At 41.4% G+C, this 210,953-nt stretch carries 194 protein-coding genes and 1 pseudogene; 122 read left to right on the forward strand and 73 right to left on the reverse strand.

What is annotated here, in order from left to right; translation table 11 throughout:
- Nucleotides 1-345, forward strand: a 345-nt coding sequence (locus E0D70_RS09630) for an IS66 family transposase (RefSeq protein ID WP_133012075.1), incomplete at its 5' end; no start/stop codon positions are given.
- A 481-nt stretch (nucleotides 346-826) separates the two neighbouring features.
- Here the strand turns inward: E0D70_RS09630 and E0D70_RS09635 are convergent.
- The 3 genes and pseudogenes from E0D70_RS09635 to E0D70_RS09645 all read right to left on the reverse strand — a co-directional run bounded on the left by E0D70_RS09635 (nucleotide 827) and on the right by E0D70_RS09645 (nucleotide 3,581).
- Nucleotides 827-1,777, reverse strand: a pseudogene (locus E0D70_RS09635) (IS110 family RNA-guided transposase).
- A gap of 276 nt (nucleotides 1,778-2,053) precedes the next feature.
- The gene (locus tag E0D70_RS09640) at nucleotides 2,054-2,692 is read right to left on the reverse strand and encodes a 2-dehydro-3-deoxy-6-phosphogalactonate aldolase (RefSeq protein WP_133012076.1); all 639 of its coding nucleotides are present in this window, start codon (nucleotides 2,690-2,692) and stop codon (nucleotides 2,054-2,056) included.
- The gene (locus E0D70_RS09645) at nucleotides 2,682-3,581 is read right to left on the reverse strand and encodes a 2-dehydro-3-deoxygalactonokinase (RefSeq protein WP_133012077.1); all 900 of its coding nucleotides are present in this window, start codon (nucleotides 3,579-3,581) and stop codon (nucleotides 2,682-2,684) included. The genes E0D70_RS09640 and E0D70_RS09645 overlap by 11 nt, the downstream gene beginning before the upstream one ends.
- Nucleotides 3,582-4,254: 673 nt before the next feature.
- Between E0D70_RS09645 and galE the strand changes: the two genes are divergently transcribed.
- The 7 genes from galE (at nucleotide 4,255) to E0D70_RS09680 (ending at nucleotide 10,939) form a co-directional block, all read left to right on the forward strand.
- Nucleotides 4,255-5,271, forward strand: coding sequence for a UDP-glucose 4-epimerase GalE (gene galE / locus E0D70_RS09650; RefSeq protein ID WP_133012078.1), 1,017 nt, complete (start codon nucleotides 4,255-4,257; stop codon nucleotides 5,269-5,271).
- 110 nt (nucleotides 5,272-5,381) lie between these two features.
- Nucleotides 5,382-6,446 carry a UDP-glucose--hexose-1-phosphate uridylyltransferase gene (locus E0D70_RS09655; protein WP_133012079.1) on the forward strand — a complete coding sequence of 355 codons (1,065 nt, stop codon included), beginning with the start codon at nucleotides 5,382-5,384 and terminating at the stop codon, nucleotides 6,444-6,446.
- Between the two features lie 83 nt (nucleotides 6,447-6,529).
- A complete protein-coding gene (galK, locus tag E0D70_RS09660; RefSeq protein WP_133012080.1) occupies nucleotides 6,530-7,702 on the forward strand; it encodes a galactokinase in 1,173 nt (390 codons plus the stop codon).
- Nucleotides 7,702-8,775: a galactose-1-epimerase gene (gene galM, locus E0D70_RS09665; RefSeq protein WP_207923242.1), complete on the forward strand. Its 1,074-nt coding sequence runs from the start codon at nucleotides 7,702-7,704 to the stop codon at nucleotides 8,773-8,775. Before galK ends, galM begins: the two co-directional genes overlap by 1 nt.
- 109 nt (nucleotides 8,776-8,884) lie before the next feature.
- Complete coding sequence (locus tag E0D70_RS09670; RefSeq protein ID WP_133012081.1) at nucleotides 8,885-10,204, forward strand: anaerobic sulfatase maturase; 1,320 nt, start codon at nucleotides 8,885-8,887, stop codon at nucleotides 10,202-10,204.
- A 40-nt stretch (nucleotides 10,205-10,244) separates the two neighbouring features.
- Entirely contained in the window at nucleotides 10,245-10,592 is a 348-nt protein-coding gene (locus E0D70_RS09675; protein WP_133012082.1) for a YidH family protein, read from the forward strand.
- 2 nt (nucleotides 10,593-10,594) lie between these two features.
- Nucleotides 10,595-10,939, forward strand: coding sequence for a DUF202 domain-containing protein (locus E0D70_RS09680; protein ID WP_133012083.1), 345 nt, complete (start codon nucleotides 10,595-10,597; stop codon nucleotides 10,937-10,939).
- Here the strand turns inward: E0D70_RS09680 and E0D70_RS09685 are convergent.
- The 14 genes from E0D70_RS09685 to E0D70_RS09750 all read right to left on the reverse strand — a co-directional run bounded on the left by E0D70_RS09685 (nucleotide 10,934) and on the right by E0D70_RS09750 (nucleotide 32,856).
- Nucleotides 10,934-11,827, reverse strand: coding sequence for a LysR family transcriptional regulator (locus tag E0D70_RS09685; protein WP_133012084.1), 894 nt, complete (start codon nucleotides 11,825-11,827; stop codon nucleotides 10,934-10,936). The genes E0D70_RS09680 and E0D70_RS09685 overlap by 6 nt on opposite strands.
- Nucleotides 11,828-11,989: 162 nt before the next feature.
- Nucleotides 11,990-13,708, reverse strand: a complete 1,719-nt coding sequence (locus tag E0D70_RS09690) for a solute:sodium symporter family transporter (RefSeq protein ID WP_133012085.1) — start codon at nucleotides 13,706-13,708, stop codon at nucleotides 11,990-11,992.
- 18 nt (nucleotides 13,709-13,726) lie between these two features.
- The gene (locus E0D70_RS09695; RefSeq protein ID WP_133012086.1) at nucleotides 13,727-15,172 is read right to left on the reverse strand and encodes a sulfatase-like hydrolase/transferase; all 1,446 of its coding nucleotides are present in this window, start codon (nucleotides 15,170-15,172) and stop codon (nucleotides 13,727-13,729) included.
- A gap of 443 nt (nucleotides 15,173-15,615) precedes the next feature.
- Nucleotides 15,616-16,887: a glycosyl hydrolase family 28-related protein gene (locus tag E0D70_RS09700; RefSeq protein ID WP_133012087.1), complete on the reverse strand. Its 1,272-nt coding sequence runs from the start codon at nucleotides 16,885-16,887 to the stop codon at nucleotides 15,616-15,618.
- Between the two features lie 45 nt (nucleotides 16,888-16,932).
- Nucleotides 16,933-18,216, reverse strand: coding sequence for a glycoside hydrolase family protein (locus tag E0D70_RS09705; protein WP_133012088.1), 1,284 nt, complete (start codon nucleotides 18,214-18,216; stop codon nucleotides 16,933-16,935).
- A gap of 115 nt (nucleotides 18,217-18,331) precedes the next feature.
- Complete coding sequence (locus tag E0D70_RS09710) at nucleotides 18,332-20,080, reverse strand: solute:sodium symporter family transporter (RefSeq protein WP_133012089.1); 1,749 nt, start codon at nucleotides 20,078-20,080, stop codon at nucleotides 18,332-18,334.
- 182 nt (nucleotides 20,081-20,262) lie between these two features.
- Nucleotides 20,263-21,546, reverse strand: a complete 1,284-nt coding sequence (locus tag E0D70_RS09715; protein WP_133012090.1) for a glycoside hydrolase family protein — start codon at nucleotides 21,544-21,546, stop codon at nucleotides 20,263-20,265.
- 105 nt (nucleotides 21,547-21,651) lie between these two features.
- Nucleotides 21,652-22,947, reverse strand: a complete 1,296-nt coding sequence (locus E0D70_RS09720) for a glycoside hydrolase family protein (RefSeq protein ID WP_133012091.1) — start codon at nucleotides 22,945-22,947, stop codon at nucleotides 21,652-21,654.
- Nucleotides 22,948-22,989: 42 nt separating this feature from the next.
- Nucleotides 22,990-24,078, reverse strand: a complete 1,089-nt coding sequence (locus E0D70_RS09725) for a carbohydrate porin (protein WP_133012092.1) — start codon at nucleotides 24,076-24,078, stop codon at nucleotides 22,990-22,992.
- A 516-nt stretch (nucleotides 24,079-24,594) separates the two neighbouring features.
- Entirely contained in the window at nucleotides 24,595-26,343 is a 1,749-nt protein-coding gene (locus E0D70_RS09730; RefSeq protein WP_133012093.1) for a solute:sodium symporter family transporter, read from the reverse strand.
- A gap of 78 nt (nucleotides 26,344-26,421) precedes the next feature.
- A complete protein-coding gene (locus tag E0D70_RS09735) occupies nucleotides 26,422-27,885 on the reverse strand; it encodes a sulfatase-like hydrolase/transferase (RefSeq protein WP_133012094.1) in 1,464 nt (487 codons plus the stop codon).
- Nucleotides 27,886-28,287: 402 nt separating this feature from the next.
- Nucleotides 28,288-30,066, reverse strand: coding sequence for an alpha-1,3-galactosidase-related protein (locus tag E0D70_RS09740; protein WP_133012095.1), 1,779 nt, complete (start codon nucleotides 30,064-30,066; stop codon nucleotides 28,288-28,290).
- A gap of 207 nt (nucleotides 30,067-30,273) precedes the next feature.
- Nucleotides 30,274-31,737 (reverse strand): sulfatase-like hydrolase/transferase, encoded by a 1,464-nt coding sequence (locus tag E0D70_RS09745; RefSeq protein ID WP_133012096.1) that lies wholly within the window; start codon nucleotides 31,735-31,737, stop codon nucleotides 30,274-30,276.
- Between the two features lie 267 nt (nucleotides 31,738-32,004).
- Complete coding sequence (locus E0D70_RS09750; RefSeq protein ID WP_133012097.1) at nucleotides 32,005-32,856, reverse strand: helix-turn-helix transcriptional regulator; 852 nt, start codon at nucleotides 32,854-32,856, stop codon at nucleotides 32,005-32,007.
- 152 nt (nucleotides 32,857-33,008) lie between these two features.
- Between E0D70_RS09750 and E0D70_RS09755 the strand changes: the two genes are divergently transcribed.
- Both E0D70_RS09755 and E0D70_RS09760 read left to right on the forward strand, forming a co-directional pair.
- Complete coding sequence (locus tag E0D70_RS09755) at nucleotides 33,009-34,757, forward strand: solute:sodium symporter family transporter (protein WP_133012098.1); 1,749 nt, start codon at nucleotides 33,009-33,011, stop codon at nucleotides 34,755-34,757.
- A gap of 114 nt (nucleotides 34,758-34,871) precedes the next feature.
- The gene (locus E0D70_RS09760) at nucleotides 34,872-36,395 is read left to right on the forward strand and encodes a sulfatase-like hydrolase/transferase (protein ID WP_133012099.1); all 1,524 of its coding nucleotides are present in this window, start codon (nucleotides 34,872-34,874) and stop codon (nucleotides 36,393-36,395) included.
- A 124-nt stretch (nucleotides 36,396-36,519) separates the two neighbouring features.
- Here E0D70_RS09760 and E0D70_RS09765 read toward each other — a convergent pair whose 3' ends face one another.
- From E0D70_RS09765 to E0D70_RS09775, 3 genes are all read right to left on the reverse strand, one after another.
- Nucleotides 36,520-37,527, reverse strand: coding sequence for a substrate-binding domain-containing protein (locus E0D70_RS09765; RefSeq protein ID WP_133012100.1), 1,008 nt, complete (start codon nucleotides 37,525-37,527; stop codon nucleotides 36,520-36,522).
- A 236-nt stretch (nucleotides 37,528-37,763) separates the two neighbouring features.
- Nucleotides 37,764-39,464, reverse strand: coding sequence for a solute:sodium symporter family transporter (locus E0D70_RS09770; RefSeq protein ID WP_133012101.1), 1,701 nt, complete (start codon nucleotides 39,462-39,464; stop codon nucleotides 37,764-37,766).
- 113 nt (nucleotides 39,465-39,577) lie between these two features.
- The gene (locus E0D70_RS09775; RefSeq protein WP_133012102.1) at nucleotides 39,578-41,695 is read right to left on the reverse strand and encodes an alpha-galactosidase; all 2,118 of its coding nucleotides are present in this window, start codon (nucleotides 41,693-41,695) and stop codon (nucleotides 39,578-39,580) included.
- A 252-nt stretch (nucleotides 41,696-41,947) separates the two neighbouring features.
- Here E0D70_RS09775 and E0D70_RS09780 point away from each other — a divergent pair, with 252 nt between their 5' ends.
- The 3 genes from E0D70_RS09780 (at nucleotide 41,948) to E0D70_RS09790 (ending at nucleotide 44,437) form a co-directional block, all read left to right on the forward strand.
- The gene (locus E0D70_RS09780) at nucleotides 41,948-43,015 is read left to right on the forward strand and encodes a LacI family DNA-binding transcriptional regulator (RefSeq protein WP_133012103.1); all 1,068 of its coding nucleotides are present in this window, start codon (nucleotides 41,948-41,950) and stop codon (nucleotides 43,013-43,015) included.
- A gap of 170 nt (nucleotides 43,016-43,185) precedes the next feature.
- Nucleotides 43,186-43,989: a DUF547 domain-containing protein gene (locus E0D70_RS09785; RefSeq protein WP_133012104.1), complete on the forward strand. Its 804-nt coding sequence runs from the start codon at nucleotides 43,186-43,188 to the stop codon at nucleotides 43,987-43,989.
- A 133-nt stretch (nucleotides 43,990-44,122) separates the two neighbouring features.
- The gene (locus tag E0D70_RS09790) at nucleotides 44,123-44,437 is read left to right on the forward strand and encodes an NIPSNAP family protein (protein WP_133012105.1); all 315 of its coding nucleotides are present in this window, start codon (nucleotides 44,123-44,125) and stop codon (nucleotides 44,435-44,437) included.
- 274 nt (nucleotides 44,438-44,711) lie between these two features.
- On the opposite strand, the gene E0D70_RS09795 is transcribed toward E0D70_RS09790, so the two are convergent.
- The 4 genes from E0D70_RS09795 to E0D70_RS09810 are packed head-to-tail and all read right to left on the reverse strand — an operon-like array spanning nucleotide 44,712 to nucleotide 49,341.
- On the reverse strand, nucleotides 44,712-46,208 hold the full coding sequence (locus E0D70_RS09795; RefSeq protein ID WP_133012106.1) for a DHA2 family efflux MFS transporter permease subunit: 1,497 nt from the start codon (nucleotides 46,206-46,208) through the stop codon (nucleotides 44,712-44,714).
- Nucleotides 46,209-46,220: 12 nt separating this feature from the next.
- Complete coding sequence (locus E0D70_RS09800) at nucleotides 46,221-47,405, reverse strand: HlyD/EmrA/EmrK family protein (RefSeq protein ID WP_133012107.1); 1,185 nt, start codon at nucleotides 47,403-47,405, stop codon at nucleotides 46,221-46,223.
- Between the two features lie 14 nt (nucleotides 47,406-47,419).
- Entirely contained in the window at nucleotides 47,420-48,859 is a 1,440-nt protein-coding gene (locus tag E0D70_RS09805; protein WP_133012108.1) for an efflux transporter outer membrane subunit, read from the reverse strand.
- Nucleotides 48,853-49,341 (reverse strand): MarR family winged helix-turn-helix transcriptional regulator, encoded by a 489-nt coding sequence (locus tag E0D70_RS09810; RefSeq protein WP_133012109.1) that lies wholly within the window; start codon nucleotides 49,339-49,341, stop codon nucleotides 48,853-48,855. Before E0D70_RS09810 ends, E0D70_RS09805 begins: the two co-directional genes overlap by 7 nt.
- A gap of 774 nt (nucleotides 49,342-50,115) precedes the next feature.
- On the opposite strand from E0D70_RS09810, the gene E0D70_RS09815 reads away from it, so the two are divergent.
- From E0D70_RS09815 to E0D70_RS09835, 5 genes are read left to right on the forward strand one after another with little or no spacing between them, the layout of a single operon-like run.
- Nucleotides 50,116-50,892 carry an ETEC_3214 domain-containing protein gene (locus E0D70_RS09815; protein ID WP_133012110.1) on the forward strand — a complete coding sequence of 259 codons (777 nt, stop codon included), beginning with the start codon at nucleotides 50,116-50,118 and terminating at the stop codon, nucleotides 50,890-50,892.
- On the forward strand, nucleotides 50,889-51,824 hold the full coding sequence (locus E0D70_RS09820; protein WP_133012111.1) for an LPP20 family lipoprotein: 936 nt from the start codon (nucleotides 50,889-50,891) through the stop codon (nucleotides 51,822-51,824). The genes E0D70_RS09815 and E0D70_RS09820 overlap by 4 nt, the downstream gene beginning before the upstream one ends.
- Before the next feature lie 15 nt (nucleotides 51,825-51,839).
- Nucleotides 51,840-52,886: a hypothetical protein gene (locus E0D70_RS09825; protein WP_133012112.1), complete on the forward strand. Its 1,047-nt coding sequence runs from the start codon at nucleotides 51,840-51,842 to the stop codon at nucleotides 52,884-52,886.
- Between the two features lie 14 nt (nucleotides 52,887-52,900).
- A complete protein-coding gene (locus tag E0D70_RS09830) occupies nucleotides 52,901-53,476 on the forward strand; it encodes an LPP20 family lipoprotein (RefSeq protein WP_133012113.1) in 576 nt (191 codons plus the stop codon).
- A 47-nt stretch (nucleotides 53,477-53,523) separates the two neighbouring features.
- Entirely contained in the window at nucleotides 53,524-54,618 is a 1,095-nt protein-coding gene (locus E0D70_RS09835; RefSeq protein ID WP_133012114.1) for a transglycosylase SLT domain-containing protein, read from the forward strand.
- A gap of 105 nt (nucleotides 54,619-54,723) precedes the next feature.
- Here the strand turns inward: E0D70_RS09835 and E0D70_RS09840 are convergent, their stop codons facing one another.
- From E0D70_RS09840 to E0D70_RS09855, 4 genes are all read right to left on the reverse strand, one after another.
- Nucleotides 54,724-55,656, reverse strand: a complete 933-nt coding sequence (locus E0D70_RS09840) for a LysR family transcriptional regulator (protein WP_133012115.1) — start codon at nucleotides 55,654-55,656, stop codon at nucleotides 54,724-54,726.
- A gap of 285 nt (nucleotides 55,657-55,941) precedes the next feature.
- Nucleotides 55,942-56,889, reverse strand: a complete 948-nt coding sequence (locus tag E0D70_RS09845) for a Bug family tripartite tricarboxylate transporter substrate binding protein (protein WP_133012116.1) — start codon at nucleotides 56,887-56,889, stop codon at nucleotides 55,942-55,944.
- Nucleotides 56,890-56,983: 94 nt separating this feature from the next.
- Nucleotides 56,984-58,495 (reverse strand): tripartite tricarboxylate transporter permease, encoded by a 1,512-nt coding sequence (locus tag E0D70_RS09850; protein ID WP_133012117.1) that lies wholly within the window; start codon nucleotides 58,493-58,495, stop codon nucleotides 56,984-56,986.
- A 13-nt stretch (nucleotides 58,496-58,508) separates the two neighbouring features.
- On the reverse strand, nucleotides 58,509-58,973 hold the full coding sequence (locus E0D70_RS09855) for a tripartite tricarboxylate transporter TctB family protein (protein WP_133012118.1): 465 nt from the start codon (nucleotides 58,971-58,973) through the stop codon (nucleotides 58,509-58,511).
- Between the two features lie 665 nt (nucleotides 58,974-59,638).
- On the opposite strand from E0D70_RS09855, the gene E0D70_RS09860 reads away from it, so the two are divergent.
- From E0D70_RS09860 to E0D70_RS09875, 4 genes are all read left to right on the forward strand, one after another.
- Nucleotides 59,639-60,880, forward strand: a complete 1,242-nt coding sequence (locus E0D70_RS09860) for an NAD(P)/FAD-dependent oxidoreductase (protein ID WP_133012119.1) — start codon at nucleotides 59,639-59,641, stop codon at nucleotides 60,878-60,880.
- A gap of 209 nt (nucleotides 60,881-61,089) precedes the next feature.
- The gene (locus E0D70_RS09865) at nucleotides 61,090-61,842 is read left to right on the forward strand and encodes a sulfite exporter TauE/SafE family protein (protein ID WP_133012120.1); all 753 of its coding nucleotides are present in this window, start codon (nucleotides 61,090-61,092) and stop codon (nucleotides 61,840-61,842) included.
- Nucleotides 61,843-61,847: 5 nt separating this feature from the next.
- Nucleotides 61,848-63,218, forward strand: a complete 1,371-nt coding sequence (safD, locus tag E0D70_RS09870; RefSeq protein WP_133012121.1) for a sulfoacetaldehyde dehydrogenase SafD — start codon at nucleotides 61,848-61,850, stop codon at nucleotides 63,216-63,218.
- A 286-nt stretch (nucleotides 63,219-63,504) separates the two neighbouring features.
- Nucleotides 63,505-64,896 carry an aminotransferase family protein gene (locus E0D70_RS09875; RefSeq protein ID WP_133012122.1) on the forward strand — a complete coding sequence of 464 codons (1,392 nt, stop codon included), beginning with the start codon at nucleotides 63,505-63,507 and terminating at the stop codon, nucleotides 64,894-64,896.
- Nucleotides 64,897-65,301: 405 nt separating this feature from the next.
- Here E0D70_RS09875 and E0D70_RS09880 read toward each other — a convergent pair whose 3' ends face one another.
- From E0D70_RS09880 to E0D70_RS09890, 3 genes are all read right to left on the reverse strand, one after another.
- The gene (locus E0D70_RS09880; protein ID WP_133012123.1) at nucleotides 65,302-65,928 is read right to left on the reverse strand and encodes an OmpA family protein; all 627 of its coding nucleotides are present in this window, start codon (nucleotides 65,926-65,928) and stop codon (nucleotides 65,302-65,304) included.
- Nucleotides 65,929-66,036: 108 nt separating this feature from the next.
- The gene (locus E0D70_RS09885; protein WP_133012124.1) at nucleotides 66,037-66,459 is read right to left on the reverse strand and encodes a VOC family protein; all 423 of its coding nucleotides are present in this window, start codon (nucleotides 66,457-66,459) and stop codon (nucleotides 66,037-66,039) included.
- Nucleotides 66,460-66,547: 88 nt separating this feature from the next.
- Nucleotides 66,548-66,871 carry a hypothetical protein gene (locus E0D70_RS09890; RefSeq protein ID WP_133012125.1) on the reverse strand — a complete coding sequence of 108 codons (324 nt, stop codon included), beginning with the start codon at nucleotides 66,869-66,871 and terminating at the stop codon, nucleotides 66,548-66,550.
- 76 nt (nucleotides 66,872-66,947) lie between these two features.
- On the opposite strand from E0D70_RS09890, the gene E0D70_RS09895 reads away from it, so the two are divergent.
- Nucleotides 66,948-67,970, forward strand: a complete 1,023-nt coding sequence (locus E0D70_RS09895) for a nucleoid-associated protein (protein WP_133012126.1) — start codon at nucleotides 66,948-66,950, stop codon at nucleotides 67,968-67,970.
- 49 nt (nucleotides 67,971-68,019) lie between these two features.
- Here E0D70_RS09895 and E0D70_RS09900 read toward each other — a convergent pair whose 3' ends face one another.
- Complete coding sequence (locus tag E0D70_RS09900) at nucleotides 68,020-68,664, reverse strand: HAD family hydrolase (RefSeq protein ID WP_133012127.1); 645 nt, start codon at nucleotides 68,662-68,664, stop codon at nucleotides 68,020-68,022.
- Nucleotides 68,665-68,764: 100 nt separating this feature from the next.
- Nucleotides 68,765-68,992, reverse strand: a complete 228-nt coding sequence (locus tag E0D70_RS09905; RefSeq protein ID WP_133012128.1) for a hypothetical protein — start codon at nucleotides 68,990-68,992, stop codon at nucleotides 68,765-68,767.
- 171 nt (nucleotides 68,993-69,163) lie between these two features.
- Here E0D70_RS09905 and E0D70_RS09910 point away from each other — a divergent pair, with 171 nt between their 5' ends.
- Nucleotides 69,164-69,634: a DUF2947 family protein gene (locus E0D70_RS09910; RefSeq protein ID WP_133012129.1), complete on the forward strand. Its 471-nt coding sequence runs from the start codon at nucleotides 69,164-69,166 to the stop codon at nucleotides 69,632-69,634.
- Here E0D70_RS09910 and E0D70_RS09915 read toward each other — a convergent pair.
- Nucleotides 69,631-70,347, reverse strand: coding sequence for a tRNA-uridine aminocarboxypropyltransferase (locus E0D70_RS09915; RefSeq protein ID WP_133012130.1), 717 nt, complete (start codon nucleotides 70,345-70,347; stop codon nucleotides 69,631-69,633). The genes E0D70_RS09910 and E0D70_RS09915 overlap by 4 nt on opposite strands.
- 272 nt (nucleotides 70,348-70,619) lie before the next feature.
- On the opposite strand from E0D70_RS09915, the gene E0D70_RS09920 reads away from it, so the two are divergent.
- Together E0D70_RS09920 and E0D70_RS09925 are read left to right on the forward strand one after the other, a co-directional pair.
- Nucleotides 70,620-71,381 (forward strand): DUF1499 domain-containing protein, encoded by a 762-nt coding sequence (locus tag E0D70_RS09920; protein ID WP_133012131.1) that lies wholly within the window; start codon nucleotides 70,620-70,622, stop codon nucleotides 71,379-71,381.
- A gap of 77 nt (nucleotides 71,382-71,458) precedes the next feature.
- A complete protein-coding gene (locus E0D70_RS09925) occupies nucleotides 71,459-72,043 on the forward strand; it encodes a TetR/AcrR family transcriptional regulator (protein ID WP_133012132.1) in 585 nt (194 codons plus the stop codon).
- Nucleotides 72,044-72,055: 12 nt separating this feature from the next.
- Here the strand turns inward: E0D70_RS09925 and radD are convergent, their stop codons facing one another.
- Nucleotides 72,056-73,813 carry a DNA repair helicase RadD gene (gene radD, locus E0D70_RS09930; protein ID WP_133012133.1) on the reverse strand — a complete coding sequence of 586 codons (1,758 nt, stop codon included), beginning with the start codon at nucleotides 73,811-73,813 and terminating at the stop codon, nucleotides 72,056-72,058.
- A 104-nt stretch (nucleotides 73,814-73,917) separates the two neighbouring features.
- Between radD and E0D70_RS09935 the strand changes: the two genes are divergently transcribed.
- The 10 genes from E0D70_RS09935 to E0D70_RS09980 all read left to right on the forward strand — a co-directional run bounded on the left by E0D70_RS09935 (nucleotide 73,918) and on the right by E0D70_RS09980 (nucleotide 83,909).
- Nucleotides 73,918-74,619 carry a 2OG-Fe(II) oxygenase gene (locus E0D70_RS09935; protein WP_133012134.1) on the forward strand — a complete coding sequence of 234 codons (702 nt, stop codon included), beginning with the start codon at nucleotides 73,918-73,920 and terminating at the stop codon, nucleotides 74,617-74,619.
- A 134-nt stretch (nucleotides 74,620-74,753) separates the two neighbouring features.
- Complete coding sequence (gene trhO, locus E0D70_RS09940) at nucleotides 74,754-75,752, forward strand: oxygen-dependent tRNA uridine(34) hydroxylase TrhO (protein ID WP_133012135.1); 999 nt, start codon at nucleotides 74,754-74,756, stop codon at nucleotides 75,750-75,752.
- 173 nt (nucleotides 75,753-75,925) lie between these two features.
- Nucleotides 75,926-78,304, forward strand: a complete 2,379-nt coding sequence (gene dnaX, locus E0D70_RS09945) for a DNA polymerase III subunit gamma/tau (RefSeq protein ID WP_133012136.1) — start codon at nucleotides 75,926-75,928, stop codon at nucleotides 78,302-78,304.
- A 14-nt stretch (nucleotides 78,305-78,318) separates the two neighbouring features.
- Nucleotides 78,319-78,645, forward strand: a complete 327-nt coding sequence (locus E0D70_RS09950) for a YbaB/EbfC family nucleoid-associated protein (protein ID WP_133012137.1) — start codon at nucleotides 78,319-78,321, stop codon at nucleotides 78,643-78,645.
- A gap of 9 nt (nucleotides 78,646-78,654) precedes the next feature.
- On the forward strand, nucleotides 78,655-79,248 hold the full coding sequence (recR, locus tag E0D70_RS09955; RefSeq protein ID WP_133012138.1) for a recombination mediator RecR: 594 nt from the start codon (nucleotides 78,655-78,657) through the stop codon (nucleotides 79,246-79,248).
- 1 nt (nucleotide 79,249) lies between these two features.
- Complete coding sequence (gene rnd / locus E0D70_RS09960; RefSeq protein ID WP_133012139.1) at nucleotides 79,250-80,404, forward strand: ribonuclease D; 1,155 nt, start codon at nucleotides 79,250-79,252, stop codon at nucleotides 80,402-80,404.
- Between the two features lie 15 nt (nucleotides 80,405-80,419).
- Nucleotides 80,420-80,713, forward strand: coding sequence for a YcgL domain-containing protein (locus tag E0D70_RS09965; RefSeq protein ID WP_133012140.1), 294 nt, complete (start codon nucleotides 80,420-80,422; stop codon nucleotides 80,711-80,713).
- Nucleotides 80,714-80,715: 2 nt separating this feature from the next.
- The gene (locus tag E0D70_RS09970; RefSeq protein WP_133012141.1) at nucleotides 80,716-81,195 is read left to right on the forward strand and encodes a YcgN family cysteine cluster protein; all 480 of its coding nucleotides are present in this window, start codon (nucleotides 80,716-80,718) and stop codon (nucleotides 81,193-81,195) included.
- A 55-nt stretch (nucleotides 81,196-81,250) separates the two neighbouring features.
- Nucleotides 81,251-83,131, forward strand: a complete 1,881-nt coding sequence (locus E0D70_RS09975; RefSeq protein ID WP_133012142.1) for a VWA domain-containing protein — start codon at nucleotides 81,251-81,253, stop codon at nucleotides 83,129-83,131.
- Nucleotides 83,124-83,909, forward strand: coding sequence for a class II glutamine amidotransferase (locus E0D70_RS09980; RefSeq protein WP_133012257.1), 786 nt, complete (start codon nucleotides 83,124-83,126; stop codon nucleotides 83,907-83,909). The genes E0D70_RS09975 and E0D70_RS09980 overlap by 8 nt, the downstream gene beginning before the upstream one ends.
- A 148-nt stretch (nucleotides 83,910-84,057) precedes the next feature.
- On the opposite strand, the gene cysK is transcribed toward E0D70_RS09980, so the two are convergent.
- Nucleotides 84,058-85,023: a cysteine synthase A gene (cysK, locus tag E0D70_RS09985; protein WP_133012143.1), complete on the reverse strand. Its 966-nt coding sequence runs from the start codon at nucleotides 85,021-85,023 to the stop codon at nucleotides 84,058-84,060.
- A gap of 195 nt (nucleotides 85,024-85,218) precedes the next feature.
- Between cysK and hrpA the strand changes: the two genes are divergently transcribed.
- Both hrpA and E0D70_RS09995 read left to right on the forward strand, forming a co-directional pair.
- Nucleotides 85,219-89,094, forward strand: coding sequence for an ATP-dependent RNA helicase HrpA (gene hrpA / locus E0D70_RS09990; RefSeq protein ID WP_133012144.1), 3,876 nt, complete (start codon nucleotides 85,219-85,221; stop codon nucleotides 89,092-89,094).
- A 27-nt stretch (nucleotides 89,095-89,121) separates the two neighbouring features.
- The gene (locus E0D70_RS09995; protein ID WP_240537059.1) at nucleotides 89,122-90,336 is read left to right on the forward strand and encodes an MlaA family lipoprotein; all 1,215 of its coding nucleotides are present in this window, start codon (nucleotides 89,122-89,124) and stop codon (nucleotides 90,334-90,336) included.
- A gap of 544 nt (nucleotides 90,337-90,880) precedes the next feature.
- Here the strand turns inward: E0D70_RS09995 and E0D70_RS10005 are convergent.
- The 3 genes from E0D70_RS10005 to dusA all read right to left on the reverse strand — a co-directional run bounded on the left by E0D70_RS10005 (nucleotide 90,881) and on the right by dusA (nucleotide 93,491).
- Nucleotides 90,881-91,393 carry a sugar O-acetyltransferase gene (locus E0D70_RS10005; RefSeq protein WP_133012259.1) on the reverse strand — a complete coding sequence of 171 codons (513 nt, stop codon included), beginning with the start codon at nucleotides 91,391-91,393 and terminating at the stop codon, nucleotides 90,881-90,883.
- Between the two features lie 104 nt (nucleotides 91,394-91,497).
- A complete protein-coding gene (tal, locus tag E0D70_RS10010) occupies nucleotides 91,498-92,448 on the reverse strand; it encodes a transaldolase (protein ID WP_133012145.1) in 951 nt (316 codons plus the stop codon).
- A gap of 5 nt (nucleotides 92,449-92,453) precedes the next feature.
- Nucleotides 92,454-93,491, reverse strand: a complete 1,038-nt coding sequence (gene dusA, locus E0D70_RS10015) for a tRNA dihydrouridine(20/20a) synthase DusA (RefSeq protein ID WP_133012146.1) — start codon at nucleotides 93,489-93,491, stop codon at nucleotides 92,454-92,456.
- Nucleotides 93,492-94,020: 529 nt separating this feature from the next.
- Here dusA and E0D70_RS10020 point away from each other — a divergent pair.
- A complete protein-coding gene (locus E0D70_RS10020) occupies nucleotides 94,021-95,241 on the forward strand; it encodes a hypothetical protein (protein ID WP_133012147.1) in 1,221 nt (406 codons plus the stop codon).
- Between the two features lie 491 nt (nucleotides 95,242-95,732).
- Entirely contained in the window at nucleotides 95,733-95,870 is a 138-nt protein-coding gene (locus E0D70_RS17790) for an antA/AntB antirepressor family protein (protein ID WP_133012148.1), read from the forward strand.
- A gap of 276 nt (nucleotides 95,871-96,146) precedes the next feature.
- On the opposite strand, the gene E0D70_RS10035 is transcribed toward E0D70_RS17790, so the two are convergent.
- The 4 genes from E0D70_RS10035 to E0D70_RS10050 form a co-directional block, all read right to left on the reverse strand.
- On the reverse strand, nucleotides 96,147-96,410 hold the full coding sequence (locus E0D70_RS10035) for a hypothetical protein (RefSeq protein ID WP_133012149.1): 264 nt from the start codon (nucleotides 96,408-96,410) through the stop codon (nucleotides 96,147-96,149).
- A 213-nt stretch (nucleotides 96,411-96,623) separates the two neighbouring features.
- Nucleotides 96,624-97,394, reverse strand: coding sequence for a tRNA (cytosine(32)/uridine(32)-2'-O)-methyltransferase TrmJ (trmJ, locus tag E0D70_RS10040; RefSeq protein ID WP_133012150.1), 771 nt, complete (start codon nucleotides 97,392-97,394; stop codon nucleotides 96,624-96,626).
- A 6-nt stretch (nucleotides 97,395-97,400) separates the two neighbouring features.
- Complete coding sequence (locus E0D70_RS10045; RefSeq protein ID WP_133012151.1) at nucleotides 97,401-98,744, reverse strand: J domain-containing protein; 1,344 nt, start codon at nucleotides 98,742-98,744, stop codon at nucleotides 97,401-97,403.
- 86 nt (nucleotides 98,745-98,830) lie between these two features.
- Nucleotides 98,831-101,269 (reverse strand): EAL domain-containing protein, encoded by a 2,439-nt coding sequence (locus E0D70_RS10050; protein WP_133012152.1) that lies wholly within the window; start codon nucleotides 101,267-101,269, stop codon nucleotides 98,831-98,833.
- A 163-nt stretch (nucleotides 101,270-101,432) separates the two neighbouring features.
- Between E0D70_RS10050 and moaC the strand changes: the two genes are divergently transcribed.
- Genes moaC through E0D70_RS10065 form a run of 3 tightly spaced genes read left to right on the forward strand, consistent with a single transcriptional unit; the run spans nucleotide 101,433 to nucleotide 102,610 of the window.
- Nucleotides 101,433-101,915 carry a cyclic pyranopterin monophosphate synthase MoaC gene (gene moaC / locus E0D70_RS10055; RefSeq protein ID WP_133012153.1) on the forward strand — a complete coding sequence of 161 codons (483 nt, stop codon included), beginning with the start codon at nucleotides 101,433-101,435 and terminating at the stop codon, nucleotides 101,913-101,915.
- Nucleotides 101,908-102,162, forward strand: coding sequence for a MoaD/ThiS family protein (locus E0D70_RS10060; RefSeq protein WP_133012154.1), 255 nt, complete (start codon nucleotides 101,908-101,910; stop codon nucleotides 102,160-102,162). Before moaC ends, E0D70_RS10060 begins: the two co-directional genes overlap by 8 nt.
- Nucleotide 102,163: 1 nt before the next feature.
- The gene (locus tag E0D70_RS10065) at nucleotides 102,164-102,610 is read left to right on the forward strand and encodes a molybdenum cofactor biosynthesis protein MoaE (RefSeq protein ID WP_133012155.1); all 447 of its coding nucleotides are present in this window, start codon (nucleotides 102,164-102,166) and stop codon (nucleotides 102,608-102,610) included.
- Between the two features lie 28 nt (nucleotides 102,611-102,638).
- On the opposite strand, the gene E0D70_RS10070 is transcribed toward E0D70_RS10065, so the two are convergent.
- On the reverse strand, nucleotides 102,639-103,886 hold the full coding sequence (locus E0D70_RS10070) for a tyrosine-type recombinase/integrase (protein WP_133012156.1): 1,248 nt from the start codon (nucleotides 103,884-103,886) through the stop codon (nucleotides 102,639-102,641).
- 817 nt (nucleotides 103,887-104,703) lie between these two features.
- Between E0D70_RS10070 and E0D70_RS10075 the strand changes: the two genes are divergently transcribed.
- The 11 genes from E0D70_RS10075 (at nucleotide 104,704) to E0D70_RS10125 (ending at nucleotide 111,034) form a co-directional block, all read left to right on the forward strand.
- Nucleotides 104,704-104,985 (forward strand): hypothetical protein, encoded by a 282-nt coding sequence (locus E0D70_RS10075; RefSeq protein WP_133012157.1) that lies wholly within the window; start codon nucleotides 104,704-104,706, stop codon nucleotides 104,983-104,985.
- 578 nt (nucleotides 104,986-105,563) lie between these two features.
- A complete protein-coding gene (locus tag E0D70_RS10080; protein ID WP_133012158.1) occupies nucleotides 105,564-105,845 on the forward strand; it encodes a hypothetical protein in 282 nt (93 codons plus the stop codon).
- A 66-nt stretch (nucleotides 105,846-105,911) separates the two neighbouring features.
- Nucleotides 105,912-106,193 carry a FlxA-like family protein gene (locus tag E0D70_RS10085; protein ID WP_133012159.1) on the forward strand — a complete coding sequence of 94 codons (282 nt, stop codon included), beginning with the start codon at nucleotides 105,912-105,914 and terminating at the stop codon, nucleotides 106,191-106,193.
- A 582-nt stretch (nucleotides 106,194-106,775) separates the two neighbouring features.
- On the forward strand, nucleotides 106,776-107,057 hold the full coding sequence (locus E0D70_RS10090) for a hypothetical protein (RefSeq protein WP_133012160.1): 282 nt from the start codon (nucleotides 106,776-106,778) through the stop codon (nucleotides 107,055-107,057).
- Between the two features lie 66 nt (nucleotides 107,058-107,123).
- Entirely contained in the window at nucleotides 107,124-107,405 is a 282-nt protein-coding gene (locus tag E0D70_RS10095; RefSeq protein WP_133012161.1) for a FlxA-like family protein, read from the forward strand.
- A gap of 576 nt (nucleotides 107,406-107,981) precedes the next feature.
- Nucleotides 107,982-108,263 (forward strand): hypothetical protein, encoded by a 282-nt coding sequence (locus tag E0D70_RS10100; protein ID WP_133012160.1) that lies wholly within the window; start codon nucleotides 107,982-107,984, stop codon nucleotides 108,261-108,263.
- Between the two features lie 66 nt (nucleotides 108,264-108,329).
- Nucleotides 108,330-108,611: a FlxA-like family protein gene (locus E0D70_RS10105; RefSeq protein ID WP_133012162.1), complete on the forward strand. Its 282-nt coding sequence runs from the start codon at nucleotides 108,330-108,332 to the stop codon at nucleotides 108,609-108,611.
- A 587-nt stretch (nucleotides 108,612-109,198) separates the two neighbouring features.
- Nucleotides 109,199-109,480: a hypothetical protein gene (locus tag E0D70_RS10110; protein ID WP_133012160.1), complete on the forward strand. Its 282-nt coding sequence runs from the start codon at nucleotides 109,199-109,201 to the stop codon at nucleotides 109,478-109,480.
- A gap of 66 nt (nucleotides 109,481-109,546) precedes the next feature.
- Complete coding sequence (locus E0D70_RS10115; protein WP_133012163.1) at nucleotides 109,547-109,828, forward strand: FlxA-like family protein; 282 nt, start codon at nucleotides 109,547-109,549, stop codon at nucleotides 109,826-109,828.
- A 560-nt stretch (nucleotides 109,829-110,388) separates the two neighbouring features.
- Nucleotides 110,389-110,670, forward strand: coding sequence for a hypothetical protein (locus tag E0D70_RS10120; protein ID WP_133012164.1), 282 nt, complete (start codon nucleotides 110,389-110,391; stop codon nucleotides 110,668-110,670).
- Between the two features lie 85 nt (nucleotides 110,671-110,755).
- Nucleotides 110,756-111,034 carry a hypothetical protein gene (locus tag E0D70_RS10125; protein WP_133012165.1) on the forward strand — a complete coding sequence of 93 codons (279 nt, stop codon included), beginning with the start codon at nucleotides 110,756-110,758 and terminating at the stop codon, nucleotides 111,032-111,034.
- 7 nt (nucleotides 111,035-111,041) lie between these two features.
- Here E0D70_RS10125 and E0D70_RS10130 read toward each other — a convergent pair whose 3' ends face one another.
- Nucleotides 111,042-112,454 (reverse strand): M48 family metallopeptidase, encoded by a 1,413-nt coding sequence (locus E0D70_RS10130; RefSeq protein ID WP_133012166.1) that lies wholly within the window; start codon nucleotides 112,452-112,454, stop codon nucleotides 111,042-111,044.
- Nucleotides 112,455-112,457: 3 nt separating this feature from the next.
- Here E0D70_RS10130 and E0D70_RS10135 point away from each other — a divergent pair, with 3 nt between their 5' ends.
- Both E0D70_RS10135 and E0D70_RS10140 read left to right on the forward strand, forming a co-directional pair.
- Nucleotides 112,458-112,733 (forward strand): sulfurtransferase TusA family protein, encoded by a 276-nt coding sequence (locus tag E0D70_RS10135; RefSeq protein ID WP_240537061.1) that lies wholly within the window; start codon nucleotides 112,458-112,460, stop codon nucleotides 112,731-112,733.
- 11 nt (nucleotides 112,734-112,744) lie between these two features.
- Entirely contained in the window at nucleotides 112,745-113,809 is a 1,065-nt protein-coding gene (locus E0D70_RS10140) for an AI-2E family transporter (protein ID WP_133012167.1), read from the forward strand.
- 92 nt (nucleotides 113,810-113,901) lie between these two features.
- On the opposite strand, the gene E0D70_RS10145 is transcribed toward E0D70_RS10140, so the two are convergent.
- Nucleotides 113,902-115,527 (reverse strand): alpha-glucosidase, encoded by a 1,626-nt coding sequence (locus tag E0D70_RS10145; protein ID WP_133012168.1) that lies wholly within the window; start codon nucleotides 115,525-115,527, stop codon nucleotides 113,902-113,904.
- A gap of 186 nt (nucleotides 115,528-115,713) precedes the next feature.
- Between E0D70_RS10145 and E0D70_RS10150 the strand changes: the two genes are divergently transcribed.
- Entirely contained in the window at nucleotides 115,714-116,868 is a 1,155-nt protein-coding gene (locus E0D70_RS10150; RefSeq protein WP_133012169.1) for an MFS transporter, read from the forward strand.
- Here E0D70_RS10150 and E0D70_RS10155 read toward each other — a convergent pair.
- Nucleotides 116,837-117,739 carry a LysR family transcriptional regulator gene (locus tag E0D70_RS10155; protein WP_133012170.1) on the reverse strand — a complete coding sequence of 301 codons (903 nt, stop codon included), beginning with the start codon at nucleotides 117,737-117,739 and terminating at the stop codon, nucleotides 116,837-116,839. The genes E0D70_RS10150 and E0D70_RS10155 overlap by 32 nt on opposite strands.
- Nucleotides 117,740-117,832: 93 nt before the next feature.
- Here E0D70_RS10155 and leuC point away from each other — a divergent pair, with 93 nt between their 5' ends.
- From leuC to hpf, 5 genes are all read left to right on the forward strand, one after another.
- The gene (leuC, locus tag E0D70_RS10160; RefSeq protein ID WP_133012171.1) at nucleotides 117,833-119,260 is read left to right on the forward strand and encodes a 3-isopropylmalate dehydratase large subunit; all 1,428 of its coding nucleotides are present in this window, start codon (nucleotides 117,833-117,835) and stop codon (nucleotides 119,258-119,260) included.
- A gap of 31 nt (nucleotides 119,261-119,291) precedes the next feature.
- On the forward strand, nucleotides 119,292-119,942 hold the full coding sequence (gene leuD, locus E0D70_RS10165; RefSeq protein WP_133012172.1) for a 3-isopropylmalate dehydratase small subunit: 651 nt from the start codon (nucleotides 119,292-119,294) through the stop codon (nucleotides 119,940-119,942).
- Between the two features lie 112 nt (nucleotides 119,943-120,054).
- Nucleotides 120,055-121,146, forward strand: coding sequence for a 3-isopropylmalate dehydrogenase (gene leuB / locus E0D70_RS10170; protein ID WP_133012173.1), 1,092 nt, complete (start codon nucleotides 120,055-120,057; stop codon nucleotides 121,144-121,146).
- Between the two features lie 74 nt (nucleotides 121,147-121,220).
- Nucleotides 121,221-122,339 carry an aspartate-semialdehyde dehydrogenase gene (asd, locus tag E0D70_RS10175; RefSeq protein ID WP_133012174.1) on the forward strand — a complete coding sequence of 373 codons (1,119 nt, stop codon included), beginning with the start codon at nucleotides 121,221-121,223 and terminating at the stop codon, nucleotides 122,337-122,339.
- Between the two features lie 341 nt (nucleotides 122,340-122,680).
- On the forward strand, nucleotides 122,681-123,073 hold the full coding sequence (gene hpf / locus E0D70_RS10180) for a ribosome hibernation-promoting factor, HPF/YfiA family (protein ID WP_133012175.1): 393 nt from the start codon (nucleotides 122,681-122,683) through the stop codon (nucleotides 123,071-123,073).
- 238 nt (nucleotides 123,074-123,311) lie between these two features.
- Here hpf and E0D70_RS10185 read toward each other — a convergent pair whose 3' ends face one another.
- Nucleotides 123,312-126,110 carry a bifunctional aconitate hydratase 2/2-methylisocitrate dehydratase gene (locus E0D70_RS10185; protein WP_133012176.1) on the reverse strand — a complete coding sequence of 933 codons (2,799 nt, stop codon included), beginning with the start codon at nucleotides 126,108-126,110 and terminating at the stop codon, nucleotides 123,312-123,314.
- Nucleotides 126,111-126,425: 315 nt separating this feature from the next.
- Nucleotides 126,426-128,168 (reverse strand): formylglycine-generating enzyme family protein, encoded by a 1,743-nt coding sequence (locus E0D70_RS10190; protein WP_133012177.1) that lies wholly within the window; start codon nucleotides 128,166-128,168, stop codon nucleotides 126,426-126,428.
- Between the two features lie 88 nt (nucleotides 128,169-128,256).
- Between E0D70_RS10190 and E0D70_RS10195 the strand changes: the two genes are divergently transcribed.
- Both E0D70_RS10195 and E0D70_RS10200 read left to right on the forward strand, forming a co-directional pair.
- A complete protein-coding gene (locus tag E0D70_RS10195; protein ID WP_133012178.1) occupies nucleotides 128,257-128,871 on the forward strand; it encodes a MiaE family protein in 615 nt (204 codons plus the stop codon).
- A gap of 104 nt (nucleotides 128,872-128,975) precedes the next feature.
- On the forward strand, nucleotides 128,976-129,287 hold the full coding sequence (locus E0D70_RS10200; protein ID WP_133012179.1) for a hypothetical protein: 312 nt from the start codon (nucleotides 128,976-128,978) through the stop codon (nucleotides 129,285-129,287).
- A gap of 79 nt (nucleotides 129,288-129,366) precedes the next feature.
- Here the strand turns inward: E0D70_RS10200 and E0D70_RS10205 are convergent, their stop codons facing one another.
- The 4 genes from E0D70_RS10205 to queC form a co-directional block, all read right to left on the reverse strand.
- Nucleotides 129,367-130,149, reverse strand: coding sequence for a UDP-2,3-diacylglucosamine diphosphatase (locus E0D70_RS10205; protein WP_133012180.1), 783 nt, complete (start codon nucleotides 130,147-130,149; stop codon nucleotides 129,367-129,369).
- On the reverse strand, nucleotides 130,149-130,652 hold the full coding sequence (locus E0D70_RS10210; protein ID WP_133012181.1) for a peptidylprolyl isomerase: 504 nt from the start codon (nucleotides 130,650-130,652) through the stop codon (nucleotides 130,149-130,151). The genes E0D70_RS10205 and E0D70_RS10210 overlap by 1 nt, the downstream gene beginning before the upstream one ends.
- 48 nt (nucleotides 130,653-130,700) lie before the next feature.
- Nucleotides 130,701-131,351 carry a 7-carboxy-7-deazaguanine synthase gene (gene queE, locus E0D70_RS10215; RefSeq protein ID WP_133012182.1) on the reverse strand — a complete coding sequence of 217 codons (651 nt, stop codon included), beginning with the start codon at nucleotides 131,349-131,351 and terminating at the stop codon, nucleotides 130,701-130,703.
- Between the two features lie 140 nt (nucleotides 131,352-131,491).
- Complete coding sequence (queC, locus tag E0D70_RS10220; RefSeq protein WP_133012183.1) at nucleotides 131,492-132,151, reverse strand: 7-cyano-7-deazaguanine synthase QueC; 660 nt, start codon at nucleotides 132,149-132,151, stop codon at nucleotides 131,492-131,494.
- A 186-nt stretch (nucleotides 132,152-132,337) separates the two neighbouring features.
- Here queC and E0D70_RS10225 point away from each other — a divergent pair, with 186 nt between their 5' ends.
- The 4 genes from E0D70_RS10225 to cysS all read left to right on the forward strand — a co-directional run bounded on the left by E0D70_RS10225 (nucleotide 132,338) and on the right by cysS (nucleotide 136,566).
- Entirely contained in the window at nucleotides 132,338-133,075 is a 738-nt protein-coding gene (locus E0D70_RS10225; RefSeq protein ID WP_133012184.1) for an AzlC family ABC transporter permease, read from the forward strand.
- The gene (locus E0D70_RS10230; protein WP_133012185.1) at nucleotides 133,072-133,398 is read left to right on the forward strand and encodes an AzlD domain-containing protein; all 327 of its coding nucleotides are present in this window, start codon (nucleotides 133,072-133,074) and stop codon (nucleotides 133,396-133,398) included. The genes E0D70_RS10225 and E0D70_RS10230 overlap by 4 nt, the downstream gene beginning before the upstream one ends.
- 106 nt (nucleotides 133,399-133,504) lie before the next feature.
- On the forward strand, nucleotides 133,505-135,178 hold the full coding sequence (locus E0D70_RS10235) for a glutamine--tRNA ligase/YqeY domain fusion protein (protein ID WP_133012186.1): 1,674 nt from the start codon (nucleotides 133,505-133,507) through the stop codon (nucleotides 135,176-135,178).
- A gap of 5 nt (nucleotides 135,179-135,183) precedes the next feature.
- Nucleotides 135,184-136,566: a cysteine--tRNA ligase gene (gene cysS, locus E0D70_RS10240; protein WP_133012187.1), complete on the forward strand. Its 1,383-nt coding sequence runs from the start codon at nucleotides 135,184-135,186 to the stop codon at nucleotides 136,564-136,566.
- 51 nt (nucleotides 136,567-136,617) lie between these two features.
- Here cysS and E0D70_RS10245 read toward each other — a convergent pair whose 3' ends face one another.
- Complete coding sequence (locus tag E0D70_RS10245) at nucleotides 136,618-137,055, reverse strand: universal stress protein (protein WP_133012188.1); 438 nt, start codon at nucleotides 137,053-137,055, stop codon at nucleotides 136,618-136,620.
- 60 nt (nucleotides 137,056-137,115) lie between these two features.
- On the opposite strand from E0D70_RS10245, the gene E0D70_RS10250 reads away from it, so the two are divergent.
- On the forward strand, nucleotides 137,116-137,598 hold the full coding sequence (locus E0D70_RS10250; RefSeq protein WP_133012189.1) for a hypothetical protein: 483 nt from the start codon (nucleotides 137,116-137,118) through the stop codon (nucleotides 137,596-137,598).
- Here the strand turns inward: E0D70_RS10250 and E0D70_RS10255 are convergent.
- Entirely contained in the window at nucleotides 137,595-138,377 is a 783-nt protein-coding gene (locus tag E0D70_RS10255; protein WP_133012190.1) for a DNA topoisomerase I, read from the reverse strand. The two genes, E0D70_RS10250 and E0D70_RS10255, sit on opposite strands and share 4 nt — an antisense overlap.
- 187 nt (nucleotides 138,378-138,564) lie before the next feature.
- On the opposite strand from E0D70_RS10255, the gene topA reads away from it, so the two are divergent.
- Genes topA through E0D70_RS10270 form a run of 3 tightly spaced genes read left to right on the forward strand, consistent with a single transcriptional unit; the run spans nucleotide 138,565 to nucleotide 141,931 of the window.
- The gene (topA, locus tag E0D70_RS10260) at nucleotides 138,565-141,195 is read left to right on the forward strand and encodes a type I DNA topoisomerase (RefSeq protein WP_133012191.1); all 2,631 of its coding nucleotides are present in this window, start codon (nucleotides 138,565-138,567) and stop codon (nucleotides 141,193-141,195) included.
- On the forward strand, nucleotides 141,192-141,662 hold the full coding sequence (locus E0D70_RS10265; protein WP_133012192.1) for a DUF6586 family protein: 471 nt from the start codon (nucleotides 141,192-141,194) through the stop codon (nucleotides 141,660-141,662). The genes topA and E0D70_RS10265 overlap by 4 nt, the downstream gene beginning before the upstream one ends.
- A 2-nt stretch (nucleotides 141,663-141,664) precedes the next feature.
- Nucleotides 141,665-141,931, forward strand: coding sequence for a hypothetical protein (locus E0D70_RS10270; RefSeq protein ID WP_133012193.1), 267 nt, complete (start codon nucleotides 141,665-141,667; stop codon nucleotides 141,929-141,931).
- Nucleotides 141,932-141,983: 52 nt separating this feature from the next.
- Here E0D70_RS10270 and lexA read toward each other — a convergent pair whose 3' ends face one another.
- Nucleotides 141,984-142,604, reverse strand: a complete 621-nt coding sequence (lexA, locus tag E0D70_RS10275) for a transcriptional repressor LexA (protein ID WP_133012194.1) — start codon at nucleotides 142,602-142,604, stop codon at nucleotides 141,984-141,986.
- 70 nt (nucleotides 142,605-142,674) lie between these two features.
- On the opposite strand from lexA, the gene dinG reads away from it, so the two are divergent.
- The 9 genes from dinG (at nucleotide 142,675) to E0D70_RS10320 (ending at nucleotide 152,189) form a co-directional block, all read left to right on the forward strand.
- Complete coding sequence (gene dinG / locus E0D70_RS10280; RefSeq protein WP_133012195.1) at nucleotides 142,675-144,795, forward strand: ATP-dependent DNA helicase DinG; 2,121 nt, start codon at nucleotides 142,675-142,677, stop codon at nucleotides 144,793-144,795.
- Nucleotides 144,796-144,897: 102 nt separating this feature from the next.
- Nucleotides 144,898-146,268, forward strand: coding sequence for a DEAD/DEAH box helicase (locus E0D70_RS10285; protein WP_133012196.1), 1,371 nt, complete (start codon nucleotides 144,898-144,900; stop codon nucleotides 146,266-146,268).
- A 24-nt stretch (nucleotides 146,269-146,292) separates the two neighbouring features.
- Nucleotides 146,293-147,714 (forward strand): protein adenylyltransferase SelO, encoded by a 1,422-nt coding sequence (locus tag E0D70_RS10290; RefSeq protein ID WP_133012197.1) that lies wholly within the window; start codon nucleotides 146,293-146,295, stop codon nucleotides 147,712-147,714.
- 37 nt (nucleotides 147,715-147,751) lie between these two features.
- On the forward strand, nucleotides 147,752-148,783 hold the full coding sequence (locus E0D70_RS10295; protein WP_133012262.1) for an NAD(P)H-dependent glycerol-3-phosphate dehydrogenase: 1,032 nt from the start codon (nucleotides 147,752-147,754) through the stop codon (nucleotides 148,781-148,783).
- The gene (locus E0D70_RS10300; protein ID WP_133012198.1) at nucleotides 148,776-149,054 is read left to right on the forward strand and encodes a DUF4389 domain-containing protein; all 279 of its coding nucleotides are present in this window, start codon (nucleotides 148,776-148,778) and stop codon (nucleotides 149,052-149,054) included. The genes E0D70_RS10295 and E0D70_RS10300 overlap by 8 nt, the downstream gene beginning before the upstream one ends.
- Nucleotides 149,047-149,523 (forward strand): phosphohistidine phosphatase SixA, encoded by a 477-nt coding sequence (gene sixA / locus E0D70_RS10305; RefSeq protein WP_133012199.1) that lies wholly within the window; start codon nucleotides 149,047-149,049, stop codon nucleotides 149,521-149,523. Before E0D70_RS10300 ends, sixA begins: the two co-directional genes overlap by 8 nt.
- A 36-nt stretch (nucleotides 149,524-149,559) precedes the next feature.
- Nucleotides 149,560-150,420, forward strand: coding sequence for an alpha/beta fold hydrolase (locus tag E0D70_RS10310; protein WP_133012200.1), 861 nt, complete (start codon nucleotides 149,560-149,562; stop codon nucleotides 150,418-150,420).
- 33 nt (nucleotides 150,421-150,453) lie between these two features.
- Entirely contained in the window at nucleotides 150,454-151,251 is a 798-nt protein-coding gene (locus E0D70_RS10315; protein WP_133012201.1) for a DUF4892 domain-containing protein, read from the forward strand.
- Between the two features lie 11 nt (nucleotides 151,252-151,262).
- Nucleotides 151,263-152,189 carry a patatin-like phospholipase family protein gene (locus tag E0D70_RS10320; protein ID WP_133012202.1) on the forward strand — a complete coding sequence of 309 codons (927 nt, stop codon included), beginning with the start codon at nucleotides 151,263-151,265 and terminating at the stop codon, nucleotides 152,187-152,189.
- Nucleotides 152,190-152,211: 22 nt separating this feature from the next.
- On the opposite strand, the gene E0D70_RS10325 is transcribed toward E0D70_RS10320, so the two are convergent.
- The gene (locus E0D70_RS10325; RefSeq protein ID WP_133012203.1) at nucleotides 152,212-152,808 is read right to left on the reverse strand and encodes a Maf family protein; all 597 of its coding nucleotides are present in this window, start codon (nucleotides 152,806-152,808) and stop codon (nucleotides 152,212-152,214) included.
- A 116-nt stretch (nucleotides 152,809-152,924) separates the two neighbouring features.
- On the opposite strand from E0D70_RS10325, the gene E0D70_RS10330 reads away from it, so the two are divergent.
- The 7 genes from E0D70_RS10330 (at nucleotide 152,925) to fabF (ending at nucleotide 158,046) form a co-directional block, all read left to right on the forward strand.
- Nucleotides 152,925-153,470 carry a YceD family protein gene (locus E0D70_RS10330; RefSeq protein ID WP_240537062.1) on the forward strand — a complete coding sequence of 182 codons (546 nt, stop codon included), beginning with the start codon at nucleotides 152,925-152,927 and terminating at the stop codon, nucleotides 153,468-153,470.
- Nucleotides 153,471-153,489: 19 nt separating this feature from the next.
- Nucleotides 153,490-153,669 carry a 50S ribosomal protein L32 gene (gene rpmF / locus E0D70_RS10335; protein WP_133012204.1) on the forward strand — a complete coding sequence of 60 codons (180 nt, stop codon included), beginning with the start codon at nucleotides 153,490-153,492 and terminating at the stop codon, nucleotides 153,667-153,669.
- A gap of 11 nt (nucleotides 153,670-153,680) precedes the next feature.
- A complete protein-coding gene (locus E0D70_RS10340; RefSeq protein ID WP_133012205.1) occupies nucleotides 153,681-154,634 on the forward strand; it encodes a fatty acid synthesis protein in 954 nt (317 codons plus the stop codon).
- Nucleotides 154,631-155,554 carry an ACP S-malonyltransferase gene (fabD, locus tag E0D70_RS10345; protein ID WP_133012206.1) on the forward strand — a complete coding sequence of 308 codons (924 nt, stop codon included), beginning with the start codon at nucleotides 154,631-154,633 and terminating at the stop codon, nucleotides 155,552-155,554. Before E0D70_RS10340 ends, fabD begins: the two co-directional genes overlap by 4 nt.
- 42 nt (nucleotides 155,555-155,596) lie before the next feature.
- Nucleotides 155,597-156,331, forward strand: a complete 735-nt coding sequence (fabG, locus tag E0D70_RS10350) for a 3-oxoacyl-ACP reductase FabG (RefSeq protein WP_133012264.1) — start codon at nucleotides 155,597-155,599, stop codon at nucleotides 156,329-156,331.
- A 136-nt stretch (nucleotides 156,332-156,467) separates the two neighbouring features.
- Entirely contained in the window at nucleotides 156,468-156,701 is a 234-nt protein-coding gene (gene acpP, locus E0D70_RS10355; protein ID WP_133012207.1) for an acyl carrier protein, read from the forward strand.
- A 103-nt stretch (nucleotides 156,702-156,804) separates the two neighbouring features.
- Nucleotides 156,805-158,046 (forward strand): beta-ketoacyl-ACP synthase II, encoded by a 1,242-nt coding sequence (gene fabF, locus E0D70_RS10360; protein WP_133012208.1) that lies wholly within the window; start codon nucleotides 156,805-156,807, stop codon nucleotides 158,044-158,046.
- A 42-nt stretch (nucleotides 158,047-158,088) separates the two neighbouring features.
- Here fabF and E0D70_RS10365 read toward each other — a convergent pair whose 3' ends face one another.
- Nucleotides 158,089-158,496 (reverse strand): PA2817 family protein, encoded by a 408-nt coding sequence (locus E0D70_RS10365; protein ID WP_133012209.1) that lies wholly within the window; start codon nucleotides 158,494-158,496, stop codon nucleotides 158,089-158,091.
- Between the two features lie 59 nt (nucleotides 158,497-158,555).
- Here E0D70_RS10365 and E0D70_RS10370 point away from each other — a divergent pair, with 59 nt between their 5' ends.
- From E0D70_RS10370 to queF, 3 genes are read left to right on the forward strand one after another with little or no spacing between them, the layout of a single operon-like run.
- Complete coding sequence (locus tag E0D70_RS10370; protein ID WP_133012210.1) at nucleotides 158,556-159,470, forward strand: ABC transporter ATP-binding protein; 915 nt, start codon at nucleotides 158,556-158,558, stop codon at nucleotides 159,468-159,470.
- Between the two features lie 5 nt (nucleotides 159,471-159,475).
- Nucleotides 159,476-160,249 (forward strand): ABC transporter permease, encoded by a 774-nt coding sequence (locus E0D70_RS10375; protein ID WP_133012211.1) that lies wholly within the window; start codon nucleotides 159,476-159,478, stop codon nucleotides 160,247-160,249.
- A gap of 10 nt (nucleotides 160,250-160,259) precedes the next feature.
- Entirely contained in the window at nucleotides 160,260-161,075 is an 816-nt protein-coding gene (gene queF / locus E0D70_RS10380) for an NADPH-dependent 7-cyano-7-deazaguanine reductase QueF (protein WP_133012212.1), read from the forward strand.
- 115 nt (nucleotides 161,076-161,190) lie between these two features.
- Here queF and E0D70_RS10385 read toward each other — a convergent pair whose 3' ends face one another.
- Entirely contained in the window at nucleotides 161,191-162,084 is an 894-nt protein-coding gene (locus tag E0D70_RS10385; RefSeq protein ID WP_133012213.1) for a LysR family transcriptional regulator, read from the reverse strand.
- A 105-nt stretch (nucleotides 162,085-162,189) separates the two neighbouring features.
- Here E0D70_RS10385 and E0D70_RS10390 point away from each other — a divergent pair, with 105 nt between their 5' ends.
- Complete coding sequence (locus tag E0D70_RS10390; protein ID WP_133012214.1) at nucleotides 162,190-163,170, forward strand: aldo/keto reductase; 981 nt, start codon at nucleotides 162,190-162,192, stop codon at nucleotides 163,168-163,170.
- A 101-nt stretch (nucleotides 163,171-163,271) separates the two neighbouring features.
- On the opposite strand, the gene bcp is transcribed toward E0D70_RS10390, so the two are convergent.
- The gene (bcp, locus tag E0D70_RS10395; protein WP_133012215.1) at nucleotides 163,272-163,721 is read right to left on the reverse strand and encodes a thioredoxin-dependent thiol peroxidase; all 450 of its coding nucleotides are present in this window, start codon (nucleotides 163,719-163,721) and stop codon (nucleotides 163,272-163,274) included.
- Between the two features lie 193 nt (nucleotides 163,722-163,914).
- On the opposite strand from bcp, the gene dapA reads away from it, so the two are divergent.
- The 7 genes from dapA to E0D70_RS10430 all read left to right on the forward strand — a co-directional run bounded on the left by dapA (nucleotide 163,915) and on the right by E0D70_RS10430 (nucleotide 170,320).
- Nucleotides 163,915-164,796, forward strand: a complete 882-nt coding sequence (gene dapA, locus E0D70_RS10400) for a 4-hydroxy-tetrahydrodipicolinate synthase (RefSeq protein WP_133012216.1) — start codon at nucleotides 163,915-163,917, stop codon at nucleotides 164,794-164,796.
- Entirely contained in the window at nucleotides 164,793-165,818 is a 1,026-nt protein-coding gene (locus E0D70_RS10405) for a hypothetical protein (RefSeq protein ID WP_133012217.1), read from the forward strand. The genes dapA and E0D70_RS10405 overlap by 4 nt, the downstream gene beginning before the upstream one ends.
- 37 nt (nucleotides 165,819-165,855) lie before the next feature.
- Nucleotides 165,856-166,572, forward strand: coding sequence for a phosphoribosylaminoimidazolesuccinocarboxamide synthase (gene purC / locus E0D70_RS10410; RefSeq protein WP_133012218.1), 717 nt, complete (start codon nucleotides 165,856-165,858; stop codon nucleotides 166,570-166,572).
- 68 nt (nucleotides 166,573-166,640) lie between these two features.
- Entirely contained in the window at nucleotides 166,641-167,885 is a 1,245-nt protein-coding gene (locus tag E0D70_RS10415) for a lipoprotein-releasing ABC transporter permease subunit (RefSeq protein ID WP_133012219.1), read from the forward strand.
- Nucleotides 167,878-168,567, forward strand: coding sequence for an ABC transporter ATP-binding protein (locus E0D70_RS10420; protein WP_133012220.1), 690 nt, complete (start codon nucleotides 167,878-167,880; stop codon nucleotides 168,565-168,567). Before E0D70_RS10415 ends, E0D70_RS10420 begins: the two co-directional genes overlap by 8 nt.
- 136 nt (nucleotides 168,568-168,703) lie before the next feature.
- Complete coding sequence (locus E0D70_RS10425; RefSeq protein WP_240537063.1) at nucleotides 168,704-169,552, forward strand: DNA ligase; 849 nt, start codon at nucleotides 168,704-168,706, stop codon at nucleotides 169,550-169,552.
- A gap of 75 nt (nucleotides 169,553-169,627) precedes the next feature.
- Complete coding sequence (locus E0D70_RS10430) at nucleotides 169,628-170,320, forward strand: alpha/beta fold hydrolase (RefSeq protein ID WP_240537065.1); 693 nt, start codon at nucleotides 169,628-169,630, stop codon at nucleotides 170,318-170,320.
- A gap of 52 nt (nucleotides 170,321-170,372) precedes the next feature.
- Here E0D70_RS10430 and E0D70_RS10435 read toward each other — a convergent pair whose 3' ends face one another.
- Nucleotides 170,373-170,681, reverse strand: coding sequence for an ArsR/SmtB family transcription factor (locus E0D70_RS10435; protein WP_133012222.1), 309 nt, complete (start codon nucleotides 170,679-170,681; stop codon nucleotides 170,373-170,375).
- A 178-nt stretch (nucleotides 170,682-170,859) separates the two neighbouring features.
- Nucleotides 170,860-171,675 (reverse strand): exodeoxyribonuclease III, encoded by an 816-nt coding sequence (gene xthA / locus E0D70_RS10440; protein ID WP_133012223.1) that lies wholly within the window; start codon nucleotides 171,673-171,675, stop codon nucleotides 170,860-170,862.
- 176 nt (nucleotides 171,676-171,851) lie between these two features.
- Between xthA and gorA the strand changes: the two genes are divergently transcribed.
- The 18 genes from gorA to E0D70_RS10530 all read left to right on the forward strand — a co-directional run bounded on the left by gorA (nucleotide 171,852) and on the right by E0D70_RS10530 (nucleotide 192,661).
- Nucleotides 171,852-173,228, forward strand: a complete 1,377-nt coding sequence (gene gorA / locus E0D70_RS10445; protein WP_133012224.1) for a glutathione-disulfide reductase — start codon at nucleotides 171,852-171,854, stop codon at nucleotides 173,226-173,228.
- 232 nt (nucleotides 173,229-173,460) lie between these two features.
- Nucleotides 173,461-174,042: a DedA family protein gene (locus E0D70_RS10450; protein ID WP_207923243.1), complete on the forward strand. Its 582-nt coding sequence runs from the start codon at nucleotides 173,461-173,463 to the stop codon at nucleotides 174,040-174,042.
- Nucleotides 174,039-175,172, forward strand: coding sequence for an ATP-grasp domain-containing protein (locus tag E0D70_RS10455; protein WP_133012225.1), 1,134 nt, complete (start codon nucleotides 174,039-174,041; stop codon nucleotides 175,170-175,172). The genes E0D70_RS10450 and E0D70_RS10455 overlap by 4 nt, the downstream gene beginning before the upstream one ends.
- A 34-nt stretch (nucleotides 175,173-175,206) precedes the next feature.
- Complete coding sequence (locus tag E0D70_RS10460) at nucleotides 175,207-175,755, forward strand: hypothetical protein (RefSeq protein WP_133012226.1); 549 nt, start codon at nucleotides 175,207-175,209, stop codon at nucleotides 175,753-175,755.
- Nucleotides 175,756-175,758: 3 nt separating this feature from the next.
- Complete coding sequence (locus E0D70_RS10465; RefSeq protein ID WP_133012227.1) at nucleotides 175,759-176,517, forward strand: NRDE family protein; 759 nt, start codon at nucleotides 175,759-175,761, stop codon at nucleotides 176,515-176,517.
- A gap of 9 nt (nucleotides 176,518-176,526) precedes the next feature.
- Nucleotides 176,527-176,967 carry a YHS domain-containing (seleno)protein gene (locus tag E0D70_RS10470; protein WP_133012228.1) on the forward strand — a complete coding sequence of 147 codons (441 nt, stop codon included), beginning with the start codon at nucleotides 176,527-176,529 and terminating at the stop codon, nucleotides 176,965-176,967.
- A 14-nt stretch (nucleotides 176,968-176,981) separates the two neighbouring features.
- A complete protein-coding gene (locus E0D70_RS10475; protein WP_207923244.1) occupies nucleotides 176,982-177,443 on the forward strand; it encodes a hypothetical protein in 462 nt (153 codons plus the stop codon).
- Nucleotides 177,437-179,200, forward strand: a complete 1,764-nt coding sequence (locus E0D70_RS10480; RefSeq protein ID WP_133012229.1) for a lysophospholipid acyltransferase family protein — start codon at nucleotides 177,437-177,439, stop codon at nucleotides 179,198-179,200. The genes E0D70_RS10475 and E0D70_RS10480 overlap by 7 nt, the downstream gene beginning before the upstream one ends.
- Nucleotides 179,200-180,084: an alpha/beta fold hydrolase gene (locus E0D70_RS10485; RefSeq protein ID WP_133012230.1), complete on the forward strand. Its 885-nt coding sequence runs from the start codon at nucleotides 179,200-179,202 to the stop codon at nucleotides 180,082-180,084. The genes E0D70_RS10480 and E0D70_RS10485 overlap by 1 nt, the downstream gene beginning before the upstream one ends.
- Before the next feature lie 188 nt (nucleotides 180,085-180,272).
- A complete protein-coding gene (locus E0D70_RS10490) occupies nucleotides 180,273-181,745 on the forward strand; it encodes an aminoacyl-histidine dipeptidase (protein WP_133012231.1) in 1,473 nt (490 codons plus the stop codon).
- A 221-nt stretch (nucleotides 181,746-181,966) separates the two neighbouring features.
- Entirely contained in the window at nucleotides 181,967-182,938 is a 972-nt protein-coding gene (locus E0D70_RS10495; RefSeq protein WP_133012232.1) for a transposase, read from the forward strand.
- Nucleotides 182,939-183,287: 349 nt separating this feature from the next.
- Nucleotides 183,288-184,130 carry a 2Fe-2S iron-sulfur cluster-binding protein gene (locus E0D70_RS10500; RefSeq protein WP_133012233.1) on the forward strand — a complete coding sequence of 281 codons (843 nt, stop codon included), beginning with the start codon at nucleotides 183,288-183,290 and terminating at the stop codon, nucleotides 184,128-184,130.
- Nucleotides 184,131-184,212: 82 nt separating this feature from the next.
- Nucleotides 184,213-185,502, forward strand: a complete 1,290-nt coding sequence (gene sbcD / locus E0D70_RS10505) for an exonuclease subunit SbcD (RefSeq protein ID WP_133012234.1) — start codon at nucleotides 184,213-184,215, stop codon at nucleotides 185,500-185,502.
- The gene (locus tag E0D70_RS10510) at nucleotides 185,499-189,212 is read left to right on the forward strand and encodes an AAA family ATPase (RefSeq protein ID WP_133012235.1); all 3,714 of its coding nucleotides are present in this window, start codon (nucleotides 185,499-185,501) and stop codon (nucleotides 189,210-189,212) included. Before sbcD ends, E0D70_RS10510 begins: the two co-directional genes overlap by 4 nt.
- 311 nt (nucleotides 189,213-189,523) lie before the next feature.
- Nucleotides 189,524-190,249 carry a septum site-determining protein MinC gene (gene minC, locus E0D70_RS10515; protein ID WP_133012236.1) on the forward strand — a complete coding sequence of 242 codons (726 nt, stop codon included), beginning with the start codon at nucleotides 189,524-189,526 and terminating at the stop codon, nucleotides 190,247-190,249.
- 66 nt (nucleotides 190,250-190,315) lie between these two features.
- Nucleotides 190,316-191,125, forward strand: a complete 810-nt coding sequence (gene minD, locus E0D70_RS10520; protein ID WP_133012237.1) for a septum site-determining protein MinD — start codon at nucleotides 190,316-190,318, stop codon at nucleotides 191,123-191,125.
- A 1-nt stretch (nucleotide 191,126) separates the two neighbouring features.
- The gene (gene minE, locus E0D70_RS10525) at nucleotides 191,127-191,381 is read left to right on the forward strand and encodes a cell division topological specificity factor MinE (protein ID WP_133012238.1); all 255 of its coding nucleotides are present in this window, start codon (nucleotides 191,127-191,129) and stop codon (nucleotides 191,379-191,381) included.
- 227 nt (nucleotides 191,382-191,608) lie between these two features.
- A complete protein-coding gene (locus tag E0D70_RS10530; RefSeq protein ID WP_133012239.1) occupies nucleotides 191,609-192,661 on the forward strand; it encodes an aldo/keto reductase in 1,053 nt (350 codons plus the stop codon).
- Nucleotides 192,662-192,819: 158 nt separating this feature from the next.
- On the opposite strand, the gene fusA is transcribed toward E0D70_RS10530, so the two are convergent.
- The 5 genes from fusA to E0D70_RS10555 form a co-directional block, all read right to left on the reverse strand.
- Nucleotides 192,820-194,916 (reverse strand): elongation factor G, encoded by a 2,097-nt coding sequence (fusA, locus tag E0D70_RS10535; RefSeq protein ID WP_133012240.1) that lies wholly within the window; start codon nucleotides 194,914-194,916, stop codon nucleotides 192,820-192,822.
- A 185-nt stretch (nucleotides 194,917-195,101) separates the two neighbouring features.
- Nucleotides 195,102-196,271 (reverse strand): cation:proton antiporter domain-containing protein, encoded by a 1,170-nt coding sequence (locus E0D70_RS10540; RefSeq protein WP_133012241.1) that lies wholly within the window; start codon nucleotides 196,269-196,271, stop codon nucleotides 195,102-195,104.
- 12 nt (nucleotides 196,272-196,283) lie between these two features.
- A complete protein-coding gene (locus E0D70_RS10545) occupies nucleotides 196,284-196,952 on the reverse strand; it encodes a TIGR04211 family SH3 domain-containing protein (protein ID WP_133012242.1) in 669 nt (222 codons plus the stop codon).
- A gap of 123 nt (nucleotides 196,953-197,075) precedes the next feature.
- Complete coding sequence (locus tag E0D70_RS10550; RefSeq protein ID WP_133012243.1) at nucleotides 197,076-197,552, reverse strand: DUF934 domain-containing protein; 477 nt, start codon at nucleotides 197,550-197,552, stop codon at nucleotides 197,076-197,078.
- Complete coding sequence (locus tag E0D70_RS10555) at nucleotides 197,536-199,197, reverse strand: nitrite/sulfite reductase (RefSeq protein WP_133012244.1); 1,662 nt, start codon at nucleotides 199,195-199,197, stop codon at nucleotides 197,536-197,538. Before E0D70_RS10555 ends, E0D70_RS10550 begins: the two co-directional genes overlap by 17 nt.
- Before the next feature lie 236 nt (nucleotides 199,198-199,433).
- On the opposite strand from E0D70_RS10555, the gene nfuA reads away from it, so the two are divergent.
- A complete protein-coding gene (nfuA, locus tag E0D70_RS10560; RefSeq protein WP_133012245.1) occupies nucleotides 199,434-200,015 on the forward strand; it encodes a Fe-S biogenesis protein NfuA in 582 nt (193 codons plus the stop codon).
- Between the two features lie 65 nt (nucleotides 200,016-200,080).
- Here the strand turns inward: nfuA and E0D70_RS10565 are convergent, their stop codons facing one another.
- Nucleotides 200,081-201,157 carry a 3-deoxy-7-phosphoheptulonate synthase gene (locus E0D70_RS10565; protein ID WP_133012246.1) on the reverse strand — a complete coding sequence of 359 codons (1,077 nt, stop codon included), beginning with the start codon at nucleotides 201,155-201,157 and terminating at the stop codon, nucleotides 200,081-200,083.
- Nucleotides 201,158-201,255: 98 nt separating this feature from the next.
- Nucleotides 201,256-202,017: a sulfite exporter TauE/SafE family protein gene (locus tag E0D70_RS10570; protein ID WP_133012247.1), complete on the reverse strand. Its 762-nt coding sequence runs from the start codon at nucleotides 202,015-202,017 to the stop codon at nucleotides 201,256-201,258.
- 107 nt (nucleotides 202,018-202,124) lie between these two features.
- On the opposite strand from E0D70_RS10570, the gene cysB reads away from it, so the two are divergent.
- A complete protein-coding gene (gene cysB, locus E0D70_RS10575) occupies nucleotides 202,125-203,099 on the forward strand; it encodes an HTH-type transcriptional regulator CysB (protein WP_133012248.1) in 975 nt (324 codons plus the stop codon).
- Between the two features lie 116 nt (nucleotides 203,100-203,215).
- Here cysB and wrbA read toward each other — a convergent pair whose 3' ends face one another.
- The 4 genes from wrbA to E0D70_RS10595 form a co-directional block, all read right to left on the reverse strand.
- Nucleotides 203,216-203,815, reverse strand: a complete 600-nt coding sequence (gene wrbA / locus E0D70_RS10580) for an NAD(P)H:quinone oxidoreductase (RefSeq protein ID WP_133012249.1) — start codon at nucleotides 203,813-203,815, stop codon at nucleotides 203,216-203,218.
- Nucleotides 203,812-204,156 carry an arsenate reductase (glutaredoxin) gene (arsC, locus tag E0D70_RS10585; protein WP_133012250.1) on the reverse strand — a complete coding sequence of 115 codons (345 nt, stop codon included), beginning with the start codon at nucleotides 204,154-204,156 and terminating at the stop codon, nucleotides 203,812-203,814. Before arsC ends, wrbA begins: the two co-directional genes overlap by 4 nt.
- A gap of 76 nt (nucleotides 204,157-204,232) precedes the next feature.
- Nucleotides 204,233-205,957, reverse strand: a complete 1,725-nt coding sequence (locus E0D70_RS10590) for a proline--tRNA ligase (protein ID WP_133012251.1) — start codon at nucleotides 205,955-205,957, stop codon at nucleotides 204,233-204,235.
- 46 nt (nucleotides 205,958-206,003) lie between these two features.
- On the reverse strand, nucleotides 206,004-206,873 hold the full coding sequence (locus tag E0D70_RS10595) for an SMP-30/gluconolactonase/LRE family protein (RefSeq protein WP_133012252.1): 870 nt from the start codon (nucleotides 206,871-206,873) through the stop codon (nucleotides 206,004-206,006).
- Nucleotides 206,874-206,959: 86 nt separating this feature from the next.
- Here E0D70_RS10595 and E0D70_RS10600 point away from each other — a divergent pair, with 86 nt between their 5' ends.
- From E0D70_RS10600 to E0D70_RS10610, 3 genes are all read left to right on the forward strand, one after another.
- The gene (locus tag E0D70_RS10600) at nucleotides 206,960-207,403 is read left to right on the forward strand and encodes an HIT domain-containing protein (protein ID WP_133012253.1); all 444 of its coding nucleotides are present in this window, start codon (nucleotides 206,960-206,962) and stop codon (nucleotides 207,401-207,403) included.
- Between the two features lie 63 nt (nucleotides 207,404-207,466).
- On the forward strand, nucleotides 207,467-208,993 hold the full coding sequence (locus E0D70_RS10605; RefSeq protein WP_133012254.1) for a DUF2786 domain-containing protein: 1,527 nt from the start codon (nucleotides 207,467-207,469) through the stop codon (nucleotides 208,991-208,993).
- Between the two features lie 176 nt (nucleotides 208,994-209,169).
- Complete coding sequence (locus E0D70_RS10610; protein ID WP_133012255.1) at nucleotides 209,170-210,687, forward strand: fumarate hydratase; 1,518 nt, start codon at nucleotides 209,170-209,172, stop codon at nucleotides 210,685-210,687.
- Nucleotides 210,688-210,953: the final 266 nt, after the last annotated feature.

Genomic DNA, 210,953 nt, shown 5'->3' on the forward strand with positions numbered 1-210,953 from the left:
CAACAGGTCCTGCCGACCTCTTTGCTTGGAAAAGCGATCCAATACAACCTGAATCAATGGGACAAACTCACCACTTATCTCCAAGACGGTGATATTAATATCGACAATAACCGAGCAGAACGTGCGATCAAGCCCTTCGTGATTGGCCGTAAAAATTGGTTGTTCTCAAACACCGGCAATGGCGCCCGATCCAGCGCGATGCTTTGCAGCATTATCGAGACAGCCAAAGCGAATGGGCTGATCCCATACGACTATCTGGTTATGCTGTTTGAAAAACTGCCGTTATTGGCCGATGAAAGTGACCAGAAAGAAATAGACAGCTTACTGCCATGGAACATCAAATAGAGACAACTGAAAGGACTCTTTACAGCATCCTTGCCGCGCGGAGATCATCCTGAAAAAGACAGAGCCTTCATCCTGAAGGCTTGAACAATCCCTTGTTCTCTGTCTACACATAACCCTAGACCAGCTTCTTGTTTTACGCCAATAACAAATTTAAAAAAGTGAGTTAATTTAAGCCTGTCTAGGTGGTGATGGCCTGACGTGTATGGACTCATCCTCGTTTGCAAGTAATTTTTTTGATCACATGAAGGTACAACTGCCTACGTGTATTCGGTCTTTCAATGACAATATTATGTCTGACCTTGATGGGCTATTCGCATGCTGCCTCCCAATCGCTTACACGAGCTCATTAGGCTCTACGTCAGGCAGGGGTATTGCAGCATCGGTTCAACCTTATGCCATCACTCAAATTACTTCGCAATAGTTTTGAGACTTTCCTCTTGCTACCACTTTAAACCTGTTTTTCTAATCAATTCAGTATTTTTTATGCAGCCACTCGCTTGTTGTCGTAATGACCATCCCCCGCAATAATTGCCCAAGCGATCCTAGCCGTTTTATTAGCTAATGCTACCGTTGCAATATTAACGTGTTTTCGCTTTCTCAATTCGTTAATCCAGTTACTTAGATTATCTTCTTTGTTTTGTGTGTGACGAATCACAGATCGGGCACCATGAACCAATAATTTTCTCATATAGCTATCACCACGTTTAGAAATCCCTAATAATCGGTCTTTACCTCCCGTACTGTGCTGACTTGGAGTTAAGCCTAACGAAGCGGCAAAATCACGACCACGACGGAATTGTTTGCCATCGCCAATTATTCCCGCCAATGCACTGGCAGATAGTGGGCCGATTCCTCTTAGCACTAATAATTTATTGGCAACAGGATCACTGGCTGCATGCTGCTCTATCTCAGTCGTGATGGAGACGACCCTCTAACCAACAAGGTAGTGCTTTTCTTAGTGTGTGAATCCCTATGGGTGCAACGATTCCGTATTCGCCCACCAATCCACGAATCTGGTTGGCTTTTGTTGTTCTTTGCTTGATAAGCTCTTCTCGGATACGATGAAGCGCTTGTATGTCTTGTTGGTCTACGCTTTTAACAGCCACATACCTCATGTGAGGGCGGCTCATCGCTTCCGCGATAGTCGCCGCATCTACTGCATCGTTTTATTACTTTTAACATAAGGTTTGACAAATTGAGGGGCAATCAATTTGACCGTGTATCCGTGCCTCATAAGGACTCTTGACCAATAATGAGCAGACGCGCAAGCTTCCATTGCTATCTCGGCCTCGTTAGGGACTTTTTTCCTAATTTGGTCGACCCATTTAGCACGAGAGTATTTACCAGACCAGCAACATTTACCCTGACGATCAACGCCATGTACGTGAAAAACAGATTTAGCGATATCAACACCAACGCGAATAATAGTCATCAGTTAAACCTCATTAAATACATTGTTTTTAACTCTACTAAGAGTAGTACATTGGAGGTGAGGATGAGTCTATCCCATTGCTTACCTTCAAGCTGACCCAAAGGAATCAATCCAACCATTGAGTCAAGGAAAATTCATTGCGAGCTTTACGATGTTCGTTTTTTGATTCGCTGCCTGCAAAGGTAGGTTGATGTAGCATGGTTAGGATCAAAGTTTAAAGCCAATAGTCTCATGAGAAGGGAATTTTCATATCATCCCTCTCTTCCGCTGCGTTATTTACTTTTTTAAGCTTGTGTATGTGGCAGCGAATGCTTTTGCATTTGTTCGGATTTCATCGTCGGTCAATCCTGGTTTATAGAGAGAAGCGCCTAAACCAAATCCTGTTGCGCCTAGATCTGTATAAGGTTTCATGCTCTCAACCGTTGGGTTTATTCCGCCCACAGGAAAACAATCGACTTCTGGAGGAAGAACAGATTTTAATGCTTTGAATCCATCTAAGCCAAGAACCGATACAGGAAATAGTTTCAGCCCTGTTGCGCCTGCTTCAAGAGCATCAAAGGCTTCTGTCGGTGTGATGACGCCTGGGAAAGTTACGCAGCCAGCGGCAGCAGATAATTTGATTACTTCGGCGTTGTAGTTGGGGGTAACAACCAAATTAGCGCCCGTGGCAATAACGGCTTTTGCTAGTGCAGGCGTAGTGACAGTACCTGCCCCAATTAAGTAATTGTTACCGAAAGTATCGACTAAAAGTTTGATGCTGGTAAGTGCGTCAGGGCTATTTAATGGCACTTCAATCATTGAAAAGCCTTCATCAATTAAGATCTGAGTAACACGGACTACGTCTTTTGTCTCAATTCCTCGGATAATAGCAACAAGAGGAAGGTGTTCGCTTAATTTAAAATCTTTATTTGTCATCGTTTAGCGCCTTTTTAATTTGTAACATACCGTTCAGAAATGCATCATCGCCATTGGCGATAGTGGCTTCAATGCCAAGGAGTTCACACGCTGTTTTATAGCGGCAGCAAAGAGCTTCACCACCGACTAAATAAACGCGATTGCTTGTTAATGCTTTTAGTTCTTCGCCTATTAATAAGCCAGAGAGGTAATCTAAAACGTCACACTCTTTTAAATTACCGAACAATCGATGGGTTCGAGTCGCGAATAATTGGCTGGTTAACGGCTTTTGGCCGCTCTCATTGATGCCCTTTTCAAAGGCTGTAATAGAGGCATGTTGATCAGGAAGACCCATGCCTAAAATAGAGTGCTTTGATAAGATAGAAAACATTTCTCCAGTCATGAATGTGGTGAAACTGGATAGTGCGCTTTCATTGATATACATATGTTTACTATGAGTGCCGGGGAAGACGGCAACGAAGCTCTCTTTATTTTCTAGTGATTGTAAGCCAAATAGCTGAACTTCTTCTCCGCGCATTACATCGTAATGTTTTGGTGTTGATTCATAACTAACACCAGGCACTATTGTTGCTTGAGCTCCCCATGGGAGTGTGAATTGAACACTCTTTTGGGCTAGATGGCTGATTGATACTGGTGCTTCTGCATAAGGAGCGTTAACCCAGCCTTGAGCAGAACCGACCATGCCAGCCATATAAATGGGTAAGCTTTTATACTCACCTAGCCAGTCGTCAAGCACTGTCTGTAATGCTAATGCAAACTCATTATTGTCAATTTGTAGCAAACCAAGCCGACGCTCTGTTTTTTTGACAAGAGTCCCATTTTTATTCATCGCAAATGCACGGAAGTTGGTAGTCCCCCAGTCGATAATTAACCAATCAATATTTTTCATTTAATACACCTTATATTGATTGAAAGAGGGAGTGTTTGTCTTGACCTCGTTGCCTGACTCACTTTTTGAGGAAGCACATCAATAATTTTCATAAAAGTTATTTTCAACTAAAGAGCTGACTGAGCGAATTATTAAGGTTTTAGTAGTTGCCAATACTGCTGCCATCTCACAAATACTAAGAAGTAAATTCAGTCAATTAAAAGATAGTATGTTTATAACATATGATGTTTGTTTCTGACAATTTTTATCTTATTTCTCGCTTAATTATCTGCTGCTCATTGTGCCTGAAAATTATTACATTCTGACAAGCGGATACAGTGTACTCACGATAAGTTAATAGGTTGGGTTTTCAAGAGTCACCGCAGGTTTAGCTTTTAAGATCAGCTTCTTTTCTTTATTCAGAGCCGCCGGTATTACAGAAATGAGAGGGGAGAATGGGGTTATTTTTGGGCAGGCTAACAACCTTATAACTTTCACTAGGATCGCTCAGATCGTAAAAGTATCATATGAAATGTGAAAGGCGCTTTTTGAGTGTTTTTATCTGTAATGGTATCGTTTACAATAAAAGAACATTAAATTTCTTTTTTTATCGATTTTTATCGATAAATCTAGTTTAATACTTCAATTAACGGCGTGTAATCGTTTACATGCTTTATAAAGTTTAGAGGTGATTATGAAGGTATTAGTGACAGGCGGTTTGGGTTATATCGGAAGCCATACATGTGTGCAATTGATTGCTGCGGGCCATCAGCCAATTGTCATTGATAATCTATCTAACAGTAAAGAAGAGGTACTGAATCGTATTGAGGCATTAGCAGGGTCGCGACCTGTTTTTCATCTTGGTGATGTTCGCGACGAAGCGTTTCTTAATTCTGTATTAGTCGAACATGATGTTCAGGCGGTTATTCATTTTGCTGGTTTAAAATCGGTAGGCGAATCGGTTGCTAAACCGCTTGAGTATTATGATAACAACGTAAATGGGTCATTGGTTTTGGCTCGTGCAATGCGTCATGCGGGTGTGAAAAACATCATATTTAGTTCTTCAGCTACTGTGTATGGCGACCCACAAGAAGTGCCTATCACAGAAGATTCACCAACGGGGGCAACAACTAACCCTTACGGCCGTAGTAAGTATATTGTTGAAGAATGCTTTCGTGATTTATTTGCCGCAGAAGATGATTGGAGCATTACCTTGCTACGTTACTTCAATCCAGTAGGTGCCCATTCATCTGGCACCATGGGCGAAGATCCACAAGGAATTCCGAATAATTTAATGCCTTTTATTGCTCAAGTAGCAGTCGGTCGTCGTGAAAAATTGGCCGTGTTTGGTGATGATTACCCAACGCCAGATGGTACTGGGGTTCGTGACTATGTCCATGTGGTAGATTTAGCCGATGGTCATTTGGCCGCTTTAAATGCGCTGACTAACAAACCTGGACTGCATATTTATAACTTGGGTACGGGTAAAGGCAGTAGTGTATTAGATATGGTAAACGCCTTTTCTACGGCTTGTGGTCATGATATCGCTTATGAAGTGCAACCACGCCGTCCTGGTGATATTGCAGAATGTTGGGCAAGCACTGCCAAAGCTGAGAAAGACCTAGGCTGGAAAGCGCATCGAGATGTTGCTGCTATGACCGCAGATACGTGGCGCTGGCAGTCGAAAAATCCTCAAGGCTACCAAGATTAGTCGTCAGAGTAAGCGGTAAAATCCACTGTTTAATGATCGCCTCTAGAATAATGTACATAATGATTCTGGAGGTGTTTAGATTTAGCGTCAGAACTAGAGAGTAGAAAACAATGTCAGAAATAACATTTAATCCTGTTGATCATCCACATCGTCGTTACAACCCATTGACCGGTCAGTGGATTTTGGTTTCTCCACATCGTGCTAAGCGCCCGTGGAGTGGCCAAGACGAGAAAGCGGCCCCAGCCAATGTAAGCTCTTATGAGGCTTCGTGTTTTCTTTGTCCAACAAATACTCGAGTATCAGGCGATGTTAACCCTGACTACAAAGGTACTTATGTTTTTCAGAATGACTTTGCTGCGTTAATGCCTGACTCTCCTGATGCGCCTAAGTCAGACAATCCATTGTTTAAAACTCAAGGTGTTCGTGGGTTAAGTCGAGTCATTTGCTTCTCTCCCGATCATAGTAAAACGCTACCAGAGCTTCCTGTTTCACAAATTCGCAATGTGGTAGACACTTGGAATGATCAGGTAGAAGAGCTAGGTAAAGATTACCTGTGGGTGCAAGTGTTTGAGAACAAAGGTGAGGCGATGGGGTGCTCTCAACCTCATCCTCATGGGCAAGTTTGGGCGAACAGTTTTCTGCCAAATGAAATTGAACGTAAAGATAAAAACCTACGTGATTATTATCAGGAACATGGTTCTAACTTGTTGGTTGATTACGTACAAGCAGAATTAAAAGACGGTTCTCGTACGGTAGTAGAAACTGAACATTGGATTGCCGTTGTTCCTTATTGGGCGGCTTGGCCATTTGAAACTATGTTGTTGCCTAAAGTTCATGTTCGTCGAATGAGTGAACTAACGGATGCACAGCGTGATGATTTGGCGTTAGCAATGAAAAAGCTTACTAGCCGTTACGACAACTTGTTTCAATGTTCTTTTCCTTACTCTATGGGTTGGCATTATGCGCCATTCTTCGAAAATGACGACGCTATAGAAGACAAAGGGACAGAACATTGGCAATTACATGCGTTGTTTTATCCGCCATTGCTTCGCTCCGCTACGGTTAAGAAATTCATGGTCGGTTACGAAATGTTGGCTGAAAGTCAGCGCGACTTAACGGCAGAGCAAGCCGCTGAACGTCTTCGTGTCTTAAGTGATGTGCATTACAAAGCATAAAATACGATTTTCTTGATTAACACTCTATACCTAGCCTTTTCTGTAGGGAGCGCTAGAAGATAAAAATAAATAGGAAAAAAATTATGACTGATTCTTCAAACCAGCCAATCCAAGTAGTATCCGACACATTTAAGTCTATTTTTGGTCAGGCTGCAGATCATATTATTCAAGCACCAGGTCGAGTTAATTTGATTGGTGAGCATACAGATTATAATGATGGCTTCGTTTTACCTTGCGCTATTGATTATCAAGCAGCAGTAGCAGCTACCGTTCGTGACGACTCGATTGTACGCGTTATAGCGGTTGATTATGATAATCAAGTGAATGAGTTTGATATCTCAAAGCCGCTTGAGTTTGATAACGATACTATGTGGGTTAATTACATTCGTGGCGTAATTGATTGCCTTCAGAAACGTGGTTATGAGTTCAATGGCGCGGATATTGTAGTAAGCGGGAACGTTCCACAAGGTGCAGGCTTGAGTTCGTCAGCGGCATTAGAAGTGGTCATTGGGCAAACCTTCAAAACACTGTATAACTTGGATATCTCTCAGCAAGATATTGCATTAAATGGACAGCAGGCAGAGAACCAGTTTGTCGGTTGTAATTGCGGCATTATGGATCAGTTGATTTCAGCAAAAGGGAAGCGTAACCATTCTCTTTTGATTGATTGCAGATCGTTAGAAACAGAAGAAGTTTCTATGCCTGAAAGCATGGCGATTGTGATCATTAACTCGAATAAACAGCGTGGCTTGGTGGGTAGCGAATACAATACCCGTCGTGTTCAGTGTGAAACTGCTGCAGAATTTTTTGGCGTGAAAGCATTGCGAGATGTTGATATCGATATGTTTAACAACCGCAAAGCTGGGTTAGAAGAAGTCGTTGCGAAACGAGCTCGACATGTCATTACAGAGAATGCGCGTACTGTTGAAGCTGCCCATGCCCTAAGAGATGAGAATATGGCGCGTTTAGCAGTATTAATGGAGCAATCGCATACCTCAATGCGAGATGATTTTGAAATCACATGCCCAGAAGTGGATGCTCTTGTGGATATTGTGAAAGGCGTTATTGGCACAAAAGGTGGCGTGCGTATGACTGGTGGTGGTTTTGGCGGGTGTGTTGTCGCGCTTGTTCCGCCCGTTCTAGTTGATGCGGTTAAGAGCGCTGTTGAAGAGCAGTATCAAGCAATAAGTGGCTTAAAAGAAACCATTTATATTTGTAATGCTACTGACGGTGCAGGCTCTGTGGAGTTGGCGTAATGAGTTTATACCCTGCAAGCGTTCAATTGTTACACAGCAATATGAATGATGTTGCTAAAGATGGGAAGCCAGCTAAGCTGGTGACCCTAAAAAACAGTGCAGGAATGACGGCGACGTTTATGGACATAGGTGCAACTTGGTTAAGTTGCACCTTGCCATTAGTAAATGAGCATAGAGAAGTGTTGCTTGGTATTGATACAATGGAAGGTTTTTATCAGCAAACAGGTTATTTAGGTGCGACGGTAGGGCGCTTTGCGAACCGTATTAAGAACGCACAGTTTGTATTGAATGGTAAAAACTTTTCGATCTCAAAAAATCAGGGCGATCACTGTTTACATGGCGGTGTCGAGGGCTTCAATTCTCGTCGTTGGGAAGTGCTTGAGCTTTCTGACCAGCATGTAGTGTATGGGCTGTGTTCTCCGGATGGCGATCAAGGTTTTCCTGGCAAACTGGATGTGACTGTTTGCTACCGTTTATCGCAGGTTAATGGCGTTGAAATTTCTTATCATGCTCACTGTGATCAAGATTGTCCTGTCAATCTGACTAACCATGCTTACTTTAATCTACAAGGTGAGAGTGACTTAATGGATTGTCGAGATCATTTGTTGGTTATCAACGCAGATAAATATTTACCAACGAATGATTCAGGGGTGCCTATTTCAGATGCTGTCTCTGTCGATGGTACAGGTTTTGATTTCCAAACAAAGAAAACCATTCGCCAAGACTTTTTAAAAGACGATCATCAGAAAAGTGTAGGAGGTTATGATCACTCATATCTATTTCCTGAGCATGCTGGTGGTGCGTCACTTGTTAGTATCGTCCAGTCACCTGATGAAAAAGTAAAGATGAAAGTAATGACAACGATGCCTGCAGGGCAGTTGTATACTGGAAATTTTCTAAAGGATTGTCCGAAACGTGGTGGTAAACATTATACTAACTACGCGGGCTTTGCGTTTGAAACGCAATTTCTGCCGGACTCTCCAAATCATCCAGAATGGTCCATGAGCGATAGTATTTTAAAAGCCGGCGATGACTATCGCCATCAGACGACATATCAGTTTGAACTAAGCTGACTTATCGATTAATAAATATAATAAATGTGTTGTAGCCAGTTGTTGCGTCGTGACAATGTCACTGTTGCGATAATTGGCTGAATAAATTGAATGTACCTAAGGTGTTTGTATGACTCAATCTACTGTAGCTGGCTGCCATGTAATGGCAAAACCAAGTAGCTCTATTTGCAATCTAGATTGCACTTATTGCTTTTATCTAGAGAAAGAAAAACTGTACCCAGAGCAGAATAAAAACTGGAGAATGACGGAAGACACTCTAGAGCGGTACATTCAACAACATATTGAAGCTCAAATGGGCTTAGAAGTGCAATTTGCTTGGCAAGGTGGTGAGCCCACTTTAATGGGTGTCGACTTTTACCGAAAAGTGGTTGCCTTGTGCGCGAAATATGCCGGCAATAAACGGATTAGTCATGCATTTCAAACTAATGCTATCTTGTTAAACGATGAGTGGTGTGAGTTATTTAAGGCAAATAATTTCTTGATTGGTGTTTCCATCGATGGGCCTCAAGACTTGCATGATGCTTACCGTGTGACACGGACGAATAAATCTACACATGCCAAGGTAATGAAAGGCATTGAGTACCTTAAAAAACATCGTATAGAGTTCAATACATTAACGGTCATTCATGACCTTAATGCACAACACCCTGAACGAGTGTATGAGTTCTTAAAGCAAATTGGCTCCACATATCTCCAGTTTATTCCTTTAGTAGAAAGGGAAGCGGTGAATACCACTGAAGACACTCAAGCATTGACCTTGGTGCTCCCTGATGAAATTGAAGCAAATGTAACTTCATGGTCAGTGCCTTCTAAGCGTTATGGTGATTTTTTAAACGGTGTTTTTGATGTTTGGGTGAAAGCCGATGTAGGACGTATTTTTGTGAATATGTTCGACTCAACATTAGCCACGTGGTGCGGACATTCTTCAGGTTCTTGTATTACCTCAGAAACCTGTGGTCATGCTTTTGCCTTAGAATCAAATGGCGATTTATATCAGTGCGATCATTTTGTCTACCCTGAACATTTATTAGGTAACATTCATGAGATTAGCATCAAGGAAATGAACAATAGTCCGGCCGCTAAGAAATTTGGTCAAGACAAAGCCAAAACGCTTAATGATGACTGTTTAAAGTGTGAATATAAATTTGCTTGTCATGGTGGATGTCCCAAACACAGATTTTCCGTGTCCCGAAGTGGTTTCTTAAACCATAATTATTTTTGCTCAGGTTATACCAACTTTTTCAAACATACTGAGCCTTATATGAGATTAATGGCAGCTTTGATAGATAATAAGCAGTCTCCAGCTAATATAATGGCGATTATTCAACAACAGCCTAAGCTACTTTATTCTATGTTTAAGGTGTCAAAAAATAGCCAGTGCCCTTGTGGTAGCGGTGAAAAATTTAAGCGCTGTTGTTTTGCTGACTAATTCAGAAATTAGATAATAAGTTATATGAAGGAAATATAATATGTGGCGTAAAACAGGAAAAGCTCCTGACTATCGATTTACACTTGCAAACGAGCGAACTTTCTTAGCGTGGATTCGTACGGCTTTGGCTTTTTTAGCGGCATCAATTGGTATTGATCAGTTAGCCCCAAATATTGCGCCTGAATTATATCGAGAAATTTTAGTCCTTGTATTAAGCTTGTTTTCAGCGGTTCTGTCGTTTTATGCCTATCGTCGCTGGTCTGACAATGAAAAGGCCATGCGACAGGATGCTGAGCTAAAATATACACGCGTTTTGGCTGTTATTAGCTTTGTGATGATTGCCGTGATTATTTTTATCGTATATTTGATGCTTTACTATAGGACATAGTGATGACAGTAAAGCGTGCCTCTGACGGTGGTTTGCAGCCGCAAAGAACATCCTTATCTTGGTCTAGAACCATTTTTGTATTATTAATTAATGTTCTAGTGGTTATTAGGGTAGGGTATAGCAATCAGAATGCTGCGGTTTTATATGCGGGTATAACCTTGGCAGTATTAACGTTTATTTTTTATATTGTCTATGTCTATCGTACTGCAGGATTTGAGTTTGAAGGTGAGTTAACGACTAAAAGTGCAATCTGGGTTAAGCGACTTCTTAGCGCAATTTTATGTATTGCAGCGTTGTTGATTTTTCTATCTAGTTTGACAAATTTAATCCAAAACTATCTCTTATAGTGGACGTAGTTTTTTGTTTAACATAGTTAAAAATTCATTCACTAATATACTCCTAGTGTGTTTAGGTTTAGTCCAAGCGCCTAAATGGAAGTGCCAAATAGGCTCAGACAAATCAATTGATACAAGTGAATTGTCATCTAACTGTTTAAATAACTGATCAGAAATACATAATAAGGCATCGGTGTTTTTTACCATTTCTAATGCCATATCGAGAAATTCAGTTTCTAGAATATACCTTACTCGGTTTCCTCCTTCGCGTTCTAATAGGTTATTAACATGACCTAATATTTCAGATGATGCTTGAAATGCAATCCAAGGAAAACTAGATAAAGAGCTAATGTGGTGAACTTTGTTGATATTTAACGGGTGCTTGCTGCGAGCAATAACGGTTAAGTGGCTGTCAATAATAGGAGTGAATGCTAGACCATTATTTTTTGATAAATCTTGACCGTTTTCTCCACCGAAAGCCAAATCAAGATTATCATCAATTAATGGAGACATCAGTTCACTGATAGGAGCTGATTGAATAGATACGTTAACATTAGGGAAGCGTGTTAAAAAGTCAGGAAGTATTGCGGTAATGGGTTTTTGCCAAGCTGGACCTGCACCAATTTTGAGAGTTTGATGGTTGGTTTGCAGGGTTTGGATATCGCGCTCAATCGCCTGCATTTCAAATTCTATTTTTTGAGCCCTCATGTAAACGATTTCACCTTCAGGAGTTAATCTAATGCCCCTAGGATGTCTTTTTACGAGAGTAACCCCTAATTTGTTTTCTAGAGAACGTATGCTCTTACTAAGGGCTGGCTGACTGATGCCTAATTCAATACTAGCTTGACTAATTGACATATAGTCTGCCGCTTTAGTGAAGTGTATTAGGGTTTTATTCATGACATTGCCTTTTGAAGAATTCAGTAAATAGTAGGATTAAATATCTTTATCATATCTTAGTATGCAATAAAAATAATGTCGAACACGTATGTATTCGACATTATTATATTACTTACTCTGTCTAGATAGAATATATCTTTCTAAACTAACTTCTTTACTTGATTAAAGAGATTGTATTTTCTTATCAAATGAATTTGAAACTTTCTTGACTATAAAGTTCAATGCAAAGATAGCAACTAACCCAGCTATTAAAATCTTAGTAAGATTGCCTGGAATTTCTTCCCAAGGTGCTACTATGCCTATTGGTGATGCTATAGCATAGGTGACAACCATAAGCACGATAGTTACGATACTCCCTAAGCGCAAATATTTCCAGTTCTCAATATTAACAGGGGAGTGTTCCACTTCTTTTACTTTATCTTCAGCTGGGTACATGTGAGTAAGTACAATTGAAACAGCTAAACCAGCAGCAAAGTAAATAGCTGTTTTATGTAGGAAGTTCAAATCCCAACCAGTATAGCCAAATTTAAAGAACAGATAGAGAACCATATAAGTAACCATACCTGGAATCGTCGATTTCGCCGATGCTTTTTTCCAGAACATGCCCACAACGACCATTAACAAAATAGGAACGGTAAATAAGGCGTTAAATTCCTGCATAAACATGTAAAGCCCTTGAGGCGCATTTTTAATATAAGGTGCGCAGATAGCCGCAAAAATGGCTAATCCAGTACCAAATATCTTCCCAGCTTTAATGTCTTGAATGCTAGAAATATTTCCACCTTTAAGTGGTTTGTAAATATTGACAGCAAAGATTGTTGAGCATGAGTTAATGGTCGAATTAAACGTGGAAATTATTGCTCCGAACAATATGGCACCGAAAAAACCAACAAGCGAAGCAGGCAATAATCGATTAACCAATAAAGGATAGGCTTCATCAGCCTTGATTCCTTCACTACCATAAAGGTGGTAAGCAATAATGCCAGGGACGATCAATATTAAAATACTGACAATTTTGATCACGCCAGCAAACAGTACGCCTTTTTGCCCTTCAGCAACACTTTTGGCACCAAAAGCTCGTTGAATAATGACCTGGTTGGTACAGGAGAAGTAGATATTAATCAGTAGCATGCCGGTGAAAATAGCTGCGAACGGTACGTTAACCTTAGGAGAGCTTACCGCATTAAGCATTTGTGGGTCTTTTGTGATTAAGGTTTTTACACCGGCAAAGCTGTCACCATCACCTAGTGCGTGCAAACCTAGGAATAGAATGAGAATACTACCGATAAAGAAACCAATACCATTTACAGTATCTGAGATAACAACGGCTTTAAGACCACCGAAGATGGCATAGATGCTACCAACAACAGCAATGAATATAATTGAGACAATGAGTGCTGAGTTTTCAGAAATATTAAACAGAGAGGCCACATCAAAGATTCGACTTAACCCTAACGCACCAGCATATAAAACTGTTGGTAGTGCAACCGCGGCCATATTGATGAGGATAACCCAAGCAATGAAGTTTCGCGCGACAGGTCCAAACCTTTGTTCGATATAGTCAGGTATTGTAGTAATACCCTTTTTAAGGAAAAAAGGAAGGAAGACACAGGCAAGTAAAACAAAGCCTAGAGCGGATGTCACAGCCCACCCCATATTAGATAGACCAACGCTGTAACCTTGACCGTTTAAGCCAATTAACTGCTCAGCAGACCAGTTAGTTAAAAGAATTGAGAAACCAATCGATATTCCGGTTAGGCTTCGTCCACCTAAGAAATAACCATCGCTGCTGTTTAGATCTTCTTTTTTCGTTGCAATATACGAAATAATAGCAACGAGTAAGGTAAAGCCAATAAAGCTTAATAAAGTCCAAGTATTCATAATAAAACCTCTTTATTTTTATAGTATTGCTGGGCCAAATTTAGCTAATCCAACTAATATGTATGGATTAATAATAGTGTCATTTGTATCCTTTGCGAACTTCCATAGTTCCTTATAAAGTGTCTCAATAATAGGTAAAGAGGATTCTTCATCTATTAAGTTATTCAATTCATTAGGGTCATTCTTTAAATCGTACAATTCATCATTATCAAAGGTGTTAAATACAAGCTTCCATTCTTTATTAAAAACAGACCGCTGGATGCCATAAATTTCATTACCATTCGTTTGTGTGTGTAAGAATGGGTGTAAAGGCTGCTTCTGTTGATTATAAAAATAGGGAAGTAAGCTTTTTCCAACAATTGGTTGAGTCATTTTGCAGTCAACAATGTCGAGAAGTGTTGGTGCGATATCAGCTAAAGAAATGAGATCGGATATGGTTCTTCCTGGATCACTGATCCCATTTGGCCAGTGTGCGATAGTTGGGATGTGGTAAGCCCCTTTATAAGCAGGTAGCCCTTTACACCATAAACCGTGTTCACCATTGTAATCCCCATGATCACTTACCAATAAAATAAGTGTGTCATCGAAATTGTCATGACATTTAAGTTCATCTATTACCAAGCCAATCAAGTGATCTTCATAAGTACAAAAGGCCCAATAGTGTTTAATGGCTTGTTTCTTTTCATCAATGGAAAGTTGGTCGAAAAGTGTTTTAATTTTTTTATTATAAACAGGCTTTTTATCCATAGAATCATAATGAATATCAGAAAGCTCTACTTCAACATTCTCGTACAGATCTAAAAACGCTTGTGGAACAAAGTATGGATCATGAGGGCCAAGTGTCCCTATGTACATCATCCAAGGCGTGTCAGATTCGCGTAACGTCTTAAGTTTTACCAAAGCAGAATCGACAACATCTTCATCATTAAAAGGATTTTCCGTTACGCCATAATGAATGTAGTTAGGGTAACCAGGTCTTAGGATTTCACCTTCATACCTGTCGCGAGACTCGGTAGGAATATTTTTATATATTTCCCAGCTTGGAGACATTGATCTATTCGTTGGATCATTTTTAGATTCTTTATTACAGGTGACATAAAGCTCTTCAAAACCATGATCCTCAGGTCCAGTGTCATAACAAACGTGCCATTTCCCTGCAAAAAATTGTTGATAGCCCTGTTTTTTTAGTTGATGACTAAATAATTCGGTTTCAGGGTTAAGGCGTCTTGATAACGCGTTTTGAACACACACATTGTTCCAAACACCGTGTTGAGTTGGATATTGACCTGTAAAGAAAGAGGCTCGTGAGGGGCAACAGTGAGGGGCAGGGCAATAGCTTTCGGTAAAAGCCAATCCATCTTGCATTAATTTGCGTGTGTTAGGCATTAATATTCTAGCATCATAAACAGAGTCTCCTCGCTGCTGATCTGTCATAAAAACTAAAACATTAGGATTTTTTTGCATGATTAAACCTATTTACTATAATTATTGTTAATAGTTATTAAGAGATTATGCATTGAGGGTTTATATTTGTATATCAAAAAACCAATGTTTATTTTGTTAAGTTTTATTAATTTCTATTGATATAACATAATAGCCTTTTAGGTATTACATAAAGTTATGTGTTAAAGGTTTTTAAGTTTAGAAGTTGATTTTTTGATAAAATAATTTTTATAGTATTTATGTAATTCAACAATAGAATTAATTTATAATATTTATAATATTTATAATATTTATAATATTTATAATATTTATAATATTTATAATGATATTTGATCTGTTGAAAAATGTTTCTATGGTAGAGAGGGGGTATAAATTTATTGGATTTGTGGGGTGTCCTGATGTGTCGGTTTAATGACACATCAGGATCCGCCCTAAAAATAAATTAAAGCACCATCAAATATTTTCTAATGTTCTTTGGTGTACAGTTTATAACGATCATTACTCGTAGTAATCGCTTTAGTATTAAACCCATGTGCTTTTATTCCAGTTACAGAGACATCATAATTTTGTTTCTCTCCAGGTCCAGCAACATAACCAACTGCAGCTATAGAAGGCCCTCTTAACGCTTCCAATTCAGTGTCTGTGCGGTAGATATAGCGTTGTAGGTCTTTTGGTAACAAGGTGAAGTCTTTATGTAGAATCTGAGATCGAAATCCGAAAGTGGCATCAACGTCATGTATTTTTACATTTGTAAATACACCAGGAGTCAACGATTTATTCTTTTGTTTTGTTGAAATGTAGCCAGCTGCAATTCTAACCGCAAAATTACAATCATTAGATTTTATATTTTGTGCGTCAATATTTTTATTTTCTTGCATAGAGTGGGGTGATAATGTTAGTGCAGCACTACCATCGATACAGCTAATATTGTCAGCTTTAATATTACTTACACTTCCAATTTGTAAGTCATTCATAACAGAGTAACCTGTTTCTAATCGTAATGTCGCTCCACCTTCTGATATTATATTTTCAAAAGAAATGTTATCTCCAGCTTGTACTTGAATTGCTCCATAACCATAAGCGCTATTAAATGCACTTATGTTTGAAACTTCTCCATCTGCCGGCTGAGCCCCTTTATACTTTCCTCGTACGATAGGACCCATAGTGATTGCTGAGAATTTAGTCTTACTATCGAAAACGTTCATGTTAGAAATCTTGAAGTTTTTCACGTTCACTAATTGAAAAACCCTGACACCATAAACATTATTAAAAGGTTTTTTAGGGCTTTTCCCTGTTTTTTCTCTAATGGTAGGCAACTGTACGGTAAATCTTTTATCTTTATCTGAACTTGTTATGACAACATTTTCGACAGGCGCTGATTTTAAACCTAAAGAAAAGATTGACTTCAAACCATTTTTAGCAATGTTATTAATATACGGTCTTATTGATGCTTGTGGATCTATGAGTATTTTGATATTTGATTTCAGTTGTATATTAGTAAAATAATAGACACCCTTAGGGATTATTATTTCACCACCGCCGTGTTTAGATAGTTTATCAATGGCTTTTTGTAGTAAAGGGCTGTCATCTTTATTATCGTAATTATCAACGCCGTAATCAGTGACCAGGTTTTTTGTTACTTGTGTTGAAAAGTCTTTAAAATAAGCGGCATTAGCAGCTTGGCTTGATAATGTAATGAATACAGAAAGTAAGCTAATTGAAATATTTTTTTTCATGTTTATACCTTTTATTAAATGAAAATAATAGATTTTATTAAGTGTCTATTTTTCTAGTGTGTATACTTGACCTTTATCTTTAGGTGAAACTATCTCTTTAGATTCTGATTTAAAACCATGCATTTTTATATTTTTCAAAGAAACGTTATAATTTATCGGCTTACCTGGTCCACTAACGTAACCGACAGCGGCAATCGATGGACCCGCTAGAGATACAAGGTTATTGTCTGTTCTGTATATATAACCTTGTAATTTTTTAGATAATAGAGAAAAATCTTTATGTAAAATTTGTGATCTATAACCAAAAAAAACATTAATACCATTTATTTTTACGTTTTTGAATATCCCAGGTTTCAAACCTTTTGTTGTGTCATTTGATGAAACATAGCCAGAAGCTATTCTAACTGCAAAATTACAATTATCTGCTGTGATGTTATGCGCATCAATATTTGAATTCGTTTGGATAGTGTGTGGTGATAGGGTCAATGCAGCACTACCATTAAGGCACCTTATATCATTTGCTTTAATATTACTCACACCGCCTAGTTTCATATTGTTCATAGGAGCGTAACCTGTTTCTAATCTTAAGGCAGAGCCACCTTGAGATTCTATGTTATCGAAAAAAATATTACTTGCCGCTTGGGCTTGAACTGCACCATATCCATAAGCGCTATTAAAAATGGTGATATTTTTAACATCACCATTAGTCGGAAATTTCCCTCTATTTTTTTTATTTTTGTCAGATAAAACCGCATTTAAGCTCATTGCAGAATACTTTGTGTGTCTATCATAAATATTAATGTTTGACGTTAAAAAATTTTCAACATTAAAAAAATGAAAAACTTTTATTCCATATACATTTCTGAATCGATTTTTTGGATTAACACCAGATATCTTTGTTATAGTTGGCAACTGTACAGTAAATCGTTGGTCTTTTTGTAAGCTTGTGACTGCAATATTTTTAACCACATCTTTATTAAATTCACCGACATTAAATATTGCATCTCCACCTTTATCATACATAGCTTGTAAATACGGCCTAATACTAGCATTTTTATCAATTAGTAATTTGATGTTTGATTTTAATTCAACGTTCATAAAATAATAGACGCCAGCTGGAATGATGATTTCCCCCCCTCCGTTTTTTGATAGTTCATCAATCGCTTTTTGAAGCTCTGGTGTGTCATTTTTACTATCATAGTTATTAACAGAATAATCACTAACTAAATTTTTTGTTGTCGAAACTTGAAAGTCTTTATAGTATCCGGTATCAGCATAAGCATGAATTGATACGAATAAAGTCAATGTTGTAAGAATTTTCTTATTCATTATTAAATAATCCTAATCATGGTTTCAATAAAATTAACAGCATTATAATTTTCTAAATCACTCTAATTTATTAAAATTGCATACAATAAATATGTTAAAAATCGTTTAATAAAAATTAAGATCGATTCAATGAGTCTAACTGGATGTTTTTTTCGTTTTTAGTTTTTATTTTATTCATAAAAGTTTTGACAATTATATTTATAATGAAAATAGATATTATAGCGGTGGCTAGAATGATGAATACATTACGAGTTATATCATCAGGATCTGTTACAACACCAATCGATGATGCAAGAGCATAAGCGGCAACCATCATCACAGACACAATGACGCATCCTAGACGTATGTGCTTCCAATGTGTGATGTCTACTGTGTCTAGTTTTGGCAGTAACTTTTTGTTTGATAAATCTGGATTTTTCAATGTCATCAGCCAAGTAATAATAAGACTAATAGAAAACATAATTGCAGCTTGGTGTAGGAAGTTTAATTTCCAGTGAGTAAAATAAGTAAAGTATAACGACAATATAATATAAACACTTGCCCCAGTGATGGTAGATTTAGCTGTTGCTCGTTTGGAAACCATGCCAACTAATACAATAAATAGTACAGGTAGGTGCAGTGCGGCGTTAAATTTATGTACAAATATATACACACCAGAATGATCTAAATATTGAATAAATGGTGCCGCACAAGCTGCAAAAATCGCTATTACAAAACCAAATTTTTTCCCTGCATTGATGCATTTAATATCTTCAACATAATTCCCGAGTAATGGCTTGTAAATATTTAGAGCAAAGATTGTGGAGCATGTATTGATGATAGAATTAAACGTTGAAATTACAGCACCAAACAAAACTGCGCCAAAAATTCCAACCATGTAGTTAGGCATTAAACGATGAATCAATATAGGGTAAGCCTGATCAGGATTGATCCCTTCATTACCGTAAAGATGGAAAGCAATCACTCCTGGTATTAATAATATACCAACACTTAGGATCTTGATTACCGCAGCCATGAGGACACCTTTTTGTCCTTCAGCCAAATTCTTTGCCCCTAATGCGCGCTGTATTATCAGCTGGTTAGCACAAGCAAAATAAACATTCATCAAAATCATACCTGTGAATAAGGTAGAAAAAGGAACAGTAGCTTTAACTGGCGTAACTGCATTAAGCATCTGAGGATGAACTGTTAAGAGTTTGTGTATACCAGAAAGAATGTGACCATCACCTAATGCATTTAAACCTAAAATAAGAACTAAAATACTGCCAAAGAAAAAGCCAATTCCATTGATTGTGTCAGAAATAACAACGGCTTTGAGGCCGCCAAATATAGCATAGGTACTGCCTATTATTACAATGAAGACAATAGTTCCTGTTAATGCAACATTGTATGAAATATCTAGGAGACCAGTTATATTAAAAAGTTTAGTCAGCGCCAGAGCGCCAGTGTATAGAACAGCTGGAAGTAGCATCAATACTAGGCCGACAAGAATGCAAAAAGCCATGAAGTTACGTGCAGTACTGCCGAACCTTTCTTCAACTAGTTCTGGTAGTGTTGTTATTCCGCGACTCAAAAAATAAGGTAGAAAAATAGTGGCCATGATAATCAAGCCAACGCCGCTTGTTACCGCCCATCCCATGCTTGAAAGACCAACAGCAAACCCTTGACCATTAAGTCCAATTAACTGTTCTGCAGACCAATTTGTTAATAATATTGACGTACCAATTTGTATGCCTGTTAAGCCACGTCCGCCTAGAAAATAACCACGAGATGTTGTTAAATCTCCTTCCTTTGTGATTTTCCAAGAAATAAAAGCGACCAGTGCGGTACATGCTATAAATGAAAGTATTGCCCAAGAGTTCATGTATTTACCTATTTTATTTTTATTTTATAATGAAATTAATTCAAAACTGTTTTAGTGAAATTTAATATTTTCTCAGTAAATATTAAATTTTTTTGTATATAAAGTTGCTGATGAATAATTTCTTATAATAATATTGTTTGAAAATCGTACGGATTATAGTTTTTCCTATTCGTTTTCTAAATCTAATGTTCGGTGGTGTAGAGCTTATAACGGTCATTGTTAGTAATGATCGCTTTATTTTTAAATCCGTGTGTCTTTATTCCGGTGATGGATACATCATAATTCACTTTTTCTCCCGGCCCTGCAACATACCCAACTGCAGCAATAGAAGGGCCACTTAAGGCTTCTAATCTAGTGTTTGTTCTGTAGATATAACGTTGCAACTCTTTAGGTAAGAAGGTGAAGTCTTTATCTAAAATTTGCGAATGCATGCCAAATGTAGCATCTACTCCATGTATAGAAACATTTTTAAAGGAGCCTTTTGTTAATCCTTTTGTTGTATATTTTTGTGAAACAAATCCTCCGGCAATTCGAACTGCAAAACCACAACCATTTGATTTTATATTTTGTGCTTCAATATTTTTATCTGTGTGTAAAGCGTGTGGAGACAGTGTTAACGCAGCACTACCATTGATACATCTTATGTTATTCGCTTTAATATCCTGTACTCCACCTATTTGCAGATTATTAGTCTTATAAAAGCCAGTTTCTAATCTTAAAGCAGCCCCACCGTCGGACTCTATATTTTTGAAAAAAATATTATTCGCAGCTTGAACTTGAACTGCTCCGTACCCATAAGCTGCATTGAAAACAGTTATGTTTTTAACGTCACCTGTAGTTGGGTCTTGACCTCGGTTTTTAATGTTCGACGGTGTTGTTATCGCTCCCATCTCTACTGAAGAATATTTAGTTTTACTATCATAGACATTGAAATTTGAGATTGAGAAGTTTTTCACGTTAAAGAAGTTGAATACACGTATACCATAGACGTTATTAAACGATTTTGATGGATTATCGCCTGAAATTGCTCTGATAACAGGGAATTGAACAGTAAATCGTTTACCTTTTTGTAAACAAGTAACTTCTACATTTTGAACCAAATTAGTATTATTTTCACTAACACTGAATATACTATTAGATCCGTGCTTAAACATTTTATTTTTATAAGGTCTTATAGTTGCGTGTTGATCAATTAATATTTTAATATTTGATTTTAGCTGTACATTAAAAAAGTAATAAACGCCTTTTGGTATGATAATCTGACCACCACCTTCTTGAGAAAGTTGATCAATTGCTTTTTGTAGCTGTGGGGTATCATCTTGTATATCGTAATTATTAGCACCATAGTCGGTGACTAAATTTTTTGAAATCGTCGTCGGAAAATCTTTAAAATAGTTAGCACTGGCGTTTTGACTTGATAGTAAGATAAAGACAGTTAATAAAGAAAGTATCATGTTGATTTTCATATCTTATATGCCTTATATAAATATATAGTTTAAAGATAAATGAGTACTGGATGTAGTGTTACTTCAAAATAAATTTTGAAATAACACTACATTAACTGATATTGATTACTCCTCAGTTGTGTACACTTTACCCTTATCTGAAGGGAACGTTATCTCTTTGGTTCCTGGTTTAAATCCATGCATTTTGATGTTTTTCAAAGATGCTTCATAATTTATTTTCTCACCGGGCCCACCAACATAACCGACAGCTGAAATTGAAGGGCCAACTAGAGCTTCCAAATGAGTATCTGTTCTGTATATGTATCTTTGTAGATCTTTGGATAATAAAGAGAAGTCTTTATGCAAGATTTGTGATCTGAATCCAAAAGTGGCATCAATACCGTCTATATTTACATTTTTAAATATGCCAGGTGTGAGGCCAACTGTTTTGTTTTTCTTTGAAATAAAACCAGTAGCTATCCTAACGGCAAAATTACAATCATCTGCTATGATGTTATGGGCATCAATGTTTGCATTTGTCTGGATAGTGTGTGGTGACAGTGTTAATGCCGCGCTACCATTAAGGCATCTTATGTTGTCTGCTTTAATATCACTTACGCCACCTAATCTCATATCATTCATCGGTGCGTAGCCAGTTTCTAATCTTAATGCTGCACCACCTTGGGATTCTATATTCTCAAAATAAATTTTACTCGCAGCTTGTGCTTGCACAGCGCCATATCCATAGGCAGCGTTATAAATAGTTATATTTTTAACATCCCCATAGGTTGGAAATTTCCCTCTGTTCTTAATATTCTTATCAGATAAAACCGCATTTAAACTCATCGCAGAGTATTTTGTATTGCTATCGTAAATATTCATATTTGATGTCAAGAAATTCTTCACATTAAAAAAATGAAAGACTTTTATGCCATATACATTGTTAAACGGTTTGTTAGGGTTGGCGCCTGAGACCTTAGTGATAGCAGGTAGTTGTACAGTAAATCGTTGATCTTTTTGTAAGCTAGTAATTGCAATGTTTTTAACTACATCAGCATTATATTCACCGACATTAAATATCGAATCACCACCATTATCATACATCGCTTGTAAATAAGGTCTGATGCTGGCGTCTTTATCTATTAATAACTTAATATTTGATTTTAATTCAACATTCATAAAATAATAAACGCCAGCCGGAATGATGATTTCACCTCCACCATTCTTTGATAGTTCATTAATTGCAGATTGTAGTTTTTGCGTATCATCTTTGTTGTCATAATTATTTACTGAATAATCAGTAACTAAGTTTTTGACTGTTTTTGTTATGAAATTTTTATAATAACCAGTATCTGCATAAGCATGAAATGGTATCGATAAAGCAAACAAAGAAAGTGATGCTATTTTTATTTTTCTCAACATGTAATTATGTCCTCAAGTTTATCTTTTGTTCGAATTTTTTAATTAAAATGTATATTTTAATGTAACTTTACTTCCGATTATATCACTCTGACTAACTTTATTGACTTTAGAGGAAGAGTAACCAGCTCCTAGAAAAATATTAAAGTTTTCAATTGTTAAAATGTTTGGAAATTCATAATAGGAATATACGTCCCATTCTTCAGTATCATTTGCGTCTATTTCAGTGTTTCTTACGCCATGTATTGCACCGAGATAAAAATTCTTATAACGAGCACCAAGACCTGCTGCATACGATGTTGCTTTATTACTCTTTATTCGGTCATCAATCAAATAAGCTGCTCGAGCAACTATTTGTAAGTCATTTGTCATTTTATAGGTACCTGTAATACCGGTACCAATCCAAGCGCTACCATCATCAACAATTTGATTTTTTGTTATATCATTATAAAAGTTGTCATTAGCAGTCATAAAGGTTTCTGTTCCCACTTCGTCAGAAGACATGATAGGAGCCTCTAAACCAACTGCAATGCTACCTTTTTCAAAATTATGGGTCACGACAGGGCGGGCTATTATTGTTGCCCCTTTATCTAATGACTGGACAGCCAATTGAAATTGAGTTGTTTTGTTAACTACTTTTGTAAAAGTATATTGTCCGTCATCACCAGTTGAAGATAAGCGCCCACGAGCTATATCTGCACGATATACCATCGTTTTTGATATTGGTATATAAACATATGAATCTTGATCTGAACTGCTTGTATCATTTGGTGAAAGGTTAATCGCTTTTTGACGGCCAACCTTAATATTCCAATCTTTTTTCACGCCAAATTGAAGATACATGTCATATGGCTTAGGTTCACCGTATTGTTTCCATGCAGGATTAAGCGAAAAAGCAACGAAGTTATTATTTTCTAGAACTTTTTCTCCATTTATTTTAAGTATTACTCGCCCATCAGAGACTGCATTCCCACTATCAGCTAATGTGTTACGATTTGTCTCACTACCAACGCTATATCTTATGTCTGCACCTACTGTTAACGTACCAGAGTCTGTAGTAAATTTTGCTCCAGCATGCGCTGTTGATGCTATGAAAAGAGCAAGGATGCTTGGTGTGAAAATAGATTTTTTCATAATTGTATGTCCTATTAATAATTGGTTATAAAGATTTATATTATCTTCATAAAATAAAGTTCTAAAATTAAAAGATTATTGAAATCAATTAAATTGACGTTTTAGTCTTCACAATTATTAATGGTCTATAAAAAAATATATTTTCGATGTTGTCTTTGATTTAAAATAAAAGGTTTTCTTGTGGTTTGTTTTGTCCGATACAGTGTGTGAGTGTTTAATTATATTTGTTTTTTTAATGTTTTTCATTTTATTGAAGCTCTTTTTTTTATTTTGATTTTTCTAATGTGTTTTTTGTCGAATTTAAATAAAGCTTAAGGTTTTTTGTTTTTATAATAATTGCTCCATGCTGTCTTGATTTTAATGTAATGAATTTTTGATGATTTTATCCCTGCCAAAACTTTATGAGTTTAGCAAAATATTGTGTAGTAACCTGTTGTAGCTAAAGAGTATTAATCAATGAACCTTACTGTCAAGCTAACTACCAATTATTGAATAGTTAGCTTGAAATGGATGTGATTAAGTATTTATCTGTTTTTCAGTATAATTTTTTACACTTTTTTGTTCTTTTATTTTATCCATAAATACTTTAACAATTATATTTAGAATAAAAATAGCGAGGATTGAAGAGGCTAGAATGATGAGTACATTTCTAGTTATCTTGTCAGGGTCAGTAACAACACCAATAGATGATGCAAGTGCATACGCAGCAACCATCATTACCGAAACGACGACACAACCAAGGCGTATGTGTTTCCAATGGGTAATGTCTACTGTGTCAAGTTTAACTAGTAGCTTTTTGTTTGATAAATCTGGATTTTTTAATGTCATCAGCCAAGTGATTATAAGGCTAAGTGTAAACATAATCGCAGCTTGATGGAGGAAGTTTAATTTCCACTCGGTGAAGTAAGTGAAATATAGTGAGCAGATAACATAAAAAGCGGCTCCAGTAATTGTCGCTTTTGCTGTTGCTCGTTTGGATACCATGCCAATCAAAACTATAAATAACACAGGTAAGTGGAGTGCAACGTTAAACTTCTGAACAAAAATGTATACACCTGAATGATCTAGGTATTGAATAAATGGTGCTGCGCAGGCAGCAAAGACAGCAATGGCAAAACCAAATTTCTTACCAGCAGTAATGCATTGGATGTCTTCAACATAATTACCTTTCAATGGCTTATATACGTTTAGAGCGAAAATAGTTGAGCATGTATTGATTATTGAATTGAATGTCGAAATTACTGCGCCAAACAAAACAGCACCAAAAATACCTACCATGTAATCAGGCATAACATTATGAATTAAAAGAGGGTAAGCCTGATCAGGATGTATACCTTGATCCCCATAAAGATGAAAAGCAATTATTCCAGGTACCAATAAAATGCCGACACTTAGGATTTTTATGACAGCGGCCATAAGAACACCTTTTTGGCCTTCTGCTAAATTTTTTGCTCCTAATGCACGTTGTATTATTAGCTGGTTTGCGCAAGCAAAATAAATATTTATTAGAATCATACCTGTGAATAGGGTAGAAAAGGGAATGGTCGCCTTCTCAGGTGTGACTGCGTTAAACATTTGAGGGTGAACGGTTATTAACTTGTGTACGCCTGATAAAATATGACCATCACCTAGTGCGTTCAAACCTAAAACGAGAACTAAGATACTACCAAAGAAAAACCCAATCCCATTAATGGTGTCAGAGATAACAACGGCCTTTAAGCCACCAAAAATAGCATAGGTGCTGCCTATTATTACAATGAAAACAATCGCTCCGGTTAATGCAACATTATAAGAGACGTCAAAAAGTTCAGTTATATTGAACAGCTTAGTCAAGGCTAGCGCACCAGTGTAGAGAACAGCTGGTAGTAACATTAGAACTAGGCCTAGTAGGATACAAAAAGCCATGAAATTACGCGCGCCACTGCCGAACCTTTCTTCAACTAGTTCTGGTAGTGTTGTTATTCCGCGACTCAAAAAATAAGGTAGAAAAATAGTGGCCATGATAATCAAGCCAACGCCGCTTGTTACCGCCCATCCCATACTTGATAGGCCAACAGCAAACCCTTGACCATTAAGCCCAATTAACTGTTCTGCAGACCAATTGGTTAATAATATCGACGTACCAATTTGTATGCCTGTTAAACCACGGCCTCCTAAGAAGTAGCCTTTAGATGTTGTTAAATCTCCTTCTTTTGTAATTTTCCAAGAAATAAAAGCAACCAGTGCGGTACATGCTATAAATGAAAATATTGCCCAAGAATTCATGTTATTATTTTCCTATCTTATTCTTACTAATAAAATTTTGCTAAAAATAGTTTAATGATATTAGATTGAAATTTATTTTTATTTGTATGCGTATGCGGGGCCATATTCAGCTAGCCCTACCATAATGTATGGATTTAAGCATTTGTCCTTAACGGATTCTGCAAAAGTCCAGAGTTCCGTATATAAGGATTTTTTAACGTCATCATATTTTAAATTTCTTGCAAGGTTAATTAATTCATTGGGATCTGTTTCCAAATTATAAAGTTCATCATGATCAAACGAGTTGTAAACAAGTTTCCATTTGTCATTGAATACGGCTCTTTGGATTCCATATATTTCATTACCATTGGTTTGGGTGAATGAATATTTTCGCCAATTATCTGGAGTTTTATCATCTAGGAACGGCAACAAACTTTTTCCAGTAAGGTTTGATGATTCTTCACCAATAAGGTCTAAGAAAGTGGGGGCAAAATCTGCTAGAGACACTGGTTCATCAACTGTGCGGTTTGGATTTTTAATGCCATTTTTCCAACTGATAACCGCTGGAATATGATAGGCGCCTTTAAATGCCGGTAAGCCTTTACACCAAAGGCCATGTTCACCATTATAATCGCCATGGTCACTGGTAAATAAAATGAGTGTGTCATCAAAATCATTTCGTTTTTTAAGTTCATCCAAGGCTAAGCCAAACAAATAGTCTTCATAAGTACAAAATGCCATGTAATGGCGTATGGCCTCTTTCTTTTCATCTATTGTTAATTGGTTGAATGCTTTTTGAGTTCTCTGATACAAATTTGGTTTATCGAGAAGGTTATCGAAATGAATATCTGTAAGCTCTATGTCTAGATCTTCATACATATCTAGAAATCTTTGGGGTACAAAGTAAGGATCATGTGGGCCAAGTGTTCCAACGTAGTAAGCCCATGGCTCTCCACTATCTGGGATCTCACTCAATTTATCTATTGTCGTATTCACTACCTTAAGATCATTAAATGGATCTTCTTTAATTCCATAATGATTAAAATTAGGGTATCCCGCTCTTTTTATTTGTCCTGTATTTCGAGGAGTACGTTCATTTTCATCTCTTGTTTTTGCAAGTTCTTTATAAACATCCCAACCAGCGCTCATATGAGCTGTTGCTTTACTTGGTTTTGAGTATTTATTTGAGGTAACAAATGCTTCTTTAAATCCATGATCTTCAGGACCTGTTTCACGGCTGACATGCCATTTTCCTGAAAACCACATTTCGTAACCTTGTTTTGCAAAACTTTCAGAAAACAGCTTAGTTCCTGCGGTTAGTCTATCGGACAATGTATTTTGCACCCACACATTGTTCCATACTCCATGTTCAGAAGGATATTTGCCTGTGAAAAAGGTGGCTCGTGATGGGCAACAGTGAGGAGATGGGCAATGAGTGTTGGCAAAATGTAAGCCATCTTTCATCAAGGAGCGAATGTTAGGCATGCTAATAAGAGGGTTGGTCAGTGTATCGCCTCTTTGCTGATCTGTCATAAAGACAAATATGTTAGGTTTCTTCAGCATGTGATTTCCCTATAAAGATTAAATCTATTTTTTTAATTATATTATCTTGAAAAATTAATTATGCAGTAGTGTTTTATATTTGTATACCATGTTTTTAATAATATTCCGTAAAATTTTTATGGATATAAGGTATTAGTTGCGTGGATAGAACTAAAAGTTATGCCTATTGTTTTTTTCAATGATGGTTAGTTTTTATAATAGGTAATGGGATTGTTTTATTCAGAGTTTGAGTCTTTATTGATTTATTTTTCATGGGAAAAAAATATCTATTACAGATTTTTTTTATTTTTTAAGGGTAGGTTTTTAGGAAGAGAGTGTGATGAGGCCTGAATATTATTAAACAGTATAAAATAGAGATGGTAACTGTATGTCTCTATTTTATACTGTTTGGTGATGAGTTGATTAAATTAAATTAAAACCAATATTGCTTTCGTTGATCAAGTTGTTAACTTTTTCTCTTTTAATTAATCGTGGCGTTATAAAGTTAACCGATTGGTTGTTTTTAATAGAGGCGCTGTTAACAGAAATCAGATTTATCGTAGGGGATTCGCTGATAGTCTCTGAAGTGGTTGAGGTCGATGTGATGCTATTATTTTCAATTGTTAAGCTGCCCACGGAGCTTGAGTACGCAAGCAGTCCATTAAGGCTATTAATTTTGTTATCTATAAATGAGATGTGTCCATGATATGGTTTGATACCGTGTTTCTGATTTTCTGTTAACTTCACTAATGCATACAAAGGATATGCGTTTATGTCTGAAAATCCTACTTGATCAAATACATTGTTACGGATAGTGACATCTTGAGTACCGCTTGATTCATACCAAAAGTCATTATCTCCAACTAAAAGAACACTGTGCATTTGATTATTAAAATAGTTATCTGTGATTTCAACCTTCCCTTTGGTTGTTGTTAAAGCGCCACGGGCTCTATTTTTTTCAATGGTGTTGTTTTTGAAGATAACATTAGGCTGCCAGGTTAAATTTTCTAATGTCATCTCGAATGATGGCAACTCTTCTGGTATTTCAGTAAAGCTTATCAAAAAGACCTTGCTATTAATCGCTTTTACTTCTTTGACTGTCGTTTCAAAAAAAGAAGAGATGGTCTCTTTTTTGGTGAAGGCTACCTTGTCTCCAGGATCTGCAAACACTATCCCTTCTTGTTGAAAATGGCTTATGGATGCTAAAAACGTATTATTACCAATATAAGAATCAATATTTACATAAGCGCCATGGACATTAATTCCATCATCAAGCATATGATCTAGTTGACAGTTTTCAACAATAATATCGCCCTTACAGTTCATGAAATGAGTTGCATCTGCTCGTGTAGATACAATGCGATCATGGGAAGGGGTGACGCTATAGTGAGAAACTTTAATATTTTCTGTCCGTTCGACAATGAGAGACATGCCGCCAGCGGTATGGATGGTAATATTTTCTAAAATAATATTTTTGCAATCAATAATATGTATCCCAGGAATATTCCTGTTCAATGACCTTTCGCCATAAGTGATCCAAATTCCACCGACAGGGATAGGCAGTGCATTGTCTCCAAGTTGTGAAAATTCTACCAGATCATTACCAAGGTCAATGGCATGTGGGTAGTTTTTCGTCTCGTAAAGGTGTGCGTTTAAAATAGGGGCTGTGGTTTTCTTATCAAACACAATGTTTTGTCCAACTTGAACCCATTGTTCAAAACGTTTGAATAGAATTTGGTTGTTTTCAATTTTATAAGGGTAAAGTTCTGCGTTTATTTTTGCCGTAAAGCTTTTTTTATCCAAATCAGATGATACAACTTCTAACTCAGAATGAAATGGCATGATGAAATCAACGCTAAAGTTTTTAAGCGTTACATTGCTAGAGTCTTCAATTGCAAATGGGATGACCTCATCATAAAAAATGAATGATGAACCATTTCCGTTGATAGTTAGGCCATTCAGGTTTTTTATATAAAAAGCAATTCGTTTTAGGCCGTCATCATGGTTTGCAATATTTTTATAGCTTTCGAATGCATACTTTCTTGATATCTTATAGATCCCTTTGGGAAAGTCTAAGGTTGCATTATCCATGCCTTCGATTGATGTTAATATTTCGCTTAATTTTAAAGTTATGTCTGTATTGGGTAATATTCCATGAGAGGATACATCTATATTTTTTTGTTTTATATCATTTAGATTCATTAAGTAATCCTGCTTTATGTTATCAATTTAGAATAAACGAGTGCTGTTTATGTATGAAAGGGCTTTGTGTCGATTGTTTGTATCAGATGTTTGATTGTGAGCACATTTATCAAAAAATACAGATAAATAATCATAGTGATGTGTAAGGTTCAAGAACTTAGCAAGTTAAGTTCTTGAACCTACAGTGTTGTTTATGATCGCTTCGTATTATTTATAAGCATAGGCGGGGCCATATGCAGCGAGTCCAACCATGATATAAGGGTTTAAGCACTTATCATTAACAGACTCAGCAAAAGACCATAATTCTATGTACAGTGTTTTTTTAATAGAATCATACTTGTCATTGCTAGCTAGATTTACCAATTCGTCAGGATCATCTTCTAGGTTATAAAGCTCATCATGATCAAACGAGTTGTAAACAAGCTTCCATTTATCACTGAATACCGCTCTTTGAATGCCATATATTTCATTACCATTGGTTTGAGTAAATGAATACTCTCGCCATTTTTCTGGTTGTTCGTCATTAATGAAAGGCACTAGGCTCTTACCTGTCAGGGTTGGGGTGTCTTCACCAATAAGTTCTAAAAATGTAGGAGCAAAATCAGCAAGAGAAACTGGCTCAGAAATTGTTCGATTAGGATTTTTAATGCCATTCTTCCAGCTAATAATCGCAGGAATATGATATGCACCTTTAAAGGCGGGCAATCCCTTACACCATAGGCCGTGCTCTCCATTGTAATCACCATGATCACTGGTGAGTAAAATTAGAGTGTCATCGAAGTCATTTCGTTTTTTAATCGTTTCTATTACCAAACCGAATAAATAATCTTCGTAGGTGCAAAAGGCCATATAGTGAAGAATGGCGTCTTTTTTCTCTGCTACTGTTAATTGGTTAAACGCTTTCTGAGTTCGTTGATATAAATGAGGCTTATCCTGCAGATCATCAAAATGAATGTCGCTAAGTTCAATATCGACGTCTTTATACATATCTAAAAAGCGTTGCGGTACAAAATAGGGGTCGTGTGGACCTAGAGTCCCTATATAGTACATCCATGGTTGTCCGTCTTCTGGAATTTCTTTTAATTTTTCGATTGCAGCATTTACGACATCAAGGTCATTGAACGGATTTTCTTTCATGCCGTAGTGATTGTAGGTTGGATATCCCGGACGTTTTATCTGCCCCATTGCTCTGGGAGCATTTGTATTTTCGTCTAGGGTTTCTGCTAGTTTTTTATAGACTTCCCAGCCTGCACTCATATGTGCTGTTGCTTCGTCTGGCTTGGTGTTTTTATTTGAAGTGACATAGTTTTCTTCAAAACCATGATCTTCAGGGCCTGTTTTGAAGCTGACATGCCATTTGCCAGAATACCCTAAGTAGTAGTTCTGCTTTGCAAAAGACTCTGAGAATAAGGTTGTTCCAGGGTTCAATCGATCGGATAAAGTGTTTTGTACGCAAACATTGTTCCAGACGCCATGTTCAGTTGGGTACTGGCCTGTAAAGAAGGTGGCTCGTGATGGGCAGCAATGTGGGGATGGGCAATGTGTATTTTCAAAATGTAAGCCATCTTTCATAAGAGCGCGCATATTTGGCATTTTTATCAACGGGTTAGTTAGTGAATCTCCGCGTTGTTGATCTGTCATAAATACCAATATATTAGGTGTTTTTTGCATAGGTAGATCCTATTAAATTTAAACTTATAGCTGTTTTATTATTAAATAAAAATTAATTATGCAGCAGCATTTTATATTTGTACACCTTGTTTTATAAGATTGGTTTTATTTTTCTCTTGGATATAAGTTATTTGTCTTGTAGGTAGATCTAAAAGTTATGACTGAGGTTATAATAAAAATAGATTGAAGTTTTTATTTTTAAGGTTTTGTTGATTAATATTAAATAAAATATTTTTGAAAAAGTATTTTGTTTTAATCTAATTGATATTATTTTTTTGTTTTCGATGGGGGGAAGCCAAATTTATTTTTAAAGGCTTTACTGAAATGGAATGCATCGTAGAAATTAAATTCTGAAGCCACTTGATTAACAGTATAGTTTTTATATTTTATAAGTGATTTTGATGCGGTAAGTCGAGTATTTAAATAATATTCTTTAGGGGACTGTTGAGTATACTTTAAAAACATTTTTCTTAAGTGTTGTTCTGTACATTCTGCAATTTCAGCCATTTCTTTTACCGTCCATTTTTTTGTCATATTCAGATGTATTTGAGTAATGACTTCCTGGACTTTTTTTAGGTTCTTATCTTGCTCGCTGACTTTGCTTAATGCGAGCCAGTGATAAATGGTTTTGGTTAAACTGGCAGTCGCCAGATGTCGATAGGTTGATTCCGTTTTCTGAAATAGCTCAACAATATCTGTCATTTCCCTATGAAAGAATTCATTGTTTGTCAGTGTTATTAGGTGGTCGTAGATTAGGTTGATTGCGCCATTAGGAATGAACTCCATCAGGAAGACTTCCCAGATCAGGCCTTTGCAACGGTAACTACGGATTGTAGTAGGGTGCAGAAAAATGACAGTACTTCCCTCTAGCTGTATCACTTCCCCAGTAGACAGCTCTATTTCACCGTGACCTTGTTTTGTGTACAGCGCAATGACGCTGCCTTCAAGCAGAGGGCGTAGACGATCCTTAGGCCATTCAACCTGATAGTTTTTGTCTGCCAAGGTGTTCCATAAGGCCAATAGGGTGATGCCACTGGAAGCTACCGTGTTATTTATGACGATAGGGATGTTAAATGTTGTTTCGTTTTTTACATGCAAATGATCATTCATTCCATTCATTTATGTTGTTACTTAAGTAAAATTCGATGATAGCAGCTATTAACGATGATTTTTAACTTAAAATTGTCTGCGCAATCTGCTTAGCATAAATAGAGTCGTTATTTATTTTATGCACCTCATATAAATCCAATAATAAGAAGGTGGAGATCAAGATGTTTACTTTAATGTCTTTTGTCTTTTTTACTGCACTGGTTGCAGTAATTTCGTATATAAAAACAAGGAAAGACAACCTAAATACTGAAAATGGTTACTTCCTTGCAGGGCGGAGCTTACCTTGGTATGTGATAGCAGGGTCTTTGTTCCTTACTAATATCTCAGCTGAGCAATTAACAGGTTTGAATGCAAACGCGTTTGCTAACGGTGCTAACGTCATGGCGTGGGAAACCACTTCAGCATTAACCTTAATCATTCTTGCTTTCGTTTTTCTGCCTCGTTATCTCAAGTCTGGGATTACGACGGTTCCTCAATTTTTAGAGTTGCGTTATGGCAAGCGTATGAGGGTCGTATCTTCTGCGATTTTTATCTATGCCATCGTCATTGGCTTTTTGCCATTTGTGCTTTATGCCGGCGCGATTACGCTCGGAAAGCTTTTCAATGTTAGTCAATTGTTCGGTACGTCAGATTATGCCACCACTTGGATTATGGTGATATTAATCGGTGTGATTGGCGGTATTTATGCTGTGTTTGGTGGTCTAAAAGCCGTTGCAGTCTCGGATACGGTTAATGGTATCGGCTTGCTTCTTGCTGGTATGTTAGTGCCTGCTATTGGTTTGTATCAATTGGGTTCAGGCAGTATTGGAGATGGTTTTTCAATTCTTCTAGCAGATGCTCCACAGCGTATGGATGCGGTAGGCTTAACTGATAGTGCTAATGTTCCGTGGCACGGTCTGATTTCTGGTGTGATCATCATTAACTTGTTTTATTGGTGTACCAACCAAGCCATTGTTCAGCGTGCTTTTGCCGCTAAAAATTTAGCAGAAGGCCAAAAGGGTGTATTGGCCGCCGGGGCGCTAAAAATCATTGGCGTTGTCATGCTTGTGTTACCTGGAATTATTGCGTGGCATATGTTTCAACGCGGTATGATTGACATTCCTTTCAAAGTTGTTGATGGCGTCACCACGAACATCCTGAATAGCGATATGTCATACCCAATTTTGGTACGTGAAGTACTTCCTACTTGGTTGACTGGATTCTTTGGTGCTGCATTATTTGGTGCGGTATTGAGTTCGTTTAATAGTGGTGTAAACAGTCTTTCGACAATCATTAGTTTAGATATCTATAAACAACTAATTAGACCTGATGCTACCGATGCACAGACAGTGCGAATTGGTCGTCTGTTTGGTATTGCGACCATCATTATCTGTATCATTATTGCACCGTTTATCGCGACATCTGATAGTTTGTATACCTTGATGAGAACGATAATGGCGGTCATTAATGTACCTATTTTTGCTGTTATCCTTATGGGTGTGTTATCGAAAAGAGCCCCTGCTATTGCTGGTTATATTGGCTTAGTGTTCGGTATGGTTTTCTTTTATACAGCGCATTTCGTATTTCATGATGATTTAGGTTTTATAAAGCTGCATTGGCTAAATTTGGTTGGTTTAAATCTAGTTCTTATGCTGCTTATTATGACGGTTGTTCGTTATATCAAACCATTAGATAAGCCTTATGTTCAAAAAGATGCGCAAATGGTCAATGTGACTCCTTGGAAGCATGGTAAATTGGCAGGCTGGGTATTGGTTTTTGCCTTTATTCTTCTTTATGCTGCGTTTTCCCCTCTTGGATTAACATCGCCTACTGGTTCTATCTTTAAGGTTATTTTGGTAACCGCTGTTGGCTTAGGATTTATGTATGTTATTTACAAAGTATATAAAAAGCTGACTATCTCAGAAAAGTAATCGTTACTTTACACTGTAAGAGATTGTTTTTATTGCCCATTAAAAGTCGCAGCTATTATGGCTTTTAATGGGTCAATCTCTTGTTTTCTCAGTTAAATGCACTCAGGAGTGACAATGAAAAAACCTAATATTATTCTAATTATGACAGATACTCAGGCGACCAATATGGTTGGATGTTATAGTGGCAAACCACTTAACACTAATAATATTGATGCTTTAGCGGCGCAGGGTGTGCGTTTTAATTCCGCTTATACCTGTTCTCCTGTCTGTACTCCTGCAAGAGCCGGCTTGTTTACAGGGATCTATTCCAATCAATCTGGACCTTGGTCAAATAATATTGCACCAGGTAAAAATATTTCTACAATGGGGCGTTATTTTAAAGACGCCGGTTATCAAACTTGCTATGTCGGAAAGTGGCATCTTGATGGTCATGATTATTATGGGACAGGTATATGTCCTCCAGAGTGGAATGAAAATTATTGGTACGATGGCGCCAATTATTTAGCAGATTTAAGTGACAAACAGATCGCGTTGTGGCGTAACGGCTTAAATTCAGTTGAAGATTTAGAAGCTAACCATATTGATGAAAGCTTTACTTGGGCGCATCGAATCAGCGATCGAGCAATAAATTACCTTGATGAAAAGTCAGCTGAATCTGAACAACCATTTTTGATGGTGTTGTCTTATGATGAGCCTCATCATCCTTTTACTTGTCCGCCTAAATATTTGAAAAAATACCAAGATTTCTACTATGATCTTGGCCCTAAAGCGTTTGATGATCTAGAGAATAAACCAGAACATCACAAACTATGGTCAGAGGCTATGCGATCTCCAGTCGATGACAAAGGTCTTTATCATCACCCGCTGTATTTTGCTTGTAACGACTTCGTTGATGATGAAATTGGTCGAGTAATTGATCATTTAGATCAAAGTGAAATTGAAAATACCTGGGTGGTTTATACCTCAGATCACGGCGAAATGATGGGCGCGCATAAGCTAGTTAGTAAAGGCGCTGCTATGTATGACGACATTACTAACATTCCTTTGATTGTTCGTCCGCCAAGACAGGCTGGCGTATTTGGTTCTGCGGGAACCCAAGTAAACACACCGGTTAGTCATATTGATATTCTTCCGACTATGATGCATCTGGCTAACATCGAGCAGCCTGATATGCTGCCGGGTGGTGAGTTAATCAGCGTTATTGAACAAGATAATGATCGTAACGTAATGGTTGAATTTAATCGTTACGAAGTTGAGCATGATAGTTTTGGTGGCTTTATCCCTGTGCGTTGTTGGATCACTCCACGCTTCAAATTGGTGATTAATTTATTCACCAGTGATGAGCTTTATGATCGAGTCAATGATAAAAATGAAATGAACAACCTCATTGATCATCCAGAATATGCGTCTATTCGTAATCAAATGCACGACGAGTTGATGGATTATATGGATGAGATTCGAGATCCATTTAGGTCTTATCAATGGTCTATGAGAGCGTGGCGTAAAGACGCTAAGCCTCGTTGGATGGGGTCTTTTAGACCTCGACCAAATGATGGTTACTCTCCTGTCGTAAGAGATTACGATACCGGCATGCCAACCCAAGGTGTGAAAATTGAAGATAAAAAAATGAAATTCTAACGTTTCTTTTTTATTGTAAATCGGTAAGTTTGTTTAGTAAAAAGCCCTTTTTAAAAAAGGGCTTTTTTATTTTTAAAGACGGTAACTTTGCTTTGTGTGCCAAGCTGAAACCAAAATGCAGAGGTTAATTTGCTGAAAAAGGGATCACAGATAAGCGTTTAACCAGAGTGGGTACGAATATCATGGTAGCGGCTTTTTGCTCTTCTTTATTGGCTAGTGTTAGAGAAAGCATCGCGGCTTTTTCAGCCATCATCTGAATAGGGTAGCGAACTGTTGTCAGCTTCGGGTGTAGGTATTTGGCAATGAGGCCGTTATCAAAACCAATAATAGACATGTGTGCTGGTACGGCAATGTTGTTATCTTCTAAAGCAGATAGAGCGCCAGCAGCCATGTAATCGTTATAGGTTGCAATGGCCGTTAAAGGTAATCCTTTGGCCAGCAAATTTGTCATCGCTAGCTCGCCGCCTTCTTCATCCGGGGCACCATACTCAATGTGGCTTTCTGAATGGGGCAGGTTGTTGTCTTTTAAGGCTTGTAAATAACCTGCTTTGCGCTGCTCCGTGTCTTCAATGTCATGATTAGAGCAGATATAACCTATTTGTTTGTGGCCATTTTTAATCAAATATTCGGTAGCGAGATAGGAGCCTTTTAGATTGTCTAAAGCGACACATCGATTGGCAATTTCAGGAATAAACCGATTGATCAGTACGAGCCCAGGTATTTCTTCCGCAAACGCAATTAGCTCTTGTCCCGTTAAGCTTTTACTGTGAATGACCAGCGCTTCGCAGCCTTGATTTATTAATAATTCAATTGTTTCGCGCTCTTTTTTTGCTGAATGGTAACCGTTGCCAATCAAGAGGTGCTTGCCTTGCTTGGTGGCAACCGTATCGATTGCTTTTACCATGGAGCCAAAAAAGGGGTCAGATACATCGCCCACCAAGATGCCCATAGTCTGTGTGGATTGGCTCACTAGTGCGCGGGCGGCAGCATTGGGTCGATACCCGAGTTTTTTCATCGCGGCAGTGACCGCCTGAATAGCAGCTTTGCTCGCTTTAGGGGAGTGATTGATGACGCGTGATACTGTAGCGATAGAAACATTGGCCTCTTTCGCAACATCTTTAACAGTAGCCATATGCTTTTTGCCTTAGCTTCTTTGTATTAGTCAGAACCATTTTTATAGTACTTTACCATAGGTAAGTTTAAGGTTTGCTTATACTTTTTTAAACTTATCGTTTAGCCCTTGCGGTGTGCTTATCTGCTTAAGGGTATGATCCAGCTTGCGGTTGTTTTTGTTCGGGGGAGGGGAGTAACGATTCACTTATATTTCGTTTGAGTATAAGTGAATCGTTAGGAGAGCAAGAAAAAGCGTTACTGAGGTTGGTTTATTCGGTGCTGTCTCTGTCTAACGATACGAAAGACGATTCCGGCAAGCATCACTAATCCACACACACCGTAAGTTTGCATGTAGGTAGGATCATCAGACATAAAGCCAATATTAGAGAACATAATGTAAGCACCTAATACCATATAGATAACAACAGCAGAGGCTTCAAACCTGAAGGCCCATGGGGTTATATTAATGGACTCGTTAATGGGCATAACATAGTCGGTTTTTCGTGGATAAAAGTAACCAATAATAAACATCAACGCCGTACAAACGACGAATAAAATGGCGAGTTGGTGTAAGAAGTGAAGGTGCACTTTGAATATAAGTTGCATAGAGGCATAAGACGTTACAAAGACAACCAACGCGACTTTAGCGGCAATGGCTGGCACTCGTTTTGAAATATAACCAACAAAAACAATGGTGAAAATAGGCACACTAAAGAAGCCGGCCACCATTTGTAAATACTGAAATAGACCTTCTGGCGCAAACATGATGAAAGGGGCGATACAAATTGAAATAATGGCAATGAAAACGCCGAAGATACGGCCTTTGCCTATTAGTTCTAAGTCTGTTTTCCCTTTACCAAATAAAGGTTTATATACATTTAGGGCAAACAAGGTGGTTGAACTGTTTAATACGCCATTAAAAGTACTCAGTATGGCACCAAACATAACGGCCACAAAGAATCCTACCAGTGGTTTAGGCAGCACTTCGTTTACCAGTCGAGTGTACATGGCGTCTGGATTACCTGCATTTGCTCCAAAGATATGGTACGCAATAATGCCAGGCACAATAAGAATGAGTGGTGTAATAACCTTTATCAAACCTGCCCCGATAACGCCTTTTTGTGCTTCTTTTAGGTTTTTAGCCCCTAATACACGTTGAACTATCGATTGGTCTGTTCCCCAGTAATATAGATTCACTAACAATAAGCCAGTAAACAATGTGGAGAATGGAAGAGGGTCTTTGTCTGTGCCTACTGATTGAAGTTTCTCAGGCGCTGACGTGAGAAGTGTGTCTAAACCAGCGCTGAAACTACCGTGACCTAATACAATTAAGCCAAAAATAGGGATCATGAAGCCACCAATGACAAGGCCAATACCATTGATGGTATCGGCAATGACCACGGCTTTTAAACCACCGTAGATGGCGTAAAAGAACCCTAATAGACCAATGGCGGCAGAAATTAAGGCAATTGATTGGAACTGTGTTATTCCCAGTAAGCCTTTAACGTCAAAAATTTGGGTGATGACGACAGCGCCAGCATAAAGCGTGGTAGGCAAAATATTAATAACGTATTGGCAAAGAAATAATAGCGTTACAAACTTTTTGACTGACATGTCATAGCGACTTTCTAAAAAGTCGGGAATTGTGGTGATGCCTTGCTTTAAGTAGCGCGGGATCAGTAGTAGAGCAATAATTACTAAGGTTACACCTGAGGCAACTTCCCAACCCATAACACTCATATTACTCGAATAAGCTTGCGCACTCATACCGACAAAACTTGTGGCGCTGAGATTGGTTAGAATGAGTGAACTGGCGATCAATCCACCAGTAAGGCTCCTGCCGCCTAAAAAGAATCCTTCTCCAGAGTGATGCTTATCTCGTTTTACCTTGCTGTAAGTGAATATCACTACAAAGCCAGTAAATAATAAAAACGATAAAAATACCGTTATGGACATAGTCTTTTCCTTTCTTTATTCACATCAGCGAAGCACTAGTAATGTGAGTTTAATTCCTAGTGCTTCGCTGATGTGTTTTTTAGGTAGGGTCTAATTTTATTGACCGTGATTTTTTATATTTTTTTTAGGTGAACAATCAGAGCTGACTCTGGGTCCAAAATAGGTAACGTAATGCCGATCTCTCTTAAATTGTCGCCACTAAGCTCTAGCGTTCTATCGAGCCATTTTGGGGCTTGTTTCATGAGCTGGAAGCTGGTTTTTGGCATCTCCACTATTTTTAATTGATAGCGCGCATTAGGGTCTACGTAACTGATTCTCAGTGGTGAAGGCAATGCATGTTCAGGCATGGCTAATTGACAGACTGTGATCAGAAGTTCCTCTTTGTCTTGTTCGTTTGCTCCAACTACGCCATGGATATATTGATTTTTATTGGGCGAATCGATCCGAAAAGCACGGCCAGAATGAAGTAAGTGGCGATATTCTTTGTGCAGTTGAATGTAATGAGCAAAAGCTTGTTTTTCTTCTGCTGTCTCTTTTACTGGGTCTAGCTCGACGCCCATGTGACCGCCTAACGCTGTCACACCGCGCATATTGATGCTGTGACGACGATTAGTGGAGTGACATTCGCCTGGGCCAATGTGTGCCCCCATTACTTCTGGTGGAAAAAAGTAACTCATGCCACGTTGGATGGTTTGACGCTCTAGAGCATCGTTGCAATCTGATGCCCAGAAACGATGAGTTCGCTTTAAAATTTCAAAGTCAATTCGACCGCCGCCAGATGAGCAAGACTCGATCTCCACCGTAGGGTGCGTGGCAGTCAAATCATCAATTAGTTTATACAAGGCCAGTGTTTGGCCACGAACCGCAGCTTTACCTTGATGGCCTGGCTGAACAAGCTCACGGTTCATATCCCATTTTAGATAGCTGATGTTATAACGAGTTAGTAAATCATTGAGTCTGTCATAAAGGTATTGGAAGCACTCTGGATTTTGCAAATCCAAAACATATTGCCAACGACCTGACGGTTGCTGATAGCCTTGCAGCCCAAGTACCCAATCTGGATGGTTGCGGAATAAGTTAGAATCTTGGCTGACCATTTCTGGTTCAACCCATAAACCGAATTCCATGCCCAGTGCATTAACATGGTCAATGACAGGTTCTAAACCTTTAGGGTATTTCTTTTCGTCTAAGTACCAATCTCCCAGCGCCGCGCGCTCGTGATCTCGGCCGATGAACCAGCCATCGTCAATGATAAAGCGCTCTACACCCATTTGAGCGGCTTCGCTTGCCATCTTCATGATGTAGTCAGGGTCATGGTCAAAGTAAATGCCTTCCCAGGTATTCAAGTGCACAGGTCTAGGTTTTTTGGTCGGGAAGGATAAAATATTATTTCGTATGAATTTATGAAAACGTTCTGAAATGCCGTTAAGGCCTTGGTTACTGTATACGCCATATAGCCAAGGTGTTTGGTACGTTTCGTTCTTGTCTAATTGTACTTCTCCAGCAAGCAATAGTTCGCCGGCTTGTACAAAGCGACGACCATCGCTTTTCACATCAGCACGGAGTTGGTGGTTACCACTCCAGCCTAAATGAAAGCCCCATACCATGCCTTGTTGTTCGCTAAAGCCTTGAGCGCCAACAAATATACCTGGGAAGTTTTCGTGAGATGTTCTACCGCGACGGTTTTCTTGCATAAAGCCGCCATGATCAAATGCTTGGCGCTGCGTTTGAAATTCTTGGCACCAGCGTCCTCGAAAGGTAAGTAGCTCGTTTGCGTGGCTTGGAAGCGCCAGTGTCAGGGCGAGTTTATTCAATGTGTAGCTATCAGCAGAAATGTTGCGAACCGTAATACGCTTTTGGAGTACGTCGGAATCATTGTCTAGCAAAACTTCAATGACCATTTCAAGTTTAGCAATGTCGTCTTGTAGGGTAAAAATGGCTTTGTGCTGGTCTGAGTCAATGTGTGTTGTATGAAATACCGGAGCCCAGTCAGCACCAACGCGATGACCCTCAATTCCGGGTGCATTGAAATGACCACTGCCCAATTCTGGACATAAAGACAAGGGAATATCGACGTCAAGGCGGGCCTGGGAAATAGGTCGTTCAGTAGAAAGCAATAGATCAGCATCAATCTGAGAGATACGTGCGCCCCAATGAATTATCTCGGGTACGCGATCCACTTTGATGATGCAGCTATCATTGAGACTGGTTAAATGAATAAATTGATCCATAGTTTTGCTCTCTATGTTTGCGTAAATATTTATATTTATAAGGTCTTGTCAAAATTGATGGGGGAGAGTAGCAAAACGAAAATAAATGATCAATTACTAATATTTATTGATATAAATTGTTCGATATTAGACATATTTTGTTTTTTATAAGATGTTTTAAAATGTTTACGCTATGTTTTCGATAACATTTTTTGTGTTATGGTATCTTTCAAGAATCAAGTTTGAGTTTTAACTGATAAAGGGATCATTGAAATGGCGGTGACATTTAAAGACGTCGCAACGTTAGCTGGAGTTTCGACACAAACGGTTTCGCGAGTAACAAATGGGGCCGATAATGTTACTGATTTGACTCGAGAAAAAGTCAATAAAGCCATTAAAGAGTTAGGGTATATACCCAATAAAAGCGCGCAAATGCTTAGCCGAGGTAAATCTAAAACATTGGGTATTGTCTCTCTTGATATCGCGCTGCATGGCGTTGCCTTAATTGTAAATGGGGTGCGTCAACAAGCTCACGATAATGGCTACGGAACAGTCCTTTCCATTGTTGACAGTGATAATTTTGAACGTATTAAAGATGAAATCAGAGAGCTGCTTTCGCAGCAGGTTGACTATATCGTTGTCAATGTTCCTTTAACCCAATTTATGGCTGAAGAGTTGGTGCACCAATTTCAGCAACTTAACTTTATGTTTATTGATGTCCCTGAAAATACCAAGGTCAATTATGTGTGCGCTGAGCACACAGAAGGGGCTAAAAGTGCGGTCAGACATTTGCTGGCCTGCAAGCGGTCACAGTTTGTATTGATAACAGGGCCTAAAGAATCTACCGGCTCAACATTGAGATATGCAGGTTGGGTAGATGAGTTAAGCAAGAGTCAGAAAGAGGTGGTTGCAACCTACGAGGGTGATTGGGATGCACAAAGTGGTTATTTATCGATTCGAGAGCAAATTGCGAAAAAACGAGAGTTTGATGCCGTCCTTGTTGCGAATGATCAAATGGCGCTTGGTGTCTTATGTGCTTTGAATGAATTTGGTATTCGTGTGCCTGAGCAAGTGTCAGTTGTCGGTTTTGATAACATTAATGACAGTGCTTTTTTTACACCCCCTTTAAGCACAATAGGGCAAAGTTTCGTCGAGTTAGGGCAGCAGGCTGTAAAATTATTGCTTGAACCCCAAGAGACAGTAGAAGGCGAGGGTTATCGACAGTTGATTTTACCTACGCAGTTGATTGTCCGTTCAAGCACGTCTTTGAAAATTGAATTGGGAGACCATAAGCAAGAAATACTCGACTACCTAGATAAAGCTCGTCAATTATTACGATAATCATCGGCTGGATTGAGTGTCTGATTTTTAAGGGTGACATCCGCTATGTGACGATAAAAATTAAGGCCCTCAAAATTAATTTGTAATAAATGAATGGTGTATGACGTCTAATCACTACCATTTACGAGTTCCTTAATAGAGCTTATTCGCAAGGTTTCGAGGCTAAGATCATGAAAAAAATACTATTCTTACTGTTTGTTTTATTAGGGTGGCAAAGTGCTATTGCTAACGCGGCTGAATTTGATCATAAAGAGTGGAATAACCTATTACAGCAAAATGTGTATTTAATTGATGGTGGCCAGGCTAGCGAGGTAGATTATCAAGGTTTTTCTGATAATAAGGCTCAGCTGAATGATTACTTGGCACAGCTATCAAAGGTTAAGCGAGAGCAGTTCGATGCTTGGCCTAAAAATGATCAATTAGCGTTTCTTATCAATGCTTATAACGCGTGGACTGTTTCTCTGATTTTAACCAAATGGCCTGATCTTGAGTCCATTAAAGATCTAGGCAGCTTGTTTAGTTCGCCATGGAGTAAGAAGTTTATTCCTCTATTAGGTGAAAAGCGTTCATTGGATAATATTGAGCATAAGCTTATTCGAGGGTCTGGTCGCTATGATGATCCGCGTATTCATTTTGCGGTTAACTGTGCCAGCATTGGTTGTCCTGCATTAGCGAACCAAGCTTATCAGGGTGACAATGTTGATAGTCTGTTAAATCAACAAACACGCCTTTTCTTGGAAGATCGTAGTAGGAATCATATTAATGGCGGTACTCTTGAGTTGTCCTCTATTTTTAAATGGTATCGAGAAGACTTCGAAAAAGGCTGGCATGGTTATCACTCTTTAGAAGATTTTTTAATCGCTCATGCAAGTGATTTATCGTTGGCTCAAAGTGAAATAGACAAGCTGAAAAGTAAATCTTTAAAAATTGATTTTTTAAATTACGACTGGAATTTGAACAGCAAAGCTCAATAAGAATCAGTCATATTAGTGCGCTGTATGTTGCAGCTAGTTAGGAAATGATAGTGGCGCACTAATAAAATAGTATTGATTTTGATAAAGTTTTTTCTTAAGCATAAAACTGAATTTTGACATATAAGGTTGAATTTTGAAAATTGTAGAACTGCGTGAATATCAAATCAAACCAGGAAAAACAGAGCAATGGCTGAATTGGATGCGAGATGAGCTTTTGCCATACCAACGGTCTAAAGGAATGAGGATTCTTAATACTAGTCATTATCAAGATGATAATGGCGTTGATTTTTTTGTTTGGATGCGTGAATTCGACAGTGAAGAAGATCGCCAAGCAGTATATAAAGAAACATACAATGACTGGTGGACGAACGATGTTCGCCCTAAAGTTTTTGAACTTATAGAAGAAAGTGCGATAAGCGTCAAACTGATGAAACCGCTATCGTTCTAATGAGCTCAATACAGGCACAAAGACAGTGATAAAATAGACCGCCTTTGTGCCACTAGCCTCTAGTGATCGGTTTAAATTGTTCTTTCTATAATCTTCTGCTTTAATAAAATAGGCATTTTTTTGTATTTTAAATAACAATATCAGTAAGTTACATACATTAAGAAAGGTTATTAAAAAGGGTGCGGTATAAGCCCTTTGCTCCGATTAATGAGCAAAAGGCTTAATTGATTTCAAGAAGGTGGTTGTGTGAGGCTTAGCCGACGTATCTCTCTGTCTAATGTCCCCCGATGGCTTTTTTCGTTATGAAAATAAAAGGCGTTAGTAGTAAGAACATAACCATCAGTATGGTAAATAGGTCAATGGTCGACATCATTAAGCCTTGCTCCGTAACTGTCTGGTTAAAGCTCATTAGGCTTTCTGTCGTTGGGTGTTGTAGTTGTTGAGAGACAAGTGGGTTGTAAGGTGATATTTGCTCACTCAAGACTGAGTGGTGAATACTTGAGTTACGAGTCCACATCCATGCAGTAAGGGAGGACGCGAAGCTAGCACCTAATGTACGCACAAAGGTAGAAAGCGATGCTCCGTCTGCTATATCTGGACCATTAAGGTCAGACATTAGAATGGTTGTCATTGGCATGAAGAACAGTGCAATGCCTATCCCCATGAATAATTGAATTAGAGCAATAGTGGCAAAGTCTATGTTCAAATTAAACTGGACTCGTAAATAGCAACTTATGCCAATCACTACAAATGAACCGGCTGCGAGCCAACGCATGTCTAATCGGTGCCCAAACTTACCCAGTAGCGGAGACATAACAAGCGGCAAAATACCCATTGGTGCTGCCGCTAAACCAGCCCATAAGGCGGTATAGCCTAATTGAGCTTGCATCCATTGAGGAAGAATGAGATTTATGCTGAAAAAACCGGCGTAGCCTAAGGTCAGCAAAATAGTACCAATGCAAAAATTACGATTAGCAAATAAACGTAAATTGATCGCAGGATGCTCGTCAGTTAACTCCCAAATAATCATAAATATCAACATGATGGCAGCAAAAATAGCACCAGCGATGATCCACACATTGGAAAACCAATCCAAATCATTGCCTTTGTCTAATACAATCTGCAATGCACCGACACCGAGAGCCATGGCACTAAGCCCTATAATGTCTAGTTTAGGTTTGGTTTTCTGATGAGGGCGCTCTTTTAGTTGCGCTAAAATGACAACAATCGAGAAAATCCCTACAGGAATGTTAATGAAGAAAATCCATGGCCAGCTGTAATTATAGGTTAGCCAGCCGCCCAATATTGGTCCAACGATGGGTCCAACAACGGCAACCATGCCAATTAACGCTAATGCCATCCCGCGTTTTGCTCTCGGAAAAATAGACATTAAGAGTACTTGGCTCATTGGGAAAAGTGGTGCGGCCGATAAACCTTGCAAAGCACGAAATATAACTAACTCAGCCATATTCTGTGAGATACCACATAAGAATGAGGTAGTAATAAAGCTTAATAAGGCCGCAGTATAAAGCTGTACTTCACCGAAGCGCCGACTTAACCAAGAGGTGATAGGTAAGCCTATTGCGTTACAAACGGTGAAAGAGGTAATCACCCATGTTCCTTGGTTAAAACTTACGCCCATATTGCCTGAAATTGTAGGCAAAGATACATTTGCTATGGTGGTATCCAGCACTTGCATAAACACGCCCAGTGCGATGGCGAATACACACAGAGCCATATTAGCGGGGCGAAACCCTTCTTGTTGACTCATAGAAAGCCCTTATTACTTGTTCGTAGAGGCATGGTTTTGAGCATCATTATCATTAATTATTTGACTAATAACCTGTTCCACGCCCTGCATTGTTTTTTGGTAAACGTCGGTTTCAAAGCGAGGTTTTTTAGGGCTAGTTGTCGATAATAATTTGCCCGTGGTGCTGCTTGTGTCTACGTCAACATTCATCGATAAACCAACACGCAAAGGGTGTGCAGCAAGATCATTAACATCTAACTTAATGCGCACAGGAAGGCGTTGAACAATTTTGATCCAGTTTCCCGTCGCATTTTGTGCGGGTAGGATAGAAAATGCACTGCCAGTACCAATGCCTAAGCTTTCGATGGTGCCGTGAAAGACAACGTCATCGCCATATAGGTCACTGATTAACGATACTGGTTGACCTAGACGCATGTCATTTAGCTGTGTTTCTTTGAAATTCGCATCAACCCATACTTCATTAAGAGGAACAACCGCCATTAGTGTAGAGTTTGGTGAAACGCGCTGTCCCAGTTGTACTTGTCTACGAGCCACATAACCGGTGACAGGCGCAACGATTCTTGTGCGTTGTCGAGTTAGATACGCTTGTTTTACATTAGCAATCGCCGATTTAACGATAGGGTGGGTCTCAACGGTTGTGCCAAATATCATTGATTGTTGTGCTCTTAATTGCTCAATGGATACCGCAAGCTGTTTTTTGGCAGAATCGACCATATCTTTTGCATGACTTAGTTCTTCACGAGATAAGCCCCCAGATTTGACCATGGTTTTACGACGATCATAGTCTTTTTGAACTTTATGCAAGGTGATTTTTTGTGCATCTACCACAGCTTCTGCTTGAGCGACATGATTAAACATGGCTCTTACTTGGCGTACCGCTTGAGCCAATTTTGCTTTGGTATCCTCGTAAGCAATGTCGGCATCTGCTTCATCAAAACGAACCAATACCTGACCTTTTTTTACAAAATCTCCATCATCAACCGTGATGTGCGTTACGGTACCGGTAGTCTCTGGTGTGATAGAAACGATATTGCCTTTAACATAAGCATCTTCTGTTGTTTGATTGCCAACAACATATGTTTCGTAATATCCACTTATTCCAATTGCGCCTAATACGATAATGACGAGAAGGATTATTAGGCTTTTCTTACGTTTGCTTGTATTTGGTACCACTGTGTTTTCGTCGTTGTTTTGCATAGTATTATTCACCATTAATTTTTAGAGACTGTGGCCGTTTGACCATCCCAAAAACCGCCACCTAGGGCTTCAATAAGAGCAACTTGTTGTTCTTGCTGTTGATTTTTCAAAAGAGTTAGTGCTGATTCTGCTTGCAATAATTGGTTTTCAATGAGCAAAACCTCTAGTTGGCTGCCGACTCCGGATTGGTAGCGCTTTTCAGTGATATCATAGCTTTTAGACGCTAATAGAACGCTTTGCTGTGCGTCTTTTAATTGTCTTTTGACCGACTTAATGGTTAAAACACTGTCTGTTATGTCACCAAATGCTTTTGATATCGTCTTGTTGTATTGTGCGACAGCGGCATCATAAGAGGCGGTTTGATCAATCAAATTTGCTTTTAGTCCTTTAGAGAATAAAGGCAAAGAAATTGCTGGGCCAACACTCCAAGAACGACTTGGCTCACCAAACATTGAATCTCCTAATACCGCTTTAAAGCCAGCACTGGCATTTAAGTTCACATTAGGATAAAAACGGGTTTTGGCAACTTTAATGTTTTTGCTCGCCGCTTCAATACGCCATTTTGCGGCAACAATATCAGGCCTGTGTGACATTAAATTAGCAGGAAGCTGTTGAGGTAGGTTTAGCTTTGACCCCATATGGATGCTTGGACGATGAATCTTTTGGGCGATATCAGGGCCTTGTCCAATTAATGTTGCTAAAGCATTTTTTAATAGCTGAACCGTCAAAATTCGTTGTTTCAATTTTTGTTTTGACGATGCTTCATTGCTTTGTGCTGTATAGAGGCGGTCATCTGACGTCAAACCGCTTGATAATAGTTTTTGAGTGATCCCAACAATGCGCTGGGTTCGTTTAAGGTCTTCTTTTGCAAGATCTTCAAGTGAATAGGCGTTTGCTAACTTAATATAGGTGCGAATAATCGCGGATGACAAATTGATTTTTGCAGATTGATGATCTATCACCGCTGCTTTTTGACCGTTCACACTTGCGATCCAGGCGGCTTTATTGCCTCCCCATAAATCAAAAGAGTAGCTCATGTTTAGACCAAGATTATAAAGGGTGCCATATTGGCTTCCTTGATAGGTGTAATCTTCGGATCTTGATAGGCGAGAACGAGTGGCGCCCGCATTAGCTGAAATGGCAGGATCAAACTTACTGTCTGCCGCCATTACAAAAGCAGAGGCTTTTTCTAACTTTGCATTAGCTAATTGAATATCAGGGCTGTGTTTTAGTGCTTGTGCAATGAGCTCATTAAGTTGAGTATCTTCTAGCGATAGCCACCAAGATTGTGTTGGCCAATTCGCAGAATACAGTCTTTTTGTTTCTAAGTTACTTGCGTGAGCGGCGATTGATTTATCTGCCAGCGTATTGTGCGTTTTAATACTGGAAGGTGGCGCGCAACCATAGAGGAGACACAGCGACACATAGGTTGTGACTTTTGCCAGCTTTAACATTTAGCGTCCTCTTTATTACATATAGGAAATTCATCGGATAGAAAAGCATCTACAATTTTGCTTAAGCAATGTTGTAAGTTTTGTTTTTCTTTAGCACTTAAGCATTCTGTTAATTTATCAATCGCATTATTAGCTAAAGGAATGGCTCGAGATGCCACTGTCTTACCTTTGTCTGTTAACTCTATTAATGTCGATCGACGATCGTTTGGGTCAGCCATTCTTTTAATGAGGTCTTTTTTCTCTAAACGATCGAGCATGCGAGTGATTGCACTGCTGTCGACATTGAGCGCTTTGCCTATGTCAGAGGATCGCTGATTTTTATTAAAAAAAAGAGTAAACAGAACTTTGACTTGGCTTGACGTTATTTCTTCTACGGCTAAATATTGGTCGAGAAAGCGATCTTTTATTTGAGCGCTTTTACCTAACAAAAAGCCAAGATTGGTCAACAGCGTTTCATCTATTGAGTGATTTTTTGGCAGCATGACTAACCTTGTGACTAAAATTAAATTTACTTGTCTATGCAACTAATGCATAGGCAATTAAATCATCGCAATCTAGGTTTCGACTGTCAATAAGTAAAATAAGAACTTAATGTGCAGAAAGATGTTTGAAGAATTTATGGATATTTCGAGGTTATTTAAGAAGGGTATGAGGTGCTATTGAGGATACGTGTGATAAGAGGAACCAGTAAATTTTTTTGAATACATAATTTAATATTATTCATCTCATAAAAATGGAAAAAAGTAACGGTACTTTTACGTTTTACTAAACATGCTATAACCATAGATACAGACTAAAAAGTGGATCTACTTAATGTGAGTGCATTGCATGTAGGTTATAGGGATCAAAGTGCATATTTAAGTAATATATGATCTTTGATGTCATTTTTTAGCTCAATTAACGACCAGTTCGAGGTTTTTTTGTGATTTAAATAACAACATTTTTTTTAAAAATGTCATATGAATTTGGTTATTTAGCTAAATTTATAACTCTAAGTTGTGTTGTCTTTGCCAATCTTTGTAAACGCTTAGTACGTTATTTTTTCAAGTCAACATTCTAGTGTTGTAGTGCTATAGCTCATCAATCAAAATTCCTAATAAATTGAGTCTGATCAAAACTAATTGTTTTAATTGCTATTTTTTAAGTAAAAAAATGACAATTTAGTCAATTAAACCCTAGTTTTGTGTTGATTTGTGAAACGTAAATGTAGTTTAATTCGGAATACTTACAAATTAACACGGAATGTTTACACAAAAATGTATCAGCCTTCTACTCAAAAAACTTCTTTTTATAAGCGTGCACAGGCTATTACTGTTTTAATTGCCTCTGTAATGATCTCTTTTGGATCATGGAACGATACAAAAGAGCTATTAACTGAAGTCTACGATAGTGGTATTAGTAACTTCACAAATAATGTTGAATTTTCTCACCTGGATAATGTGAAGTTTGGTGGCAACCTAGATTTTATGGAACAAACTTTTGGCATTGCTAAAGTCATAAAGCATTCTACGACGGCACCTAATCTTGAATATCGATACTATACAGACCGTAAATACATTCTAGCTGTTGCTACTCAAAAAAAACGCATTATTGCATATCAAGTAGTTAGTTTGAATAGTGCTTTTGATCCGTCCTTGCCATTTTCAACACTCAAATTGGGTTCGTTTTCTTACTCTAAGTACGCAGACAACTTTGATGAATTTCGCCTAGACAGCGCTAATATTACTTATTACATGGAGTCTCATTCATTAGGCCGAGCGGGGTTGTTCTTGAATGAATATCTAGCTTATGTAGGTTATGGTGCTGAGTACTCCGAGTCCAAAAAATCTATATCGGTTAATAAACAGACAATAGGTGACCTAGATAAAGCACTTCTTGAATCTAATAAAACCAACATCAAAATATTACTGAAAAAATTACGAAATGACATTCGACCAAATGTCTTTGTTATTGGTGATATAGATGCACCTACCGCAGCTGATATGTTGCTTACCCGTTATGAATATGCCGTTTATTTTAAGGACCAACTATGAGGTTTTTTTTATTTTTGGCACTTAGTTTATTGCTTACTGCATGTCAAAGTATGAAAGAGTCGGCGCCTGACTGGTGGACGTCACCGCAGGCAGACAGCGAGCAATGGATATATGGGGCGGGTGAAGGTTACAACTTAAGCCAAGCTACCCAGCAAGCTTTAGCAAATATAGCGGGAAAATTGAAGACAGAAATTAGTGCCTCTCTTTCGAGAAGAACCCAAGAAACAAATGTAGCGATGGATGACTACGTTGACCGACAGCTTAAATCGTCTGTCGCGACGGTTTCTCTTAGTCATTATGAAACACTTAAAACGGCTGTTTCGGGAAATAATACCCTTACTCTTATCAGGGTAGATCGTGCTGCTTTAGCAAAGGAGTGGTCACGTCAGTATGACTCCATAAGCGGTGATGTCCGTGGATTATTATCAGATAAGCAAGATAATCCTTTTCAGTGGTGGCTAAAAGCCAAAGCTCTTATCCCAGTAGCACGAACCGGGGATCAACTAGCGGTATTTTGGTCGGGTCTAATGAATCAGACAAAAAATAGTCATCTTGAAGATGAGATTAATTTTGCAATAGCCAAAAGAAAACCAAGTGTTCAGCTTATTGGTTCTCAAACAACTATCAACCAAGCTATTCAATCTAGTTTATTGGATGAAGGGCTTCGTATAGGCCGATGTCGAACTTGTGATATCACGATAAAATATTCTACTCATTTTAATACTGACACTTTGTTTGGGCAGAGTGTGGTGAATATGATTTTTGCGGGAACGCTAACGGATCGTGACGGCGAGGTGTCTTCAGCTCGCTGGAACTTAAGAGCTTCTTCTGCTTCAGGTGCATCAGTGGGGAAAAAAGCCACACTGATAATGGCTGTTCAGAAGGTCAAAAGTGAAGGCCTATGGAAGGCCTTCGGTATGGAAACTAACTAGGTAGAGTCTTTAACTATGTTCAAGAGAAAACTTTTAGCTGCTGTAAGTATCATTGGTGTATTAACACTTACAGGTTGTTCATCATTAGATGTTGCTCACACAGAGCACGTTTCTGCACCTGTTTCTGAATTTAGTCCGTCAAAAGCACAATTGACAGCTCAAATGAAAGGGCATGGCAATAAAGTCATTATTGTTCCTGTTGAGTACAGTGCTGCTGCAGGTAAATACTTTGTTGATGAAGTTTATGATGACTTAACTCAGAGAGTAATGAAGTCTGAAAATACTGTTGTTGATCGTAAGTTAGCATTAAAGCTTAAAGATGAACTTATCGCAGCAGAGAAATCTGGTAAATTCCGTACCAATGGTCCTTCTGTTGCTGATATTGCCTTGCTGACAAAAATTGTCGGTCTGAATACCACTAGTACATTTTACAAGTCACGAACTTGGACTGATAGCAAAGGTAAGCGTCAAACTACGGATGCTTTCTGTAAGTTTTCTTCAGAAGCAAAATTGTTTGTACGTGCCTATCAAATGCCATCTATGGAGCTAATTAATACTTATGAATATGATGGTTCAGAAAGTTTCAATAGCGATACTCGTGACTCTCGATGCCCTATTTCTAATGCGCAAATGCGTAGTTTAGACAGTAAAGCGTTAGCGGATGCTGTTAAATCTGGGTCTTTCAAAACAATAAACGATTTGGCGCCAGAATCTTATGTTATAGAGCGACGCGATGAAATTGGTAAGCCACATGGAACAAATTCTTTATTCCAAGTGACGATAGGAAAACGACAAGGCGCTGTTGATGGCGCTACAGTTAAGTTTTATCACAAAGAGAAAGAAGTAACTCCCATTACTAATGAAGTTCGAATTCAAAATATATTAGTAGGTGAGGGGAAAGTGATTAAGGATAAAGCAGCTGTAGGTTCCTATGTGCATGTCTCTGATGAAGCTGTTATTAACAAAATTATGATTGGTGATGTTGCAAAATTAGATCATGGTAAGTGTGAGGCTGGTGAATACGAAGTTCTCGGTTCTTGTGTGAAAGTTCCAGGTTTATAAGTGAGTATTATTAAATGAAATTAATTAACATTGCATTTGTTGCTGCTTCAGTTGCTGTTTTAGCTGGTTGTAGTTCTACACCAAGTACTTTTGCTAACTGCTCATACCCAGATAGCCCAGGTACGGCAGCTCCTGCTTGGATTTGTAGCCAACCTTTTGAAGGTCTTGAGTTGCAAGCGGTTGGTTTTTCGAAAAAAATGGCATCAGGGCCTGGTGTGATGAGAGATGTTGCTGGCTCTGAAGCTCGTAGCCGACTTGTGTCTGCTTTCTCAAGTGATGTGAACAGTCGATTGTCCCGTGTTACAAAGGACAGTACAGTAGATAGTAAAAATACTAACTCTGATGTGACTGAGCGTGTTCAAAAAACGCTAGCAACGATGACACTGCAGAGAGCACGTGTTTATCGTACACAATTTAGTCCTGAAGGTAATTTGTATGTGCTTGTTGGTCTAAATAAAGAAGCTTATAAAGCCAATGTTGATAGTGTCGCAAAAACAGCGATTGGTCAGGATTCGCCTGAGTTGTACCAGAAATTTTTGGCTAAAGAAGCGGATAGTTCGCTTGATGATGTCCAAAAGAAAATAAATTGATACTCGGTTAAAAGGAGGCTTCGGCCTCCTTTTTTTAGGTGTGAAAAATGAAAAAAATTTATGTAATTTTACTTGCTCTTATAATTTTTCCGGTTAATGCTCAGAGCTATAACGAATGGAAACTGAGCCAACAGGAAAGTTATAAAAATTATAAGCAAAGTTATTTAGCTAGATACAGTGCCTATAAGCAAGAAGTGACTAAAAAATGGGGTGATTATACAAAACTATCAAGTCCTCATGATTATATTTTGTACAAAAAAGATTTTGATCAAAGAGTAGTATTGGATTATGAAAATAACCAAATAATCCTTGAATCATTAGATGGTAGTGGACTTGATATACACAAAGCATTGTCGCAATTAGCAAACACTTCTGTGGGTAAGGCGTTGGCCACAGATCCCGTATTGCCAGCGTTAAATGGGAATACAGAGACAGATAGTTTGCTTCAGAGCATAGCTGGCGTAAATGATATTGGGACATTAATAAAAAAAGCATCCATTAAGAGGGAAACGATAGCTACTGGTGGGTCAAACAGTAAAAGCGTAGACCAGATAAAAATCAGTTTACCTGCACAGATGGTAGTAAAGCGGGCGGAACCATTTTTTCCCGTTGCTACCGAGATGTCTCAAAAGTTTAATATCGATCGAAGCTTAATTTTAGCTATTGCGCAAACAGAATCTAGTTTTAATCCTTTAGCTCAATCGCCAATTCCTGCTTTTGGGTTGATGCAAATTGTTCCCGATTCAGCAGGGAAAGACGTTAACGTTCAGCTTAATAATAAGAGCAGTAGCCCTAACGTCGATACGTTGTTTCAGCCAGATAAAAACATTCGTTTTGGTGCAGGATATCTGCATATATTGAATAGCCGATACCTTAAAAATATTAAAGATGATAGAAGTCGTCTTTACTGTACTATCGCGGCGTACAATACTGGCGCAGGTAATGTAGCAAGTGTTTTTCATCCTCAGAATAAACGCTCATTAGCTGGTGCTGTCGAAGAGATTAATCAGCTTTCTCCAGATGAAGTGTATCAAAAACTGATTACCAAGCTTCCTTATCAAGAAACCAGAACCTATTTGAAAAAAGTATATAAAGCCCAGCAACAGTATAAAAAATTAGAGTTGGTTACTAAGCCAATCTAGTGCTCACTCAATGAAATAGAAATTAATGAGTTTTAATAATCGCACAAGGTAATGCTACCTTGTGTGATTTCTGTGCTAAATCTCTGACCCATAATAATCTCAGTTTCACTTTCCCCAGCTTAAAAACTGTTCTGGTTGTTCAAGTATATTTTCCACTCGCTGTTGTAGTAATTTAGCAAATTCCATTGTGATCATAGACGATGGTGTTTCTGAAGGGAGTATAAGGCCGATCCGAAGGGCTACATCAGGTTTGAAACGTCGAAAGACGACTTTTCCTGGTGCGGCATAGCTGGTGTAACTAATGGCTGAAATAGGATCCACGATAGAAACACCTAACCCACGCTCAACGAATTTTAGGGCAGGGGTAAAGAATCGGGTTTGTAGCCTTACATTCATTTGATAACCACCTTGATCGAAGAGTTGTATGAGGTCTCGAAAAATCATGTGGTCTGGATACAGTGTAATCATAGGTTCTGCATCGAGCATTTCTAATGTGATAACGTCATGTATTGCTAACGGATGTTCTGCAGGTAAAGCGCACACACAAGGTAGATCAAATATGCGATTTTTCTCAATTTTAGGTTGGTGTGTAGAAACCTCTGCAAAGCCTAAATCGTATTGGTTGGAAGCGACCCAAGTGGCAATGGCTTCTGATGTTCTGGTTTGTAGAGACACTTGTATTTTGGGGTGCTCTTCTAGAAAATCAGCCAAAATATCTGGAATAAAAAAGCTCGATGGGCCGGGCATGCAGCCAATTCGAAGAAAGCCATATTGTTTATTTTGGATATCTTTAACGGTTAAATTTACATCTTGTATGCGTGAGAATATCGACTCAACTTCTTTGTATAAATAATGAGCTTCGGGTGTTGGATAGAGTCGTTTCTTATGGCGTTCGAATAGCTGGAACCCAATATCCTCTTCCAATGAGCTGATCATCATACTGACAGCGGGCTGGGTTCTGAATAATTGTTTAGCGGCCTGAGAAATGGAACCACTCAACATGACTGCACGAAAGACTTCCATCTGTTTAAGGTTCATTTCATTGCCTTTGAGTATAAGTTTGGGTAGATGTAAAAAGCTTTGTAAATAGTGGCTTACGTAAAAATATAACCTAAAACGAGGCTTTATGTTTGTTATAGGTTCTCAAAAATGCATTACGTTGCGGGATATATTAGCAGTATTTATGCCATAAGCTGGAGAAAATCGTGTTTTTTATAGTGAAAATTGAGTTGGTTTTTTATGGTTAGTAGAATTGGCAAAACGTTTGAGAAGGTGGGTAGCAGTGCCTAATGATTAGACACTGCTATAGGGTATTTTTAAGTGTTATTTCTTCGCTTCAGCAGCGGCTGTTTTCATAATGCCGTAAGTCGTTTTCATATCAGCAATCCATTCAGGACCGTGACGGAAGTCCATTGTCGCACCAATGTTTTTATATTGTGCTATGACTTCAGGGTCTTTCATTGCTTTAGCGGTTGCAGCAGTCAATCGGTCAATAACTTCTTGAGGCACGCCTTTAGGTGCAAATATACCTGACCAACCTTCAAAGCTTCCTTTGATTCCATAGTCTGCAAACGTAGGAACATTTGGGTATTCAGCCATTTCTTTGTTCATCACAAGGACACGAGCGCGACCTGCGGCAACGTGAGGGCCAAACGCTGGAGGGAAGGCTACGGCTGAATCTATATGGCCACCAACAAGAGAAACCATAGATTCAGCAGAACTTTTTGCATTCACATATCTTGGTTTGTAGCCGGATTCTTTAGCAATAATTTCAGCTAGAATCGTGCCTGAAGAAGAGGCGCCCCAAGATCCTTGAGTAATCGTATTGTTTTTTGCATTTGCTACGAATTCAGGAAAGGTTTTATATGGGCTGTCTGCAGCAACGATGACACCTAGTGGAACAGACGTCATTTTAACAATAGGTGTGAAGCTATCAAAACTGTATGGAGCCTTACTAAAATTAGGGGTTACTAGCATGTTGCTTAACCCTGCATTTATTAGTGTGTACCCATCTTTTCTTGCGCGAGCAACATACGATGTACCAATAATGCCACCGCCGCCAGATTTATTAATGACTACCACAGGAACACCTAAGTCTTTTTCTACCGCTTTAGCCCAGATTCGAGTGGTTAAATCTGAATCGCCACCAGCACCCCAAGGCACAATCACGTTGATTGGCTTGTTTGGGTAAGCTGCCATTACCGCGCTAGACGCTAATGATACTGCTAAGGTTGTAGAAATAACGGTTAATGCTTTTTTAAAGTTTTTCATACAGTTTTCCTTTTGTTTATCGTTGTGTTTATAGTTTTTGTGATTAACTCTGGCTATAAATAGCTCTTTTTAATGCCTGATAGACTTGCTCTTATTAAGCTGTCTTCCCTTTAGGTAGTCCCACTGGTTTCTTGCGCATACGAACACTGGAAATAACAGAGAGTATGGAAAGTATGATAAAGACCCATGAAAAAGGTGATGTGAATAATTGCCAATAATCCGTTCCAACAATGGACATCGCCTGATCTAAATTCTGTTCAAAAAATGGTGTTAAAATAAATCCGATGATGAAAACAGCAGGGTTTAAACCAACTAATCTCATGCCGTAACCTATAATGGTGAAGGCAATTAGGACTATAATATCGTCCATATTTTGACCGGTGGTATAAGCGCCAGTAAAAGCAAATGCGGTGACACAAGGGAAAATATAGTATTGGCGTAATGAGGCAACTTTAATGAAAAACTTAAAGCCGGCACGAGCAATTACCAATAGGAATAGGTCAGTAAGCAGAAAACCTGCAAAGATCGCGTAGATTGTTTGAGTGTGCTCAAAGAAAATCATCGGTCCAGGTGTTAGGCCATGGATCAAAAAAGCCCCCATCAGAAGGGCGGCTACATCATCCCCAGGTATGCTTAATGTCAGCATCGGAATCATACTAGACCCACAGACTGCATTGTTTGCTGACTCTGCAGCGGCTATACCTTCGACGGACCCTTTACCATATTCTTCAGGTTTTTTAGCCGTACGTTTTGCTTCACTGTAAGCCAGAAAAGCCGCAGGGCTTGATCCTAACCCAGGCAATGCGCCAACAAAGGTTCCTATCGCTGAAGATTTTAGAATAGTCTTAAAAACAGCTCTAAACTCTTTAAAACTAAGTCGATTATCTTCAGGATTTGGGGAGCGTGTGATCGTTAATTTGTTTTGAGGGTCTTTACGCCTACGGATGACATTAAACACCTCAGGCATAACTAAAATGCCGATTAACATTGGTGTAAAGGTGAATCCCCCCATCAATTCTGTATAGCCAAATGTGAAGCGTGAAGCGCCAGTAATGGAGGACATTCCTACCATGGAAAATAGCATGCCTAAACAGCAAGAGAGTAGTCCGCGAGGAATCGATTCACCGGCCATAGTGCCAATAATCGTGAATGCAAAGAGTAGTAAAAATACTTTCTCGATCGGGCCCGCTTGAAGGGAGATCAAAGAGAAGGGGGCGGCAATCAGGATCAGAACAATAGTGGCTAGCATTTCACCAGAAACCGAGGCAAAAAGCGACATGTCCAGTGCTTTACCCGCTTTACCCGCTTTGGTTAGTGCGTGCCCATCTTGCGCGGTCAAAAATGAAGCCGCTGCACCTGGAGTGTTCAGTAATATGGCAGAAATGGAGCCACCATAGATACCTGCCTTATAGACCGCCAGCAATATGGTGATACCCACAATAGGACCTAAGTAAAAAGTCATTGGGAGAATCATAGCGATCGCCATAATGGCAGAAATACCAGGTATCGCACCAAAAATTATACCAACAATAACACCAGCAATAATGCCTAAAATCGGACCTACTGCGAAAACTAGGCCAAAGCCGCTAATAATATTATCAAACATCTTGACGTTTCCTTTATAGAGTCCAAGTGGGGAGGTAGACTCGTAGAAATATTTTAGAGCCGTAAAATATTAATAAAGAGGTGGCGATAGACATGGTAATAATAGAACCCCATCTTCGACCTCCAAGAAGCACTGCAACGGCGATCATGATAAAGGGAGTTGATATCAAAAATCCCAAGTAAAGCATTGCTATCCAGTAGGTAATTAATATTCCGATATAAATGAAAACACCCGATAACCCTTCAGTCGGGATGATCTCGTTGGCTGTTATTTCAGTGTGTTTGGTTAATTTCATCAAGGATTGAATGGCAATCGTTAGTGAAAAAATAATAATTAAACACGCGGCAAATCTAGGTAAAAACATAGAGCTTAAATTGCTTTCAGCGCCGCCTTCTACCAAATTATTATCCGTTAAGATTATTGCTGAAATAATAATCAAAAAGGTTGATAGATATATATCAATTTTTCTTCTGTCCATTTTTCGACCTTAATACATCATGTTTTTTTGTTTTGAAGAGCTTTATTGTCACTCTGCATTGTTTTGGCTGGGCAGTGATGCCAAATTACTTATTTTTTTCTTAGTATCGAGTCTACATAAACGGAATTTAGATACAATTCGGAAAAATGTTTGATTATATAAGTTTTTCTTATGTTTTTTGGGTGGCGTTGCAATATTGCTTCCTTACTTTTCTATCCCGTTGCTGGATAACTAATGAGACGTTTTGAATTTCTTGTGAGATGAGAGTGACGCAGGGATGAAACAATTGGAGGGCCTATTTATGCTTACTATTTGAGATGAACGGTATAATTATACAAGATAGGGTGATTTCAAGCCTTATGTTAGTAAGCGAAATCAGTAAAAATGCATTCACGATACCCTTCACCAACAATGTCTTCGCTGTCGTAATAAGTGGCTTTAAGTTTCTAAAGCCACTTTCTAAGGTCAAAGGTCACCTTAACAATCCGTTTATACTCCATCTAATGCTTTAAACATAAGAAAATCTAATCAACTGTTAAATATTTGCGATTTGTAATGATGATTATCAGAGCAAATAATAGCGAACGCTCTATTTTTAGAATAACTAAATTGGTATCGATGGCGTTTAATTTTTAGGGGGCGGTGATATTCATCGCAAAGTGAGTATGCAAGATAAACACATTGGAATATTGGGCGCTGGTATTGTAGGGCTTTCAACGGCGCTTTATCTACAAAAAGCCGGGTATAGAGTGACAATAATTGATAAACAGGCACCTGGGATGGGAACGTCTTTTGGTAATGCTGGCTTATTTGCTGATTATGCACGCCTGCCATTTGCTAAGTTTTCAATGATGCGAAAAGTCCCTGGAATGCTAATGGATAAAAATGGCTCCTTGTCCATTCAAGGGAGCTACCTTCCACATATAATGTCCTATGGATACGAATTTACCAAAGCTTGCTTTAAGGGGAAATATACTCAAGGCAAAGCTGCCATGAGGTTTCTTCAGGAGCGAAGCGTTGAAGCGGATCAAGAGCTTATAGGGCTTACTGGTGCGCAAGACTTGATACGATCTGAGGGATGTTTGGGGCTTTTTTCAACGACTGAAAACTTTGTCAAAGCTCAAAAAGGTGATCTAAAAGAACGTGAAGATCAAGGTGTAAACATGAGCTTTGTTAGTGCTGATGAAGCACAAGAAATGGAACCTGATCTTGCTCGATTTCACTCTGGTGGAGTCTTTTATCCAGACACGCGATTTACTATCAGTCCTATCGAATTAAGTCGTCAGTATGCAAATTACTTTATAAGTAATGGTGGCAGTATTCAGCAAGATGAAGTGATTGCTTTGTCGCCTAGAGAAAGTGATGTGTCTGTCCATTTAAGCGATACAACGATGAGCTTTGATGAAGTCGTGGTATGTGCCGGGCTAGCCTCAAAAACTATCTTGTCTCGTTTGGGTGTGAACATTCCGATGGTGAGCGAACGCGGTTACCATTTGGCGTTAAATGCAGGGCCTAAAAAATTGACTCGTCCTGTTGGTTGGCTAGACAAAGCAATCTTTATGACGCCAATGGAAGACAGTATTCGTTTAGCTGGTATGGCTGAGTTTGCATTTGAAAACGCTCCAATAGTTGAGCCGCGTTTAGATACGCTGCTTCAACACGCTAATGTGATGCTAGGTAATGACTTACAAGTCAATTCGACTTGGGTTGGAAGTAGGCCGTCGACACCGGATTCATTACCTGTTATTGGCCCCTTAAAGGGATACCCAAGAGTTAAGGTGGCTTTTGGGCATGGTCACTTAGGGCTTACTTTTGGTGCCATTACTGGAAAACTTATTAGTCATTGCATTCAGAACCCAGAAAATACAGATAATCTTAAGCCATTTTTGGCGGAGCGATTTGGTTAAAGTATCGACATGATTTAATGCTCTAGCTTTCTGATCGGCCGTGAAACCACTTTTCTAAAGTGGTTTTCTTTTATGGAAATCTAAAAAAATCAAATTAATCAATAAATTAGAGTGGACTTATACTAATTCTAAACTGGACCTATGAAGCATTTTTGCTTCTTCCTACACTGTAAAGCCTAAACACAACTGAATGGTATTAAGGGTAACAGATGGATGTAGTGTCTTTATCAAATGAAAGTCTGGTATGGCTTTCATTGGCGATTGCTTTAGCTTCTGCGATTACATCGATTACAGGGATGGCGGGTGGCGTTCTTATGTTTTCCGCAATGAGTGTGTTTATGCCGGTCAAGCCTCTTATTGCTATTCACGGTGTGGTGCAAGTTTTTAATAATGCCGCCCGCAGTTGGTTTCTTCGGTCGCATATTCGTTGGGCTATGTGCCTTCCATTTGCTTTTGGAACGGCGATAGGTGCGGCAATTACCACCTTTTTCATTGTTCAATATGTCGGGCAGTTTTTCCCTTTATTAATTCTAGTTTTGTTAATTTTTTATACGCTGTTCAAACCGAAGCGAATGCCGCATTTTAAAGTTAGCAACGGTAACTTTTTCTGGGTTGGAATGGCGACCGGTTGTATGGGGATTGTGGTTGGGGCAATAGACCCTTTGTTAGCCGTGTTTTTCATGCGGGATGATATGAGTAAAGAAGAAGTTGTTTGTAACAAATCTGTTATGCAAATGTTTACTCATCTAACCAAAATTCCTGCTTATATATTCTTAGGCTTTTCATTTATTGATAATGCTTATCTTATTATTGTGCTGAGTTTAGCCGCCGTTATTGGTGCGAAACTTGGTGTTATTGTTTTACGGTTTGTCAGTACAAATGTTTTCTTTTTACTAATGAAGCTGGCGTTGCTTATTGCTGCCGGTCGTATTGTTTATCAATTAATCCAACTAGGAGTGTAATCGTTATGAGCCAAACTTATACGTTAGAAAACCCTTATAGCAATGAAAAAATCGGTGAATATGAATTCACTAGCTGGGCACAGATTGAAGAGAAACTTGCCTTGCTTAAGCAAGGTCAAAAAGTCCAAGCAAAAACAGCGGCTTTTGAGCGTGCAAATGTTTTGGGTAAATTAGCTGTTCTTCTTAAAGAAAATGCGGAAAAAATGGCCGCGCTTGTTACTCGTGAAACTGGAAAAACAATTTCAGACTCACGAGTTGAAATGACGCGTGCGGTCAATGCATGTATCGCAAGCAGTGAAGAAGCTCGTCAGATTAGTGGTGAAACACTTGATTCAGATGCTTATGCTTCTGCTGGTGGTAAGATTGGTGTCGTTTGCTGGCGCCCGCTAGGCACCATTTTTTGTATTACACCGTTTAACTTTCCAATTAATATTGCGATTCATAAAATTGGTCCAGCTTACGCCGCCGGTAATAGTATATTGTTCAAACCTGGCCCACAAAACACGGCATCTTCTCAGCTTTTAGTTGAGCTTTGCTATGAAGCTGGAATGCCTGAAAGTGTATTGCAATTCTGTATGCCACAGGTGTCAGACTTAGATCGACTAAATGGTCATTCAGACGTCAATGCAATCAATTTCACTGGCGGAACCGCGGCGGCCAATGCGATCGCTGCTGCTGCTGGCTATAAAAAATTGTTGCTTGAGCTTGGTGGTAATGATCCATTGATTATTATGGATGATGCCAATATTGAAGCGGCTGTTAATTCAGCGATCAATCACCGCTTTGCGACAGCGGGTCAGCGTTGTACTGCGGCTAAGCGCTTGTTCATTCATGAATCTGTTTACGATAAGTTCCGTGATTTGTTGGTTGAAAAAAGTTCTGCGCTCGTTATTGGCGATCCTATGGATGATAAGACATTTGTTGGTCCCGTTATTAATATCGGTGCGGCAACAGAAATTCGCCAGCGTATCGAAAAAGCCATTGAAGATGGCGCAACCGTTGCCTTGGGTAATAAGTATGAAGGTAGCTTTGTACACCCGACTATTCTTGAAAATGTCCAAGCTGACAGTGACGTTATGATAGAAGAGACATTTGGTCCTGTAATGCCATTGTTTAAATTTGATAATATTGAAGACATTATTCCAATTATCAACAATACGGCATATGGCCTTCAGGGCGGTGTGTTTAGTAATAACCTATCCGTTATTCGTTTCTTATTTGAAGCATTAGATGTTGGTACCTTAGCTGTTAATGAAGGTCCAGGCTTCCGAACTGAACATTTCCCTTTTGGTGGTGTAAAAGAAAGTGGTATTGGTCGTGAAGGCATCAAATATGCGATTCGCGAAATGAGTTACACCAAAACTTTGGTTATCTAAAGTCTAATGCTGCAATTCAATTATTTTTTGCCTTACGTGGGCACCTATAAAAGATAATTATTTTTAGAGGGAGGGTCATTGATTCTCCCTCTAATACTTTTTTAAAAAAACACTCCGCTTTTATATTAAATTGATATCTTTTGAATAGCATTCTCTGGTCTCAATAAATCATTTGATCTGGTTCTATGGGTTATTGATATAAAGGCGTAATTTTGAATAATTAAAGTGAAATGTCAGGTGCTAGAAACAGTTAGCTTGATCTTTGTTGAATATTAATGAGGTTTGTATGAAGTACGATACTGAAAATTTTGATTCTTTAGATGTAATTGATAATGACAAAAATCATGTCTGGCACCATTTGAGTCAGCATAAGCCATATGAAAAAAATGATCCTATGGTTATTGTTCACGGTAAAGGATTACGTGTTTGGGACATTAAAGGAAATGAATACCTTGATGCGGTTTCTGGTGCTGTATGGACAGTAAACGTTGGTTATGGACGTACTGAAATTGCAGATGCCGTTCGCGATCAATTGGTTAAAATGAACTACTTTGCCCAAACTGCAGGTAATATTCCTGGCGCTCTTTTCGCTAAAAAATTGATTGATAAAATGCCAGGCATGAGCCGAGTTTACTATTCAAACTCAGGTTCAGAAGCGAATGAAAAAGCCTTCAAGCTTGTTCGTCAAATTGCTCATAAAAAATATGGCGGTAAAAAAACAAAAATTCTTTATCGTGATCGAGATTATCACGGTACTACTATTGCGACATTGAGTGCGACTGGTCAGTTCGAACGAAAAAATCAGTATGGTCCTTTTGTTCCTGATTTTGTTGAAGTGCCTCATTGTTGCGAATATCGCGCACAGATTGATGCTAGCGGTGAAGAGTATGGTGTGTGGGCCGCTAATGAAATCGAAAAAGTAATTCTAGCTGAAGGGCCTGAAACAGTGGGTGCCCTTTGTCTTGAGCCTATTACAGCCGGTGGTGGTGTGATTGAAGCGCCAGAAGGTTATTGGGCTAGAGTTCAAGAAATATGTCGTCAATATGATATCTTGCTACATATCGATGAAGTTGTATGTGGTCTAGGTAGAACAGGCAAATGGTTTGGTTATCAGCATTATAATATCCAGCCAGACATCGTTACTATGGCTAAAGGTGTGGCTTCTGGTTATGCCGCAATCTCTTGTACAGTCACTACAGAAGCCGTTTTTGAAGCGTTTAAAGAAGATGAAGATCCTCGCATGGGGTACTTCCGCGATATCTCTACTTTTGGTGGATGTACTGCTGGACCTGCTGCCGCTTTAGTTAACATGCAAATCATAGAAGATGAGAATTTGCTTGAAAACACGACAGTACAAGGCGAATACCTTCTTAAGAAACTGAAAGAGCTGATGGATAAGCATCCAATTATTGGTGATGTTCGTGGTAAAGGTTTGTTTGCAGGTTTCGAGTTAGTAAAAGATCGCGTAACGAAAGAACCAGTTGATGAGAGTGTTGTGATTGCTGTTGCGGGTCACTGTATGGCGAATGGTGTTATTATTGGTCGTACTAACCGTTCGTTTAAAGAACACAACAACACAGTTTGCCTTGCTCCATCATTGATCATTACTCGTGATGAAATTGATATTGTTGTGAAAGCGATTGATGATGCTTTAACCGCAGTCTGTAGTAATATGTAAAAAAATAAAAAAACAGCCTATTAACACTTTAGTCAATAGGCTGTTTTTTTTTGATTACCTTCCTGTTAAGAATATAATTCCCTTCTATAGTTCTTTCTAAATCTTTCAAATCGAATATATATACTCTGCGTTTCTTTATTGGGGAATGTTAGGGTCGATTATTCAGGCTATAAAAAATAATAAATTATAATGTTGCGCTTCACTTTCTATAATCTTATCTGTTAGGAAATACCTGATTGGTATTGTTCAAGAAGGCAGAGTATTGCTCTCGTATTTTCTGATAAGTATTATTATTTGTTAAGGGTGGGGAGGTTGGTGTGATTACAGGAGTCGTCGTGATTTTTTATGCAGGTATTTAAAGTAAAAGCCGCCGACTTGTTTAATCAAGTCAACGACTTTTACTTATTATTGCTTGTGTGGCGCTGTATGAGTGTTTTTATCAACACTGTAGATTGTCCAGCGTTCGACATCTGCTTTTGATTCTGCATAGATGTCAGCAATAACGCGACGGTTACGAGCGCGCCCTTCAGGAGTGTCGTTTTTGTCGATTGGACGGCTTTCGCCATAACCAATTGCTTTTACACGCTTTGGAGATATTCTAAAGCTGTCGATGAGTACATCTGCTATGGCGGAAGCACGCTTCTGAGATAGCTCTTGGTTTGCTTTTTCAGACCCTACATTATCGGTGTGACCTTCAATAACAACATGACTGTCTTTGTGTTCTTTTAAGAAGTCAGCAAGCTTTTTGATTTTAGGGTAGAACTTTGGTTTGACGATGGCTTTTCCTGAGTCAAACAGAATATCAATATCAAGAGTCATCATTTTTGATGTGGCAGTAGGGCAGCCATTAGTATCAACTGCATCGCCTAGGGGAGTGTTAGGGCAGCGATCGCGTATGTCTATTACACCATCTTTATCTTGGTCGTTTAGTCCTTGACGAACATTGCTGTTAAAAAGATTTTCGGCATGGCTCGTGCTGCTAAGCATTAGTAGCAAGCTAATAGTGTAAAGTGTTTTGAATGCTATCTTCATTATCTTAAATTCCCTGTACTTCTGTATATTGACCTAATATAACGATGCCTCTTCCCGGAGGCTATAGGATTTTTGTAGCGTTATAGGCAAACTGTAATTTTTTGTAATTTACCAACTCCCCGTGTTCTCCATAGATAGCCATGGTTCGGCCTTTTCTAGTGATTGACCTTTTTGTAGTAGTTCAATGGAGATGTTATTTGGGTCTTTGATAAAAGCCATGTGCCCATCACGAGGTGGACGAAGTATGGTGACGCCAATAGATTGCAGCTTTTCGCATGTCTGGTAGATATCATCTACTTCATAGGCTAAATGACCAAATTGATCTCCATTCGTGTAGTTACGATCGTCCCAATTATGAGTAAGTTCAACTTCTGGTTCACCTTTTGCGACAGCGTAATAAATGAGCGAAAACTTTCCGGCTTCACTGTCGAAGCGGCGCGTTTGAATAAGGCCTAGCCCTTCGGTGTAAAATGTATGGCTCTCTTCTGGCTTATCTGTTCTTATCATGGCATGCAGGTAGCGAATTGACATGAAAACTCCCTTTAATAAATAGCGTTACAGTATTTTACGCCTTTTTAAGACGATATGGTTAGGGGTATATCGAACGTGATAGTTTACCTTATTCTTCCCAAATCCAGCGTAAAGGTTCACCAAAGTCATCGTAAATGATTTTCTTTTTTGGTTTTCTATTCATTTTAAGCGGGGCTTGTGGTGGGGTTTTGCTGCCTTTGCGTTGTTGAATGGCGGCGACAACATGATTAAGTGGCGTGCGCTCTTTTCTTGGCTCGCTAAAGCCCATGTGTGACGTGTTATACTTGCCGTCAACAAGACCGGATTCACCCATATCAACTTGCTGGATCTTTCCGTTAGCCTTAATAAATTCCTCTACTAAAGAATCAATTTCGTTTCGAGTGTCTTTTTTCGTGGTTTTTGGTTGGGTCATGGCTTAGCTATTGGTGTTAAGTTTGCCTCTTCAGAGGTGGTCACAATTTATTCATACTAAACGTAAGAGGTTGCTGGTGTCTATTACCAACTTGATTGTACATGAAATTCAAAAACATGACGGAGAGCGTAAAGCGATATTAATTGCGCGCCCAAATGAGAATCCTGTTGATGCACAGGCTGAAGCGCTTTCAGAGCAGGTCACTAATTTGTTCAATCGATCTGGTATGAATACAGGTCGTTTTTCAAACCCTGAAGGGAGTGAAGAGGGGTCGCAATTACCAGCATTATTGAATAAGCATTTTAAAGAAAATGTCTTCGAAGATTTTGAGGGCTTTTCAAAAAATTGTGCGGCTGAGTATCTTAAATATCTAGAGCCAGTCGAAGAAGCGGAAGGGGGATTGTTGTGGTTCAATCATTATGAGCTTCACGATACTCATTTTTTATACATAGTTATGTTGAAGCGTAAGCAAGGCATTGGCCTAGGCGCGGATCTTAGTCTTTCTCAAGTAGAACAGATTGAGATGGAAAAGTTACATATGGCGTTACGTATCAACCTCAATGCTTGGCGCGCTGGTGATGAAGGTCGTTATATTGCGTTTCGTTTTGGTCGTGCGCCAAAGCACGAAAGTGAGTATTTCACGCAGTTTATTGGTTGTGATGAGCCTAAAGTTGCGGCGAAAGAAACGCGTAAGCTTGTCGACTTAACGTCTGCTTTTTGTCAATCTGAGGGATTGCCGACCAAGCAAGCGAACGATTTTAAACGAGTGGTATCTGAACATTGTCAATCGAAAGCGGAAGAGCGAGAGCCGTTGGCCATACAGCAAATAGCCAACGAAGTTGAATCTCGTTTTTCTATTGAGCAAGCCAATAAATTCTTGGAAATCGCTAGTTCTGAAACCTTTCAGATGGAGAAAGAAATCTTTGTTGAAAAAGCCGCATTGAAAAAACTGACTCGCCTTTCTGGAAGTTCTCGCGCACTGACTCTGAGTTTCGACAGTGAGTTGCTTGGCGAATCGATTTCTTTCAATGCAGACACTGGAACATTGACGATTCATGAGCTGCCAAAGAGTTTGCTTAAGCAATTGCAATCACTTTAGTGCAGAAATGGAATCGTGTTGCTTGGCGTGTGTCGTCTATGAGTGTTAATTACAGGCCAAGTAACGTTTCCAGCTCTTTCATGGTGGCAAAGCTCTGTGTTGCGCCAGCCTTGGCTTGTAGTTTTGCATCAAGTGTTTCGCTAAAGGCGAGTACACGCATGCCGGCAGCCCGAGCAGCGGTAATCCCTGCGATAGAATCTTCAATGACAATGCAGTCTGCGGGCGTAACATTAAGTGCTGCTGCGGCTTTTAAATACAGGTCAGGTTTGGGTTTGCCGTTTTCGACATCATCTACGCAAAAGCGTGTTGAAAATCTTTCTGTAAGTTTGATTTTATTAAGCTTAAATTCCATTTCTTTGCGTCGTGCGTTGGTCGCCATTGCAATAGGAGCTGTAATTTTACTTAATAAATCAAGAACACCATTAATGGGTTCTAGGTGCTTATCAATGGTCGCGTGAAATGCCTTTCTATAATCATCATCGAAACTTTCTGGCAAGGCTTTGCCCAGTAATTCTTCGGCGGCTTTTAGGTTTTCTTGGTTAGTGAAGCCTGTAAATCTTTCATGTAATAGCTTGTCATCAAGTATGAGGCCATGTTGTAGCAGCATAGACTTCATTATTTCGTTTGAAATATTTTCTGTATCGACAATAACGCCATCGCAATCAAAGATCACTGCTTTATAGAGGTAAGCCATAGAGAGGGTGCTTCGTTATGAATAAGCTGTGATAATAACGAATTTAGCGGGGGGAGTGGAAGAGAGGTTGTTATTGTTTTTCTCTCCTTAAAAAAATCCGTTAAGATACGCTAGCGGCCATTAAAAGCGAAGCTTGTGTTTTGTTGTTTTCAAGTGAAGATTGCGTGCTTGATGTGTCTGAGCCTGAAAAAGAAAACATTTTCTTAAAGAAAGAAGTTGTTGTCTTTACGTTTTGAGCGCGTTTCTCACGACGTGCACGGCGTATTGCACTGCGATCTTCAAAGCCCCAGTCTTTTAGAAGTGCTTCGTATTGTTCTTGAGAGTCCATTTTATGCTCCTTAGTATGTAAAATACTAAAATTAAAGATAAGTACTAATTAAGTTAAATGTTGTTTTATTACAACATTTTAAATATTAAATGAGCTTAATCATTCAAACAAACGATCGTTTTTCATGATTTAGGTTATTTTTTTTCACCTTTTGGATTTGTATAGTGAATTATGGCGTATCAATTATTAGATAGTTTTTCAAAAAATTGGATTTTTAAACGCGAAGACCCCAAGGTTGAAGCAGCGGATTTAGCTCAAATTCGCTTATTAGATGAAGCGAGAGCAAGCAATATTTGGCGTGATTATATTAGCGACTCTCAAATTCACCCAGACCATTTCACCGATAATGATTGGATAAAGGGTCAAAGTGCCGTGCAAGTTAAGTGGGAGAATGTTTGGGAGTCTGAGAGCGCATGTCTTCCAGAGGATATTTTGGAACATGTAGCTGCTTGGGGTGATGACACGTTAGTGTTTTTTTGTTGTAACAATGAGTTGGTTTTTGAGCTGCCTTGGGCTGTCTTTAAGCGAAGCTGGAAGGCTTTCTTGTTTCTCGATAACGGACCTATTTTAGTGGCTAAGAAAAAGAAGCAGGCAGTGCAGTTTCATTCTAGCGGTATGGCGTCTTTACTTTTTCGAGCTTAATCTTGCCATTCTTTTATGTCGCCTCGCTTTCTGCTGGCAAGGCATTTTTGGTTAAAAACTTGATAGTAGTGAAGCAAGTCTCTGGACTGTGCCTCATATCCAAGGTTGTCTAGTAGCAGGGCAATAACTTCGGCGGTTGCAAATTGCATGTCATGGCCTGAATGTCTTACTAAGAAAGACCGTTGTGCTTGGCTGTTTATCTCAAAGTGCGGAATGTCTTTTAACCACTCGCTTTGATGGAACATCTTACTGGCCTGTTTCCAGGTTCCATCAAGAATAATAAAGGTGTGCTTTGTATTGCTCTCTACGTTCGGAAGCGGGAGAGTCCGAACGTGTCTTTTTTGCCTCTTAGCGGTTTCTGTGTGCGGGTATAATAACGTGCATGCGCCTTTTCTTTCCTCTAAAAGTGCTTTTAGCGCATCATCCGGCTGCGTTCTATCCCATAGAAATGCCAGTGTATCAGCTGGATAGCAATCGGCAATAAGACGACCGCTATTGGTGGGCTTGTGGATTTCATCGCGATGAAAAAGCAAAATAAAATTAATGGAAGCGTGGGCGGTTTTTCTCTCTGTGCAGAAGCAAGCAAATGTCGCCATTAGGCAAGAAGGGCAGCGATTGGCTTTTGAACCTCTCGCGATAAAAGGTCGCCGAGCGCGCTTTTGGCATTCTAAGCGTAAACTGTCAACGCTATGGAGAGGGTGTTTTGGGGACATGATGTCGCTTGTAATTTAACCTATGGATTACGTATTTGAATTGATATGTCTGCTTGTTTGGTTGTTGCTAAATATTGGGCGCGTATCATACCTTAGTCCTTCTTATTTAAAAGCCTATAAAAGGCAAAAAGAGCCGTATTTATCGTGTCTTTTTGAATCATTTACTGAAAATATGCAAATATCAAGGAATCAAAGCTAAAGCGTTATTTACCTTCTGTTCGTTGGCATCGTTGCACGCTAAGGTGCGTATACCAATATGGCATGAGTAATCTATGAGTCGTTATATCTCTCCTGTGCTTTATATCCTATTAATGTTAGTTGGATGTGCAGCGTTTATTTCAATTGCAGGTGTGAGGATCGGGCTGTTCGAGCCCTTGATCGGTTTTTCACTATTAAAACAAAGTGTTTGTGCTGCTTTGATCTTATCAACCTTAGCCGCTCTTTCTATTTTTGTTTGCCGCAAAGAGTGCAATGTTTCTAGTCAACGTTTTTTTGGTTTGGTATTGGTCGTTTCGCTTGTTTATAGTTTGATGTGGATTGTTTTTTATGCGCAGCGCATTAATCTTCCAAATATCCATGACATTACGACAGACACCAAAATGCCACCAGAATTTATTAATGTTAACTTTCTACGTAAGTCTAATGAAAATGGTTTGGTCTATGACCCTAAATGGGCGGCTATACAGATTGCCAACTACCCAAATGTAAAACCGGTGATGACTAAGAAAAGTGCTCAGATGGCCTATCAAAAAGCACTGGCTCTTGTTGTGGAGAGGGGGTGGCAGTTAGATGCAACTTATCCTGAAGTAGGTCTGATTGAAGCGACGGCAAGAACCCCTATTTTTGGTTTTAGAGATGATGTTGTTCTCAGGGTGATGACAGAAGGCGATAAGGTGCGTGTTGATATGCGATCTTGTTCTCGTGTTGGGAAAGGCGATTTTGGTATGAATGCAAAACGCATAATAAGTTTTATGGACGATTTAAATAGTCGTCTCAATGGAATGCCTTTTGATCAAATGCGCTTTTTAAATTAGTAATTTTAAAATAGCGCTCGTTTTCAAAATTATGACGCGATAGACTCGAACGATCTTTTTTGTACTGAGGAAAGTTCGTGAGCGTGCGCCAAACACAAAAAGCCAATACTCGTTCGAAAATTAAAGAGATTGCAAAAGATGCTTTTTTAACAAAAGGCATAGAGGCAACGAGTACGCGTTTCTTGAGTAATCAAGCTGGAATTGCTGTAGGTACTCTCTTTGTACACTTTCCTGATAAATTGTCTCTTGTAAAAGATATTTTCTTCGATGAGATGGATGTAGCGCTTAGAAATGCTGCTAATGCCCAGACATCGTGCCTTTCTCCATCCGACTATCTTCTTCAAATGGCCGATGTGCTGTTTTCTTTTTATGATAAATACGCTGAGTTTGCGCGGCTTGTGCTGTTCGATAGTCTTGCACACGGCGGTTTTCATACTAAACAAATACAAGTGATTATCGAGGGCGTAACTAAGCGCTTTAAACAAGTCGGCGTCGATGAGAAAACCGCTTCGATTTTTGCAGAAAATATGGCGGCAAACTACTGGATGGTATTGCTAGGTGGGATTCCTAGTGGTGTTCTAGGGCAAGCAGCCATTGACCACCTTGCTAAACTCAATTTGCCTTTTGATGCTTCTTATAAAAATGCTCTGAAAAAACCTTAAGCATTATGGTTCTTAGGTAAGGTCATTGGCTTTGCGATATGGCCCTTGGTAATCAAAGAGTTTTTCAGTTATTTGCCAATGATGTTTTTGCTTTTTAGCAATCACAAAATCCGGAGTTGGTAGGTACGATTCGAACTTTATCACGTCTTCAGCGTGTTCAAAAGTGATTGGATTCGTGCTGTTCGCGACACGTCGCCCAAATTCTTCGTTAAACTTCTGCTTCGACTTTTTCTGTTTGAAATAAAAATGTTCGCTCAGCGTCGTGCCGTCTTCATCGTGGTAAGTGACCTTGATACTGTCGTCTTCTGGCTGTTTTGTTAGGGTGATGCCTGAGCAGCGAAGGACTTTGTTATTCTTTAGATTGAGTGCGTTTCTGAGTTGATCATCGGGGTCAATCAATTTTTCTGCGCAATGCTGGCAACGGCGGGCGGCGATGTCGTTTTCTTCATTGCAATGGGGACAGCGCTTAAAACAAAAGCGATAGTGGCATTGCTCTTCACCGTGTGGTGTTTCCATCAGTCCGTGACAGCGTCGACCAAAGTGCTCAATAACGTTTCCTTCGCTGTCTTTGCGCCCCCAGAAAGTATTGGCAAAGTCGCACTCGGGACAGTGTATTAGTACAGCAACGGAATCTTTAGTGGGCTTTTTTTCACCGACTTCGGGTTGGTATATGTCGTAGCCGTTGTTGGTGTAGTCGAGTATTAAGCAATCTTTTTTGCCCGGGCTCAAGCGCAGGCCGCGACCAACAATTTGCTGGAATAAGCTAATCGATTGAGTCGGGCGAAGGATCGCAATAACATCCACATGAGGGGCATCAAACCCTGTGGTTAATACTGAGACATTGACCAGATATTTGAGTTTTTTGTCTTTGAATGCTTGGATCAGTTGATCGCGGTCCTTGTTGTGCGTTTTTCCGGTGATGAGTGCGGCTTCATTGTCTGGTAAGTAACTTATGATTTCTTTTGCATGATCAATGGTGGAGGCGAAAATCATCACGCCTTGGCGGTGTTCACTCAGCTGGATGATCTGCTCGGTAACGGCACGGGTGACTCTGGGGTGTTTGTGGATGAGCTCATTTAACGCAATGGCGTCACTGTCTTGTTCGCCGTCTAGGCTTTCGGTTAAAAGGCTAAAATTGTAATGGGCGACAGCGGCATCATAATGGATTGGTGGTGTCAGATAGCCATGTTTTACCATGTAGCGTAGTGGCAGTTCGAAAATACATTTTTTAAAAAAACAGTCGTTTTCTGGGCGCGCAAAGCCATAGTAATGGTGTTGATAAATCCAGCCACTGCCGAGTCGATAAGGCGTGGCAGTGAGGCCAAGGATCTTGGTGTTAGGGTTGAGCGCTAAAAAGTGTTGAATGGTTTTTTGGTATTGGCTGCCTTGTGCCATGTCGATACGATGGCATTCGTCGATGATGATTAAACTGGCTGGTTGAGTAAAGTCGTCTAAGTTGGCTGCCAGCGATTGGATGCTGGCGAAAGTGGTTTTTTCGGTGCTGATTTTTTGATTGAGTCCCGCTGAGTAAAGACCTGCTTGGTGGCCAGTGGCTAGAAATTTGCCATGATTTTGTTCGACAAGCTCTTTTACATGGGCAAGGCAAATGACATGGCCTTTTGCTAAGCGACTAAGTTCTGCGATGACCAAGCTTTTGCCTGCGCCGGTAGGCAGGACAACGACGGCGGGATCATTGCTTTGGCGAAAGTGATTGAGAGTCGCCTCTACGGCTTGGGTTTGGTAGTCGCGTAGGACAAAAGCTTGGGTCATTGTTGAACGCTTCATGCAGGGATAAAATTAGTGTGTCGGCTCGCACGCTACAGTATCATAAACGGCTTGGCAATAATGCCGCTTAGGATATGAACTCCCTCTTTATGATCTTCGATGACGTGATAGCTAACCCTTTACCCAATGACTTACCTGTGGCGCTTTTACCTGCGTTTAGTCGTCTTGAGCCTTTCGCTTTGTTGCTTAATGATCTGCATACGAAAGGGTGGAGTGTGCAGGACGATTTTTTCTCAGACGCCTTCACCGATAAGCTTATCGAGGAGGTTCAAGGGATTCAAAATGAGTCTATGTTACAGGCGGGGGTTGGCCGCAAACAGGACCATCAGGTGGTGCTGGATGCACGCCGTGATTATATCAAGTGGATCGACCCTATTAATGAAACGCGCAAAACATTTTTGGACGAAATGGAAGCCTTACGTATTGTGCTAAATCGTCAGTTTTTTTTGGGTTTGTTTGATTTCGAAGCGCATTTTGCGCGTTATGAAAAAGGCGCCTTTTATGAAAAACACCTCGATGCTTTTAAGGGAGAAAGTAATCGCATTCTTTCAATCGTGCTGTATTTGAATGAGGATTGGCAGGAGGGTGATGGCGGTGAGTTGGTGATTTATGATGAGCACGATTCTGGACGCGAGTTAGGGCGTTTTTTACCGCAGAAAGGCCGTTTGGCAGTTTTCTTAAGTGAAGATTTCCAACATGAAGTCAAGGTCGCCAAACGAACACGTCACAGCATCGCAGGCTGGTTTCGAGTTAATAACACCACCGCAAAAACCCTCGACCCTGACCAATAGCTGTGTTGGCGATTTAACGGCTTTACTGGTAATTTAACGGCTAATCAGACTCGAAATTTCTTCAAAAAATCTCTATAATGCGCGCCTTGTTTAATTGCTCTGGTTTTACGTTCCAGACCGCATAGGAGATAAAAGTGTCTAAAGTTGTTGTTTGTGCCCTTTATAAATTTGTTGAACTTCCTCAGTTCGAATCCCTCCGAGAACCGCTTCAAACGGTATTAGAAGACAATGGCGTTCGTGGTACCTTGTTGCTTGCAAGCGAAGGTATTAACGGCACAGTAGCCGGATCTCGTGAAGGCATTGACGCTGTGTTGTCATGGTTAGATCAACAGCCAGGCCTAGATGAAATCGTCAGCAAAGAATCTTACGATGAAGACATGCCTTTCTATCGCACTAAGGTGAAGTTGAAAAAAGAAATCGTGACCATGGGGGTGCAAGGCATCGACCCTAAACGTGTGGTGGGCAGCTATGTTAAGCCAAGTGAATGGAATGCCTTAATTTCTGATCCTGATGTCGTTTTAGTCGACACTCGTAACGATTACGAAGTGCAAATTGGCACATTCAAAAATGCCGTCAATCCAAAAACAGACACCTTTCGTGAGTTTCCTGAGTACGTGAAAGAAAACATGGACCCCAAGAAACAAAAGAAAGTAGCGATGTTTTGCACGGGCGGTATTCGTTGTGAAAAATCCACAGCGTATATGTTAGAGCAAGGCTTCGAAGAGGTGTATCACCTTGAAGGTGGCATCTTAAAGTACTTAGAAGAAGTGCCAAAAGAAGAAACCATGTGGGAAGGCGAATGTTTTGTCTTTGATAACCGGGTTTCTGTGAATCACGACCTTGAAAAAGGTGATTATGACCAGTGTCATGCGTGCCGTATGCCAATTACGGAAGAAGAGAAACAAGACGAGCGCTATCAGCAAGGCGTGAGTTGTGTGCATTGTTTTGATAAGTACACCGATGAGCAGCGCCAGCGTTTTGTCGAACGCGAGCGTCAGGTGCAATTAGCCCGTTCTCGTGGCGAAGAGCACATTGGTGCAGATGTTTCTAGCGCCGTTGAAAAGCACCGTTCAGAAAAAGCGTTGGAAAAAGAACGTCAGCGCAAGATTCGCGAACAAAGAAGCCAATCGTAACCCGCTATGCATTTCGCTCAGTCAGTCTGAGCGAAATATAAACTATTGATCTAAATCGCGATTTTTTTGCTTTCTTATGTCCTTCTTAGTGCCATCGTAGATGATGAGTGGTTTCGAAATAAGCCGGACTGCCGTACAATGAAAAAATCGCTTTTTATTAGCCAGTATCTATCATGAGTTATCAAGTTTTAGCACGCAAATGGCGGCCACAAACATTCCTTGAAATGGCAGGGCAAGACCATGTATTACAAGCCTTGGTCAATGCGCTTCGTCAGCAACGTTTGCATCATGCTTATTTGTTCAGCGGTACGCGAGGGGTGGGTAAAACAACCATTGCCCGTATCTTTGCAAAATGCCTAAACTGCGAAACTAACGGCATCTCCCCAGAACCTTGTGGTCATTGCGACAGCTGTGTCGAAATTGCTGAAGGTCGCTTTGTCGATTTGATTGAGGTCGATGCGGCCTCTCGAACGAAAGTGGAAGATACCCGAGAATTATTAGAAAACGTCCAATATGCGCCGACGCGAGGACGTTTTAAAGTCTATCTGATAGACGAAGTTCATATGTTGTCTACACACTCTTTCAATGCGTTATTGAAAACTCTGGAAGAGCCGCCGGCCCATGTTAAATTCTTGCTGGCTACTACGGATCCACAAAAACTTCCTGTTACGATTCTATCCCGTTGTTTGCAATTCAATCTAAAAAATATGACGCCACAACGAGTGGTAGATTACCTAGAGACTGTATTGACCACGGAACAGGTTTCCTATGATCAGCCTGCGTTGTGGCAAATAGGTCAAGCTGCCAATGGCAGTATGCGTGATGCATTAAGTTTGACGGATCAGGCTATTGCCTTTGGTAACGGCACCATCTCAGAAACTGGGGTGACGGCCATGTTGGGCTTGGTGAATCAAGCGCAAATATTGGACCTATTAGACTGTGTGGCGAGTAAAAACGCCGCGCTAGTTTTGCAGAAAATAGACGCGTTGGCGGATTATCAGCCAGACTTTGTTGCTATTTGCGGGAGCTTACTGGACACCCTTCACCGAGTTGCTGTTGAACAGCAGGTGCCAGGGGCTTTACTGGATCAGCAAGGCGATCTGGATCGTATTCAGCATATTGCCGCGACGGTGAGCCCTGAAGAAATTCAACTCATGTACCAAAGCTTGTTGATTGGTCGTCGAGATTTGCATTTATCACATACGGTACGTTCTGGTTTTGAAATGCTGATGTTGCGTTTGATCGCCTTTAGGCCTACGCCGCCAATGTCAGTTTCTTATGCAGAGCCACCACGTACTGAAGCGCCAATAAATTCGTCGTCAATAAAACCATCAGGAACCTTGTCTGCTGAGTTGGAAGTGACAGCCGCTGAGCCGCAAGATGAGATGCCTACTGGGTATGCAGACGAGTATTCTGAAGAGCCAAAAACAACCCATTTAGCATCGAATATTGCTGATGTGGTTGTTGCTGATGTGGTCATTGATAGCGTTGCCGTTGATGATGTGAGCGCTGGTGGTGTTCCTACAGAAAGCGTTAATGCCGAGGATGCACTAACCAAGTATAGTGAATCCAAGCATAGTGACCCTAAGCGCCGTGAACCTCTGTCTGACGCTGAGCGGCCGCCATGGGAAGACGCGCCAGCGACGCAGAATAATACGGCTGTGGATGTTGCGCTTGAAGAAAACGTGACTGAAAGTAGCTTCGTTGAAAATAATCCTATTGAAAAAAGCTCTACTACACCACATAAAGAAGCAGACGCCTCTGTGTTGATGAATGATGAGTCAGCTGTTGAAGTGCCTGTTAATGAAAAGGCTATTGTAGAACAGTCGATTGCAGAAAAACGGATGGCTGAAGCTGTTACGAAAGAAGAGTCTGTCGTAAAAGACGTGCCTTTTGTAAAAGAAGCACCTTCTACGGTAGCGCCTGCGACGGTAGAAGCCGATGACGACGAAGATGAGGATGAAGAAGAGGCTGAAGAGCGAGCGATTGCTGATGTGTCTGATCCATTCAATCCAGCAGCGGAGTTGGTTCAAGCATTAGGCGCTGATACTGAGGTCGTTGCGCCGGATCTTGTAGAAGAAGAAAGCAACGAGCCTAAAGCGCCAGACACTGTGGCGCAACCTGCTTTGGGTATGCCATTGCCAGAGATGCACCATTTTAGCGAATTGACCATGAAACTTTGGTGGTTGGTCGCACCAAGATTGCCGTTGACGGGCTTGGTACAAAATATATTGATGAACTCCAGTTTGATTTCAGCGACAGAGCAGGGAATTAAATTGGAAGTGCCTTTAGAGTATGGGCACATGTTGAATCAGACAAGATACGAACAAATTCAGGGCGCGCTGAGTGACTTTTTTGAGCAAAGTGTCCCTTTGATTATTGATACGGTTGAAGACACCAGTGGTGTGACCGCAGAAGAGTTTGCAGCCAGCAAACGAGCGGACGCATTGCAAGTCGCGATCGAACATTTGAATTCACATCCAGTCGTTCAAGCCCTCGCCAGTACGATGGGTGCTCAACTGGTTTATGATACTGTTAAAGCTAAAGTTTAATTGGAGAAAGAGTTATGTTTAAAGGTGGAATGGGCAACATGATGCGCCAAGCGCAGAAGATGCAAGAAAACGTTCAACAAGCCCAAGAAGAAGTGGCTAATATGGAAGTTGAAGGTCAATCTGGTGCGGGTCTTGTTAAAATCCTGATGACAGGTCGTCATGATGTTAAGCGCGTTTCTATCGATGATTCTTTGTTTGCAGACGATAAAGAAATGCTTGAAGATTTGATTGCTGCGGCGGTAAATGACGCAGTTCGTAATATTGAAGTGAGCCAGAAAGAGAAGATGGATGCAGCGACCGCTGGCATGTCTTTACCTCCTGGTTTTAAAATGCCTTTCTAGGAGCTTTGTTTGTTTAGTCCCTTAATTAAAGAGCTTATCGAGTCGTTGCGTTGCTTGCCTGGCGTTGGCCCAAAATCGGCTCAGAAGATGGCGCTATATCTTTTGGAGCGAGAGCATCAAGGGGCTGATAGATTAGCAAAGGCGCTACGTGAAGCGTTGGATAAAGTAGGGCGCTGCTCTAGTTGTCGGACCTTAACAGAAGAGTCTGAATGCAGCATTTGCGCAGACCCAGAGCGCGATCCTACACATTTATGCATTGTTGAAACACCAGCAGACGTGCTTGCCATTGAATCGGCAGGAACGTTTGATGGTCGCTATTTTGTACTACTCGGTCATCTTTCACCCATTGATGGTATTGGCCCGGAAGAATTGGGTTTAGATCATCTAGAAAATTTAGTGATCTATAATCAAGTAGAAGAAGCCATTATAGCGACTAATTCAACCGTAGAAGGCGAAGCGACATGTCACTATATCGCTGAGAAATTAAAATCCAAAAACATCAACGTCAGTCGCATTGCTCATGGTGTTCCCATGGGTGGTGAGTTGGAATACGTAGATGGCAACACTCTGGCGTTAGCGCTAGAGGGACGGAAAACACTCTAGAATGGAAAACCAAGATCAAGCACTGAATATTGTATGGGTAGCGGACAATGACTCGTTAGCAACGTGGTGTAAGTACTGGGCTGAATTGCCAGTAATTGCCGTTGATACTGAGTTTATTCGCCGTACAACCTACTTCCCAATAACGGGTTTGATCCAGATCAGTGAAGGTGAGAAGGCGGTGTTAATTGATCCGCTAACAATTGATCAATGGGAGCCGCTTCGCGCTCTAATGGTTAATCCATCCGTCATGAAAGTATTTCACGCCTGCTCAGAAGATTTAGATGTGTTCGAGCGTTTGTTGGGTGTGCTGCCTACGCCATTCTATGATACTCAGATCGGTGAGGCCTATGCTGGCGCTCAGTGGTCTTTGAGTTATGTGAAGCTGGTTGCCTCTTATTTAAATATCGAAGTGGCGAAAGACGAAACGCGTTCTGATTGGATACAACGACCATTAACGGATGCGCAAAAGCGTTATGCAGCATTAGATGTCGTGTATTTAGCTCAGCTTTACCCTTTACAGGTAGCTAAGCTAGAAGATAAAAACATGCTGGATTGGGTGCTAGAGGATTGTGAATCCTTAAAATGGCAACATCAAATGAACGCAGACCCAGAACAAAACTGGGCAAATGTAAAAACGGCTTGGCGTCTATCGCCTGAAGGGCTCACGTTGCTGCGCATGTTGTTTATTTGGCGAGATGAGCAAGCTAGAAAAGAAAACATTCCCAAAGGCCAAATCCTTAAAGACAGAACATTATGGGCATTAGGGAAAACATTGCCAGATCATCATAAAGCAATTTCTGAAACGGAAGAGCTGACTGGCAAACAACATCGATTGTATGGCGATGAAATCTTGGGAATGGTAGCTCTGGTAAAAAACCTTTCTGAAGATGAGCTTCAATTGCCTTTAGAAACACCGCTGCCGTCACAAGCAGGGGATTTGACGAAAGCGATTAAGGCGTATAGCCGTGAGCGCGCTCAGGCATTAGAAATAGCCCCAGAAGCGATGTTAAAGCGTAAGTTGTTAGAGCCATTGGTTCATCATCTATTTGATGGCTCTGTTATTGATTGGCAGAACCCTGCGATGACTGGCTGGCGTCGAGAAGTGATTATTGATCCTGTGCTTGAACGTTTCAAAAAAGCCGAAATAGAACATTAAAACCTTGAGAAAACTATGAAACAACATTTGATTGTCGAAGTTTTTCGCTCGTCTAAGCATGATGGCATGTATTTATACGTAGAGAAGAAGACTGGCCTAAAAGAAATACCAGAAGAGCTAATGAAACGATTCGGCGCAGGCATTAGTGCCATGACGATGTTGTTAACAAAAGAACAGAAATTAGCTCGTGCGGATACGGAAAAAGTCATTAAAGGGATTCGGGAAACTGGGTTTTATTTGCAACTTCCTCCTGTGAAAGATGAGTATTTATTAGATCTTTATAAAACGCCAACTGAGGCGGTTTACTGATTATGATTGCTAAGCGTTATGAGCCGTTTTGGAAGATAACGGCAATGGATCAAATGAGCGATCCTGAGTGGGAGTCGATTTGTGATGGGTGTGGAAAGTGTTGTCTTCAAAAACTGGAAGATGAAGACACTGCAGATGTGTTCTACACCAATCTTGCCTGTGAACAGCTCAATATTTCAGCTTGTCAGTGTAAGGTGTATGACACGCGACAAATGAAAGTCGCCTCATGCATTACACTGACCTCGGATCAAATAGAAACATTTCATTGGTTACCTGATACCTGCAGCTATCGAGTGCTGCATGAAACGGGCGATTTGCCGAATTGGCACCCGTTGGTTGTCGGTAATAATAAGGAAATGTTGCGTCAAGGTTTAAGTGTTCGTGATTACGCAATAAGTGAAAAGTCGGTTGACGAAGAGGATTGGGAAACCCATATAATCAAGTGGGTTCACGGTCTTCCAGAGCCTTATGACGTCGACTGATTTTAACTGGATGTCGTATTGATTCAGCCCTAATAACACCAAGAGGTGGTCGCTAGTGAAACAGTTGAAGATAGGTGTAGTGCTTTGTTTTGTTTTTGTTTCCTTATGGTCTTCTTTTAGCCAGGCTGATACTCAATTTCGAATTATTGTCGATGCTTCTGGTAGCATGCAAACCAGTGATCCTAATAAAATCACCGCCGAAGCATTACGGCTTATTTCAGACCTAGCGCCTGAGAATAAAGCCACAATAGGTGTGTGGCTTTTTGGTGAAAAACCCAGAGTGCTTTTTCCAGAATCACTGATTACTCCTTCCTCTAAAGCCAAGCTCGCTAATTACGTTAGTAATTATAATACTGAAGATCTAAAAACAGATCTTGAGTCCATTCTCACTATGCTCCTTAAAACACCGGATACAGCAGGGCTTGCCCCTGGTTTTAATCGAGAATGGATATTGGTTACCGATGGTATGGTTGATATTAGCTTAGATGAGCAGGTCAACGAGGCTTCTCGTCAGCGTATATGGGGAGCTATTACTCAGCAATTAGAGGAGAAAGGGATACATCTTCATACCATCTCTCTAACTGGCTACACGGATAAGGCTTTGCTGGATCATTTGTCATATCGAACCAACGCAACGCATACCGAAGTGGCGGTTCCGGAAGACTTACTTGATACCTTTGATCGTATTTATAGTCAGGCTTCCCCTGCAGAAGAGCTTCCCTTAATCGATAATGGTTTTGATGTTGATTCAAATATCGATGAAGTGACATTTGAAATGTTGCACGCGACTGGGGTAGTTCCAAAAATTATACAGCCTAATGGAGAAAGTCTCCCACTAGTTGAACGCCCTGGAGTGCATGTTTCTGATGCGCCGCATTACACCTTAGTAACTGTGACACAACCAGAAGCCGGCCATTGGCGTGTTGAAAATGTGAACCTTATGCGGACCCAGGTTCGAGTGCTATCAAGCTTGGTGGCGAAAGCGACTAAAGTAGCGCCGCTTAGCTTTACGAAAGAGGCTATTGATTCAAATGTGGCTCTGTTCCAAGACGGGATACCGGTTAGTGAGCCTGACGTCCTAGGTTCAACAACGGTTACACAGAAACTCTCGCGAATCGCAGGAGGAAGTAAAACGCCTGTATTAACGGTAGCTATGAATCAAGTGGGCACTGAGTACAAAAGTCGCATTGAAGGCGTTAATAAGCCCGGTCTTTATGAGTTGAGCAGTACCATTCATGGCGATACCTTCTCCCGTAAGGTGCGTCAATATTTCACGGTTCAACCTGCGGTGCATTTTGATGTTAAAAATAATGGGGCAAATTTAATTACTTTCTCAGTAAGTCCTACCAACGCCAAACTTAACGCTTCATTATCCAGCGTAACACTTAAGCTGACTTACTCCGATGGCTCTCAAAAATTAGAATCCATGCCTTTCATTAGTCAAGGTTATTGGGAAAAGATAGTGCCTATTTCGCCAAATGCTTTTGTTAAAGCCAGTGCCGAATTAGTGGGTGTCACTCAGTCAGGCGAAAAACTTAAATACAGCACTCCAACTTGGACTATTGAGCGTCAGGAGAATGACCAGATCAATATTCAAATAGGCAATCTTACTAGAGCGCAAGATGAGCCAAATAGTGACGAGACTTTGCCTCAGAATCAGGTAGTAAATGGGTTGGTTGTGCCGCCGAATGTGGATGTCGTCAATGTTGGAACGACACAAGTTCAAGATGAACCTGTCGCGCAAACTGATGACAAGCCAAATAAGGGGATAGTAGAAAAAGTAACCAAAGAAGTCACCACTATGACTCAGACCAGCTGGTTTATCTACGCAGTTATTGGCTTCGTTGCTTTCATTCTTATTTTATTAGTATTTATTTTTTCTCGACGATCTGCGCCGAGAAGCCGTTATCAGGATGAAGAATCAGACGATGTGTGAGTTGTTAGGTATGAGTGCAAATGTCCCTACCGACATTTGTTTTAGTTTTTCAGGGTTAATAGCCCGCGGTGGTAGAACAGGTCCGCATCGTGATGGCTGGGGGATGGCTATGTATCGAGATGGTCATGTTTGGACCATGCATGATCCGCGACCGAGTTGTGATTCAGATTTAGCAGAGGTGATGAGCAAGAGTTCGCTAAAATGTGACATAGTAATTAGTCATATTCGCCAAGCAAATGTAGGGGCGGTAAGTTTGCCTAATACGCATCCGTTTAGTCGAGTTCTCTGGGGAAAAACCTGGACTTATGCGCACAATGGCCAGCTTGAAGGGGCTGAATTATTGCCTGTCGGAATGCATCAGCCATTAGGCAGTACCGATTCAGAGCGCGCCTTTTGCTGGATGATAGAGCAGTTATCGACTCGTTTTGGAGAGCAAGAACCTGATCTCATTATCCTTGCTGAGGCGATTACTGAGCTGGCGTTGCAGATGAAAGACAAAGGTGTTTTTAACATGATGTTGTCCGATGGTACTGCGTTGTATTGCTTCTGTACTACTAAGCTACATTGGATTGTTAGACGGGCGCCGTTTAAAAAAGCCACATTGTCTGATGAAGACATCAGCATAAATTTTCAAGAAGTGACCAGTGATAAAGACGTAGTGACAGTGATTGCCACTCAACCGCTGACGCATGACGAGGAATGGGCGCAAATGCTGCCAGGGGAACTATGCGTTTTCCAAGGTGGCGAAGTCGTATTTCAGAAAAAGCCTAGCGAATAGAGAATTTCACAAGACACTAAGGTCTAAGTGCGGTGCTAAGCATAAAAAACCAGACAAACACGGGATCAGTGTCTGTCTGGTTTTTATTTATCTAACTGGCTATTTAATAGTGAGAAGATCAACCACGATATGATCGATCATGTATTGATTACTGGACTAATTCATTGTCGCTGAATTCGCCTTCAAACAAAGCGGTAGATAAGTAACGTTCGCCTGAATCTGGTAGAATTACCACGATTTTCTTATCTTGAAATTCCGCCATTTTATTCAGTCTTTCTGCCGCTGCAACCGCGGCGCCACAAGAAATACCACACAAAATACCTTCTTCGCGCATTAGGCGTTTGGCCATAGCAATAGCGTCTTCATTGGTGACTTGCTCAACACGGTCAATGATAGACAAATCTAGATTTTTTGGAATAAATCCAGCGCCAATACCTTGGATTTTATGGGGTGTGGGTGTCGGTGTTTCACCGTTGAGTGTTTGTGTGATAACCGGTGAATTAGTCGGTTCTACTGCGACACTTAAAATGGCTTTTTCTTGCGTATTTTTAATGTAGCGGCTGATGCCTGTAATGGTGCCTCCTGTGCCGACACCAGAGACTAAAATATCAATATCACCATTGGTGTCTTTCCAAATTTCTGGACCTGTGGTCTTTTCATGAATTTCTGGGTTTGCTGGGTTATCAAATTGTTGTAACGCAACAAAAGTATCGTCTTTCGCTATTTCTTCTGCTTTTTCGATGGCGCCTTTCATGCCTTTGGCAGGCTCAGTCAAAACAATCGTAGCACCAAGAGCTTTCATGACTTGGCGGCGTTCTACGCTCATGCTTGATGGCATAGTGATAGTGATAGGATAACCGCGTGATGCAGCGACAAAACACAGTGCAATACCGGTATTTCCACTGGATGCCTCAACGATAGATTTACCTTTTGTCAGTATGCCTTTCTTCTCAGCATCCCAAACCATATTTGCGCCAATTCGACATTTCACAGAGAAAGCAGGATTGCGGGATTCTACTTTCGCCCAGATATTTCCATTGCCAATTTTGTTTAGACGAACCAAGGGGGTATTGCCGATAGTAAGAGAGTTATCTTCAAATACTTGCTGAGACATGCTATTTCCTTATTCATTGATCTATTGAAGAGCGCTACACGCCAAAAGTAGTGCAGCAAATTGCGTTCACTATAACCCCTTGATAGGGATTAATGTTAGAATTTCCAACTATATAGATATAAACGGCGCGTTTTTTTCTCAGTATTTACAACTCTCTTATTAGCGCCAATTAACTAGGATATTAGTGTACTTACTATGCCAATTACTGATGTGATGATGCGTGATCGTCATCTTATTGCTCGTAAACAAGAGCAGTTAGCCAAACGTAAAAAAGACGGATTACCCTTTGACCGCATGGTGTCTGAATTGGATGCCATGATTGCAAAGTCTGAGGCTTTATTTCAGGCACGGCTAGGTCGATTACCTAAAATTACTTATGATATTAGCTTGCCTGTAGCCGAGCGATCTGAAGAAATCATTAAGGCAATTCAAGAAAACCAAGTCATCATTATTGCTGGTGAAACGGGGTCAGGTAAAACGACACAGTTGCCTAAAATGTGTCTTGAAGCAGGCCGTGGTATTGCTGGTCTGATTGGTCATACGCAACCACGACGTATCGCGGCGCGCAGTGTGGCTGAGCGTATCAGTGACGAGATGCAAGTTAAGCTTGGTGAGCAAGTGGGTTTTCAGGTTCGTTTTAGCGACGAAAGCAACGAAGAGACGTTAATCAAGTTAATGACTGACGGTATTCTGTTGGCGGAAATCCAGCAAGACAAAATGCTCTATAAATATGACACCATCATCATTGATGAAGCTCATGAGCGCAGTTTAAATATCGACTTTCTATTAGGGTATTTAAAGCGTGTACTGGCTGCGCGCCCTGAGTTGAAAGTCATAGTCACGTCCGCAACCATAGATGTGGATCGCTTTTCGGCACATTTTGATAATGCGCCTGTTATTGAAGTGTCTGGTCGAACCTATCCTGTTGAAGTGCGTTACCAACCGTTACTGAGTAAATCAGATTCCGACACGTTGGACGAAGATCAAAGCATGGAGCAAGGTATTCTTGATGCGGTCGAATTATTGATCCAAGAAGAAAGAGCCTCTGGCTATCGTGGTGCTGGCGATGTTTTGGTCTTTTTGGCGGGTGAGCGAGAGATCCGTGAAACCGCGGAAATTTTACGCCGAGCGGAGCTGAGAAACACCGAAGTATTGCCTTTATATGCGCGTTTGAGTACCAGTGAACAGAAGCGAATTTTCAAATCCCATTCTGGGCGTCGTATTGTCTTATCAACTAACGTAGCGGAAACCTCATTAACCGTGCCGGGCATTCGTTACGTGATCGACCCTGGTTTGGCGCGAATGAGTCGCTACAGCGTGCGCTCTAAAGTGCAACAATTACCGATCGAAAAGATCAGTCAGGCAAGTGCCAATCAACGTGCCGGTCGATGTGGTCGTGTCGCCGCCGGTATTTGTATTCGCCTTTATGATGAAGCGGATTTCGCCACACGCCCTGAATTTACTGATCCAGAAATTTTCCGCACGAACTTGGCATCGGTTATTTTACAGATGGCCAATCTGCGCTTGGGACCAGTCGAGAAATTTCCGTTTGTAGAAATGCCAGAACGGCGCATGATCAATGACGGTTATCGAGCGTTGACAGAACTTGGCGCGTTAAAAGGCGAGCAGCTGACACCAATTGGTCGCCAACTGGCCAAGTTACCGATCGACCCTAAATTAGGCCGTATTCTGATTGCCGCCGAAAAGCAATCCGTGTTGAAAGAAGTGGCCGTGATTGTCAGTGCTTTATCTGTTCCTGATCCACGAGAGCGTCCTCAAGATAAGAAAACACAGTCCGATCAAGCTCATGCGCAAGACAAAGATGAAGATTCTGACTTTGTGGTGTTTCTTAATTTATGGGAACGTTATGAAGAGCAACGCCAAGCCTTGTCACAAAATCAGCTGCGTCAGTTCTGTCGTAAGCAATTTTTAAACTTTATGCGAATGCGAGAATGGCGTGATATTCATCGCCAAATTTTGATCGCGTGCAAACAGTTGGGTTTTAAAGAAGTTGAGCACGAAAATCGCAACTACGAAGCGATTCATCGTTCTTTGTTGGCAGGCTTGTTTACGCAAGTGGCGAATAAAATGGATGACAGCAAAGAAATGCTGGGTTGCCGCTCGCGTAAAGTGTCGATCTTTCCGGGTTCTATGCTGTTTAAAAAACCGCCGCAATGGGTGATGGCGGCAGAACTTGTGGAAACCAGCAAGTTGTATGCGCGAGTTGCCGCGCGCATTGACCCAGAATGGATTGAAGAGTTTGCAGAGCCTTTTGTGAAGCGACAGTATTTTGATCCGCACTTTGAACGCAATCAAGGTCGCGTCATGGCTCAAGAGCAAGTGTCTCTGTACGGCCTGATCATTGTGGCCAAACGAGGCGTGGATTACGGACGCATTGAACCTGAAGAAACACGCGAGATTTTGATCCGTAGTGGCTTGGTTGAAGGGCAGATGCGTACTAAACAGGCTTTTTATCGTAAAAATAAAGCGCTGGTGGACGTTCTTGAAACACAAGAGGCTAAGTTGCGTACGCGCGATATTTTGGTGGACGATGAAGCGGTGTTTGCCTTTTATAATCAGCGAATCCCGCAAGATGTTCTGAACCAGAAGAGTCTTGAATATTTTTCGAAAAAATCCCCAGATGCATTGGTTATGACCCGGGACGATCTTATTAATCAAGACGTTACCGTGGACGACATTGCGTTCCCTGACTCGTATGGCTTAAACGGTGTGGCACTGCCGATTGATTATCGCTTTGAGCCGGGTAAAACCACCGATGGCGCGACACTGAAAGTGCCAGTGGGGTTACTACGACAGTTGAACCTAGATGATTTGGGCTGGGCGGTGCCAGGCTTTATAAAAGAGCGCTGTGAAGCATTGTTACGTGCTTTGCCCAAGGCATTGCGTCGTCGTTTTGTGCCGATTCCTCAGTTTGTTGATCGGGTGTATCCGAACCTCTCGCAAGATAAAGGGGACCTGCTCGAACAGTTGAGTTTGCAAATTAAGCGTGAAACCTTGATCGAAATTCCTCTAAATGAGTGGACGCCAGACAAATTAGAAACGCATCTAACGCTGTCGTTAGAAGTGGTTGATGAACGTGGGAAAGTACTGGGTATTGGTAAAGACCTTGCTCAGCTTCAAGCGCAATTTAGCGATTTGGTAGAAGAAAGCTTTGCCCGGTTTGGTACTAAAGAGCACGAGCAAGACGACTTAACGGAGTGGCCTGATCAAGATATTCCTGAGCGACAAGAAATCAAACAAGCAGGCATTAAAGTCACTGCGTTTCCTGCGTTAGTGTCAACGGGAGAAACAGTCTCTCTAAAAATGTTTGATGATCAAAATACGGCTTTGGAGTCTCATCGAAAAGGCGTGATTGCCTTGCTGAAAAAGGCGCTGCAAAAAGAGGTTCGTTATTTACAAAAGAACTTGCCGCATATTAAAGAGTCAATGTTGATCTTTTCGCCTTTAGGGCAAAAAGAGGTACTGCTTAATGACTTATTGAATGCCATTTTAGACAAGGTCTTTTTGGATGGTCGTCCATTACCGCGTAGCAAAGCTGAATTTGAGCACTGCATGGTGGCTCACAAACAGCAACTAATTAGCATCGCGAATGAGATGGCGAACCAATTGTATCGGGTGTTGTCTTCATATCAAGGTGTGGCAAAAAGGATGAAAGGCAGTATTCCTTTGCCTTGGACACGTGTTTATGGGGACATTAAAGTCCAGCTTGAAAGTTTGATTTATCCAGGTTTTATTGGCAATACGCCACTATTTTGGTTAGGTCAGTTACCGCGTTATTTTAAAGGGGTTGAGGTGCGTTTAGAGCGCTTTCAAAATCATTTAAATAAAGAAAACAACTATGTTACTCAGTTAGAAGGTCTTTGGCAGACGTATTCAAGGCAGAAGAAAGCCCACGATGACAAGTCTCTTTATGATCCTGAGTTAATAAAATATCGTTGGATGTTAGAAGAATATCGTATTTCATTGTTTGCGCAGTCTGTTGGCACATTGGAGCCTATTTCAGATAAGCGATTGAATAAACAATGGCAAGGCGTCAAAAAACTTGTTTAGGGCAGATAATTAATGAAGGCAATAGTGATGAGAAGGTCGACAACCTGGATAATGGCGGGGTTACTTAGTGTTACCTTAAGCGCCTGTGCAAGTAAATCGCCTGACGGTGCTGGGTCACCAGAAGCCGCAGTGCCGATTGCAGAATCATCTAGTGTGAACGCAGATAAGCAGGCATCCCCGAAAAAAGCCGTTTCAGGTGAGGCTGTTAAAGATAATGCAGACAATGCCAAATTACGTGCTGACGGAACAAGCAGTGATGCTAGTGCCGGTGCTGTTAATTCAACCGACAGCACTGTTAATTCGGCTGACAACACTGTAGCAACAGATCCTGCAGACCCATGGGAAGGCTTCAACCGTGCCATGTTTTCATTTAATAGCGTTTTAGATGGGTATTTTTTAAAGCCCGTTGCGAAAGGCTATCAAAAAGTGACCCCCGAGTTCATGCAAACAGGGGTGAGTAATTTCTTTTCTAATATAGGTGAGATTTCAAACCTGACAAACAGTGCTTTACAAGGTAAGAAGAACGCCTTCGTAGGCTCTACATGGCGATTTGTCATCAACTCAACGGTTGGTGTGTTTGGTTTATTTGATGTGGCCTCATCCTTAGGCATTCGTAAATACGATGAAGATTTCGGACAAACACTAGGGTATTGGGGCGTGTCGAATGGGCCTTACCTTGTACTGCCTTTCTTAGGGCCATCTACGGTTCGTGATGCTGGTGGTACCGTTGTCGACTTGTTTAATTATGACCCGGTTGATGAGCTGGATCTTAATGAAGATCAAAATCTCGGGCGCTGGGCTTTGTACGTGGTACAAAAACGCGCCAGTTTCTTATCTGCTGAATCGCTTATTATTGGTGATCGTTACAGTTTTATTCGTGATGTTTATTTGCAGACTCGACAAAATGAAGTGTATGACGGTCATCCACCTCAATCATCAGCGAAAGACAAATCAGACTCTGAAGACAGCTGGGGTGATGAAAGTAGCGATGATACCGATAGTTGGGGTGATGAAGACGGTACTGACAGTTGGGGCGATACGGATTCCTCTGACACGACACAACCAGCAGCCGACTCAACTGCAAACGTCACGTTACCAGCCTCTAAAAAAACATCGACAGACAATAGCGTGAAAACAGACCGCGCTGGCACAGAAGTTATTAAGTCTAATGACGATGCAGCCTCGAAAAGCTTGCCTAGTAGCGACGCGGCATTGTCCGTACAGAGCGCTACTGCTAAATAGTACTTCACGTTGTTTTATAGGCTTGCCGTAGGCGAAGTCGTATTGTTATAAAAACCTGATGAGTCATGCTCATCAGGTTTTTTTTTGAGCCATTATTCTGGGTGCCGTATTGGTGATTAGGTAAGGTTATTTGTCTTAATGGATTGATGCAGAGGAACACAGAGTGAAAACAATAGGCGTAATTGGTGGTATGAGTTGGGAGTCAACTGCAAGTTATTATTCCACCCTGAACCAAGGTGTCGCTCAGTCATTAGGGTAATGGTATTCTGAGAAAGTCATAATTAATAGCGTTGATTTTTAAGGAATTATTTATAACGAGTGGTGCCTCGAAAACATCAACGACGCTTCTCGCCACGAATATCTGCGCATCATCAATGAGTTAGTCGGCCAAGGGGTCAAGCAATTATCTTGGGCTGCATGGAAATTGCTTTGTTGATAAAGCCTGAAGATACGCTGATAAGGTTGTTTGATATCACTGCGCTGCATTGTGATGCCGCGGTAAAGCAGGCATTAGATGCTTTGTAACGTAAGTGGCTATGAAGGCTTAACCGAGATAGCGCTCGTTGTTTGCTACGTTCCGTGTTACGACGACATTCGCACCAATAATGGCGTTATCGCCAATGGTAATGCCGGGTAGTATCTTTGCGCCACCGCCAATCCATACCTTGTTGCCGATCGAGATAGGCTTAGCATGGCATTCGCCTGCGGCTCTTGTTGCTGCATCGCGAGGGTGGTCGACCGTATAAAGATGAACACCGGGACCAATTAAAACATCATCGCCAAGAGTGATCTGAGCGCTGTCCAAAAAGACGCAGTTGAAATTAATGTAGCCTCGTTCTCCAATGTGAATCTGAGTGCCATAGTCGCACTGGAAACCGGGTTCAATCACTAGGCTACCAAATTCAGCGAAGAGCCGAGTAATGTGGCGCAGATTGCCCTTACTTGGGTGAGCATTGTATTTGGCGCAGGCCAAACGAGCGGCTTCACGACGTAATCGTAAATCTGTGTCTATGCCATTGAACGCGAGCCCTTGGCGCATTTTGTCGAATTCTGTCATCTTTTCGTTCAATGTCTTGCCCTTATTACTTGATTTGGATGCATAAAAAACGCGACCTAGGTCGCGTTTTTACATCGTCTGCTTGTTACTAGGTGATTAACCTATTACAGCATAGCAACCAAAGTCGTTTCTAGTTTACGTTGGTCTGCCGCAAAGTTACGAATGCCTTCAGCAAGCTTCTCAGTTGCCATCGCATCTTCGTTCATTGCCCAGCGGAAAGCCTGTTCAGAAATGGCTTCTGGTGCAGGTTTTACGTCCGTTGTCGGGATCAATTTACGCTCTAGTGGGCTTTCGTCTTTTTTCAGTTCTTCAAGCAGGGCAGGGCTGATAGTCAAACGATCACAACCTGCAAGTTGCTCGATTTCACCGATGTTACGGAAGCTTGCGCCCATAACGACAGTTTTGTAGCCATGTTCTTTGTAGTAGTTGTAGATTTCAGTAACAGACACAACGCCTGGATCGGTCTCTGCAGTGTATTCTTCGCCCGTTGATTTTTTGTACCAATCAAGGATACGACCCACGAATGGAGAGATTAGGAATACACCCGCTTCTGCACACGCTTGCGCTTGAGCGAAAGAGAAAAGCAGCGTTAGGTTACAGTTGATGCCGTCTTTTTCTAGCTGCTCAGCGGCTTTGATGCCTTCCCAAGTGGATGCGGCTTTGATCAAGATGCGGTCACGAGTAACGCCAGCTTCTTCATAAAGCTTGATTAAACGATGCGCTTTTTCGATCGTACCTTGAGTGTCGTATGACAAACGTGCGTCGACTTCTGTAGAAATACGGCCCGGTACGTATTTAAGAATCTCAGTACCTACGATAACCGCTAGCTTGTCGCTTGCGTCGATCAGTTGCTGGTCTTTGTTATCGCTTTGTTCTTTGGCCCATGCAATGGCTTGGTCTAGAAAAGGGGCATATTCAGGGATTTGTGAAGCTTTAAGCATCAAAGAAGGGTTTGTGGTCGCATCTTCTGGCAAGAAGTTTTTGATTGCCGTGATATCGCCGGTGTCAGCCACAATGGTAGTGAACTCTTTTAATTGAGATAACTTGTTGCTCATTGCTCTTATCCTTTACGTTGATGATTTTTGACCAATTCAATGGCCTCTAATAATACGTCTATCTTTGCGTCAAGTTGATGACCATTTTCTGAAAGATAGCGTCGGAATTGTTTGCCACCAGGTTCGCCTTGGAAAATGCCTAAAATGTGGCGAGTTAGGTGCGACAGTCGTGCGCCTTCAGCCATACGGGCTTCCATGTGTAGCACAAACTTTTCAAGCGCTTCAAAACGGTTGGCGACCAATGATTGTCCGCCAAAAAGCTGCTCGTCTATTTGGCTTAAAATCCAAGGGTTATGGTACGCCTCACGGCCGATCATAACGCCATCGACGTGCTCTAATTGTTCTTGGCATTCTGCTATGGTCTTAATGCCACCGTTTATGATGATTTCAAGGTCTGGGAAGTCTTGTTTCAACTGGTGTACATAATGATATTTCAGTGGTGGTACTTCGCGGTTTTCTTTCGGGCTTAAGCCTTGAAGAATCGCTTTTCGGGCGTGAACAATAAAAGTGTTGGTGCCAGTAGTGGCAATATCACCCACAAAGTCACGTACTACACTGTATTCCTCTTGATCGTCTATGCCAATACGGTGCTTGATGGTCACCGGAATACTACAAGCATCCTGCATTGCGCGCATGGCGTCTTTGACTTTGTCTGGGTGCTCCATCAGGCAAGCACCGATCATGCTGTTTTGCACGCGATCGCTTGGGCAACCTACGTTTAAATTAACTTCATCAAAACCCGCTTGCTCGGCAAGCTTAGCGCACTTACTCAAATCGACCGGGTTAGAACCACCTAGTTGCAAGGCAAGAGGGTGTTCACATTCGTCATAATGCAAAAAGCGTTCAGGATTATTGCCATACAACAAAGCGCCCGTCGTCACCATTTCGGTATAAAGCAGCGTATTCTTGCTTAATGTACGAGCGAACACTCGGTAATCGCTCGTCGTCCAATCCATCATGGGTGCTATAGAGAAGCGTCGATCAAGCTTAGTGTTTGATGTTAAAGGTGTTTCGCTGTGATTGGTGGTGTCTGTAGCAGTCATTAATTTAGTCTTTCATAATCGAAAATAGATGTTTTTAGTGGCTTAGTGCTAAACAAGTGCTGAATAATTTTTTTCAGCACTTGAGCGTAAATGCACTTGATTATCTGATGTGGCGATTATGTCATAAAATTACATTAATTCTAATAGATGACAGTCGTTACTTTAGAAAGAAGAAGAGAAAGAGCTATGTTGTAAGGAACCAATTGCGTTTAGAAGCTTGTTATTTAATGCTTTTTTAGCCGTGATTACGATTTGTCCAAAAGGAATTACTATTTTTCCAGCTGGATTTTTCTAGTTATCGATCTTGTAATAAATAGAACCAAAAGCTGGTTCGACTAGAATTTGAGGTCAGATGAAAAATAGCTTAATTCTCATCTGGCTCCAATAGATTCTAGGATAGATTAAACATAGAGTTTGGAGGGCAGATGGAAAATAGTTTTTAATTTTTATCTGACCCCAAAAGGAATTCATAGTTTAATAAGTGCTATGATCAAAAATACTACAACCTCCTATCGAAGATGACCCATTCATGAATGAAAAAGGCCCTAAGAATTCCTTAAATTATGTTGTATTAATCGCCATTGTAGCTGTCGTTGTATTGATATCAGTGGCTTGTTGGTGGGCATACGTCAGCAATGTCGGCTCATTGCCGTCTAAAAACAGTGATGATTGGGGATCATTTGGTAGTTATTTTGGTGGCGTTCTTGGACCTGTGTTGTCTACGGCGAGTATTTTATTTATTTGGTGGCAATTTCATAGATCTGATTTGCGTGTTCAGAAACAAATGCAAGTCATGGATGCTCAATATCAAACTATTCAGTTACAACAGTTCGAAACGACATTTTTTAATCTTATTGATAGGCATAATTCTGTAATTAAAAAATATCAAATTAGGTCTGGTAATATGCTTCAGGAAAAAGTGGAGATGTTCGATGGTTTTAGTTATATAGAAAATAAATTTAAAAGTGATTGTAATTATAAAGAATTGGAAGGTGATTTTTTAATAAATGGTAGTTTTTATAAAAAGTATTTTCTTTTTTTTGTTCAGTTTTTTAAGTTTATAGAGCAAAATAAAAATCTTCTTGAAGATGCGGGGAAGTATAGTTTCTATTTTGATGTTTTTAAAAGTGGAATGGATGAAGAAGAATTTAGATTGTTATATTTTTTATTGTATTATTACAAAGGTGATGTTGATTCTTCTTCTTTTTTTAAGCGAAGTTTGGTTTTTAGTGATTGTGGATCGAATTTATTTGGTTTTAATAATACTTTTTATTTTGATAGAAGGTCTCTTTCGAATTTAAAATATATGTTTGAAATGATATTGGAAAATGGTTTGGGATGCTTTGTTTATAATAGAGAAAAAATTATTGCTTGTTTAGTTGTATTTAAAGGTGAATGTAATAGAAGATTTTTCTCTGAGGAGTCTGGTAAAGTTTTTAAAGATGAAATTGCTGAACATAGCGAGGAAATTAATAGGGTTGAGATGTTTGCGCAAAAAAACTTTAGTGATGAAGATTGGGGCAGTCATAAAAACAAAGGCTCTTTTAGGCTTTATAAAATTCATCAGTTAGATGTACTTTGTTCAGATATTGTTGAGTGCTCAAATTATTTTCAGTCGATCAAAAGAGAGCGCGATGATCTAAACAAAGAGTATCGAGCTTTTGACTCTAATGGGATTCTTGCCAAAGAAATAATTTTGATTTTAGACCGTATACTTGAATCCTCTCCATTGACCCCACCCGCACCTTGATCTTGATCTTGATCTTGATCTTGATCTTGAATTTGGGGTCAGATGAAAAATAGAATAGTTTTTCATCTGACCCCAATAGATTAGGACGTTTGTTCTAGAAAGGAACGATGAAACTGACATTGCGGGCTTCTACTCGCTCAGCAATATTGAGGTCAAAATTCCTGTTCCTCACAAACTTTATAAGAAATACCCTAACCTATTGCCCGGCGTGACACTAGCCAGAATGGGCGTGGACAAAGGCTACCAAGGGCAGGGCATCGCCAAGATCATGGTAGTCGATACAATGCGGCGAACCTTGCTGATAAATGAAAATATTCACGTCGTTGGACTATTTGTCGATGCCAAAGAGACGATGAGTTCGTAAAAAATTATCAGAATCGCGGCTTCATCTTCTTTGAGAAGGAAGAGCACACCTCTAAGCTTTGGATGCCGATCGACGCTATTGTAGCTTTCTTTAAAGGTCGAAAATAATCTATTAAGGCAGTAATCCATTGCGGGTTGCTGGCTTATTATCACTTACTGGAAGCGCCCTAAATAAACTTGGCCGAGATTTTTCTAATTGGATAAAAGCTCGCATCAATCGATATGGCTTTATTGAAGGGGAAGACTTTATGTGTGTTGAAATTTGAGCTAGCTAAAACGGGCGAGCTCAAAGTTTAGGGCGCAAATAGTTAAAGAGTATTTCGTCACTCTGAACATGACAAAAGAACTGGCTATGTCTAGTGATCAAGTTTAGCGAAAAAGGCAAACAGACAAGTCAGTATTTTATGGGCTGAGAAAAACAAATCCACGAGCAAAAACACTTTATCTCGACTTCCGTGAACTAAAAATCAGTACTTATATGCTTATTTATAAACAGAGGCTCTGTATACAGGAAGGGTATCTTGTATACAGAGTGTTTGTTCTTATTCACAAATCGTATCAGTTTGTTTTAATAATGTGGCGGTGTAATGGCAATGATATGTTTTGTCTAGTACGGAGGCCGTAAATTCAACATGCTCACCTTGTGTTTGTTTATTCGTGATCACAATATTGTCTGGGTTAGCATGAATAACGGAACTGACTTTATTTTGTAGTGTTTGCTCTGGCGTTAGTGAATTATTAAGAGACGCGCAAGCGGTGAGTAGCGTTGTTGCTAGGATTAGACTTACTGTCATGATGATTTTCATTAGAGAGTGATTCCTTATTCTTGGCGGACGAAAGTGAAACTCCCTAAACGGGAGGGTGTCGATACCCAGTTTGATAATTATAGTGACTTATTCGTGTCTTTTGAGCGCGTTTACTGGGACTTTACTTTATGGCTATGTCTAGTTATTAGGAGCATAAAAAACACAGGTCACTTCAGTAAGCTGTGTTTTTTATCGAGTAAAATAGTAACTGTATTAGTCTTGTGATTGTTCTTGTTTGGCTTTTTTCTCGGGGTGATTGTTAGCTTCTGTTAGCCCAGCTTCGCGCTGAACCGCCGCTAATACACCTCGTAAAATCCCCAGTTCTTGTTTTTCAGGACGAGAGCGGTTAAAAAATCTATGCAGTTTATCCAGTACCTTGCCAGGGTGATTACGAACAACGAAATTGATCCCGTAGAGGGTTTCTTCTAAATGTTTATAGAATAAATCCATGTCTTTTTTGCGTGGGTATTCTGCTACGGTTTTGTCGTAAATGGTCTGATCTTGATTGGCCATCCAGATTTCATAAGCGACGATTTGAACCGCTTGAGAAATGTTTAGTACTGGGTATTCGTCATTGGCATCGATGTAAACTTGACGATGGCACTGGGCAATTTCTTCATTCAAAAGCCCGGTGGTTTCACGTCCAAAAACGATGGCTACTTGGTGTTCTTTTGATTCTGGAATGACAGTTTGCGCGCATTCTCGAGCATTCATAATAGGGAGCTGAAAAGTGCGATGACGAGCGCTAGTACCGACCACAAGACTGCAGTCGCTAATGGCTTCTTCTAGTGTGCCTACGATGGTGGCATTCTCTAGCAGATCAACCGCTCCAGCTGCACGACTAGTGGCTTCGTCTGAAGGGTAGTCGTTAGGGTCTACTAAATATAAATTTGTCAGGCCCATGTTTTTCATGGCGCGGGCAATTGCACCGACATTTCCTGGGTGAAAGGTGTTGATTAAAACAATCCGAATATTACTCAGCATGGGTTATTAATTACTCAGTGTTTGATCGACTTTTTGTTCGGGTTTGAGCGTGAGCGATTGCTCTGTGCTGGCAAACTCGACATTATTTAAGACGACTTGGTTGGTGTCATTGAATAGGAATTGATTGCAGGTGTGATGATACAGGGAACCTGTCTCCAACACCAATCGATAGCGGCCTTTTGGTATGAAGTTGGCCGCAAAGGCTTGTCCCGCTCGTAAATAAATGGAGAAGGGTGGGAGGCCATCGTAAGACTGAAAGCTAAGCAAACTGGCTTGTTCTAGCTGATTTAAAATTCTCAGTCGACTTTTGCCATTGGCGTTGCCGATCAGTTGTCCATGTCGTGGCGCTATGCCTGGTTGTCCTATACAGCCTGTTTCTACCGCATGCTGCGCCGACCCAAAACCAACGTTTTTTGCTTGCACCCAGCCACTAATACCTTGGTAACGGACAGTCAACCAGTCACCTTGTGCTTTGATACTTTGAATATTCGTTAAAGCGGGAATGTTAATCAGTTGTTGCGTTTTGGTATCGGGTTCTGCGAAGAGTTTTGTGGTTGCTAATGTGTAGTTAGTACCGACCCGAAACTGAGGGTATAAGCCAGAAATGTAAGCGTTAGGGGTGTGTTCTGCTTTGGTGTTCTCGTGGGCTTCTTGCCAATATAAGGTGCTATATATGCCTGCTGCGAAACAAGCAATATACGTAGCGGTGCGAAACGCTGCTTTGGCAGCGTATAAGCGAATGGGGTGGCTGCCACGCTCGTTTTTAACGGGATCTGGATCGTCGACAAAGGATTGGTATGGGGGGATTTCAAAATCATCAAAAGAATAGGATTCGTTTGTACCTGAGGTGTTTGCATCTGATGAGTTGTAATCTGAAGCGTTATAGCCTTCAGAAGTAAAGCCTTTCGACGATTTGAACGCTTCTTCATAGAGTGCTTTAACGCGCTTTTCATTGAGCGTATTTCTAGCTGTTTTTATGGCATCTTCGCGAGTTTTGTCTTGTTGGGCGTTGTTGCGTCGCATTTCTTCATAGGCACGTTGTCGCTCTTTAACGAAAGCTTCTTGTTCTTTGTCTGTGTTGGGCGAATAGCTGCTGTATTGATTATCACGTGAGGGTCTTGCCTGCGCGAAGTCGTAAGGCTTCCAGTTGGGTGCGGCTGAGCCTTGTTTTATGTCATCTAATACATTTTGATAGGCTGCTTGTAAGCGCTGGAAATGTTCTGTTGTGTCGACTCCAGGATTTTTATCCGGATGGTACAGTCTTGCCAAACGACGGAAAGCGCTTTTCGCTTCTTGTGTGCTGGCGTGAGTAGGGATTTCTAACAGTTGATAATCGTCTATAATGCTCATGCTATCCTAGAAAATAAGCGTTTAGGCAAGGTGTGGGACTATGCTTAGCATTATGCACGATTTATTAGGTACGACAAAGGCGCAATTTATGAGCCAAGCAAGGAAAGGTAATCTCGATACGGCATTGGTTTATAGAAGTGGTAACCCTGCCCAATTTGACAGTCCCATTGATCGAATTGCTGTGCGATCTCTTCACTCTCGATCCCTTCTGCAACACTTGTGACTCCCAATTCAGCGCTAAGTTGAATCATATTCCGACACAGAATGGCGCTTTGATTATCGGTTAATATGTTTGCAACAAAGTATCTATCTACTTTTAATTCGCTCGTCCGCAAGGCAATGAGGTTTTGCATTGAGCTGTAACCAACACCAAAGTCATCAATAGATAATTTAAATCCTGCCTGATGTAGGCGATGTACATTGTCAGAAACGACTTTGCTATTTTCGAATACGCTGGTTTCTGTCACTTCAATGATAAATTGTGATGCGGGTAGTTGATAATGAACTTGTAGTGCTATCACCCGATCTGCAAAATTTTCATGCAGCATATCTAATGCGGATATATTTAGCGACAGCGTACGGTCGATGAGCAGTTTAGGGTGTCTGGCTGCCCACTTAAAGACTTTAAGGATGATGAAGTCAGTGAGTTTGTAGATCAGTCCCGCTTGTTCTGCCAGAGGAATGAATTCTCCAGGCGATATCATTCCTAGTTGTTTGTTTTCCCAACGAATTAACACTTCACCGCCAATTATTTTTCGAGTGCTAAGGTTTACTTGTGGCTGAACTTCAAAATGAAGGCAGTTGTTTTTGAGATCTTGAGTGAGCAGTGTTAATACGTGCAGCTGGTGGGCATAGTTTTGTTTTAACGTCTGGTTAAAAGGTTGCCACGTGCCGATATTAAATTGGGCGTGGCGACAGGCAATCAGTGCATTTTGATACAGAGAGTCGAGAGTATTACTTTGAGATGGAAAAAGTGCACTGCCAATATTGTATTGGTAGTGAAAATCTAGGTGTCCAATTAAGACTGGCGTACTAAGAAAGGTTTGTACAAATTCAATGTGTTGATTCACTGATTTCTTTGACAGGCTGATAAAAGCCACTTTGTTGGTAGAAATACGAATAAGTTTTTTACTTGTGTTGTTAGGCAAACGTAACGACAACACCGAATCCATCGTGGCTAATGCTCGATCTAAATTTTGAATTAATGTTGAAGTTGCTTGTTCTGCTTTCATGGGGCCATAAGCTTGGCTTAGTTGACTATGGCTGGTGATTTCTAGCATCACTAATGCTAAGTCGCTTTGGTTGATAGGCTTAAGTTGTTCTTCGATGATATTAAAATAATAGTAACGATTAGGCAGCCCAGTACTGTCATCGGTTTGAATTTTAAGTGTGGTGTTGAGTTCAATTTGCTTAGCATTATCTGTAAAGGCAATGGCGAACCCCAGTAATTCCAAAAAGGTGCAAAGAGGCAGTGCTGTTTTTGTGTAGTCGTTAAAAGGAATGAGATTCCAGTACATCATAGAATTGATGGCACTGCCGATGCTTAACATGGCGATGGCGAAAATATAAAAGCGAGCCGCGATGAACCCCTGTTGATACGATCTAATGCCAAAGCGAAAGCAAAATACAATCATGGTAATTTGCATGACGGTAAAAAGAATAGCCGACACTTTTTCTGGAAGAAACATACTAATAAGAAAATAGGCAAAGAAAATGCTATCAATTAAATTACGTTTATTTGACAAGCTCTTAGTCTGTTTATTTGGCAAGAAACCGATGCTAAAGCGGTACAAGCTCCAGACGGCTAGTACAAAAAGAGTCACTTTGGTGTTAATCAGCCAATGCTGTATGAATTCAGGGAAGAGCCAGCGGCTAGCGCCTATCATCATGGCTAATGAGAGTAATGCAAAACAGTGAAACGCTAAGTAATAGCCAAAAGCAGCATAGCGAAATTGTAGGAAAATAATAAAGTTATAGGCCAATAGCACAACTACGCTGGTTAGCGCTATTGTCCAAAATATCGTTGTGGTGAGCTTCTCTGTGATTGCTTGGGAATCTTGGAAAAAATGTATAGGGGTGAGTAATGGGCCTTGGCTATGTTTACGGATATAGAGAGTGTTGTTTTGATCTGGCTGTAGTTTTATGTTCAACCAAATACCATTGTAATGAGTGGCTTCCGTTTGCCAGTGTTGAATGGCTCCACGGCGCCAGTGTTGTACTAAATTGCCATTTTGAATGAGGTAAAAATCTAGCTGATCAATTAAGTGGTTACTCATTTGAAGATTAATGCTGGTTATTTCATTAGGTGTTGGGAAGTGAATTTTGTGCCATATCGTCTGATCCGAAAAGCGTTGAGATTTTTTATAGTCGGCTGTATTGAATGTGGCGGTATCAACAATAGATGAAAACGTTTCATCGCCCGTTTGGAAGTATGTAGGCAAAGGAGACAGTGGGATTTTATCCACGTTATAGGCTCGCGCAAAAGAGCAGAACAACAAAATGAGAAAAAAGACAAAATACTTCATCCAATTGAGTCCTAATGATGCGATTAGCTGTGAAATACTGTGTAATCAGGAGAAAATCAGTCGATATCTTTCCTTCTGATGGCGTCTAATGTTCTTGCATTCCAATGCCGTTTCTTAAACCATAGTAGATATATCAACATTTCGTTAAATTTTTGGATGAATTATGACAGAGACACTTACTCATTTAGACCATCAGGGCAATGCTCATATGGTTGATGTGTCTGATAAAAGTATTACTAAGCGGACGGCAACGGCTCAGGCGATTGTTCATATGAAACCTGAAACATTGACTAAAATTATAGAAGGAGGGTTGCCAAAAGGAGATGTGATAGCGACAGCACGTATTGCTGGTATTCAAGCCGCTAAAAAAACCTCAGACCTAATTCCTTTGTGCCATCCATTAATGCTTACCAAAGTCAGCGTAGACATTACTATTTTAAGCGATCATGAAATTCAAATACTGTGTACGTGTGCATTGAGTGGAAAAACAGGTGTGGAAATGGAAGCGCTCACCGGTGCCAGTGTAACGGCACTTACTTTATACGATATGTGTAAGGCGATTGATAAAGGCATTGTCATCGATAATATATGTTTGCTTGAAAAACATGGTGGTAAAAGTGGCGATTGGAGTAAATCGAATGACTGAGATAACCGTTGTTTTTTTTGCTTCCCTGAAAGAATCGCTGGGGGTTGGTCAGTGCCAAGCGGCTGGTGAATTTCCTATGACAATTAAAGAGCTTAAGCAAATATTGGCAGCACAATTAAACAATGGTGAAGCATTGCAGGCATTAGGCATTCAAGCTTCAATAGATTATGAATTTGCACGCGATGCAGATGTTATACCGAGTAGAGTGAAAGAAGTCGCTTTTTTCCCTCCAGTAACTGGGGGCTAAGATGATTTCTGTGCAGCAAGAAGATTTCAACGTAGCGGAGCTTTATCAACAATTATTACTTGATAATAAAACTGGCGCTGTTGCTATGTTCGTTGGGTTAGTTCGCGAGTTTTCTGATCTTTCACCAGATGATTGTGCTTTTGAGCTGGAGCATTATCCCGGTATGACAGAGCACAATTTGCAAAGTATTGTGGACGAAGCAAAGTCTCGCTGGACATTACAAGACGTAAGAGTGGTTCATCGTGTCGGGCGTTTATCGATAAGTGATCAAATTGTCTTTGTCGGGGTGAGTTCTTCGCATCGAGCTGAGGCTTTTAAAGCGTGTGATTTTATTATGGATTATCTAAAAAGTCGTGCGGCTTTCTGGAAAAAAGAAACTCAAGGAAATAGCAGCCATTGGGTAGAGGCCAATGAGAAAGATGGAATAAGCCTAGATCGTTGGAAGTGACCTAGGCATTTTATTTGAAGGCTATTAATTAATGTGGGCGCAAGGTCTTCTTGCGTCCACTAGCGTGCCTTTCTCTATACTCTGTATCAATGTAGCGGTCAGTTGTCGCCATGCTAGCATGCCCTGCGTCTTCTCTGACATGTTCTTTAGGGCGTGTTTTTACGTCTTCGGAAATGCCGGTATGACGTAACCAGTGAACGGTAGCAACACGAAGATCATCTGCGTCTGCGCGCATTCCATCGTCGCACATTCTTTGGTAGGTTGTATCAAAACAAAATTGAACAATGTTTCTGACTTGTCTTGAGCTTGTCATAGGACCTTGTCCACGGTTTTTAGGTATCAAGGGTGTTTTTTCAGCGATGGTTGGTAAGTCTGGCAACTCTCTAAATCGTCGGTAACGGGCAAGTGCTTGTAACATGTCATCAGAAACGGCAATCAGTCTTTCTTTGTTGCCTTTCGAAAGTACTTTAAACCACCAATGACCATCGGTGTCTTTGGTGAAGTCTCCCATAACAGGTGCAGAACGTTCATCGGCAACCAGTTCTGAAATTCGCAGGTACATGCCTAATAACGCGTTCATGATAAACAGCGTCCGTTCATGCATATTAGGGTCTTCTTCAGCGAGTAATTCCGCTGTCTCAATAACATAATCCCATTGTAAGTTTGAAATACGCCTTACCTGACGACGCGTAACTTCTTTTTTGACGAATTTACTTTTTTGCCTAATTAAAGCGACTGGATTTTGTTGAATAGCATCTTCTTGCATTAAAAAACCATAAAAAGAAGAGAGTATAGAAAACGTCGCTCGAATGGCGGCTTGGGATAGTGAATGTTGTTTGGCTAACGGTACTTCACCATTACGAAATTCGAGTTTACTAATATGGCTGACAAACGGTCTCCATTGCTTATTGGCAACACGACTACCCATATGCAACTTAAAGCGCGCTACATTTTTTGTGCCTATCCATTCTTCAGGTGGTGATATGCAAAAATGAATAAATTCTTCAATCTGTTCCCTACGTAAATTAGTAGTAGGGGAGGATTGTACATACCAAGACCATAGAAGAAACCGTTCGACCTCTCGGCGATAAGCATTAAACGTCGCTTGTGATCCGTTATAGCTATAAATAAAGCAGAGTGCGAGTTGCAGGTCGCGTTTGAAATCAGGCTGCTTAAGCAAAGGTGTGTTACCGACCATGCCTGACACTATAGCGTCGAACTGTGTGAAAGGGTTCGGCAGGTGTTCCAAATTGTCTATGAGTGCAGATGGTGTCATGGTTTCACTTTATCTAAAAAGATGCCGTAAGAATGGAAGAAAGCTTATCCCATATTGTAGTATTAAACTTTTGATTTATATAGTGTTTTTATTTTCACGCATGGGTTTTCAGGAAATGCGCTTATGCTAGGTTTATTTTCGTTTGTCATTGTTTGTGCTCATTTCGAGTAATTTAGCATTTTAATTTGAATAATTGAATGTAAAGAGAAAGCTACTTTAGCGAGCTCCTTATTATTATATTAAATGTTACCATTACCTTAATTAGAAATAGGCAGATGAAATATCGCTGCCACATGAAATATATGGATTCGAACGTATTATGAACAGCTTTTCTAAGTGTGTATTGTTGCTAGTAGCCGCGACTAGTGTTGCTTCTACTGCATTCGCTGCACCTGGTGAAACAGCCTTTAATAGGGCTAGCCGCGCACAAGCATACATAGGCTCTTTAGAGTCACAATTTGACAGCATCGAAGTAAGTGTAGATACAAATTCTACCACTCTAGCCACGAGCATTATGTCAAAGAATACTATAAGTAGAGAACGTATTCTTCAGCTTCGATCTAATTGAATAAGATTAATCGAACTGAAATAGTAAGATTTCAAAAAAAGCCTAATCATTGATTAGGCTTTTTTTATTTTATTCGATCTTAATTTAACCTTTTTCGCATTTATATTTGAAAATTTGGATATAAAAAGACAATGTGTTGCTGCTACTATTTATTTAGAATTTAAGTGTTAATATTAAAAGCATAGAAACAAGGCAGACATGACGTCAGCCATGACGTCAGCCATGAATATTATATTAAGGTGATTAATTATGAATACTTTTACTAAAAGCGCACTAACTGTACTAGCGGCAGCATCAATCTCTTCTGTTGCTCTTGCTGCACCAGGCGATGCAACCTACGGTGATATTTATCGTGCGCAAACTAATATTCATGATTTGACATCACAAATTGAAAGTTTAGGTCATAATGTAAATACTAGCGCTGATGTTAATGCAGCCATTGCTCCTTCTGCTAAAGCAGCAGCATTAAATGCCAAAGTGAGCGATTTAAGATTGCAACTGAGCGCTTTACAAACTCAACGTTCTGAGTAATCTCTGAATATGAGTTATCGATAAAAGACCAAATTTAATTTGGTCTTTTTTTTGCTCCAAATTCTTATATAGCTCCCAGTTCTTTAGATAGCCCTCAGCTCTGAAATTACCCCATCTTAGAATAACTTTGATTAACTTCTCTTAATCCAGGAAATTGGCAACGATCAATTCAAACCCCTTATCTCTTGATTCGACTGGTTGCCCATAAGTAAAAGAAGGCTCTATGTATTTCGGCTCTGAGAAGCGTCACCGCTTGTTTGTCGTCGTTATTTAATTTTAGCTAAGTCTTGCTGTGTCTCTTCTATAGATAGTGCTGATATTGCCCCACATGAAACCTTACTCTTTATAGTTATAGTTATAGTTTCAGGAGAGTATTGTTGCTAATTTATCGGTTAGGTTTAGTTATGTATACAGGTGGTCTTTATTCTCCCTTTTTTGCATTTATATTTGAAAAGTTGGATGTAAAGAGATACCGCTCTTTCGTATCTATTTATTTTTATTTTAAGTGTTATTATTTAAAGCATAGAAACAAGGCAGACAAAACGTCAGCCATGAACATTATTTTAAGGTGATTAATTATGAATACTTTTGCTAAAAGCGCACTGACTTTACTAACGGCTACATCAATCTCTTCTGTTGCACTTGCTGCACCAGGTGATGCAACTTACGGTGATATTTACCGAGCTCAAACTAATATTAATGTATTAACGTCTCAAATTGAAAACTTAGGTCATAATGTAAATACAAGTGTTGATGTTAATGCAGCCATTGCTCCTTCTGCTAAAGCAGCGGCATTAAATGCTAAAGTGAGCGATTTAAGATTACAACTGAGTGCTCTACAAACTCAACGCGCTGAATAAGTTATTAAGACTAATTAATTACACAATTTAATTAACATATAAACAAGATGTTAATGGAGATACATTATGAACATTTTTACTAAAAGTGCACTGATTTTACTAGCGGCTTCTTCAATGGCAACAACTGCTTTTGCGGCACAAGGTGATGGGACTTACGGCAGTATTTCTCGTTCAGAGTCTCAAATCAACACTCTGACATCACAAATTGAACATCTAGGACAAAGCGTTGATACTGGCGCTGACGTTAATGCCGCTCTTAGTCCAACAGCTAAAGCAGCAGCGTTAAATGCTAAAGTGGGTGATTTAAGATTGCAACTGAGTGCTTTACAAGCTCAACGTTCTGAGTAATCTCTGAATATGAGTTATCGATAAAAGGCCAAATTTAATTTGGTCTTTTTTTTGCTTCAAATTCTTATATAGCTCTCAGTTCTTTAGATAGCCCTCAGTTCTTTAGATAACCCTCAGCTCTGAAATTACCCCATCTTAGAATAACTTTGTTTAACTTCTCTTAATCCAGGCAATTGGCAACGATCAATTAAAATCCTTATCTCTTGATTCAACTGGTTGCCCATAAATAAAGAAGACTCTATGTGTTACGGCTCTGAGAAGCGTCACCGCCTGTTTGTCGTCGTTATTTAATTTTAGCTAAGCCTTGCTATGCCATCTTCTATAGATAGTGCCCCATATGAAACCTTACTCTTGATCGCTATGTTTTTCAGGAGAGAATTATTGTTAATTTGTTGGTTAGGTTTAGTTATGTATACAGGTGGTCTTAATTCTCCCTTTTTTGCATTTATATTTGAAAAGTTGGATGTAAAGAGATACCGCTCTTTGGTATCTATTTATTTTTATTTTAAGTGTTATTATTTAAAGCATAGAAACAAGGCAGACAAAACGTCAGCCATGAATATTATTTTAAGGTGATTAATTATGAATACTTTTACTAAAAGCGCACTGACTTTACTAGCGGCTACATCAATCTCTTCTGTTGCACTTGCTGCACCAGGTGATGCAACTTACGGTGATATTTACCGAGCTCAAACTAATATTAATGTATTAACGTCTCAAATTGAAAGCTTAGGTCATAATGTAAATACAAGTGTTGATGTTAATGCGGCCATTGCTCCTTCTGCTAAAGCAGCGGCATTAAATGCTAAAGTGAGCGATTTAAGATTACAACTGAGTGCTCTACAAACTCAACGCGCTGAATAAGTCATCAAGACTAATTAATCACACAATTTAATTGACATATAAACAAGATGTTAATGGAGATACATTATGAACATTTTTACTAAAAGTGCACTGATTTTACTAGCGGCTTCTTCAATGGCAACAACTGCTTTTGCGGCACAAGGTGATGGGACTTACGGCAGTATTTCTCGTTCAGAGTCTCAAATCAACACTCTGACATCACAAATTGAACATCTAGGACAAAGCGTTGATACTGGCGCTGACGTTAATGCCGCTCTTAGTCCAACAGCTAAAGCAGCAGCATTAAATGCCAAAGTGAGCGATTTAAGATTGCAACTGAGCGCTTTACAAGCTCAACGTTCTGAGTAATCTCTGAATATGAGTTATCGATAAAAGGCCAAATTTAATTTGGTCTTTTTTTTGCTCCAAATTCTTATATAGCTCCCAGTTCTTTAGATAACCCTCAGCTATGAAATTACCCCATCTTAGAATAACTTTGTTTAACTCCACTTAATCCAGATAATTGGCAACGATCAATTCAAACCCCTTATCTCTTGATTCAACTGGTTGTCCATAAATAAAGAAGGCTCTATGTATTTCGGCTCCGAGAAACGTCTCGCCTGTTTGTCGTCGTTATTTAATTTTAGCTCTGTCTCTTCTATAGATGGTGCTGATATTGACCCACATGAAACCTTAATCTCGATCGTTTTATTTTTTGAAGAGTGGGTTTTTCAGTGGACATTCAAGTTAATTGATCTGTTAGGTTTAGTTATGTATACAGATCATCTTAATTCTCCCTTTTTTGCATTTATATTTGAAAAGTTGGATGTAAAGAGATACCGCTCTTTGGTATCTATTTATTTTTATTTTAAGTGTTATTATTTAAAACATAGAAACAAGGCAGACAAAACGTCAGCCATGAATATTATTTTAAGGTGATTAATTATGAATACTTTTACTAAAAGCGCACTGACTTTACTAGCCGCTACATCAATCTCTTCTGTTGCACTTGCTGCACCAGGTGATGCAACTTACGGTGATATTTACCGAGCTCAAACTAATATTAATGTATTAACGTCTCAAATTGAAAGTTTAGGTCATAATGTAAATACAAGTGTTGATGTTAATGCAGCCATTGCTCCTTCTGCTAAAGCAGCGGCATTAAATGCTAAAGTGAGCGATTTAAGATTACAACTGAGTGCTCTACAAACTCAACGCGCTGAATAAGTTATTAAGACTAATTAATTACACAATTTAATTGACATATAAACAAGATGTTAATGGAGATACATTATGAACATTTTTACTAAAAGTGCACTGATTTTACTAGCGGCTTCTTCAATGGCAACAACTGCTTTTGCAGCACAAGGTGATGGGACTTACGGCAGTATTTCTCGTTCAGAGTCTCAAATCAACACTCTGACATCACAAATTGAACATCTAGGACAAAGCGTTGATGCTGGCGCTGACGTTAATGCCGCTCTTAGTCCAACAGCTAAAGCAGCAGCGTTAAATGCTAAAGTGGGTGATTTAAGATTGCAACTGAGTGCTTTACAAGCTCAACGTTCTGAGTAATCTCTGAATATGAGTAATCGATAAAAGACCAAATTTAATTTGGTCTTTTTTTTTGCTCCAAATTCTTATATAGCTCCCAGCTCTTAGATAACCCTCAGCTCTGAAATTACCCCATCTTAGAATAACTTTGTTTAACTTCTCTTAATCCAGGCAATTGGCAACGATCAATTCAAACCCCTTATCTCTTGATTCAACTGGTTGCCCATAAATAAAGAAGACTCTATGTGTTACGGCTCTGAGAAGCGTCTCCGCCTGTTTGTCGTCGTTATTTAATTTTAGCTAAGTCTTGCTGTGTCTCTTCTATAGATAGTGCTGATATTGCCCCACATGAAACCTTAATCTCGATCGTTTTATTTTTTGAAGAGTGGGTTTTTCAGTGGACATTCAAGTTAATTGATCTGTTAGGTTTAGTTATGTATACAGATCATCTTAATTCTCCCTTTTTTGCATTTATATTTGAAAAGTTGGATGTAAAGAGATACCGCTCTTTGGTATCTATTTATTTTTATTTTAAGTGTTATTATTTAAAACATAGAAACAAGGCAGACAAAACGTCAGCCATGAATATTATTTTAAGGTGATTAATTATGAATACTTTTACTAAAAGCGCACTGACTTTACTAGCCGCTACATCAATCTCTTCTGTTGCACTTGCTGCACCAGGTGATGCAACTTACGGTGATATTTACCGAGCTCAAACTAATATTAATGTATTAACGTCTCAAATTGAAAGCTTAGGTCATAATGTAAATACAAGTGTTGATGTTAATGCGGCCATTGCTCCTTCTGCTAAAGCAGCGGCATTAAATGCTAAAGTGAGCGATTTAAGATTACAACTGAGTGCTCTACAAACTCAACGCGCTGAATAAGTCATTAAGACTAATTAATCACACAATTTAATTGACATATAAACAAGATGTTAATGGAGATACATTATGAACATTTTTACTAAAAGTGCACTGATTTTACTAGCGGCTTCTTCAATGGCAACAACTGCTTTTGCGGCACAAGGTGATGGGACTTACGGCAGTATTTCTCGTTCAGAGTCTCAAATCAACACTCTGACATCACAAATTGAACATCTAGGACAAAGCGTTGATACTGGCGCTGACGTTAATTCCGCTCTTAGTCCAACAGCTAAAGCAGCAGCATTAAATGCCAAAGTGAGCGATTTAAGATTGCAACTGAGCGCTTTACAAGCTCAACGCTCTGAGTAATCTCTGAATATGAGTTATCGATAAAAGGCCAAATTTAATTTGGTCTTTTTTTTGCTTCAAATTCTTATATAGCCCTCAGTTCTTTAGATAACCCTCAGCTATGAAATTACCCCATCTTAGAATAACTTTGTTTAACTCCACTTAATCCAGATAATCGGCAACGATCAATTCAAACCCCTTATCTCTTGATTCAACTGGTTGTCCATAAATAAAGAAGGCTCTATGTATTTCGGCTCCGAGAAACGTCTCGCCTGTTTGTCGTCGTTATTTAATTTTAGCTCTGTCTCTTCTATAGATGGTGCTGATATTGCCCCACATGAAACCTTACTCTTTATAGTTATAGTTTCAGGAGAGTATTGTTGCTAATTTATCGGTTAGGTTTAGTTATGTATACAGGGAGTCTTAATTCTCACTTTTTTGCATTTATATTTGAAAGGTTGGATGTAAAGAGATACCGCTCTTTGGTATCTATTTATTTTTATTTTAAGTGTTATTATTTAAAACATAGAAACAAGGCAGACAAAACGTCAGCCATAAATATTATTTTAAGGTGATTAATTATGAATACTTTTACTAAAAGCGCACTGACTTTACTAGCGGCTACATCAATCTCTTCTGTTGCACTTGCTGCACCAGGTGATGCAACTTACGGTGATATTTACCGAGCTCAAAATAATATCCACAATTTGACATCTCAAATTGAAAGTTTAGGCCATAATGTAAATACAAGTGTTGATGTTAATGCGGCCATTGCTCCTTCTGCTAAAGCAGCGGCATTAAATGCTAAAGTGAGCGATTTAAGATTACAACTGAGTGCTCTACAAACTCAACGCGCTGAATAAAATATTCATATTGTTTTATTAAAGACAGGTCAAAAATAGTTTTGACCTTTTTTAATGAAAATTAGATAAAACCTTGAGGCATTTTATGCATATTAAAACGGTTGTATTACTGATGTTTGCCTTAGTTATAAGCGCTAAGTCGTATGCTTCGGATTGTGTGAAATGCAATGAGGGGCTAATTAAAGATCGTGCTCAGCTAGAGCAGTTGGTTACAAAGTTAAAAAGTTTTGGTGTTCATGCTGATACTAGCGTAATGCATGGTTCAGATTCCTCTCGATTAGAAGAGCATGCTGTATTAGAAGCAAAGATTGTTCACTTTCAAAAGCAATTACACGAATTAGTGAAAGGTCCTCACCACCAATGAGGTTGCTCTAGTTATCTTTTATATCCGCTTCTTTTTCTGCTTCATGAACCCTATCAAAGTATTGCTGAGTTTGGTTTACAAACTCTGAGTCTTGTTTAGAAACATCTCGCTCTGCTCGTTTTAATAATCTTTCAGCTGATTTATCTTTTCCTTGGCTAAATTCCAATTTTGCTTTGTAGTTAAGTGCCAATGGAATGTTTTGAATACCTTGGTAAAAATCCATTTTGGCATGCCAAATTAGTTTGTTTTCATATAAATAGGGTTGTTGATTCTCCTGTGGCTTAGTCTTTGTTAATTCGGAATAAAGTGTCGAAAATATAATGTCCCTAGGTGCTAGATCTAGTATAGAGGTTGTGACAGCTAATGATTTGCTTGTTTGATTGTCTGCTTTCAGTGTTAAAGCAAGTAAGTAATTGGTAAAACGATTTTTTTGCGTTAACTTATTTAAATAGGTTAATGCTTTGTCAGGTGATTGATCTAGGTAGTATAAAAGGGCAAAAGCAAAGTTGCTTACGTCAGATTTTGGGATGGTTTGAGCTAAATACTGATAGGGATTATCAGCAAGCGTTGCTCGATAAGTGATAAGAGTTGCTCTAAAATAATCAAAATCACTGTTTTGTATATCTTCTAGAATACTTTTTTGTGGCTTTAATGAGAGTGAATCTGCCATGCGAGATTGAGGTAGTGGGTGGCTTGAAAGAAATTCCAATTGTGGGCGTCCATTTGAGGCTTTGGCCAGGGCGCTGAACAACTCTGTCATTCCTTGAGGGTTTAATCCTGCATCAACTAAGTATTGACGACCATTTCGATCTGCTTCTCGTTCTTGGCCTCGACTATAAGTGAGGGCGCCATTAACTTGATTTGCGATACCGCCTAGCCAGAGTGCGGCACTTGCATCCGCGCCTGCGCCAGCTAACGCTGCTGCCAATCCAGCGCCAATAAGTAGTAAATTCTTGCTTAGCTCTTCATTAGAGTTCTGTGTTTGTCTTTCGTAATGATTCAAATCTAGATGCGATACTTCATGAGCGAGGAGCCCATATAGCATGTCTTGATTTGTTATCATCTCCATGATGTCTGAATAGATAAATAAATGATTTCCGGGTATGACAAAGGCATTTGCTTGAGCACTATTAAGTAATGTCATCTCGATCATTTTATTCTCAAGCGACGTTTGTGGAAGAATTTTAGATAATGCATCCTTTAAATAATCGTAGGCAGGAGGGAAGTCGATAACGGCGCCACTTCCGTTGAGCATTCTAAACCAGTGCTGCCCTACGACATAACTTGGGTTGGACAAAGATCTTTCGTCTTTGGTCGCTGATAGGTTTGGCAGTTCAGAATGGGCTGGGTTTGAAAATCCTATTGAAAAAACAACCAGTAAGAGAGTGAACTTAGTTGTAACACCTGAAAATAGTCTCATAATATGGAAAATGTACTCATCTTGGAGATGCGGGTGGCGGTTATGAATGTTAGTGAGTATGACGTAATATTAGATGCAAGAGAAGATCGTTGTCCTATGCCTTTACTTAAAGCAAAAATGGCGTTGAGTAAAATGACGTCGGGTAATTGCCTTTGCGTTACTACAGAAGATGTTGGGTCGTTAAAAGATATCCCGCATTATATTAATATTGTTGGGCATACCCTGCTTAAGCAGGAAGAGAATGAGGGTGTTTTTACCTTTGTTGTTCAAAAAAAATAAACGGACACTATATGTTTAAGATCGTTGACTTGCTTATAAAGCGTTATTTTTCAAACGAAGAAGTGGTGGTGTTTTTGCTCTTGCTTGTTGCGACTCTTGTTGCTCTAGCATTTTGGGGGGGGATTTTAGCCCCTGTTATAATTGCCGTTGTGTTAGCGTTTTTGCTACAGGGTCTAGTGGATCGTTTGCAGCGATTAGGTGTTGGTCATAAGACTTCCGTTTTTACTGTGTTTCTAAGTTTTTTGGTCTGCTGCTCGGTTTTTATTGGATTCATGGTGCCTATTATTTGGCAGCAATCGGTAAGGTTTGTAAATGATCTTCCTCGTATGATTACCGGCATTCAGGGCGGTATTGAGCACTTCGCTCAAGGGCATTCTGAGCTTGTAAGTCAAAGTGCGGTGGATGAAGTTGTCAGTACGTTAGCGGCGGAGTTTACTAATATTGGACAATGGTTGGTGTCTTACTCCATTGCTAGTATTCCTTCATTGTTTTCATTACTTATTTACCTGGTGTTGGTTCCTTTGGTGATGTTCTTTTTGTTAAAAGATCAGAAACAAATTTTAAGTTACCTAACATCGTGGTTGCCCAAAGAACGTAAAATGATGCGTAATATCGCGAGTGAGATGAACGATCAGATAGCCAATTATATTCGTGGCAAATTTATCGAAATGCTTGTCGTAGGTGTTGTTTCTTATGTTGTCTTTGCGGTAATGGGTTTGCGCTATGCGGAATTGCTAGCCTTGTTAGTAGGTTTGTCAGTACTGATTCCGTACATTGGTGCAGCAGCTGTTACGGTTCCTGTTGTGCTCGTCGCTTATTATCAATATGGCACCGGAAACGACTTTATTTATCTGGTTGTGGCGTATTTAGTGGTGCAGGGATTAGACGGTAATGTATTAGTGCCTCTACTTTTCTCAGAGGCAGTCAATTTACACCCAGTTGCTATTATTGTTGCCGTATTGTTTTTTGGAGGGATTTGGGGATTCTGGGGGATATTTTTTGCGATTCCATTGGCAACATTGGTAAAAGCCATTATTAATGCCTGGCCTCGCCAAGACCAACTACCTATATTGTAGCCATGCACAGCGTTGTTTTAGAAAAAAGGCCTTAGTCAATGACTAGGGCCTTTTTGTTTTTATTGCCAGAGTGTGTTGTCTTGAGTCTTTATTTATCGCGTGACTATGGCTAATAATACGCTACAAGCAGGTAAAACAATTTGTTGATCTTTAATGTAACCAGTTGGAAGTGCTTCTGGAAGCGTTAAAGGTGACAGAGCTAAATCTGTCGACAAAATTTTAGTCTGCTCTGCGGTGTTGATCGCAATATAAAGAGATTGTCCTTCGTAAGTTCGTATAAATGAAAGTGTTGTTTCATCATCGTACACAAATTCTATATTGCCGTGAATCAGCTCTGGATGAGTACGACGCAGATGCAAGAAGTCACGATATGCATGCAGTACAGAAGATCGGTCGCCTTCTTGTTCAGATACGGCCAATGGTAAATGGTGCTCATTGACGGGTAACCAAGTTTTTGTGGATTGAGAAAAGCCACCAGATTCTGTGTTGCTCCAAGGCATCGGTGTCCGACAGCCGTCGCGCCCCTTAAAATCTGGCCAAAAGTTAATACCATAGGGATCTACAAGCTGATCATATTCTAGTTCCGCCTCTGGTAAGCCAAGCTCTTCGCCTTGATACAAGCAAATACTTCCCCGCAAAGAGAGCAGCATGATCATGAAAACCTTACTTTTATTGGCCGAACTGTGATCGCCACCCCAACGAGTAGCGACGCGTTCAACATCATGATTGCCTATCGACCAACAGGGCCAGCCGTCACCAAGTCCTGCTTCGATCGTTTCCATCGTATGGCGTATGTGTTGCATGGAAGAATCATGGGTTAATAGGTCGAAGGAGTAACACATGTGTAACTTGTCGTTGCCTTGGGTGTATTCTGCCATTGTTTTTAATGAAAAATCACAACCAATTTCACCCACAGTGGTTGTATTTGGATACTGGTTTAATAAGGTGCGCAGCCGTTGCAAGAAAGCAATGTTTTCAGGTTGTGATTTATCATAAAGATGTTGTTGGTAGGCATAAGGATTATCTAACCTAACGCCAATGCTACCTTCTACAATGACTTCTTTTGCTGGGTTGTCTTTTAACTCTATATCGTGGAAAAAGTAATTGGCGGTATCCAGCCGGAAACCATCTACGCCGCGTTTCAGCCAGAAATCAACTGTACCTAATATAGCATCGACAACCGCAGGGTTGTGGAAATTTAAGTCCGGCTGACTGGCTAAGAAGTTATGAAGATAATATTGCCTACGAGTGCTATCCCATTGCCAAGCAGGGCCGCCAAAAACAGATAGCCAATTGTTAGGTGCGGTACCATCAGGTTTAGCATCTGCCCAAATATACCAATCGGCTTTGTCATTCTCGTGACTTTTTCGAGACTCTTCAAACCAAGGGTGTTTGTCTGAGGTATGGTTTAGAACTTGGTCGATAACAACCTTAAGTCCATGATTGTGTGCCTTATCAATTAGAGCGTCAAAATCGCTAATGGTGCCAAAAATAGGATCGACGTCGCAATAATTTGAGACATCATAACCAAAATCTTTCATGGGAGAGGTGAAAAATGGCGACAGCCAAATCGCATCAACACCCAGAGAGGAAATATAATCAATTTTGTCTATTACTCCGGGTAAATCACCAACCCCATCGTTATTCGCATCATAAAAACTGCGGGGATAGACTTGGTAAATTACCGCACCACGCCACCAATTTTGATTGTTTTCCATATTGACCTCGTTAAAGCTAAAGCTAGCTGGCTAGCTAAATAATATGATGGTACATTCTCACTTTGATACAATATATTATGAACTTGTTGTATCTAAATAAGATAACTTTATTTATCACATCCTTTATTAATTATTAAACTTTGCTCTACTGTTAGCCATAGAGGAAAGTATCGCGTTGGAATTTTTATGTTTGAAGCTAAAGCCCGTCCTATTGCATGGCCTTTGTTTAGTTTTTACTTCTTTTTTTGCTGCCTAGTTGGCGTCATGATGCCCTATATTTCAATCTACTATAAGTCGATTGGATTGAGCGCGTCAGAAATAGGCCGTCTAATGTCTACTTTCACTCTGTCTGGCATATTAGTGCCACACTTTTGGGGTTGGTTAACAGCAAAAGTAGGTTTGCCTAAAAAAGTATTGCAGCTCGCTGTACTAGGCTGTTTTATTAGTGTCATTCCGTTTAACTGGAGCGATCAGTTTGAATCGCTGTGGTTAATAACTTGTACTATGGCACTTTTTTATTCGGCATTGATTCCGATGACGGACGCGTTAGCGGTTCGTAGTATTCGTAACTTAAATGTTCCCTATACGCGACTTCGTGTTGGCGGCTCAATCGGTTACGTAGTCGCGGTTGCGAGTACCGGCTTTTTGATTGGGCACTTTGGTCCCAGTGTCGTTATCCCGGTTATGTGTAGTTATTTGTTATTAGCACTGATAACAACGTTTTTTATTAAAGAACAGATTTATGTTGTTAGTCAGGCGAAAGAAAGTACTTCATTTATTTCTTTGTTGCGCACAAAAGAAGCCATGCTGTTTTTTACGCTGGCCTTCTTGTCTTATATGTCCCACGCGCCTTTTAATGTTTTCTTTGCCGTTCATCTTGAAAATGCCGGATACAGTGGTCAGCAGATTGGTTTATTAATTGCGTTTGGCGTTATTATGGAAATTATTTTATTTCTATTTTGCGGTAACTTAGTTAAAAAGTTCCATCTACTTCATATTATGATCTTGTGTTTTGTTTGCGGGGCTATTCGTTGGTTCTTAGTAGGGTGGTTTGCCAGTATTCTTTGGGTATTAGTACTGACTCAACTGTTTCACTGCGTCACTTTCGCGTTGTTTCATATGGTCTCAATTGAATGGGTTCGTGGGTTGTTTCCTGAGCGATATGCAAGCCAAGGCCAAGCAATGTACAGTGCGTTTGCCATCGGTTTAGGCGGTGGGCTTGGTATGGTTGGCTCTGGCTATTTATGGGAATGGCTTGGTGATGCGTGGGTTTTTACCATCGCATCTTGTATTAGTCTTTTGGCCTTGCTTATTTTGTGGGCGAGTCAGTATCGCCGTTGAAGCTTTCTTGTTTCAGCAATTCAATGAAAACAAGCGCCGCTCGGCTTAACGTTCTTTGTTTGTGATGAATAACCCCTAAGCGTCTTTCGACGTTTAGGTCAGGGTGATTAAGTACAACGAGCTTATCGTCAACAAGCGTTGATGGCAGTAATGACCAGCCCCAGCCTATGCTAACCAGCATGGCTAATGTTTCTAGATTATTCGTATTCATTCTAACGAGCGGTTTTAAGCCTTGCTTGCCAAAGACTTGCTCGGCTATTTGTCGTGTAAAGGTGTTTTCATTCGGCAATACGCAAGGGTGTTTTGCGAGTTCAATAAGGTCTAGATTGCTGACTTTGGCTAATGGGTGATCCCGACTCACGACACAAGTTAGCGGATCTGACCAAATAGGGATAGATTCTATTAGATGGTCATCTTTGTTAGACAGAGTGATGATGCCGATTTCTACATCGCCTTTTAGTACTTGCTGGTAAGCATCTTCTGATTGAGTGAAGTCAATATCCAGCTGCGCTAGTGGATAATTAATTTGGAACTTTTTTAATATATTAGGTAAACGTCTCAGTCCAATATGGTGACTGGTGGCGATGCCTAGTTCACCGCTTATCCCTTCTGTTTGCAATGTCATGCTGTGTTGGATGTCTTTTATATCATTGGCTATTTGCTTAGCTTTCGGCAATAAGCGGATTCCAGCCTCAGTTAAAACAATTTGACGGCCAATTCGGTCGAATAGACGCACACCGAGTGAGCTTTCCAGCGCGGCGATACGCTTGCTGATCGCGGGTTGAGTAACAAATAGGCGCAGAGCGGCTTCTGAAAAAGAGTTGGTTTCAGCGACTTTTATAAAGGTGAGTAGTTCTGCTATGTCCATCATTCCAAAAAATTATCCAAAATATGAAAAATATGAATTTGAGTTATTTAAGCCAAAGTTTTAGGATAGCGCAATAGGTTATTTAGGAGAGAAGCTATGTCAGGTAAAACCCTTTACGACAAGTTGTGGAACAGCCACCTTGTTCAGCAACGCGATGATGGTAGTGCATTGATTTATATCGATCTGCAATTACTCCATGAAGTGACGTCTCCACAAGCATTTGAAGGCTTAAGGCTAGCAGGGCGTAAGCCTTGGCGAGTGTCGTCAAGTCTAGCGACGCCAGACCATAATGTACCCACTACGCGAAAAGAACGTATTGATGGCGTGGATGGTATTGAAGATCCAGTATCAAAAATCCAAGTAACCACCTTGGACGATAACTGTAATGAGTTCGGCATTACCGAATTCAATATGAAAGACATTCGCCAAGGAATCGTACACGTTGTTGGGCCAGAACAAGGTGCAACGCTTCCTGGGATGACGGTTGTTTGTGGGGATTCCCATACCTCAACGCACGGTGCTTTTGGTGCATTGGCGCATGGTATTGGCACCTCTGAAGTAGAACATGTATTAGCCACTCAGTGTTTGGTGCAAAAGAAAAGCCGAAATATGTTGGTACGCGTCGATGGTGAGTTGTCACCATGGGTTTCTGCCAAAGACGTTGTGTTGGCGATTATCGGTGCGATTGGTACCGCTGGTGGTACGGGTTACGCGATTGAATTTGGCGGCACTGGTATTCAGTCTTTGTCTATGGAAGGTCGAATGACCGTCTGTAACATGGCGATTGAAGCGGGCGCTCGTGTGGGTTTGATCGCGGTGGATGACACTACGATTGACTATGTGAAAGGTCGCCCTTATGCGCCAAAAGGCGAGCATTGGGACATGGCGGTAAAAGCGTGGAGTGACTTGGTGTCTGATAAAGACGCTCAGTTTGATGAAGTCGTCGTCTTAAAATCAGAAGACATCAAGCCACAAGTGACTTGGGGAACCTCACCTGAAATGGTGATTGCCATTGATGAACCGATTCCTCGTGCTGAAGATCAAACCGATCCAGTGAAAAAAGAAGGCTACGCTCGAGCTTGGAAATACATGGGGCTTGAAGGCAAAACGACGCTAGCAGAAGTGACGCTAGATCGTGTCTTTATTGGTTCTTGTACTAACTCTCGAATTGAAGATTTGCGCATCGCCGCCGACGTCGTGAAGGGTCGTAAAGTCGCTTCTAGCTTGAAGCAAGCGATTGTAGTACCCGGTTCTGGTTTGGTAAAAGCGCAAGCAGAAAAAGAAGGGCTGCACACTATTTTTGAAGCCGCAGGCTTAGAATGGCGTGAGCCAGGTTGTTCTATGTGTTTGGCAATGAACGCGGATAAATTGGGCGCCGGCGAGCATTGTGCGTCTACTTCTAACCGTAACTTCGAAGGGCGCCAAGGTTTTGGCGGACGTACACACCTAGTGAGCCCTGCGATGGCAGCGGCCGCCGCGATTGCGGGTCACTTTGTTGATGTAAACGAGTTTGTCAAACACTAGGAGTTCTCTCTAGAAGAGAAGGAGAATATATATGCGTCCTTTTACGAAACACACAGGGTTAGCCGCGCCGTTGGATTTGGCTAACGTTGATACTGACATGATCATTCCAAAGCAGTTCTTGAAATCCATCAAGCGTACTGGCTTTGGCAAAAATTTATTTGATGAACTTCGCTATGAAGACGAAGGTCAGCCTGACCAAGAATGTACTGGTCGTCCTATTCGTGAAGACTTTGTGTTAAACCAAGCTCGTTACCAAGGGGCGAGTGTGCTGCTAGCACGCCAGAACTTTGGCTGTGGTTCGAGCCGTGAGCACGCGCCTTGGGCGTTGGATGATTATGGATTTCGCTCTGTCATTGCACCAAGTTTTGCGGATATTTTTTATAACAACTGTTTTAAAAATGGCTTGTTACCGATTGTTTTAGCACCAGAAGAAATTGACCAGTTGTTTGCTGAAGTAACGGCTAAAGAAGGCGCTGAGGTCATTGTTGATCTTGATGCCCAAACGGTGACATCGCCATCTGGCGAGGTGTTTGAGTTTCTAGTTGATACTTTCCGCAAACATTGTTTGTTGAACGGTTTGGACGACATTGGCTTAACGCTACAACAAGAAGACAGTATTCATCGTTTTGAAGAAAAACGCATGGCGGCAGCACCGTGGTTGTTCTTGTCTCGCGGGCAATAAGTTTAAGCGCCATTGCTGATTGTAAAACGTTAATGATCACTTATTTATGCTAGTGGTTTGGTAATATAGCCAAATCATTAGTGTCCCAAATAAAAGTATATAGGATTAAGTCATGTCTAAAAAAGTGTTGGTATTGCCGGGTGACGGCATTGGTCCTGAAATTGTCGCTCAAGCGGTTCGTGTTCTTGATTTGGTCAATACCCAGTTTAACTTGGGGATTACCCACGAGAGTGCTTTAGTGGGTGGATCTGCATACGATGAGACTGGCTCGCCATTGCCTGAAGCAACGTTGACGAAAGCGAAAGCGGCAGACGCTATTTTGCTTGGCGCAGTCGGTGGTCCAAAATGGGATGGCCTAGATATGGCGGTTCGTCCAGAAAAAGGCCTGTTGGGTTTACGCTCTAACTTGGAGCTTTTCTCTAACCTTCGTCCTGCGATTCTTTACCCTCAGTTAGCAGACGCTTCCAGTTTGAAACCTGAAATTGTCGCGGGCTTGGATATCTTAATTGTTCGTGAATTAACTGGCGGTATTTATTTCGGCCAGCCACGAGGCATTCGTACCTTAGAAAATGGCGAGCGCCAAGGTTTTAATACTTACGTTTACAGTGAATCCGAGATTCGTCGTATTGGTCGTTCTGCTTTTGAAGCCGCTCGTCAGCGTGGCAAGCGCGTTTGTTCTATTGATAAATCCAATGTGCTTGAAGTAACGGTTCTTTGGAAAGAAGTCATGGAAGAAGTGGCCAAAGAGTATCCTGATGTCGAATTGACTCACATGCTAGTAGATAATGCTGCGATGCAGCTTGTTCGTGCCCCAAAACAGTTTGATGTAATGGTTACTGGCAACATGTTTGGTGATATTCTATCTGACGCAGCGGCAATGCTAACGGGCTCTATTGGCATGCTACCTTCTGCCTCTTTGAATGCAGAAGGTCGTGGTATGTATGAGCCTTGTCATGGTTCTGCACCAGATATCGCAGGCCAAGGTATCGCTAACCCTCTGGCAACGATTTTATCTGTTGCCATGATGTTACGTTATTCTTTAGACGCTAAAGAAGCCGCTAATGCGATTGAAGCCGCGGTTAGTCGAGTTCTTGATCAAGGCTTAAGAACCGCTGATATCGCTTCTCAAGATTCACAAACAGTTACTACGCAAGCCATGGGCGACGCGGTATTGGCTGCATTAGAAGCAGTACTTAAAGCCTAGTCATAATGACTGGGTGTTAACTCGGGATATTGCTCTTGGTATGAGTGACCCCACAAAAAAAGGTAGAGATAACCATGTCAAAACACACTGTAGGTTTAGTCGGCTGGCGCGGAATGGTTGGTTCCGTGTTGATGCAACGTATGCGAGAAGAAAAAGATTTTGATCACATTGATCCGATTTTTTTCACCACCTCTCAAACGGGGCAAAAAGGGCCAGAAATTGGTAAAGATATTCCATTACTTCAAGATGCGAATGATATTGAAACATTGAAGAAAATGGACATTATTATTACCTGCCAAGGCGGGGATTATACCAAGGCTATTTACCCTCAGTTGCGTAATGCAGGTTGGAAGGGTTACTGGATCGATGCGGCGTCTTCGCTGCGCATGGACAAAGACGCAATCATTGTCTTGGATCCAGTCAACCAAAACGTCATCAAGCAAGGCTTAAAAGATGGCGTAAAAACTTTTGTGGGCGGTAACTGTACCGTTAGTTTGATGCTGTTGGCATTGGGTGGGTTGTTCGAAAAAGGCCACATTGAGTGGATGACGTCGATGACTTACCAAGCGGCTTCTGGCGGCGGTGCACGTCATATGCGTGAATTGATCAATCAAATGGGCATGTTGCACAGCTCTGTTGCGACAGAGCTTGCTGATCCAGCAAGTGCCATTTTGGACATCGACCGCAAAGTGGCGGAGCAAATGCGCTCTAATACCATGCCGGTGGATCAGTTTGGGGTGCCTCTAGCGGGTTCTTTGATTCCATACATTGATTCGCAACTTGATAACGGTCAAAGCCGTGAAGAGTGGAAAGCGCAAGCTGAAACAAACAAGATCCTTGGCAATACAGGTTCTATTATTCCAGTGGATGGTTTGTGTGTCCGTATCGGCTCTATGCGTTGCCATAGCCAAGCGTTTACGATTAAGTTGAATCAGGATATCCCGCTAGCTGATATCGAAGGCATGCTTGCTCAGCACAATGATTGGGTGAGTGTGGTGCCGAATGATAAGCAAGCGACGGTTGAGCGTTTAACACCAACTGCCGCTACTGGTACTCTGAATATTCCTGTAGGACGCATTCGTAAGCTCAATATGGGGCCAGAGTACATCAGTGCCTTCTCTGTTGGTGATCAGCTTTTGTGGGGTGCCGCTGAGCCGTTACGTCGCATGTTGCGCATTCTTCTAGATGCTTAATAGGCTCTAAATAGAGAATTATTAGAAAACGCTGCCGAAAGGTGGCGTTTTTTTTTACTTTTTAGCTACACTATAAGAATGCTTTAAACGGCGATTAGGTAGTAAGTGGTTGCCAAAAAAGTGGTGAGAATTTTTTTTATTTCTATTTAGTTGTTTGTTTTTTAAGCTAAAAATCGTATTTTTTTAAGTTTTACACGTTTTTAATCAAACTTATTAAAGTATTTACAATTTTAGGATTGAAATTAGGTTCATTAGTCCATAGGTTATTAGTATGTACAAAACAGGAGAGGGTAGAAAATAAGTTCATAAAATAATTTTCAAAAAACGAAAGGAAATTCTCTATGTATACATTGAATATTAGCGGTCATCACGTTCAATCTGGTGAAGAAGTACAAGAGCTAGTGAAAGAAAGAATGGATCATTTGGCGAGGGTTAATGATCAAATTACCAGTATAAAGGTGATTTTAAATACAGAGAAACATGGGATTCATGAATTAATAGTAGAAGCCAGTGTTCATATACCTGGTCATGACCTATTTGCTACCGTTAAAACGGACAAACAATTAAAACCAGCAGTAGACTTACTGGTGGGTAAATTAGAGAAACAGCTTGTTAAATATAAAGCGAAACACGAAGGTCGTCAGCAAAAAATCAATGCTAAAGACGTTGAGAGTCATGTAGAGAGAGAAGAGCAAGCAGAATTTGACGAGCTTGTAGAGCGTGAAGTTATCTAATTACTTGGGCAAGGAAAAGAGTTAAAGAGAGTAGCCTCGCAGTCGCGGGGCTTTTTTATGTCTGTATTTTATTGACTAAGAAGTTATGGGATGCGGTAAAGGTAAGGCAATAAAAAAAGCTTACAAATAATATAATTTGTAAGCTTTTATAGCAGCCTTAAGGCTGTTTTATAGCTTGACTGGCGTCAAGCATCAAGCATCAAACAACACTAAAAGTCTCGCTGTTTGATGCTGAGTGCTAGACGTTGCTCACTGGTATAAACTCAACCGGTGCTGTTGTCATCGGATCAAGTGGTGGCGCGAAGTCTGTCAGCTTGATGCCATCGACTGCTTCTTTGTACTCTTCGATAGTAGGGAAGCGACCTAGCATAGTAGAAAGAACAACGACTGGTGTTGAGCCTAGTAGTGATTCACCTTTCTTCTCTGCCGTATCCGCTACCACACGACCTTGGAACAAGCGTGTAGATGTTGCGATAACCGTGTCACCAGGTTCTGCTTTTTCTTGGTTACCCATACATAAGTTACAGCCAGGGCGTTCCAAGTACATGATGTTTTCGTATTTAGTACGTGCTGATTTTTTTGGGTTTGTATCGTCAAATTCAAAACCGGAATACTTTTGTAGGATCTCCCAATCGCCTTCAGCTTTGAGCTCATCAACAATATTGTATGTTGGTGGCGCAACAACTAATGGCGCTTTAAACTCGATATTTTTACCTTGTTTTTCTAGGTTACGTAACATTTGAGCGATAATTTGCATGTCGCCTTTATGTACCATACAAGAGCCAACAAAGCCTAAATCAACTGGTTTAGATTTGTAGAAAGAAACAGGGCGGATCACATCATGAGTATAACGTTTAGAGACATCATCGTTATTAACATCTGGATCGGCAATCATTGGTTCGTCAAGTTGGTCTAGATCGACAACCACTTCAGCGAAGTATTTTGCATTGCTGTCTGGTGCTAGAGCAGGAATTTCACCAGATTTTATTTCTGCAATGCGTTTGTCAGCCAATTTAATTAAACCATGAAGTGTTTGAACATGGTTTTCCATGCCTTTATCGATCATGATTTGGATGCGGCTCTTAGCAATTTCTAAAGACTCAATCAGAGTTTCATCTTGAGAAATACAAATAGACGCTTTGGCCTTCATTTCGGCTGTCCAGTCTGTAAACGTGAACGCTTGGTCAGCTAGCAAAGTACCTATGTGTACTTCGATTACGCGGCCTTGGAATACGTTGTCGCCAAACTGTTTAAGCATTTGCGCTTGTGTAGAGTGAACAACATCACGGAAGTCCATGTGGTGCTTAAGTGTGCCTTTAAAGGTTACTTTAACAGACTCAGGGATAGGCATTGTTGCTTCGCCTGTCGCAAGTGCAAGACCTACTGTTCCAGAGTCAGCGCCGAAGGCAACACCTTTAGACATACGAGTGTGTGAGTCACCACCGATAATGATGGCCCAGTCAGAAACAGTGATGTCATTCAATACTTTATGAATAACGTCTGTCATTGGTGGGTAAACACCTTTAGGGTCACGAGCGGTGATCAAGCCAAAGTTATTCATAAACTGCATAAGTTTAGGGATGTTAGCTTGTGCTTTAGAATCCCAAACAGACGCTGTGTGACAGCCTGATTGGTATGCGCCATCAACGATAGGAGAGATAACCGTTGCCGCCATAGATTCAAGTTCTTGAGATGTCATCAAGCCAGTCGTATCTTGAGAACCTACGATGTTAACTTGTACGCGAACGTCAGAACCGGCATGCAATGCTGCTTTAGATTTAACGCCAACTGCGTTTTTGTTAAAGATTTTTTCTACGGCAGTCAGGCCTTGGCCCTCATGCGAAATTTCTTTAGACAATGCGTAAACAGCTTTTGGTTCAACGCCGAGTGTTTCAGCGGCAAAGTTTTGTAGTTTTTTACCAAATACGATGGCATAAGAACTACCGGCTTTCATGAACTCAACTTTCTGAGCGTTAAATGCATCAGAAACATCAACTAGCTCTTTGTCGCCGTTGTACAGTTTTTTCTCTTTGGTGTTGATCGTTAAGATCGTACCTGTTTCCACTGAGTAGGCTTGCTCTAATACGAAGTCGCCGTTGTCATCTTTAACAGGTTTTCCATCAGCATCGATTTTCTTAACCCAGTTTTTAAGGTCAAGACCGATACCGCCAGTAACGCCAACGGTTGTTAGGAAGATAGGCGAGATGCCATTTGTTCCAGCAACAACAGGGGCAAAGTTTACAAAGGGTACATAAGGGCTAGCTTGTTGGCCGGCCCAAAGAGCAACGTTGTTAACCCCAGACATGCGTGATGAACCAACGCCCATAGTGCCTTTTTCAGCAATCAGCATGACTTTTTTGCCAGGGTGCTGTTTTTGTAGGGCTTGAATTTCTTTTTGCGCTTCAGGGCTGATCATACATTTGCCATGAAGTTCGCGGTCAGCACGAGAGTGTGCTTGGTTGCCAGGAGAAAGAAGGTCAGTAGAGATGTCGCCTTCGCCTGCAATGTAAGTGACAACGTCAATTTTTTCGTCAATATCAGGAAGCTTAGTGAAAAACTCAGCTTGTGAGTAGCTCTCTAGTATTTCTTTGGAGATCTTATTACCCGCTTCATAAGCAGTTTTAAGACGTTCCATATCCGCTTCGTATAAGAATACTTGCGTTTTTAGGACAGCAGCGGCTTGTTCAGCAATGGATAGATCATCAGATAAAGCGATGTCTAACAGTACTTCAACAGAAGGACCGCCTTTCATGTGAGACAAAAGCTCAAAAGCAAATGTTGGCGTAATTTCAGCAACAACAGATTCGCCTAGAATAATTTCTTTTAGAAATTTAGCTTTTACAACCGCTGCGCTTGTTGTGCCAGGTAGCGTGTTATAAATAAAGAAATTAAGAGAGTCTTTGCGGTGTTCGTGATCAGCGTCTTTAATTTGAGCAATTATCTCTGCCAATAATTCACCGCCATCAATTGGCTTTGGGTGTAAGTCTTGACCTTTTCGATCTTCAATTTCTTGTAAGTAATCTAAATACAGGCTCATTTAATACCTCTGAACATTAAGTCACAAAATAATGTGATGTGCTAAAAATTAGAGCTGTTATAGATCTAATTTCATAAAAAAAACATACATGTTTGATCCGGCCATAATATAGGAAAAACAGAACTAAGGGTTGTTATGCGCCATAACAATTTTGAATAGGTGCCATTTAGCGGAATTATTCTGATTTGAGCAAAGGGAAGGAAATTTATGTAATCTGCCTTTTTGTTGGCTACATAGTATTGTGCGAATTCAACGCTCAAATCCAATATTTATGCGAAGAAAGGGGGGGGATTTAGTCCCCCCAAGAGAAGATTTCTAATGGCTTGTATTGGAAGGAATTATGCGAACAACTCGAAACCCCCAGTTACTGGCTTTTAGATTGGGCTCTGCACGGTAGCGAGTAGAACTTCGGCCAACTCTAGGAATGTCAAACCATGATCCGCCTCGAATAACTCGGCTTTTGCACTGATCAGAAAGCCATATTTGGTTTTTCGTTGGGGCGCCTTTGTATGAATCATGATAACAATCTTCCACCCATTCAGCGACATTGCCATGCATGTCGTATAAGCCTAGTGGGTTGCTTGCTTGGCTGCCAACAGGGGCCGTCGACACGCCATCCCATTGGCTGCCGCAGCTATCGCATACGCTGTACCCTGGTTTTACAGAGTTCCCATACCAAAATGCTGTATTTGAGTTGGCGCGTGCCGAATATTCCCACTCAATTTCTGTCGGCAACCGATATACTTGATTGGTTTGGTCAGATAGCCAAGAGGTATAGGCTTTGGCGTCGTACCAACTAACGTTTATTACCGGCCTGTTGCCTCGTCCCCAACCATTATCTGCTGGAATTTTGCGTCCAGTTGCCTTGGCAAATCGATCATATTGGTCGAAGGTGACCTCGTACTTGCTTATGTAAAAACCATGAGGAATATCGACTTCATGAACAGGTATTTCATTGTCGTCGCCCAAATGATGCTGATCGCCCATTTTAAATTTAGAAGGTGCAATTTTTTCTATTTTAGGTGCCTTACCGCCTGACTTTAGAGGTTCTTCAAGAACTTGTGGAAGAGCTTCAAAGATTTTCTTCTCGATTTGTTTTTGCTGCTCTTGAGTTGGAACCTGTGTCAGTTGTTGTGGCGGTGGGGTGTCTTCTGGCCAGAGTGAAATGGCGGCTAAAGTGATGCCGGCAATTAAAATACTTAATCCAGCATATAGCTTGCGGTGAGAACGAAAGTCCAATAAGCCTTTGGTTTTCTTTGTTTCCAGCTGTTCTGGCCTATAGAGGTTGGCACGCAGTGCTCTTATAACCTCAACTAACGATTTTGGTCTATGGCGCTCTTGGCTTCTACTCCATTTTTTTAATTTCTTCCAAGTACTGTTGCTCAGATAGGGGTGAGAGCTAGGCAATCCACTTTTCATGTCTTTATCGAGAATGGATTCGCCAAGTAAGGCGGCCATTAAAATACGCATAAAAGCGAAACGATCCGAAGCCGGTGTGCGCTTTTGAACTCTACGTTGGTATTCTGGTGGAAAAAGACGGGGGTCTAATTCTTGCTCGGTGATTCTTTGCATCCAGTGATGGGCGCCTAAGCCTGTCATGACACCAATCCCATTTACCACCTGGATGGCATTAAGATCTAGATGGCCGTGAAAAAGTTCTTTTGCGTGTATTTGATCTAAAGCTTTAGCGATCGTATCTAATAAGCCAATGACGACATTAAGTGGGGCGCCGTCTGGGTATTTACCTAAGAAGCTATAAAGGTTTTCTCCTCCGCACACAGCAGAACATGAAAATACCCATAATTTAGAATAAAAAGGTGGGTAATTGGGGGTGATCGCTTGGTGTTTAATGCCGACGTATTTTCGTGAGTTTTGTAAAAAGTCTTCTACCTTTCCTTTGCTTGGCTCGTAAAAACGGATAACAAAAGATCTTCCTCCATGATCTGCCACCCAAGCCGTGTTATTCATACTGGCTCGGTAATTTAGTATATAAGGGTCTAGCTCGACGCCAACATGTTGGCCAATTTTCAATTTATTTATGTCGTAGAATTCATTCATTACGAATTTGATATCCAAATCAAGACGTTGCTGCCTAAGTGACTAATAGAGAGTATAATCACGTTTTTTTAGATGAAAAGGTAGAGTAATGTTATCAGCGTATCCAGAGCTTGTTGATTTTCTTCCCTGTCGCTCCCCTGAAGCATGGGTGAATTGGGCGATTGAGAACCAAACCTTGCTTTTAAATGACCATGCTCATTGCGAGAAAAAAGCGGCATCAACAGCGATGAGTTTGATGTATCGTTATGTGGATCGTGATAATTTGCTTCATAAAATGTCTCGTTTGGCGCGTGAAGAGCTGCTTCACTTTGAGCAAGTTCATAAAATTATGCGCAAGCGTGGCATCGAGTATGATCATTTATCAGCGTCTCGTTATGCCGATGGCTTGCGTAAATACATTCGTACTCATGAGCCTGCTCGCCTTGTCGACACCATGATTGTGGGTGCTTTTGTTGAAGCGCGTTCTTGTGAGCGTTTTGCTGCTCTTGCTCCGCATTTGGATGAGGAGTTGTCTAAGTTTTATATTTCTCTATTAAAATCTGAAGCGCGTCATTTTGAAGATTATTTAGCGTTGGCTGAAGAATACGCCGGCGAGCCGATTGATGAGCGTATCGAGTTTTTTAGAGAGCATGAGCATAAACTGATTACTGAGCCTGATAAAGAGCTTCGTATGCACAGTGGACCGCCATCTTTGTCTATTTAAGTTTTTTTGCATGAAATAATGTAAATACCTTGTATTCCAATGAGGTAACTTTCTTATTAGCTGCTAGTATGATTATTATCAACTCAATAATGGAGGGGGTCATAATGGGTACGAAAACAAGTGATCAGTTACCAGATGTTACTTATTGGCTAGTGTTACAACTTGCCAATAACGAACAGGTCATCGATCTTAATAGTGCTTATAAAGGATCGACTGAATTGGATGTGCTCTACCAAATATTAACCAGTAAGGCGACACTGTATTGGTGGAAAAATTACAATATTGAGTTGAGTCTTGTAACGGTAAATAATGCATTTTTTCGTGCGATTGCCATTCTGCATGATCGCAATATAGAATTTGATCGGACTCGAAAAGGTGCTGCAACAGAGTGGGTAAAAGAATTATTGCATCTTTAATGTTTATATCAGGAAGCAGAGTTTAAAAAGCCGTTACGCGGATTCGTCGTAATGGCTTTTTTTTGCGAACAATGGGTGCTTAGTCGAGTGCTAGTGTGTGGACTTCTTTTAGTCCATTGAGGCCTTTTTCAATAAAACTCGAGACTTCGCTTTTTGCTTGGTAAAGTCGTTTATCATCTAAGGTCGCTAGCCAAATGTATTTATCCCAATCGCCCAGCACGCAGCGCGTGTAATTCTCATTGGAATGAAATGCCGGTCTGTGTGTGTGACCATGAATGACGACATCAGCATGGTTGTGTTTCAGAGAGTTTTGGACGCTACTTTCCGTAACATCCATTATTTCTTCAGACTTTTCCGCTGACATGCTTTTGCTGTCGTTACGCAGTTGCGCTGCCAAGGCCATTCTTTTTTCAAGCGGCATTGATAATATTTGCTGTTGCCATTCTGGTGTTCTAACCATGGTACGAAACTTTTGATACTCAAGATCTTCCTGACAATATTCGTCGCCATGAGTGAGTAAAATTGGGTGTGTTTTGGTGTTTATAAGAGTTTGCTCTTGCAGAAGCGTTGCCCCAACTCGTGCGCACCAAGTATCACCTATTAGAAAGTCTCGATTGCCATGAATGAAAAATAAACCAATACCAGAATCAGACAAGTGTCGAAGGCTTGCTTCGATTTGAATGTTCCATTCCGGTTGATAGTCGTCACCAATCCAGGCTTCATAGAAATCGCCAATGATATAAAGCTTAGCATCGCCGGTAGGGTGTTTTTCGCTAAGTTCGCCCATCATTTGAACAAACGCCCGGATCAAGTCCGGGCGTTTGTCACTAAGATGCAAATCTGAGATTAAATAACGAATCATTAGTCTTCGTTTTTAACTAATTCAGCGCTTTCAATAATAACATCGTCAGCAGGAACGTCTTGATGACCTGCTTTTGTTGTTGTTTTCACTTCTTTGATTTTGTTAACAATGTCCATACCGGCTGTTACTTTACCGAATACCGCGTAGCCCCAGCCATCAGACGTTTTGCTGCGATGGTTTAGGAAAGCGTTGTCTGCAATGTTGATAAAGAATTGTGCGGATGCAGAGTGAGGGTCCATAGTGCGAGCCATCGCCAATGTGCCGATTTCGTTTTTCAGGCCGTTGTCTGCTTCGTTTTCAATTTGCGCGCGTGTTTCTTTTTGGGTCATACCAGGCTCAAAACCGCCGCCTTGTACCATGAAACCGTTAATAACGCGGTGAAAGATAACGCCATCATAAAAACCAGAAGTGACATAGTCTTCAAAGTTTTTTGCTGTTTTAGGGGCTTTTTCGTAGTCAAGTTCAACGTGAATGTCGCCGTGGTTTGTGTGTAAAATGATCATTTTATATACCCTTAATGTTAGTAATATCAAAAAATGGCGTTATGGCGCCTAGTCAATGTTGAGCATTTTATGTGTTTGTAAGCTAAGACGCCACTGTGGATGTGATAAACAAAAATTTAGAGTGGCTTCTTGAGTATTAATAAGGGGTATTTGCCCTGAAGATAGATAGCTTTGATCCATAGGTTGTAAGTAAAAATGATCAAAATTTAATGTTTCAAATAATTCGGGTGGAAGGTGGTCTTGTGGGAAAACCAATTTCAATTCGTTACCTTGAGTGACTGTGAGTGGTTTGGTTGTTTTTGGACTGACGCAAATCCAATCGATACCGTGGGGCAGAGCTAGGGTGCCATTGGTTTCTATGGCGATGGTGTAACCATGAGCTTTCATTTCTGCTATTAATTCATCATCGAGTTGTAGGGCGGGTTCGCCGCCAGTGAAAACCACATATTTGTGTCCGTGTCCCGCAGGCCAGAGCGCATCGATATGACCTCTTAACGTCTGTGCTGTCTTGAATTTACCGCCATGTTGTCCATCTGTGCCTATAAAGTCCGTGTCACAAAATTGGCAATCGGATTTTGCACGGGTTTCTTCTTGGCCTGACCATAAATTACAGCCAGTAAAGCGGCAGAATAATGCAGGGCGGCCAGCGTGAGCGCCTTCTCCTTGTAAAGAGTAGAAAGCTTCTTTGATTGAATACATGTGTTGTGCCTTTTACATCTCGAAAAACAGTTCGAGGTAAGGTGGTCGCTTTAGTTGTTCATTGGGAATCTGTGGAACAGAAGCCAATCAAGACTAAATTGAATGAGTGCTTATCTTGGGTATGTCTATGCTGTACATGTCTATGCTTCGTATGACAATGGATCGATTTTTCCCTGCTCAGCAAAGGCTTCTAGTCTTTCGTTACAAGCGCCGCATTTTCCGCATGATTTTTCGCGACCGTTGTAGCAAGTCCAGGTATTGGCGTAATCCAAATTCATGGCTAAGCCAGCTTGTAATATTTCACCTTTAGACGCGTGTAAGAAAGGTGTGATTATCTCGACTGATTGATAATTGGCAATTTTAGCGACGGCGTTCATCGCTTCGACAAATTCAGGGCGACAATCTGGGTAAATATGGTGGTCGCCAGAATGTGCGCCGTAATATACCTTGCCTGACTCTAAAGACACTGCGTAAGCAATCGCCATGGAAAGCAGTACCATGTTGCGATTGGGTACCACGGTGGATTTCATACTCTCATTTTCGTAATGGCCTTCTGGTATATCGACATCACTGGTAAGTGACGAGCCTGCCATTAGGCTGTTTATCGCGGTAATATCGACAACTTTATGTGGGATGTTCAAGTTGTTGCAGACTTCTGCGGCAACAAGGAGCTCTTTGCTGTGCTTTTGTCCGTAATTAAAAGACAACGCGTATACGTCCAGACCTTGTTGGATTGCAGTGTGCAATACGGTAAATGAGTCCATTCCTCCGGAATACACCACTACGGCTTTTTCTGACATTTTACTCTCCTTAAATAATAGCTTCGATTTGAAGGGAGCAAATTGTAGCAGATATAAATGAAAGGCTAACCAGAATGAGACGCATTGATTTTATATGTAAAAATCGATAATTTAGGCCGCCCAGTTATTATCATTGTTCAAAATGGCTTACTCATTTTTTAGGTAGGTAAAGCTAAAAGGAAGTTTATGAGTACATTTAAGGAAATGCGTCGTGGTGCTGTTGTGTCGGTTCCTATGATTGTCGGTGGTATTCCATTTGGGTTGTTGTTTGGTTCCTTGGCGTCTAGCTATGGTTTGAGCCCTTGGTTTGCGATTGCTATGTCTTCTATTGTTTTTGCTGGGTCGGCGCAGTTTGTGGCAATTGGGCTGATTTCTATTCATGCGCCTTTATGGGTCATTGTGTCGACTACCTTTATTGTCAATTTAAGGCACCTTTTGTATGCCGCAGATATGGTGAAATACGTAAAACACTTGCCGATGAAATTGCGCATTATTATGGGCTTTGGCCTGATAGATGAAACCTATGCAGCGGTTCGTCCGCTTTATGGTATGGGTGTCGTTGATGAGAAAACTGGGCACAAAGCGTATTTGGGGTCGTTTTTATCCTTTTACGTTATGTGGAATATCACCACTGTACTGGGGGTTGTTTCGGGTGAGTTGATCCCTGGAATGAGTGATTGGGGGCTTGAATTTGCCATGGTCGCGACGTTTATCAGTATCATTACGCCGTATTTAAAAACGATGCCATTTTGGTTTGCTATGATAAGCGCGGGTGTGGCGTCTGTTGTTTTAGTGGATTTGCCTAATAATCTCGGCTTGTTAGTGTCGGCCGTGATTGCAGTGTCTGTTGGTTATTTCAGCGATGCAGCGCTCAATAAAAACAAGCCTCCCATGGCGGAATCATCAGTAGGAGGTCAGTCATGACAGTGACAGAGTCGGTGTTGGTGATTGCTGGTATGTTCATCGTTACTTTCGGTGTGCGTTTTGTGTTGTTTGCTCGAGCGCATAAAGTTGTTATGCCAGTGTTTTTAGATCGTGCATTAAAATTCGTGCCAGTGGCGGTGCTGACATCGATTATTGCTCCTATGATTTTTGTTTCTAATCATCAGCTAAATACCTCATTTAACAATCCATGGTTACTGGGTGCCTTTGCCGCATTTTTGGTCGGTTTATGGAAGCAACAGCAATTGCTCACGATTGTGGTCGGTGTTGTGGTGTTTTTTGTGGCGAAATATGTTTTTTCGTAAAGGATTTTTGCGCTCTCTAATATCACTATGAAAGCGAAATCGGATATACTTGTTTATCAAAGTAACAATACTGTTATAAGAAATTTTATCGGGACTTACATCAACCATGTCAGAAACGTCGAAACCAGGTAATTTCATTACCCAAATCATTGATAAAGATAACGAATCAGGTAAACACAATGGTGTTGTTATGACGCGCTTCCCACCTGAACCGAATGGCTACCTACACATCGGTCATGCAAAATCTATTTGCCTAAATTTCGGTATAGCTCAGCGTTACAATGGTCAGTGTAATCTTCGTTTTGACGACACCAATCCTGAAAAGGAAAGTGTTGAGTACATTGAATCCATTAAACGTGACGTCGAATGGCTAGGGTTTGAATGGAAAGATGAGCCGAAATTTGCTTCTGATTATTTTCAGGCGCTTTATGATTTTGCGGTTCAGCTGATTGGAATGGGCAAGGCGTATGTGTGTGAGCTAAATGGCGAGCAAATGCGCGAATATCGTGGCACATTGAAAGAGCCAGGTAAAAACAGCCCTTATCGAGATCGTTCTGTTGAAGAAAACCTTGCCTTGTTTGCAGACATGAAAGATGGCAAGTACAAAGATGGTGAAGTGGTTCTGCGCGCTAAAATTGATATGGCGAGCCCGAACATGAACCTACGTGATCCTATTATTTATCGAGTGCGTCACGTGCATCACCACCAAACGGGTGATCAGTGGTGCGTTTACCCAATGTACGATTTTACTCACTGTTTGTCTGATGCATTAGAAAACATCACGCACTCTATTTGTACACTAGAGTTCCAAGATCATCGTCCATTGTACGATTGGGTACTGGATACGTTAGGTACGGCGCATCCGCAGCAAATTGAATTTGCACGCTTAAACCTTAACTACACGGTGACCAGTAAGCGTAAATTGAAACAACTTGTTGACGAGAAGCATGTACACGGTTGGGATGATCCGCGTATGCCAACGATTTCTGGCTTGCGTCGTCGTGGTTATACCGCCTTGTCAATCCGTAATTTCTGTGAGCGTATTGGTGTGACTCGATCTGACGGTATTGTCGATATGGGCATGCTAGAGCACGCTATCCGTGAAGATCTGGATGCGAATGCAGGTCGTGCTATGGCGGTGCTAAACCCGATTAAAGTAACGCTGACTAACTACCCAGAAGACAAAGAAGAAATCTTCACGGTGAACAATCACCCGAAAAATGAAGACGCAGGTCAGCGTAAAGTGCCATTTAGTAAAACGCTTTACATTGATGCGGCTGACTTTGCTGAAGAGCCGCCTCGTAAGTGGAAGCGTTTGACTCTAGAAGGTGCGGTTCGTTTGCGCGGTGGTTATGTGATCACTTGTGATGAAGCGATTAAGAACGATGCGGGTGAAGTCGTTGAGTTGTTGTGTCGTTATGACGAAAACACCTTGGGTGTGAACCCTGAGGGTTACAAGCCAAAAGGCGTTATCCATTGGGTAAGTGCGCAACATGCCGTTGATGCTACCGTGAATTTGTACGATCGCTTGTTCAATCATGAAGCACCAGACGCAAATCACGAAGACAAAACCTTCTTAGATTTTATCAATACTGAGTCTTTGACTGTGTTAACGAATGCGAAAGTTGAACCTTCTTTGTTGGATTCTGAAAAAGGCCAAGGCTTTCAGTTCGAGCGTGAAGGGTATTTCTGTCGTGATCTAAAAGAAGATGGCGTGGTCTTTAACCGCACTGTAACGTTGCGGGATTCTTGGGCAAAAATTGAAGCGAAAGGGAAATAATAGAGATGTTGAAGATTTACAACACCCTGAGTGGGAAGAAAGAAATTTTCAAGCCAATAGAAGAAGGCAAAGTTGGTATGTACGTTTGTGGTAACACAGTGTACGACTACTGCCATATTGGTCATGCTCGAGCCATGATTTCCTTTGATATTATTTCACGTTTCATTCGTCACTTAGGGTACGAATTGAACTATGTGCGCAACATTACGGATGTGGATGACAAGATCATCAAGCGTGCTGAAGAAAATAACGAGTCAACTCAGGCGTTGACTGAGCGAATGATTGCGGCGCAACGTGAAGACGAATTGCGCCTTGGCAATAAAATGCCAGATCGTGAGCCTAAAGCCACAGAATTCATGCAAGAAATAATCGACATGATTCAAGTGCTTATTGAAAAAGGTTTTGCGTATCATGGTGCTTCTGGTGATGTGTATTACCGTACGTCTGCCTTTAAAGATTATGGCAAGCTAAATAATCGCAAGCTTGAAGACATGCTAGCGGGCGCGCGCATTGATGTTGAAGTGGCCAAAGAGCACCCAGCGGATTTCGTTTTGTGGAAGCAAGCGAAAGCAGGAGAAGTATCGTGGTCATCGCCTTGGGGTGAAGGGCGTCCTGGTTGGCACATTGAGTGTTCTGCTATGTCGACAAACTGCCTAGGCAGTCATTTTGATATTCATGGTGGTGGTCCAGATCTTAAATTTCCGCATCATGAAAACGAAATTGCTCAGTCCGAAGCGGCAACCGGTAAGGAATACGTGAATTACTGGATGCATTGTGGTGCGGTTCGAGTCAACAATGAAAAAATGTCTAAATCGTTAGGCAACTTTTTCACCGTACGCGATGTGTTGGCTAAGTACAATCCTGAAGTGGTTCGCTACTTGATGGTGTCTAGTCAATATCGCAGTGCGATTGATTATTCTGATCAAAGTCTAAATGAAGCGAAAGTCGCGTTAGAGCGTCTGTATACCTCGTTACGTGGTCAAGGCGCTGCTGCTGAGTATCTTCCTACGGAATTTACTGAGCGCTTCGAAGCGGCCATGAAAGACGACTTTAATACCGCTGTTGCTGTGTCTGTGTTGTTTGAATTGGTTCGTGAGTTAAATAAAGCCAAAACAGACAATGCAGAGCAGGCTGAATCATTGGCGGCGGAGCTGGTGGCGTTGGCAGATTTACTGGGTTTGTTAAAACAAGATCCAGAGTACTTTTTGCAAAACAGTACCGTCTCTGAAGGCCTAGATGACGCAGCTATTCAAGTCTTGATTGATGAGCGTACTCAGGCTCGTAAAGATAAAAACTTTGCGCGCAGTGATGAAGTTCGTGATGAGTTGGCGGCTCAGGGGATTGAGTTGTTGGATAGCCGAGAAGGAACGTCTTGGACTAGGCGTTAAGCATATAAAAATAAAAGGCGATACCTGCACATATCAGGTATCGCCTTTTTTTTATTGTTCTTTTTGAACGCGAACGGCAAGTACGTCGCAAGGCGCGCCGTGTAAAACACCGTTGGCAGTAGAGCCAAGTAGTAACGCTAAGCCGTGACGGCCGTGACTTCCGACAACAATAAGATCGACCTGTCTTTCTTCAGCAATGCGATGGATTTCGCTTTCAATACCACCTTGAACAACGCATGCTTCTTTAACGGGGACATCAAGTTGCTCTTCAAGAATGGACATGCGCTCTTTTGCAGCGTCATGTAACTGTTGTTGAATATCAGTGATATCAATGGGGACGTCACCACCGTAAGCATAGTTTAGTGACTCTATGACGTGTACGATAACGAGTTCAGCGCCTAGGGGTAAACATAAAGACGCGGCTTTATTGGCCACTTTGATGCTCTCATCGGTGAGATCAACAGCGAGTAAAATTTTCTTGTACAACATAAAAACCTCCAAGCTCAACGCTATAATTTATTTTAGTTCAAAAAAACAAAGAGACACTTAATGGTCGTGCTAATAATTGTGTTAATTACACTTTCCCTAATGGGATCCGCCTTATGGATCATGCCCCCAAAACAAGAGCGACGACGGATGGCATTAAGGATGTTTGCTAGAAAGCACAATCTCATTGTCCAGCTTACATCAATCGGGCTGCCTGACAAGTGGGATAAATCAAAGGAAGTGCATAAAGTTTGCAGTTATGCTCACTATAGGGCTAAATCGCTTCCGATCACCACAGAGAAAGTATTATTACTTACCTACGATGTTTGGAAATATCATCAAGCAGCACCCGGCTGGTGGTCTAGTAAGGCACTACCGTTGTGCGATAAAGATAAAGCGCAATTGGCGTTGTTGTTACCATTAGTCAGGGCGATAGAAATCACGCGTGAATCTGTGGTGGTTTATTGGGATGAAGCCGGGGCCGAAGAGTCGGTTGAGTTAATGTCCGAATTGTTACCTTCTTTGGCTAGTATCTCATTGGTTTAATTTGCATTTTTGTTTATTGTCGGATCAGTGATATCGTCTCCGGGTTGTAGGTTTTGAATGAGTTGACTCAGTGCTTCTTCTGGATTGTCTGTGGTTTGAATGGCTTCAATCTTAGGGGCTAAAATTTGTTTCATTTTGTCCGTAACAAATGTTTGTAATGCTTTCTTTTCTGGTCTTTCGATGGAATCAGATTTGATATGAGATAGAATTACCCCATATAGAGATTGAGCAACGCGACTATCGCCGCTAATAAAGTTTTTGTTTGCTTGTACTATTTGGCGATTAAGTTGGACCCATAGGTTCAGCCAGCGCAAATAATCGTAACAAGCTTTGTAGTGTGAATGGCTTAAGCGGCCCTGTCTTCTGAGGAAAAGAAGCATCTTAGCGACTTTTGTTAGGCGCTCTTTATAGTTTGCTTTTTGTTGAAAGCTTAGCGGCTCTGGAGTTGGATTAAACTCAATTGGATCAGTGTTGCGATCATCTTCTGCTTTAGTGATGCGTGCTTCGATACGTTCGGCATCATCGGCATATTGGAGCAGCTCGCGTAACGTATCGATATAATAATCATAAAGAACATCACTGGCGATCGAATCTGTGTCAATATCTTTTAAACTGCGCAGATGATATTCAACTCGATCAGCGCGATTTGATAGCTGAAGTTGCTTAAAACGTCGTTCAGTTTGTTCTTTTTCTTTCTGATGTGCACGTGAACCAATGATTACGGAAAGCACCACGATAATCATTAAAAACACAATTGTAAGAATTTGGAGGAGCGCCATGATTGTCCTTAAGCAATGAATTCAGTATGTTAAATAAGAAATACTAGATTCAGCAAGCGATAATGTGAGAAACAATACAGTGATCGCTTGTCATATAAAAGGTGTTTGCTTAATATCAGCGCCCCGAAAGACTAAATTTCGCAAACGTAGATTTGCAGACGTACTTAAATAAGGCTTACACAGTTCAATGGGAAAATCACTGGTAATCGTGGAATCGCCCGCTAAGGCGAAAACCATCAATAAATACCTAGGCAACGATTATGTTGTGAAATCGAGTGTGGGACACATTCGAGACCTGCCGACAGGTTCAACAGCAAAATCAACTCCGCAGGAGCGAGCAAAACAAGCCGCTTTGACGAGAAAGATGAGCCCAGAAGAGAAGGTTGAGCATAAACGCCGCAAATCTCGACAGCAGCTTATTTCTCGAATGGGCGTTGACCCGGAAAATGGTTGGGAAGCGCACTACGAAGTGCTTCCGGGCAAGGAAAAAGTGGTTGAAGAGCTAAGACGTCTTGCCAAAAATGCCGATACCATCTATCTCGCGACCGATTTGGATAGAGAGGGTGAGGCTATTGCGTGGCATCTTCGTGAGGCCATCGGTGGTGATGACAGCCGCTATAAGCGTGTCGTGTTCAACGAAATTACAAAAAAAGCCATACAAGCCGCTTTTGAAACGCCATCTGAACTTGATATGGATCGTGTTAATGCGCAGCAAGCGCGTCGCTTTTTAGACCGTGTTGTTGGTTTTATGGTGTCGCCATTGTTGTGGGCAAAAGTGGCTCGAGGCTTGTCCGCAGGTCGCGTTCAATCAGTTGCAGTACGCTTGATTGTTGAACGTGAAAAAGAAATACGCGCTTTTATTCCTGATGAGTTTTGGGAGTTGGATGCGAATTTAACAACGCCAGCGAAAGATATGATCAAATTTGCAGCAGCAAAATATCAAGGCAAAGAATACCGTCCTGTAAGTCAGGAACAGTCTGATGAGCATCTCGCTCGCTTGAAAAATGCCGATTACTTGGTAAGTAATCGCGAAGATAAACCGACAAGCAGTAAGCCATCAGCGCCATTTATAACTTCTACCTTGCAACAAGCCGCGAGTACTCGACTTGGTTATGGCGTTAAAAAGACCATGATGTTGGCTCAGCGCCTTTATGAGGGTGGTTACATTACTTATATGCGTACAGACTCAACTAACTTGAGTTTAGAGGCTGTAGAGGCGCTACGCGGATATATTGCTGAGAAATTTGGCGACAAATACTTACCTGAAGAACCTATTCGCTACAGCAGTAAAGAAGGGGCTCAAGAAGCCCATGAAGCGATTCGTCCTTCTGATGTTAGTGTGCGCCAAGAAGATTTGTTAAGCATGGAAAAAGACGCGCATCGTCTTTATGAATTGATCCGTGCTCAGTTTATGGCGTGTCAAATGACACCTGCGCAATACACATCTACGACTGTCACCGTAACAAGTGGTGAGTATGAGTTTAAAGCAAAAGGGCGTATTTTACGCTTTGATGGTTACACTCGTGCTATGCAAGGTGTGGTTAAGAAAGGCGAAGACAATATTCTTCCAGATGTTGCTAAAGGTGAGACTCTCACTCTAGAAGCATTATTGCCAGAGCAGCACTTTACTAAACCAACGGCGCGTTTTGGTGAAGCCAGTTTAGTAAAAGAGCTTGAGAAGCGTGGTATCGGTCGTCCTTCTACGTATGCATCAATCATTTCTACTATCCAAGATCGTGGTTACGTTCGAGTAGAGAATCGTCGCTTTTACGCTGAAAAAATGGGCGATATTGTGACTGAAAGGTTGGTGGATAGCTTTCACTCCCTCATGAACTATAGCTTTACTGCACAAATGGAAGAGCAGTTGGATGCAGTGGCAGAAGGTCGTGAGAACTGGATTGAAGCGCTCAATGCTTTTTATCATGGTTTTAGTGCTGTATTAGCCAAAGCAGAAGATCCTGAAGATGGGATGATGCTGAATGAGCCAACACCAACCGATATTGCTTGTCCTACTTGCGGAAGGCCAATGCAAATTCGAACTGCTAGTACAGGCGTATTTATGTCTTGTTCTGGCTATGCGTTACCACCAAAAGAGCGTTGTAAAGCGACGATTAACCTTACTCGTGGTGATGAAGCGGTTGCTGTAGATGACGATGAAGCAGAATCAAAAGCGCTGATCAATAAGCGACGTTGTGATATTTGTGGTTCTGCCATGGACAGTTATTTGATGGATGAACACCGTAAGTTACACGTGTGTGGTAACAATCCAACATGTTCTGGTTATGCGGTGGAAGAGGGTACATTTAAGATTAAAGGGTACGATGGTCCAGTACTTGAGTGTGATAAATGTGGCTCAGAAATGCAGCTTAAGACAGGTCGTTTCGGCAAATATTTTGGTTGTACCAGCGACGATTGTAAAAATACTCGCAAGCTTTTGAAGAGCGGGGAAGCGGCGCCACCTAAGATGGACCCAGTTCCGATGCCTGATCTAGCTTGTTTAAAAGTAGAAGATCATTACGTTTTACGTGATGGTGCAACGGGTTTGTTTTTAGCGGCTAGTCAGTTTCCTCGTAAGCGAGAAACTCGAGCACCGCTGGTGAAAGAATTGCTTCCTTACATGGAGCAAATCGACCCTAAATATCACTTTTTCTCTAATGCTCCAGTTATGGATAACGAAGGTCGTCCGACCATTATTCGTTACAGTCGTAAGACGAAAGAGCAGTATGTGATGACTGAAGAAGAAGGTAAGCCAACGGGTTGGAAAGCCTATTATGTTGGTAAGCAATGGGTCGTTGAAGAAGGTAAGAAAAAGAAATGAGTGCTGCAACTCCAGCGAGTTTAACCAATCAAAAGTTGGATTCAGCACGCCGTTTTCTTCGACAAAGTCAAGACGATGCAGGTTCTTGGCTTGGCGCAAGTTTGGAAGGGGCCGCAATCTTTCATTTGCGCAGTGCGTTGAATGGATTGCTGCAGGAGGTTGGTTTGGCTTACCAGCTAACCTCTGGTTTGCAACTTGATGGTTTGTTGCGAGAAGCTAAAGGTAAAGATGTTGTCGTGCCGGTATTAGTCGAACTGCATGACTTATCTTTGCAGTCTGGTTCTTGGCTAAATCAATTAGAGCAAGCTTATTTGGTTCAATTTGAATGCCGCTCTTCCACGTTTGTCAAAGCCAATGAAGCAAACTTGATCGGTCGTGGTGGCGATGACGGTGCATCGGTTAATGTGTTTTTATCTAAGCTAACGGAGTTGGTGTTGCGTTTTAGAGAAGAATCCTCAGAGTATTAAATATGAAAGAATCCTATCTAGAAATTATTGAGCTGGACAATGGCGATATTGTATTGCGTCCAGCTGGCGAAGAGGGCGAGAATGCAGAGCCCTTGGCAACATTAACCATTTCTGATGATACTAAGTCTTATCTTAAAGAACGTTATTTTGAACTGGCAAAATGCATGTTTCATGCAGGAATTGATTTTGTTTATTCGGAAGAAGAAACGTTTGGTGATGACATGGAGTATCCAGAAGATATGGATGTAAGGCCTAAAATATTGCATTAAAAAAGGCGAAGCATTTGCTTCGCCTTTTGGCTTTTCGGCTGAAGGTTCTGATTTAAATAGTTTGGCGTATGACGCCTACTGAAAGTCCTTCAATAGCAAACTCTTCGCTTTCTAAATCTACAATGATATCGTCAAAGTCTTCATTTTCCGGTACTAAGCGAATTAAGCTGCCTTTTTGGAAAAATCGTTTAACAGTGACTTCTTCGCCTATTCGAGCAACAACAATTTGGCCGTCACGAACAGTTGTTGTCTTATGAACAGCAAGTAGGTCTCCTTCCATGATGCCTATGTTCTTCATGCTAGTGCCAGAGACGGAAAGAAGGTAATCCGCCTTAGGTGAAAACATCGCGGCTGGAACATTAACATGAGAAGCGACATTTTCTTGGGCCAAAATTGGAAACCCAGCAGCGACCTTGCCAATAACGGGTAATCCGGCATCCGCTTTTTCTGCTAAAGCAGGGTCTTCAAGCAGGCGAATGCCACGGGATGCGCCGGAAAGCATTTCTATGGCCCCTTTTTTAGCGAGGGCTTTTAGATGTTCTTCAGCGGCATTAGGAGATTTGAACCCTAGGCGACGGGCTATTTCTGCACGAGTTGGAGGAAAACCTGTTTCGCTAATAAATTCACGAATGGTTTCTAGTACGTCAGATTGTCTGTTGGTTAATTTAATCATAGCGTCATCTGGTTGTTTATACAGTAACTGTTATTATATACAGCATTATTCAAGATACTCAATAAATTAAATGCTTTCAGATGAACTAAAAACACAAATTCACCTTGCTTACCGAGCCTCGCTGGAAGCAAAGTCCCATAAACCTAGAGTTGGTCAGCGTCAGATGATCGGCACAATCGCCCGTACTTTGGGAAATATAAAGCAAGGGAGCGAAGGTGAGCGGTTAGACGAAAAGCATGTGGCTGTTGTTGAGGCGGGGACGGGGACGGGTAAAACACTGTCTTATTGTCTGGCTGCCATTCCTATTGCAAAAGCGCGCGGCTTAAAGTTGATTATTTCAACGGCAACCGTGGCCTTACAAGAACAAATTCTCCATAAAGAATTGCCTGATCTTTTAGAGCATACCGAATTAAGTTTCAAATATACCTTAGCAAAAGGGCGTGGGCGTTATCTTTGTTTGAATAACTTGGAAGGTTTTCTGAGTTCTGAAGAGCAAGGTATAGAGGATATGTTTGCTGGGTTGTTTGAACAGCATCTTCAATCTGATGATATTAACACCGCGCTTTATCAAGAGATGGATGTTGCTTTATCTAAGGGTGAGTGGGACGGCGACAAGGATAATTGGTCTGGCATTATTAGGGATCAAGATTGGCGACGCTTGACTACGGATCATCAGCAGTGCACTAACCGCAACTGTGCTAATTACTCTGCGTGCCCGTTTTTTAAAGCACGCGGTGAAATTGAAGACGCGGATGTGATTGTTGCCAACCACGATTTAGTGCTTGCTGATTTATCGCTTGGTGGTGGGGCAATTTTAACGCCGCCGAAAGAAACTATTTATGTTTTCGACGAGGGGCATCATTTGCCTGATAAGGCAATCGGCCATTTCCGTCACGAGGTTCGTTTGCAACAAAGTATTACCTGGTTGCGACAGCTCGAAAAAAATCTAGTGAACTTAAAGCAAGAGTTGACCGATGACGTTAGCTTAACAGGGCAGTTGTTGCTTAAAATTCCTCAACAGATTCAAAGCATTGTCAATTTCATCCAGTACGCACAGCAAGGTTTAGCGCCTTATATTCAAGGCTTGGGCTTGGATCAAGAGAATAATCAGCATCGTTTTGAGTTTGGTGTTATTCCTGATGAGTTGCGGCAGCTAGCCTATAGTTTGCAGACCTCCTATCAGAAGATTTTCAATAATATTGAAAGTATTCAAGACGAATGCAAAAAAACCAAGCAAAACGAAGGGATGGGTGTGACGCCGGAAACTGCTGAAACCTGGCAGCCAATTTTGGGCGTTATATTGGGGCGTTTAGAGCAAAGTGTTGAGTTGTGGCGTTTATACTCGGCGGTCGATGATCAGAATTACCCACCGAACGCGCGCTGGTTAGTGGTTACAGGGCAAGGTATGGAGCAGGATATTGAATTAGGTGGTTCACCTATTTTAGCGGCCCATACATTGCGTCAGCAATTGTGGGATAAGTGTTTTGGGGCTATTGTTACCTCGGCGACATTGACTGCCCTAAACCAATTCCACCGATTTAATATGCGCTCAGGAGTGCCGCACGAAAGTGAGTATTTGCGAGTTTTAAGCCCATTTGATTTTCAGAAAAATGGTCTGCTGGTCATACCTGATATGGAAAATGAACCCAATCGGGTTGAACAGCATACACAAGAGATTGTTCAATATCTTGATAAACAAGTAGATTCTAAGAAAGGCAGTTTAGTGCTATTCTCTTCGCGTCGGCAAATGGAGGAGGTGGCTAAATCTCTTTCTGCCGGATTGCAGGATATTCTATTGATGCAAGGGGAGCAGTCAAAGCGCGTTATTTTAGATTCGCACAAGGCGCGTATTGATGATGGTAAGGGCAGTTTACTGCTTGGGCTCGCAAGCTTTGCCGAAGGGGTGGATTTACCTGGTGATTATTTAACGTGTGTTTATATCGCAAAAATTCCGTTTGCCGTGCCTGATGATCCAGTAGAGGCAACGTTAGCAGAATGGATTCAAAAGCGTGGTGGGAATCCATTCATGGAGATCACCATTCCAGATGCATCATTACGCTTAGTGCAGGCGACGGGTAGGTTGCTACGTAGCGAATCAGATTCCGGCGAAATTCATATTTTGGATAAACGCTTGCGCACAAAACGATATGGGCAGCAGCTAATTAATAGCCTACCTCCTTACAGACAATAATAACTTACGAAAAGCAAGGGGTGATAAAGACTTATCATTTAGGTACACTCCACGCAAAGACACATAAACGTAAAAACACATAAGAAGCATATAGATTCCAATATGGAAAACCAAAAGACAGAACCTACATCAGAACAAACAGTAAAACCAAAGCGTCCTCGTCGCTCTAACAAGCGTTTTAAAGCAGAAAGTAAGCCCGCCAATGGGGTTTCTGATAAATCTGCTGAAGGTATTATCAATAAGCCGGTGGAAGGTGCTAAACAAAATAGCGGTACCTCAGTATGGTCTATTGATGATTTTAAAGTGGATGAAGTGGCGGATAAAACACGCTTTCATGATTTGAATTTACCGGATCGTGTGCTTAAGTCTATTTCAGAAATGGGATTTGAGTATTGCAGTGAGATTCAAGCGGAAACGCTACCGATTACTCTGAAAGGGTCTGACTTGATTGGTCAGGCGCAAACAGGAACGGGTAAAACAGCGGCCTTTTTGATCGCTATGATTAGTGATTTTCTAGATTATCCTTTGACGGAAAAGCGTGCAAATAATCTTGCTCGAGGCTTAATTATCGCGCCGACTCGTGAGCTTGCATTGCAAATCGCGGAAGAGGCTGTGAAATTAACGGCTAACTGTCATTTGAATGTTGTCGCACTCGTCGGTGGAATGAGCTACGAGAAGCAGAAGCAGCAGCTTGAAACTGAAAATGTAGATATTTTAGTCGCTACGCCAGGTCGTCTATTAGACTTTGCGCGACATAAGAAAGTATTGCTTAGTCATGTCGAGTGTTTGGTTTTGGATGAAGCCGATCGCATGCTGTCTATGGGATTTATTCCAGATGTTAAAAGCATTATTCGTATGACGCCACATAAAGAAAAGCGTCAAACTATGTTGTTTAGTGCAACCTTCCCAAAAGATATTCAAGCGTTGGCGACTCAGTGGACCTACTTTCCGAAAGAAGTGTCTGTTGTTCCCAAAGAAGCGACTAACCAAAATATCGATCAGGTGATTTATACGGTTGAAGCAGAGCAGAAATGGCCCGTGCTTAGAAAGTTGATTGAAGACAATGGTAATCAGCGAACCATTATCTTTGCCAATCGTCGTGATGAAACGCGTGACTTGTATGAAAAACTTCGAAAAGCCAATATTAATTGCGCCATCTTGTCGGGCGAAGTGGCTCAAGATAAGCGTGTTAAAACGTTAAAAGGCTTTAAAGACGGTGTTATTCAAGTCTTGGTGGCGACCGATGTTGCGGGGCGTGGTATTCATGTCGACAACATTGAGCTTGTGGTTAACTATGCTTTGCCTGAAGATCCTGAAGATTATGTACACCGTATTGGTCGTACTGGTCGTGGTGGTGAAATGGGTAAATCTGTCAGCTTTGCCAGTGAAGACGATGCGTTCCTAATTCCTGAAATCGAAAAGGTTGTTGGGGAAAGTATTCGCTGCGAATACATGGTTAACACGTCACTATAACAATCGCTATCTAAGTGAGTGGCTATGAAATTAGAACATCACTTTGCCGGATTAGGAGAGGCGTTTTATGCAAAAACGTCGATCCAACCCCTCCTCAAGCAGCGTTTGGTTGAGTTTAACCAAACGCTCGCTCATGCTTTATCCATTGATATTAAATCACCTCAAACTAAGCGTGTTTTAAGTGGCGAAGAGCCAGTCGAAGATGCCTTAAGCATGGTCTATGCGGGACATCAATTTGGCGGCTTTTCGCCGCAACTTGGTGATGGTCGCGGTGTTTTATTAGGTGAAATTCTCGATGATCAAGGGTGGCTTCACGACCTTCATATGAAGGGCGCAGGGCCGACGCCTTTTTCGCGTCGTGGTGATGGTCGAGCGGTTTTGCGTTCATGCATCAGGGAATATTTGGCCAGTGAGTTTATGCACGCCATGTCCATTCCTTCGTCACGAGCGTTAGCGCTTTATGCTAGTTCTCAGGCGGTCTATCGTGAGCAACCTGAGCCGGGTGCCATGTTGTTGCGGACTGCACAAGGGCACATTCGTTTTGGTCACTTCGAGTATTTCTTCTATCAAGGCAAAGAAACCGAATTAAATCAGCTTATCGACTATTGCTTGAAGCATTACTATCCAGACTGTCTGGCGTCTGATACGCCTCTGGAGAGTATGTTGATTCAAGTGGTGGAGCGTACCGCTAGAATGATCGCTAAGTGGCAGGCGGTTGGTTTTCAGCATGGCGTGATGAATACGGATAATTTTTCTTTCACAGGCGAAACCATAGATTATGGGCCATATGGCTTTATGGAAGATTATCAGCCTGATTGGGTGTGTAATCATTCGGATCATGAAGGGCGCTATGCTTTTTCACGTCAGCCAGGCATAGGCTTGTGGAATTTGAATTGCCTCATGCGATGCTTTTCAAAGCACCTTGAGCGTGATCAGTTAATTGCGATCCTGCAGCATTATGAAATCGCATTGCAAACCCATTATGAAGCTTTGATGGCCGCTAAGCTTGGTTTGCCTGAGGGTCATAATGTGACGAATTTACTGTCTTCTTTGTTTGCGATTCTGGTCGCTGAGAAAATGGATTACAGTCTGTTCTTCCGCTTATTGAGCCATTTGTTGCCTGACGAGTTCGACCTTATCTTGGATGAGGTAGTCGACAGAGAACGAATGCGAGCCTGGTTGCTTGATTATCAACAAGCGAGGCTGGCGTTAGAGCAAGATTGGTCGCAAGTTAGTATAGCGATGCGACAAGTGAATCCTAAGTTTGTATTAAGGAATTACCTTGCCCATGAAGCGATTGAAGCGGCTGATCAGGGTGACTTTTTGCCTTTCCGGCGTTTGTTGTCAGTATTAAGTGCGCCTTTTGATGAGCATCAAGCCTGTGATCAGTTGGCGCAGCGCTCACCGGAGTGGGGGCGTTCGTTAGAAGTAAGCTGTTCCTCCTAATAATTATTAGGTGTTATATTTTTGAAGAGAAGGGATGATGAAAAAACAATCAGTATGTGTATTGGGTGGTGGTAGTTTCGGCACCGCATTGGCTAATATCATGGCGAACAATGGTCATCAAGTAAGTCAATGGATGCGTAACGAGCAGCAGGTTGAAGAGATTAATTTGACCGGGCTAAATAGTCGTTACTTGCCGAATGCGCCCTTGCATCAAGAATTGTTAGCCACTAGTAATTTAGAGCAGGCGATCAAGGAAAGTGACACTATCTTTGTTTCTATTCCGTCGAAGTCTTTTGAACAAGTTGTTGAGCGTATTGAGCCGCTATTAACGGCAGATAAAATACTCATTAGTACGACCAAGGGATTTAATCCAAATCGTTTTGAACTTATGAGTGATATTTTGCGTCGTAACACAGTGACGCAAAAGATTGGCGTGCTAAGTGGTCCTAATTTAGCAAAAGAAATCGCTGTTGGGCACATGACGGGTTCGGTTATTGCGAGTGCTGATGAGTTGGTGCGGGCGCGTGTTATTGAATTGTTAAAATCCCCTACATTTCGCGTTTATGAAAACACTGACAGTACCGGAGTCGAGCTGGCTGGCGCGTTAAAGAATATTTACGCTATCGTCTGTGGTTTGGCAAAAGCTTTGCAAGTGGGTGAAAATACCATGGCAATGATTATGACGCGAAGTTTGGCAGAAATGAGTCGTTTTGCGGTGCATTTTGGTGCCAACCCGATGACGTTTCTTGGTTTGGCAGGAATGGGTGATTTGATAGCTACTTGTACGTCACCGTTAAGCCGTAATTATCGGGTGGGCTATTTCATTGGTTCAGGAAAAAATTTACAAGCCGCCATCGAAGAGATTGGTGAAGTGGCTGAAGGGGTGAATACATTACGCATGGTGATAGAAGAGGCTAAAAAACATGGCCTTTACATGCCATTGGCAGAAGGCTTATCTAAGCTTCTTTTTGATAATGAAAAATTGGAAACGCTAATCGAATCTATGATGACTGGCGAACAAAAATGGGACGTCGAATTTGCGACGTATGAGGAGAATAAGCATGGCTAAACCAGGTTACGCAAACCAAGGGTTCTGGTTTCGATTAATTTTTATGTTGTTTTACTGGTGTGTGCTCAACGTGGCTATCACCGTTTTTGGTATCTTAGTCATTGTCGTTAGCTTAGTGAGACTACTCTCTCGTTCAGAGCCCGCGACGGTATCGACTTGGTTGCGCAGCGTAGGAGTGTTTGTCCGTCAGATTATTGACTTCCTTTCTTACCGTGAAGAAGAAAAACCTTTTCCGTTCCAGCCTTGGCCGAAAGGTACAAAGGATGAGTAAGAAGAGACTGTATGTTTTACGCCATGGTAATGCATTTGCTCATGGTTATGAACGAGACGATCTTCGTGAATTGACTCCAGAAGGAGTGGATGAAGTGAAGCAAACGGCCCGCGCTTTTAAAGAGCGTGGAGAGCACTTAGATGCGGTGTTTGTGAGTCCTTATGTGCGTGCACAGCAAACGGCAGACTGCTTCTTAGAAACTTTGGGTCAGGTTGGGTTGGTGGCGCAGTCATGTCCGCTTATTACGCCAAGTGGTAAAGAGTTGGATGTGGCTTTGTGGTTGAACGATCAAACAGCCGATTCTATATTGTTGATCACTCACCAGCCCTTTGCGCACCAATTGGTTGAGTTGTTGTGCGATGAGCCATTGTCGTCCCGTTTCGCTATGACAACAGCGGCATTGGCGGCGGTTGAAGGTGAGTTGTTTGCTACGGCGTGCTGTCAGTATCGCTGGGCAATTGCTCGCTAGTAAGTTGTGAAAAACGTTATAAAAAAGGACGTAAGTATGGGGCGGGATGTTGTTTTTAATTTGGCGCATACCAATATAGCCGGCATTCAACGGTTATCGCAGAATCCCTCGGCATTAAGGGTTTTGTCTTTGCATGGCTGGCTCGATAATGCCGCTAGCTTTCATTCTCTTTCCCCGCATTTTTCAGACTTTCATCACAGTGCATTAGACTTTGCAGGGCATGGTTTTTCTGATCATCGCCCGCAAGGTAGTTTTTATCACCTCTGGGATTATGTATTAGACACGGTCAGTGTATTGAATCTCTCCAGCCAAAGTAGTTGGTTGGTGGGGCATAGTATGGGTGGCGCTGTGGCCATGATGGTGGCTGCGATTGTACCAGAAAAGGTACGGGGCTTAATTATTCTGGATAATATGGGGCCACAGACAAATAAGCCAGAAGACCGGGTAGCCACTCTGCAAAAATCTATCCGTAAAATGGCTAAGTATCGCTTGGATCGCTTTTCTCAATACCAGTCAAAAGAAGATATGGTGCAGGCGCGAATGAATGGTTTTACTTCTTTGTCTCATGAGGCGGCCTCCTTGTTGGTGGAGCGTGGGGTACGCCAACAAGAAAGTGTTTGGTCATGGCGACATGATGGCAAACTGACATTTCCTTCGCCATTTCGTATGGATGAGGCCAGTGTCGAGGCTTTTATTTCAGAAATTAAATGTCCGACATTAGCGTTAGTGGCTGAGCAAGGTATTTATAAGGATTCTGTTTCTTTGGTTGAAAAACGAGCCAGTCAATTTCCGTGGATTACGCTTAAATGGCTGGCTGGCAACCATCATTTTCATTTAGAACCGGAAACAGCGACGTCTGTTGCTGAAGAGATACAGGCATTTATTGATCTTAATTAATGATGGCGTTCTAATAAAAAAGGTAGGTATAACATGATCAGAATTAAGCAGGTGATGGTGGCTTGTTTTGCATTAGTCGTCACGTATGCCTTTGCCGATATTTCACATGTCGAGGCTTATCGCGGTGCTCAATTAGTTAAGAGTGACACCCAAGAAAATCAGTCGTTAGAAATTCCTCTTGGCAAAATTCAGCGCTCAGGCCGAGGTTGGGAGCCTGAGTCTGTATTGCGCGTCAAAGGGTCGGTGTTTCGTTCGCTTTATAAAATCGAGCGCAACGTGCCCCTAGAATCTGTCTTTGCTTACTACAAGGAGGCACTGCTTGCGCGCGGCCAGAAAGTGGTCTTCGAGTGTGAGAGTCGTAGTTGTGGAAGCAGCAATGCGTGGGCTAACAATTTTTTTAAGAATTATTTGTTGTACGGTGCAGACGATAGTCAGCTATTGATGGTAGTGCAGGATGATCATGATGATTATCAGATGATCTACATTAATCGTCGTGGTGCTGGCGATATCATGGTACGACTGGACAGTATTGCTTTGATGGCGTCGCAAGGCTCTGAGTTTGAGGTTGTTGCACAAATGGCGGTGGATGATTTTCCTAGAATTCGTCGTTTTCTGCGTGATTTACCGAGTGGTCAGCAGGTTGTCGGCTTTGTAAGTAGCAAAAAATCAGGGTCCGTGTCTTCGATTGAGCAAGGCGATCGTTATATTGAAGCGCTAACTTCTGGCATCGGCGTTCAATTAAGCCGACAGGTGCGTTTTATTAATGTAGCGGATATGGGGCGTGATGTACTGGGTCATAATCGTGTTTCGTTTGTGTATGTATCCCCTTAATTGGATTGGTTATGAAGAAGACTGTGTCCCTTGTTCTGGGTAGTGGTGCGGCGCGCGGAAATGCACATATAGGTGTTATACAAGCAATACAAGAGCGAGGTTACGAAATTATTAGTGTATCCGGCTGTTCTATTGGTTCTGTCATTGGTGGTGTGTTTGCTGCAGGTAAGTTGGAAGATTATAGTGAGTGGGCGCGTGGGCTTGATAAAGTGCGTGTGCTGCGAATGCTGGACATGTCTTTTCGACATGGTGCCTATATTAAGGGGGATCGATTTTTTCAAGTTATCTCGGATATGATTGGCACTCCAAATATTGAAACACTTCCAATTCCCTTTACGGCGGTGGCTGTTGATTTGTTAAATCAGAAAGAGTTTTGGTTTAACAAAGGTAGCTTGATCGATGCGATGAGGGCTTCTTCGGCCATACCTTCCATTGTTGCACCGGTTCAGCTGAATAATCGGGTGTATGTCGATGGTGGTGTGCTTAACCCATTGCCGATTATTCCAAGTGTTTCGGCAGGTGCTGATTATATTATTGCAGTTGATTTGAATGGCCCAGCACAAGAGCTAACGACAGAAACATTGGTCGAAAAAAGTAATGAGCCAGAATGGTGGTCAAATGTAAAAGGTCTGTTTGGTAAACAACGAGCAGACGACGAGCTTGAAGTGCGCAGTGTTAATAAGAATAGTCCTGAGACCTGGGGAAGGTTGCAAACCATTAATATGATGTTTGAAACCATGCAAGAATCGCTGACGCAATATAAGCTGGCAGGTTACCCGCCAGACTTATTGATTTCAATTCCTAAAGATTTTGCCGCTTTTTATGAGTTCTGGCATGCTGCCGAGCTAATTGACTTTGGCTACGATGTCGCTACTAAAGCGCTTGCAGAGCTAGAGTCTCCTAAAGAAACTTTCTATTCATTCCCCAAAGGCTACTAATTATTGGCTAATTATTTTTATTTTAATGGTTAGCCAGTGGATTAATGTCATGCTCTCTGAGCATGCTGCAGAGCTGAATTAATGGTAGGCCAATGAGGCTGTTAGGGTCGTTGCCTTCCATTTTTGTAAATAAAGCCACGCCTAATCCTTCGCATTTAAAGCTTCCTGCACAATCAAGTGGAAGTTCAATGTCTATGTAATTCTCAATTTCCATTAAGCTAAGTGTTCTAAAGAAAACATGATACTCACTCAAGTGATATTGGTATTTCTCAGTTTTAGAATCTAGCACGCATAAGCCTGTCAGAAAGGAGACTTTTTGGCCGCTAAAGTTAAGCAGTTGCTGGACGGCATTTTTTTTTGTTTTAGGTTTGCCTATTGTGTTGTTTCCTATGACGGCGACTTGATCAGAAGCGATAATAAGATTGTTTTTATCGGGGTAAGTTGCCTGTACTTTTTTTGCTTTTTCAATAGAGAGTCTTTTGACGAGTTCTATGGGAGTTTCATTGTCAAAAGGGGTTTCATCTATCTCAGGTGAGCAACACTCAAATGACAAATTGAGGCGTTCAAGCAGTGCTCGTCGATAGGGTGATGAGGAGCCTAGTATTAAGTTTTTCATCATAGATAAATCATTGATTAATGGGGTTGGGTGGGTATTTTACGTATTTTTTGCTTCGAAAGTGAAAAACAGTAAAAAAAAGGCTCTTAAATGCAGTTAGACTTTGACAAAACGGGCAAGTGTCCATATTATTTGCCGCCATGTTGAATGACCTATTACCTAAATATTTTGACCCTCGTAAATACGCTCACCATGAGTCAGCGATTGAAGGGTACTTGCACCTTAACCAGCTTAAGGAGCTTAGTGCTGTCTTGGCGTCAGATGAGGGTGATGCGTATATTCATCTAGACTTTAGAGTTGATGAGGATAGGCGCTACATTGCTACTGGCATACTGAAAGCGACTGTGCAGGCTGTTTGTCAGCGTTGTATGGAAGCAGTACCTCAGGAGCTATCGATAGATTTATCACTGGCCTTTGTTTATGACGAAGATCATGCGAAAAATATACCGAGTGATTACGACCCTGTTGTCATGACCGATGGTGACGTAATCCTAGCAGATATGGTTGAGCAAGAAATTATACTTGCTTTACCGATTGTCGCTTATCACGAAGAAAGTGGTTGCAACCCAACAGCTGTAAAGTATGCCTCGTCTACCGATGACGCACCGGATGACGAACAAAAACCGAATCCATTTAGTATATTGGCTAATTTAAAGGCCAAGTAATAGTTAGGAGCTCCAAGAAATGGCAGTACAAAAAAGTAAAGTGACTCGTTCACGTCGCGGCCAACGCCGTTCACATGATGCATTGACTAGCGCAACTCTATCTGTAGAACAGACTACTGGTGAACTTCACCGTCGTCATCATATTTCTGCAGATGGTTTTTACCGTGGTCGTCAAGTTATCACCCCTAAAGGTGAGTAACTAATTTACCCATGATCAGGGTAGCATTAGACGCGATGGGCGGGGACTTAGGTCCCCGCATTGCATTTGAAGGAGCGCTCCAAGTTCTTTCCCAGCATAATGATGTAGAGATAGTGCTCTATCATTCCCCAGATTTTAGCTCATTTGTTGAGCCTTCCATTCTTTGTGATCATTTATCCTTAGTTGCTTGTTGTGATGTCGTAAAGGCAGATGAAGATATTGTACTTTCTCTTTTTCGACGTCGTGAAAGCTCGCTTTATAAATCTTTATATAGTTTAAGTGTAAAAGAAGTGGATGTGGTTGTTACACTTGGGAATACAGGGGCGATGGTTGCTCTAGCTAGGCATATCTTAGGTGTTATCCGACCTAAATTATATCCGGCACTGATTCGTGAGTTGCATTCTAATCCGCTGCGCTGTTTGGTTGATTTAGGGGCAAATGTGCATTGTTCACCTTCTATGCTTGAGGGGTTTTCTGAGTTAGGCGCTGCTTATGTTGAAGCGTTAAGCAATGAAAAGCCAAAAGTCGGTTTGCTTAATGTGGGCGTCGAAAGTTCAAAGGGCAGTTCTGTTGTTCGTAAGACTGATGTTATTTTGTCAGCAAAAAAATGGCCTCCCTACTTCGGTTATGCCGAAGGGTCAGAATTATTTCACGGTGAAAAGAATGTCATTGTGTGTGATGGGATGGTTGGTAACGCGGTATTAAAGGCGTCCGAAGGGTTGCTGTCGTTTTTGATGGGGCAATTTAAGGCGCAGGGCGGAGATCAATCGCTATTTGAGACTTTTTACCAAACCAAACGACGTCATGGGGCTTGCCTTGTGGGTGTTGGTGGAAATTTGGTAAAAGGTCACGGTGGATCGGATCTACAAGCTATGATCGGCGCGATTGAGTATGGAATTGATATTGCGAGAGCGAATTTGTGTGAAACAATTTGCAAACGTCTTAATAATGAGGAAATGAAATGAATAATGCATTGGCTTTTGTTTTTCCTGGGCAAGGCTCTCAACAGTTAGGCATGTTGGCTGATTTGGCTGAGAAACATGACATTATTCAGCAAACTTTTGCTGAAGCATCTGGCATTCTGGGTTATGACTTGTGGGCACTAGTCCAAGGTGATGCGGAAAAGCTAGGGCAAACAGATAAAACTCAGCCAGCACTGCTAACAGCAAGTGTTGCATTGTGGCGCCTTTGGGAGCAACAAGGTGGTGCAAAACCTGCTTATGTTGCTGGCCACAGTTTGGGTGAATATTCTGCTTTAGTTTGTTCAGGTGTCATGGCATTTACGGATGCTGTTGAGCTGGTTAAACTGCGCGGTGAATACATGATGCAGGCCGTTCCTGCGGGTGAAGGCGCAATGGCGGCCATCATTGGCTTGGCTGATGATAAAGTGATAGCAGCTTGTGAAGCTGCTCCTGGTATTGTTAGTGCGGTTAACTTTAACTCTCCTGGTCAAGTTGTTATAGCGGGTCATGTTGCTGCGGTTGAAGCGGCTATGAGTAATGCGAAAGAAGCAGGAGCAAAAAGGGCGTTACCTTTACCTGTTAGTGTGCCTTCTCATTGTGAATTAATGATTCCTGCTGGAGAAAAATTGGCCGTGAAGCTTGCTTCTATCGAATTTAAAGCGCCTAACTGTACTTTGGTGCAGAATGTCAGTGCAAAAGCGGTATCTGATGCGCAAACGATAAAAGCCAACTTGGTTTCACAATTGAGTGAGCCTGTGCTTTGGACGCAATCTATTGAGTTGCTATCAGATTTGGGTGTTACAACGACATTTGAATGCGGTCCAGGTAAGGTTTTGAGCGGTTTGAATAAAAGAATTGTAAAAGGTTTGACGGCTTCTTCGTTAGGGGATATCGCTGGATTTGAGGCAGCGTTGTCTGCTTAAATGATATTTGTGTAAGTTTAGATAGAATAATTGGAGACAATGATGAGTCTGGAAGGCAAAATAGCGCTCGTTACTGGTGCAACTCGCGGAATCGGCAAAGCAATTGCTTCTGCTCTTGTTGCGCAAGGTGCGACAGTGATTGGTACGGCGACGAGTGAATCCGGTGCGCAAAGTATTAGTGAGTATCTTGGTGAAAACGGTAAAGGTTGGGTTCTTGATGTATCATCGAGTGAATCTGTTGATGCCGTAATCAAAGAAATTAATGCCGAGTATGGCGCGCCAACTATTTTGATTAACAATGCCGGCATTACTCGTGATAATCTAATGATGCGAATGAAGGAAGATGAGTGGGATCAAGTGATCAATACGAACCTTACCTCAGTTTTTCGTGTTACAAAGGCTTGTTTACGTGGTATGACCAAGGCAAAATTCGGTCGTATTATTAGTATTAGCTCTGTCGTTGGTTCTATGGGGAATGGTGGTCAAACAAACTATTCTGCAGCCAAGGCTGGGTTGGAAGGGTTTAGTCGCTCATTGGCGACTGAAATTGGATCTCGAGGCATCACAGTAAATTGTGTTGCTCCAGGATTCATTGAAACGGATATGACTAAAGTGCTTCCTGAAGAGCATAAGGCGAAGTTGGTAGAAAAAGTACCGGCTTCACGCCTTGGTCAACCAGAAGAAATTGCGGCAGCTGTCGCGTTTTTAGCGTCCAATGGCGCAGGTTACATCTCCGGAGAAACATTACATGTCAATGGAGGCATGTATATGTCGTAATTTGAGTTGAATTTTATATTTAATTCAACGAAAATACATCTCCGGTTCATGTTGAGAATCACGCCTTTTATTTTAGGTAGTTGGACATTAAAATACGCTCAAAATGAGCTATTAACGAGTAGAGTAGGAACTTCTAATGAGTAGCATTGAAGAACGCGTCAAAAAAATCGTTTGCGAACAACTAGGTGTTAAAGAAGAAGAGGTTGTTATGTCAGCTTCTTTTGTTGATGATTTGGGTGCAGATTCCCTGGACACTGTTGAATTGGTTATGGCTCTTGAAGAGGAATTTGATACTGAAATTCCTGATGAAGAAGCTGAAAAAATCACTACAGTACAAGCAGCGAACGACTACATCAACGCTAACTTGTAATACTTGGTGAATTGAGTTTCCCGAAAAGCCGCTTGTATTCTATACAGCGGCTTTTCTTATTATTAAGTCCCTGTCAAATGGGGCTGTCTACTGGAGGAATCCTATGTCTCGTCGTCGGGTTGTAGTCACAGGAATGGGAATGGTGACACCCCTTGGCAACAATGTGAAAGATACGTGGGATAACGTATTGGAAGGCAAAAGTGGGGTTTCTGATATTACCTCGTTTGACGCTAGCCAATTTTCCACTCGTTTTGCGGCACAGGTAGAAGGTTTTGACGCTACTCAATATATGAGTGCTAAAGAAGCTCGCAAGATGGATCTTTTCATTCAATACGGGATTGCTGCCGCGGTACAAGCGCTGGACGATGCAAACCTGAATGAGCAAACTGCCGATTTAAATCGGGTAGGTTGTGCTATAGGTTCTGGCATTGGTGGATTACCGATGATTGAGAAGAATCTTCACCTCCTAAACGAGTCTGGTCCAAAACGAATTTCACCATTTTTTGTACCAGGTGCGATAATTAATATGATTTCTGGTCATGTTGCGATTCGATTTGGCTTTAAAGGGCCAAATATATCGATTGTAACAGCATGTACAACAGGAACTCATAATATTGGCATGGCAGGGCGTATGATTGCCTATGGTGATGCGGACGTCATGATTGCAGGTGGTGCTGAAATGGCCATCACACCTTTGGGTATTGGCGGCTTTGGTGCAGCAAGAGCGTTATCGACACGTAATGACGATCCTAAAACAGCAAGTCGTCCATGGGATAAAGACAGAGATGGCTTTGTTATGGGGGATGGTGCTGGCATTCTTGTGCTTGAAGAGTATGAACATGCGGTTGCGCGTGGAGCAAACATTTACGCTGAGCTAGTAGGTTTCGGCATGAGTGATGATGCTCATCACATGACGGCGCCCCCTGTATCCGGTGACGGCGCTATTGCCGCCATGCGAGCGGCATTGAAAGATGCAAATCTTGAACCGCACGAAATTGATTACATTAATGCCCACGGTACTTCTACCTCAGTGGGTGACCTAGCAGAAAGTTATGCGGTTAAATCGCTTATGGGGGCAGATGCGTCCGATGTGGCGATGAGCTCAACTAAATCTATGATAGGTCATTTGTTGGGAGCATCAGGCGCAGTAGAGTCTATTTTCTCTATATTGGCGATTCGTGATCAAGTTGCACCACCCACAATTAACTTAGAAGAACCAAGCGAAGGTTGTGATTTAAACTATGTTCCTTCTACGCCGCAAAAGCGTAAAATTGACGTGGTATTAAACAATTCTTTTGGGTTTGGTGGTACCAACGGGACGTTAGTCTTTAAGAAAATGTCTTGAGTGATATTAGGGCAGAATCATCTGCCCTGATTAGTTCACTTATCAATGTATTTGTTTGATATCGCCTCTTAGTGATCTGATTTCTTGTGCGATATCGTACTCTTTTTCTTCGGAGTCTAAAGCGTAGAGACGTTCTTCTAGTTGCTGGTATAATGCTATTTCTTCATCGCCTAAAAAATGAAGACATTCGCCGCCTATAAACCATAACAATTCTCGCTTTATAAGCGGAACCAAATTAGCGTAGCAACGGATGAATTGAGCTAGAAGCTCTTGTCCGTCAAATATGTAGTGGGTGTCGTTGGCTTGTATATTCAGGGAAAGTTGATCCCATTTCTCTAAGAAGTCAATATCTTCTTCAGCCAGGTCTGGTTGGTCAAATGGAGAGTGCTCTGAAATACGCTGACGTAATTCTGTAAAAGCATTAAAGATGTATTGATTACGTGATTCCACAAAAAAACCTATTCAAAAGTAACGATTAAGTTGGCAATAGCCGAACGAGACTCATAATTATGACATATGCAATCGAAATAAGTGACCTAAAAAAACGCTATGACGGTGGATTTGAAGCGCTTAAAGGTGTCTCCTTAAAAATAGAAAAAGGTGATTTCTTTGCTTTGCTTGGTCCCAATGGGGCTGGGAAATCAACGACTATCGGTATTCTGTGCTCTTTAGTGAATAAAACGTCTGGTAAGGTGTCTATTTTTGGTACGGATATCGACGATGATTTTGCAAAAGCAAAAAAATATCTTGGTGTTGTGCCACAAGAATTTAATTTCAATGTTTTTGAGTCTGTTTTTAACGTTGTTGTTACTCAGGCGGGTTTTTATGGCATCAGCAAAGAGGTGGCTGAAGTACGGGCTGAAAAATATTTAAAACAGCTAGGGCTTTGGGATAAAAAAGATGACCAATCTCGCATGCTGTCAGGCGGTATGAAGCGTCGTTTAATGATTGCTCGTGCGCTGATTCATGAACCAGAGGTTTTAGTATTAGATGAGCCTACGGCTGGAGTAGATATTGAGCTGCGTCGTTCTATGTGGGACTTTATTAAAACCTTGAATGAGCAGGGTACCACTATCATTTTAACCACCCACTATTTAGAAGAAGCAGAACAGCTTTGTCGTAATATTGCGATTATCAATGGTGGTGAAATTGTTGAAAATACAAGTGTAAAAGCACTTTTGAAAACCTTGGTTCAAGAAACCTTTATTTTAGATCTAGATAAAAGTGTAACAGCAGATTGGGGTGTACCTGGGTATACAGTGACGCCAATTAATGACTTTACTACTATTGAAGTTGTGGTGACTAAAGGTCAGTCATTGAATGTTGTTTTTAATTTGTTGGATGCTCAATCAATCAATGTGCTGAGCATGCGCAATAAATCTAATCGACTTGAAGAGCTCTTCGTCAAACTTATTAAGGGTTAATGTTAATGAATAACGCTGAAATCTTTATCGCTTTTTATACCATTCTTCGTCGTGAAATCCGACGTTTTATGCGCATTTGGCCGCAAACTTTATTGCCGCCTGCAATAACAATGTCATTGTATTTTGCTATTTTTGGGCATTTTATTGGCAGCCGTATTGGTGAAATGGGTGGTTTTAGTTATATGCAGTACATTGTGCCAGGTTTGATCATGATGTCAGTTATTACTAACTCCTATTCAAATGTGTCTTCTTCGTTTTTCTCTGCGAAATTTCAACATAGTATTCAGGAATTACTGGTGTCGCCAACGCCAAATTGGGTTATTTTGGTTGGATATGTATTGGGTGGTGTAGCTCGTGGCTTGTGTGTCGGCTTAATTGTCACTCTGTTGTCATTATTTTTTACCCACCTTACTATACAAAATGTATTTTTAACCGTTGCCGTTATTTTCTTAACAGCGATTTTGTTTTCTTTAGGCGGTTTTGTTAACGCCATTTATGCGAGAAGTTTTGACGATGTATCTATCGTACCGACGTTTATATTAACGCCACTGACCTATTTGGGTGGCGTGTTTTATTCTATCGATTTACTTCCTGATTTTTGGCAAAACTTGTCAATGTTAAACCCCGTTTTATATATGGTAAATGCGTTTCGCTTCGGTATTCTTGGTGTGTCGGATATCAATGTATACTGGGCGTTAGTGATTGTGTGTTTGTTTATTGCAGTATTGTTCTCGTTTGGCCTACATTTGCTAAACAAGGGCAGTGGAATTCGTAATTGAGGAAATGAATATGGGTTTTTTGCCCTTAGGTCAGCAAACTGAGTATGTTTCTGAGTATGATGCAGGGTTGCTTTACCCCATTGCTAGAGTTGATAAATGGACCGAAATGGGGATAGAAGCTGAGCGTCTTCCTTTTTTTGGAGAAGATATTTGGAATGCGTATGAAGTGTCTTGGTTAAACTCAAAAGGAAAGCCTATTGTCGCGTTGGCAGAATTTCGTTTGCCTTATAATTCGCCAAATATTATTGAGTCTAAATCGTTTAAACTCTATCTAAACTCATTGAATCAAATGCGTTATGATTCTTTAGAAGATATTCAGGCGCTGCTTGAGAAGGATTTATCAAACGCAGCAGGTTCAGCAGTGACCGTTATTCTGCGCGATGTTGATTCAATGTCTGCGCTTGTGGTCTTAACGCCTGACTACTGTATAGATGAATTAGATATAGACGTAGCTGAATATCACCCCAACACGGATTTATTGGCGATTGATGAGTTGTCGGGTGTGGTTGAAGAAAGATTGGTTAGCCACCTTCTTAAATCAAATTGCCCAGTAACCAATCAACCAGATTGGGGGTCGGTATTTATTGATTATAAAGGCCCTAAAATCAATCACGAGCAGCTACTTAAATACGTCATTTCATTTCGTGAGCATACGGATTTTCATGAGCAGTGTGTTGAGCGTATTTATATTGATATTATGCGGATGTGCCAGCCAGAAAGTCTAATTGTTTATGCGCGCTATGTGAGACGTGGAGGGTTAGATATTAATCCTTATCGCTCTTCTATGCCGCTAATGCTGGGCAACGATCGCTTGACTCGTCAGTAATTTTCGACGATTTAATCTTGTTTTCTAGATCACAACAAGCCTGTTTCATTTAATCGTGAGGCAGGCTTTTTTGTGGTTGTTTTCCCGTCCTGAAATAGGTTGACACTTAGGGAACCTAATCATGACTCTGAAAAGCGTCGAGCAAATAATTGACCAGAGCTTTCACTCTTAAACTGGTGTTTCTGGATTGCGGATACAGTACGGTAACGTCAGACGAGGGGAGCTGCCAATTAGGTATAGGTTCCACAAGCGCCCCTGACGCAAGTTCGCGTTCTATATAGTACGAGGGTTGTCGACTGAATCCTGCTCCTGCCAATGCTGCCAATTTCGTCACATGACCATTGGCGCATTTTAATTTTCCTTGTACCGGCAATTCGTATTTTTCTTGGCTTATCTTATGGGTAAAAGTCCAGCGTTTAACAGAGCCTTTAATGAGTGGGTAGTCGAGTAGTGCTTTGGGGTGAGAAAGTGCCTCTATTCCCTCTAGAAAAGAAGGGGCAGCCACTAAATGATTACTGTAACGAGTTAGTTTTCGACCGATTAAGTTGGAGTTCTCCAGTGTGCCCATGCGAATGACTAAGTCGTATTGGGCTTCGATTAAGTCTACTCGAGAGCTGGAAAAGCTGAGGTCGATTTCGACGTTTGGGTTGTTTTGCATAAAACCCAGCAGTAGAGGCGCCAGTATTTGCTCACCAAATAATCCACCGACGGCGTTGATGCGAATGTTGCCGCTGAGGCTTTCGTTGGCATTTTGCGCTGATTGAACTGCATGCTCTAGCTGGTCAATGCCTTGTCGCGATAGATGATAAAACGTCTCTCCCGCCGGTGAGAGAGACAATGAGCGGGTGGAGCGATAGAGCAGTTGAACCCCCATTTCTTTTTCCAAACGGCTGATGATTTGTGACACCCGAGCTCGCGATACACCAAGTTGATCTGCGGCCTTGGAAAAGCTTTGTTCCTCTACCACGGTGAGGAACTCACGAATGCCATCTGGAAAGCCTGAAGTCATATTGTTAAGCCTTAATAAACAAACCTGTTATTGATTTGATAATTATAAACATTAACAAGGCCCGTATAGTAGTGAGATCGATCATAACAAGTTATCGGAGTCATTGTGAAAACACGAATATTAGGTAAAACAGGCTATCAAGTATCTGAGATAGGTTTGGGGTGTTGGCAGTTGGGTAATAACTTTGGCCCGGTTGAAGAGCAAGAAGCGCAGGTTATTTTACAGGCGGGCTTAGACAGTGGTATTCGCTTTTTTGACACGGCAGATGTCTATGGGTCTGGCATCAGTGAATCAAGAATCGGTGCTTGGCGTCGTTCGCTGGTAACCCCGCCGATTATCGCGACGAAAGTCGGTCGAAGTGCTGAGTTGTATCCAAACGGCTACAGCAAGGCATCGGTGAAGCAAAGCTTGCAGTCGTCTGCTCAGCGTTTGGGGGTAGAGTCTATTGATCTGGCTCAGCTACATTGCGTACCTCGGGATGTTTTGTTTTCTGGCGACATGCTGGCTTGGATGGAAGATTTCAAAAAAGAGGGTCTTATCAAACATTTCGGCGCCAGTGTGGAGATGTTGGATGAAGCGCAATTTTGTTGTACCCATCCTGAATTAGCCAGTTTGCAGATATTATTTAATGTGTTTCGCCAAGATGCCGTTAGCGAACTTTTTTCGCAAGTCGAGCAGAATAACATTGGCGTTATCGTGCGTTTGCCGTTGGCCAGTGGTTTGTTGACAGGGAAGATGACGGCCAGTGATCAATTTGATAAGCAAGATCATCGCTCTTATAACCAAGATGGCGCGGCCTTCCATGTTGGTGAGACCTTTAATGGTTTGCCATTTGCCAAAGGAGTGGCCTTGGTGGATGCCTTGAAAGAAAAATTGCCAGCAGAACACAATATATTGGATGTGTCGTTGCGTTGGATCTTGGATCACCCTCAGGTATCGAGCATTATCGCTGGGGCGAGCCGAGCTTCTCAGGTGGTACGTAATGCGGCGGCGTCAGATCTACCGCCATTAAGTGATGATATGCACGCGTTGTTGAAGGCGTACTATTATGATGAAGTAAAAGCGTTTATTCGAGGAGGGATCTAGGGAGCTTCTTCGTTAATAGATTATAGGCAGTCGTTTTTACGCTGTCGTTGTCACAGAATACTTTCCAGCTAAAAAGCAGGTTAGCTGGAAAGTCGCTCATACTAACCAATAATTTGAGCTGTATGGTCTTTGGTTTTTACTTTTTCAATAATGTCACTGATGACGCCTTTTTCATCAATTACGAAGGTGGTTCTCACTGTGCCCATGTATTCTTTGCCCATGAATTTTTTCAATCTCCAGGTATCATACAAATCGTGCACTAGGTGTTCAGGATCTGAAATTAATGAGAAAGGCAGTTCATTTTTGGCGATGAAGTTCTGGTGGCGTTTTTCAGAGTCGGTGCTGATACCTAGTACAACAAAGCCTTTTTCAAGTAATGTCTCATAGTTATCTCGCAAATTACACGCCTGTGCGGTACAGCCTGGTGTGGAATCTTTCGGATAAAAGTACAGAATGACTTTTTTTCCACGGAACTGACTTAGCGTAATGTTTTCACCATGCTGGTCTTTTGCAAGAAAATCTGGTGCGCTCTGGCCTACTTTTGGTGTCATATGTCATCTCCAATAATGTAACAATAGTTGTGAAAAAGAGTGCAATATTATTAGCTTACCAAGAGATGTTTAAAAAATCTTCACGAAAAAACGCATCCTTGTAATTTACTCTCGCTTTACAGGTCTGGATTATTGTTAATCAAGAGTCTGGGCGGTACTATATGTCCGCTTATTATTTTATCGGAGGCTCGCAATGATCACAGGTAGTTTAGTCGCTCTCATTACCCCTATGACATCGAATGGAGCGGTGGACTCAAAGAAATTAGATGATCTGATAGAGTTTCACATCGAACAAGGAACCCATGGCATCGTTGCGGTGGGAACGACGGGAGAATCTTCTACACTGACTCCTGAAGAACACTCCAATGTTATTCGCCAAGTCATCAAAACAGTCAATGGGCGTGTGCCAGTGATTGCCGGCACAGGTGCAAATGCTACTCACGAAGCAATTGATCTTACTCTTGCTGCCAAAGACGCGGGTGCTGATGCTTGTTTGTTGGTGACGCCATATTACAATAAACCAACCCAAGAAGGGCTTTATCAACACTTTAAAGCCATTGCTGAAGCCGTTGATATTCCACAAATTCTTTATAATGTACCAGGTCGTACGGCATGTGATATGCAGAACGACACGGTAGTTCGCTTATCAACAGTGAAGAACATTGTCGGTATTAAAGATGCAACGGGTGACCTAGAGCGTGGTCAAGCGTTAATCGACGCGTTACCAGCAGAGTTTGCCGTGTATTCTGGTGATGATCCTACCGCCGTAGCGTTAATGCTAATGGGTGGAAAAGGAAATATTTCTGTCACTGCAAACGTAGCACCTAAAGCTGTTTCTCAAGCCGCAGAATTTGCTTTAGCTGGGAATGCAGAGTCTGCTCATGCAATGGACCAAAGTATTGCACTATTGCACATGAACCTTTTTGTCGAATCTAACCCAATACCAGTGAAATGGGCATGTGCTCAGCTTGGTCTTTGTGAAAATAGTATTCGCCTACCTTTGACGGTACTTTCAGAAGCGCATCATGAGGCGGTTAAACAAGCCATGGTGCAAACGGGAATTCTCTCTCTATGAATAAAAAAACGATCAAGCTAGCAAGCGTAGGCGCGCTTGCTATTGCACTGTCGGGTTGCAGTCTTCTTTTAACAGACCATTCTAATGACTATCGTAATGAGTCTGTGAATTCTGTGGTATTAAAAGTGCCTGCCGGCGCTCTTCAGGCTAGAGATGATTTAGTCATCCCGAACGAAAATAAAATTGCAGATCTAACAAAAGATTCAAAATTTGTTGTTCCTCGAGCTGTTTTTGTTTTCTACCCTATGGCTAAAATTGCCGTTGAAAGTTCGCAAGATAGTATCGTTTTCAATGTGCCAGCGAATATGGTGCAATCTAAGAAAATGATCAAAGATTTTCTTATGGCCTTACACGGCGATGGTGAGTCTGTTGCAAGCACGGCAGATAATAAAATCGTAAGTGTTCCATTCGAGTTCATCAAGCAAGGTTGGTGGGCTTCTATATGGAGTGACATCTCACGCAATTTCCCTGAAACAATAGTGTTCTCATTTTCCTTCAAAGAGACCGAAAAAGGCACGCTTGTCTCTGTGCAATATAAAGTGGAAGAGAATGGTAAAGACACCTCAGGTTGGATGAATCCTACATCAAGAAATGATGTTTATGCCGATGTGGTTCGATTATGGGGAGACATGGGCAGGCAAGTGAATAAAACCTCGGTTTATCTTTCCGAACAAGGCAATAAAACGCCATTTCATGTTTGGATAGACCATCGCGGAATTTTTGCCATCCATTTAAATTCGAATAATACAACGGCTGATTCCTTGGCGTCTCAGCTAGCGTTGGCCGGATTGAAGCCAGTAACTGGAAAAGAAAATACCCTATCCGTTCTGCCTTCAAAGGATACAAAACAATTCAGTGTTGCGCCCATTGCGGGTGCCGGAAAAGTGTTAGCTTGGGACAAGCGTGAATATAAGTACAATATCGTTCATCAGAAAGCAGGTGACTTTCTTGTGATTGATGTATCTGCTTCACCAAACCCTGAAATAACATCATTTCTTTTAGCACAGCGTTTTGTAAAATAAAAGATTAACCCTCACAGCAACAATCGGAGACGCTCCAATGGAAAAACGACAAGAGCTATATGCAGGTAAGGCAAAATCTGTATTTAAGACAGATGATCCTGACAAAATGGTTCTAGTATTTCGCGATGATACTTCTGCATTTGATGGCAAAAAAATCGTGCAGCTAGATCGTAAAGGCATGGTGAATAATAAATTCAATGCTTTCATCATGACTAAGCTACAAGAAGCGGGTATTCCTACGCATTTTGAAAAGTTACTGGGTGAAACAGAATGCCTTGTTAAACGCTTAGATATGATGCCGATTGAATGTGTTGTGCGTAACGTTGCAGCAGGCAGTCTTTGCCGCCGTTTAGGCGTTGAAGAAGGGCTACCACTTAATCCACCAACGTTTGAGTTGTTCCTTAAAAACGATGCGCTTGGTGACCCAATGATTAACGAATCACATGTTGAATCGTTTGGTTGGGCAAAAGCAGAAGACCTCGCTAAAGCAAAAGAATTAACTTATAAAGTCAATGGTGTTCTTAAGGCTTTGTTTGCTGAAGGTGGCATGATTCTAGTGGATTACAAACTAGAATTTGGCGTATTCAAAGGCGAAGTTGTTTTAGGCGATGAGTTTTCTCCAGACGGCTGTCGTTTGTGGGATGCTCAGACAAAAGAAAAGCTAGACAAAGACCGTTTCCGTCAAGGTCTGGGTGGTGTTATTGAAGCGTATGAAGATGTAGGGCGTCGTATTGGTATTAATTTCGACGCTTAGATCTAGGTAACGCAGTTTAAATGAAGGGGCTATTTTGCCCCTTCATTTTTTACATATAAGGGGTTGCTTTGATTAATTTTCTTCCAGTTCGTATCGGATTGCGTTACGCCAGAGCAAAACGCTCGAATCACTTTATTTCCTTCATTAGTTTCTCATCTATTGCTGGTTTAGCATTGGGTGTCGCTGTATTGATTACCGTATTATCCGTGATGAACGGTTTCGATAGAGAGTTACAAAAACGCATTTTAGGTATGGTCCCTCACGCCACATTATGGGGAACACCAGTTTTACCTAATTGGCAAAAAGATATGAAAATCATTGAAAAAATGCCTCATGTAGTCGGTGTTGCACCGCATACTCAAGCACAAGTCATGTTTCAGTCAGGCTCGAGTGTTCACGGTGCTCTTTTGAATGGTATTAATCCTGAGATGGAGAAAAAGGTCTCTATCATCAATAAACATATGATTTCAGGATCGTTAGATGCTCTTAATACGACCAATTTTGGTATCGTTTTGGGGTCTCAGTTGGCCAAAATGTTAGGGGTTCAAATCGGTGACAAGGTCACCGCTATTTTGCCCAGAGCCAGTGTTTCTATTGCAGGTGTCACGCCGGTATTAAAGCGTTTCACTTTAGTTGGTGTATTTGAAGTAGGGGCAGAGTTAGACAGCAGCCTTGCTTACATCAATATAAAAGATGCGGCACTGCTCAAACGATATAAAAAAGATCAAGTAGAGGCGTTGAGGATCAGTTTTGATGATCTGTTTGTGGCACCTACTGAAATTTGGGATATAGCGAGAGCGATCCCAGGTCTAAACAGAGTGAGTGATTGGACTCGAACTCATGGCAATCTTTTCCGTGCGATTAAAATGGAAAAAACCATGATAGGTTTGCTATTACTACTTATCGTTGCCGTGGCGGCTTTTAATATCGTCTCTACACTGGTGATGGTGGTAACGGATAAGCGTAATGACATCGCGATATTAAGGACGATGGGCTTAACGTCACGACAAGTGATGTGCGTATTTATTGTCCAAGGTATTTTTATCGGCTTGCTAGGAACCTTAATTGGCTTGGTGATTGGTATTGCTCTGGCACTCAATGTCAGCAGTATTGTTAATTGGTTACAACACTTACTCCACGTGCAATTTATGAGTCCAGATGTGTACTTTATAAATTATCTTCCTTCTGAATTAGAATGGTCAGATGTGAAGATGATTGTAACGAGTGCTTTCGTAATGACGGTAGCAGCCACCATTTATCCGGCGTGGCGTGCATCAAAAGTAGAACCGGCTGAGGCGTTACGTTATGAGTAAGGAAATAGTACTAGAATGCAAATCATTGTCTAAGCAGTACTTGGATGGCAAGCAAACGGTTGATGTGTTTCGCTCTATTGATTTCTCCCTTCATAAAGGTGAAGCGTGTGCGATTGTCGGTGCCTCTGGCTCAGGTAAAACAACCTTGCTTAACTTGTTGGCTGGATTGGATTTGGCAAGCAGCGGGGAAGTAAAGCTGGCGCAGGTTTCTTGGTCGAGTATAAATGACGCCAAGCGTGCCAAAATGCGTAACAAAGAGATGGGGTTTGTGTATCAATTTCATCATCTTCTTCCAGAGTTTAGCGCACTTGAAAATGTAATGATGCCGATGTGGATTGCTGGTACGTCTAAAGCAGAATCAAAAAAACAAGGCGAGCAACTGTTGTCTCAAGTGGGGTTGGGGGAGCGTTTAAATCATAAGCCTTCTCAACTTTCTGGTGGTGAGCGTCAGCGTGTTGCCATTGCCAGAGCGCTTGCAAATAAACCTGCGTGTGTGCTGATGGATGAGCCGACAGGAAACCTTGATGAAGCAACGTCTCAAGACATTCAAGACCTAATTAATGAGCTAAAAGTTTCTCATAATATGGCTTTTTTGATTGTTACTCACGATGAGAAGATGCTTGGCTGGATGGATTCGGCTTATCGATTGTCACAAGGTGAATTGTCTTCAATAAAAGGCTAATTTACTTTCTTAAAGGTAGTTTAGCGAAGTGAAAGCTATAGTGATAAAACCAATGGATGGTTTTATCACTTGGTGAATTACACATTAGTGAGTAGAAATAAACATTATTAAATAGCGCAAATCCAAGGAGTGGATGATGATATTTAAAATAATAGTACTGCTGTGTTTGTCTTTCCCCATCATGTTATCTGCTAAGCCAGATGTACAATTAGCAAAGCACTATTCTGATCGTATCGACGTTCGAGACTTTTTAGTCAGTGAAAAATACGATGGTGTTCGAGGCATTTGGACTGGGTCGACGTTGTTAAGTCGGACCGGGAAACCTATTCATGCACCAGCGTGGTTTACTGAAAAATTACCTAATATTTGGCTCGATGGTGAGCTTTTCTCCACGCGTGGAAATTTCCAATTCGTAGCCTCCGTAGTCACTAAAAATACCCCGATAGACAGTGAATGGCGCCTAATACGCTATATGGTATTTGATGCTCCAGATTTTGAACACTCATTTCTTGAACGCAGTCAACGTTATACCCGCATTGTGGAGCAACTTGATTTACCCTTTGTTATTGCCATTAAACAGTTCACCGTGATGGACAATCAAATCCTCAGCGACACACTAGATGACTATGTTGCTAACGGAGCGGAAGGCTTAATTTTGCATCGTAAGACGGCATTGTTTAAAAATGGTCGTACTGATAACTTACTAAAATTAAAACCTTTTATGGACGCTGAAGCCCGCGTGGTCGCTTTGACAAAAGGTGAGGGTAAGTACACTGGAATGATGGGGGCTTTGGTTGTAGAAATACCGTCCGGTATTAGGTTTAAAATTGGCACAGGATTTTCAGACAACGAACGTATGAACCCACCGAATATAGGCGATATTATTACCTATAAATATCACGGTTATACCAATAAGGGAATTCCTCGTTTTGCGAGTTTTATGCGAGTACGTTATCCAGTAGATACCGTGCCTCTGAAAGATTAACCCGTTGTGTGTTTGTTTTTGATGCAGCAGTTTTTTGTGTATTAGGTAAACGTTCGTTTTTAGATGAGGGCTACTTTGAAAGATATATATTGTTTGCCGGGCACTATGTGTGATGAAGGGTTATGGCAGTTTACGCAACCACTGCTAGGTGATGTGAATCTAAAGCATGTTGTGTTACCTGAGGTTGATACGCTGGATGGCATCGTCGAAGCATTAAGTCTGTTATTACCTAATGAGCCGATTCATCTACTAGGATTCTCAATGGGAGGGTATTTGGCGAGTGCTTTTGCGCTGAAATACCCTGAGCGAATACAGCAGCTGATGGTCGTATCAAATGCGGCTCAAGGTTTACTTGAGAGAGAAGTGGTGCAGCGAAAGCAGGCTTTAAATTGGGTGCTACGGCACGGCTATAAAGGCATCCCTAAGAAAAAAGCAATCGCGATGCTAGGCAATCATAATAAAAATAGTGATTTTATTATTCAAGTGATTCAAGCAATGGACGCGCGTTTGGGAGAGCGTGTTTTCGTGCAACAACTTAGTAGTTCGTTAAACAGGCCTTCATTACTCTCTCAGCTTGAAAAGAGTTCGATTGATCTGTGTTTTTGTGTTGGAGAAGAGGATGTGCTTGTACCACTCGAGACATTTAAGTTGCTTGAATCAAATGCTCGCTTCTTATGCAGTACAGTTAAGCACTGTGGTCATATGATCCCACTTGAGCAGCCGGTTTGGCTTGCCCAAAAGCTAATAGCGTTCTTTCGATTTGGATGAAGGTACACAGGTTTTCATAAAGCTAGGTCTGCGGTATCAATAGATAGATTTGTTAGGGGCAAAATAAATCATGCAGTGTACGAATGAGTGTTTCTACCTTAGCGTCGCCAATACGATAAAAAATAGTTTGAGAATCACGTCTTGTTTCCACTAAGCCATCTTTTCTCAGTATGGCTAAATGTTGCGATAAGGCGGATTGGCTGAGGGGGAGTTTGTTGTTAAGAGCGGTAACAGATAGCTCCTCATCCAATAGATAGCAAAGAATCATTAGGCGATTTTCATTACTAATCGCTTTTAAAAAACCAGCAGCTTGTGAGGCTTGCTGCACCATCTGATCAAGTGGAACTTCATTTTTTTGCATTCGTTTTGTCCATTAAGGATAAGTGGTTGGATTACTTTATTGCATCTCTTTTTATCAATTCATCCACATAGTCTGTGGATAAATCTGGGGGTAGTCTTCGCTGATCGTGGTATTTCTCATAAGGGGCGCCCGTCGGATAGGTTTGGTTAAAAAACGATCAGAGTTCGCCCCGTTGAGTTTACTTATCGATATTGAAGGTTGACCAAATAGGAGCATGGTCTGATGGTTTCTCTAGTGCCCTTAACTCATAGTCTACATCGGACGCTTCTAAGTATGGAGTGAGCCCTTTTGAAGACAGAATGACATCGATGCGAAGGCCGCGTTTTGGCTCATCCGCAAAGCCTTTTGAACGGTAGTCAAACCAGCTGAAACGATCATTTTTTGTTGGGTTAAGCAGGCGATAACTATCGTCAAAGCCCCAATCTATTAGGGTTTTAAGCCATTCACGTTCTTCTGGTAAGAAACTGCACTTACCGGTTCGTAACCAACGCTTCGCATTGACTTCACCAATACCAATGTCTAAGTCTGTTGGCGATATATTGATGTCGCCCATGACGATGATTTTTTCATCTGGAGAATGGTGCTCTAAGTAGCTCATTAGGTCTGAGTAAAATTTCCGTTTGGCGGGAAATTTCGTCTCATGATCTCGACTTTCACCTTGTGGGAAGTAGCCATTGAGCACTTTTACCGGGCCTTGTGCCGTGTCGAAGGTGGCGATAATCATACGACGCTGGGCGTCTTCATCGTCTCCTGGAAAGCCGTATTCGACAGAAGTCGCTTCTTGTTTACTAAAGATCGCTACGCCGTAGTGAGATTTTTGACCATAGTAGTACGCATGATAACCCACAGACTCAGGGATCTCGTGAGGGAAGGCCTCATCGTGTACTTTTATTTCTTGTAGGCCGATGACGTCGGGTGCGTGTTTTTCAACAAGCGCCTCGATTTGATGAGGGCGTGCACGTAAACCATTGATGTTAAAAGAGACAAATTTCACTGTCATTCCTTGCTAATCGAATTTCGTTAATCATACCCAGTTGTGCATCGAGCATAAAGTGAATGATGACGATGGTTTCATTGTTTTTACTCATCTAGTTGACAGAATGGCTTTTTACTTGGTTCGTGCTGCTGGTACACTGCGTGTCATCTATATTCAGTTTGGCGGAGATAATAATGTCATATCAATACGATTTGTTTGTAATTGGCGCGGGTTCTGGTGGTGTTCGTGCGAGTCGTGTCGCGGCTTCCAAAGGCTATAAAGTGGCAGTGGCTGAAGGCAGTGCACTGGGTGGCACTTGTGTGAACATTGGTTGTGTGCCAAAAAAATTGTTTGTTTATGGTTCTGAGTTTGGTCATGGTTTTGAACAGGCGGCCGGTTTTGGTTGGAACACACAAGGTGTTTCTTTTGATTGGGCTACATTACGTGATAATAAAACCAAAGAAATCGAACGCTTAAATGGCATTTATTCAAACATGTTGAATAATGCCGGTGTGGAAATCGTGTCAGGTTTTGCCTCGTTTGTGGATGACCACACAGTAGAAGTGAACGGCGTGCAATACACGGCAGAGCGTATCTTGATTGCAGTTGGTGCTAAGCCTTTCATACCAGTATTTGATGGCAGTGAGTTTGTTGTCAGTTCTAACGAAATGTTTTTCTTAGATGAATTGCCTAAGAAAGCCTTGGTCGTCGGTGGTGGTTATATTGCCGTCGAATTTGCGGGCATTTTGAATGGTTTGGGTGTCGCGACTTCCTTGGCGTATCGTGGCGATCAGTTGTTGCGCGGCTTTGACCAAGATATTCGAGAGTTTGCATCAGAAGAGTATCGTAAGTCTGGCATCGACGTGCGTTTGAATACCGACGTTAAGTCGATTGAATTAGCAGACGCCGCTCAACCAGAAGGTGAGCGCATTGTTCATTTCCAAGATGGTCGTTCCGAAACGTTTGGTTTGGTGTTATACGCAACGGGTCGAGTGCCAAACATCGACGCGCTTTCTTTGGAGAAAGCGGGCATAGAGACGGGCAAAAATGGGGCGGTGAAAGTGGACAACAATTTCACCACCAGCGCTTCTAGTGTGTTTGCACTGGGTGATGTAACAGACAATATTCAATTGACGCCAGTGGCGATTAAAGAAGCCATGGCGTTGATCTCTTACTGGTTTGATGGCAAAGAAATTGATTTTGATTACGACAATATCCCAACGGCTGTGTTCAGCCAGCCATCCATTGGCACGGTCGGCCTGAGCGAGCAAGAAGCGGAAAAACGTGGTTTGGATTTCCGTGTATATCAAACTGATTTCCGTCCTATGAAACACACGTTAAGTGGCAGTACAGAGCGTGCTTTGATGAAGTTGTTGGTGAATAACGCCGACGACAAAGTCATTGGCGCCCACATGGTCGGAGATTATTCGGGTGAGATCATGCAAGGTTTGGGTGTCGCGTTAAAAGCCGGCGCAACCAAAGCGGATTTTGATGCCACAGTGGGTGTTCATCCTACTAGCGCGGAAGAGTTTGTTACTTTTTCTGATGCGGCATTAAAACCTCGAAAATAGCGTTCTTTCAAATCAATTAATACACCTACCTCTCTCAAAAGGCACGCTTATTTAAGTGTGCCTTTTTTAGTTTTCTAAGATAACTCCGCCCTATAAAACAGTATTTTGACTGTTTTTAATAAAAAAATTTTTTTTTGTAAGAAATATCACGTCAATAACGACTAACCTTAAACTATTACTTAAGCGTGTTTATTCCATTGAATAATACGGGTTATTGCCAGCGAGGCTTTTTTTGATAATTGAATTACAGCAGTTAATTAGTTCAGGACATTATCCAGTATGGCTAGTCATGGTGGGGATTGTATTATTGTCTTATCTATTAGAAGACGTTGCAATTGTGACCGCTGCTTCGCTTGCCGCACAAGACGTTCTACCACCTAGTCTTTCCTTAGTTGCCATCATGTTCGGCATTATTACAGGTGACGCTGGCCTATATTTTTTAGGGGTTTATGCTAAAAAATCCCGCTGGTTGCGTTATCGCGTTTACACCAATAAATACTTCAATTTTATCCGTGTTCGTTTTCAAAATGGCGTCTTTATCAATCTTTGTATTGCCCGCTTTATTCCAGGATTACGAACCGCTGGATTTACCTTAAGCGGCTTTTTATCTGTTCCCTTTAGCCTTTTTCTTAGTGCGGTAATGTTATCCACTACGATCTGGGTTGCTCTCGTATTTACTTTTGTCTATCGATTAGGCAGCAGCGCTTGGGTTCAGGCTGCTCAATATCAATGGATGCTCATCTTAATTGCCGGCGCTGTGTTATTTGCCGCAAATCGTATTATTCGTCATTCTATTTCAAGAAGGTTGTCATGAATTCAAAATTAAGCACGCCCTATATAGAGGCAGGTAAAATTAACGCAGGTATGCCGTATTTAGAGGAGGACACTGGTGTATCCGTGTCGTCTTATGAGTTTATGCCTAGCTGGGTTTTTTATACGCCTGTTGTTTTACAGAGCCTATTGCTGGCTGTTCGTTATGGCGATATTCGTTTGCCGTTAGTAGCGAATCCAACCATTTTCTTGAGTGGCATGGTAGGGGAGTCTAAACACGATATTTTAGTATTGGCAGGTCCTGTTGCTAAGCCTTGGATCTCACCATTTATTTCATTGATCAAAACACAAGACTCTTTGGATGACCAAGATACTCATGCAAAGCAAGAGCTTGAGAAAGCAAACTTAACCTTCCCTATAGTGGCAAAGCCGGATTTAGGCTGTCGTGGTGTGGGGGTCAAATTAGTTAAAAATGAGCAGCAGCTTAAAAGCTACATTGATTCTTATCCATTAGGAGCGCGTTACTTATTACAAGAAAAAGCCCCTTACGAGGCTGAAGCGGGTGTGTTCTACGTTCGTTATCCAAATGAATCAAAAGGCAAAATCATTTCCATTACGCTCAAATACACTCCATCTGTTGTGGGTGATGGGGTATGCACACTTAAAGAATTGATTGAGCAAAGTCCGAGAGCAGGAAAACTGAGTCATCTGTATTTTCCACGTCATGAAGATAAGCTAGATTGGGTATTACCTGAAGGCGAAGAGTTTCAGCTAGCGTTTGCTGGTAGCCACAGTCGAGGTTCAATTTTTCGTGATGGTAATAAGTACATTACGGAACAATTGACCCGCAAAATGGACGAAATTCTCGCAGATGTAGATGGTTACTATTATGGTCGTCTGGACGTTAAATTTCGTGACATACATAGTTTCATGGAAGGCGAGAACTTCACTATTTTAGAATTGAATGGTGCCAGTAGTGAAGCGGCTCATATATGGGACCGAAATACCCCACTAAAAGAAATCTATAAAACGTTATTGTCACAATACCGCATGTTGTTTGAAATCGGCGCGCAACAGAAAAAACTCGGTCATCGTCCAGCATCAATTAAGACATTAATTGGCGCATGGAAAGAAGAAAAAGAGCTTATGAAGCACTATCCAATGACAGACTAACAGATTCATTATTATTTTATTGGAGGGCGTGTTTATGCCGCTGAGTTCAACAATGGCGCAAGGTTCGAAAGAGTATTGTGCTAATGACATCATACTGGGTTGCTTAGAGACGTTGCAGCAAGGTCGTCAGTTTTTGACGTCTATTGACGATGAACAATATTGTTATGTGGCCGCGCCACATGTCGCGAGTTCAATCGGCGGGCATTTTCGTCATTTGCTGGATGTTTTTGAGGCTGTTTATAAAAACCAGCAATGCATCGATTACAACTTGCGTCGTCGTGGTCATGGAATAGAAACATCTAAAGTGGCTGCATTAACGGCAATAAATCAATTAATAAGCTGGTTACAATTACTTGAGAATGACGTGTTAACAATGCAAACACGAGTCATTACAGAGGTCTGTTTGAGTAAAACACAACATGGTGAAATGGGGTCAACCGTTGGTCGTGAGCTTACTTTTGCCGCGTTGCACGCGACTCATCATTTTGCCATGGCCAATGTCATTGTGAGTCTTCTTAATGGGCGTGTAAGTGATCAGTTTGGGTATGCACCGTCTACCGTCTCCTATTTACGGGATCAATAAGTTATGTGTTCAGTGTCCTGGTTATTAGACAACGATGGCTATCAGGTTTTCTTCAATCGCGATGAGCAAAAGACGCGAGCTTTGGCCTTACCTCCGAAGCATATAGTGTTGCAGGATGTGGCTGTTTTAATGCCCATTGATCCAGTGGCTAAGGGCAGTTGGATTAGTGTCAACGAATACGGTTTAACGCTGTGTTTATTGAATAATTATCAAGGCCAAGCACCAAGTGGCGTATTAATTAGTCGTGGTCAATTGGTAAAGCTTTTATCTAAATCACAAAACTTGGCTTCGTTGGAATACGAATTCAGTACTTTAAATCTGGCTCGTTATGCACCTTTTACACTGTTGGTTTTTGATGCTGAATTAAATAATCAACAAGGTAAGGTGATGGCTTTTGAGTGGGATGGAATGTGCTGCAATACGTTTCCTGAATGGTCCCCTCGTTTTTCATCAGGCATGGATTTGGACAAAGTTAAGCGTGCACGAAATGACGCCTATCAAGATTGCATAGAGAGCGGTGAATGCTTTCAAAACCTTCTGACCTTGCATGCAAGCCATCATCCAGATCATTTGCATAAATCGTTTTGCATGCACAGAGAGGACGCACATACCGTGAGTTTTACTCATGTGCAAGTCACTTCTCGAAGTCAAAGTATGTCTTATGTTGCTGGTTCACCATGTGAAAATTTAACGCAAGAAGCGGTAGTGTCAAACCGCATACCATTATTAGCGAATGCCACGCCAGATTTACTGGCTTGTTAGGAGAGTGAAATGAAAAAATATTTCTTGTCATTATTGTTGTTAATAAGTTCGTTTAGCTATGCTCAAGATCTTGTTTATACAGGCTATTTTAATAACAAAGCATTAAGTGGGTACGATACAGTTGCTTACTTTACTGATAATAAACCGGTGGTTGGCGACAAAAAGTTTGTTACTAAGTACAAAGGAGCAGATTGGTATTTTGCTAACGAAGAACATTTGGCTATGTTTAAACTCAATCCAGAAAAATACGCACCACAATATGGTGGTTACTGTGCTTGGGCCATTGGCGCTCAGAGTAGCTTTGCCTCCGCGGATCCTGAGCAGTGGGCTATTGTGAATGGCAAACTGTATTTAAATTATGATGCTGACATCAAAGCAAAATGGGACAAAGATCCATCAGGCTTTATTGAAAAAGCAGACAAGGTTTGGCCTAAACTTATTTCTGAATAGAAAGGAACGCTATTATGAAAAAAATCATTCGTTATCTTCCCATTGTTTTTATCGCTTTTATTTTTTTGCAGTCGTTAGTGTTTAAATTTTTAGGCTCTTATGAAACTCAGTATATTTTTGGCGTTTTAAGCAGCTGGTCCGGTTTACATTGGTTTAGGGATTATGGTGCTTATCTTGTTGGAGGTTCAGAGTTAATTGCTACTGTATTGCTGTTTACTCGCTTTCAATTTTACGGTGCATTACTCAGTGTTGGAGTGATGACTGGGGCCATTTTCTTCCATCTATTTACTCCGTTAGGTGTTCTCATGCCAGAATTTAATGCAGCTGGTGAAATTGTAGGAAATGATAGTGGTGTCTTGTTTGGCATGGCTTGTTTGGTCTGGTTAGCGGCTTGCTTCGTGGTAACACGCCATGTGTTAGAAAAACGCGCAGCAGCCTGTCAAGCGTCGAATGCTAGAGGCGAGCCTTTATGCTAAACAGTCCCTTTCGTTTGCCTCGCGTAACGCCGTTTGGTCTTGGTGAGTCATTTGTCGAATGGTTAACGGGTTTGGATAAACTCGATAATTTGTATCAAAAACGACCGGGTAATTTGTCAAGTTTTGATTTCATGCGTTACACCCTAGATGGTCTTGATATCGAGTATGAGGTGTCATTAGGTAGCACCAGTAATATTCCAGAACAAGGTCCTGTTGTTATCGTTGCTAATCATCCATTAGGGGCGATTGAAGGTGTAATATTAGCGGACTTGATAGGATCTGTTCGATCCGATGTGAAGGTACTTGCTAATCAATTATTAAAACGTCTGCCTGAAATTAATGAATTGTTTATCGGCGTAGATGTATTTGGCGGAAAAAGTAGTAAAGCAACCAATGCGGCTGCGATCCTTGAGGCTAATAGACATTTAACGAATGGCGGTTTATTGATTGTGTTTCCTGCGGGAGAAGTCTCTACTTATCCTAAAGGATCGAACAGTTTAACGGACATTGAATGGCGTAACTCGGTGGCTAAATTCGTAAAACGGAGCAAAGCGACCACAGTACCTATCTTTATTAATGGTCGAAATAGCCCTTGGTTTTACCGAGCAGGAAACGTTCATCCACTATTAAGAAGCGCTTTACTAGGGCGTGAACTGCTGAATAAAAAAGCCACAAACATCTCCATTTCTATTGGCTCTGCGATCCCATTTTCTGAAGTCAGTGATTTTTCTAATGATAAGGACATGGTTAATTATTTTCGTCTCAATACCTATTTGATGAGCCCGAAGGAAATTCCGAAAAACACAATAGCGGATCAATCTATTGAGAGTATTTTGGGGTTGCCTATTATCGACGCCGTTGATGCTGATACATTGCATCAAGAGATTACAAATTTACCTGAATCCTTCCACCTGTTAGATCAGGGTGATTTCTCAGTATATTGCGCACCCTCACAATCTATTCCGTATTTAATGCAAGAAATTGGGCGTGTGCGCGAAGAAAGTTTCAGAATGGTCGGCGAAGGCAGTGGTTTAGCGTGTGACCTAGACGATTATGATTTGTACTATCAACAATTATTTGTTTGGCACAAAAAAGATAAGCAATTGGTTGGCGCTTATCGTTTAGGGATGGTCGACAAACTGATTGAACAGCATGGACTCGATGGCTTGTATTCTCGCAGTTTGTTTCATTATGACCAAGCGTTTATCGATACATTAGATTACAGCATTGAAGTAGGGAGATCGGTTGTTGCGGCGCCTTATCAAAAAAGCCTCAATGCATTGCTGATGCTATGGAAAGGCATCGCGACTTTTGTTTATCGCCACCCTAATTATACGCATTTATTTGGCCCTGTTAGCATCAGCAGTGAATACAGCCTGATTGCTCGCCAATTAATGGCTGAGACCTTGTCTATTCATTACTACGATGAGCAAAAAGCGAGTTTAGTGTCGCCTTCCACACCATTCTCTCGCAGCCATAGCCCATTTTGGCAAACAGGCATGTTGTCTGCTTTAGCAAGTGTGCAGTTGTTATCAAAAGTTCTCTCTCGTATGGAAGAAGGTAAAGGTTTACCTGTGTTGCTGCGTCAGTATTTAAAAATGAACGGCAAGCTTGTTTGTTTCAATGTAGACCCTACGTTTCAAGATTGCTTAGATGGTCTGATTGTTGTGGACTTAAAAGCGGTTCCAGTGCAAACCTTGTCTAAATACATGGGCAAAGAAGAAGCCCAGAGTTACTTATCAGGAAACATTGAGTAATGCGCTATCTTAAGAAAATACTTGCTAAGGTAATTACAGGCACCGAGTTACCCCAAGAAGCGGAGAACAACGCTAAATTAGTGCAGCAAGTACGTGCCACACCTGGATTAATTCACGACCATGTTATTAAAAGTCAATGCTCGCAAGGCCGTAGTGAAGTGCATTACGTCAGTAGTGATAATAGAGTCATGGCAAGGCCTACTGTGCTCTTTGTGCATGGTAGTCCTGGTAGCTGGGAATCTTTTGCGCCTTATTTTTTGCAGCCATCTTTGTCGGAAGCGTTTCGGCTCATATCTATAGATCGGCCTGGTTGGGGATTATCTACGTTTCCAGGTAAAGTATTTCCTAGCGAATTAGCCGAACAAGCCCGAGTGCTTGGCCCTTCAATTGAAGCGATTTACCAGCAAAATAAACAACAAAAAATTATCTTGGTAGGACATTCATTAGGGGGATCACTCGTGCCAGTATTGGCAGCCACTTACCCTGATTATGTACGCAGCGTGGTTATTTTGGCGGGTGATGTGAACCCTGTGTTAGCTCAACACCGTTGGTATAACAGTTTACTGGCGTGTGTGCCTCGCATTTTTGTAGCAAAACATTGGTATCACTCTAACTTAGAAATACTGGATTTAGCGAAGAGCTTAGCCAATCAGCAAGAAATGATGGCACAAGTGCAACAGCCAATCAGCATTATGCAAGGGACAAACGATAGACTGACCGATCCAAAAAATGTACATTTTGCCAGTTCATTATTTCAACAAAGCGCTTTGACAATACAATGGGTTCCTGACAAAGGGCACATGATCAACTTAATGTGTGTGGATCTAGTCAAAGCAGCGATCATGCGTTCGCATGAAAGTAGCGAGGCAGATTCCGTTCCGTAGCGTCAAATTCATGCACTAGCTTTATTAAAAAATGACTTGGTTGATGGTCTTCAAAGGCCAATGCTGCATCTTTTTTTTAGATGAACATACGTTTTGTGCATAGCCCTTAGTCTTAATTTCAATTGCTTCATATTCTCGGTTTGTAATAATGCTGTTATGCATATTTGCCTAATAACAAAGAGATAGACATGAATCAGATTTTAACGACACTTGAACCGCACGCCATTTGGAAACATTTCCAAACCCTTTGTAATATTCCTAGACCGTCTTACCACGAAGCCGCATTACGTGATCACCTTATCGCTTGGGCGCATGACCTTGGGCTAACCACCTATGTTGACCCAGTAGGAAATCTGGTTATCCGTAAGGCCGCATCCAAAGGAATGGAAAAAGCGGAAACTGTCGTGTTGCAGGGGCACTTGGACATGGTGGCGCAAAAAGACGCTGGCGTGGATCATGATTTCGAGACAGACCCTATCATCACTCGTGTTATCGATGGCTGGGTGCATGCAACTGGTACGACTCTTGGTGCAGACAATGGTATTGGTGTCGCCGCGGCCTTGGCTGTGTTGGAATCGACCGATTTACAACATGGACCAATCGAAGCATTGTTTACCATCGAGGAAGAAACCAGCCTACGCGGTGCTTTACAACTCGAAGAAGGCATTCTTAAGGGTAAAATCTTATTGAATCTAGACTCCGAAGACCGAGGCGATGTGTACATCGGTTGTGCTGGTGGAATGGACATTAATGTAGATAAGAATTATGAGGTATTGCCAGCAGAGCAGGGTGCTCAAGCGTTCACTGTGACCATCACAGGTTTACGTGGCGGTCACTCTGGTTTGGATATTCACAAAGGCCGTGCCAACGCAAATGTGTTACTCGTTCGTTTTCTTAACGGACTCAAATTGTCCTATCCTGTTGGTTTGAGTGCTTTTAGTGGTGGTACGTTACGCAACGCTATTTCTCGCGATGCGAGCGCTACGTTTAATTATGACCCAAAAGACAAAGCGGCCATCGAGCAATGCATCGAACAATTTAAACAGGACACCCAAGCGGAATATGGCAGCATTGAAGCAAACCTAGAGGTACTAGTGAGTGATGCCAGTGTCGATACTCAGTTATCAGCAGAACAACACACCGCATTAATCAATGCTCTTAGCTGTGCGCCACATGGCGTTAATCGTATGAGCACGGAGCTAGAAGGGGTGACAGAAACCTCTTGCAACCTTGGCGTGATCAACCTAAAAAACAACCCAGAAGGCGGTAAATCTTTTGATGCTTGTTTATTAGTTCGCTCTCTAGTGAACTCCGCTGTGGATCACTTATCAAACACCGCGAAATCCGCGTTCAGCTTGATAGACGCAAACGTAGTTTTGGAAAATGGTTACCCAGGCTGGCGCCCTGATCCAAATGCTGGCTTATTAAAGCACTTCTTAACCGTACATAAAGAAGTCACGGGGCAAGAAGCGAACGTCAAAGTCATCCATGCAGGCCTTGAATGCGGCATAATCGGCGCGAAATACCCAGGCATGGAAATGGTCTCCTTCGGGCCAAACATTCGTGGAGCGCATTCACCAACTGAAAGAATGGAAATAGACAGCGTTGGCGACTTTTGGCGCTTACTGGTTGCCTTATTGGCGTCTACACCCAAAGCATAAGCATCGTATCTTTAGCGTTAATTCCCTCCCATTAGCTTTAATGGGAGGGTTGCGCTGGCTTCGCTATTTTTATTGCTTCCATTTCAAAATCTACGGAATCTACGTGCCACCCACCTTAATACACAACAGTCATTACGATTTTAAGTCGTCAGCTTGATCATAGGGAAATCACATCTATACTGTATAAATGTACAGTCAAATTAGAGTGTGAGGTTGTTAAAATGCCTAGGTCAAGAAGTGATCAAATCAGCGTTGATGATACGCCTTATTATCATTGCATTTCGAGATGTGTCCGTAGGGCATTTCTATGTGGTGAAGACGCATTAACAGGTAACAGTTATGAGCATAGGCGCGGTTGGATTGAGAGGCGATTGTTGTTCTTAGCAAGCGTATTTGCTATTGATGTTTGTTCTTATGCGGTGATGAGTAATCACCTCCATGTGGTGTTGCATATCAACCAAGGCAAAGTCAAAAGTTGGACAAGACTGGAGGTTTTGCAGCGTTGGCACAAACTCCATAAGGGTACGATTTTCACTCAACAATACGTGAGAGGCGAGGTGCAACGAGACTTTGCTTTGAGTTTGGTTGAGGCGTCTGTTGATACCTTTCGGGATCGACTTATGGACATTAGTTGGTTTATGAGGGAGCTTAACGAGCCCATTGCACGGCAAGCAAATCTTGAAGACGCTTGCACAGGAAGGTTCTGGGAAGGACGGTTTAAATCTCAAGCTTTATTGGATGACGCGTCGTTGATTGCTTGTATGGCGTATGTGGACTTAAATCCTGTGCGATCGGGTACAAGTGATAGGCCCGAGCGTTCTGATTTCACAAGCGTTAAAAAACGTGTTCAAGCAGCCCAAGAAAACCAACAGCCAAAAGCTTTATTTCCTTTTGTCGGAAATCCAAGAAAAAAGATGCCTGCTGGTCTGCCATTTCTACTGCAAGACTATTTAGAGTTGATCGATATGACAGGGCGAATAATCCGAGAAGACAAAAAAGGTGTCATTGACGCATCATTTTTGCCTATCCTACAGCGGCTCAATATATCTTCTGATAACTGGCTTTGTATCGCTACTCAATTTGGCGAAAAGACAGCGAGTATTGTAGGGAGTGAGCTTTCTATTGCGTATTACTGTGAATCGAACCGAAGGCAACGAAAGCCTAGGCAGTGTGGCACAAAGCTTCTTGCTTAAAACCTAGATCTCAACAATAAGAGACACTTTTTATTACTGGCAATCACGCTGGTGGTATTTGCTCGTGTTGGATTTGTTTTTCCTCTTTTTTACTTCCTGATTCATCAATCGTCGCGAGTTAACCTCGTTCTAACCCTCAATGACAATATCATTTTAGCCTTTGGTAATGAGAGTATAGCCGTGTATTGATGGCTGTCTTGATAAGTTAAAGTGGGTGTCTTGTTAGAAGACTTTGAGTGAGTGTCCCGATAGTGCTAAAAGTAAAGTGGGTGTCTTTATAGTGCTATTTTGCTTTGTGTTTTCTAGTCTATGGCATAATGGGTTAATTATTATTGAGTTAGGTTGAAGTATGGGCTCGCGAACACTGTCTATTTGTTTGGATGGAAGGGTAATTGAGGTTGATGAAGGCGATAATTTGCTGACGTCGCTACTTTCCCATGGAGCGGATGTTCGCTACGGCTGTCGTGCTGGTGTTTGTGGTGCATGTCGTTTGTACGATAGTGATCATGGGCATTCAATTTTATCGTGCCAAACATCCGTTGTTGCGGATTTATCGCTGTCGGTTCAGTTACCTTTTGTTTTTTCTACTTTTTCTCTGCTTCATACTGAAACATTAAGCGATGAGGCGGTGGCGTTAACTTTGTTGGGCCCTAGTGATGATTCTTTTGGTGATCGAGTTAATGTGGGTGTCTCAGTAGCGGGGGGCGAGGCGATTATTGAGTGTATGGCGGTGAATGTGGCGGCTGATCCTTTGACTGTTGTGCTTCAAAAAGCCTTGTTGTCTGCGGATGCTTGGTCGTTTGTGCTGGCGTTACGTACGGAAGATTCTCTTCAAGTGAGCAGCGCCTTAGGGGTGCGAAAAGGGCGTTTGTTGTATGAGTTAGGTCTTGACGATACGGCGCTGGTGGTGGTTTCGACGTTTGAAAATCAGGTGTTCGAGCCATATTGGCAGGCGGCGTTGTTGGATTTTTCTGCTCACTTTCTTGGTCAATATCATTTTGTACGTCATCAAACCGCAGAGATTTCTTTACAAGATCCTAGCTTGGGTGCGTTTTTTGAGCGCGCTCAGGCAGAGGTCGAGGGCGCGCCGTTGCATGTTATCTATCATGGTCAAAATATATCAGAGCAGAGCTGGAGTCGAGTGCTTCGCCCTTTGAGAATACGTGTTAATCAGTTGCATTTTGTGCGCTAGTCTAGATACGTTAGTCTAGAAAGGACGCGTTTTTTGACTGTTTGAAATTATGTTTTTCTGGATTTATTGAAATAGGTTGTACATGAAAATTCTACATACGTCCGATTGGCACCTTGGCCAACATTTTATGGGCAAGTCTCGTCGTGGCGAACATGAGGCTTTTATTGCTTGGTTGTTGGTTTTGATTAAACAAGAATCGATTGGGGCTGTCATCATTGCTGGTGATATTTTTGATACGGGTGCGCCACCCAGTTACGCTCGAGAGATGTACCACCAATTGGTGTTAGATTTGAAAGCACTAGATTGTCAGTTGGTAATTGTGGGTGGGAATCACGACTCAGTGAGCATGCTTAACGAGTCTAAAAGTTTGTTGTCATATTTAGGCACGCATGTGTTGGCGCAAGCGCAGCTTGATGATCTTGAATCTCATGTCATTCCTTTGCTGAGCGCAACACAAGAAGTCTGTGCTTGGGTGTGCGCGGTGCCGTATTTACGGCCTAGAGATGTGATGCAAAGTGCGCAAGGGCAATCTGAACAAGATAAGAAGCTCGCGTTAATGACGCAGATTGGCAATTTCTACCAGTCGGTGTATGAGTTGGCAAAAGCGAAAAACGCAGCGTTAATGTCACCGGTACCGATTATTGGTACTGGGCATTTAACCGCCATGGGCGGACAGGTTAGCGAGTCGGTTCGTGATTTGTATGTCGGCACCCTAGAAGCCTTGCCTACGTCTGTATTTCCTCGCTTTGATTATTTAGCTTTAGGGCATATTCATCGTGCTCAAGCGATCAGTAAAGATGGTAAGTTTCGCTATAGTGGTTCTCCCATTCCGCTGAGCTTTGATGAGCTCGGTCGAGATAAAACGGTTGTGGTGATTGATACTCTTTTATTATTGGAAAATGAATCAGTAGAACAAAGACCTGAGCTCGATCTATTTGATACAAAGGCTGAAGCAATCGAATTGCGTAAAGTACCAAGCTTCCAGCCGATGTTGAGTTTAAAAGGTAATTTGAAAGCGTTGTTAACAAAAATATCTGAATTACCTCTGTCGGATAAAACGCTTTGGTTAGAAGTGACTGTCATTGCGGACGAATATTTAAGCGATATTCATAAGCGTTTGCTAGATGCCATCAAGGATTCACCCATTGAATTGCTTCGTGTGATGCGCAAAAGCGCCGTTGAGAAAAAGAATGAGATATTTGAAAGTCGCAAAACCTTGTCTGAATTGACGGTGAGTGATGTGTTTGAAAAAAACTTACAGTCGAATGATGAGATAGAAACAGAAGAAGCTAAGATTTTGACCGATTTATTTAACCATTGTTTGGAAGACATGGAAGCCTATCAGCGTAATGGTGAAGGAGAGCCGTCATGAAAATTTGTAAGCTTCGACTTAAAAACTTGAACTCGCTCAAAGGCGAGTGGGAAATCGATTTTACCAAGGCGCCATTTGATGATGCGGGTGTGTTTGCCATTGTCGGTCCGACTGGGGCGGGTAAATCAACCTTGCTGGATGCCATCTGTTTGGCTTTGTATCATGAAACACCACGTTTAAAAGTCTCTCCGACGCAGAATGAATTAATGACACGTCATACCTCAGATTGTATGGCAGAAGTTGAGTTTGAAATAAAAGGTAAAGGCTATCGTGCGTTTTGGAGCCAGCGACGAGCGCGCGGTGTGAGTGATGGCAAGCTTCAACCGATACATTGCGAATTAAGTGAGCGCGATGGCACTATTATAACCACTAAAATCAATGAGAAGATCACTAAAATCGCTGAGTTAACGGGGTTGGACTTCGGGCGTTTCACTAAGTCTATGTTGTTGGCACAAGGTGGTTTTTCTGCATTTTTGAATGCCTCTGCAAATGATCGAGCGGAATTGCTCGAGGAGTTAACTGGTACTGAAATATACGGGCAAGTATCTCAGTGGGTATTTGAGAAGCACAAAGCGGAACGCCAGAAAATCACTCAATTAGAAGCGGTAAACGCACAACGTCAGCTTTTATCAGATGATGAGTTGAATGCTTTTATTGATCAAGAAAAAGAGTTTGATGGTCAAGAATCTCAGTTGATCCAAATCTTGAAGCAGCAGAAAAAAACCTTACTTTGGCGACAAACAGAAACAGCATTGGCGACACGGTTGGCATTAAGTCAGCAACAGAATACGGCTGCACTATTGGCATTAGAGGCTTTCAAGCCTCAACAAAGTCTTTTGGAAAAAGCGGAAGAGGCGAATCGTTTAAAGCCCCAATATCATGCTTTAACAGACATACAAGGTCGTGAGAAAAATGCGCAAGCCGAGTGGCTTGAAATATCGGCACGACAAACAGAGCAAGACACGCAATTTAACGTGTTGGAGCAAAAGGTTGGTGATGCCAAGCAATTATTTGATGCGCAATCACTCGCTTGGGAAGCGCTCAATAATGAGATAACAACGACGATTCAGCCGTTGCTGTCTCGTCGAGATAATGTAAGCGAGCAGCTAAACACGGTAAAAGAGCGACAGATTAAGGCGGAGCAGAAGCATCAGGCGATACTTCAAGAGCGTGATTCTCAATCATCAAGTTTGGTGCAAAATCAACAAGCGTATGAGGCAAGCAAGCAAAGCTTAGCGGAATGGCAAGCTCCTGAATCTATTGAAGCGCAAGTATCGAATTGGCTGCATCAGAACAATACATGTCAAAACCAAACTCAAAGATTAATGAATTTGGCGCCTGAAATAACGACAGCGCAGGCGCAGTTAGACAGAGCATTGGCAAATTTTAAAAACCATAAAAATCAGGTTTCACAACAGAAAAATCATCTTGATTTCGTTATCGAACAGGCGAGGTCCATTGCAGCGGACTGTCTGACGCTCTCATCTGGTCGCGAATGGGATGATTGGCAAACGCATGTCCGAAGGCTGGAAAATAAACAGCAAAAATCTACGGATCTTGTGAGTCGTTACGAAAGTTATAGTAATAAACTGGCGCAATTAGCACCGCTTGATGCTTCGATTATCTCACTGAAAGATAAGTTTGAAACTAAAGAAAATGAAATAGCCTTGGCTCGTCAGGCTTATCCTGAGAAAAACGCACATTACAAAGATTTGGCAAGCTTAGTAGAAGCAGAGCGTCATATTGTGGCCTTGAATGAGATGAGAGAAGCATTGGGTGACGATGATCATTGCCCTTTGTGTGGCTCGGGTCACCATGACCTTGAACATGCTTTGCACCAAGACGTAAATTTTGACAATCAAGCCCGATTGGAGCAATTAAAATCTGAGTTAGAAAGCTTGGTGCGAATCGGTCAAGAGTTAAAGTCAGAGCAAGGTATTGTAGAGAACGAATTGAAAAACCGCCAAGCGCAGCGAGGTTCTTTGGCGCAAGAGCTGACGGAATCTGAGTCGCAACTTTTGGCGTTATTAAATCTTCTTATTGAAATGACGCCATTAAGCGATTTTGATCTTGTGCAAATGAACTCGGCGGTTAATCAAGTTCAAGAGGAGTGGCGTGAGGTAAGTGAGTTGAATGCCCAGCTGGTGGAAAAGCATCAGCAACGCCTTGCGTTGGACGTTGAAGTCAATAATGCCAGTGCACAACTCCAAGCAATGTCATTGCAGTTGCAAGAGAAAGAATCCGAAGGCCACTTATTGCGTGAGCGACTTGATACCAAGGTGGCAGAGCAGAAGAATTTGATCGCAGAGACGGATGCTATGCGAACGTCTTTAATGGCTTCGATGGTCTCATCAGGTGTGCCAAAAATGTATTTGGTTGAACCTTTAGCAGACTCTTTGCAGGCGTTGCAAGGGTCCTTAACGGCTTGGCGCGATGCGAAGAAAAACTACGATGTACAGCACCAGCAAATTGAGCGTTTAACGTTTGAAATCACATCGTTAGATGAGCGAGTCAAAGAAAACTTGGTTGAGGTGGAAGCCGCACGAAGCCAATCTAATGCACTGCAAGTATCGCTGAGTGAGATAGAAGAGAGCTTAAAGCAAGTATTAGGTGATCAAACCTTAGCGGCCTTTAGGGCGCAAGCGCATCAATCATTGGAATCGGCTCGGGCTGAATTAGAGACCTTATCAAAAGCACGAGAGGTGGCTCAAACGGCATTAACAGCGACCACAACTTCTCAAAAAGAGGCAGAGAAAGTGATCAGCGCGTTGAAAGACGAATTCGATAAGGCGCAATCTATTTGGTTGAACACCTTAAATGAAAAAGGCTTTGACGTAGAAGGTTCTCAAATAGAAGAGGTGTGGAAAGCCGCGTGCTTGCCTGATGCTGATGTCGCTCAGTTGCAGCATACCTTGGTTGAATTGAAAGACGCCAATACTCGGCAATCCGCTTTATTGAAGCAAGCGAAAACCGCCTATGATGAGCATGTTGAGAAGCAAGAGGCGGGTCTGAATGTGAGCGATGATATTTCTCTTGAGGCCTTGTTAGCACAGGTTGAGCAGCTTGAAAGCGAGCACGCTATATTGAATCGAAAGCGAGGCGAAGTGGCTCAAAAAATTAAAGAAGAGCATCGGCGTCGTGCGCAAGCAGAGTCTTCCGTAAAAGAATTAGAAGCGCTACGGGACAATTTAATTCATTTGGATCGTTTGAATCATTTAATTGGTTCTGCAGATGGAGCGAAATTCCGTCGTTTCGCTCAAGGCTTAACCTTGGATCATTTGGTGTATTTGTCGAATCAACATTTGTCTATTCTCCATAAACGTTATCAGTTAGAGCGTAAGTCCGATGAAGCCTTGGCATTATCGGTTGTGGATACATGGCAAGCGAATGCCTCGCGAGATACCAAAACCTTGTCTGGTGGTGAATCTTTCTTGGTGAGTTTGGCGCTGGCGCTGGCGCTATCGGATTTGGTATCTCATAAAACTAGCATTGATTCGCTGTTTTTAGACGAAGGCTTTGGCACCTTAGACAACGACACTTTAGAGTCCGCTTTAGATGCATTGGACAATTTACAATCCTCTGGCAAAACCATTGGTATTATCAGTCATATACAGGCTTTAAAAGAGCGTATACCGGTACAAATTCGATTAACAAAGCAAGGCGGGCTGGGTGTTAGCCGGCTTTCGCCTGACTTTGCTGTGAAAAGTTAGAGCGCTAGAAAGTAGATATTTCTGAGGGGATAAAGTTTTCCCCAGAAATAGGGGAACAACCTTGTAAATAAACCGTAAAACATTATATTAATCATGAGGTTATTAAACTGGTTGTTATTGTACACGGTGAGATTTATAGGGCACTATATGAATGTATCAATTAAAGTTCAAATTTGATGTAAAGACTTTGGTTACATGCCTTTCTTTAATCAGCAACCTTGATAGAATATGTGTTTTTAGGCTCTATTAAGAGTAATAAGGTACGCCCATTACCAATTGAGGGTCTAGGGTACAACAAAAGGATAGTTTGCATGACAGACTTAGGCTTCCAGTTAAAAGGAAGTGTAGTAACGACGGTATTACTTGAAATTCAAACGCTTTCTCTTGAAAGCATTCTTTCTCAGTTAAAAGAGAAAATTGATCAAGTGCCGCACTTTTTTAATCAAGCACCTATTATTGTTGATCTATCAAAGATAAAAGAAGACGTTCCTCTTGCCTCGTTTGAGTCATTAGTTAACTCGCTTAATCATTTGGGACTTTGTGTTATAGGCTGGCGTTGTAATCAAGACGATAAGCCAACTTGGTATGCTGACGTGGTAACTCCATTGTTACCAGCGAGTAAAACGCGATCTATTAATGTTCCTGAGCCAGTTACTACCTCGGTAAGTCCTGACGTGGTAGTGAAGACGGTAGTTGAAGAGCGCTTAGTGCCTCAGTCAACCAAGGTAATTACTAAACCTATTCGCTCAGGGCAGCAGGTATACGCTGAAGGCGATCTGATTATTTTAACCCAGGTGAGTGCCGGTGCTGAGGTATTAGCAGACGGTAATATACACGTTTATGGTGCACTTCGTGGGCGAGCGTTAGCAGGTGTTAAGGGCGATGTAGAAGCTCGAATCTTTTGTAAAAGCATGGAAGCAGAACTGGTTTCTATTGCTGGTAATTTTATGCTGACTGATGCATTGCAAAAAATTATTTGGAAAGAAGCGGCACAAGTGTTATTGGTTGACGATAGTTTAGAAATCATACCGCTTTAGACGTTTAAATTTTATTAGTTATATTTATGGATCGGCTTCTTGAAGAGGCCATCGGGGGATACAGCATTGGCAAAGATCATAGTGGTCACCTCAGGCAAGGGTGGTGTTGGTAAGACGACATCCAGTGCAGCAATAGGAACGGGGATTGCGTTAAAAGGATTTAAAACAGTAATTATCGATTTTGATGTGGGTTTGCGTAATCTAGATTTAATTATGGGTTGTGAGCGTCGTGTTGTTTATGACTTTGTTAATGTGATTAATAAAGAAGCGACTCTGACTCAGGCATTGATTAAAGACAAACGAACAAAAGATTTATTTATTCTTCCTGCCTCGCAAACAAGAGATAAAGATGCTCTCACACAAGAGGGTGTTCAAGGTGTCTTGGAAGAACTTGCTAAAGACTTTGATTATATTATCTGTGATTCGCCAGCGGGTATTGAGAAAGGCGCGCAAATGGCGTTGTATTTTGCTGATGCGGCGATTGTTGTAACCAACCCTGAAGTGTCTTCGGTTCGTGACTCGGATCGTATTTTGGGGATTTTACAAAGTAAATCGCGCCGTGCAGAAGAAGGCAAAGAGCCAATCGAAGAGCACTTGCTGCTAACGCGCTATCATCCTGAGCGTGTCGCTTTGGGCGAAATGCTGAGCGTGTCTGATGTTGAAGATATTTTGGCGATCCCATTGTTGGGTGTTATTCCTGAATCTGAAGCGGTTCTTAAAGCGTCAAACCAAGGTACGCCAGTTATTTTGGATACAGAGTCAGCCGCAGGCCTAGCCTATATGGATGCGGTGGATCGATTGATGGGTGAAGAGCGACCTTTGCGTTTTCTGGATGTCCAGAAAAAGGGATTTTTTAAACGACTGTTAGGAGGTTAGTGTGGGGATTTTTGATTATTTTAAGAGCAAAAGTGAGCCAAGTTCCGCGTCGGTTGCAAAGGATCGCTTACAAATTATTGTTGCGCACGAACGCAGTAAGCGCAAGCAACCAGACTACTTGCCTCAAATGCAGCAAGAAATCATTGATGTGATTAGAAAGTATGTGAAAGTGGGCAGTGAAGATGTTCAAATTCAACTTGAAAACATCGAAGACTGTTCCATTCTTGAGGTAAACGTCACACTGCCTGATAATTAGGTTGTCGGTACTGTCTTGACAGGGTATGCAGTGCGAGTGCTGATGCCTTGTTGGGGTTACCTTCCTCTTTCTGCTAGCTGAATCCCTCTTGGCTATGTTTGTTTTTATGCATCCTTATTGTTTTCATTGATAAAACTAGCCTGATAGTTCTTTTTTTATTACATTAATAATCACTATTTTTCGCGGTGCTTTTGTTTGCGCTGTATTGAATCTTAAAGGAATAAATAATGAAGTATGTACCACTTGGTCGAACCGGTCTGAATGTATCAAGGGTTTGTTTAGGAACCATGACATGGGGAACTCAAAATAACCAAGCGGATGCGGATGTTCAGATTGAATATGCTTTGGCGAATGGGGTTAATTTCATCGATACCGCTGAAATGTATTCTGTACCACCAACGCCTGAATCTTATGGTAAAACAGAAACAATCATAGGTAATTGGCTGTCCCGTAATCCATCCCGTCGTGAAGAGTTTGTTTTGGCGACTAAGATAGCGGGTGTTGGGCTTGATTATATCCGTGATGGCGGTCCAATTACCGGTGCTGCGGTTATTGCTGCGGTTGATGCTTCGCTCGCGCGCTTGCAAACGGACTATATTGATTTGTATCAGTTGCATTGGCCGAATCGTCCTCATCCTCATTTCTCTAAACATTTTCCTGGGCAAGTCACGTTTAGTGATATCGACAGAGATGAGCACTCGGCGCAAATGTTGGATATCCTGCGAGGGATTGATGCTAGTGTTAAGGCGGGCAAGATTCGTCATTTTGGTTTATCTGATGATACAACTTGGGGAATAAACGAATACATTCGTTTGAGTGATAAATATGACTTACCCCGTGTTGCGTCTATCCAAAATGAGTTCAGTCTTTTGCATGCGAAAGATTGGCCTTATTTGATAGAAAACTGTGTGCATGAAGGTGTTGCTTATCTGCCTTGGTCAGCATTGGCCGCAGGCGCTTTAACGGGTAAATATGTTGGTGGCGCACGTCCTGAAGGGAGTCGTTGGGCTTATGCGCAACGTAATGGCTTATTTAGAGATACAGCGTTGTCTGAAAAAGCGGTATTAGGTTATTTAGAAGTAGCTAAAAAACACAACTTATCACCTGCTCAGCTGGCATTAGCTTGGTGTAATCAGGTGGATGGTGTGACATCAACTATTATTGGCGCAACGTCCTTGGCGCAGCTTAAAGAAGATATGTCTGCTTTTGATTTGGCGCTTTCTGATGAGGTTCTTGCTGATATCATGACTGTATTCAAAGAATACCCAGTGCCATTTTAATGTTTTTGATATGAATGTTTGTTGTTTAAAAAGTCGCCTATAGGGCGATTTTTTTGTGTCAAAAAAAGAGTGGGAAGAGTTATGTCTTTTATTTGGCGTAATAAAAAACCCGATGCAGAAACTGCATCGGGTTTTTTTAAGACGGTAATAAAGTGATATTACTTGTCTTTTTTCTCTTGTTCTTTCTTGTCTTTAACAGCTGCGATAACTGTTTCAGCAACGTTAGAAGGACATGGTAGGTAGTGAGAGAACTCCATAGAGAACTGACCACGACCAGATGTCATTGTACGTAGAGTACTGATGTAACCAAACATTTCAGAAAGAGGAACGTCTGCTTTGATGCGAACACCAGTCAAACCTTTCTCTTGGTCTTTGATCATGCCGCGGCGACGGTTAAGGTCACCGATTACATCACCAACGTGATCATCAGGAGTAAACACATCCACTTTCATGATTGGTTCGATCAACTGAGGGCCAGCTTTAGGGATAGACTGACGGAAAGCGCCTTTAGCAGCGATTTCAAAGGCTATAGCAGAGGAGTCAACTGCGTGGAAGCCACCGTCGTACAATTGAACTTCAACGTCTAGTACTGGGAAGCCAGCTAGAACACCTTCGTTCATCATAGACTTAAAGCCTTTCTCTACAGCAGGGAAGAACTCTTTTGGTACGTTACCACCCACAACAGAAGAAGAGAATACAAAGCCAGAGCCTGGCTCACCTGGTTTGATGCGGTAATCGATTTTACCGAATTGACCAGAACCACCAGATTGTTTCTTGTGCGTGTAAGTATCTTCGATTTCTTTCGTGATTGTTTCACGGTAAGCAACCTGTGGTTGACCAACAATAAGGTCTACACCGTAGGTACGCTTCAAGATATCAACTTTGATGTCTAGGTGAAGCTCACCCATACCGCGAAGGATTGTTTCACCTGAATCGATATCAGTTTCAACGCGGAATGTTGGATCTTCTGCAACCATTTTACCGATCGCAACGCCCATTTTCTCGTTACCGCCTTTGTCTTTCGGTGTAACAGAGATAGAGATTACTGGCTCAGGGAAAACCATTGCTTCAAGCGTACAAGGGTGCTTAGGATCACAAAGAGTGTGACCAGTTTGTACGTTTTTCATGCCTACGATCGCCATGATATCACCAGCTTGCGCTGAACTGATTTCTTTACGGTCGTCTGCTTGCATTTCAACCATGCGGCCTACACGTTCTGTTTTGCCTGTGAAGCTGTTTAGAATCGTATCGCCTTTGTTTAGCGTACCAGAATAAACGCGTACGAATGTTAGCGCGCCAAAACGGTCATCCATGATTTTGAATGCAAGTGCTTTAAACGGTTCGTTAGCATCAACAATCGCTTTTTCGCCGTTTGGATTACCTTCTTCGTCCGTAAGATCTTGTGGAATAACATCTGTTGGGCTTGGTAGGTAGTCGATAACAGCATCAAGAAGAAGTTGCATACCTTTGTTTTTGAAGGCAGAACCACAGTAAGTAGGGAAGAACGCAAGGTCACGAGTACCTTTACGGATACAACGTTTAATGTCTTCAATAGAAGGTTCTTCACCGTCCATGTACGCCATCATGATATCGTCGTCTTGTTCTACCGCTGTTTCTAGTAGTTTCTCGCGATATTCTTCAACGATTTCTTCCATGTCAGCAGGAACGTCTTCAACGCTGTAGTTTTCTGGCTGACCAGTTTCATCCCATATGTAAGCTTTGCGGCTTAATAGGTCAACAACACCGACGAATTCATCTTCAGTACCGATAGGTAGAACCATGATTAGCGGGTGAGCGCCAAGTACTTTTTGAACTTGCTCTGTTACGCGGTAGAAGCTTGCGCCAAGACGGTCAAGTTTGTTTACGAAAATGATACGTGCTACTTCAGATTCGTTAGCATAGCGCCAGTTAGTTTCTGATTGAGGTTCAACACCACCAGAACCACAGAATACACCAATACCACCGTCAAGGACTTTCAAAGAACGGTAAACTTCTACTGTGAAGTCAACGTGTCCAGGTGTGTCGATAACGTTAAAACGGTGATCTTTCCAGAAACAACTTACCGCTGCAGACTGGATGGTTATTCCGCGTTCTGCTTCTTGTTCCATGAAGTCAGTTGTAGATTCACCTTCATGTACTTCACCGATTTTGTGGATCATACCGGTAAGTTTAAGAATACGTTCTGTAGTAGTAGTTTTACCCGCGTCAACGTGAGCAAAAATACCGATGTTTCTGTATTTTGATAAGTCAGCCATTAGATTACTCTAAATAAGTTAGGGACGAAATTTGCGCGTTAGTATACAAGACTTTTCTTTGTTTGTAGTCAGGTATTTCGCGGTATTCTATTATATTTTACGTACTTAAAGAAAGGGGGCTTTGAAAAGCATTTTAGAAACCCCTGTTTTCTAGAAATAGATTATAACAAAGAAAACCGTTAAACCTAGTCTCTGCGCAATCTATCTGATATTGCGATCGGATTTGGGAAGTTCAAAATAACAACATAAGTAGATAATGCGAAGCTTAGGATCGCTGTTGCTTGAATGACATTTGACGCTTCTGTACCAATAATTCCAATATTGGCGGCAAGATAGGCGATTAATAAGGAAAACTCACTGACTTGGCCTAAGCGAAAGCCAACTTCCCAAGACGTACTTGCATCTTCTTTAATGCCTTTTAATAAAAATCGAAACACTACGGGTTTGATTAGCATAGAGCCAATGGCCAAAATAAGAGCGGGCACAATGACGGCACTAAGTAACCCTAAATTGAAGCTGGCGCCGATGGTAAAGAAAAAAAGTATTAAGAAAAAGTCTCTTAATGGTCTTAAGTGAGTGGCTATGTATTGTGATATTGGGCTGGTTGCGAGTGCTACGCCAGCAATAAAAGCCCCCATTTCAGAGGATAGACCTGCGTATTCTGCGAGCACCGCCATCGATAAGCACCAACCGATAGAGACTAAAAAAATGTATTCGTGGAACCGATCAAAGCGAGTGATCAGCTTGAGTAATATATATTTGACGAACAAAAAAGCCGCACCAATGAGAAGAGGTAGAGCGATAAGCGGTTTGAGGTATTGCATTACGCCATCATGGGTATCTCCTGAGACGCTGTAGAGTACAAGAAGTACGCCAATGGCAATAATATCTTGCAATAACAATAACCCAACCACAAGTTCCCCTGTGTGCTTGTGGTGCAGTACTGTAGTTGGTAACAGTTTAATGCAGACAATGGTGCTGGAGAACATCATCGCCACACCAATAATAAGGCTTTCTAGCTCGGTGTAGCCAAATAAAATAGCCACTAAATAGCCAAGCAGGGCAAACGCAGCAGAACTTAGCAGGGCAATCCAAGATGCTTTTTTAAGCATGTTGATTAAGTGGCTGGGCTGCATATCTAAGCCAAGCAAAAAAAGCAGAAAAATGATGCCTACATGGCTCATTTCATCCATGAGTTTTGGCTCATTGATGAGTGACAGCCCATAAGGTCCAAGCAAGGCGCCCAATGCAATATAGGCAATTATCATCGGTTGCTTAGTGTATAAGGCGATCGATGCAACGATCGCCGCACCACCGAAAATCAAGAAAAAGGAATGTACGATAGATGCATCCATGCTATTTACCTATTAGCTCCATGAGCCAGTGTTGCTTTTTCTTTTGCGTGACAAAGGAATGAAAATGCCAATTATTAAGCCGCCTAGTAGTGTGCCGGCGCCAATGGCAAACCATTTTTGCTGAGTGGTATCTTCTTGTTTATTGGCTTCCGCTTTAGCGATGGCCAGCTGTTCTTTTAAAGAGGTTACCTGATAAGTAACGTCAGCATTTTGAGATACGATAGATTTGGCCTTTTCGGTAAGCGTTTCATTCTGCTGAAGCTGCTTAATGAGTAGGTTTTTGTCATTCTCCAATGTCGTAACTTTGGCCTTTAAGTTGTCTATGTCTTGTTTGCTGTTTTGTAATTCAGCGTTAATCTTTTGTTTACTGTCAGATAGCGCGGTTAGCTTAGTTTGTAAGCTAATAACTTGATCTCTTGTGACTGCGTCGTCACTTAGAAAGTAGTCAGCAATCCAGCCTTCGTTGCCACTTGGTGTTTTAACCTTAGTGTACCCATTTTCTTGTTCAAGCACTTCAAGAGGAGTGCCACTTTTGATGCCACGTTCAACGGCGCGTGTATTGTTATTCTGACCTTCTCTAATCGCAACAAATTGAATATCTGATACGTAGGCGGTCGTCGCTTGAGCAACGCTTGACAGTAGTAGTCCTGCAAGAAGACAGGTTATGTTTTTTTTCGACACGATAAGGTCCTTTAAAAATCAATCACTTTCCAAGTCATACGATAATCAGGGTGGCTACAATACGCAATAGGAAAAGGCCCTTAAAAGGGCCTTTTGTCGGAATGCTGACGATAGATTTAGTCTTTAGCGACGTAGAAACATCGGTCTTGGCTCGATGACATCGCCTTGGTATGCGGTGGAGAAAGATTTATGCAGTACCAATGCTTTTTCTAAATTCACATCTTCATTGAATTGGAAGCTGTTAAAGCCAACTCTTAGTAAGTAGCCAAGTTGATCAGGAATAAAGTTTCCTAAGGCGCGAATTTCACCTTTATAGCCTAGGCGTTCACGTAGTAAACGTGCGTAAGAGAAACCACGACCATCAACAAACGCTGGAAAATGAATACCAATTACAGCAAATTGATTTAGATCGACGTCAGTCAGTGCTTCAGTGCCTTCACCTGCATCAATCCATATTCCGGCGACTGGGCCAATACTTTCTTTTTCAGCTAGCCATTTTGACATGGGTACGATTGCTGTGTCAGACGCAGCGGCTTCGCTGTCTTGCTGCCAAGTGTACAGGTTGTCGGCAATGTCTCCGTTCTTAATTAGCTTTGGCATAAGCGGCCTCTTTAAATGGTGTGATGCCAACGCGGCGGTAAGTGTCGATAAAGCGCTCTTCATCCGTACGGTTGTTCACATAGACATCCATTAGCGTTTGAATGACTCTGGTTATATCTTCTTGCGCGAAAGATGGGCCGAGGATTTTGCCGATGCTGGCATCGTTGCCTGAAGCGCCACCAATGGATATTTGATAAAACTCTTGGCCTTTCTTATCGACGCCAAGAATACCAATATTACCGACATGGTGATGACCACAGGCATTCATGCAGCCAGAAATATTCAAATCGATATTACCTAGATCATAAAGGTAATCAAGGTTGTCGAATGTTTGCTGGATTTGGTCGGCAATAGGGATGGATTTTGCGTTTGCCAGTGCGCAGAAGTCGCCACCTGGGCAGCAAATCATATCCGTTAGTAAGCCAAGAGTTGGTGTAGCAAAGCCAGCTTCTTTGGCGGCTTCCCATACAGCAACAAGCTGATCTTGACGAACATCAGCAAGAACTAAGTTTTGTTCGTGGCTCACACGGAGCTCACCGAAACTGAACTGATCAGCCAAGTCTGCGGCTTTTTCCATTTGATCTGAGGTCGCATCGCCTGGTGCTTGCCCTGGTTTTTTAAGGGTAAGTGTTACGATGCGGTAGCCTGGTTTTTTGTGTTCGAATGTATTGCGCTCATGCCAGCGTGAAAAGCCAGCGCTGTTGGCTAGTTTGCTCGTTAGTTCTGCCGGGTTGTTCGTTAGTGATTCGTATGCTGGCTCAGAAAAGAAGCTGGATAGGCGATCAAACTCACTCATTGGAATAGTGCTTTCTTTGCCGCGTAAATGAACCCATTCCGCCTCAACTCGGTTGCGAAACTCTTCAATACCAAGTGCTTTCACTAGAATCTTAATGCGCGCTTTGTATTTATTGTCGCGACGACCTTGCTGATTATAGACGCGAATAATGGCATCAAGGTAAGTCAGCAAGTCAGCGCGTGGAATAAATTCACTGATGGTAACGCCCACCATAGGGGTGCGACCAAGTCCACCACCGACGATGACTTTAAAACCGATTTCACCGGCGTCGTTTTTCTTAATTTGCAGACCAATATCATGGACTTGTATGGCCGCGCGATCTGAAGATTCAGTCGCATTAACCGCAATTTTGAATTTGCGTGGTAAGAAAGCAAACTCAGGGTGAAAAGTAGACCATTGGCGAATAAGTTCACAATAGGGGCGAGGGTCGACTATTTCGTCAGCTATAACGCCCGCATATTGGTCGGTCGTAGTGTTACGAATACAGTTGCCGCTAGTTTGTACCGCGTGCATTTGAACTTGTGTTAGTTCTTGTAGAATGTCAGGGACATCTTCTAGTTTTGGCCAGTTTAATTGTAAGTTTTGGCGGGTACTGAAGTGTCCGTAAGAGCGGTCATAGCGACGGCTAATATCAGCTAGCTTACGTAGCTGCTCACTTGAAAGCATACCGTATGGGATGGCAATACGAAGCATTGGTGCATAACGCTGTATGTAAAGCCCATTTTGTAATCGTAGCGGCAAAAACTCTTGCTCACTCAGTTCGTCATTAAGGTAGCGGCGTGTTTGATCACGAAACTGTGCTACACGCTCATCAACAAGCTGTTGGTCAATTGCGTCGTATTGATACATAAAGTAATAAACCATCGTTAATAAAATTTTAGTTATGTAACTCTATCAAAATTCCCTTATTCTAAAAATGAATATTTACCTATATCTATAGCGGTTTTTCTTATAAGTCTTATTGAATATCGAACATTGTACGAATAATGAAAAATACCTTACTTTTTTACTAGGTCTTTGGCTTTAAAGTGCATCTGCTGTAATATGCTTGTATTGACAGTGTTACCGATTTAAGAAGGGTTATTATGAATATTACTATTACTGATGGCGCTCAAGAGTACCTATCTTCTTTACTTGAAAAACAAGGTGTTGAAGGTATTGCTGTGCGTATATTTATCCAGCAGCCTGGCACCCCTTATGCGGAAACGTGTTTGGCATATTGCCGTCCTGATGAAGTAAACGAAACGGATGAGATTCTAAATCTTCCTAAGCTGAAAGTGTATATTGAGAAGAACTCAATAAACTTTTTGGATGAAGCTTTTGTCGATTATGCCACGGAAAAAATGGGCGGCCAGCTAACAATCAAAGCGCCCAATGCGAAAATGCCGAAAGTTGGTGTGGATAGCCCTATTGAAGACCAAATCAATTATGTGCTTTATTCTGATATTAACCCAGGATTGGCATCTCACGGTGGTGAGGTCAGTTTAGTGGAAGTGATTGATGGTCAAGTGGCTGTCTTGCAATTTGGTGGTGGTTGCCAAGGTTGTAGTGCGGTTGACCTAACGCTTAAAGAAGGTGTTGAGAAAACGCTGATTGAAAAAGTGCCAGGGTTAACGGCTGTGAAAGATTCAACAGACCATACAGTAACTGATAACGCGTTTATGTAGCGTTAGAAAATACTAATAAAGGGTGCTGATCGATTGATCGGCACCCTTTTTTTTGTGCTTTAAATTTAGCTGCGTTCGCGTTTTGGTAAAACGTCTTTCAGTTGTTCAGCCATGGTCAGCAAAGTTTTTTCTGTAGCTTCCCAATCGATGCAGGCGTCGGTAATTGACACGCCGTATTGGAGGTCGTTTTTGTCAGCAGGTACTTTTTGATTGCCCCAGCCAATGTTGCTTTCGATCATCAACCCCATAATAGACTGGTTGCCATCAAGAATTTGCTGAGTCGCATCTTCTACAACGGTTACTTGGCGTTCTGGTTTTTTGTTTGAATTCTCGTGAGAGCTATCGATCATGATATTGTGCTTTAGCTTGGCGGATGTCAGCGCGGCTTCAGCTTTTGCGACGTTTGCTGCGTCGTAGTTTGGTAGGCCGTTGCCACCACGAAGTACGACGTGACCGTACTCATTACCTTTGGTGTTAACAATGGCGACTTGGCCTTCTTCGTTAATGCCTAGGAATGAGTGCGGGTGAGAAACTGATTGCATGGCATTAACCGCAACAGACAATGAGCCATCTGTGCCGTTTTTAAAGCCTACTGGCCCAGAAAGACCAGAGGCCATTTCACGGTGTGTTTGGGATTCTGTGGTGCGAGCGCCAATTGCCGACCAGCTGATTAGATCTTGGATATACTGTGGAGAGATAGGGTCTAGTGCTTCTGTAGCAAGAGGTAGGCCTATTTCAGCAAGATCAATTAGCAGTTTGCGGCCAATGTGTAGGCCTTTATCGATATCGAAGGTGCCATCAAGGTTTGGATCGTTGATCAGCCCTTTCCAGCCTACGGTAGTACGAGGCTTTTCAAAATAAGCGCGCATAATAATATAAAGAGAATCGCTTACTTTTTCTGCAAGTTCTTTCAGGCGATGAGCATAATCCAAGGCCGCTTCTGTATCGTGAATAGAGCAAGGTCCAATCACAATCGCTAGGCGATGGTCTTTACCGTCCATAATGTTTTTAATGGTGTCACGAGCGGTGGTGATGCGGTGACTTACATCTTCGCTGACAGGCAAGGTTTGTTTTAATTTTGTAGGGGTTACCAAAGAGGTAAAGGAGGCTATGTTTAAATCCTCAAGGCGTGTATTGCTCATTACGGGGTTTCCTGTTTACTGCATAATAGTTATAGCCCTTACAGTATCTTGTTTTCACTCGTTAATGAACCGTCAGTGCTGGGTTTTATGGCGTTTTTTTAGAAGAATAGATATTTCAAGCCAAAGACCATTAAAGCGCTTGCCAATATGGGTTGCAAAACCTTGTTTGGGACATAGGTAGAGATTTGAGTGCCTAGGTAAATGGCTGGTATAGAGCCAATTAATAAACCGGCTAATAAGGTGTAATCCACGTTACCAAGAAAAACATGCCCTAAACCAGCCACAAGCGTTAAAGGGACGGCGTGAGCGAGATCAGTGCCAACAATGTTTTTGGCGCGCATTACAGGGAATAATACCATCATAATGGCGGTTCCCAGTGCGCCAGCGCCTACTGATGTTAGAGTGACTAAGATGCCAAGAATTATGCCGCAAAAGAAAATGACTCTTAGACTGCGTGCCTCTGGCATTTGGAAGTCAAAACGAGATAGTAGTTTTTCTCGAAAAATGATGACTAACGCGGTTGTTAGTAGCATTACGCCTAGGGTGCCCGTTAATATTTGTTGGTAATAATCTGGTTTTTCGAATTGAGACAAGGCTAATACGGTAATAAAAGAGGCAGGAAGGCTGCCTGCTGTCATGGCACCAACTATTTTCCAATTAACATTGCCGCGTTTTGCGTGCAAATATACGCCCGTGCTCTTCGCGATTCCTGCATACATAAGGTCGGTGCCAATGGCAATATGAGGTGGAAAGCCAAATAGCAGTAATAGCGGGGTCATTAAAGAGCCACCACCAACACCCGTGATGCCGACGGCCAGCCCAACAGCGGCGCCGGCAAAAATATACCAAATAAAATCCATCGTATTCTTTCTTTCGCTGATTTAAGCTAGCAACATTAGAGGTTTTTCTCTATTCTATAAAGTAATGTTTTCTTCTGTTTTTAACTCTTTTTGGAATAAGGCGCTCGATGAAGTTACAGCAGCTTAGGTATATTTGGGAAGTAGCGCGCCATGACTTAAATGTGTCGGCTACTGCACAGAGTCTCTATACATCTCAACCAGGTGTTAGCAAGCAGATTCGTCTTTTGGAAGATGAATTGGGCGTTGAAGTGTTTGCTCGTAGTGGCAAGCATTTAACGCATGTAACGCCTGCCGGTGAGAAGATTATTGCGTTGGCCGGTGAAATTCTTAATCAGACTCAGAATATTAAGCGAGTGGCTAGCGAATTTAGTGATGAGCGTAAAGGTTCTCTAGATATTGCCACTACGCATACTCAAGCGCGCTATGCGTTGCCGAATGTTATTCATGAGTACATAGAGCGTTATCCAGCGGTGGCCTTGCATATGCATCAAGGAACGCCGATGCAAATTGCTGAAATGGCCAATGACGGAGTGGTGGATTTTGCCATAGCGACAGAAGCTTTAGAGCAGTTTGGTAATTTGATAATGCTGCCTTGTTATACTTGGAATCGATGTGTTGTTGTGCCGAAAGATCACCCTTTGGCTCAAGTTGGAGTATTAACATTAGAGGCGCTGGCTAAATATCCTATAGTGACTTATGTTTTTGGCTTTACAGGTCGATCTCAACTAGATCATGCGTTTCAAAAGGCCGAGCTTGAGCCTAATGTGGTTTTCACAGCGGCGGATTCTGATGTTATCAAAACCTATGTTCGTTTGGGTTTAGGTGTCGGGATTGTTGCTTCTATGGCATACGATGAGCAGCAAGATTCAGATTTAGTTGCGTTGGATGCTTCGCATTTATTTGAAGACAGCTGCACCAAAATTGGCATTCGTAATAATACGTTTATTCGTGGTTATATGTATCGGTTCATTGAGTCTTTTGCGCCGCATTTGACGAAAGATCGAGTTATTGCTGCGATGGAAGCGTCCAACCGCCAAGAGGTTGATTTGCTTTTTCAGGATATTGAATTGCCGCGTTTTTAATTGCGTTATTTGTTCATTCGATAGACAGGATATGATAAGCGAAAGGCCATGCATTCAGCGAGATGCATGGCCTTTTTTTATGGCTATTATTTTATTTGGCGCGTTGGTGTTTTTGTTTATTTAGCCAGTTTTAGAGCCAGCTCTGCAATCCGTTTGCCTTGTGCTTCACAAAGAGATATTTCATCTTTGCTTAAATTGTTTTCGCTGGTTGCTGTGGCTAAGTGACTGGCGCCATAAGGTGTGCCACCAGTGGTGGTATTGATCAGCGCCTTATTTTTATAGGGTAATCCAGCCCAAATCATACCGTGGTGTAACAAGGGAATCATCATCGACTGCAGGCATTGTTCCTGTCCGCCATGCATTGAACTGGCGCTAGTGAAAGCGCAGGCGGGTTTGTCGATGAGTCCGCCGGTCATCCAAATTGTCGAGGTCTGATCGATAAAATGTTTAAGTGGGGCAGCCATTGATCCAAAGTAAGAAGGTGAGCCAAGTGCCAAGGCAGCACAATTAGCCAGTTCGTCTAGAGTGGCATAAGGCGCGCCTTCGCTAGGAATTGCCTGACTGGTGGCTTCACAGGTTTCTGACACCGCTGGCACTTGCCGGACTTTAGCTTCTATGCCGGCAGTGCTGTTAACGCCACGAGCGAGGTATTTAGCCATTTCAGCGATGGAGCCATGGCGACTATAAAATAAGATGAGAACGTAAGGATCGCTCATTTAAACAGTTCCAGAACTTGCTCGGGTGGGCGTCCTAATTTTGCATGGTCATTGTGAATGACGATAGGTCGCTCAATAAGGCTTGGATGAGAATGCATGGCTTGAATGCGCTCTTCGTCACTGCTTTCTGAGTTTAGCCCCAGCTCTTTGTAAATGGTTTCTTTGGTACGCATGAGCTCAATCGGCGTGATGGCGAGCTGTTTTAGTAATGTGGTTATTTCTTCGACGCTGGGCGCTTCTTTTAGATACAAACGGACATCAGCTTGGATGCCATTTTCTTCTAATAGAGCGAGTGTTTGACGAGATTTTGAGCAGCGTGGGTTGTGGTAAATCGTTGTCATGTGAGTTCCTTTCTCTTAGTAAGCCTAAAGAGGGGAGTGAGTCACTCAACGAGAGGCTGAGTGACTCATGATGGTGCTATTTCAGGCTAAGAATAAATTCAACGGCTTGTTCTGTTGCTATATCTTGGTTTTCGCCTTGAGTACGGTTTTTGTATTCTAATGTGTTGTTTGCCAACCCTTTATCGCCAACTACTAAGCGATGTGGGATGCCGAGCAATTCACAGTCTGCAAATTTAACGCCTGGGCGTTCTTTTCGGTCGTCTAATAAAACGTCTAAGCCTTTGGCTTTTAGTTCGCTGTAGAGACGATCACACTCGTTTCGAACCGCTTCTGATTTGTCGTAATTCATCGCCACAATCGCCACATCAAAAGGGGCGATGCTTTCTGGCCATAAAATGCCTTTATCATCAAAATTTTGCTCAATGGCCGCGGCAACAATGCGCGAAACGCCGATGCCATAACAGCCCATGTGCATGATTTGAGCCTTGCCGTTTTCATTGAGAACGGAGGCGTTTAATGCTTCAGCGTATTGTTGACCTAGCTGGAATATGTGACCGACTTCGATGCCGCGTTTAATGACGATGGTGCCTTTGCCATCTGGAGATGGGTCGCCTTCTACGACATTGCGTAAATCCGCTACTTCAGTATTTGGGCAATCTCTTTCCCAGTTTAAACCAGTTACATGGTAATCGTCTTTGTTAGCACCGGCACAGAAGTCAGACATAACCGCCGCTGAGCGATCTACGATTACGCGAATGCCTTTCTCTTTAAGTCCTTGTGGGCCAATGGAGCCTGGCGCACAACCAATGCTTGTTAGAATGTCGTCTTCGCTGGCAAATTCAAAAGGCGAGACGATGCCGTCAATTTTTTCGACTTTCAATTCATTAATGCTGTGATCACCACGTAAAACCAGTGCGACGATCGTGCTGTTTTCGTTAGTGTCCGTGCCTTTTACTAGCATGGTTTTTACTGTCTTGGTGACATCCAGTGCTAAGAATTCAGCTACTTTCTGAATCGTTTTGCAATCTGGTGTAAATACTTCAGCAGTATCTTGTGTTGCTGGATCAGCTTTGTCTTTTAGGGTGATGGCCTCGGCCAACTCCACGTTGGCAGCAAAGTCAGACGCGTCACTAAACGCAATGTCGTCTTCGCCTGAATCCGCTAATACATGAAATTCATGGGAGTAAGCGCCGCCAATGCTGCCGGTATCGGCCAGTACTGGGCGGTAATCTAAGCCGATGCGATCAAATACATTACAGTAAGCTTGATGCATGACATCATAGGTTTCTTGAAGTGATTCAGGGCTCGTGTGAAAAGAGTAAGCGTCTTTCATGCAAAATTCACGAGAGCGCATAACGCCAAAGCGAGGGCGAACTTCATCGCGAAATTTTGTTTGAATTTGAAAGAAAGTTGCTGGTAGTTGTTTGTAACTGGTTAGTTCGTTACGGGCTAAATCTGTGATCACTTCTTCGTGAGTTGGGCCTAAGCAATAGTCGCGACCATGACGGTCTACTAAGCGAAGTAGTTCAGGACCGTATTTCTGCCAGCGACCTGATTCTTGCCACAGTTCTGCAGGTTGAACGCCTGGCATGATAACTTCGAGGGCGCCTGCTTTTTCCATTTCATCTCGAACGATGCTTTCGACTTTGCGAAAGACTTTAACGCCCGTTGGTAGCCAAGTGTATAGGCCTTTGGATATTTGGCGAATCATGCCGGCACGAACCATCAATTGATGGCTGGTTACGACGGCGTCAGTTGGTGCATCACGTAGTGTGGAGAACAAATAATTGCTTGCGCGCATGATAATAGTGTCTATGTCTAAAAGTTAAAATGTAGAAGTCAGTGCTTTAGCCGGCAAAACGAGGTTCAATAAGACCTTTAGTGTCGGTTTCAAGGGCGAAAATGCCGCCAGCTTGAGGGAATGTTTCAAGCTCTTCTTCTGTTTGTGCTATTCGGCAGGTGCTGACAAATAATGTTTTCATGTCGGGGCCGCCAAAAGCCACCATGGTGGGGTAGGTCGCAGGGACCGGATATTCGGCTAAAATTTCACCTTGAGGGCTAATTTTAACCACTCGTTGGCCTTGGTACAAAGCACTCCAATAATTGCCTTCGCTATCGACTGCGGCGCCATCAGGTCGGCCATTGCCTCTTGGGAATTCAATAAAGGTGCGTTTGTTGGTAGCGCTGCCTGTTTGCACATCATAGTCAAATTGATAAACGATGTGGTTTGGTGTGTCGGAATAGTACATTATTTTGCCGTCGGGTGAGAAAGCTAACCCATTGGATGTCCAAGCGGCTTGATCTAATACCGATGCTTCACCGTTTTCAAACTGATAAAGCGCGCCTTTAAAGGCATCTTTAGGGCTGTACATGGTGCCAGCTAAAAAACGACCTTTTAGATCGCAGCGTCCGTCATTGAAGCGAGTGGTTTTTTGGTCGTACGTTGCTTTCCAATAAGGTGTCAGTGGTGCATTGAAATCCGTGAACCGATAAACACCTGATCGAAAGGCGGCAATAAATCCGCCATTATTGTCGAGGGAAAAGCAGCCGATTTCTTCGTCAAACTGGCGTGTCTCTATGCTATAAGAGTCAATGCTAAAAGCATGCAGTTTAAAAGCGTCAATATCAACAAAATAGAGGGTTTGGGTTTGTTCATCCCATCGTGGGCATTCTGCTAATTTAGCTTGTGCGTCCAAGACACATTGCATCTCAGTCATGCTGACTCCGAGTCTCTGGGTGATTTTAAATATAAGGGTGCTATAGTGCTTCTGAAAGAGCTTATTGTAAATAGGATTAGAGAAAGATGTTTGAGTTAAATTCAATATTAGAGCGAGACTCTATTTTGGTCGGCAATTTTCCTTTGTCACAGTTGAGATTGATAAATGATTCTCAATTTCCGTGGCTGATATTGGTGCCACGAAGGAGTGGAGTGACTGAGATTCATCAGTTGGTTGAAAGTGACCGTCAGTTATTAATGTCTGAGAGTTGCTTGTTAGCAGAAGCTCTGCATGATGCCTTCTCTGCTGATAAGTTAAATATTGCTGCAATTGGTAATAAGGTGACGCAGCTTCATGTTCACCATGTGGTGCGTTTTGAATCGGATGTTTGTTGGCCTGAGCCGGTATGGGGTAAAGTGCCGGCGCTGCCTTACAGTCAACAGGCGCTGGTGGATGTGTTGCAGAAAATCCGATCGTTATTGAGTGATGATTTGACCTTGCCTGATGATAATGCAGAGCTTTACTATTAACATCTAGTTCATGCTGTGCCCGCCTTCTTAGTAGGGTGGGCAAAACAAGGATAAGTATTTTTTATGAGCGTGCGTAGAAGAAAAAAAGCCATTGGCAAAATTGTTAAGCTATTAAATTTGGCTGCTTCCACCAATACAACTGAGTCTGTTGTTGCATTGCGACACGCTGAGGCATTGATTCGTCAATATAATATAGTGGAGCGAGAGTTGCCTGTTGTGCAGTTATACGATCGCGCACTGCTTTATAAAGTCAGTTGGAATAGTGCTGCGCCTCGTTTTCACAAAGAAACAAGCGTCAAGTCGGTGTCTACGGATTCGGTGTATTTACGTCGGTTTAGTGAAAAAAATCGCGATCTTGAAAAAGAAAGCATTACTGTTGCTGAGCAGGAGTCGACCGAAGCGGTTGAAGGTAGTGTAATGCCCAGGAAAAACAAAATGAATGATGTCATGGATGATGTGCCTAGCACAGGTAGACGAAATGATCAGATGGTGTCGGGAAGTTTCGGCAATGTTATTGATGCTGCCGAGGCTTTTCGTCCAGAAATAGACGCTTTTTCGGAAGCAGAAAAGCCCTATGTGGCAAGTTTTGATCCAGTGATGGATTTTTCCGATGATGCCTATTGGCAGCAAGTGCATAAAACGCTGACAGATTTCGATGAGGCTAATGTTCAGGCTAAGATGGCGTTGGTAAAGCAACAGCTAGAGCGGTCTGAACTGTCGCTGCAGCGTAAAAAAGACAATCGGCATCAACAAGAACGGCATGAGCTTCAAGAGCGTAGTCAAAGGGCGAAAATAGAGTTGAGCTTTGAAGAAGCGATTGAAAAAGCCTTTCAGGCGCGTGCGGTTGCCTATGAGAGGTGGGAAAAAGATCAATATCATCAGCGTTTGCAATGTCTTCGTGAGGAGCAAGAGGCGCTGTCTGTGTATGAAAACTATGTTCAGAGTTTGAATGATCATAAAGCATCCCTGAGTCGTCATGAGCAACGTAAAGAAGACTATCGTACCGCGCAGATTATGCATAATTTACGTCGACATCTGGCTTTGTCTATTGCGAATTCGGTTGATTCATCTTCTTCTTTCGAGAAAGTGGTTGAAATCATGTCGCAAAATGGACTGTCACTAAAGGATTTAGAATTTTCAGACATACAAAATAAAAGTTTGTTTATTCGTCTACTGGAGCGTGAAAGCGCGTTGATTTCCGATACTGATCAGCGAGAGCGTTATACCGAAGAAATGTTAGCAAAGTTTCTTGATGACAGTACTAAAACTCGTTCATCTGCTTCGTCAAATACACCATTGCAGCATATTCAATGTTTGCTTACGGCGGCCAACAGTGGTGGCCAATTTGAAACGCAAAAGTATTTGGAGCAGGTGCAGCGGTTGATGGCTGCTCATGACATTGGTGTAAAGCAGATAGGTTATAGTTATATTAAAAAATACTCTGTGTTTATCAGTCTCATTAACTGGGAGGCGGAACGTATTGTCTCGTTACCGGATAGAGAGGCGTTTACCGCGCAGATTTTAGAAGAATATATCCAATATTCGTTGCGAGCTTCAAGTGTTTCATCCGATCAAAAAATGACCCCTTAGCATGCTAGTCGTCTCTCTTGGTGGTTAATCTTGGGAGGTTGCAGTGTGTATTTAATTATTTATTTTGTGAATGGGCTATATATCTTTCCAAAATAGGCTCTAGCCCTTTCTTTGCGCCTGCGCATCTTTTACCATTTCCTTTTCGATTTAATCGTAATCCTCAGCAGGAGAGATGCATGAGCATTATCAAGGAAAGTGATCTAGTTGACAGCGTTGCAGATGCGCTTCAATTTATTTCTTATTACCATCCATTAGATTTCGTAAAAGCGGTACATGACGCTTATGAAAGGGAAGAGAGTAAAGCGGCCAAGGATGCCATGGCACAAATTCTGATTAACTCAAGAATGTGTGCAGAAGGTAAGCGTCCAATTTGCCAAGATACTGGTATTGTGACTGTTTTTATCAAAATTGGTATGAATGTGCAGTGGGAGACCACGAAAAGCGTTGCAGATATGATCAATGAGGGTGTTCGACGTGCTTACACTCTTCCTGACAACATACTTCGTGCCTCTATTTTAGCCGACCCTGCTGGTGCTCGAAAGAATACCAAGGACAACACGCCTGCTGTTATCCATATGGAAGTGGTTCCTGGTGATACCGTTGAAATACATGTTGCAGCAAAAGGTGGTGGTTCAGAGAACAAATCCAAATTGGCAATGCTTAATCCATCGGATGACATTGTTGAATGGGTGAAAAAAACAGTACCGACAATGGGTGCTGGTTGGTGTCCGCCAGGCATGCTGGGTATAGGTATTGGTGGTACGGCTGAAAAAGCCATGGTTATGGCGAAAGAATCATTGATGGAGCCGATTGATATTCATGAGTTAAAAGCGCGCGGCGCAAAAACTCGAGTTGAAGAATTGCGTCTGGCTATCTTTGATGAGGTTAATAATCTAGGTATTGGTGCTCAAGGTTTGGGTGGTTTGACGACCGTTCTTGATGTGAAAATCATGGATTACCCAACTCATGCCGCGTCATTGCCTGTTGCAATGATTCCTAATTGCGCGGCAACACGCCATGCGCACTTTGTGCTTGATGGTTCAGGTCCAGCAGATCTTGTTCCGCCATCATTAGATGATTGGCCTAAGATTACTTGGGAAGTGGGCGAGAGTGTTCGTCGTGTAAATCTAAATGAGATTACACCTGAGCAAGTAAAAGACTGGAAGCCAGGTGAAACGGTTCTGTTGAATGGTAAAATGCTTACGGGTCGTGATGCCGCTCATAAAAAAATGGTCGAAATGATTGCCAATGGTGAAGAGCTTCCAGTTGATCTGAAAGGGCGCTTTATTTATTACGTTGGGCCTGTTGATCCGGTAAGAGATGAGGCTGTTGGGCCTGCTGGACCAACCACGGCAACGCGCATGGATAAATTCACTCGAACTATTCTTGATAAAACAGGTTTGCTTGGCATGATAGGTAAGTCTGAGCGTGGTCCAATTGCTATAGAGGCTATTAAAGAATTCAGTGCGGTTTATTTGATGGCTGTTGGCGGTGCTGCGTATTTAGTGTCTAAAGCGATTAAGAAAGCGGATGTTATTGCCTTTCCAGAGCTTGGAATGGAAGCGATTTATGAGTTTGATGTGGTTGATATGCCTGTAACAGTGGCTGTCGATACACAAGGAACCTCTGTGCATATAACAGGTCCTGCTGAGTGGAAATCGCGCATTGAAGCGCAAGCGCTCGAGATTAAGTAAGGTTATTCTTACTTTGTTCTCTATCTAATTGTTTAAAAGCCATATTTATTTATGGCTTTTTTGTTTTTAGGTGTTGCATCATCATTTTTAATCTGTAATATACAGCCCTCGTTACGCAGCAACGCGTAACCGCTCTTTAAGAATTTAATCAGATAATTTGTGTGGGCGCTCATTGGAGTCTTCAGAAGATCATCGCCGTTCGGTTTACCGGAAGGTAGTTGATCAAAAAAATTGAAGTCTTACGAGAGTCTACACGGCAATCGCTT

Origin of the sequence: Marinomonas flavescens (assembly GCF_004352835.1) — a bacterium.
GTDB classification, from domain to species: Bacteria; Pseudomonadota; Gammaproteobacteria; order Pseudomonadales; family Marinomonadaceae; genus Marinomonas; species Marinomonas flavescens.

Bases quoted from the DNA above. Each gene is read 5' to 3' on its own strand.
- E0D70_RS10270 (WP_133012193.1), top strand. From the start codon at position 141,665: ATGAAAGAATCCTATCTAGAAATTATTGAGCTGGACAATGGCGATATT.
- dapA (WP_133012216.1), top strand. From the start codon at position 163,915: ATGATCACAGGTAGTTTAGTCGCTCTCATTACCCCTATGACATCGAAT.
- E0D70_RS09780 (WP_133012103.1), top strand. From the start codon at position 41,948: ATGGCGGTGACATTTAAAGACGTCGCAACGTTAGCTGGAGTTTCGACA.
- E0D70_RS09800 (WP_133012107.1), bottom strand. From the start codon at position 47,405: ATGCAAAACAACGACGAAAACACAGTGGTACCAAATACAAGCAAACGT.
- galM (WP_207923242.1), top strand. From the start codon at position 7,702: ATGAGTTTATACCCTGCAAGCGTTCAATTGTTACACAGCAATATGAAT.
- E0D70_RS10205 (WP_133012180.1), bottom strand. From the start codon at position 130,149: ATGATTCGTTATTTAATCTCAGATTTGCATCTTAGTGACAAACGCCCG.
- E0D70_RS09710 (WP_133012089.1), bottom strand. From the start codon at position 20,080: ATGAACTCTTGGGCAATACTTTCATTTATAGCATGTACCGCACTGGTC.
- E0D70_RS10235 (WP_133012186.1), top strand. From the start codon at position 133,505: ATGTCAGAAACGTCGAAACCAGGTAATTTCATTACCCAAATCATTGAT.
- E0D70_RS10570 (WP_133012247.1), bottom strand. From the start codon at position 202,017: ATGGATTTTATTTGGTATATTTTTGCCGGCGCCGCTGTTGGGCTGGCC.
- E0D70_RS09705 (WP_133012088.1), bottom strand. From the start codon at position 18,216: ATGAATAAGAAAATTCTTACAACATTGACTTTATTCGTATCAATTCAT.
- E0D70_RS10455 (WP_133012225.1), top strand. From the start codon at position 174,039: ATGAATTCAAAATTAAGCACGCCCTATATAGAGGCAGGTAAAATTAAC.
- safD (WP_133012121.1), top strand. From the start codon at position 61,848: ATGAGCCAAACTTATACGTTAGAAAACCCTTATAGCAATGAAAAAATC.
- queE (WP_133012182.1), bottom strand. From the start codon at position 131,351: ATGTATTCAATCAAAGAAGCTTTCTACTCTTTACAAGGAGAAGGCGCT.
- E0D70_RS10070 (WP_133012156.1), bottom strand. From the start codon at position 103,886: ATGACACCATCTGCACTCATAGACAATTTGGAACACCTGCCGAACCCT.
- cysK (WP_133012143.1), bottom strand. From the start codon at position 85,023: ATGTCTCAGCAAGTATTTGAAGATAACTCTCTTACTATCGGCAATACC.
- E0D70_RS09850 (WP_133012117.1), bottom strand. From the start codon at position 58,495: ATGTTTGATAATATTATTAGCGGCTTTGGCCTAGTTTTCGCAGTAGGT.
- E0D70_RS09645 (WP_133012077.1), bottom strand. From the start codon at position 3,581: ATGAAAAATATTGATTGGTTAATTATCGACTGGGGGACTACCAACTTC.
- E0D70_RS10200 (WP_133012179.1), top strand. From the start codon at position 128,976: ATGGGTACGAAAACAAGTGATCAGTTACCAGATGTTACTTATTGGCTA.
- topA (WP_133012191.1), top strand. From the start codon at position 138,565: ATGGGAAAATCACTGGTAATCGTGGAATCGCCCGCTAAGGCGAAAACC.
- E0D70_RS09755 (WP_133012098.1), top strand. From the start codon at position 33,009: ATGTTTACTTTAATGTCTTTTGTCTTTTTTACTGCACTGGTTGCAGTA.
- E0D70_RS10610 (WP_133012255.1), top strand. From the start codon at position 209,170: ATGAGCATTATCAAGGAAAGTGATCTAGTTGACAGCGTTGCAGATGCG.
- E0D70_RS09880 (WP_133012123.1), bottom strand. From the start codon at position 65,928: ATGAAGATAGCATTCAAAACACTTTACACTATTAGCTTGCTACTAATG.
- arsC (WP_133012250.1), bottom strand. From the start codon at position 204,156: ATGACAACGATTTACCACAACCCACGCTGCTCAAAATCTCGTCAAACA.
- E0D70_RS10370 (WP_133012210.1), top strand. From the start codon at position 158,556: ATGACATATGCAATCGAAATAAGTGACCTAAAAAAACGCTATGACGGT.
- moaC (WP_133012153.1), top strand. From the start codon at position 101,433: ATGACAGAGACACTTACTCATTTAGACCATCAGGGCAATGCTCATATG.
- E0D70_RS09745 (WP_133012096.1), bottom strand. From the start codon at position 31,737: ATGCAAAAAACACCTAATATATTGGTATTTATGACAGATCAACAACGC.
- E0D70_RS10245 (WP_133012188.1), bottom strand. From the start codon at position 137,055: ATGTTGTACAAGAAAATTTTACTCGCTGTTGATCTCACCGATGAGAGC.
- E0D70_RS10590 (WP_133012251.1), bottom strand. From the start codon at position 205,957: ATGCGCGCAAGCAATTATTTGTTCTCCACACTACGTGATGCACCAACT.
- E0D70_RS10130 (WP_133012166.1), bottom strand. From the start codon at position 112,454: ATGAGACTATTTTCAGGTGTTACAACTAAGTTCACTCTCTTACTGGTT.
- E0D70_RS09810 (WP_133012109.1), bottom strand. From the start codon at position 49,341: ATGCTGCCAAAAAATCACTCAATAGATGAAACGCTGTTGACCAATCTT.
- E0D70_RS10225 (WP_133012184.1), top strand. From the start codon at position 132,338: ATGAGTACATTTAAGGAAATGCGTCGTGGTGCTGTTGTGTCGGTTCCT.
- E0D70_RS09785 (WP_133012104.1), top strand. From the start codon at position 43,186: ATGAAAAAAATACTATTCTTACTGTTTGTTTTATTAGGGTGGCAAAGT.
- E0D70_RS10435 (WP_133012222.1), bottom strand. From the start codon at position 170,681: ATGCAAAAAAATGAAGTTCCACTTGATCAGATGGTGCAGCAAGCCTCA.
- sixA (WP_133012199.1), top strand. From the start codon at position 149,047: ATGAGTAAGAAGAGACTGTATGTTTTACGCCATGGTAATGCATTTGCT.
- E0D70_RS10050 (WP_133012152.1), bottom strand. From the start codon at position 101,269: ATGAAGTATTTTGTCTTTTTTCTCATTTTGTTGTTCTGCTCTTTTGCG.
- E0D70_RS10475 (WP_207923244.1), top strand. From the start codon at position 176,982: ATGAAAAAAATCATTCGTTATCTTCCCATTGTTTTTATCGCTTTTATT.
- E0D70_RS10075 (WP_133012157.1), top strand. From the start codon at position 104,704: ATGAATACTTTTACTAAAAGCGCACTAACTGTACTAGCGGCAGCATCA.
- E0D70_RS10495 (WP_133012232.1), top strand. From the start codon at position 181,967: ATGCCTAGGTCAAGAAGTGATCAAATCAGCGTTGATGATACGCCTTAT.
- queF (WP_133012212.1), top strand. From the start codon at position 160,260: ATGGGTTTTTTGCCCTTAGGTCAGCAAACTGAGTATGTTTCTGAGTAT.
- E0D70_RS10155 (WP_133012170.1), bottom strand. From the start codon at position 117,739: ATGATGGACATAGCAGAACTACTCACCTTTATAAAAGTCGCTGAAACC.
- E0D70_RS10300 (WP_133012198.1), top strand. From the start codon at position 148,776: ATGGCTAAACCAGGTTACGCAAACCAAGGGTTCTGGTTTCGATTAATT.
- leuB (WP_133012173.1), top strand. From the start codon at position 120,055: ATGTCTAAAAAAGTGTTGGTATTGCCGGGTGACGGCATTGGTCCTGAA.
- galK (WP_133012080.1), top strand. From the start codon at position 6,530: ATGACTGATTCTTCAAACCAGCCAATCCAAGTAGTATCCGACACATTT.
- leuC (WP_133012171.1), top strand. From the start codon at position 117,833: ATGTCAGGTAAAACCCTTTACGACAAGTTGTGGAACAGCCACCTTGTT.
- E0D70_RS09860 (WP_133012119.1), top strand. From the start codon at position 59,639: ATGCAAGATAAACACATTGGAATATTGGGCGCTGGTATTGTAGGGCTT.
- galE (WP_133012078.1), top strand. From the start codon at position 4,255: ATGAAGGTATTAGTGACAGGCGGTTTGGGTTATATCGGAAGCCATACA.
- hpf (WP_133012175.1), top strand. From the start codon at position 122,681: ATGTATACATTGAATATTAGCGGTCATCACGTTCAATCTGGTGAAGAA.
- E0D70_RS10080 (WP_133012158.1), top strand. From the start codon at position 105,564: ATGAATACTTTTGCTAAAAGCGCACTGACTTTACTAACGGCTACATCA.
- E0D70_RS09840 (WP_133012115.1), bottom strand. From the start codon at position 55,656: ATGAACCTTAAACAGATGGAAGTCTTTCGTGCAGTCATGTTGAGTGGT.
- E0D70_RS09700 (WP_133012087.1), bottom strand. From the start codon at position 16,887: ATGAAAAAAAATATTTCAATTAGCTTACTTTCTGTATTCATTACATTA.
- tal (WP_133012145.1), bottom strand. From the start codon at position 92,448: ATGAGCAACAAGTTATCTCAATTAAAAGAGTTCACTACCATTGTGGCT.
- E0D70_RS09950 (WP_133012137.1), top strand. From the start codon at position 78,319: ATGTTTAAAGGTGGAATGGGCAACATGATGCGCCAAGCGCAGAAGATG.
- E0D70_RS10510 (WP_133012235.1), top strand. From the start codon at position 185,499: ATGAAAATTTGTAAGCTTCGACTTAAAAACTTGAACTCGCTCAAAGGC.
- E0D70_RS10065 (WP_133012155.1), top strand. From the start codon at position 102,164: ATGATTTCTGTGCAGCAAGAAGATTTCAACGTAGCGGAGCTTTATCAA.
- radD (WP_133012133.1), bottom strand. From the start codon at position 73,813: ATGACCCAAGCTTTTGTCCTACGCGACTACCAAACCCAAGCCGTAGAG.
- fabF (WP_133012208.1), top strand. From the start codon at position 156,805: ATGTCTCGTCGTCGGGTTGTAGTCACAGGAATGGGAATGGTGACACCC.
- E0D70_RS09965 (WP_133012140.1), top strand. From the start codon at position 80,420: ATGAAACAACATTTGATTGTCGAAGTTTTTCGCTCGTCTAAGCATGAT.
- E0D70_RS10310 (WP_133012200.1), top strand. From the start codon at position 149,560: ATGGGGCGGGATGTTGTTTTTAATTTGGCGCATACCAATATAGCCGGC.
- E0D70_RS10320 (WP_133012202.1), top strand. From the start codon at position 151,263: ATGAAGAAGACTGTGTCCCTTGTTCTGGGTAGTGGTGCGGCGCGCGGA.
- lexA (WP_133012194.1), bottom strand. From the start codon at position 142,604: ATGATTAAATTAACCAACAGACAATCTGACGTACTAGAAACCATTCGT.
- E0D70_RS10550 (WP_133012243.1), bottom strand. From the start codon at position 197,552: ATGCCAAAGCTAATTAAGAACGGAGACATTGCCGACAACCTGTACACT.
- sbcD (WP_133012234.1), top strand. From the start codon at position 184,213: ATGAAAATTCTACATACGTCCGATTGGCACCTTGGCCAACATTTTATG.
- E0D70_RS09735 (WP_133012094.1), bottom strand. From the start codon at position 27,885: ATGCTGAAGAAACCTAACATATTTGTCTTTATGACAGATCAGCAAAGA.
- E0D70_RS09915 (WP_133012130.1), bottom strand. From the start codon at position 70,347: ATGTCCCCAAAACACCCTCTCCATAGCGTTGACAGTTTACGCTTAGAA.
- gorA (WP_133012224.1), top strand. From the start codon at position 171,852: ATGTCATATCAATACGATTTGTTTGTAATTGGCGCGGGTTCTGGTGGT.
- E0D70_RS09685 (WP_133012084.1), bottom strand. From the start codon at position 11,827: ATGAATAAAACCCTAATACACTTCACTAAAGCGGCAGACTATATGTCA.
- E0D70_RS10105 (WP_133012162.1), top strand. From the start codon at position 108,330: ATGAACATTTTTACTAAAAGTGCACTGATTTTACTAGCGGCTTCTTCA.
- E0D70_RS10460 (WP_133012226.1), top strand. From the start codon at position 175,207: ATGCCGCTGAGTTCAACAATGGCGCAAGGTTCGAAAGAGTATTGTGCT.
- E0D70_RS09885 (WP_133012124.1), bottom strand. From the start codon at position 66,459: ATGTCAATTCGCTACCTGCATGCCATGATAAGAACAGATAAGCCAGAA.
- E0D70_RS09830 (WP_133012113.1), top strand. From the start codon at position 52,901: ATGAAATTAATTAACATTGCATTTGTTGCTGCTTCAGTTGCTGTTTTA.
- rnd (WP_133012139.1), top strand. From the start codon at position 79,250: ATGGAAAACCAAGATCAAGCACTGAATATTGTATGGGTAGCGGACAAT.
- E0D70_RS09805 (WP_133012108.1), bottom strand. From the start codon at position 48,859: ATGTTAAAGCTGGCAAAAGTCACAACCTATGTGTCGCTGTGTCTCCTC.
- hrpA (WP_133012144.1), top strand. From the start codon at position 85,219: ATGCCAATTACTGATGTGATGATGCGTGATCGTCATCTTATTGCTCGT.
- E0D70_RS10325 (WP_133012203.1), bottom strand. From the start codon at position 152,808: ATGATGAAAAACTTAATACTAGGCTCCTCATCACCCTATCGACGAGCA.
- E0D70_RS10405 (WP_133012217.1), top strand. From the start codon at position 164,793: ATGAATAAAAAAACGATCAAGCTAGCAAGCGTAGGCGCGCTTGCTATT.
- E0D70_RS10490 (WP_133012231.1), top strand. From the start codon at position 180,273: ATGAATCAGATTTTAACGACACTTGAACCGCACGCCATTTGGAAACAT.
- fabD (WP_133012206.1), top strand. From the start codon at position 154,631: ATGAATAATGCATTGGCTTTTGTTTTTCCTGGGCAAGGCTCTCAACAG.
- E0D70_RS10375 (WP_133012211.1), top strand. From the start codon at position 159,476: ATGAATAACGCTGAAATCTTTATCGCTTTTTATACCATTCTTCGTCGT.
- E0D70_RS10115 (WP_133012163.1), top strand. From the start codon at position 109,547: ATGAACATTTTTACTAAAAGTGCACTGATTTTACTAGCGGCTTCTTCA.
- E0D70_RS10035 (WP_133012149.1), bottom strand. From the start codon at position 96,410: ATGAAAATCATCATGACAGTAAGTCTAATCCTAGCAACAACGCTACTC.
- E0D70_RS10540 (WP_133012241.1), bottom strand. From the start codon at position 196,271: ATGGATGCATCTATCGTACATTCCTTTTTCTTGATTTTCGGTGGTGCG.
- E0D70_RS09695 (WP_133012086.1), bottom strand. From the start codon at position 15,172: ATGCAAAAAAATCCTAATGTTTTAGTTTTTATGACAGATCAGCAGCGA.
- E0D70_RS10135 (WP_240537061.1), top strand. From the start codon at position 112,458: ATGGAAAATGTACTCATCTTGGAGATGCGGGTGGCGGTTATGAATGTT.
- dusA (WP_133012146.1), bottom strand. From the start codon at position 93,491: ATGACTGCTACAGACACCACCAATCACAGCGAAACACCTTTAACATCA.
- E0D70_RS10145 (WP_133012168.1), bottom strand. From the start codon at position 115,527: ATGGAAAACAATCAAAATTGGTGGCGTGGTGCGGTAATTTACCAAGTC.
- E0D70_RS10605 (WP_133012254.1), top strand. From the start codon at position 207,467: ATGAGCGTGCGTAGAAGAAAAAAAGCCATTGGCAAAATTGTTAAGCTA.
- nfuA (WP_133012245.1), top strand. From the start codon at position 199,434: ATGAATATTACTATTACTGATGGCGCTCAAGAGTACCTATCTTCTTTA.
- acpP (WP_133012207.1), top strand. From the start codon at position 156,468: ATGAGTAGCATTGAAGAACGCGTCAAAAAAATCGTTTGCGAACAACTA.
- E0D70_RS10190 (WP_133012177.1), bottom strand. From the start codon at position 128,168: ATGAATGAATTCTACGACATAAATAAATTGAAAATTGGCCAACATGTT.
- E0D70_RS10265 (WP_133012192.1), top strand. From the start codon at position 141,192: ATGAGTGCTGCAACTCCAGCGAGTTTAACCAATCAAAAGTTGGATTCA.
- E0D70_RS09795 (WP_133012106.1), bottom strand. From the start codon at position 46,208: ATGAGTCAACAAGAAGGGTTTCGCCCCGCTAATATGGCTCTGTGTGTA.
- E0D70_RS09680 (WP_133012083.1), top strand. From the start codon at position 10,595: ATGACAGTAAAGCGTGCCTCTGACGGTGGTTTGCAGCCGCAAAGAACA.
- E0D70_RS09920 (WP_133012131.1), top strand. From the start codon at position 70,620: ATGAGTCGTTATATCTCTCCTGTGCTTTATATCCTATTAATGTTAGTT.
- E0D70_RS10295 (WP_133012262.1), top strand. From the start codon at position 147,752: ATGAAAAAACAATCAGTATGTGTATTGGGTGGTGGTAGTTTCGGCACC.
- E0D70_RS10195 (WP_133012178.1), top strand. From the start codon at position 128,257: ATGTTATCAGCGTATCCAGAGCTTGTTGATTTTCTTCCCTGTCGCTCC.
- E0D70_RS09730 (WP_133012093.1), bottom strand. From the start codon at position 26,343: ATGAATTCTTGGGCAATATTTTCATTTATAGCATGTACCGCACTGGTT.
- E0D70_RS09970 (WP_133012141.1), top strand. From the start codon at position 80,716: ATGATTGCTAAGCGTTATGAGCCGTTTTGGAAGATAACGGCAATGGAT.
- E0D70_RS09750 (WP_133012097.1), bottom strand. From the start codon at position 32,856: ATGAATGGAATGAATGATCATTTGCATGTAAAAAACGAAACAACATTT.
- E0D70_RS10315 (WP_133012201.1), top strand. From the start codon at position 150,454: ATGATCAGAATTAAGCAGGTGATGGTGGCTTGTTTTGCATTAGTCGTC.
- E0D70_RS10555 (WP_133012244.1), bottom strand. From the start codon at position 199,197: ATGTATCAATACGACGCAATTGACCAACAGCTTGTTGATGAGCGTGTA.
- E0D70_RS10230 (WP_133012185.1), top strand. From the start codon at position 133,072: ATGACAGTGACAGAGTCGGTGTTGGTGATTGCTGGTATGTTCATCGTT.
- E0D70_RS10565 (WP_133012246.1), bottom strand. From the start codon at position 201,157: ATGAGCAATACACGCCTTGAGGATTTAAACATAGCCTCCTTTACCTCT.
- dinG (WP_133012195.1), top strand. From the start codon at position 142,675: ATGCTTTCAGATGAACTAAAAACACAAATTCACCTTGCTTACCGAGCC.
- E0D70_RS09875 (WP_133012122.1), top strand. From the start codon at position 63,505: ATGAAGTACGATACTGAAAATTTTGATTCTTTAGATGTAATTGATAAT.
- E0D70_RS10480 (WP_133012229.1), top strand. From the start codon at position 177,437: ATGCTAAACAGTCCCTTTCGTTTGCCTCGCGTAACGCCGTTTGGTCTT.
- E0D70_RS10005 (WP_133012259.1), bottom strand. From the start codon at position 91,393: ATGACAGAATTCGACAAAATGCGCCAAGGGCTCGCGTTCAATGGCATA.
- E0D70_RS10255 (WP_133012190.1), bottom strand. From the start codon at position 138,377: ATGGCGCTCCTCCAAATTCTTACAATTGTGTTTTTAATGATTATCGTG.
- cysS (WP_133012187.1), top strand. From the start codon at position 135,184: ATGTTGAAGATTTACAACACCCTGAGTGGGAAGAAAGAAATTTTCAAG.
- E0D70_RS09770 (WP_133012101.1), bottom strand. From the start codon at position 39,464: ATGTCCATAACGGTATTTTTATCGTTTTTATTATTTACTGGCTTTGTA.
- cysB (WP_133012248.1), top strand. From the start codon at position 202,125: ATGAAGTTACAGCAGCTTAGGTATATTTGGGAAGTAGCGCGCCATGAC.
- E0D70_RS10120 (WP_133012164.1), top strand. From the start codon at position 110,389: ATGAATACTTTTACTAAAAGCGCACTGACTTTACTAGCGGCTACATCA.
- minC (WP_133012236.1), top strand. From the start codon at position 189,524: ATGACAGACTTAGGCTTCCAGTTAAAAGGAAGTGTAGTAACGACGGTA.
- E0D70_RS09720 (WP_133012091.1), bottom strand. From the start codon at position 22,947: ATGTTGAGAAAAATAAAAATAGCATCACTTTCTTTGTTTGCTTTATCG.
- E0D70_RS10100 (WP_133012160.1), top strand. From the start codon at position 107,982: ATGAATACTTTTACTAAAAGCGCACTGACTTTACTAGCCGCTACATCA.
- E0D70_RS10090 (WP_133012160.1), top strand. From the start codon at position 106,776: ATGAATACTTTTACTAAAAGCGCACTGACTTTACTAGCGGCTACATCA.
- purC (WP_133012218.1), top strand. From the start codon at position 165,856: ATGGAAAAACGACAAGAGCTATATGCAGGTAAGGCAAAATCTGTATTT.
- E0D70_RS09980 (WP_133012257.1), top strand. From the start codon at position 83,124: ATGTGTGAGTTGTTAGGTATGAGTGCAAATGTCCCTACCGACATTTGT.
- E0D70_RS10020 (WP_133012147.1), top strand. From the start codon at position 94,021: ATGAATGAAAAAGGCCCTAAGAATTCCTTAAATTATGTTGTATTAATC.
- E0D70_RS09670 (WP_133012081.1), top strand. From the start codon at position 8,885: ATGACTCAATCTACTGTAGCTGGCTGCCATGTAATGGCAAAACCAAGT.
- E0D70_RS09675 (WP_133012082.1), top strand. From the start codon at position 10,245: ATGTGGCGTAAAACAGGAAAAGCTCCTGACTATCGATTTACACTTGCA.
- E0D70_RS10500 (WP_133012233.1), top strand. From the start codon at position 183,288: ATGGGCTCGCGAACACTGTCTATTTGTTTGGATGGAAGGGTAATTGAG.
- E0D70_RS10385 (WP_133012213.1), bottom strand. From the start codon at position 162,084: ATGACTTCAGGCTTTCCAGATGGCATTCGTGAGTTCCTCACCGTGGTA.
- E0D70_RS10470 (WP_133012228.1), top strand. From the start codon at position 176,527: ATGAAAAAATATTTCTTGTCATTATTGTTGTTAATAAGTTCGTTTAGC.
- E0D70_RS10140 (WP_133012167.1), top strand. From the start codon at position 112,745: ATGTTTAAGATCGTTGACTTGCTTATAAAGCGTTATTTTTCAAACGAA.
- E0D70_RS10085 (WP_133012159.1), top strand. From the start codon at position 105,912: ATGAACATTTTTACTAAAAGTGCACTGATTTTACTAGCGGCTTCTTCA.
- E0D70_RS10210 (WP_133012181.1), bottom strand. From the start codon at position 130,652: ATGATCATTTTACACACAAACCACGGCGACATTCACGTTGAACTTGAC.
- E0D70_RS09640 (WP_133012076.1), bottom strand. From the start codon at position 2,692: ATGACAAATAAAGATTTTAAATTAAGCGAACACCTTCCTCTTGTTGCT.
- rpmF (WP_133012204.1), top strand. From the start codon at position 153,490: ATGGCAGTACAAAAAAGTAAAGTGACTCGTTCACGTCGCGGCCAACGC.
- E0D70_RS09910 (WP_133012129.1), top strand. From the start codon at position 69,164: ATGGCGTATCAATTATTAGATAGTTTTTCAAAAAATTGGATTTTTAAA.
- E0D70_RS10425 (WP_240537063.1), top strand. From the start codon at position 168,704: ATGATATTTAAAATAATAGTACTGCTGTGTTTGTCTTTCCCCATCATG.
- fabG (WP_133012264.1), top strand. From the start codon at position 155,597: ATGAGTCTGGAAGGCAAAATAGCGCTCGTTACTGGTGCAACTCGCGGA.
- E0D70_RS10125 (WP_133012165.1), top strand. From the start codon at position 110,756: ATGCATATTAAAACGGTTGTATTACTGATGTTTGCCTTAGTTATAAGC.
- E0D70_RS09825 (WP_133012112.1), top strand. From the start codon at position 51,840: ATGTTCAAGAGAAAACTTTTAGCTGCTGTAAGTATCATTGGTGTATTA.
- E0D70_RS09845 (WP_133012116.1), bottom strand. From the start codon at position 56,889: ATGAAAAACTTTAAAAAAGCATTAACCGTTATTTCTACAACCTTAGCA.
- bcp (WP_133012215.1), bottom strand. From the start codon at position 163,721: ATGACACCAAAAGTAGGCCAGAGCGCACCAGATTTTCTTGCAAAAGAC.
- E0D70_RS09715 (WP_133012090.1), bottom strand. From the start codon at position 21,546: ATGAAAATCAACATGATACTTTCTTTATTAACTGTCTTTATCTTACTA.
- E0D70_RS09655 (WP_133012079.1), top strand. From the start codon at position 5,382: ATGTCAGAAATAACATTTAATCCTGTTGATCATCCACATCGTCGTTAC.
- E0D70_RS09855 (WP_133012118.1), bottom strand. From the start codon at position 58,973: ATGGACAGAAGAAAAATTGATATATATCTATCAACCTTTTTGATTATT.
- E0D70_RS10285 (WP_133012196.1), top strand. From the start codon at position 144,898: ATGGAAAACCAAAAGACAGAACCTACATCAGAACAAACAGTAAAACCA.
- E0D70_RS10485 (WP_133012230.1), top strand. From the start codon at position 179,200: ATGCGCTATCTTAAGAAAATACTTGCTAAGGTAATTACAGGCACCGAG.
- E0D70_RS09725 (WP_133012092.1), bottom strand. From the start codon at position 24,078: ATGAAAAAATCTATTTTCACACCAAGCATCCTTGCTCTTTTCATAGCA.
- E0D70_RS10530 (WP_133012239.1), top strand. From the start codon at position 191,609: ATGAAGTATGTACCACTTGGTCGAACCGGTCTGAATGTATCAAGGGTT.
- E0D70_RS10110 (WP_133012160.1), top strand. From the start codon at position 109,199: ATGAATACTTTTACTAAAAGCGCACTGACTTTACTAGCCGCTACATCA.
- E0D70_RS10045 (WP_133012151.1), bottom strand. From the start codon at position 98,744: ATGAGCATTATAGACGATTATCAACTGTTAGAAATCCCTACTCACGCC.
- E0D70_RS09775 (WP_133012102.1), bottom strand. From the start codon at position 41,695: ATGGATCAATTTATTCATTTAACCAGTCTCAATGATAGCTGCATCATC.
- E0D70_RS09690 (WP_133012085.1), bottom strand. From the start codon at position 13,708: ATGAATACTTGGACTTTATTAAGCTTTATTGGCTTTACCTTACTCGTT.
- E0D70_RS10595 (WP_133012252.1), bottom strand. From the start codon at position 206,873: ATGACTGAGATGCAATGTGTCTTGGACGCACAAGCTAAATTAGCAGAA.
- E0D70_RS10185 (WP_133012176.1), bottom strand. From the start codon at position 126,110: ATGAGCCTGTATTTAGATTACTTACAAGAAATTGAAGATCGAAAAGGT.
- E0D70_RS10465 (WP_133012227.1), top strand. From the start codon at position 175,759: ATGTGTTCAGTGTCCTGGTTATTAGACAACGATGGCTATCAGGTTTTC.
- wrbA (WP_133012249.1), bottom strand. From the start codon at position 203,815: ATGAGCGATCCTTACGTTCTCATCTTATTTTATAGTCGCCATGGCTCC.
- E0D70_RS10150 (WP_133012169.1), top strand. From the start codon at position 115,714: ATGTTTGAAGCTAAAGCCCGTCCTATTGCATGGCCTTTGTTTAGTTTT.
- E0D70_RS09740 (WP_133012095.1), bottom strand. From the start codon at position 30,066: ATGAATCTAAATGATATAAAACAAAAAAATATAGATGTATCCTCTCAT.
- E0D70_RS10340 (WP_133012205.1), top strand. From the start codon at position 153,681: ATGATCAGGGTAGCATTAGACGCGATGGGCGGGGACTTAGGTCCCCGC.
- E0D70_RS09905 (WP_133012128.1), bottom strand. From the start codon at position 68,992: ATGGACTCTCAAGAACAATACGAAGCACTTCTAAAAGACTGGGGCTTT.
- fusA (WP_133012240.1), bottom strand. From the start codon at position 194,916: ATGGCTGACTTATCAAAATACAGAAACATCGGTATTTTTGCTCACGTT.
- asd (WP_133012174.1), top strand. From the start codon at position 121,221: ATGTCAAAACACACTGTAGGTTTAGTCGGCTGGCGCGGAATGGTTGGT.
- E0D70_RS10060 (WP_133012154.1), top strand. From the start codon at position 101,908: ATGACTGAGATAACCGTTGTTTTTTTTGCTTCCCTGAAAGAATCGCTG.
- trmJ (WP_133012150.1), bottom strand. From the start codon at position 97,394: ATGCTGAGTAATATTCGGATTGTTTTAATCAACACCTTTCACCCAGGA.
- E0D70_RS10420 (WP_133012220.1), top strand. From the start codon at position 167,878: ATGAGTAAGGAAATAGTACTAGAATGCAAATCATTGTCTAAGCAGTAC.
- E0D70_RS09995 (WP_240537059.1), top strand. From the start codon at position 89,122: ATGAGAAGGTCGACAACCTGGATAATGGCGGGGTTACTTAGTGTTACC.
- dnaX (WP_133012136.1), top strand. From the start codon at position 75,926: ATGAGTTATCAAGTTTTAGCACGCAAATGGCGGCCACAAACATTCCTT.
- E0D70_RS09835 (WP_133012114.1), top strand. From the start codon at position 53,524: ATGAAAAAAATTTATGTAATTTTACTTGCTCTTATAATTTTTCCGGTT.
- E0D70_RS09865 (WP_133012120.1), top strand. From the start codon at position 61,090: ATGGATGTAGTGTCTTTATCAAATGAAAGTCTGGTATGGCTTTCATTG.
- E0D70_RS10290 (WP_133012197.1), top strand. From the start codon at position 146,293: ATGAAATTAGAACATCACTTTGCCGGATTAGGAGAGGCGTTTTATGCA.
- E0D70_RS10250 (WP_133012189.1), top strand. From the start codon at position 137,116: ATGGTCGTGCTAATAATTGTGTTAATTACACTTTCCCTAATGGGATCC.
- leuD (WP_133012172.1), top strand. From the start codon at position 119,292: ATGCGTCCTTTTACGAAACACACAGGGTTAGCCGCGCCGTTGGATTTG.
- E0D70_RS09760 (WP_133012099.1), top strand. From the start codon at position 34,872: ATGAAAAAACCTAATATTATTCTAATTATGACAGATACTCAGGCGACC.
- queC (WP_133012183.1), bottom strand. From the start codon at position 132,151: ATGTCAGAAAAAGCCGTAGTGGTGTATTCCGGAGGAATGGACTCATTT.
- E0D70_RS09815 (WP_133012110.1), top strand. From the start codon at position 50,116: ATGTATCAGCCTTCTACTCAAAAAACTTCTTTTTATAAGCGTGCACAG.
- E0D70_RS10600 (WP_133012253.1), top strand. From the start codon at position 206,960: ATGTTTGAGTTAAATTCAATATTAGAGCGAGACTCTATTTTGGTCGGC.
- E0D70_RS10095 (WP_133012161.1), top strand. From the start codon at position 107,124: ATGAACATTTTTACTAAAAGTGCACTGATTTTACTAGCGGCTTCTTCA.
- E0D70_RS09935 (WP_133012134.1), top strand. From the start codon at position 73,918: ATGATCTTCGATGACGTGATAGCTAACCCTTTACCCAATGACTTACCT.
- E0D70_RS09900 (WP_133012127.1), bottom strand. From the start codon at position 68,664: ATGGCTTACCTCTATAAAGCAGTGATCTTTGATTGCGATGGCGTTATT.
- E0D70_RS09820 (WP_133012111.1), top strand. From the start codon at position 50,889: ATGAGGTTTTTTTTATTTTTGGCACTTAGTTTATTGCTTACTGCATGT.
- E0D70_RS09890 (WP_133012125.1), bottom strand. From the start codon at position 66,871: ATGACCCAACCAAAAACCACGAAAAAAGACACTCGAAACGAAATTGAT.
- E0D70_RS09765 (WP_133012100.1), bottom strand. From the start codon at position 37,527: ATGGCTACTGTTAAAGATGTTGCGAAAGAGGCCAATGTTTCTATCGCT.